This is a genomic window from Geodermatophilus sp. SYSU D00698 (assembly GCF_054050335.1).
Window position 1 is genome coordinate 1 of the sequence record NZ_JBJGZD010000003.1, and the last position, 226,796, is coordinate 226,796.

A 226,796-nucleotide genomic window follows, 5' to 3' on the forward strand; every position below is an offset into this window, starting at 1 on the left:
CGCACCCGATGACCGCTCCCCGCCCACCGGGAAGCGCAACACGCCGGCCGGCCCACCGGCCGCCTCGTACGTGGCCCCGATCGCGCCGCTGACGACTTGGGCGCCGGTGGCCGCCGACCAGTACACCTCTCCGCCCGAGAAGGTCTGCCGTGTCCCCGAGCCGACGGCCACCTCGTCGCTGAGCGGAGCACCCAGCACACCGGTGAGCCCGCCGTTGGCCGCCCAGGCTCCGGCGACGGCGCCGCGCACGGCGTGGGCACCGCCGGCCGAGGTCCACCAGATGCTGCCGCTCTGGAAGTCCTGCACCCGGGCCGCACCCGATGACCGCTCCCCGCCCACCGGGAAGCGCAACACGCCGGCCGGCCCACCGGCCGCCTCGTACGTGGCCCCGATCGCGCCGCTGACGACTTGGGCGCCGGTGGCCGCCGACCAGTACACCGAACCGCCGGTGAAGCGCTGCACCACCCCGGTGCCGGCCGGCCGCTCGCCGGACGTCGGACCGCCGAGGGAGCCGGTGAGCCCGCCGTTGGCCGCCCAGGCTCCGGCGACGGCGCCGCGCACGGCGTGGGCACCGCCGGCCGAGGTCCACCAGATGCTGCCGCTCTGGAAGTCCTGCACCCGGGCCGCACCCGATGACCGCTCCCCGCCCACCGGGAAGCCCAGCGCGCCGGTCACGCCGCCCGCCTCGTCGAGTCCCTGGACGAACACGTCCCGCACCGCGTGGGTGCCGGTCGCCGAGGACCAGAAGACGCTGCCGCCGGCGAACCGCTGCACCCGACCCCTGCCGGCGTCGTCCTCACGGGTGAGCGGGGCTCCGAGCGGACCGCTCAGACCACCGGCCGCCGTCCAGGCGTTGCCGATCTCCCCGGCCACGGTGACCGCGCCGGTCGAGGGCGTCCAGTGGACGATCCCGCGTTGGAAGCGCTGAACCTGGCCGCCCGGCTCGGCCGTCTCCTCACCGAGCGGCAGGCCCAGCAGGCCGTCCTCGGCACCCACGGCCAGGTACTCGCTCAGCACCGCCCCACGCACCAGGACCGTCTCACCCCCGCTGAGCGCGTACAGGACACCCCCCTGGAAGTTCTGTACGACGGCTCCGGCGACACGGCGAGCGTCGGAGGCCGGCCAGCCGAGGCCGCCGGTGACCCCACCCCGGACCGACCAGGCATCGGCGAGGGCACCCACGACCGCGTGCGAGCCGGTCGCGTCGGTGAACCAGACCGAGCCGCGCTGGAAGCGCTGCACGGCGCCCACACCACCCGGACCCGGTTGCTCCGCAGCAAGGGGGTAGCCGAGTGCCGCGCTGCCGGTCCGGTCCCACGCCGACCGGATCGCCCCCCAGACCGGCTGCGCACCGGTGGCCGGTGTCCACAAGACGACGCCCCGCTGGAACGTCTGCTGGACCCCGACGCCGTCAGGGGTCGCCACCTCCGGGCCGGCCGGGTACCCGAGGACGCCCGTCTCCGCACCCAGCGTTCCCCAGACCCCGCGGATCCCGCCTCGAACGGGATGGGCACCGGTGAACGGCGACCAGTAGACCGCTCCGCCCTGGAAGAGCTGGTAGGTCCCGACGCCGTCGGCGGCCTGCACCTCGTCGCTGACCGGGAAGCGGAGCGCGCCGGACTCGCCGCCGTCCAGCACCCAGGCTGTGCGGATGCCCCCGCGGACCGGCCAGGCACCGGTGGCCTCCGACCAGAGGATCACCCCGCCTTGGAAATCCTGACGCCGACCGGCGCCGTTCGCGGCCGCCACCTCCGGCCCGACGGGGTAACCGAGCAAGCTGTTCTCGAACCCGCGGGCCATCCACGCCGACTGGATGGCTCCGCTGATGGCGTGCGCCCCGCTGGCCGGCGACCAGTAGATGGCACCCATGGCGTAGAACTGAGCGCAGCCGCCGCCGGGCAACCCGCAGCGGAGCACGTCGATCGGTGCACCGATCCACTCGATCGCCGAGTCATAGTAAACCGCGCTGATGGCCGCGGCGCCGGGCTCGTGTGTGGAACCGAACCAATCGGTGTAGTAGCTGAAGAAGTTCCGGTTGCCGTAGGCGGAGCAGGCGTCGCCGCTGCCGTAGCCGGCCCGCAGCGCAGCCGCGTTCGGCTGATAGGGCGTATAGCTGTAGAGGCCGGCCGTGGCTTGGTTGATGATGAACACCGACGAGCTGCCGCAGTTCCGGTCGGGATTGTACAGGATGGTGTTCCAGCGGCCCGGGTAATAGTTGACCGGCCTGGCCGCGTACTCCTTGAATCGGTGGGCCGCGCTGTACAGCTGGTTGAAGAAGCCGTAGTACCGGGTGTCGCAGGCCGCGGTGTCGGGACAGGCGTAACCTGTCGCCTTCTGGTACCTGATCGCGGTCGGGGACGTGCCGGTGACCAGCCCCTGCTCCTTCTGCAGCAGCACCAGCAGCACGCGCGGGTTGATGCCGCAGGCCTGGCCGACCTTGGCGATGATCGCCGCGGCGGACTCCTGCGGCAGTCCGTCGTAGAAGGTGCAGTAGGCATCAGCGGCACGGTCGGGGGTGTCCTGCTGATACACGCGCAGACAGGGCGTCCCGTCGGACCCGGTCCGACACGAGGAGCCCTTCTGGTCGAGGAACTTCTGCACGTCGGCCACGGCCATCGACCCGCCGTCGAAGAAGACCGCGTCGCTGATGATGTCGCCGGGATGGAACAGCGACAGGTCGGCCGCCTCCTCCAGCTTGTCCCGGTCGGCCCGCAGCGCTCCCGCGAACACGAGCGCGAGGACGACGAGCAGACCCGTCAGGGTCAGCAGGCGCGTACGGGACCGCTTCACGGGACCACGACCTCCATTTCGTTACTGGAGCCGGACGTCGCGTCCGACCGGTAGTCCAGACGCACGGTCCACGTGCCTGCCGAGAGCTGACCGATCGGCACAGAGAGCGGGACGCAGGAAGTCGACTGCGCGTCGGCGAACGCCTCCCCCCCGACACTGACCTCGCCCTGCCCGGAGCGGCTGAGCACGAGGACGCACCGCCCGCCGTTCTCGTTCAGCCCTGGCACAAAGCCGGCCACCTCGAGGGCGGTGCCGCCGGGCTCGACGCCTGCGTAGGAGACGACGACGTCGACGTTGGAGCCGGCCTCGACCTCAACCGGCTCGTCGGTGGCGACGTCGGTCGGCTCCGCGTGGTCGGGCGCCTGGTCATCGGCCGGGGACGTGCTCGGCGACGCCACCGGCCCCGTCGCCCCGGCGGGTGAGTCGACCGAGGACGAGCAGCCAGCCAGGAGGCCGAGGACCAGTGCGACCGGAACGGCCCCCGTGGTCCGGCGGACGGTCCTGCGCAGCGTGCTCATCGGTAGGTCACCGCGGTGCGTCCGGTGCTCGCGGTCCACGTGATGCTGCCGCCCTGGAAGCGCTGCTCGGCCCCGGTCGCGGTCGCCGCCTCGTCGGTGGTCGGGAAACCCAGGCGGCTGTTGACACCGCCGGCCACGAGCCAGGCCGCGCCGATCCCACCGCGGACGACGTGCGCGCCGGCGCCCGCGGTCCAGTAGATCGAGCCGCCCTGGAAGGTCTGCACGCGCCCTGTCCCACCGGAGCCGGTGGCGGTGGCCTCCGCGGTGGGCAGGCCCATGACGCCGGTCGCGCCGCCGGCCGCCGCATAAGCGTCACCGATATCGCCGCGCACGATTCGCGCCCCGGTCGCCGCCGACCAGTACACCTCGCCGTGCTCGAACTCCTGCACCTGCCCTCGGCCGTCGCGGAGCGTCCGCTCGTCCGCGACCGGGAAGCCCAGTGGCCCAGTCACGCCGCCGGAGGCCGACCACGTGCTGCGGATGGCGCCGAACACGACATGGGCGCCGTTCGCCGACGTCCAGTAGATCGAGCCGTTCTGGAACGTCTGCACCCGTCCGGTGCCGTCCGGGCCGGTGACGACCGCCTCCGCGGTGGGCAGGCCTAGCAGACCAGTCACACCGCCGAATGCCTCGTAGGCATCAGCGATGTCGCCGCGCACGATCCGCGCCCCGGTGGTCCCCGACCAGTACACGGTGCCACGCTCGAAGGTCTGCATCTGGCCGCTGCCGTTGGGGGTGGTCCGCTCGGTCGCCGTCGGGTAGCCCAGCGGTCCGCCAGGTCCGCCGGAGGCCAGCCAGATCCCCCCGACGGCGCCGCGGACGACGTACGCCCCAACGGTCGCCGTCCAATAGACGGAGCCTCGCTGGAAACGCTGCACCTGGCCACGGCCGTCCCCGGCCTCGCTCTCCGCGCTGGTCGGGTAGCCGTTCGGGCCGGTCTCGCCGCCACTGGCCAGCCAGGCGCCGAGCATGCCGCCTCGGACGGGGTAGGCACCGGTCGCCGGGGACCAGTACACCGAGCCGCGCTGGAAGGTCTGCACGCTGCCGACGCCGTCGGCAGCGGAGCGCTCGTTGCCCGTGGGCAGGCCCATGGGCCCGTCGGGCCCGCCCGTGGCGTTCCAGGCACTGCCGATGCCGCCGAAGACGATGGCGCCGTAGGCCGCCGACGTCCAGTAGACGGCACCGCGCTGGAAGCGCTGCACGCGACCACGGCCGCCGGATACCTCGGACTCGCTCTCCGTCGGGTAGCCGAGCACGCCGCTCGGACCGCCGGAGTTCTCATAGGCGGCACGGATCCCGCCGCCGGTCACGACGGGGCCGGTGGCAGGCGACCAGTAGACGCTCCCACCCTCGAACGCCGACCGGGCGCCCGAGCCGTCAGGCATACCTCGCTCGTCGTCCACCGGGTAGCCGAGTGGGCCCGCGGGGCCACCCAGCGAGAGCCAGTGGTCGCGGATCCCGCCACGGATGACGTGAGCGTTCGTCGTCGCCGTCCAGTAGATGGCGCCTCGCTGGAACTCGGCCACGACGCCCCGGCCGTCGCTCACTCCCCGCTCCTCGACGGTCGGGGCACCCAGCGAGCTGGGACCGCCGGCGCGCAGGTAAGCAGCGAGCACGCCGCCACGGACCAGTTTCACGCCGACGCCCGGCGAGTAGTAGAGGCTGCCGCCCTGGTAGGTCTGCCAGGTGACGCCAGCGGCCACCTGCTCAGGGCCGGTCTTGGCGCCGAGCAGAGCACGCAGGGTCGCGTCGGAGTCGTAGCGCTGGGTGATCTCTGGCGTGGTCGATGCGGCCAGCAGCCCCGCCACCCGGTCCCGGATCTCAGGCAGGCGCGCATAGCCGTACTGCCCCGGACAACTGGTGCTGCCGACGTCACGGTGCCCGAAGACCGTCGGCAGCGTGACCGGGACCCCGGCCGCGTAACGGGAGGTACCGCCTCCACCAGAGGTCAGGGTGGTCGTGCCACGGGAATTCACGCCGTACAGCGAGAACTTCCACGCGATGATGGCCGCGACCGAGTCGACCATCGTCTGGGGCGCGCTGATGGTGTCGTAATTACCCAGCATGGACACGCCGAAGGTCCCGGTGTTGAACCCGCCGGCGTGCGCGCCGACGACCGTGCTGGCCAGACCGCCGGAGCGGCCCTCCCACAAGCGGCCGTACTTGTCGACGATGACGTTGTAGCCGATGTCGCCCCAGCCGCGGCTGACCGTGTGGTACCGGTAGATCGACCGCATCATCGCGGGCACGTCCGCCGCCGAGTAGTTGTTGGTGTCCGCTGTGTGGTGCACGGTCGCGGCCTTGATCGTCGGCGCGTACTCGGGGTCCCAGGTGCGGATGCTCTCGTCCGCGCCCCACTGGGCACGGGAGTAGACGGCCGGCATCGCCATGGCGGCGTCGGCGGCGTCCTGGATGTCAGGTGTGCCGAGGGAGGTGTCGGCCGCGCTCGAGTTCGGGTCGATGAGGTCCAGCTGCACGTCGGTGGGCGCGGCACCGGAGCGGGTGACCAGCTCCACCTCGACGCCGGTGCTCGGGCCGGTCCACAGCGGCGCGGTGCCGCCCCGCGCCTCCGCGGCAACCGTGCCCGCGTCCTGCTCGGCGTCCTCGGGACCGATCTCGGTCCAGCTCCCCCAGTCCCCATCCTCGTTCTGGACGCGCACCTGCACGCGCACGTCGGTGACGGCGGCGTCCGGCGCCCAGGTGACGCCGACGAGAGAGAAGGACGGAACGCCGGTCCGGGTCACGGAGAGGGTCGGCGCGGTGTCCGAGACGCCTGCCACCGGGGCGGTGGTCCCCTCCTGGACATCGACGGCGGGCGCAGGCTCCGCGACGGACCCCAGGTCCACCTCGACGGAGTCCGTCTCCACCGGCACGGCCCCGGGCGAGGGAGAGGCGTAGACGGGTAGGACGGTGATGGTCGCGAGGGACGCGACGAACGCAAGCGAGCCCACGGCGAGACGGCGCAAGAGAGTGGTCCTCCGGGTCACCAGGTCGCGGACACCCCGCAGGTGTCCGGCTGTCGACCAGGAGGATCGGCCGTCCGGCCCGCCTCCTTGAGGGTCCGACACGGTTCGGCGCCTAGGGATCCGTCACACCGGTCCCACGAGGCGCACCAGCAGCGGGTGGGGTGGACCGATCGGTCACGCGCTCGATCCGGACGCCGGCCGCCGGTGCCCGGAGCGGGCCGTGACCGGTGTGGCCGGTGAGGTCGTGCGCGACCAGACGGGCGGCAGGTGCCAGTCGGGCACCCGCGACACCGGGACGGAGCGTTCCCCCGTGTCGCGCAACCACCGGCCGCTCCACCCGCCCCTAACCTCGGTCGAGTGAGCCGAGACCGCAACGAGCAGGGTGGAGCCCCGGGACGTCCGATCCCGGCACGGCTCGACCCGCGCGCCGGCCGTCCCCCGCGCCCCCAAGGGCGGGGTGCCGACGAGGCCGCGGGGCGCCGTGCCGGCCGCGGGGCCTCCGCCCCGCGCCGCCGCCGGGGGGCCGGCGTCGCCCGAGGCGTGGCCGCGGTCCTGTCGGTGGTCCTGCTCGGCGCGAGCGGGTGGGGCTGGTACCTGGGCCGGGTCGCCGAGGCGACGGTCAACCGCACCGATGCCATCCCGACCGCCGGCAACTCCGATGCCCGGGACGCCCCCGAGGCGATGAACCTGCTGCTGGTCGGCAACGACAGCCGCGCCGCCCTCACCCCCGAGCAGCTCGCCGAGTTGCAGGCCGGGGAGGACTCCGGCATCAACACCGACACGATGATCCTGGTGCACGTCCCCGCCGACGGGTCACGGGCCTCGTTCGTCTCGTTCCCGCGCGACTCGTACGTCGAGATCCCCGGCTACGGCATGGACAAGCTCAACGCCGCCTACGCCTACGGGTACGGCGAGGTCGACGAGGCAGCGCCCGAGGCCGACCGGCAGGCCGGCGGCGCGCAGCTGCTGGTGCAGACGATCAGCCAGCTGACCGGCCTGCAGATCGACCACTACGCCGAGGTCGACCTGCTCGGCTTCTTCGACCTGACCAGCGTCGTCGGCGGGGTCACCGTCAACCTCTGCGAGGCCGTCGACGACTCCGCCTGGTCCGGCGCGGTCTTCCCCGCCGGCGAGCAGACCATCTCCGGGGCGGACGCGCTGAAGTTCGTCCGGCAACGGCACGGGCTCCCCCGCGGCGACCTGGACCGGATCGTGCGGCAGCAGGTGTTCATCGGCGGTGTGCTCCGCGAGATGCTGTCCGACGACGTCCTGCTCGACCTCGGCAAGCAGCGGGAGCTGATCCGGGCGGCGTCGGAGTCGCTGACCATCGACCAGGACCTCGACCTGCTCGACCTGGCCCAGCAGATGCAGTCGGTGACCGCCGGCAGCATCGAGTTCCAGACGATCCCGATCATCGGCGACGACCGGGACGAGCAGGGCCGCTCGATCCTGCGGCTGGCGGACGAGGACGAGCTGCACGACTTCTTCGCCGAGCTGTCCGCCGAGCCCGAGGCGGCCGCCCCGGAGACCCCGGCGGCGCCGGCCACCGTGGCGCCCGCCGAGGTGTCGGTCGCGGTCTACAACGGCTCGGGCACCCCGGGCCTGGCCGCGGAGGCCGCGTCCTCGCTCGAGGCGGCGGGCTTCGCGGTGACCAGCACCGGCAACGCCGACAGCAGCGACTACGAGACGACGACGATCCGGCACGCCCCCAGCGACGAGGCGCCGGCCGCCACCCTGGCCGCGCAGGTCCCCGGGGCCGTGACGGAGGTCAGCGACGACGCCGCCTCCGGGACCGTGCAGCTGGTCCTGGGCAGCGACTTCAACGGCATCGGCCAGGCCACCACGCCGCCCGCGGACACCGGTGGGACCGCCGCCCCGGTCGAGGAACCGCGGACGGCGGCCGACACCAGCTGCATCAACTGACGCCCGCGCGTGCCGACGGCCGCCGTCTCCAGGACCACCCGGCGCCGGCGGCCGTCGCCGTCGCCCACCCGTCCCGGTCCGCGGACGCCGGCTGGGAAGCTGAGGCCGTGAGCCCCGCACCGAGGACCCCGTCGGACCTGCTCGCCGCCGCGCTGCGGCGCGGTGCCGCCGCGCCGCTGGTCACCGCCTACGACGACGCGACCGGCGAGCGGGTCGAGCTGTCCGGCGCCACCCTCGCGAACTGGGTGGCGAAGACGGCGAACCTGCTGCAGGACGAGTTCGACGTCGGCCCGGGCAGCACCGTCGCCGTCGCGCTGCCGGTGCACTGGCAGACCGCCGCGGTGCTGCTCGGCGTGTGGAGCTGCGGCGCGGCCGTGCTCGACACCGCCGTCGAGGACGACGGCGGGCTCGACGCCGCCGACGTCGTCCTCGCCGCCCAGGACCGGCTGGCGGCGCTGGAGGAGCAGGAGCCGCCCGAGCTGCTCGGCCTCTCGCTGCACCCGCTGGGCCTGGGCATGACCGGCTACGCCGGCCCGGCCCGCGACTTCGCCCTCGAGGTGCGCGCGCACGGCGACTCGTTCACCCCGTACGTGCCGCCGGACCCGGCCTCCCCCGGGCTGCTGGCCGGCGGGCTGGAGCTCACCCTCGGCGGGCTGACCGAGGCCGCCACCGCGCTCGCCGGGCGGCTCGGCGTCGCGGCCGGCGACCGGGTGCTCGTCGACGACGCCACCGCGGCCGAGGCCGGGCCGGTCGCCTGGCTGCTCGCGCCGCTGGCCGCCGGCGCCTCGATCGTGCTGTGCCGCAACGCCGACCCCGCGGCCCTGGGCGGCCGGGCGGAGGCCGAACGGGTCACCGCTACGCTCGGCCTCCGGATCGAGGGCGTCCGCGAGCTGGGCAGGCCCGCCTGAAGGGGCGGGTGCCCGCCGCGCCGGAGGAGACGGTGGTCGACTGATGGACAAGGTCGTGGCGAGCGCCCGGGAGGCGGTGTCCGACGTCGGCGACGGCGCGGTGCTCGCCGTCGGCGGGTTCGGGCTCTGCGGGGTACCGGTGGCGCTGATCGACGCGCTGCTCGAGCAGGGCACCAGGGACCTGACGACGATCTCCAACAACTGCGGCGTCGACGACCAGGCGCTGGGCGTGCTGCTCTACGCCGGCCGGATCCGCCGCACCATCAGCTCGTTCGTCGGCGGCAACAAGGAGCTCGCCCGGCTGTACCTCTCCGGCGAGCTGGAGGTCGAGCTCACCCCGCAGGGCACGCTGGCCGAGCGGCTGCGCGCCGGCGGCGCCGGCATCCCCGCCTTCTACACCCCCACCGGCGTGGGCACGATGGTCGCCGACGGCGGCATCCCGGTGCGCTACGACGCCGAGGGCAACGTCGCCGAGACCAGCGCGCCGAAGGAGACCCGGGTCTTCGACGGCACCGAGTACGTGCTGGAGACCGCGCTGACCGCCGACTACGCCCTGGTCCGGGCCTCGGTCGGCGACCGGCACGGCAACCTCGTCTTCCACGAGTCGGCGATGAACTTCAACCCGCTGGCCGGCATGGCCGGGCGGATCACGATCGCCGAGGTCGAGGAGCTCGTCGAGCCCGGCGAGATCCGCCCCGAGCACGTGCACCTGCCCGGGGTCTTCGTCGACCGGGTGGTCGTCGTCGGCGCCGAGGGCAAGAGGATCGAGAAGCGCACCACCCGCCCACGGCCCACCACGGGCACGGAGCCCGCCCCGCCGGCCGCTGCCGGCGAGGAAGCCACGGAGGAGCAGGCCCAGTGACCCTGACCCGCGACCAGCTCGCCGCCCGGGTGGCGCTCGAGCTCGAGGACGGCGCCTACGTCAACCTCGGCATCGGCATGCCGACCCTGGTGCCCAACTTCGTCCCCGACGGCGTGCACGTGGTGCTGCACTCGGAGAACGGCATCCTCGGCGTCGGCCCGTACCCGTACGACGGCGAGGAGGACCCCGACCTGATCAACGCCGGCAAGGAGACCGTCACGGTCCTGCCGGGCGCCAGCTTCTTCGACTCGGCGACCAGCTTCGCGATGATCCGCGGCAAGCACCTGGACCTCGCCATCCTCGGCGCCATGCAGGTCAACCCCCGCGGCGACCTCGCCAACTGGCTGATCCCCGGGAAGATGGTCAACGGCATGGGCGGCGCGATGGACCTCGTCCACGGCGCCAAGCGCGTGATCATCATGATGGAGCACGTGGCCCGCGACGGGTCCCCGAAGCTGGTCGAGGAGTGCTCGCTGCCCCTGACCGGCAAGGGCTGCGTCGACCGGGTGGTCACCGACCTCGCCGTCGTCGACGTCACGCCCGGGGGCTTCGTGCTGCGCGAGGTCGCGCCCGGCGTGTCGGTCGACGAGGTGGTCGAGAAGACCGGCGCCCCGCTGGGCGTGCCGGGCGACGTCCCCACCATGGCGCTGCCGGCCGCGGTCTGAGCACGGCACCGCTCCCCCGGTGACGTTCTCGGTCGTCGCCCACGACCCGGTCACCGGGGACATGGGCATCGCCGTCTCCTCCTGCATCCTCGCCGTCGGCCGGGCGGTGCCCAGCGCCCGGCCCGGGGTGGGCGTCGTCGCGGTGCAGGCGCGCAGCCCGCGCGGCACCGGGCACGTGCTGCTGTCCGGGCTCGCCGAGGGGACCGCGCCGTCGGTGCTGGTGCGCCGCGCGGCGCACGCCGCCGAGGACCAGGACCGGCAGCTCGCCGTCCTCGCCCCCTCCGGCGCGGTCGCCGCCGACACCGGGCCGGGCTCCTTCCCGGTCAGCGGCCACCTGCTCGGCGAGGGCTGGAGCGTGCAGGGCAACATGCTCACCTCGCCGGAGGTGCTGCCGGCGATGGCGGAGGCGTACGAGGCCGCCCGCGGCGGCCTCGCCGACCGGCTGCTGGCCGCCCTGACCGCGGGCCAGGACGCCGGCGGGGACCTGCGCGGCCGGCAGTCCGCGGCGCTGCTCGTGGTCAGCGGGGAGCCGGCCACCGAGGAGGACGACGGCGTGCGGACGGACCTGCGCGTCGACGACTCCGGCGACCCGGTCGCGCAACTGCGGGTGCTGCGCAACCTGCAGCGCGCCTACGACGAGCGCGACTACGAGACCCTCGCCCTGTTCGCCCCCGAGGGCGCGCGCGACCTCTACGCCGCGCTGGCCGCCTCCCGGCGGGGCGACCGCGCGGCGGCGCGGGCCGCGCTGGAGGCCGTCCGCGCCCGTCCCGGCTGGTCGGCGTGGCTGGCCTCGATGGCCGGCGACTCGCGGCTGGCCGCGGTCTCCCGCCTGCTCGGCTGAGCGGCCGGTCAGCCGGTCCAGACGCCGAGGGCGACGGTGACCGCCCAGACGGCGCCGAGCAGCAGCAGCCCGCGGTCGCGCAGCACGACCTCCTCGGGCGCGCCGGTGCTGCCGCGGTCGACGTCGACGGCGTAGCGCAGCAGGGCCAGGACGAACGGCGCGACCGAGATCGTGGTCCACGGGATGCCGCTGTCACTGCGCATCTCGAACGCCCACAGGCCGTAGGTCGTGCAGGTGACGGCGGCCGACAGGCTCCACACGAACCGCAGGTAGCTCGCGGAGTACTCGCGCAGGCTGCGCCGGGTCTCCGCCTGCTCACCCAGCGCCAGGAGCTCGGCGTACCGCTTGCCCGCCACCATGAACAGCGCGCCGAACGCCGCGACGAGGATGAACCACTGCGAGAGCGCGACGCCGGCCGCCGCGCCCCCGGCCACGCCGCGCAGGACGAACCCGGAGGCGACGCAGGCCAGGTCGATCACCGGCTGGTCCTTGAGCGCCAGGCTGTAGGCCAGCGAGATGCAGACGTAGGTGGCCAGGACCGCGGTGAGCGCCGGCCGGGCCAGGACCGCCGCCGTCCCCAGGGACGCCGCCAGCAGGACACCGCCCGCGACGAGCGCGACCCGGACCGGCACCGCGCCGGAGGCCACCGGCCGGGTCCGCTTGCGCGGGTGGCGGCGATCGGCCTCGACGTCGCGGACGTCGTTGAGCAGGTAGAGGCCGCTGGCCGCGACGCAGAACAGGGCGAAGGCCAGCAGGGTGGCGGCCAGGACGTCGGGCCGGACCACGGTGCCCGAGGCCAGCGGCGCGGCGAACACCAGCAGGTTCTTCACCCACTGCCGCGGCCGCATCGTGCGCCCCAGCCCGGCGAGGACCGTGCCCGCGGTGCGGCGCGCGGGGCGGGCCGGGGCGCCGCCTGTCACCCGGGGCAGGTCCGCCGCGACGTTCCCGGTGAACGCCGTGTGCACCGCACGGGGCCGGAGCTGCTGGTCCTCGACGTCCATGCGGCCTCCCCGGCGCTGCCGGAACGCACCGGACGGCCAGCGCGGGCTCGGCGGCCGTCCTCCGGGGCGGGACATGCTCCGGGAGCCTGGCCGGGAAACCCGCCCCGGACAATCCCCCGCGCGGTCCCGGGACGGAACGGTTCAGTCCGGGGCGGGGCCGGCCCAGCCGGGCCGGGTCACGCGGGAGCGCTCCAGGTCGTACGCGTCCCGGGCGTAGGGCACGTCGAAGCGCAGCACCTGCACCTGGCGGACCCCGGGCGTCCCGCGCAGCCGGACGCCGAGCTCGGTGACGGCGGAGGTGCGCTCGACCGGGGCGAACACGCCGCCGCGGAACACCTGCCAGGTGTTGTCGACCAGGCCGTCGGTGCTGCCGTCCGGCCGCCACACGATGCCGTAGGCGGCCGGCTCGGTGACGCCCGAGCGCACGACGGGCTGGCGCTGGCACGGGAAGAGGAACGAGATCTGCCAGGCCACGGCCACCGGCGCGTCCGCCGGGAGGAGCTCGGTCAGGGGCACCTGCGGCAGCACCGAGGGTCCGGTGAACGCCAGCCAGCCGCCCCGGCCGACGCTGCGGTCGTCGGCCACCAGGCGCACGAGGCCGGCGCCGGCGTCGCGGGCGCCGCGGGCGTCCAGGACGAAGGTCCGCCACCGCGGGGAGTCCAGGCCGTCGGCGAGGTCCTGGGTGCGCAGCACGCGTGGCGCCCCGCCGTCGCCGGCCGGCTCGGCGTACTCGACGCGCAGCCCGTTGGCGCCGACGAGGCGGCCGGCGGCCAGCACGGCCGCCTCCTCGTCGCCGGCGGGCTCGGGCAGCGGGAACCAGGGCGTGACCTGCCCGCCGGTGGTGTCCTCGCCCCCCGGCCCGGTGAGGCTGCCCCAGCTCCAGGCGGCGACCCCCTCCGCCGGCGGCGGCCCGGCGGCGAACCAGCCGCTCCCGGCGGCGAAGTCCGCGGGCCCCTCGGACGCCGGCCCTCCGGGCACCGGCGCCAGCGGCCGGGCCGCGGCGACGTCGAGCACGTCGACGTCGCCGGCGGCGCCGCAGGAGCGGGCGAGCGGGTCGGTCAGCGCGGCGGCGCCCGGGGACCAGGTGTCCAGCGTGCGGAGGCCGGCCAGCGCGAAGCTCCCGACCAGGTACCCCACCGAGGTGAGCAGCAGGACCAGCGCGAGGGCCGGCACGGCCACCGCCCAGCCCGCCCCGGCGCGCCGCCCGAGACCCCGGACGGCGGCGAGCACGACCAGCGCCACGACCGCCCAGGTCAGCAGGTCGTCCAGCGCCACCGGGCCGACCGACGGCGGCTCCTCCGGGTTCGGCATCCCGGGCAGCCAGGTGTAGGGCCAGCTGTTCGGCCCGCGCATGGCCAGCGCGGCGACGACGACCCCCGAGCCCAGGGCGAGCGCCGGGACCGCCGGGGACACCGGACGGTCGCGGGTGACCGCCCGGACCAGGCCGGGCACCGCGACGAGGAACAGCGCGAGGAACAGCGGCCCGAGCCCGGACAGCGCGCCGAAGTGGTGCGTCCACTTGCTCGGGGTGAACCACAGCAGCAGCAGCGCCGCGCCGAGCGACCCGCCGGCCAGCAGCAGCGTGGGCGGGACCCGGACGTCGCGCGCCCGCGCGGCCACCGCCAGGACGAGGAACCACAGCAGCGCCACGATCCCGGCGAGCACCGCCGTCCGCCGGGCGTAGGAGCCCATCGGGATGGACTGGAACAGGAAGGCGTAGCGCTGCCACTCGTCGTACCAGGCGTCCTGCCGCTGGATGGACAGGAAGATCTCCTGGCCGCGGCGGAAGTCGTTGAGGGTGCCGTCGGCGAAGGCGGCACAGACGGCGAACGCCCCGGGGGCGAGGACCAGCAGCGTCCGCCCCGCCGCCTCCGCGCGCCCGCGCCCGGCCGCCACCAGCCGGGCCAGCCGCGGCAGCGTGGCGACCAGCGGGGCGAGGGCGACGAACCCGGTCGGGTGGCAGGCCACCGCCAGCCCCGCGGCCCCGAACGCGAGCCCCACCGGCAGCAGCCGGCCGGTGCGCAGCGCGGCGGCGACCGCCACCAGCGTGGCGAGCGCGAGCACGCCCACCACGGCCTCGGGCCGCACCCCGATGCCGTAGGGCAGCCACCAGGCGAGGAACGCGGCGGCCAGCAGCAGCCGCGCGGCGACCGGGCCCCAGGCGGACGCCGCGACCGCCGGCGGCAGCGCGCCGGCGCGGGCCACCAGCCGGCGCAGGAGGACCCAGGTCACCAGCCCGGTGACCAGCGACGGCAGGCGCAGCAGCGTCGGTGAGTCGCCCAGCTCCTGCCACCAGCCCAGCAGCCGGTAGAACCAGGTGAACGGCGTGAACGACTGGTTGAGCAGCTGGTAGTAGTTCCCGACGAACCCGGTCTCCTGGGCGTTGCGGGCCATCGCCGCGTAGTAGCCGTCGTCGTCGGACGTGGGCGCGATGAACAGCCACAGCAGCGCCGTCGCGACGACGGCGACGTCCACCGCGCCCCCCGCCCACCGGGCGGCCCCCCGCGGACGGGCCGCGCGCGGCTCCGGTGCCCGCGGGCCGGACGGGGGGCCGCGGCGCCGGTCGGCCGCGGCGAGGGCGAGCAGCGCGACGAGCGCGGCGACCAGCACCAGCCCCGTGAGGGCCAGCTTCGCCGGCGTCGGCGTGGTGTCGAACTGGTCGTCCACGGTGAGCGAGACCCGCAGGTCGCCGTCCGGGAGCGCGGTCAGGCCGGTGGCGAGGACGTCCACGTCGGGCAGCACCGTCCCGCCGTCGGGCGGCGCGAGGCCGGCCACGCGGGTGCCGTCCCGCTCCACGGTGAGGCCGTCCGCGTCCGCCGTCACCCGGTAGGTGCAGTCGCCGGCGGGGACCGGCTGGTCGAGCACCTCGGTGCCGCGGTCGACCACCCGGACCCGGCCGTCCGAGGAGGTGACCAGCAGGCCGTCGGTCCCGGCCGCGGGGTGCTCCGGCACGATCGTGGAGAACACGACCCCGCCGGGGACGTCCGCCGCGGCGCGGACCGCGGCGCAGCCGACGCGCAGGTCCAGGGCCAGCGGCTCCTGGTTGGTCAGCTCGAGCATCGTCGACTCCGGCCGCGCGGGGTCCTGCGGCCAGGTGACGGCGGGGGTGCTCATGCGGACGGGGGCCAGCGGCAGGAGCACCGCGCCGAGGACGGCGACCAGCGCCGCCAGGACCCCCAGGCGGGAGAGGCCCCGGGAGCGCCGCGGCGGGGGTGGTCCCGGCTCCGCCACCGGGCGCGGGCGCGCCTCCCCGACGACGTCCACACGCTCCCCCTGCTGATCGCTGTTGGCCGGCTCCGGCCAGTGAACACCCCGAGCGGGTGCCGCGTCGCCCCCGACCAGGCGTTCCCGGCGCGCCCGGCACCCTCCGGAGCACTAGCGTCGGCCCGTGCCCCAGCGCGGCCGGGATCGGACACCGGCACCCCGCGGTGCGCGCCGCCTCGTCCCGTCGCTGAGCTGGGTGGCGCTGTGCGTCGTCGTCTCCGGCGTCCTGGTCTACGTCTACCTGGCGCTGGTGGCCCGCGCGCTGCCCGCCGGGGAGTACGCCGGGTTCGGCGCGTACTGGTCGCTGTCCCTGCTGCTCGGCTTCGGCCTGTTCCTGCCGCTGGAGACCGAGATCGCCCGGCTGGTGCACCTGGGTCCCGGCCGCGGCCTGCCCCGCGGCACGCTGCGGGTGGCCGCCGTCCTGACCCTGGCCGGCCTCGTCGCCGTGGCCGCCGCGATCCCGCTGCTGCTGCCGACGCTGGGCTCGGCCGGCCTGGTCGTCGCGCTGGCGGCGGTCTGCCTGGTCTCCCCCGGACAGTTCGTGCTGCGCGGGCTGCTGGTCGGCACCGGCGGCTACCGCAGCTACGGCGTCGTGCTGCTGGCCGACGCCGTGCTGCGGGTGCTCGGCGCCACCGTCGTCGTCCTGCTCGCCGGTCCCGCGGGGCCGGCCGCCCTCGGGTGGACGCTGGTCGCCGCGCTGGCGCTGGCGCACCTGCCGCTGCTGGCGTGGCGGCTGCGGCGCCGGCCCCCGGCGCCGCCCGGCGTCCCGCGGCTGGCGCCCGGCGCCGTGGCACACCTGGTCGTCGGCACGGTCTGCGCCCAGACGCTGCTCAACGCCGCGCCGGTGCTGGTGACCGCCGGGACCGCCGGACGGACCGCGGCCGCGGCCTTCGTCGCGGCCTTCACCCTCGTGCGGCTGCCGCTGTTCGTGGCGGTGCCCCTGCAGGGTGCGCTGCTGCCGGCGCTGGTCGACGCCGGCTCGGGTCCCCCGCGGGCGCGGGCCCGGGTGGTGCGCCGGCTGCTCGCCGCGGTCGGCGCGCTGGCCGCGGCGGCCGCGGTCGTCGGGGCGCTGGCCGGCCCGCCGGTGGTGGGGCTGGTGTTCGGCGAGCGCTACGAGCCCGCGGCCGCCGACGTCGCCGTCCTGGCCGCCGGCAGCGTCGTGCACCTGGCCCTGCTGGTGGCCGCGCAGGCCGTGGTGGCCGACGCGCGCCACCGCGACAGCGCGCTGGCCTGGGGAGCGGGGCTCGCCGTGGCGGCCGTCGTCGCGCTGGTGGTGCCCGGCACCGCAGGGGCGGCGTGGGCGTTCGCGGGCGGCTCGGCGGCGGCGCTGGCCTGGTGCGCGGTCGTGCTGACCCGCCGGGGCACGGAGGCCGCGCCGGTGCCGCCGGTCCCCGCGGGGTCGACGGGAGGAGCGCGGTGAGCGACCGGCTGGACCTGGTGGTGGCGCTGGACTACTACGCGCCCTACGTCAGCGGCCTCACCAACGTGGCGCGCGACGTCGCCGAGGGGCTCGCCGCGCGCGGGCACCGCGTCCGGGTGCTCGCCAGCCGGCACGACCGGTCCCTGCCGGAGCGGGAGGTGCTGCGCGGGGTCGAGGTCGAGCGCGCGCCGGTCGTGGCGCGGCTGGGCAAGGGCGTGGTGAGCCCGGCGCTGGTGCGGCGGGTGCGCGCGGCGGGCCGGACCGCCGACGTGGTGGACCTGCACCTGCCCATGCCGGAGGCGGGCCTGCTCGCCGTCGGGACGCGGACGCCGCTGGTCAGCACCTACCACTGCGACGTCAGCCTGCCGCCGGGCGCGGTCAACCGGGCCCAGACGCTCGGCGTGGACCTCGCCAGCCGCGCCACGCTGCGGCGCAGCGCCCGCGTCGTGGTGTCCAGCGAGGACTACGCGCGGGCCAGCCGGCTGTGGCCGGCGATGGCCGGGCGCACCGCCGCGATCCCGCCGCCGTGCCGCGAGCGGCCGGCCGGGCGGCCGCGGTTCCGCGACGGCGACGGGCTGCACGTGGGGTTCCTCGGCCGGATCGTCGAGGAGAAGGGGCTGCAGTACCTGGTGCGCGCCTTCCTCGCCCTCGGGGACCCCGACGCGCGCCTGCTCATCGGCGGGGACTTCGCCGACGTCGCCGGCGGGTCGGTCGTCGAGGAGGTGCGGCGCGCGGCCGACGGCGACCCGCGGGTGCGGCTGCTCGGCTTCCTGCCCGAGGAGCAGATCGCCGACCTCTACGCCTCGATCGACGTGTTCGCCCTGCCGTCGGTGAACTCCTTCGAGGCGTTCGGCATCGTGCAGGTGGAGGCGATGATGGCCGGCGTCCCGGTGCTGGCCAGCGGCCTGCCCGGCGTCCGGACGCCGGTGCAGGAGACCGGGTTCGGCGTCGTGGCACCGCCGCGCGACGTGCCCGCGCTCACCGAGGGGCTCCGCCGGCTCGCGGCGGCGCCGCCGGACCGCGACCGGGGCCGGGCCCGGGCGCGGGAGCGCTACGCCCTGGGCACCGTCCTCGACGCGTACGAGGAGCTGTTCGCCGAGGTCAGCGCGGGAGGTCCGGGACCTCGCGCCAGAAGGCGTCGAGCCGGCGGTTGAACTCCTCGGGCACCTCCTCGAACGGCGCGTGCGCCTGGCCCTCGATCAGCTCGAAGCGCGCTCCCGGGACGGCCTCGGCCACCGCCCGGCCGTAGTCCGGTGGGGCGATGGGGTCCGCGCTGCCGGTGAGGACCAGCGTCGGGACGGCGATCCGCGGCAGCCGGTCGAGGGTCGCGTGGTCCCAGAAGGCGTCGGCGAAGCGCTGGAAGGACTCGCTGGACTGCGGGTACGGGAAGGCCAGCGCGGCCTCGATCGTCCGGTCGACCCGCCCGTCCTCGTGGGCGCGGTGGGTGTAGGCCCAGGCGAAGAAGGCCTCGAGGAACGCCCGCTCGCTCGGCGCCCGCTCGGCCATCCAGAGCCAGGAGCCGACCACGTGGTGCCAGCGGACGTCGGGACGGCCCCAGGTGCCGACCAGCACGAGGCTGCGGACGGTGTCCGGGTGCCGCAGGGCGAGCTCCTGCGCGATCACGCCGCCCCCGGAGTAGCCGACGACGTGGGCGGGGCCGGCTCCGCACTCGAGCAGCACGCCGGCCGCGTCGTCGGCCAGGTCGGCCACCGTGTAGGCCAGGTCCGGGCGGGTCGAGCGGCCGACGTCGCGGTTGTCGAAGGCGATCAGCCGGTAGCGGTCGGACAGCCCGTCGAGCTGGGCCTGCCAGGCCTCGAGCGGGTCACCGCCGCCGTTGACGAGCAGGACCTCGGGCCCGCTCCCCCGCTGCTCAACCCACAGCCTGACGTCGCCCGCTCGCACCGCTGCGCCCATCGGTCCGGCCCTCCACTGCATGGGGCCGGACGGCTCCCGGCCCCGGCTGGGAGCTGCCATCGTCGCGCGCCGCGGCAGCCGGTGGACGGTTCCCGCGCCCGGGGACGGCGCGCCGTCACGGGCAGGTCCCCGGCGCTGTCCGGGGCGCGCGGGACGCCTGCGACGATCGGCCGTGCCCGTCGACGACCTCGTCCTCGCCCGCTGGGACCGCGGGGACGCCGCCTCCGTCCGTGAGCTGGCGGGGACGCCGCCTCCGTCCGTGAGCTGGCGGGGATGCTCGCCGCTTACCACCTCGCCACCGAGGCCGAGAAGGGCGCCGCGGTCGCGTCGGTGGACGAGCTGCCCCCGCGCTACCGGGACGAGGTCGCCGGCCCCGTCCGCGCCCTCGCCTCCGTCACGGTGCTGACCGCGGCGGTGGGCGGCGCCGGCTGCGGGTGCGTCGTCGTCTCCCCGCTCGCGGAGGGCACGTCGGAGGTCTGGCGCCTGTGGGTCGGGCCCGCGGCGAGGGGCCGCGGGGTGGGGCGGGCCCTCGTAGACGCCGCGGTCGCGGAGGCGGGGGCGCGGGGCGCCGGCGTGGTCCGGTTGTCCGTCCGGCACTGGAGGACGGCGGCGGTCGCCGTCTACGAGCGCGCCGGCTTCGTGCCGGTCCCCTCCTGGGACGCCTGCCCGGACCTCACCTGCATGGAGCTGCGCCTCCCCGGCGCATGAGGAGGGCGTACCTCGTCGTCCGGCGTGGACTCAGGCCTCGACCGCTGGGGCCGTCCAGCGGATCTGCTCGATGATGGCCGTCGTCGACACCACGGGCGTCCGCGGCAGGTACTCGACCCGGCAGGAGTCTGCCAGGTGGTCGAACCGGCCCGCCCAGTCGTCGCCCATCACGAGGACGTCGGCCCGCTGCTCGAGGAGGTACCGGCGCTTGTCCTCCAGGCGGTGTTCGACGAAGACGCCGTCGACGCCCGGAGCGCCCCCACGATCGCCATGCGGTCGGCGAGGGAGTATACCGGCGAGCGCCCCTTCTTGCTCAGGTTCAGCTCGTCCGAGCTGATCCCGACCACGAGTTCGTCGCCCAGGGCGGCCGCCCGCTCCAGCAGCCGGAGGTGGCCGGCGTGGAAGACGTCGAAGGTGCCGAAGGTGACGACCCGCACCGGCGGCGGTCCCAGGCTCACAGGGTGTCCGGCCGGAGCGAGCTCAGCGCCGCGGGGTCGATGTCCCGGTCGTGCAGCGGCAGGACCAGCTCGGTAACCAGGTCGGTCAGCTCGGCGACGCGCAGGTGCAGACGGCGCTCCTCGTGCAGGCCGTCCCGGACGCGGGCGACCTCCGCGGCCAGCCCCTGCTCCGGCGAACCGGCCGGGCCGTGCACGAGCTCCTCGAGGCGCGCCACCCGGTCGGTGAGCTCCTGGGTCCGCTCCCGCTCGTGCGCGAGCTCGGCGCGCAGCTCGGCGTCGGCGGCCCGCAGCTCGGCGAACTCCTGCTGCAGGGTGGCCAGCTGCCCTTCCAGCTCCAGGCCGGCCGGGGCCAGCACGCGTCGCACGACGCGAGCGGGCCCGGCCAGGGAGCGGCGCGGTGCCGGGGTGTCGATGCTCATGGGTTCCTCCGTCGCAGGGTGATCCGCCAGATGTCGGTGAGCCGCTCCTCCGGGGCGCCGGCCCAGGAGACCGGCTCAACGCACCGGGTCACCTCGTCCGGGACCAGGCGGTGCCGCGCCGCCTCGGCGAGGACCCCGTCGAGGTGCAGGTGGCGGTGAGGGGCGATGCCGGGGTGACCGTGGTCGGCCACGAGGTCGAGGTGGGCCGTGCCGCCGCGGCGCAGCAGCATCCCGCAGAGCCGGAACACGTTGTCCCGCCCGCGGTCCTCCAGCGCGTTGAGCAGTCGGCGACCGAGGACGGTCCAGGCGCCGGGCTGCGCGGCCAGCTCCGCGCCCAGGCGGACGACCGCACGGGTGTCGAGCAGGTTGAGGACGTCGACGGTGACGTCGAGGTCCTGGCCGGCCAGGGCGTCGCGGGCGACGTCGACGGCGTAGCGGGAGAAGTCCACGGCGTGCACGGTTCGCCCGGCCGCGCCCAGCGCCAGGGCGTCGGTGCCCAGCCCGCAGCCGAGGTCGAGGACCGGCGCGTCGGCGCGGGCCTGCTGGTGCAGTGCGCGGGCCAGGCCGCTCATGGCCGCGCCGGGACGCGGGTCGCCGGCGGCCAGCAGGACCTCGTCTTCCCAGCCCTCGCGCTCGACGTTGTAGTCGGCGAACCAGCCGTAGAAGCGGTCCGAGGTCTCGCGCGGGATGTCGAACTGGTACGCCGGGTCCGGAACCCGCCAGCCCGGGCCGAAGAGCTCGACGAGCATCCGTTCGGGCTCCCGCGGCGCGGGCTCGGGGCGCCCCTCGACCAGCACGGTGACCGGCGGGAGGAGCTCCTTGACGTCCGCCTCACACCGGATCGGGAAGTGCTGGTGCCAGCGGCCGTCGAGCAGGAAACCGGTGAAGACGTCCACGTAGTGGTCCGGGACGCCCTCGTGCTCCACGACCACCTGCAGGTGACCGACCGACAGGCGCAGCACGCGGTGACCGGCCTCGCGGAGCAGCCGGCCGAGCTCGAACGCCTCCAGCGCCACGTCGACCGGGTGCCCGTGCCGGCTCAGGTATGCCAGGTCGGCGTCGTCGTCGTGCGGCAGGACGTGCCCGTCCTCCCGGACCGGTCCCAGCAAGGTCCCGCCGGTGACGTACACCCGGTCGCCGAGCCGCGCCTGCAGGAGTTCGCGGATGGCGTCCATCGAATCGAGCATCCGCGCGACCATGACCGGCCCCGCGTCGCCGAGGGCGTGCCCGAGGCGACCCCACTTGTTGACGACGAGCGGACGGTCGTGCCGGTCCACCAGGCGCAGCGGCCCTGGGTCGCCGTCGAGGCTGACCGTGGCCGGGGCCCAGGCGGCGGCGTCGTCCCCGACGGCCCGCAGCTGCACCTCGAAGGTGCCGCGCAGGTGCGGGACCAGCGCCGGCGGCCAGGGCTGGAAGCCCGGACGGGCACCGGTGGCCACCTCGAGTGGCGGCCCGGGGGCCGTCAGCTCCGGGTCCTCCCGGAACGACCAGACCCGGCGGCCGTTGAGGTGGACGTCGAGGACCCGGCCGGCGGGGCCGTCGACCTCGAAGACCAGTCCGTGCCGGGACGGCCGGAGAGCGCGTGAGGCTGTCATGACTCCGTGGAAGTCGGGCCGCCTCGCGGAACGCCGGACACGGGCAACTGCGTCCGAGACGGCGGCTGATGGCCCGATGTTACGGACCGGTCACCACCCGTATACCCGCGGCTCCCCACGGGCGGGACCGCTGGGTCGCCCGGGGCGGGGGCGCACGCGTGGGACCCGCCCGGCCGCCCACACGTGGCGGGACAGCCAGGCGGCGGGCGGCCTACCGCAGCAGGCTGCGGGCGATCACCATGCGCTGGACCTGGTTGGTACCCTCGTAGATCTGGGTGATCTTGGCGTCGCGCATCATGCGCTCGACCGGGAAGTCCTGCGTGTAGCCGGCGCCACCGAAGAGCTGGACGGCGTCGGTGGTGACCTTCATGGCGACGTCGGAGGCGAATGCCTTGGCCGCGGCGCACAGCCGGCCGAGGTCGAGGTCCACCTTGCCGCCGGAGTGGCCGGCCTCGCCGCGGGCGGCGGCGACATAGACCAGGTGCCGGGCGGCCTCGATCTGCATGGCCATGTCGGCGAGCATGAACTGCACGCCCTGGAAGTCGCTGACCGCCTTGCCGAACTGCTTCCGCTCGCGGGTGTACTCCACGGCGGCGTCGAGCGCGCCCTGCGCGACACCCACGGCCTGCGCGCCGATGGTCGGGCGGGTGAAGTCCAGCGTCCGCAGCGCGGTCTTGAAGCCGGTGCCGGGCTCGCCGATGATGCGGTCGGCCGGGATGGCGCAGTCGGTGAAGTAGAGCTCGCAGGTCGGCGAGCCCTTGATGCCCATCTTCCGCTCCTTGGGGCCCACCGCGAAGCCGGGGTCGTCGCGGTGGACGACGAAGGCGGAGATGCCGTTGGCCCGCTTCTCCGGGTCGGTGACGGCCATGACCGTGTACCACTCGGAGACGCCGGAGTTGGTGATCCAGGCCTTGGTGCCGTTGAGCACCCAGGTGTCGTCCTCGAGCCGGGCGCGGGTCTTCATCGAGGCGGCGTCGGAGCCGGCCTCGCGCTCGGACAGGCCGTAGCTGATCATCGCCCGGCCCTCGGCGATCGACGGCAGGACCTCCTGCTTGAGGTCCTCCGACGCCGAGAGGATGACGGGCATCGAGCCGAGCTTGTTGACCGCCGGGATGAGCGACGCCGAGACGTCGACCCGGGCGACCTCCTCGATGACGATGCAGGTGGCAATCGCGTCCGCGCCCTCGCCGCCGTAGGTCTCGGGGATGTGCGTGGCGTGGAAGCCGGCCGCCGTTAGCGCCTTCTGCGCCTCGATCGGGAAGCGGGAGTTCGCGTCGACGTCCGCGGCGTGCGGGGCGATCTCGCGCTCGGCGAGGTCGCGGACCGCGGCCCGGATCGCGTCGTGCTCCTCGGTCAGCTGGTACAGCCCGCTCGTACTCACGGGTAGATGCTAGGACGTCCCAGCAGATCCGCCGTGGCCGGTCAGCCGGGCCCGCAGCGCCGCGTCGCGGGCGACGACGGAGTCGGCCAGGTCGGCCTGGAACCGCTCGACGGCGGCCCGCAGCCCCGGGTCGGCCGCGGCGAGGATGCGCACCGCGAGCAGGCCGGCGTTGCGGCCGCCGCCGATCGACACCGTGGCGACCGGGACGCCCGCGGGCATCTGCACGATCGACAGTAGGCTGTCCAGGCCGTCGAGGCGGTCCAACGGCCGCGGCACGCCGACCACCGGGAGCGGGGTGGCCGCGGCGAGCATGCCCGGCAGGTGCGCCGCTCCCCCGGCGCCGGCGACCAGCACCCGCAGCCCGCGCCCGGCCGCCAAGCCGGCGTAGTCGAGCATCCGCTGCGGCGTGCGGTGCGCAGACAGGACGTGCACCTCGTACGGGACGCCGAACTCCGCGAGCGCCTCCGCGGCCGGCTCCATCGTGGGCCAGTCCGAGTCGCTGCCCATCACGATGCCGACGAGGGGCTCGCTCACTCAGTGCTCCTCGGGGAAGGCGAACGCGGGGTCGACCACGCCGTCGGCGAGGTAGCGGGCCGCGGCGACGGCGCGGGCGCGGACCTCCGGGAGGTCCTCCCCCAGCGCCGTCACGTGGCCGAGCTTGCGGCCGGGGCGCTGGCCCTTGCCGTACCAGTGCAGCTTGACGTCGGGCCAGTGCGCCATGAGGTGGTGGACGCGCTCGTCGAGGCCCGGGCCGTCCCAGCCCGGCTCCGACCCGCGGCCGCCCAGCACGTTGGCCATGACGACGGCGGGCGCGGCCATCGCCGTCGACCCGAGCGGGTAGTCGAGGACGGCGCGCAGGTGCTGCTCGAACTGGCTGGTGCGCGCGCCCTCGATCGTCCAGTGCCCGGAGTTGTGCGGGCGCATCGCCAGCTCGTTGACCAGCACGCCGTCAGGGGCCTGGAACAGCTCGACGGCCATGACGCCGACGACGCCGACCCGGTCGGCGACCCGGACGGCGAGCTCCTGCGCGGCCAGCGCGGTCGCCTCGTCGAGGTCCGGGGCGGGGGCGAGGACCTCGGTGTTGATGCCGTCGCGCTGCACGGTCTCCACGACCGGCCAGACGGCGACCTGCCCGAACGGCGAGCGGGCCACCAGCACCGCGAGCTCGCGGACCAGCGGGACCCGCTCCTCGACCAGCAGGGTCCCGTGCCGCTCGAGCAGCTCGGCCACCTCGTCGGGCCCGCGGACGACGAAGACACCCCGGCCGTCGTAGCCGCCGCGCGGGGCCTTCACCACGACCGGCCAGCCGACCTCCTCGGCGAACGCGGTCACCTCGTGCACCGTGCGCGCGTCCGTCCACGACGGCTGGGGCTCCCCGGCGGCGGCCAGGGCGCGGCGCAGGACGAGCTTGTCCTGGGCGTGGACCAGCGCGTCGGGGCCGGGGGCGACGCGGACGCCCTCGGCGGCCAGCGTCCGCAGGTGTTCGGTGGGCACATGCTCGTGGTCGAAGGTGAGCACGGTGGCGCCCTCGGCCGCGGCGCGCAGCGCGTCAAGGTCGCGGTGGTCGCCGATCCGGACGTCGGCCGCCACCAGTGCCGCGGACTCGTCGGGGCCGGTGGACAGCACGCGCAGCGACTGGCCGAGCGCGATCGCGGCCTGGTGGGTCATCCGCGCCAGCTGCCCGCCGCCCACCATGGCCACGACGGGCAGGCCGGTCCGCGGGTCGAGTGAGGTCATCGCACGGCCGAGGCTAGTCGTCGCCGCCGGCGCCTCACCCACCGGCGGCCTGGGCGAGGACGGTGGCGCGCAGTGTGCGTCCGACCTCGTCGGCCACCTCCTGAACCGGGTGGACGCCGTCGACGCTGGCGCCGGCCACCCACTGCTCACCCTGCCGGGCCATCTCCCAGGGGTCGACGAAGGTCCACCCCTGCTCGACCGCGACCTGGTAGAGCCGATCGTTGTAATCGGTGGCGGCTTCCGGGCGGCCGGGGCCCGGCGGGATCGCCGACACGACGACGGTGTCGATCCTCAGGGTTCTCGTGATCGTCAGGACGTTGTCCCTGCTGGCCGCCCAGTCGACGCCCCGGGCGATGTCGTTGGTCCCGGCCATCACGACCAGTACGTCACCGTCGACCTTCTGGACACCGGTGCGCAGGTCCGCGGTGGTGGCCCCCGGCACCGCCCAGCCGCCCCCGAGCTTCACCGGGGCACCGAGCGCAGCGGGCACCCAGGAGCCCTCGCCCTCCACCCGGCCGTCGGCCAGGGGCTGGGTGCCGGCGGTCAGCGAGTCGCCGACGACGACGAGGACGACCTCGTCCGGATCGGTGTCGTCCGCCGCGACGTCCGAGGTGGCCGTGCAGGCGACCAGGGACAACACGACGAGCAGCACGGCCGCACCGGCCCGGGCCACTCGGAGCGGCCGGGACGGACGGGGACGGGAACGCATGCGCGGATTGTCGCGCGTGACCGGCGCCCGGCCCTGGAGCCCGCACCGCACGGCGGGGTGGCGGGAGCCCCCGGCCCGTACAGTCGGTGCTCATGGCGCTCCTCCCGGCCCTCCGCCGCCGCGCCGGGAGCACCTGGCGCCTGCTGCTGAAGGAGCTGAGCGCCTTCGGAGCCGTCGGTGCAGGGTGCTTCGTCCTCGACGTCGTCCTGTTCCAGCTGCTGTACGCCTCGGGCACCGGCGCGGTGACGGCGAAGCTGGCCTCCACGTCGATGTCCACCACCGCGGCTTACGTCGGGCACCGGTTCTGGTCCTTCGCGCACCGCGAGCACACCGGCTACCGGCGCGAGTACGTCGCGTTCGTCTTGGTGAACGGCGTGACGATGCTCATAGGGCTGGCGCTGATCGCGTTCGTGCGTCACCCGCTGGGCCAGGAGCACGCACTGGTGCTGCAGGTGGCCAACGTGGTGTCCATCGGGCTCGGCACGGTGGTGCGCTGGTTCGCCTACCGCCGGTGGGTCTTCCCGGCGAGGGCCGTCGCCACGGCCGAGCCGGAGCCCGTCCCGCCCCGGGCACACCCCGGACGTCGGGTGGCGGGCGTCGACCCGGCCGTCAGCGGGACCTGAGCCGCTCACGCTGCCAGGCGCGAGCCCGACCGCCCCGCCACGACCTCCAGCCGGGTGGGGATGCGGGTGCGCAGCTCCTCCAGGTGGCTGATTACGCCGACGGTCCGCCCGCCGCGGCGCAGCTCGTCGAGCACGCCCATGACCGCGTCGAGCGCCTGCGCGTCGAGGGTGCCGAAGCCCTCGTCGACGAACAGGGTGTCCATCTGCACCCCGCCGGCCTCGGCGGTGACGACGTCGGCCAGGCCCAGGGCCAGGGCCAGGGAGGCCATGAAGCTCTCCCCGCCCGACAGGGTCTTCGTCGGCCGCCGCACGCCGGTGTACTCGTCGAGGACGTCGAGGCCCAGGCCGCCGCGGGCGCCGTGGCGGCCCAGCGCGTCGCTGTGCAGGAAGGTGTAGCGGCCGCGGGACATCTCCTGCAGCCGCCTGCTGGCCACCTCGGCGACCTGCTCGAGCCGAGCGGCGAGCACGAACGACTGCAGCCGCATCCGCAGCGTGTTCGCCCCGCGCCCGCCGACCAGGTCGGCCAGGCCCGAGACCTGCTCGGCGCGGGCCCGCCGCTCGGCCAGCTCGACCTCGGCCGAGACGACGTCGCCGGCCAGCGCGTCGAGGGCGTCCGCGCAGCGGCGGGCCTGGTCGAGCGCGGTCACGGCGTCCTCGCGGCGGGCGGTCAGCTCCGCGCAGCGCTGCTGCCCGGCCGCGACGTCGGGGCGCTCGCCGAGGTCGGTGAGCTCGGGGTCGGCGAGGGTGGCGACGACGACGGCGTGCGCCTCGTCGTGCTCGCGCAGCCGACGGTCCAGCGCGGCCAGCCGGCCGTCCTCCAGCAGGGCGGCGGCCGCCTCCCCCACGCCGGCGAACCCGGCCGCGGCGGCGCGCTGCTCCGCGGCGTCCCGGGCCTCCCCGGCGGCGGTGCGGGCGCGGCCCTCCTCCTCGGCGGCGGCGACGGCGGCCTCGCAGCGGGCGGCCTCGGCGGTGAGCCGCGCGACGCGGGCCGGCAGGTCCCGGTCCTCCCCGCGGGCGGCGTGGAGGCGGGCGGCCAGCTCGGCGTGGGTCTCGGCGCGGGCGGCGTGCTCGGCGGTGACCCGCTGCAGCGCCTCGCGGTCGGCGGCCAGCGCCGTGGCGGCGGCGTCGCGCCGCTGCTCGGCCGCCGCCAGCTCGCGGCGGGCGGCCTCCACCCCGCGGGCCAGCGCCGCCACCTCGGCGCGCTCGGCCGCCGCGGCCGCCGCCCGCCCGGCCAGCTCCGCGGCCGGCAGCTCCCCGGCCTGCGCGCGCAGCACCGCGAGCTGCCGCTCGAGCTCCTCGACCGCCCGGCCGGCGGCGGTGCGCCGCTCCTCGGCGGCGTCGACGGCGGCGCGGGCGCGCTCCTCGTCGTCGGCGGTGACCGCGGGGCCGGCCGGCACCGCGGGGCGCGGGTGCTCGGCCGAGCCGCAGACCGGGCAGTCGGCGCCGTCGGTCAGCCCGGCGGCGAGCTCGGCGGCCATGCCCTCCAGCCGGGCGGTGCGGACCTCGACCAGCCGCTCGCGGGCCTCCAGCCAGCCCAGCCGGGCGGCGTCGGCGGCCTTGGCGGCGCGGTCGAGCCGGCCGGTCACCTCCGCGGCGCGGGTGGCCGCCTCCAGCGCGGCGCGGGCGGCCTCGTCGGCGGCGGTGAGGCCGGGCAGGCGGGCGGCCGCGGCCTGCGCCGCGTCGAGCCGCGCCTGCGCCGCGGCGACCCGGGCGGGCTCCTCCTCGACGGCGCGGGCGCCGGCGGCGACCCGGCCGGTGAGCCGTTCGCCCTCGCGGGCCAGGCGGGCGACCTCGGCGGCCAGCTCCGCGGCGCGGTCGGCCTCGGGCAGCAGGGCCCGCACCGCGGCGGCGGCGTCGCGCAGCTCCCGGGCCGGCTCCGGGCCGGCCGGGCGCCCGCCGGAGACCGCGGCCCAGGCGGCCTCGGCGGCCTCCCGGGCGGTGGCGGTCCGCTCGGCGGCGCGGGCGGCGCGCCCGGCGGCGTCCAGCACGTCGCGCAGCACCTCGGCGCGGCGGCCGGCGTCGGCCCGGTCCCGCAGCGGCGCCAGCTCCGGCTCGCGCGCGGTGAGCCGCTCCAGCTCGGCGCGGGCCCGGTCGCGGCGGGCGTGCCGGTCGGCCAGCGCCCGCGCGGCGGCGAGCTCCGCCTCGGCCCGGGTGCTCGCGGCGGCGGCGTCGTCGGCCTCGGCGGCCGCGGCGACCAGCCGCTCGGCCGCCCGGCCCCGCACCCCGGTCACCCAGGCGCCGACCGAGGCGCCGGGGCGGGCGCCGACCAGCTCGGGGGCGAGCTCCTCGGGCACCTCGACGTCGGCGATCTGGGCGACGCGGTGCAGCAGCGTGCTGACCCGGTGCCGGTCGGCGCGCAGCTCCTCCTCCGCGGCCCGCCGCTCCCCGGCCAGCCAGTCCTCGGCGCGGGCGAACCGGTCGACGTCGAACAGGGTGCGCAGCAGCCGGCCGCGGTCCTCGGGCTCGGCGCGCAGGAAGCGGGCGAAGTCGCCCTGGGGCAGCAGCACCACCTGGCAGAACTGCTCGGCCGACAGGCCCAGCCGCACCCGCAGGTACTCCGAGCCCTCGTCGATGCGGGTGCTCACCGGCTCCCAGCCGTCGGCCGTGTGGCGCTGCACGGTGAGCTTGGCCTGCTCGGTGGTCTCCCCGGTGCCGCGCTTCTTCGGCCGGGGCTGCTCCGGGCGGCGGACGACCAGGAGCCGCTCGCCGGCGAGGGTCAGCTCGCAGGAGACCTCGGTGCGGGTGGCTGCGTCGGCGTGGTCGCTGCGCAGCCGGCGGGCCTCGCCGCGGGCGCCCGGGACGGTGCCGTAGAGCGCGAACACCACGGCGTCGAGCAGCGTCGTCTTGCCCGCGCCGGTGGGGCCCCAGAGCAGGAACAGCCCGTCGCGGGCCACCTCGTCGACCCGGACGGTCTCGGTGCCGGCGAAGGGCCCGAAGGCGGTGAGGGTGAGGGTGTGCAGCCTCACCGGGCGAGCTCCTCGCGGCCCGCGGCGCCCAGCGCCCGGGCCAGCAGGTCGCGCTCGGCGGGCGTGACGCCCACCCCGCCGCGGACGTGCGCGACGAACTCCCCCGCGACGTCGAGGTCGTCCCGGCCGCGCAGCCGCTCCTGGTAGCTGCGGCCGTCGCCGCCGGCGGTGCCGCCGATCCACTCCAGGTGCACGCAGTGGCCGAACCGGGTGCGCAGCGCGCGCATCGGGTCGGCGGGGCGGACGGGGTCGGTGAGCCGGGCGGACACCCAGGCCTCCTCGGCGGCGGTGTGGGCGGGGTCGGCGAGCAGGTCGTCGAGGGTGCCGGTGAGCACGGTCAGCGGCCGGGGCGCGGGCAGCGGCACGGACCGGACGCCGGCCAGCCCGCCGGCGTCGAGGTCGACCAGCCACACCTGCTTGTCCTGCCCGGCCTCGCCGAAGGAGTACCCCAGCGGGGAGCCGCTGTAGCGCATCCGGTCGCTGAGGGTCTGCGGGCGGTGCAGGTGTCCCAGCGCCACGTAGTCGACGCCGTCGAACACCGGCGCCGGCACCACGTCGACCCCGCCGACGCAGATGTCGCGCTCGCTGTCGCTGGCCACCCCGCCGCCGACGAAGGCGTGCGCGAGCACCACCGAGCGGGTGCCGGGGCGCAGGAACAGGTCGGCGCGCACCCGGTCCATCGCCGCCCGCAGGACGCCCTCGTGGCTGCGCGCGTCCGGCACGCCGAGCTCGTGCCGGGCGATCTCCGGCTCGAGGTAGGGCAGCCCGTAGACGGCGACCTCGCCGTGCGCGTCGGCCAGCAGCACCGGCTCGTCCAGCCGCGCGGTCTCGGCGCGGACGTGCAGCCCGGCCTTGGTCAGCAGCGAGGAGAAGGTGCCCAGCCGCCGCGCCGAGTCGTGGTTGCCCGGGGTGAGGACGACCGTGGCGCCGGCGCCGACCAGGCGGCCGACCACCCGGTCGAGCACGGCCTGCGCGTCGGCCGAGGGCACCGCCCGGTCGTAGACGTCCCCGGCCACGACGACGGCGTCGACGCCCTCGTCGGCCACGACCCGGGCCAGCCCGGACAGCACCGCCTCCTGCTCGGCGAGCAGCTCCGCGCCGTGCAGCGACCGCCCGATGTGCCAGTCCGAGGTGTGCAGCAGCCGCATGGATCCGAAGCTAAATGGCCGCGGGGACGTTTCGCGGCACCGGCTGCTCCTGGGTGCCTGACGACACCGGAGCCATGACCGGCACCGCCGGGAGAGCTGGCTCTGTCGTCACGGCTGTGCTCCGTCCCACGGACCGGGGCGTGGGCACGGCCGGAAGAGTCGCCTGGTGAGGGGTGGAGGGGCGGCGGGTGACGAGGTCCTTCGCAGGCCGCTCCACCAGGAGCCAGCTCAGCACGGCCAGGATGAGGGTCAGCGTCATGACCTGGAGGACGAGCGGGACCCACCCGTGGTCGGCACCGAAGAGAACCAGCAGCTGGGTGGACGGCCAGGAGTACACGTAGACCCCGTAGGACACGTCGTGGGTCTTCACCAGCTGGGGCGAGGGGAGCGCCGAGGCGAGCCAGAGCAGCGAGTAGGCGAACAGTGGCGCCACTAGCTGAGCGCCCCATGCTGTCTGCCACATGACGACGAGGATGGCCAGGCCGGACGCCGGCAACGCAAGATACCAGCGCAGCAGGCAGCGGTCCTTGACCACGAAGACAACAGCTCCACCCAAGAAGTACGGGAGCAGGTCGACGAGCATGGCGAAGTCCCAGTTACCCCCCGTGTACGAGGACAGGGTCGCCATTTGCGCCTTGGCCAGGACACTGACGACGAACATCGCGATGATCGGCCACGGCCTCCGGCGGACCACGGGCACGATCGCCCCGATCCCGATCAGCACGTAGCAGAGAAACTCGAAGTACAAGCTCCACAGCGAGCCGTTCCACACGTGCGGGTACGGGACGTCGGCCAGCGTCCCGGCCACCGTGTAGTCCCAGATCTTGAGCAGGGCGTTGCCGAAGACGAAGTTCACAGGGGTGTTCGGAGAAGTGAGAAACCCATTGATAGTCCCGTTCTGGACGACGTAGGCAATGGGGGCGAAGACGAACGCAATGACAGTGAGACAGACAAGATAACCGGGCATGATGCGCGCCACCCGGTTGATGAAGAAGCGAGCTCCGTCGGACCGGAGTCGCGAGCCTGTGATCAAGTACCCGGAGAGGGCGAAGAACCCGACGACCGCCCAGCTGCCCGGGGTCTTCCCGGCCCAGAGTGGTTCAGTCCTCCCGGAGATCGGGAGGCTGTGCGAGAGGAGGACCGTCAGGGCCAGCCCCAACCGGATCAGGTTGAGCGAGTTGTCCCGCGGATCCAGGGTCCAGCGCCCGCGGACCGCCGTATCGGACGCCACCCCTCCATGCCGTGGGGACCTCCGACGTCCCGACGACCGCGCTTCGCTCTGTCGGACGGGGTGCACCGCCTGGGCCACGGGATCCTCTTCTCGTCGACTGCCGGACCGGTTCGTCTAGTCCGACACAGGACGCTAGGGACGTCTGAAGGCCACGTTGAGCTGCGCATGCGACGAAGTGCCGTCGGCAACTTGTCAGGTCAGCACAAGGCGTGGTGCACGGGACCCCAGGCGTCACGTCCGTCCCCGGGACCCTCCGCACTGGGGACCTCGCGATGCATCCCGCCTCCTCCCGGTGTCCGCCCGCCGGAGTTCCTGTGACCCGGCGCGTCCTGACGGGGCCGGCCAGCCCGGCCGGGCTAGAGGTCGGTGGTAGCTCAGGACGGCGCGATGGAGTGACTCCGCTTGCGGCGCGAGCGGAGGGGTCGGCCGTGGTTCAGGTTCGGCCCCCAGGGTTCGTGCAGGTCGCCGTAAGGGGCCGCCACATGCTCCCGCCCGTCGGCCGCCTCCTCGATCAGCTCGGTCAGCAGTCGTTGCACTTCTCCGATCACCGGTACCCAGTGCAGGACCGCGGGGCCGCCCTCGCCGGCGGTCTCGACGGTCAGCGTCCCCGAGCGCAGCACCCGCTGCCGGAGCGTCTGGTGGATCGAGACGTCCGTGACGCGCGACAGCGGCACGTCCCGGCCGCGGCGGGACAGCACGCCCGAGCGGACCAGCAGCCGGTGCGTGGTGACGACGGTGTGCGTGGTCCGCCAGCGCAGCACCGGCCGGACGACGAGCACGGCGAGGGCGACCAGCACCGCCGCCAGCAGCGCCATCCGCAGGACGCCCTGCTGGCGTCCGGCCGGGACGAGGGCGGCGAGGTAGGAGCCGGCGCCCACGACGGCGAACAGCCCGGTCACGGGCCAGAACAACGTCGTCCAGTGCGGGTGCAGGTGGACGACGACCTCCTCGTCGTCGGCCAGCAGCCTGTCGGGGTAGGGCACCCGGCCAGGATGACCGAGCGCGGACCGCGCGTCAGGCTCCGGCGGGGCGTGTCCGGACGTGCCGCACGTCTCCGCTGGCCAGCTCCACCGTGCCGCCGTCGGTGCGGACCACCAGCCGGCCGTCCCAGTCGACGGCGGTCGCGGTGCCGCTCAGCGTCGAGCCGTCGGGCAGCGTGACGGTCACCTCGGCGCCGACCGTCGAGCACCAGGCGAGGTAGTCCGCGGCCAGGCCGGTGGCGACCGGGTCGCCGAGCGCCGCCGTCCAGGCCAGGTAGCGGCGCTCGAGCGCGCGGAGGTAGGCCAGCAGGACCGGCCCGCGGTCGACCGGGGCGCCGGTGACCAGCGTCAGTGACGACCCGGTGGGCGGCAGCTCCTCCCGGCGGGTGGTGACGTTGAGCCCGGTGCCGACCACCACCGCGGTCCCCGTGGCCTCGGCCAGGATCCCGGCGAGCTTGGCGCCGTCGACGGCGAGCAGGTCGTTGGGCCACTTGAGCGAGGTGCGCACGCCGGTGACCTCGCCGACGGCCTCGGCCAGCGCCACGCCGGTGAGCAGCGGCAGCCAGCCGCGGCGGGCGGCCGGGACGTCGGGGCGCAGGAGCACCGAGACGGTGAGCCCGGCCCGCGGCGGGGAGGTCCAGGTGCGGTCGAGCCGGCCCCGCCCGGCGGCCTGGTGCTCGGCGACGAGGACCGCGCCCTCGGGCAGGTCGTCGTCGGCGGCCCGCTCCGCGAGGACCGCGTTGGTGGAGCCGACCTCCTCGACGACCTCCAGCGAGCGCCACAGCCGGCTGTCCCTGGTGAGCGCGGTCTGCAGCGCCGCGGCGTCGAGCGGGGGGCGGTCCAGCTCCGACCAGCGGGCGGAGGGCGTGTCGGGCACTCCCCTACGCTACGGGCCGTGAGTGCGGCTGAACTGGAGAGCGCCGGCGAGCACGTCCCCGGCGACATCGACATCCACACGACCGCCGGCAAGCTGGCGGACTTCGAGCGCCGCGTCCAGGAGGCCACGCACGCCGGCTCCGAGCGGGCGGTGGAGAAGCAGCACGCGGCGGGCAAGATGACCGCCCGCGAGCGGATCGAGGCACTGCTGGACCCGGGCTCGTTCACCGAGCTCGACGAGTTCGCCCGCCACCGCTCCACCAACTTCGGCATGGACGCCCGGCGGCCGTTCGGTGACGGCGTCGTCACCGGCTACGGGACGGTCGACGGCCGCCCGGTGTGCGTGTTCTCCCAGGACGTCACCGTCTTCGGCGGCAGCCTCGGCGAGGTCTACGGCGAGAAGATCGTCAAGGTCCTCGACCTGGCCGTCCGCAACGGCTGCCCGGTCATCGGGATCAACGAGGGCGGCGGCGCGCGCATCCAGGAGGGCGTGGTCTCCCTCGGCCTCTACGGCGAGATCTTCCGGCGCAACGTGCACGCCTCCGGTGTCGTCCCGCAGATCTCGCTGGTCATGGGCGCCGCGGCCGGCGGGCACGTCTACTCCCCCGCGCTCACCGACTTCATCGTCATGGTCGACCAGACCAGCCAGATGTTCATCACCGGTCCCGACGTCGTGAAGACCGTGACCGGCGAGGACGTCACCCTCGAGGAGCTCGGCGGCGCCCGCACGCACAACACCAGGTCCGGCGTCGCGCACTACCTGGCCGAGGACGAGGCCGACGCGCTCGACTACGTCAAGGCGCTGCTGTCCTACCTGCCGAGCAACAACCTCGACCCGCTGCCGGCCGTCGAGGTCGCCCCGGCCGACACGACGCCGGACGGCGTCACGGACTCCGACCACGAACTCGACACGGTCGTCCCGGACTCGCCGAACACCCCCTACGACATGCACACCGTCATCGAGCACGTGCTCGACGACGGCGAGTTCCTCGAGGTGCAGGCGCTGTTCGCGCCGAACATCGTGGTCGGCTTCGGCCGGGTCGAGGGCCGGCCGGTCGGCGTCGTGGCCAACCAGCCCACCCAGTTCGCCGGCACGCTGGACATCGACGCCAGCGAGAAGGCGGCCCGGTTCGTGCGCACCTGCGACGCCTTCAACGTCCCGGTGCTCACCTTCGTCGACGTCCCGGGTTTCCTCCCCGGGACGTCGCAGGAGTGGGAGGGGATCATCCGCCGCGGCGCGAAGCTCATCTACGCCTACGCCGAGGCCACGGTCCCGAAGATCACGGTCATCACGCGCAAGGCGTACGGCGGCGCCTACGACGTCATGGGGTCCAAGCACCTCGGCGCCGACCTGAACCTCGCCTGGCCGACCGCGCAGGTCGCCGTCATGGGCGCCCAGGGCGCGGTGAACATCCTCTACCGGCGCGAGCTGGCCGACTCCCCGGACGCCGACGCCCGCCGCGCGGAGCTCATCACCGAGTACGAGGACGCGCTGCTGTCGCCGTACGTCGCGGCCGACCGCGGGTACGTGGACCAGGTGATCCGCCCCTCGGAGACCCGCATCGAGATCACCAAGGCGCTGCGGCTGCTGGCCAACAAGCGCCAGACGCTGCCCCCGAAGAAGCACGGGAACATCCCCCTGTGAGTGAAGACGCGCAGCGCCCGCTGCTGCGGGTGGTCCGCGGCGAGCCCACCGCCGAGGAGCTCGCCGCCCTCACCGTCGTCGTGGCCGCGCTCTCGCAGCGCCGGCCGCGGCGGCGCCCGACCCCGGTCGGTGCGTGGGCGAGCCGGGCCGACGCGCACCGGCAGCCGCTGCAGCCCGGCCCCGGCGGCTGGCGCGCATCCGGGAGGTTCGCGTGAGCGGTATCCGCAGGCTGGTGCTCGCCTCGGCGTCCCCGGCCCGGCTGGCGCTGCTGCGCCAGGCGGGCCTCGCGCCCGAGGTCGTGGTCAGCGACGTCGACGAGACCACGGTGACGGCGCCGCGCGTCGCCGAGCGGGTCGCCCTGCTGGCGTCGGCCAAGGCGTCGGCCGTCGCCGCGCGGGAGGACGACGCCCTGGTGGTGGGCGCGGACTCGCTGCTGGAGTTCCGCGGCCAGCCGATGGGCAAGCCGGCCGACGCCGCCGAGGCGCGGGAGCGCTGGCGGCGGATGTCGGGCCGCTCGGGCGTGCTGCACACCGGCCAGGCGCTGCTCGACGTCCGCGGCGGGGCGGTCGAGTCCCGCGACGTCGTCGTGACCTCGACCGTCGTGTACTTCGCCACCCCGACGGCCGCGGAGGTCGAGGCCTACCTGGCCACCGGCGAGCCGCTGGCGGTCGCGGGCGCGTTCACCCTCGACGGCCTCGGCGCCCCGTTCGTGCGCCGGGTCGAGGGCGACCCGGCGTCGGTGGTCGGGCTGTCGCTGGCCGCGCTGCGGGAGCAGCTGCGCCGCCGCGGGCTCACGGTCACCGACCTCTGGCGGCGCTGACCAGCACGGATCCCGCGGCCCTGGCTGCCACCCGCCGACCGGCCTAGGGTCCGGCCGTGGACACACGCTCCCTGCGCACGGCGTGGGACACCTTCGGCTCGCGGGACCCGATGTGGGCGGTGCTCACCGAGCCCGACCGCCGCGGCGGGCGCTGGGACCCCGAGGAGTTCTTCGCGACCGGCGTCCGCGTGGTCGACGACGTCATGGCGCTGGCCGACTCCCTCCGGCTGCCGGCCCGGCGGGAGACGGCGCTGGACTTCGGCTGCGGGGTGGGCCGGCTGACCCAGGCCCTGGCCCGGCACTTCGACCGGGTCACCGGGGTGGACATCGCGCCGTCGATGCTCGCCGAGGCGCGCCGGCACGACCCCGGGGGCCGCTGCACCTTCGTCCACAACGAGGCGGCGGACCTGTCGGTGTTCCCCGACGACAGCTTCGACCTGGTGCTGTCGACGATCGTGCTGCAGCACATGCCGCCCGAGCTGTCGCTGCGCTACGCCGAGGAGTTCGGCCGGGTGCTGCGGCCCGGCGGGCTGGCGGTCTTCGCCGTCCCCACCGGCCCGTCGGACACCCTGGTCGGCCGGCTGTACCGGACGGTGCCCCGGCCGTTGGTGCACGCCTACGTCCGGCGGCGGTTCGGCGCGGTGCTGCAGATGCACGGCCTGCCGATGGAGGTCCTGCTGCCCCGCCTGACCGAGCGCGGCCTGGTGGTGCTGCGGGTCCAGCCCGACGACAGCCCGGGGCCCAACTGGCGGGGGTTCCGGTACGCCGTCACCAAGCCGTACGCCGTCAGCAAGCCGGCCGCCGGCTGAGCCGCGCTCTCGGCTCCCCGCCCTATTGCGGGCGGGCGGGCGGGCGCTGGCTAGAGTCCGACCGGTCCGTCTTCGAGGGAGTACGCCGGTGCAGAAGGTCCTGATCGCCAACCGCGGGGAGATCGCGGTCCGGGTCGCCCGCGCCTGCCGGGACGCCGGGCTGACCAGCGTCGCGGTCTACGCCGAGCCCGACCGCGACGCCCTGCACGTCCGCGTCGCCGACGAGGCGTTCGCCCTGGGCGGGACGACGCCCGGCGACTCCTACCTGGTCATCGACAAGGTCGTCGACGCCGCGAAGCGCTCCGGCGCCGACGCCGTCCACCCCGGCTACGGCTTCCTGTCGGAGAACGCCGACTTCGCCCAGGCCGTCCTCGACGCCGGGCTGACCTGGATCGGCCCCTCCCCCGAGTCGATCGTCGCCCTCGGCGACAAGGTCGCCGCGCGGCACATCGCCACCGAGGCCGGCGCGCCGCTGGTGCCCGGCACCAAGGACCCGGTCTCCGGCGCCGACGAGGTGCTGGCCTTCGCCCGGGAGCACGGCCTGCCGGTGGCGATCAAGGCCGCGTTCGGCGGTGGCGGGCGCGGCCTGAAGGTCGCCCGCACCGAGGAGGAGATCCCGCACCTGTTCGACTCCGCCGTCCGCGAGGCCGTGTCGGCCTTCGGTCGCGGCGAGTGCTTCGTGGAGCGGTTCCTCGACAAGCCGCGGCACGTCGAGGCGCAGGTCCTGGCCGACACGCACGGCAACGTGGTCGTCGTCGGCACCCGCGACTGCTCGCTGCAGCGGCGCAACCAGAAGCTCGTGGAGGAGGCCCCGGCGCCGTTCCTCACCGACGAGCAGCGGGCGCGCATCCACGAGTCGGCCAAGGCGATCTGCCGGGAGGCCGGCTACCACGGCGCCGGCACCGTCGAGTACCTCGTCGGCGTCGACGGCTCGATCTCCTTCCTCGAGGTCAACACCCGCCTGCAGGTGGAGCACCCGGTCAGCGAGGAGACCAGCGGCATCGACCTGGTGCGCCAGCAGTTCCGCATCGCCGAGGGGCTGCCGCTGGAGATCACCGAGGACCCGGCCCCGCGCGGGCACAGCATCGAGTTCCGGATCAACGCCGAGGACGCCGGCCGCAACTTCATGCCGGCCCCCGGCCCGGTCACCCGGCTGGAGATCCCCCAGGGCCCGGGCGTGCGCTGGGACTCCGGCGTCGAGACCGGCGGCGAGGTGGCCGGCGCGTTCGACTCGATGCTGGCCAAGCTGATCGTCACCGGCGCCAGCCGCGCGGAGGCGCTGCAGCGCGCCCGCCGCGCGCTGGACGAGCTGGTCGTCGAGGGCATGCCCACCGTCATCCCGTTCCACCGCGCGGTGGTCCGCGACGAGGCGTTCACCAGCGAGCCGTTCACCGTGCACACCCGCTGGATCGAGACCGAGTGGGACAACCAGGTCCAGCCCTACGGCGCAGCGCCGGCCGGGGCCGACGAGGAGGCGCCGCGGCAGACCGTCGTCGTCGAGGTCGGCGGGCGGCGGCTGGAGGTCTCCCTGCCCGCCGGGCTGGCCGCGGGCGGGGGGGCGCCGGTGGCCGCCGGCGGTGGCGCCAAGCCGCGCAAGCGGGGTTCGGGCCACGGCGGGTCCGCGGTGTCCGGCGACTCCCTGACCTCGCCGATGCAGGGCACGATCGTGAAGGTCGCCGTCGAGGACGGTGACACCGTCGAGGCCGGTGACCTCGTCGTCGTCCTCGAGGCGATGAAGATGGAGCAGCCCCTCACCGCGCACAAGGCGGGCACCGTGACCGGGCTGTCGGCCGAGGTCGGCGCCACCGTCACCAGCGGCGCGGTCATCTGCACGATCGCCGACGCCGAGGGCTGAGTCCTCCCCCGCACGCAGGACGGGACAGCAGGGACTGATGTGACGGACTGACCGCCCGATTCCGTCCCACTGCCAGGAACGGTCCGTCACCTGTGTCAGGCTTGAGATGACCCTAGGGCTCCCGATGAGCGCCGCCTCCCAATGGCGAGTCCCGCCCCGCCTACTGAATCCCTTTCGAAGGCCCTCTCGTGAATCTCCTCGTGACCGGCGGCGCCGGGTTCATCGGCGCCAACTTCGTTCACTACACGCTGGCGAACCGTCCTGAGTACTCGATCACCGTCCTCGACTCCCTGACCTACGCGGGCAACGAGGCATCGCTCGCACCCGTGAGTGACCGCATCGATTTCGTACGGGGCTCCGTGGCAGATGCTGATCTCGTCGACGGCCTCGTGGCTCGCGCGGACACGGTCGTGCACTTCGCCGCCGAGAGCCACAACGACAACTCACTCGCCGACCCGTCGCCGTTCCTAACGACCAACGTGATCGGCACGTACACGCTGCTCGAGGCCGTCCGGCGGCACGGGGTCCGCCTGCACCACATCTCGACCGACGAGGTCTATGGCGACCTCGAGCTCGACGACCCCGCGAAGTTCACGCCGCAGACCCCGTACAACCCGTCGAGCCCCTACTCCTCGACCAAGGCGGCCTCCGACCTGCTGGTGCGGGCCTGGGTGCGTTCCTTCGGCGTCCAGGCCACCATCTCCAACTGCTCGAACAACTACGGGCCCTACCAGCACGTCGAGAAGTTCATCCCCCGTCAGATCACGAACGTGCTGTCCGGCCGCCGGCCCAAGCTGTACGGGGCGGGCGAGAACGTCCGTGACTGGATCCACGTCGACGACCACAACTCAGCGGTCCACGCCGTGCTCGACAAGGGCGTCCCTGGGGAGACGTACCTGATCGGAGCCGACGGCGAACGGTCGAACCGTGAGGTGCTGGCGCTGATCCTCGAACTCACCGGTCAGCCGGCGGACGCCTTCGATCACGTCACCGACCGTGCCGGCCATGACCTCCGCTACGCGATCGACGCCAGCAAGCTCTGCGACGATTTGGGATGGACTCCGCAGTACACGGACTTCCGCGAAGGGCTCGCGGCCACGATCGACTGGTACCGCGCCAACGAGGCCTGGTGGCGTCCGCTCAAGGACGGCGTGGAGGCGGCATACACGGCACGTGGTCAGTGACCGTCGTCGTCGTCGGCGCGGGAGGTCAGCTCGGGCGTGCTCTGCTCCGGGCCCGCCCCGGCCTGGTCGGGTTGACTCGCGCGGATCTCGATGTCGCGGACCTCGCGGCCGTCCTCCGCCGAGACTGGGACGGAGTGACCGCGATCGTCAACGCGGCCGCCTGGACGGCCGTGGACGCCGCCGAGCAACCCGAGAACCTAGCGGCGGTGCGGGCCGCGAACGTCGACGCGGTCGGGCACCTCGCGGAGGTGGCACGGCGGACCGGCGCGACCCTGGTACACGTCAGCAGCGAGTACGTCTTCGACGGCCGGCACCCGGGCCCCATGCCGGAGGACCTCACCCCGTCCCCCCTGAGTGTCTACGGACGGAGCAAGGCCGACGGGGACCGCGAGGCTCAAGGGGTGGAGCACCACTACGTCATCCGGACCAGCTGGGTCGTCGGGGACGGCCCCAACTTCGTCCGCGTCATGGCCGGGCTCGCTGCCCGCGGTGTCTCCCCCTCGGTGGTGGCCGATCAGGTCGGCCGGCCCACGTCCGCTAACGACCTGGCAGCGGGCATCCTGCACCTGCTGGACGTCCGTGCCCCGTTCGGCACCTACAACCTGACCGGCGATGGGGAGCCAGCATCGTGGGCCGATGTCGCGTCGGCCGTCTTCGTCGCCAGTGGACGAGCTGCCGAGGACGTCCACGAGGTGACCACCGGCGAGTACTTCGCGGACAAGCCATCGGCAGCCCCTCGACCTCTCAACAGCGTGCTGGCTCTGGACAAGGTCAAGGGGACAGGTTTCACACCTCGCGCCTGGACCACCGTCCTGGACGAGCAGTTGGGACCTGCACAGTCCTGATGGACCGGAGAACCCACCCCGGGACCACCGACCTTGTCATCTCTTGCCCCGGCGTCGCAGCGACCGTTCGCACTTGCGTCTGGGCCAGCGGCCACGTCGTCCCGTAGACACCACCTGCTCTGCCCCGAGACCAAGCCACCGGTGCGCAGATCGTGGCCGACGGCTGACGCAGGGACGACCGCGGCTGCAGGCCGGCCGTGCACCGCCGGCCGTCGATGCTCCAGGTGTCTTCCCGTCGCTTGGACGGGCGAGTCCGGACGCCCGAGGGGGCACAGGGCGGTGGTTGCGAGCGGGAAGGGGTTCGGGCATAACCGCTGCCCGAGCAGATGATGCCGGAGCCGGGTCACGGACCCTGACCCGTGGGCCGGTGCACCACAGCCCGAGGCCTGCTCGACCAGGCCTCCACGGCTTCCGCACTTCATCGGGGCGGGCGCCCGCCCGACTCAGCGTGTGCCGACCCTCACCGCTGTCGGCCGGTACGACCGCGTCCCCGGCCAGCCCGCGACCCGATCGTTCACACGACCCTGGCGGCATCCAGCCGCGCAGCTCGATTCGCGCGTGCGCTCACGGGACGACCCGGGCTCGCCGGGCGCCACGATGGTCCCTTGAGGGGGCCACAGACCGGCGGCGGCAGCCCAGGGACGCCCGGTCCGAGGCCGTCGATGGAAACCACTTCATCGGATGTGGTGACCCACACCGGTTCGCCGGGGTCCTGCCCGGTAGGGGCTCAGCCGCGGCGCAGCCGCGGGAGGACCCGCCGGGTGGCCAGCACGGTCCCGCCGAGGCCGGCGACGCCGCCGGCCGCGAGCGCCGGGGTGGTCCAGCCGCTGCCGGCGGGCTCGGTGGCGGCCGCCTCGACCGGTGCCGCGGCGACCGGGGCGGGGTCCTCGACCGCGGGCGCCGCGGCCTGCGGCGCGACGGCGGGTGCGGGCGGCGCGACGGCGGGTGCGGGCGGCGCGACGGCGGGTGCGGGCGGCGCGGCCGGGACGGCGGCGGGCGCGGGGGCGGCCGCCCCGGGGCTGCCGGACAGGACCTGCGGCGCCGGGGCGGCCGGGACGGCGGCCGCCGCGGGGGTGCGGACGACGGTCACCGTGGCACCGGCCGGGGTGACCGCGTCCAGGGTGACGGTCAGCGCGCCGCCGGCGACGGCGACCGGCACGCCCGGCACCAGCGCCGTCTGCAGGTCGGCCTCCCAGCCGGCCGCGGCCGACGGGCTGCCGTCGAGCAGCAGCGAGGTGTCCGGCATCCCGCCGGCGCGGTGCAGCAGCACGCCGCTGTCGAGCCGGTAGCGGTTGTCCGAGGCCAGCCACGCGTCGCGTCCGACGGCGGTGCGGTACTCCAGCCAGTAGTCGGTGCCGGCGGCGCCGGTCAGCCGCAGCGCCCGGGTGCCGGTACCGCCGCCGAGGGGCGCGAGGGTGGCCGTCGTCGTCCCGTCGCCTGCGGTCCGCACGGCCGCGGCCGGGAGCACGCCGAGCCGGTCGGCCTGGGCGGCGGTGAGCGTGCCGATCCGGTCCCAGGAGACGCCCATGACGTCGTAGAAGTCGCGGTAGGCGGCGGTGCGGCAGGCGCCGGTCTCGACGGTGCCGTCGCACTGCAGGGCGCTCGAGTGGCCCAGGCCGAAGTTGTGGCCGAGCTCGTGGGCGACGACCGAGGCCAGGTCGTCGCGGACGTAGAGCCGCCCGCCCGAGGCGGGACCCGTACCGACCTGCCCCAGGGCGTAGGAGCACCCGGGCAGGTCCTGCGGCCGGCTGCTGACGTACAGCAGCAGGTGCCGGCCGGGGCCGGCCTGGAAGCCGACGCGCGCGGCGACCTCGTCCCACAGCGCGGTGGGGTCGGCGCAGCCGGCGGCGGTGGTCATCCAGTCGTGGGCGGCCGTGACCCCGACGGTCACCGCGCCGCCGGTCTGCTGCGCCCAGAAGGCCGCGACGTCGCCGTTGACCGTGTCGACGACGTCCGCGAGCGCGGTGCCGTCCGGGGTGCCGCCGGCGGGCGCGACCATCGCGACGGTCACCTGGTTGGTGACCGAGCCGGCCGGGACCGTGGTCGCCGCCCGCGCGGTGCGCACGACCTGCGTGTCGAGCACCTCGAGCGCCGGCTCGTAGCCGTCCTCGGCGGCCTCGTCGTCGGCGGTGCCGCCGACGGTCACCTCGACGGTGCTGCCGACGTCGATGCCGGCGACCGCGTCGGTCGGCACGCGCACCGAGGTGCCGTCGGCGCCCTCGACGAAGGTCAGCGGCTGCTCGTGCGACTCCCCCGCGTGCTGGCCCTCGAGCGAGGTCTCCGGCCAGGCCCGCACGAGCTCCCCGACCACGGTGGTGGCACCGGCGTCGGCCTGCGCCACGGCCACCGGCCCGGTGCACAGCGCGACGACGGCGCCGGCGAGGGCGATGGCCCGCGGGAGGGACCGCGGCAGGACTCGGGAGGCGTGCATCCCTCCCGGCATCGGCGGACCGGCGTCCCAGGTGCACCACCCGGGACCCCACCCGTCACAGGCGCCCCGACGGCCCCGTCCCGCACGCCCCGGCCGTCACGCCAGCGCGTCGGCCCCCATCAGCCTCCGGCCGGCCTCGGTGATCGAGCCCGACAGCGACGGGTAGATGGCGAAGGTGTGCGCGAGGTCGCTCACGGTCAGGCCCTTGGTGACCGCGAGCGCGATCGGCAGGATCAGCTCGCTGGCGCCGGGCGACACGACCACCCCGCCGACGACGACGCCGGTGGCCTTGCGGGCGAACAGCTTCACGAACCCGGCGTGCAGGTCGCTCATCTTCGCCCGCGCGTTGGTGGCCAGCGGCAGCCGGACGACGTCGAGGTCGTGGCCCTCGGGCAGCGTCTTCTCCTGCACGCCGACCGTGGCGATCTCCGGGTGGGTGAACACGTTGGCGGCCACCGTCTTGAGCCGGATCGGCTGCACCGCCTCGCCGAGCGCGTGCCACATGGCGATCCGGCCCTGCATGGCCGCGACGCTGGCGAGCTGGAAGACGCCCGTGACGTCACCGGCGGCGTAGATGCCGGGCACGTTGGTGCGCGACACCCGGTCGACGACGACGTGGCCGGACTCGCGCAGCTCCACGCCGCACGCCTCGAGGTTCAGGCCGGCGGTGTTCGGCACGGTTCCGACGGTCATCAGCGCGTGCGAGCCCTCGACGGTGCGCCCGTCGGTGAGCTCGACCAGCACGCCCTTCTCGGTGCGCGTCACGGACGCGGCGCGGCCGCGCTCGGCGATCCGCCCGCCGCGGGCCTGGAAGACCTCGGCGATGACGTCGGCGGCGTCGGCGTCCTCGCCGGGCAGCACCTGGTCGCGGGAGGAGACGAGGGTGACCGGCACGCCGGCCTCCAGGTAGCCGGAGGCGAACTCCGCGCCGGTGACGCCCGACCCCACGACGACGAGGTGCTCCGGCATCTCGTCGAGGTCGTAGAGCTGGCGCCAGTCGAGGATCCGCTCGCCGTCGGGCTCGCTGCCGGGAAGCACGCGCGGGTCGGCGCCGGTGGCGACGAGGACGACGTCGCACTCGAGCGTCTCCCGCACCCCGCCGTCGCGGTCGAGGACCTCGACGCGGTGCTCGACCAGCCCCCGGACGTCGTCGGCGAGCCGGCCCTGCCCGGAGACGAGGCGCACGCCCTCGGCCTCGAGCCGGGCGTGGATGTCGGCCGACTGCGCGACGGCCAGGCCCTTGACGCGGGCGTTGACGGTGGCGAGGTCGAGGCCGACGGTGGCCAGGTCGGCGCCGCGCAGGCCGAGGACGCTGGAGTCCCGGACCGACGTCATGGTGCCCGCGGCGGCGATGAAGGTCTTCGAGGGCACGCAGTCGGTGAGGACGCTGGCGCCCCCCAGGCCGTCGCGTTCCACGACGGTGACCTGCGCACCGAGAGAGGCGGCCACCAGCGCGGCCTCGTAGCCGGCCGGGCCGCCGCCGATGATGACGATGCGGGTCATGCGGGTCTCCTGCGTCGTGGACCGGGGGTTCGCCGTCCATCCTCCCAGTCCGGGCGGGCGGTGTCGGCAGGCTCACGGGGTCGCGCGGGCCACAGCGGCCGTAGGCTCGGTCGGCGATGGGTCTCTACGCCGCGTACGGGTCCAACATGGACCCCGAGCAGATGCTGCGCCGCTGCCCGTCCTCACCGCACGTCGGCACCGGCTGGATCCGCGGCTGGCGGCTCGCCTTCGGCGGCGAGGAGTACGGCTGGGAGGGCGCGCTGGCCACCCTCGTGCCCGCCGAGGACCGCGAGGCGCCCGGTGTGTTCGTCGCCCTCTACGACCTCACGCCCGCCGACGAGCGCGAGCTCGACGCCTGGGAGGGCGCCGACCGCGGGCTCTACCGCAAGCTCAACCTGCGGGTGCACACCCTCGGCGGCGACGTCGTCGCCTACGTCTACGCGCTGGACGCCTTCGAGGGCGGGCTGCCCTCGGCGCGGCACCTGGGCGCGATCGCCGACGCCGCCGAGGCCGCCGGGGCACCCGACGACTACCTCGCCGAGCTCCGCGCCCGTGACTGCCGCTCCGCCTTCTGACCACTTCTGCCGCGCCCCTGCGGCCGGTTCCCCCGCGATCACGGAGTTCGCGTGGCGACACGCCGTCGCCGTCCGGTGTGTCGCCACCGGAACTCCGTGATCACCGCCGGACGGGCAGCCGGAGGGCCCGCGCCACCTCGGCGACCATCCGCCGGTGCTCGCGGTGGACGTCCGCAGCCGTGACGTGCAGCAGGGTCCAGCCGCGCTCGGTGATGCCGTCGTGCCGGCGCCGGTCGTCGCGCAGCTGCTCCGGCGTCATGTGCGCCGCGTGCCCGTCGTACTCGGCGGCGACCCGCTGCTCCCGCCAGCCGGTGTCGAGGTACCAGCTGCACCCGTCGCCGAGGACCCGGACCTGGACGTCGGGCGCCGGGAGCCCACCCTCGATGAACCGCCAGCGCATCCGCGACTCCATCGGCGACTCGGCCAGCCCGTTCGCGTGCGGGACGAGACGCCGCAGCCGGACGACCTCGCGCAGTCCGGGCTGCCGCTCGACCTCCGCGGCCAGCTCCGCCCGGGTGCACTCCCTCGTGCCCAGCGCCGCGTCGAGCGTCGCCAGCCCGTCGATCGGCGCGGTCGCGCGAACCACGTCGCAGGCGGTCCGCGCCGGCGGCGTGCACCAGACGCCGTCGAGGAGCACCGCGTCGTCGGTTCCGAGGACCGACGGGTGCACCCGGATGCCCGGGCGGCTCCGGTTCGCCACGGACGGCGGGCCGAGGAAGTGCAGCGTGTCGCCGCCGAGGACGTCGAAGCCCCAGAGCGCCGCGGCTGTCGAGTGGCACGCGACCAGGTCGGCGCCCACCACCAGCGCGGCCGCGCGCACCTGCGACCCGAGAGAGTCCGGCAGCTCGGCGTCGGCCAGCACGCCGCGCCAGCGGGTGCGCCGCCAGCGCCCGGAGTCGACCAGTCGCCGGACCTCCCACTCGGTCAGCCCCTCGCGGGCCTGCGTGACTGTGAAGACGCCACCCTGGCGCGCGATCGTCCGGTACAGCGCGAAGTCCACGCCGCGACCCTCGGGGCGGACGGCGCCGCCGGGCGCCGCCGCGGACCGGCTGTGGACGCCCGCCCGGCTGTGGACCGCCCGTGATCATGGAGCTGCGGTGGCGACACACCAGGCATCGGCGACGTGTCGCCACCGGCGCTCCATGATCGCGGGGGCGGGGACTCTCAGGCGTCCGGGGGGCCGAGGAAGGTCTCCAGGATCTGCCGGGCGGCCAGGGCCGGGGTGAGCTCGCCGGCCAGCACGGCCTTCTCCAGCTCCGGCGCCGACGACCGGACCGCGGGGTGCGCGCGCAGCCGGTGCTCGAGCCCGTCACGCACGAGCTGCCAGGTCCAGCGCACCTGCTGCGCCCGGCGACGCTCGTCGAACGCCCCCGAGGCCCGCGCCCGGTCCTGGTGCTCGACCAGCTTGGCCCACACGTCGGCCAGCCCCTCGCCGGTGAGCCCCGCGCAGGTCAGCACCGGCACGTCCCACTCGGAGTGCCCGCGCAGCATCCGGATCGCCCCGGCCAGCTCCCGGGCGGCCTTGCGCGCGTCGGCGGCGGCCGGCCCGTCGGCCTTGTTGACGGCGATGACGTCGGCGAGCTCGAGGATGCCGCGCTTGATCCCCTGCAGCTGGTCGCCGGTGCGGGCCAGCGTCAGGAACAGGAACGAGTCGACCATCTCCGCGACGGTGACCTCCGACTGCCCGACGCCGACGGTCTCCACCAGCACGACGTCGTAGCCGGCCGCCTCGACGACGACCATCGACTCCCGCGTCGCCTGCGCGACCCCGCCGAGCGTCCCCGCGGTCGGCGCGGGACGGATGAAGGCGTCCCGGTCGACGGCCAGCCGCGCCATCCGGGTCTTGTCGCCCAGGATCGACCCGCCCGAGCGCGCCGACGACGGGTCGACCGCCAGCACCGCCACCCGGTGCCCGGCGGCGGTCAGGTCGACGCCGAGCTGGTCGATGAACGTCGACTTCCCCACCCCGGGCACGCCGGAGATGCCGACCCGCCGGGCGTCCCCCGCGTGCGGCAGGAGCTCGACCAGCAGCTCCTGCGCGCGCTCGCGGTGGTCGGCGCGGCGGGACTCGACCAGCGTGATCGCCCGCGCCAGCGACCGGCGGTCGCCGCCGAGCACCCCCTCGACGAGCGCGGGGACGTCCGGCGCGGGCATCAGTGACCGAGACGCGAGGACAGCGTCCGCAGCAGCTCCTGCGCCGCCTCGGCGATGACCGTGCCCGGTGGGAACACCGCGGCCGCGCCCATCTCCTCGAGTCGCGGCACGTCGTCGGGCGGGATGACGCCACCGACCACGACCAGGACGTCGTCGGCCCCGAGCTCGGCCAGCGCGTCACGCAGCGCCGGCACCAGCGTCAGGTGCCCGGCGGCCAGCGACGAGACGCCGACGACGTGCACGTCCGCCTCGACCGCCTGCCGCGCGACCTCCTCCGGCGTCTGGAACAGCGGACCGACGTCGACGTCGAAGCCGAGGTCGGCGAACGCGGTGGCGATCACCTTCTGCCCGCGGTCGTGGCCGTCCTGGCCCATCTTGGCGACCAGGATGCGGGGGCGCCGTCCCTCCGCCTCCTCGAACGCCTCGGTCATCCGGCGGGTCTCCTCGAGCGGCCCGGAGCGGCCGGCCTCGTCGCGGTACACACCGGAGATGGTGCGCACCTGACCGGAGTGCCGCCCGTAGACCTCCTCGAGCGCGTCGGAGATCTCCCCGACGGTCGCCTTGGCCCGCGCCGCGTCGACGGCGAGCTTGAGCAGGTTGGAGTCGAGGTCGCGCCCGCGCCGTCCCTCCGCCGCGGCGCGGGCGGCGTCGGTGAGCCGGCGCAGCGCGTCGCGCACGGCGGAGTCGTCCCGGGACGCCCGGAGCTCGGCGAGCTTCGCCTTCTGCTGGGCGAGCACGTCGGCGTTGTCGACGCGCAGCACCTCGATCGCCTCGTCGGCCTCGACCCGGTACTTGTTGACGCCGATCACCGGCTGGCGGCCGGAGTCGATGCGCGCCTGCGTGCGGGCGGCGGCCTCCTCGATGCGCAGCTTCGGGATGCCGTCGTCGATGGCCTGCGCCATGCCGCCGTGCTCGGCGACCTCCTGGATGTGCGCCCAGGCGCGGCGGGCCAGGTCGTAGGTCAGCTTCTCCACGTACGCCGAGCCGCCCCACGGGTCGATCACCCGCGTCGTCCCCGACTCCTGCTGCAGCAGCAGCTGGGTGTTGCGGGCGATCCGCGCGGAGAAGTCGGTGGGCAGCGCCAGTGCCTCGTCGAGGGCGTTGGTGTGCAGCGACTGGGTGTGCCCCTGGGTGGCGGCCATCGCCTCCAGGCAGGTGCGGACGACGTTGTTGTAGACGTCCTGCGCGGTCAGCGACCAGCCCGAGGTCTGCGAGTGGGTGCGCAGCGACAGCGACTTGTCCTTCCGCGCGCCGGCCTCCTTCACCAGCCGCGCCCACAGCAGCCGCCCGGCGCGGAGCTTGGCGACCTCCATGAAGAAGTTCATGCCGATGGCCCAGAAGAACGACAGCCGCGGCGCGAACGCGTCGATGTCCAGGCCCGCGGCCTTGCCCGCGCCCAGGTACTCGACGCCGTCGGCGAGGGTGTAGGCCAGCTCCAGGTCGGCCGTCGCCCCGGCCTCCTGGATGTGGTAGCCGGAGATGGAGATCGAGTTGAAGCGCGGCATCTCCGCCGAGGTGAAGGCGAAGATGTCGCTGATGATCTGCATCGACGGCTTCGGCGGGTAGATGTAGGTGTTGCGGACCATGAACTCCTTGAGGATGTCGTTCTGGATGGTCCCCGTGAGCTGGTCCGGCCTCACCCCCTGCTCCTCGGCGGCGAGGACGTAGAGCGCCAGGACCGGCAGCACGGCGCCGTTCATGGTCATCGAGACGCTCATCCGGTCCAGCGGGATGCCGTCGAACAGCTGCCGCATGTCGAGGATCGAGTCGATCGCGACCCCGGCCATGCCGACGTCGCCGACCACCCGCGGGTGGTCGGAGTCGTAGCCGCGGTGGGTGGGCAGGTCGAAGGCGACCGACAGGCCCTTCTGCCCGGCGGCGAGGTTGCGCCGGTAGAAGGCGTTGGACTCCGCCGCGGTGGAGAAGCCCGCGTACTGGCGGACCGTCCACGGCTGGGTCGTGTACATGGTCGGGTAGGGCCCGCGCAGGTAGGGCGGCAGGCCGGGGTAGGTCTGCAGGAAGTCCAGCCCGGCGAGGTCGGCCGGGGTGGCCAGCGGCGGGACGGCGATGCCCTCGGGGGTCTCCCAGGTCGCCTCCTCCACGCCGCGTCCGGTCGCCTCCTCGAACGCCTTGGCCCAGTCGTCGGCACCGGCGTGCGCCGCCGGGCGGCCCAGCTCGACGCCGCCGAAGTCGGGGATCCCGCTCATGCCCGCTCCTCCTCCGAGGAAGCGGCAGAGACGGCCGTCTCTGCCGTCAAGCCGAGTTGCCCGTGCACGGTCCTGAGCACCTCGAGTGCGTCACACCCGGCGTACACGTACCCGTCCACGCCGTCCACCCCGAGCGAGGGCTTCCCGGCCAGCCACACGTGCTCGGCGCCGGCGGCCCCCAGCTCGGCGGCCAGCGCGGCGGCGGCCTCCGCGTAGTCGGCGTCGGTGCCGCAGATGCAGGCGACCGTCGTCCCGGCGTCGGCGAACCCGGACGCGCCGTCGGCGGCCGGGGTGGCCACGCCGCCGGCCTGGAACAGGTTGCCCGCGAAGGAGGCCCGCGCGGTGTGCCGCGCGATCGGTCCGATGGTGGCGAGGTACACCTGCGGCCGCCGGCCGGCGGCGTCGGCGCGGTCGCGCAGCTCCTCGTACTCCTGCGCGGCCCGCACCCGGGGCAGCCCGCCGGTGGGGTGCAGGTCGGCCGCCGGCTGCCGCTCGGGCAGCTTCCCGGTCAGGTCGGGGAACTCGCTGACGCCGGTGATCGCGTCGCTGCGCGTCGCCAGCCGCTTCGCGCGGGCGTCCCAGGCGGCGGCCAGCCGGTCGCGGACCAGCCCCGAGGTCAGCGCCGCGCCCAGCCCGCCGGCCCGCTCGACCTCGGTGAACCAGGCCCACGCGGCCTGCGCGAGGTCCTCGGTGAGCGACTCGACGTACCAGGAGCCGCCGGCCGGGTCGAGCACGTGGGCCAGGTGCCCCTCCTCGACCAGCAGGCTCTGGGTGTTGCGCGCGATCCGCCGGGAGAAGGCGTCGGGCAGGCCGAGCGCGGCGTCGAAGGGCTGCACGGTGACGACGTCGGCCCCGCCCACGCCCGCGGCGAAGCAGGCGACGGTGGTGCGCAGCATGTTCACCCAGGGGTCGCGCCTCGTCGTCATCACCGACGACGTCACCGCGTGCTGGCGCTGCGCCCGGGCCGCCTCCGACGCGCCGCTGACCTCGCCGACCCGGTCCCACAGCCGGCGGGCGGCGCGCAGCGCGGCGATCGTCGTGAACTGGTCGGCCGGGGCGGAGTAGCGGAACTCGACGCGCTCGAACGCCTCGTCCACGGTCAGCCCGCCGTCGGTGAGCGCCCGCAGGTAGGCCACCCCGGCGGCCAGCGAGCAGCCGAGCTCCTCGACGGCGGTCGCGCCGGCGTCGGCGTACACGGTCGCGTCGACGACGACGGTGCGCCAGCCCGCGGGGGTCCGCCGGGCGAGGTCGGCCAGGACGGCGAGGTCCTGCTCCTCCCCCGACGCGGCCTGGTCGCCGAGCGGGTCGAGTCCCAGCGAGCCGCCGGGCGCGAGGTCGGTGCGGTCGCCGGCCAGCGCCAGCAGCGCCTCGGCGGCCGGGAGCCCGCCGGTGACGGCGACCGGCGCGAGGTCGAGGTAGACGTCGGCGAGCACGTCGCCGAGGGCGTCCACGGGCACCGCGCCGTCGCCGAGGTGCAGCCACAGCGAGGTGACGCCGTTCTCCAGGTCGGCGGCGACCGCCTCCCGGGTGACCGCGACGTCGGGGTGGGCGTGCCGCTGGCGGACGTCCCAGCCCGCGGGCACGCCGCTGTCGGGCGAGGAGCCGGCGCGGGCGCCGCGGACGAACGGCGGCAGGCCGGGCACGCCGACCGACGTCGGGAGGTCGCCGGCGTCGTCGGCGGTGTAGAGCGGCGCGACGCTGACGCCGGTGGCCACCGTGCGGCGCAGCGCGTCCTCGACCGGGTCGGGCAGCTCCTCGCGGCCCGCCTTGCGCAGGACCCCGGCGACCAGCTCGCGCCACTGCTCGCGGCCGACCGGCGGGAAGTCGCCGGCGAGGGACAGCTCGTCGGGCACCTCGTGCTCGGCGGGGACCTCGTCCTCGCCGGGCGTCGCGGTGTCGGTGGCGCTCATCGGTGAACTCCCCGCATCGGGTGCACGGTCGGGGAAGGTTCTACCGGCGCTCCCGCGAGTGCGGACGCGCGGGGTGGCCGGGGCCGGGCGCACCGGCGGCCGAGCCCGACGTCCCGGCGGCGGCGGCCAGCGCCTGCAGCGCGGTGCGCACCATCAGCCGGATCCCGACCCCGATGGCCCGCTCGTCGACGTCGAAGGTGCCGCGATGCAGGTCCAGCGGCGCGCCGCCGCCGTGCGTGCCCAGCCGGGCCAGCGCGATCGGCAGCACGTCGGCGAACCAGCCGAAGTCCTCCCCGCCCATGCTCTGCGGCGACTGGCGCAGGTGCTCGCTGCCGACGGTCTGCAGCGCCGCGGTGCGCAGCAGCGCCACCGCGCGCGGGTCGTTGACCACCGGCGGCACGCCGGGGACGTACTCCACCTCGACGCCGGCGCCGGTGGGCGCCACCACCTGCTCGACCAGCTCGCGCAGCAGCCCCTCCGCGCGCTGCCACTCGTCGCGGTCGAGCACCCGCACGGTGCCGCGCAGGGTGCCGCGCTGCGGGATGGCGTTGGCCGCGACGCCGGCGTTGACCGCGCCCCAGACCAGCGAGAACCCGGCCCGCGGGTCGACCTTGCGCGACAGCAGCCCGGGCAGCCCGGTGACCAGCCGGCCCAGGGCGTCGACCAGGTCCACGGTCAGCTGCGGGCGGGCGGTGTGCCCGCCGGGCCCGGTGAGCGTGACGTCGATGCGGTCGCAGGCGGCGGTGATCGAGCCGGTGCGCAGGCCGACGGTGCCCGCCGGGATCGCCGGGTCGCAGTGGAGCGCGAACGCCCGGGACGCGCCGTCGAGGACGCCGGCCGCCACCACGTGCGTCGCGCCGCCGGGGACGGTCTCCTCGGCCGGCTGGAACACGCAGCGCACCGTGCCCGGCAGGTCGTCCAGCGCGGCCAGCGCCAGCGTGGCGCCGAGCAGCACGGTGGTGTGCACGTCGTGGCCGCAGGCGTGGCACATGCCCTCGCGGGTGGAGGCGTAGGGGACGTCCTTGAGGTCGGCCAGCGGCAGTGCGTCGATGTCGGCGCGCAGCACCACCGTCGGGTCGCCGGACCCGACCTCGACCACCAGCCCGGTCCCGCTGGGCAGCCGGCGCGGCGCGAGCCCGGCGCCGGCGAGCCGCTGCTCGAGGAACGCCGTCGTCTCCACCTCGGCGAAGGCCAGCTCGGGGTGCATGTGCAGGTGCCGGCGCACGCCGACCAGGGAGTCGTTGCGGGCGGCCACCCACGTGTCGAGCCCGGCGGCCAGTTCCTCGGGGGTCCGGGTCATGCGGCGTGGCCGCCGGCGCACGCCGCCGGGCCGGGGACGGGACCGTCGGGGCCGGCGGCCGGCCCGGAGGTGGGCAGGCCGTCCCGCAGCTCGGCGAGCAGCCCGTCGACGACGACGCGCAGGTCGCCGCCGGACGCCAGCGCCGCGGCCCGCTGCCGCTGGTAGGAGGCGCCGACGGCGAGCACCCGCTCGACGCCCGCGAGCTCCGCCTCGCAGCCCAGCCGCTTCGCCGTCGGGGTCAGCTCCTCGGCGAGGTCGAGCAGCGCCTGCCGCACCGGGCGCACCGTGCCCTTCTCGTCCACCACCACGTCGGCGTCCAGGCCCCAGCGGGCCGCGCGCCACTTGTTCTCCTTCACCACCCAGCTCGGCGGGGTGGGCAGCGTGTAGCCGCGGTCGAGCTGGGTGTCGAACTGCTCGACCAGGCACTGCGACAGCGCCGCGACGACGCCGACCTCCTCGAGCGTGGGCAGGCCGTCGCAGATGCGCAGCTCCACGGTGCCGAAGCCCGGGTGCGGGCGGATGTCCCACCACACCTCGCGCACGCTCTCGATGGCCCCGGTGGAGATCAGCGTCTCCATGTAGGTCTCGAAGCCGGCCCAGTCGGGCAGCTGGGTGGGCAGCCCCGCCGTCGGCATGGCCTCGAAGACCTTGCTGCGCGCGGAGGCCAGCCCGGTGTCGCAGCCGACCCAGAACGGCGAGGACGCCGACAGCGCGAGGAAGTGCGGCACGTACTGGGTGAGCGCGTTGACGATCGGCATCGCCTTGTCCGGCGAGCGGACGCCGACGTGCACGTGGACGCCGAAGATCTGCAGCCGCCGGGCCAGCCACTGCATCCGCTCGACCAGGTGCAGGTACCGCTCCTTGGGCGAGATCAGCTGGGTCTGCCAGTCGGTGAACGGGTGGGTGCCGGCGCACAGCAGGCCCAGGCCGCGGCGGTCGGCGGCGGCGGCCACCTCGGCGACCGTGCCGGCGAGGTCGGCGGTGGCCTCCTCGACGGTGGTGCACACGCCGGTGATGACCTCGACGGTCGACTGCAGCAGCTCGTGCTTGGCCTTCGGGTGCTCCTCGGCGCCGTCGGGGCGGATCTCCTCGAGGATCTCCGTCGCCCCGGCGGTGAGCTCCCGGCTCTGCCGATCCACGAGCTGCAGCTCCCACTCCACACCCAGGCTGGAGCGTTCCGAGGAGGAGAACGGGATCTGCACGCTGCCGAGGATAGGGAGATCGGCGCTCCCGCACCCCCTGGACAGCGCGGATCCCCCGGTGGACTCAGACCACCGCGGGGACGGTGCCCGGTTCCGGGGTCCGCGGCCGCGGCAGCAGCGCGGCGGGCGGCACCCGGCCGGTGACCGCCGCGACGGCGCGGCGCCCGTACAGGTCGGGGTGGACGCGCACACCGCACAGGTCGCGGCCGACGACGGAGACGCCGCGGCCGTCGTCGGTGGGCACCACGGCCTCGACCCGCGACCACGGGATGCCGTGCACGTCGCCGTCGGCGTCGGTGTGGGCGAGGCCGTCGTCCGAGACGACCAGGGCCACCCGCGCGGCCGGGTCGAGCAGCCGGCGCAGCAGCGGCGGGCGGAACACCGTGCCGGCCGGCAGCTCCGGGAGGGTGCCGCACAGCGGGCGGCGGGCGACGCCGGCCGGGCCGTCCCAGGCCGCGGTGTCGGGGACGCCGAGGACGGCGGTCGCCGCGGCCCGGCGCAGCGCCGCGGTCACCTGGGCCGGCGTCACCGCGCGCCAGGCGGCGAGGGTGTCCACGGCCGGGCGGAACGGCAGGCCGGTGGCCGCGCAGTAGGCGGCGTCGGCCAGCTCCGTGCCGACGGCGTCCTCGTCGTCGAGCTCGGCCTCCAGTCCCGCGACGGCGTGCGCGACCTCCGCGGCGTCCGGCCCGTCGGCGCACAGCCCGGCGAACGTCTCCCACAGCAGCCCGGCGACCTCGGCGCCGCGGCCGGTCCGGGCGTCGACCACGACCGCCACCTCGCGCCGGCCCGGCGCGAGGTCGAGGGTGAGGGAGTCGACGCCGTAGGACAGGCCGCGGCCGTGCCGCGCGCGCTCGCGCAGCCGGTCCTGGAGCACGTCGACGCCGACCGCCAGCGCGGGGTCGCCGGGGGTGTCGGTGGCCAGCAGCAGCCCGACGCCGGGGGCGTCGGTGTGCGTCCAGACCGGCCCGTCCTGCGGGCGCGGCGCCGGCACCCGGCGCACCGGGCGCGGCCCGTCGGGCAGCGGCAGCCGCAGGCCCTCGGGCAGCGGGCCGTGGCACCACAGCGCGGCGTTGGAGCGGACGAACCAGCGGGCGGCGTGCGCCCGGACGGTCTCCTCGGTCAGGTACTCCGGGCCCGGCCCCGCCGACACGGTCAGGCCCGGCCCGGTCAGGCCGTAGCGGGCGGCCCACAGCGCGCTGACCGTGGAGGAGCCGGTGCCGCAGCCCTCGGCCTGCAGCACGCCGGCCTCGGCGGCCAGGCGCTCGGTGGGCAGGTCGGCCAGGGCGCGGCAGACGCCCTCGAGGAAGGCGGCGACGGTGTCCGGGCGGCCGGTGGCGAAGAAGGCGGTGCTGTCGACGTCGGTGACGGCGTTGCAGCGCAGGTGCGTGCGCGGGAGCGCGGCCATGGCCAGGTGCTCGACGAGGTGGGTGACCTCGATGGTCGAGAACGTCTCGTCGCGCAGGCCGACGCCGAACACCAGGGCCGCCGTCGTCCGCTCCCGCCCGCCGGCGGTGAACACCGGGACCCCGTCGATGACCGTTCGCTGCACCGAGCCATGGTCCGGGAGCCGGCCCGTCGTCCCCGGCCGACACGCGGCCGGGGACGACGGGGACGAGTGGTTCGACGGCGGTCGCGTCCCCGGTGGACCGCCTCGGGCGGCGGGGACGTCGGCCGGGGTCGCCGCGACGGCGCTGGGTTAGCGTCGCCCGGTGAGCGCACCCGATCCCGCGGCCCTGGCCGCCACCGCCGCCGCCGACCTGACCGCAGCCCTGGGGAACGGCCACGACGTCGCCGTCGTCATGGGCTCGGGCTGGGCCCCCGCGGCCGACGCCTTCGGCGAGCCCGCGGCCTCCGTCGCCATCGGCGAGCTGCCCGGCTTCGCCGCCCCCACGGCCGTCGGGCACGGCGGGCAGGTGCGGTCGGTGCGCGTCGGCGACCGGCGGGTGCTGCTCTTCCTCGGCCGCACGCACCTCTACGAGGGCCGCGGCGTCGAGCCGGTGGTGCACGGGATCCGCACCGCCGCCGCGGCCGGCGTGCGCACCGTCGTCCTCACCAACGCCGCCGGCGGGCTGGCGCCCGACCACCGGGTCGGCCAGGCGGTCCTCATCAGCGACCACCTCAACCTCACGGCCCGCTCGCCGCTGGTCGGCGCCACGTTCGTCGACCTCACCGACCTGTACTCCGCGCGGCTGCGCGAGCTGGCCCGCTCCCTCGACCCGGACCTCACCGAGGGCGTCTACGCCGCGCTGCCCGGCCCGCACTACGAGACGCCGGCCGAGATCCGCATGCTGCGCGGCCTCGGCGCCGACCTCGTGGGCATGTCCACGGCGCTCGAGGCGATCGCCGCCCGCGCCGCCGGGATGGAGGTGCTGGGGCTGTCGATGGTCACCAACGCCGCGGCCGGCATCACCGGCGAGAAGCTGGACCACGAGGAGGTGCTCGCCGCGGGCAGGGCGGCGGCCGGGCGGCTCGGCGAGTTCCTGGTCGAGTTCATCGGGCGCCTGCCGTGACCGGCTCGGTCGTGGACACCGCCCGGGCCTGGGCCGCGGCCGACCCGCACCCCGGCGACCGGGCCGAGATCGAGGCCCTGGTCGCCGCCGGGGACACCGCGGAGCTCGAGCGCCGCTTCGCCGGGCCGCTGACCTTCGGCACCGCCGGGCTGCGCGGGCCGCTGCGCGCCGGGCCGGCGGGCATGAACGCCGCCGTCGTCACCCGGGCGGCCGCCGGGCTGGGCGCCTGGCTGACCGCGCACGGGCACGGCGGCGGGGCCGTCGTCGTCGGGTTCGACGCCCGGCGCCGCTCCGACGAGTTCGCCCGGGTCACCGCCGCGGTGCTGTCGGCCGCCGGGTTCGCCGTCTCGGTGCTGCCGCGGCCGCTGCCCACGCCGGTGCTGTCGTCGGCGGTCCGGTCGCTGGGCTGCGTCGCCGGCGTGATGGTCACCGCCAGCCACAACCCGCCGCAGGACAACGGCTACAAGGTCTACCTCGCCGACGGCGCCCAGCTCGTGCCGCCGGCCGACCGGGAGATCGAGGCCGCGATCACCGCCGTCGGCCCGGCGGGCGAGGTGCCCACCTCCGACGCGTGGACGACCCTCGGCGACGACGTCGAGGCCGGGTACGTGGCCGCCGTCGTGCGGGCGCTGCAGCCCGAGCGGGTGGACGCCGCCGCGCGGGCCGGCCTCACCGTGGCCTACACCGCGATGCACGGCGTCGGCGCGGCCACCACGCGGGCGGTGTTCGCCGCCGCCGGGTTCGCCCCGCCGGTCAGCGTCCCCGAGCAGGACGCCCCCGACCCGGCGTTCCCGACGGTCGCCTTCCCCAACCCGGAGGAGCCCGGCGCGGTCGACCTGCTGCTCGCGCTGGCCGGCCGCTGCGGCGCCGACGTCGCCATCGCCGAGGACCCCGACGCCGACCGCTGCTCGGTGGTGTGCGACGGCCGGCAGCTGACCGGCGACGAGGTGGGCGCGCTGCTCGCCGACTGGCTGCTGCGCCGCGGCGTGCGCGGCACGTACGCGGCCTCGCTGGTCAGCGGCTCGCTGCTGGCCGCGCTCGCGGAGGCGCACGGCGTGCGGTTCGCCGAGACGCCGACCGGCTTCAAGTGGATCATCCGCGCCGGCACCGACGCCGAGCCGCTGGTGTTCGGCTACGAGGAGGCCCTGGGCTACGCGGTCACCCCGGAGGTGGCCCGCGACAAGGACGGCATCTCCGCCGCCCTCGCCGTCGCGCTGCTGGCCGCCGAGCTGGAGCAGACCGGCCGCACCCTGGTCGACCGGCTCGACGAGCTGGCCCGCGAGCACGGGCTGTTCGCCACCGGCCAGCTGTCGGTGCGGGTGGAGGACCTGTCGCTGATCTCCGACGCCATGGAGCGGCTGCGCGCCGACCCGCCGGCCCGGCTGCTCGGCCGTGAGGTCACCGCCACCGACCTGCTGGCCGAGGACCCGCCGGTCGACGCCGTGCGGCTGCTCGGCGACGGCGTCCGCGTGGTGGTCCGGCCCAGCGGCACCGAGCCCAAGCTCAAGGCGTACCTGGAGACGGTGGTCCCGGTGCACGACGACGCCGGGGTCATCGCCGCCCGCGGCCGCGGCGCGGACGAGCTCGACCAGCTGCGCGGCGAGATGGCGCACGCGCTGGGGCTGTAGCCGTGGACGTCGGCGCGCTGGCCTTCGACGTGTTCGGCACGGTCGTGGACTGGCGCGCCGGCGTGGCCCGGGAGGCGGCCCGGCTCCTCGGCCCGGACGTCGACGCGCACGCGTTCGCCGACGCCTGGCGGGCGCGGTACCGGCCGTCCATGGAGGAGGTCCGCTCCGGCGGGCGGCCGTTCGTCCCGCTCGACGTGCTGCACCGCGAGTCGCTGCCGGAGGCGCTGGCCGAGGCGGGCGCGGGCCCCGTCCCCGACGACGTCGCCGCCGAGCTGGTGCTGGCCTGGCACCGGCTCGACCCGTGGCCGGACGCGGTGCCGGGCCTGACCCGGCTGCGGCGGCGGTTCGTGCTGGCGCCGCTGTCCAACGGCGGGGTGCGGCTGCAGGTGGACCTGGCGCGGCGGGCCGGGCTGCCCTGGGACCTCGTGCTCGGCGCCGAGGTCGTCGGCCGCTACAAGCCCGACCCGGAGGTCTACGACGCGGCGGCGCGGCTGCTGGCACTGCCGCCGTCGGCGGTGCTCGTGGTGGCCGCGCACGTCGACGACCTGGCCGCGGCGCGCGCCCGCGGGCTCCGGACGGCGTACGTGCACCGGCCCGCCGAGTTCGGCGGGACGCGGGTGCCGCCGGGGAGCGACCCCGACGCCGACCTGTCGGTGTCCTCGCTCGAGGAGCTGGCCGCCGCCCTGGGCTGCTGAGGCCGGTCAGCCGCCGTGGCGGGGCCGGGTCCCGGTGCCGCGCCGGCCCGCGGCCACGGCGCCGCCCGCGGCGAGCAGCGCGATCACCAGCCAGCCGATCCCGGTGAGGACGTCCCGCTGCTCCCCGGCCGCGTCGCGGGTCTCCACCCACAGCACGGCGGCGGCGGTGCCGAGCAGCCACAGCAGCACCGCCAGCGGCCGCCAGCAGCGGAGGTCGGCCATCACGACCACGGGTGCGAGGACGACCACCCCGACCAGCACGATGATCACGCCGGGAGTGTGCCGGACGGGTCCCTCACCTGCGGCGCCGCCCCGGGCGGGCCCGCGGCGGGGACCACTCGAGGGTCCAGCTCTCCCCCACCGGCAGCGCCCGCCAGCGCCGCCCGGCGTCGGCCAGGGCGGCCGCGGCGGCGGCCAGCCGCTGCGGTGGCAGGTCCAGCGCGGCGGCCTCGCCCGGCAGCACCGCCGCGCCGCGCGCGGAGCGGGACACGAGGTCGGCCACGCCCTCGGCCCGCGTGACGGCGGCCGCGCGCTCCCGCTTGAGCCGGGCCGACCGCTCGGCCGCGTGCGGGGGCTGCCGCCCGGAGACGTGGCGCATCGTCGTCCAGACGACGCCGTCGGCGATGCAGCCCCAGATGCCCTCGCGCATCCCGAGCTCGGTCTCGACCAGCGCGTGCACCAGGTCGTGCGGCAGGTCGGCGCCGCCCCCGGCGCCGCGCAGGGCGAACACCACGCCGTCGTCGCGCTCCACGCGGGTCTCCACCGCACGCCGGTCGGCCAGCCGGGAGAAGGTCATCCGCACCCCTCCAGGCTGGCCGGTCCGGTCAACCGGTCTCACCGGGTCGCGAGTCGCGGCTCCCGCCGGGCCGGGTGCGGGGCGCCGTCGTACTGGTTGCGGCCGGGCTCGCTCGGCGAGAAGCCGAGGGTCACGAGCAGGACGATCGCGCCGGCGACCGGGACCAGGCCCCACAGCAGGAACCAGCCCGAGCGGCCGGTGTCGTGCAGCCGGGTCACCGCCGCGCTGATCGAGGGCGCGAACAGCGCCAGCGAGACCAGCAGGGTGATCGGCCCGCCCGAGAAGGTGACGTCGGCGCTGTAGGAGTAGTAGCCGTAGGACTCGTAGCTCGCCGTGTACCAGGCGGTGCCGAACGCGATGTCGGCCCAGATCGCCGCGACGCTCGCCGCCCACAGCGGCAGCGCGTAGTGCAGCCAGTAGGTGCGCCGGTCGATCCGGCCGCGCCGCACGTACCAGCTGCCGTCCGAGACCGCCCGCGCGTCCGCGCGGTCGTGGCCGAGGTACGGGTACTCGCTCATGTCGTCTCCCTGTCCGGCCCCGGGCCCCGGGGCTCCCTGTCGTCGGGGGAGACGGTGTCGGCCGGGGCTTGTCCGGCCCTTGCGCGCGACTGGAGGCCGCGCCGCAGGTCGGGCTCAGGCGGGGACGTCCTCCCGGCAGCCCGAGGCCAGCGCCCGCTCGGCGGCGGCCAGCACGACGACGACCTCCCGGCCGAAGCCGACGTCGCAGGGGTGCGTGCCGCCGGTGACCGCCGCCGCGGTGAGCTCGTCGACCGCCGCCGTCAGCGACGCGACCGGGCTCTCGGTGTCGGGCAGGAGCACCAGCCGCCCGGCGTCGCCGTGGACGGAGAACTCGATGCCGGTGGCCAGCGGCGCCACCGTGTGCGACAGCGTGACGGTCGAGGCCACGCCGGGGGTGGCGTGCTGGAGGACCAGGTGCACGGTGTCGCCGGCGCCCGCGCCCGCCTGCACCGACACCACCGGGCCCAGCGCCGGCACCAGCAGCGACAGCGCGTGCGGGCCGATGTCCCACAGCGCCCCGTAGCGGCGGCGCCAGGCCGAGTCGAACGGGCTCCCGGCCAGCGCCGACAGCCACGAGGCGGCGCCGCCGGCCAGCCGGGTGCGGCCCGCCTGGGCCAGCCACGACGTCGTCTGCGCCTGGAACCGGAAGGTGAAGAACACGACCGAGGCGACCCCCGCGGACCGCACCGCCGTCACCACCCGGTCGGCCTCGTCGACGGTCAGCCCGATCGGCTTCTCCAGCAGCAGGTGCCGGCCGGCGGCGGCCGCCTGCTCGGCCAGGGGCACCTGCACGTCCGGCGGGACGGCGACCGACACCGCGTCGACCCGCTCCAGCAGCGCCGCGAGGTCGTCCGTGCCGGGGACGTCGAACTCCGCGCCCACCTCGGCGGCCTTGCCCGCGTCCCGGCCCCAGATCCCGGCGAGCTCCGCGGTGGGGTGCGCGGCGATCGCCGCCGCGTGCACGGTGCGGGCCCAGTGACCGGTGCCCAGGACGGCGAACCGCACGGTCAGACCGCGCCGAACTGGCGGTCCCCGGCGTCGCCGAGGCCCGGGACGATGTACGCCTTCTCGTTGAGGCCCTCGTCGACGCTGGCGGTGAACACCCGCAGCGGCAGGCCGCTCTGCTCCAGCCGTTCCAGGCCGACCGGCGCGGCCAGTGCGCACAGCACGGTGATCTCGGTGGCGCCGCGGTCGGTGAGCAGCGTGCAGCAGTGCACCAGCGAGCCGCCGGTGGCCAGCATCGGGTCCAGCACGAACACGTGCCGGCCGACGAGGCTCTCCGGCAGCGAGGCCATGTACGCCTCGGGCTGGAAGGTCACCTCGTTGCGCGCCAGGCCGACGAAGCCCATCTGCGACTCCGGCAGCATCCCGTGCGCGGTGTCGGCCATGCCCAGCCCGGCCCGCAGGACCGGGACGATCAGCGGCGGCGCGGCCAGCCGGTAGCCGGTCGTCGTCGTCACCGGGGTGGTGATCGGCTCCTCGGCGACGGCGAGGTCGCGCGTGGCCTCGTACACCAGCATCTGGGTCAGCTCCCGCAGCGCCGCCCGGAAGGCGGCGTTGTCGGTCCGCTCGTCGCGCATCCGCGACAGACGGGCACGGGCGAGCGGGTGGTCGACGACGGTCAGCTGCACGGGCGCCACCGTAACGGTCAGGGCGCGACGGCCAGGAACAGGAAGCCGGCCAGCAGGACCAGGTGGACCACGCCCTGCAGCCGGGTCGCCCGGCCGGGCACCACGGTGAGCACCGCGACGACGACGGTCACCGCGAGCAGCACCATCTGCGTGGCGCCGAGCCCGAGCAGCAGCGGCCCGTCCAGCCAGATCGAGGCCACCGCGATCGCCGGGATGGTCAGCCCGATGCTCGCCATCGCCGACCCGAACGCCAGGTTCAGGCTGGTCTGCAGCCGGTTGCGGCGGGCGGCGTTGGCGGCCGCGAGCGTCTCGGGGGCCAGCACCAGCAGCGCGATCACCACGCCGACGAACGACTGCGGGAAGCCGATCGCGGCCACCCCGGCCTCGATGGCGGGCGACTCCACCTTCGCCAGCCCGACGACGGCGACCAGCGCCACCAGCAGCAGCCCGAGGCTGGTCAGCGCGGTCCGGTCCGACGGCGGCTCGGCGTGCTCGTCCTCGTCGTCGCGGCTGTCGTCGACGGGGACGGGGAGGAAGAAGTCGCGGTGCCGGACGGTCTGGGTGACCACGAACGCGCCGTAGAGCACGAGCGAGGCGAGCGCGGCGAAGGTCAGCTGCGCCGTCGAGAACTCCGGCCCGCTGACGCTCGTGGTGTAGGTGGGCAGGACCAGGCACATCACCGCGAGGGTGAGCACGGTCGCCAGCGCCGCCCCGGCCCCCTCGCGGTTGAAGACGACGACGTCGTGCCGCAGCGCCCCCAGCAGCACCGACAGCCCGAGGATGCCGTTGCAGGTGATCATCACCGCGGCGAACACCGTGTCCCGCGGCAGCGACGCCGCCTCGGGCCCGCCGGACGCCATCAGCGTGACGATCAGCCCGACCTCGATCACGGTGACCGCGACGGCGAGCACCAGCGACCCGAACGGCTCCCCCACCCGGTGGGCGACCACCTCGGCGTGGTGGACGGCGGCCAGCACCGCGCCGACGAGGGCGACCGCGTCGACCACCACCACGAGCGCCCCGGGGTCCCCTCCCCAGGTGAGCGCCAGCAGGACCACCGCGGCCACGGGCGCGACGGTGGTCCAGGACTGCAGGGCCGGTCTCGTCGTCGTCGTCGCCATGTCCCCACGCTGCCATGCCCGGCCGGCTCCCCCGGGTGACCGCGGTCCCGGAGTGGCCGATCGCACTGGGAGGATGGGCGCATGACCCACGTGCTCGATCCCGGGACGCTGGCGGCCGGGACCCGGCCCGGCCCGGGGCCCGCGGCGCCGCTCGACGACGTGACCCGCTCGGACGCCGCCCTCCGCGCCTTCCTGCACGGCCTGCCCGGCGTCGACCAGGTGGGGGCCGAGCAGCGCGCCGCCACCCTCGGCACCCGCTCGATCAAGACCACGGCCAAGGCCTGGGCGATCGACACCGCGATCTCGATGGTCGACCTGACCACCCTCGAGGGCGCCGACACCCCCGGCAAGGTCCGCTCCCTGGCCGCCAAGGCCCGCCGCCCCGACCCCGAGGACCCGACCGCCCCGTCGGTCGCCGCCGTCTGCGTCTACGGCGACCTGGCGGGCGTCGCGCGGGAGGCCCTGGCGGGCACCGGCATCCACGTCGCCGCCGTCGCCACCGCCTTCCCCAGCGGCCGCGCCAGCCGGGAGGTCAAGCTCGCCGACGTCCGCGACGCCGTGGGCAACGGCGCGGACGAGATCGACATGGTCATCGACCGGGGCGCGTTCCTGTCCGGCCGCTACCTGGAGGTGTTCGACGAGGTCGTCGCGGTGAGGGAGGCGTGCGGGGACGCGCACCTCAAGGTCATCCTCGAGACCGGCGAGCTGGTCACCTACGACAACGCCCGCCGCGCCTCGTGGCTGGCGATGCTCGCCGGGGCCGACTTCATCAAGACCTCCACCGGCAAGATCTCCCCCGCGGCCACCCTGCCGGTGTGCCTGGTGATGCTCGAGGCGGTCCGCGACTTCCGCGCCGCCACCGGCCGGCAGGTCGGCGTCAAGCCCGCCGGCGGCATCCGCACCACCAAGGACGCGATCAAGCACCTGGTGCTCGTCAACGAGACCGTCGGCGCCGACTGGCTGTCCCCCGACTGGTTCCGCCTCGGCGCCTCCAGCCTCCTCAACGACCTGCTCCTGCAGCGGCAGAAGCTGCGCACCGGCCACTACTCCGGCCCCGACCACGTGAGCGTCGACTGATGACCACCAGCCCCCTGTTCGAGTACGCCCCCGCCCCCGAGTCCCGGTCGATCGTCGACGTCGCGCCGTCCTACGGCCTGTTCGTCGACGGCGAGTTCGTCGACGGCTCCGGCGAGACCATGAAGACGGTCAACCCGGCCACCGAGGAGGTGCTCAGCGAGGTCGCGGTGGGCACCGAGGCCGACGTCGACCGTGCCGTGAGGGCCGCCCGCCGCGCGTACACCCGCGTGTGGGGCCCGATGCGCCCGGCCGACCGCGGCAAGTACCTGTTCCGGATCGCGCGGATCCTGCAGGAGCGGGCCCGCGAGTTCGCCGTCCTGGAGTCCCTGGACAACGGCAAGCCGATCCGGGAGTCCCGCGACGTCGACGTCCCCCTGGCCGCGGCGCACTTCTTCTACCACGCGGGCTGGGCCGACAAGCTCGCCTACGCGGGCCTCGGGACCGACCCGCGGCCGCACGGCGTGGCCGGCCAGGTCATCCCGTGGAACTTCCCGCTGCTGATGCTGGCGTGGAAGGTCGCCCCGGCGCTGGCCACCGGCAACACCGTCGTCCTCAAGCCGGCCGAGACCACCCCGCTGACCGCGCTGCTGTTCGCCGAGGTGTGCCGGCAGGCCGACCTGCCGCCGGGCGTGGTCAACGTCGTCACCGGCGCCGGCGACACCGGCCGGGCCGTCGTCGAGCACGAGGACGTCGACAAGGTCGCGTTCACCGGCTCGACCGAGGTCGGCCGCTCGATCGCCCGCGCCGTCGCCGGCACCCGCAAGGCGCTGACCCTGGAGCTCGGCGGCAAGGCGGCCAACATCGTCTTCGACGACGCCCCGATCGACCAGGCCGTCGAGGGCATCGTGCGCGGCATCTTCTTCAACCAGGGCCACGTCTGCTGCGCGGGCTCCCGGCTGCTGGTGCAGGAGTCGGTCCACGACGAGGTCATCGCCTCGCTGCAGCGGCGGATCGGCACGCTGCGGGTGGGCGACCCGCTGGACAAGAACACCGACATCGGCGCGATCAACTCGGCCGAGCAGCTCGCCCGCATCCGGGAGCTGTCGGAGATCGGCGAGGCGGAGGGCGCGCAGCGCTGGCAGCCGGCCTGCGACCTGCCCGACCGCGGCTTCTGGTTCCCGCCGACGGTGTTCACCGACGTCTCCCCCGCCCACCGGATCGCCCGCGACGAGGTGTTCGGCCCGGTGCTGTCGGTGCTGACCTTCCGCACGCCCGACGAGGCGGTGGCCAAGGCCAACAACAGCACCTACGGGCTGTCGGCCGGCATCTGGACCGAGAAGGGCTCGCGGATCCTCGCGATCGCCGACCGGCTGCGCGCCGGCGTGGTCTGGGCCAACACGTTCAACCAGTTCGACCCGACGTCGCCCTTCGGCGGCTACAAGCAGTCCGGCTACGGCCGCGAGGGCGGCCGGCACGGGCTGGCCGCGTACCTGAAGGAGAGCTCCCGGTGAGCGACCGTCTCGCGGTCCGCAAGACCTACAAGCTGTACGTGAACGGGACCTTCCCGCGCTCGGAGTCCGGCCGCACCTACGAGGTCACCGACGCCAGGGGCGCGTTCCTCGCCAACGCCGCGCTGGCCTCCCGCAAGGACGCCCGCGACGCCGTGGTCGCCGCGCGGGCCGCGTTCGGGAAGTGGTCGCGCGCGACCGCCTACAACCGCGGCCAGGTCCTGTACCGGGTCGCGGAGGTGATGGAGGGCCGGCACGCGCAGTTCTGCGAGGAGGTCGCCGCCGGCGAGGGGCTGTCGGCCGGCCGCGCCCGCGCCGTCGTGGACGCCGCCGTCGACCGCTGGGTCTGGTACGCCGGGTGGACCGACAAGCTGGCCGCCGTCCTGGGCAGCGCCAACCCGGTCGCGGGGCCGTTCTTCGACTTCTCCCTGCCGGAGCCGACCGGCGTCGTCGCGGTCCTCGCCCCGCAGCGCTCGTCGCTGCTCGGCCTGGTCAGCGTGCTGGCGCCGGTGCTCGCGGGCGGCAACACCGCCGTCGTCGTCAGCTCGCACGAGCGCCCGCTGCCGGCGGTCACCCTCGGCGAGGTGCTGGCCACCAGCGACGTCCCCGGCGGCGTGGTCAACCTGCTCACCGGCGACGCCGGCGAGATCGGCCCCTGGCTGGCCGAGCACGACGACGTCGACGCGATCGACCTGACCGGCGCGCCCGCCGGCCGGGCCATGGAGCTCGAGCGGCTGGCGGCCGGCAGCATCAAGCGGGTGCTGCGCCCGCCGGCCGAGGAGCCGGACTGGACCGCCGACCCCGGCACCGGCCGGATGACGCGGTTCCTGGAGACCAAGACGGTGTGGCACCCGAAGGGGGTCTGAAACCCCCGGGTGCGCTCCCGGGCGCACCGGGCAGGATGGGCTCCGTGGCCAGGCCCAGCATCGTCCCCATCGCCCTCACCGTCGACGACCGCACGGGCTACACCCTGTGGGCGCCGCCGTGGGAGGAGGACGGCGAGGAGTGGCAGGCCTTCCTCGGTACCTCCGAGGGGGAGACCGCCACGGTCCACCTCTTCCCCACCCCGGCCGCACTCGCCGCGTTCTGCCGCACCGCCACCGACCACGACCTCGCCGACCACCCGGTCTGGCCGGTCGTGGTCGGGCTGGGCGCGGCGGACCTGACGCCCGACGACGACCACCGCTACGACCTCGACGGCGTCTACGACATCGCCGCCGAGAACCCGGACCGGTGGGCGGTCGAGGAGCTCGCGGCCACCATCGACATCGTCAGCCGGCTGGCCGAGTGCCTGGACACCGCCGGGGACGACGACGAGGACGGCGCGACCTCCTCGCGGGCCGGCACGGACGCCGACGAGGACGCCGACGAGGACGCCGACGAGGACCTCGACGAGGAGACCGAGTTCCCCTCCCTCGCCGAGCTGGTGGCCCGGCCGGAGATCGGGTCGCTCGGCCTCGGGGTCGACGCGTTCGTCGGCCGCTCGGGCGAGGACGCCTGGATCGGCGTCGGCGGCGCGCTCGACGAGCTGTGGGAGGACGTCCTCGAGGAGCTCTCGGCGCACCTGGACTGGACCGGCGCCGGCACCACCACCCTGGAGGCCTACCCCTCGGCCGCCGACGAGGACGAGACCGACGACGAGGACCTGACCGACGAGGACCTGACCGACGAGGGCCCGTCCGAGGCCGCGCGCGCCGGCCGCGGCGCGGAGGCCACCGTCGCGCGGGGCCCGGACGGCTCGGGCGACCGCCCGGCCGCGGGCTCGACGGCCGCCGCGCCGGCGGAGGCGGCCACCGCCGGGGTGAGCACCATCCGCGGCGGCAGCCGGATCACCGCCACCCCGGCCGCGGTCGCCGCGGCGGCGGAGTTCTGGGAGGCCGTCGGCATCCTCCCGGTCGAGCTCGTCGTCCCCGAGGGCGCCGGCGTGACGCTGCGCTGCTACGTGGAGGACGTCGCCCGGTTCCTCGGCCGCGACGGCGAGGTCTACCTGTTCGACACCCCGGCCGACCTCGCCCGGTTCTGCGCCGGCGACGAGCAGCACGACCTCACCGAGATCGCGTCCTGGCCCGAGGTGGCCGACACCGACGTCATGCCGCTGCCGGCCGAGCAGGACCGCTACGACCTCACCGAGCTGTCCGAGGTGCTCGCCGAGGTGGCCGGGGGCGCGGCGGGCCTGGTCGACCACCGGGTGTTCGCCCAGCCGGTCGAGGGCGTGCGCGACGTCGCCGAGTACGCGGGCCTCACCCGGGTCGACGAGCTGCTCGCCCCCACCGCGCCGCTGGGCCGGGCGGTGGCGCGCGGCGAGCGGGAGCCCGGCGCCACCCTGCGCGCCGAGGACGCCGCTCCGCTGCGGGAGGCCTGGGACGAGGTCGTCGCCCAGGTCGGCGGGGCGCTGGTCTTCCGCCACTGACGGACGTGCCCCGGGCTCCGCACCCGGGCACGGCCGGGCGCCGGGACCTGCCTGCCGTGAGCTCGTGCTCTGCCCACGGGTGAGGGCAGAGCACGAGCGACCACGGAACAGCACAGCGGCCGGCCCCGGGAGTCCCGGGACCGGCCGTGGTGAGGTGCTGGAACGCCCCGAGTCAGGGACCCGCCGCGGGCGTGCGAGCGGTGGGGGACGCGGGGTCCTCCGTCAGTCGCGCGCGGGCGCGGGGCGGTCGGACCGCCCGCCGCGGTGGCCCTCGCCGGGGCCGCGGTAGCGGTCGCGGTCGCCGGAGGGCCGGCGCGGCCGGTCGTCACGGCGGCCGCGGTCGCCCTCGCCGTAGGAGCGGCGAGGCCGGTCGCCGTCGCGGCGCGGACGCCGGCCGCCGGGGCCGCCGTGCGGGCGGCGCGACTCGCGGGCCGGCCGCTCGACCGGCTCCACCGGCACGCCGCTGGCGACGAGCTCGGCGATCGGGGCGTCGCCCGGCCGGATGCGGTCGACCTGCGGGTCCACCTTCGCCTGCCGGAACCGCCGCTTGGCCTGACCGACCTGGTCGGGCAGCAGCAGCGAGACCACGACGCCGCCGGCGCCGGCGCGGGCGGTGCGGCCCGAGCGGTGCAGGTAGGTCTTGTGGTCGGCCGGCGGGTCGTAGTGCAGGACCAGCGAGACGTCGTCGACGTGGATGCCGCGGGCGGCGACGTCGGTGGCCACCAGCACGGGGCTGCGGGCGTCGGTGAACGCCTCGAGCGCCCGCCGGCGGGCCGACTGCGGCAGCCCGCCGTGGATCGCCTCGGCCTTGATGCCGACGGCCTGCAGGTTCTCGGTGAGCCGGTCGACGCCGAGCTGGGTGCGGGCGAACACGATCGTGCGGCCCGGCCGCGCGGCCAGCTCCTGGGTCACCGGCACCTTGTCGCGGAAGGCGACGCTGTAGGCCAGGTGCTCGGCCGGCGGGGCGTCGTCGCCGGCGCGCTTGACCTCGTGCCGCGCGGGGTCGGTCAGGTAGCGGCGGACCAGCGTGTCCACCTCGCCGTCCAGCGTGGCCGAGAACAGCAGCCGCTGGGCGTCGGGACGGGTCTGGTCGAGCAGCTCCTGCACGACGGGCAGGAAGCCGAGGTCGGACATGAAGTCGGCCTCGTCGACGACGCTGACCTCGACGTCGGCGAGGGTGACCTCGCGCTGGCCGATCAGGTCCTGCAGCCGGCCGGGGGTGGCGACGACGACGTCGACGCCGCGCCGCAGCTGGGAGATCTGGCGTCCCATCGAGGCGCCGCCGTAGACGGTGGCGAACTGGGCACCGACGGCCTGGCCGAGCGGGGCCAGGTTGTCGGAGACCTGCTGGGCGAGCTCGCGCGTGGGCACGAGCACCAGCGCGCGCGGGGCGCGGGGGCCGCGGCGGGCGGTGAGGCCCATGCGGGCGAGCATCGGCAGGCCGAAGGCCAGGGTCTTGCCGGACCCGGTGGCCGCCTTGCCCAGCACGTCGCGCCCGGTGAGGGCGTCGGGCAGGACGGAGGCCTGGATGGCGAAGGGCGCGCGGATGCCGCGCCGCTCGAGAGCGGTCACCAGCTGCTGGGGCAGGCCCAGCTGGGCGAACGTGGGGCCCGCCGGGGCGGGGGTGTCGAGGGTGCTCTGGACGTCGACGGTGTCGGACGTGGTCATGCGGGGGTGGGGACTCCGATACAGCTCGGGCGCGTCCCGTGGTGGTGCGCGGGCGCCGTCAGTCGGCGTCCTCACTGGCGATCGCGGGCGTCATGGGACGCGGCGGATCTGCACGGATGCGCTCATGCCCGGACGGACCGTCCGGGAGGATGTCCGGCGAGTGCCGGCACACCCACGGTAACAGCGGCGCCCGGTCCGCCCTTCCGCAGCGGGCGGTGGCCGTGATCACCCGCGGAGGGCGGCGTACCCCGGGCGGACGACGTCGTCGAGCAGCCGGGCCCGCTCGGCGTTGTCGGTGAACGCCGCGGCCAGCGCCCGCTCGGTGACCGTCTGGAGGTCGTCCCAGCCCCAGCCGTGGGTGGCGGCGACGTCGGTCAGCTCGCTGGTCACCGAGACGCCGCTCATCAGCCGGTTGTCGGTGTTCACCGTGACGGCGAAGCCCAGCCGGTGCAGCCGGCCCACCGGGTGCCGCGCGATCGAGGGGTAGGCGCCGGTCTGCACGTTCGACGACGGCGCGACCTCCAGCGGCACCTGCTCGTCGAGGACCCGCCGCGCCAGCGGGCCGAGCGGGCCCTCCATCGGCACCTCGTCGGCGATCCGCACGCCGTGGCCGAGCCGCTCGGCGCGGGCGCCGTCCAGCGCGGCCCGGATGCTGTCGACGCCGGCCGCCTCGCCGGCGTGGACGGTGCGGTGCGCGCCGGCGCGGTCGAGCAGCGCGATCGCCCCGGGGATCCGGTCCGGCGGGAAGCCGATCTCCGGCCCGGCCAGGTCGAAGCCGACGACGCCGGCGTCCCGGTACCGGACGACGAGGCCGGCGACCTCCTCCCAGCGGTCCTCCTGCCGCATCGCGCACAGCAGCGTGCCGACCGTGATCGGCGTCCCCGCCGCGGCCGCCTCGGCGCTGCCCGCGGCGAACCCGTCGAGGATCGCCTCCACGGCCTCCTCGATCGGGGTGCCGCCCGCCGTCACCAGCTCCGGCGCCATGCGGACCTCGGCGTACACGACGCCGTCGGCGGCGAGGTCGAGGGCGCACTCGCGGGCCACCCGGCGCACCGCCTCGGGCCGCTGCATCACCCCGACGGTGTGCGCGAACGTCTCCAGGTACCGCACCAGCGAGCCGGAGTCGGCGGCCTCGCGGAACCAGGTCCCCAGCGCCTCCGCGTCGCGGGCGGGGAGGGCGCGGTAGCCCGCCTCGTCGGCGAGCTCGAGCACCGTCTGCGGACGCAGCCCGCCGTCGAGGTGGTCGTGCAGGAGGACCTTGGGCGCGCGGCGGACCGAGTCGGCGTCGAGTGGTGCGGGCACCACCCGACGCTATCTCGTGCCGCGCTCCTGCCAGCGGAAGGTCAGGACGCAGAGCACCAGACCGGCGGCGCACCACACGGCCAGTACCAGCGCCACCCGCCCGAGCTCCCAGGACCCCGCCGGCTCCTGCGCGGCGAGCGCGTCGGGGAGGAACACCGAGCGCAGGCCCTGCGCCATCCACTTGAGCGGGAACAGCGACGCGACCGTCTGCATCCAGCCCGGCACCTGGCTGAACTGGAAGAAGACGCCGGAGATGAACTGCAGCACCAGGGCGATCGGCGTGACCGTGGCCGACGCCGACCGGCCGTTGCGCGCGAGGCTGGACACGGCGATGCCGAGCAGCGTGCACGCCGCGGCGCCGAGCGCGGTCACCCAGGCGAAGGTCAGCCAGTCGCGGCCCGAGGGCAGGTCGACGTCGTAGAAGACCGCCCCGACCGCCAGCAGGACCACGATGATCAGCACCGTGACGGCGAGGACCTGCACGACCTTGCCGACGAAGTAGGCGCTGCGCGGCATGGGGGTGCCGTAGAGGCCCTTGAGCGTGCCGTCGGCGCGTTCGGTGGCGATCGAGATCGCCATGTTCTGCAGGCTGGCCCCGAGGATGCCGGCGGCGATCACACCGGCCAGGAAGTACTGGACGAAGCTGACCCCGCTGCCGAGGTCGTAGTCGAGCACCGCGCCGAACACCACGAGCAGCAGCACGGGGAAGACGAGGGTGAACACCACCGACTCGCGCTGCCGGAAGAACTCCTTGAGCTCCACCCCGGCGCGGGAGCGGTAGACGGCGGGCAGCGACGGCAGCGCCGTCCGCCCCCGGGTGACGGTTCCGGCGCTCACGCGCGGGCCTCCCCGATCATCTGCAGGTACACGTCCTCGAGGGTCGGGCGGGCCACCGCCAGGTCGGGCACCTCGCCGGGAAAGCGGGCGGACAGCGCGGAGACGAACGCCGTCGGGGTCGCGGTGGCCTCGCTGCGCCGGACGCCGTCCTCGGTCCAGCTGACCACCGCCGGCGCGCGCCCGCGGCCGCCCAGCTCCGAGGGGACGGCGACCTCGGCCAGCCGCCCGTGCGCGATGACGCCGACCCGGTCGGCCAGCGCCTCGGCCTCGTCCAGGTAGTGGGTGGTGAGCAGCATCGTCGTGCCGAGGTCGCGCAGCGAGCGGATCAGCGACCAGAACTGCCGCCGCGCCTCGGGGTCGAAGCCGGTGGTCGGCTCGTCGAGGAACAGCAGCGAGGGGCGGCCGACGATGCCGAGCGCGACGTCGAGCCGGCGGCGCTGGCCGCCCGACAGCGAGCGGCCGCGGGCGCGGGCCTTCCCGGTCAGCCCGACCAGCTCGAGCACCTCGTCGGGGTCGCGCGGGTCGGGGTAGTAGGACGCCTGCGCGCGCAGCAGCTCGCGGCAGGTCAGCTGGCTGTCCCCGGCGCCGGACTGCAGCACGATGCCCAGTTGCGCCTTCCACCGGCGCCCGCCCGAGGCCGGGTCGGTGCCGAGCACCCGTACCTCGCCGCCGTCGCGGTCGCGGAAGCCCTCGCAGATCTCGACCGTCGTCGTCTTGCCGGCGCCGTTGGGGCCGAGCAGCGCGAAGATCTCGCCGCGCCGGATGTCGAGGTCCAGGCCGTCGACGGCGGTCGCGGTGCCGTAGCGCTTCACCAGCCCGCGGACGGAGATCGCCGCGTCCGGATCGAGGGGCTCCCCGGCGCGCGGGGCGGCGGTGGAGGTCGGTACCGCGGACGTGCTGGTCACGAGGACCCAGTGTCCTCTCCGATCGCGGCCCCGCGCCGACCGCCCTGGCCCGGCCCTCCTGCAGGGGCCCGCCGCCGGCCCCCTCCCGAGCCTGCGAGGGGTGAGGAGGACGGGGTCCTTCCCGGGTGGGGGCAGGAGGGCCCTTCAGGCGGAGATGCGGTCGATCAGCAGGGGCAGCGGCTCGTCGCCGGTGTCGACGCCGAGCGCACCCTCCAGCGCCTCCAGCGCCCGCGGGATGCGCGCGGCGTCGTCGGTGTGCAGCTCGAGCAGCGGCTGGCCCTCGGTCACCCGCTCCCCCACCGTCGCCGTCCAGGTGACGCCGGCGGCGGCGGAGACCGGGTCCTCCTTGCGTGCGCGGCCGGCGCCCAGCCGCCAGGCGGCGACGCCCAGGGCGTAGGCGTCCAGGCGGGTGAGCGTGCCGGTGGCCGGGGCGGTCACCACGTGCTTCTCCGCCGGCTGCGGCAGCGGCGCGTCGGGGTCGCCGCCCTGCGCGGCGACCATCCGCCGCCACACGTCCATCGCCCGGCCGTCGCGCAGCGCGTCGGCGGGGTCGACGTCGGGGCGCCCGGCGCCGGTGAGCATCTCCCGCGCCAGGGCCAGGGTCAGCTCGACGACGTCGGCCGGGCCGCCGCCGGCGAGGACCTCCACCGACTCGGCGACCTCGACGGCGTTGCCGGCGGCGCGGCCCAGCGGCCGGTCCATCGCGGTCACCAGCGCCACGGTGTTCACCCCGGCCGCCTCGCCGAGGCCGACCATGGTGCGGGCCAGCTCGCGGGAGGACTCGGGGTCCTTCATGAACGCCCCCGAGCCGGTCTTGACGTCGAGCACCAGCGCGTCCGCGCCCTCGGCGATCTTCTTGCTCATGATCGAGCTGGCGATCAGCGGGATCGACTCGACCGTCGCGGTCACGTCGCGCAGCGCGTAGAGCTTCTTGTCCGCCGGCGCGAGGTCGTGCCCGGCGGCGCAGATCACCGCGCCCACCTCGGCGAGCTGCCGCAGGTAGGCCTCCTCGTGCACGTCGGCCCGCCAGCCGGGGATCGACTCGAGCTTGTCCAGCGTGCCGCCGGTGTGGCCCAGGCCCCGGCCCGACAGCTGCGGCACCGCGACGCCGCAGGCGGCGACCAGCGGCGCGAGCGGCAGGGTGGTCTTGTCGCCGACGCCGCCGGTGGAGTGCTTGTCGGCGGTCGGCCGGCCCAGCGGGGACAGGTCCTTGCGCTCGCCGGAGTCGATCATCGCCTGCGTCCACACCGAGAGCTCGCCGGCGGACATGCCCCGGAAGAACACCGCCATGAGCAGCGCGCTCATCTGCTCGTCGGGGATCGTACCGTCGGTGTAGGCGCCGATCACCCAGCGGATCTGCTCGTCGGTGAGCCGGTCGCCGTCGCGCTTGGCGCGCAGCACGTCGATGGCGTCGAACGCGGCCATCAGCCCTGCCCCCGCTCCGCCGCGGCGACCAGGTCGTCGGGGCCGAAGGCGTCGGGCAGCACCTCGCGCATCGGCACGATGCCCAGCGACACCGTCTCGATGAGCATGTCGGCGCCGCCGTGCTCCCACAGCAGCTGCCGGCACCGGCCGCACGGCATGAGCGGCTGCCCGTCCCCGCCGACGCAGGCCACCGCGACCAGCCGGCCGCCGCCGGTGCGGGCGAGGTCGCTGACCATCCCGCACTCGGCGCACAGGCCCAGGCCGTAGCTGGCGTTCTCGACGTTGCAGCCGGTGACCACCCGGCCGTCGTCGACCAGCCCGGCCACGCCCACGGGGAACCGCGAGTACGGCGCGTAGGCGTGCGTCATGGCCTCCCGGGCCGCGCCGCGCAGCGCGTCCCAGTCGACGTCCGCCATCTAGTGCTCTCCTCTTCGGTAGACCAGCCCGTCGGCCTTGGGCATCCGCAGCCGTTGGGACGCCAGCGACAGCACCAGCAGCGTGGTCAGGTGCGGGGTGAAGAAGACGATCCCCTCGGGCAGCCGGTCGATGGTGAGGAACCCGACCAGCGAGGCGGCGGCGAAGACCCCGGCGATCCCGGCGACCAGCCACCTCCCGCGCCGCGCCTGCACGACCGCCAGGACGGCGAGGAGGACGGCGATGAGCAGCAGCAGGGCCACCACCGCGGTCTGGCTGCGCAGCTGCAGGGCGTCGGCGAACCCGAACAGGCCCGCCCCGGCCGCCAGCCCGCCGGGACGCCAGTTGCCGAAGATCAGGGCGGCCAGGCCGATGAAGCCACGGCCACCGGTCTGACCCTCGCGGTAGATGCCCGCGACGAACACGAGGAAGACGCCGCCGAGGCCGGCCAGTGCGCCGGAGACGATCACCGCGAGGTACTTCAGCCGGTAGACCGGCACGCCCAGGGAGTCCGCGGCGGCCGGGTTCTCGCCGCACGAGCGCAGCCGCAGGCCGAAGGCCGTCCGCCACAGCAGCAGGTAGGAGACCGGGACGAGCAGCACGGCGAGCAGGGTCAGCAGTCCCACGCCGCTGGTCAGCCCGCGCAGCAGGCCGGCCAGGTCGCTGACCAGGAACCAGTGCTGCCGTTCCAGGTCGCCGAGCAGGTCCGGTCCCGAGGACAGCACCGGCAGCGAGAAGTCCGGCGGGTCGCTGGCCAGGGACGGCGACTGCGTCGGACCGCCACCGGTCTCCTCGTTGAACAGCAGCTCGGACAGGAAGCGGACGACGCCCTCGGCGAGGATGTTGATCGCGACGCCGGAGACCACGTGGTCGACGCCGAACGTCACCGTGGCGACCGCGTGCAGCAGACCGCCGGCCGCGCCGAAGACCACGCCGCCGATGACCGCGCCGGCCCAGCCCCACTGGTAGCCGGCCCAGCCCGCGCCCCAGGTGCCGAGGATCATCATCCCCTCGAGGCCGATGTTCACCACGCCCGCGCGCTCGGACCACAGCCCGCCGAGCGCCGCCAGCCCGATGGGGACGGCGAGCAGCAGCGCGGCCCGGAGCGTCGAGGACGAGGTGAGCTCCTGCTCGCCCGAGACGACGCGGACCAGCGAGAACAGCAGCCACAGGCCGACGAGCACCCACAGCACCCGCCGCGCCCGGCCGCCGCCGGTCAGCAGGTCGGTCAGCGGGCCGCGGCCGGGCTGACCGGTACGGGTCGTCGCCGTCGTGCTCATGCTCGTGCTCCCTGCTGGTCCCCGGGCACACCGGCGCGGACCTGCTGCCCGCCGTCCGGGGCGGGAGGCGGCGGCACCGCTCCGTCCCCGCCGCCGTCCGGTCCCGGACCGGCCGACGCGCCGGCCCGCTCGGCCGAGCGCAGCGCCAGCCGCCGGGCGATCTCGTTGGCGATCACGACGGCGAGCACGATCGTGCCCTGGATGATCGTGACGACCGAGGACGGGATGTCGGCGAACTGCAGGGGCAGTGCCGCCCGGTCGAGGAAGGCGAACAGCAGCGCGGCCAGCGCGATGCCCACCGGGGTGCTGCGGCCCAGCAGGGCGACGGCGATGCCGAGGAAGCCGAGGCCGGCGGTGAACTCGGTGCCGTAGTCGTACTGCGAGCCGAGCAGGTCGGGCAGGCCGATCAGGCCGGCGATCGCGCCGGAGATGAGCATGGTCTTCACCACCATGCGCCGGGCGTCGACGCCGCTGGCCGTGGCCGCGGAGGGCGACAGGCCGGTGGCGCGCAGGTCGAACCCGAAGCGGGTGCGCTTGATCAGCACCGCGACGACGACCCCCACCACGACCGCGACCAGCAGGAAGCCGTAGAGACCGCTGCGCGGCGCGGCCAGGCCCAGCCCGGTGAGCTGCCCGTTGAGGCTCGGGAAGCGGCCGGACTCGGGGATCTCCGCGGTCGTGATGATCGAGGCGCCCGGCGGGCTGCCCCGCAGCGGGCCGGTCAGCAGGAACGACGCCAGGCCCAGCGCGATGAAGTTGAGCATGATCGAGCTGATGACCTCGCTGACGCCGCGGGTCACCTTGAGCACGCCGACGATGCCGGCCCACAGCGCCCCGACCACCATCGCGACGACGACGACGAGCAGCACGTGCAGCGGACCCGGCAGCACGACGGCCGCGCCGACCGCGGCGGCCAGGATGGTGGCCAGCCGGTACTGACCCTCGACGCCGATGTTGAACAGGCCCATCCGGAACGCGACCGCGACGGCCAGCCCGGCGAGGAACAGCGGCACCGCCCGGTTGAGGATGACGACGATCGACTGCACTTGCTGCGAGGGGGTGGTGCCGAGGTCGACCATCACCCCGAACGCCTCGAACGGGTTCTGGCCGATGAGGGCGATGACCACCGCGGAGATGACCAGGGCGACCAGGACCGCGAGCACCGGGCCCAGCAGGGAGAGCCCCACCCGGCGGAGGACGCCGTTCACGCCGCACCCGCCGTCGTCCGCGCGCCGGTCATGTGCCCGCCGAGCTCCTCGGGGGTCACCCGCCGCGGGTCGAGGGTGGCCACCAGCCGGCCGCGGAGCATCACGTGCAGCGTGTCCGACAGTCCGATGAGCTCGTCGAGGTCGGCGGAGACGAGCACGATCCCGAGTCCCTCCGCGCGGGCGTCCTTGAGCAGCTCCCAGATCACCGACTGGGCGCCGACGTCGACGCCGCGGGTCGGGTGGGCGGCGATCAGCAGCCGCGGCGCGGCGCTCATCTCGCGCCCGACGATCAGCTTCTGCTGGTTGCCGCCGGAGAGGGCGACGGCCAGCGTGTCCGGACCGGGCGCGCGCACGTCGTACTCCCGCATGATCCGCGCGGTGTCGGCGCGGGCGCCGCGCCGGTCGATGAAGGGCCCCTTCACGGCCGGCGGGCGGGTCTGGTGGCCGAGGATGCGGTTCTCCCAGAGCGGCGCGTCCAGCAGCATGCCCTGGCGGTGCCGGTCCTCGGGGATGAAGCCGACGCCGGCCTCCCGGCGGGCGCGGGTGCTCCAGCCGGTGACGTCCTCCGTCCCGAGGACGACCGACCCGGCAGCCAGCGGGCGCAGTCCCATGATCGCGTCGACGAGCTCGGCCTGGCCGTTGCCCTCGACCCCGGCGATGCCGACGACCTCGCCCTCCCGCACGGTGAGCGTGACGTCGTCCACCACGGGGCGGTGCCCCACGTCGGTGACGGTGACGCCGACCAGCTGCAGCACGGGGGTCTCGCGGACGGTGGACTCGCGGGTCTCCGGGGTGGGCAGCTCGGCGCCGACCATCAGCTCGGCCAGCTGCCTGGCCGTCGTCGTCCTCGGGTCGGCCGTGCCGACCGTGGTGCCGCGCCGGATGACCGTGATCGAGTCGGCGACGCGGCGCACCTCGTCGAGCTTGTGCGAGATGAAGATGACCGTCAGGCCCTCGCGCTTGAGCTCGGCGAGGTTGGCGAACAGCTCGTCGACCTCCTGCGGCACGAGCACGGCGGTCGGCTCGTCGAGGATCAGGGTCCGCGCGTTGCGGTAGAGGACCTTGGCGATCTCGACCCGTTGCCGGTCGCCGACGCCGAGGTCCTCGACCAGCGCGTCGGGCCGCAGTCCGAGGGAGTAGCGGTCGGAGATGTCGGTGATCCGGCGGCGCGCCTCGGCGAGGTCCAGCCGGCCGCGCCGGGTGGGCTCGCTGCCGAGGACGACGTTCTCCAGGACGGTGAAGTTGTCGGCCAGCATGAAGTGCTGGTGGACCATGCCGATGCCCGCCGCGATGGCGTCGGCCGGGCTGCGGAAGGTCACCTCGCGGCCGTCGACGAGGACCTGCCCCTCGTCGGGGCGGTGCTCGCCGTAGAGGGTCTTCATCAGCGTCGACTTGCCGGCGCCGTTCTCGCCCACGATGGCGTGCACCTCGCCGCGACGGACCCGCAGCTCGATGTCCCGGTTCGCCACCACGCCGGGGAAGCGCTTGGTGATCCCGCGCAGCTCGACGGCGAGGGGGACGTCACCCGCCGCCGGACTGTCTGCTGGCGAGTCCGCTGGTGCCATGCCGGCATCTCCTCGCTGTGGCCCGCCGGTGGGCGGGAGGTCACTTTGGACGGCTCCGGCGCGCGGGATCAGCCGCTGCGCCGGGCTTCGGGGCCCTGGGGCCGTGCGTATGGTGCCCTACCCACCGGGCTCCGGCCGAGCCCGGGGCGACCCCGGCGCACCGCGGGCCCGGGCGTTTCCCGCCCGGGCCCGCGTCGCAGGGTGGATCAGTCGTGCGGGCAGACCCGCACGAGGGTCACTCGATCGTCGTCGGGACCGTGATGGTGCCGTCGATGATCTGCTGCGCGTACCCGTCGATGTCCTGCTGGATGTCGTCGATGTACCCGCCCGACGTGGACAGGCCCACGCCCTCGCCCTCCAGGTCGTAGCGGACGTCGGCAGCGCCCTCCACGGTGCCCTCGGAGAACTCGTTGATGAACGCCTCCACCGCGTTGTCGACCCGCTTGAGCATCGAGGTCATGATCACGGCCTGCAGCGCCGGGTCGTCGACCGTCTGGTACTGGTCGGAGTCGACGCCGATGGCGCGCTTGCCGGCGCTCGCGGCGGCCTGGAAGACGCCGACACCCGAACCACCGGCCGCGTGGTAGACGATGTCGGCCCCGGCGTCGTACATGCCCTGGGCGACGATCTGGCCGCGGGCCGGGTCGTTGAAGCCGCTGAAGTCACCGGCCGGCGAGATGTACTGCCGGTCGATGACGATCTGCGGGTTGACCGCCTGGGCGCCGGCCACGTAGCCGGCCTCGAACTTCTCGATCAGCGGGCTCTCCACGCCGCCGACGAAGCCGATGTGGGCGCTCTCGCTCTTCAGCGCGGCGGCGACGCCGGCCAGGAACGACCCCTGCTCCTCGGCGAAGACCAGCCCGGTGACGTTGTCGCCCTTGGCGCCGTCCTCGTTGGACCCGTCGACCTGCGCGAACGTGGTGTCGGGGAACTGCGGCGCGACCTCGGCGATGACGTCGTCGTAGTTGAAGCCGACGGCGATGACCGGGTTGAAGCCCTGCTCGGCCAGCTGGGTGAGCAGCTCCGCGCGGTTGGAGGCGTCGTCGTTGGGGCTGAGCTCCTGCAGCTCGCCGTCGAGGGCCTCGACGGCCGCCGACGCACCGGCGTAGGCGGAGTCGTTGAACGACCGGTCACCGCGGCCGCCGGTGTCGTAGGCGAGGCCGACGCGCAGCTCCTCGGTGGCGGTGCCGCCACCCTCGCCGCCGCCGCCGGCGGCGGGCTCGTCGCTGGCACAGGCCGCCAGGGCCATGCTGCCGGCCAGCAGCAGCGCTGCGGCCTTCATCTTCCGCGCTCGGCGCAAGACGATCTCCTCTCTGGAGGGAGCTGCCCGCGCAGGACGCGGAGGGCGCTCCCGTGGGTCCTGGTCGCGGCCGCCCGCGGGCGGCCGCCCGGACGTGGACGACCCCGGCACGCTAACCGCGCCCTCCGGGCAGGCCGCCATGCCTGCGGCGGACCGAGACGGGATCGTTGTGAAGCGGCCCGGATCCGTGGCCCCCGCCACTGCGCCCGGTCCCCGCAGGTGCCCCCGCCGGGGCTAGCGTCCCCTCGTGCGGCGACGACGGGGTGCGCTCGCGGCCGTCCTGGCCGCGCTGGCCGTCCTCCTCGGGGGCGGCCCGGCGGTGGCCGCCCCGGACCCCGCGCGGCCCACCGCCGACCCCGCCGCCCCGACCCCGACCGCGCCGCTGCCCGGCGGCCCGCCGCAGGGCGAGGGCCCCGGTGGGGTCACCGTGGGCGGGGAGGGCCTGGACACCCGCGGCACGGTCGTCGTCGACGGCGCGCCACCGCTGCCGGCCGACGTCGTCGCGGCCGGGTGGCTGGTGGCCGACGCCGGCACCGGCGACGTCCTGGCCGCCCGCGACCCGCACGGCCGCTACTACCCGGCGAGCACGCTCAAGACGCTGACGCTGCTCACCCTGGCCCACCGGCTGGACCCGGCGGCGGTGGTCGCCGGCACCGTCGAGGACGAGGCGATGGAGGGCAGCAAGGTCGGGATCGTCGTCGGCGGCCACTACCCGGTCGGGCTGCTGTTCCAGGCACTGGTGATGCAGTCGGGCAACGACGCGGCCAACGCGCTGGCCCGGGCGTTCGGCGGGACGGCGGCCACCGTGGACACGATGAACGCCACCGCCCTGGAGATGGGCGCCTTCGACACGGTCGCGGGCTCGCCGTCGGGCCTCGACGTCGCCGGCCAGTCCTCCTCGCCCTACGACCTCGCGCTGTTCTTCCGGGCGCTGGTCGCCGACCCGTTCACCGCCGGGATCCTGCTGACGCCGACGGCGCAGATGCCCGGCGTCGAGGGCCGCTCGCCCGGCTTCCAGATCCAGAACGAGAACCCGCTGGCCGGCTACCCGGGGACCCTGGGCGGCAAGACCGGCTTCACCGACGCCGCCCGGCACACCTTCGTCACCGCCGCCGAGCGCGACGGGCGGCGGCTGGTGGTCAGCGTCATGGGCACCGAGAACGTGCCGCGCCGGGCCTCCGACCAGGCCGCGCTGCTGCTCGACTGGGGCTTCACGGTGCCGCCGTCGCTGGGCGGCGTCGGCACGCTGGTCGACTCCGCCGCCGACGTCGTCCCTCCCGAGCCGACGACGACCGCCGCCCCCTCCCCCGCCGGGCCGGCCGAGGTCGCCGCCGGCCCGGCGGCGCCGGCTCCCCCCGCCGACGACGGCCCGCCGGCCCTGGGCGCGGTGGCGCTCGGCGCGGCGGCGGTCGCGGTGGTGGCCGCGACGCTCATCGGCCGGCGGCGGGCGGTGCGCCGGGCTCCGCGGGGACCGGCGGGTCCGCAGGCCCGGCGGGGCGCTCGGGACCGGCGGGGACCTCCGGGGCGGTCGGGACCGTCCGCTCCAGGGCCGGGAGGGTCGCCGTCCACGCCGCGGTGAAGAACGCGAAGCGGGCTACGAGGTTGATCCAGACGAGGATGCCGACCGCGCCGCCGAACGCCGACGAGGTGACGCTGCCGGAGATCAGGGACAGGTAGAGGCTGCCGGCCAGCTTCATCAGCTCGAAGCCGGCCGCGCCGAAGAGCGCACCGGGCAGCAGCAGCCGCAGCGGGTGCGACGTCGAGGGCACCACCCGCAGCAGCCACAGGAACACCAGGACGTCGCCGGCGAAGGCGAGCACGATGCCGAGCACGCTGCTGACGGCGCCCCAGCCGGGCGCGTCCTCGACGCCGAAGACCGTCAGGACGCCGTCGGCGGCCTGGGTGGCGAACCCGGTCAGGCCGATGCTGGCCAGCCCGGCCGCGCCGAGGGCGACCAGCGCGACGAGGTCGGCGAGGTTGTCCCGCCAGAACTCCGGCTCGTCGACCGTCCCCTTCCAGATGCGCTCCATGCCGATCCGCAGCTTGTCCATCGCGCGCAGCCCGGCGTAGAGGAAGCCCGCGACGCCGATCAGGCCGGTGAGACCGGCCGCGCTGACGGCCGAGCGCAGCTCCCGGACGATCTGCTCCCCGGTCTCGTCGGGGAACGCGTCGCGGATGGCGCCGTAGAGCTCCTTCTGCAGCAGCGCGTCCCCGGAGAGCACCAGCGCGATGACCGACGCGACCAGCAGCAGCACCGGGAACAGCCCGAGGAACACGAAGTAGGTGACGCCGGCGGCCATGAGGTCGCCCTGGGTCCGGGTGTAGCGCCCGCCCGCCCGCGCCAGGTGGTCGAACCAGGGCCGGCGGCGGCGCTGGGCGTCGACGACGGCGGTGATCCGGGAGCCGAGGCCGGCGATGCGGGACCAGGGCGCGCGGACGACGTCGGCGGCGCGCGGCCGTCCGTCCCGGGGTCCACCCACCGGTCCGAGTCTGGTCCCTGGCCGGGGGTGACGCGCGGGGGCCTAGTGCGGCGGGCCGGTGAGCGGGTACTCGCGGGCGACCGCCCAGGTGCCCTCCGGGGTCTGCTCGAACTCGGTGAACGAGGTGACGCGGAACTCCGCGGAGAGGTCGCCGAGGCCGGTGTAGGCCAGCTCGAGCATGTCGCCCGGCACGTCGTGGGCCACGGTCACGTGCGGGTGGTACGGGTAGGTCAGCGAGCGGGCCAGCGGGCCGGACCGGACGTCGGTGGCCAGCAGCTCGCAGTTGCCGATGCCGCGCGCGACGGCGACGAACACGACGTCCGAGACCGGCGTGAACGTGCCGGTGCCCGACAGGTGCATGTCGAAGGGCGGGTGCGCCGCGGCGACGCGCCTCAGGTGCTCGGTGATGGCCGCCCGCTCGACGCAGGGCACCTCGGTGGGCGGCAGCAGCGTGACGTGCGGTGGCACGAAGCCCGCCTGCGGGTCGCCCACCTTGGCGCGCCAGTCGGTCAGCAGCTGAGCCCACGGCTCGGGGATCGGCACCAGGACCCCGACGACGGCGGTCTCCGGCGGCGCCACACGGCTGCGCGGGACAAAGGTGTCGTCGTTCACGACTCCGCCACCGGTGCCAGGAAGCCGACCCGCTCGTAGACCGCGCGGACGGTCCCCGCGGCCACCTCGCGCGCCCGGGCGGCACCGGCGGCCAGCAGCCGTTCGAGCTCGGCGCGGTCGTCGAGCAGCTCGTTGGTGCGCTCGCGGACCGGCGTCACGAACTCGGCGACGACCTCGGTGAGCTCCTTCTTCAGGTCGCCGTAGCCGCGCCCGGCGAAGTGCTCCTCGAGCTCCGCGACCGGCGTGCCCGACAGCGCGCTGTGGATGGCCAGCAGGTTGGTGACCCCGGGCTTGTCGACCGGGTCGGCCACGATCTCCCGGCCGGTGTCGGTGACCGCCGAGCGGATCTTCTTCGCCGTCACCTTCGGGTCGTCGAGGAGGAACACGCAGCCGGCCGGCGGCAGGCTCTTGCTCATCTTCTTGTCCGGCGACTGCAGGTCCATGATCCGCGCGCCGCCGGCCGGGACGAGGGTCTCCGGCAGGGTGAAGGTCTCGCCGAAGCGGCTGTTGAAGCGGGTGGCGAGGTCCCGGGTCAGCTCCAGGTGCTGGCGCTGGTCCTCACCCACCGGCACCTGGTCGGCCTGGTAGACGAGGATGTCGGCGGCCTGGAGCACCGGGTAGGTGAACAGCCCGACCGACGCCGAGGCGGTGCCCTCGCGCTGGCTCTTGTCCTTGAACTGCGTCATCCGGCCGGCCTCGCCGAAGCCGGTGAGGCACTCGAGCACCCACGACAGCTGCAGGTGCTGGGGCACGTGGCTCTGCACGAACAGCGTGCTGCGCTGCGGGTCGACGCCGAGGGCCAGCAGCTGGGCGGCCGAGACCAGGGTGTTCCGGCGCAGCTCCGCGGGGTCCTGCGGCAGCGTGATCGCGTGCAGGTCGACGACGCAGTAGAAGGCCTCGGTCGTCTCCTGCAGCGCGACCCACTGGCGGAGCGCACCGAGGTGGTTGCCGAGGTGGAAGGAGCCCGCCGTCGGCTGGATGCCGGACAGGACACGGGGAAGAGGCACGACGGCCATCAAACCAGCCGGGCGCTAGGCGACCGGCGCGCCGGGGCGCACCGTGTCGGGGGTCGTGACGGCGAGCACGTCGTCGAGCGCGGCGAGGAACAGGTCGTCCTCCTCGGGCGTGCCGACGGTCACCCGGATCCCCTCGCCGGCGAACGGCCGGGTGATGACGCCGCGGGCCTCCAGCGCCGCGGCGGTCGCGGCGGACGGCTCCCCCAGCGGCAGCCACACGAAGTTGGCCTGACTGTCGGGCACCGCCAGGCCGCGCCCGCACAGGGCCGCGGTGAGCCGGTCGCGTTCGGCGACGACGGCGGCCACGCGGCGGCGGACCTCGTCCTGGCTGCCGAGCGCGGCGACGGCGGCGGCCTGGGCGAGCATCGAGACGCTGAACGGCACGTGCGTGCGGCGGACGGCGTCGGCGACGGCGGGGTCCTCCGCGACCAGGTAGCCGACCCGCAGGCCGGCCAGGCCCCAGGCCTTGGAGAACGTGCGCAGCACCGCGACGTTCGGGCGCCCGCGCATCAGCTCCAGGCCGTCGGGCACGTCGGGGTCGGTGACGAACTCGCGGTAGGCCTCGTCGAGCACGACCAGCACCGTGCCGGGCACCCGGTCGAGGAACCGCTCGAGCTCCGCCCGCCGGACCGCGGTGCCGGTCGGGTTGTTGGGGTTGCACACGAACAGCAGCCGGGTGTCGTCGTCCACCGCGGCGGCCAGCGCGTCGAGGTCGTGGGTGTCGGGGGCGCCGCCGGGGGCCGAGGGCACCAGCGGCACCTGGACGCCGCGCGCGCCGGCGACCTGCGCCAGCAGCGGGTACATCTCGAACGAGCGCCAGGCGAAGGCGATCGCCGTCCCGGGGTCGTTGAAGGCCTGGGCGAGCTGCTGGCAGAGCATGACCGCACCGCAGCCGGGGACCACCTGCGCCGGGTCGACGCCGTAGTGCTCCGCCAGCGCGGCGGTGAGGACGGCGGCCCCGTTGTCGGGGTACCGGTGGGTCTCCCCCGCCGTCTCCGCCAGCGCCCGCACCACCGCCGGCAGCGGCGGGAAGGGCACCTCGTTGCTGGCCAGCTTCACGGCGCGGTCGACGCCGAGCTCGCGCGCCAGGTCGGCCGGGTTGCGGCCGGGCTTGTAGGCCGGCAGCGCCTGCACCGCCGGACGTGCGCTCACCACGGACAGGTCCTCCCGGGCGACGGCTCCTAGGGTGGCCCCATGCGCGTTCTCGTCGCCGGTGGGGCCGGCTACATCGGCAGCGTAGTCACCGCCGCCCTCCTCGAGGGCGGCCACGAGGTCACCGTGCTCGACGACCTGTCGACCGGGCACGCCGACGCCGTGCCCGAGGGCGCCCGGTTCGTGCAGGCCACGCTGCAGGACTCGGCGCCGGTGCTGGCCGAGGTGCGGCCGGAGGCGGTGCTGCACTTCGCGGCGAAGAGCCTGGTCGGCGAGTCCCAGGTCAGGCCGGAGATCTACTGGGAGCACAACGTCGGCGGGTCGCTGGCGCTGCTCGAGGCGATGCGGGCGGTCGACTGCCGGCGGATCGTCTTCTCCTCCACCGCCGCCACCTACGGCGAGCCCGAGCAGGTGCCGATCCGCGAGGACGCGCAGACGCGGCCGACCAACACCTACGGCGCCACGAAGCTCGCCGTCGACGCGATGCTGACCTCGTACGCGACCGCCCACGACTTCGCCGCGGTGAGCCTGCGGTACTTCAACGTGGCCGGCGCCGCGTACGGCCTGGGCGAGCGGCACACCACCGAGACCCACCTCATCCCGATCGCGCTGCAGGTGGCGGCCGGGAAGCGCGAGGCGATGACGATCTACGGCGAGGACTACCCGACGCCGGACGGCACCTGCATCCGCGACTACATCCACGTCTCCGACCTCGCCGACGCGCACCTGCTCGCGCTGACCGCCCCGGAGCCGGGCGAGCACCGGATCTACAACCTGGGCAACGGCACCGGCTTCTCCGTGCAGCAGGTGGTGGACGCCGTCCGCGAGGTCACCGGGCACCCGGTGCCGGTGGAGGTGGGCGACCGGCGGGCCGGCGACCCGGCGCAGCTGGTGGCCTCCAGCGACCGCATCCGGGCGGACCTGGGCTGGACGCCGCGGCACCCCGACCTGGCCGGCATCGTGCGCGACGCGTGGGAGGTCGCGCAGAAGCGGGGCTGACCGGCCTCAGCCGGCCGAGGTGTCCTCCCCGGCCGGCTCGACGTCGGGCGCCCGGGTGACCGACAGGCGGGCGATCCGCCGTCCGTCGAGCTCGAGGACGGTGAGCGTGCGGCCCTCGACCTCGACGGCGTCGCCGACGTCCGGCAGCCGGCCGAGCTCGGCGAGGACGTAGCCGGCGACCGTCTCGTACGGGCCCTCGGGCAGCCGCAGGCCGGTGACCTGCGCGAAGTCGTCCAGGTTGAGCAGCCCGTCGACGTCGTGCGGACCGCCGGGCTCCTCGCCGTCCTCGGGGGCGACCTCCTCGTCGTACTCGTCGTAGATCTCCCCGATGACCTCCTCGATGAGGTCCTCGAGCGTGACGATCCCGTCGGTGCCGCCGTACTCGTCGACCACGATCGCCAGGTGCTGGTTCTCCCGGCGCATCTCCGACAGCGCCGTCAGCACGCCCGCGGTGCCGGGCAGCCGCTTCACCTCGCGGGCGAGGTCGCCCACGGTCGCCGCGCGCCCGGCCGGGTGCGTGGGGAACAGCAGGTCGCGCACGTGCACGAACCCGACGACGTCGTCCTGGTCACGGCCGGCGACCGGGTAGCGCGACCAGCCGGACTCCGCGACCTGCCGCGCGGCGCGGCTGACCGTCGTCGAGGCGTCGAGGAACTCGACCTCGGTGCGCGGGGTCATGACCTCGCGCACCTCGCGGTCGCCGGCGCGGAAGACCTCGTCGATGAGCCGCCGCTCGTCGCTGGACAGCGACTCGTGCGCGGCGACGAGGTCGCGCAGCTCCTCCTGGCTGATCGCCTCGCCGCTGGCCTTCGGGTCCCCGCCGAGCAGCCGGACCAGCACGTTCGTCGACGCCGACAGCAGCCAGATGACCGGGCGGGACAGCCGGGCGATGGCGTTCAGCGGCCGGGCGACGAGCAGCGAGAAGCCCTCGGCGCGCTGCAGCGCGAGCCGCTTGGGGGTCAGCTCCCCCACGACCAGGGACACGTAGCTGATCGCGACGGTGACCAGCACCAGGGCCAGCGGGTCGGCGACGCCCTCGCGGAGGCCGCGGCGCACCAGCCAGTCGCTGAACGGCTCGGCCAGGGTGCTGGCACCGAAGGCGGCGGACAGGAAGCCGGCGAGGGTGACGCCGACCTGGACCGCGGCGAGGAAGCGGTTGGGGTCGCCGAGCAGCCGGGCCAGCGCGCGGCCGCGGCGGCCCCGCTCCGACAGCACCCGGACCTGGGCCTCGCGCAGGGACACGAGCGCGATCTCCGCACCGGCGAACACGCCGCCGATCAGCACGAAGACGACGACCATGACGATGTCGAGCCAGACGTCGCTCACCGGCGGCGCGCTCCTCGTGTCTCGGGGTGGTGTCCGTCCATGCTGCCCGGACGGGGACCCGAAACCCACCGCGCGCCCGGGAGACGTCCCCCACGGCCCCCGGCGCGACCTCTGTGTGACCTCGGTCACGTCACTCTCCCGGGTGACCTCCGACTACGGCTACTCTCCACGAAGTCACAGAAAGCGACTTGTCGACTTCGTGAGGTAATCACTCCGTGCGCCACCGGTCTTCCCCGCCGTCCGCCCGCCACGCCGCCCGGGTGGCACCCCACCGCCCGCCGCGGCGCCGGGGCCGCGCCCGCCGCCTGCTGCCGGTCCTGCTGGTCGTCCTCGTCGTGGGCGGCATCGCGCTGCTCGTGCCGCTCATGGCCGCCGGCCGGGGCGGGCTGTCGACGGCGGAGTCCGCGGCGACCTCCGCGGCGGACGCGGTGGAGGACGGCGCGGAGGACGGCGCCGAGCGCACCGGCGTGGTCACGATGGGCGTGGACGGCACCCCGACCACCGCTCCGGGGACGGCACCCGGCGCACCGGGCTCGTCGGCGGCGGACACCCCCGCGCCGGGCTCCTCCGCGACGGACACCCCCGCGCCGGGGACCTCCTCGTCGGCGGGCCGCTCCACCGCGTCAGGCGGGTCGTCGTCGGCGCCCTCGTCGTCCGCGTCCTCGTCGTCCGCGTCCTCGTCGTCCGCGTCCTCGTCGTCCGCGTCCTCGTCGTCGGCGTCCCCCGTGCTGCCCGGGTCCCCGGCCCCGGCGCCGGGCGGGCCCTCCTCGTCGGCCGGGTCCTCGTCGTCGGCCGGGTCCTCCTCCGCGTCGGCGGCGGGGTCGGGGACGCAGACGCCGCCCTCGTCGTCGGAGCCCGCACCGGCGCCGGTGGCCCGGACCGCCGCCCCGGCCGACCCCTCCGCGGAGGCCGCGGTGCTGACCCTGGTCAACCAGGAGCGCACCGCCGCCGGGTGTGCGCCGGTGGTCGCGGACGCGGCGCTGGCCGCCGTCGCCCGGGCGCACAGCGCGGACATGCGCGACCGCGGCTACTTCTCGCACGACACCCCCGAGGGGCTCGACCCGTTCGACCGGGCCCGGGCCGCGGGCGTCGGCAACGCGCGGGCGGAGAACATCGCCCAGGGCCAGCCCGACCCGGCCGCGGTGATGGCGGCGTGGATGAACAGCCCCGGCCACCGGGCGAACATCCTGAACTGCTCGCTGACCGAGCTCGGCGTGGGCGTGGCCGAGGGCTCCGGCGGCCCCTGGTGGACCCAGCTCTTCGGCGCCTGAGCCCTCGGCGCCAGGTGATCACGCCGGGTCAGGAGGGCTGTCAGCGTTCCGCTGGCACTGCTGGGTCCGGGGTGATCACCGGTCGAGGGCGCGCGCCAGGTCGCGGAGCAGGTCGTCGGGCCCCCGGAGGTCGCCCTTCGTCACGAAGTGGACGCGCCAGCCGGCGGACGTCAGCCCGTTGAGACGGCGCCGGTCCCGCGGCAGCTGGTCGGGCGCCCCGTGCCAGGCGCCGTCGTACTCGAGCGCGAGCCGGTGCTCAGGCCAGGCGAAGTCGACGCGGGTGACGAAGCGCCCTCCGCACCGGACCTCGTACTGCGCCACGGGGAGGGGCAGGCCGGACCGGTGCAGGAGGAGTCGCAGTCGCGTCTCCTGGGGCGACTCGGCGAGCCCGTCGGCGAGTGCCACCGCCCGGCGGGCGTACGCGCTGCCACGGCACCGGGGCAGCGCCGCGACCGCGGACCGCACGGCAGCGAGGTCCGCGACGCGGGCGCGGACCAGTCCGTCGAGCAGGACGACAGCCTCGTCCGTCCCGTCCCGCCGGACGAGGTCCACCGCCGTCCGCACCCGCGCGGTCCAGCGCAGCCAGGATCCGTCGTGGACGACGTCCCCGCGCAGCGGGGCGCTCCGCACCGCGACTCCGGGTCCCGGGCTCCAGCGTCGCCCTGGCGGCACGACGACCTCCACCGGGTCCCCGGCTCCCGCGAGGTCAGCGGCGCCCCAGAGCACCGCCGCGGTCCGCCCACCCAGCGCGGCGGACCGCGGCATCACCAGGCTGCCCCCGCGGGCCATCAGCCGGTGGTCGACGGGCAGCCCGGCATCGGCGTAGACGTCCTGGCGCAACCGGCGCCAGGCCCCGCTCCGCAGCTCGTCCTTCGTCAGCACACCCGCCGCCACCGCCCACGTACCCCGGAACACCCGTCCGTGGAGCAGGGGTGGGCGGCGGGGCGCGACGGGCACCGGTGGAGCCTGCCCGGCGCCGGTCGTTCGGCGTGCCCGCTGTCCACAGCCTCGACCACCTCGGGTCGGGAGGGCGCTCGACGCCCGCGAGTGCCCGCTGGACCCGAGGTGGTCACGCGGCCCCGAACGCGAGCGGCCCCCTCACCGCAGGGTGGGGGGGCCGCCGGCGTCAGCGGCTACGTCAGGCCATGGCCTTCTGCAGGTTGCTGTCGATGGCCGCCAGGAAGTCCTGGGTGGTCAGCCACGGCTGCTCCTTGCTGATCAGCAGCGCCAGGTCCTTGGTCATCTGACCGCCCTCGACGGTGTCGATGCAGACCTTCTCGAGGGTCTCGGCGAACCGGGTGACCTCGGGGGTGCCGTCCAGCTTGCCGCGGTGGGCCAGGCCCCGCGTCCACGCGAAGATCGACGCGATCGGGTTGGTCGAGGTCTCCTTGCCCTGCTGGTGCTGGCGGTAGTGCCGGGTCACCGTGCCGTGGGCGGCCTCGGCCTCGACGGTGCGGCCGTCGGGCGTCATGAGCACCGAGGTCATCAGGCCCAGCGAGCCGAAGCCCTGCGCGACGGTGTCGGACTGGACGTCGCCGTCGTAGTTCTTGCACGCCCAGACGTAGCCGCCCTCCCACTTGAGGGACGCGGCGACCATGTCGTCGATGAGCCGGTGCTCGTAGGTGATGCCGGCCTGCTCGAACTGGTCCTTGAACTCGGTCTCGAAGACCTCGGCGAAGATGTCCTTGAACCGGCCGTCGTAGGCCTTGAGGATCGTGTTCTTCGTCGACAGGTACACCGGGTAACCGCGCTGCAGGCCGTAGTTCATCGAGGCCCGGGCGAAGTCGCGGATGGACTCGTCGAGGTTGTACATCGCCAGCGCGACGCCGGCCCCGGGCGCCTGGAAGACCTCGTGCTCGATCGGCGCGGAGCCGTCCTTCGGCGTGAAGGTCACCGTCAGGGTGCCCTCGCCGGGGAAGCGGAAGTCGGTGGCGCGGTACTGGTCACCGAAGGCGTGACGGCCGACGATGATCGGCTTGGTCCAGCCCGGCACCAGCCGCGGCACGTTCTGCATGATGATCGGCTCGCGGAAGATGACGCCGCCGAGGATGTTGCGGATCGTCCCGTTCGGGGAGCGCCACATCTTCTTGAGGCCGAACTCCTCGACCCGCGCCTCGTCCGGGGTGATCGTGGCGCACTTGACGCCCACGCCGTGCTTCTTGATCGCGTTGGCGGAGTCGACGGTGACCTGGTCGTCGGTGGCGTCGCGGTGCTCGATGCCCAGGTCGTAGTACTCCAGGTTGACGTCGAGGTACGGCAGGATCAGCTGGTCCTTGATGAACTGCCAGATGATCCGGGTCATCTCGTCGCCGTCGAGTTCGACGACGGTGCCCTCGACCTTGATCTTGCTCACGTCAGACATTCCCTCTCTGCAGCCCCGGCCCGTCGGGCCGGGAGTCGGTCAGGTCGCGGTGCAGTCGCTCTACAGCTCCGCGACGTCGGCCTGCTTGGCGCGCACGGCCTCGGCCGCCTCGCGCAGCCCGGCCAGCTCGCTCTCGGTGAGGTCCCCCTCGACCACCCGGCGCACACCCGCGCGCCCGATCTCGGCCTCGACGCCGAGGTAGACACCGGAGATGCCGTACTCGCCGTCGACCCAGGCGCACACGGGCATGACGGCGCCGGAGTCCTCCATGACGGCGCGGGCCATGCGGGCCGCGGCCGCCGACGGCGCGTAGTACGCCGACCCGGTCTTGAGCAGCGCGACCACCTCGGCGCCGCCGTTGCGGGTGCGCTGCACGAGGTGCTCGACGCGGTCGGGGGCCAGGACGTCGGCCAGCGGCTTGCCGTCGACGGTGCAGCGCGAGGGCACGGGCACCATCGTGTCGCCGTGCGAGCCGAGGGTCAGGGTGCGCACCGAGGACACCGGGACGCCGAGCTCCTCGGCGACGTTGTTGGTGAACCGTGCGGTGTCGAGCATCCCGGCCTGGCCCATCACCCGCTCCTTCGGGAAGCCGGTGGCCAGCTGCGCCAGGGCGGTCATCTCGTCCAGGGGGTTGGACACCACGATGACGACGGCGTCCGGCGAGGTCCGCGCGACGTTCTCGGACACGTCCCGGACGATCTTGGCGTTGGTCTCGATGAGGTCCATGCGGCTCATGCCGGGCTTGCGCGGCAGTCCGGCGGTGATCACGACGACGTCGGACCCCTCGGTGCCCTCGTACGAGCCGCCGCCGACGCCGACGACCCTCGTCTCGAAGCCCTCGATCGGCCGGGACTGGTTGATGTCGAGGGCCAGGCCCTCGGGCTTGCCCTCGACGATGTCGGTGAGGACGACGGTCTCGAAGACGTCGTACTCCGCGAGCCGGAGGGCGGTGGTGGAGCCGTAGAAGCCGGCACCGACGACGGTGACCTTGCCGTTCCTGGGCTGCTCTGCCATGGGCGTCAACCTAGACCCGGGACCCCGGTCGCCGCGCCCGCGGGCCGACGCTCAACTGCCCGGGACCGCGAGGGCCAGCGCCGACAGCGCGACCCCCGTCCCGGCCATCAGGACGACGTCGACCGGCCGGCTGCGGACGGCGAGGAAACCGACCCGGCGGACGGGCAGCACCAGCCGCAGCACGCCCGCGCCGACGAGCGCCAGCCCGACCACCAGCAGGCCGCGCCGCCAGTGCTCCAGCGCCACCATCCCGAGCCCCACCGCGACCACGACCAGCACCGCGAACAGCGGCAGCTGGCGCAGCAGCCCGGCCAGGAACGGCCGGCGCAGGTACAGCGGCGGGCGCGTCATCAGGCGCTGAGCACCTCGTCCGCGGCGGCGCGCTCGGCGGCCAGCACCACGTTCTGCAGGAGCATCGCCCGGGTCATCGGCCCGACCCCGCCGGGGTTGGGCGCCACGTGCCCGGCCACCTCGGCGACGTCCTTCGCGACGTCACCGGCGATCTTCCCGTCGACCCGGCTGACGCCGACGTCGAGGACCGCGGCGCCGGGCTTGACGACGTCGGCCGTGACCAGCCCCGGCACGCCCGCGGCGGCGACCACGACGTCGGCGGCGCGCAGGTGGGCGGCCAGGTCCCGGGTGCCGGTGTGGCAGAGGGTCACCGTGGCGTTCTCGGTGCGCCGGGTGAGCAGCAGCCCGAGCGGGCGGCCGACGGTGATGCCGCGCCCGACGACGACCACCTCCGCGCCGGCCACCGGGACGTCGTACCGGCGCAGCAGCTCGACGATGCCGACCGGCGTGCACGGCAGCGGCCCGTCGACGCCGAGCACCAGCCGGCCGAGGTTGACCGGGTGCAGGCCGTCGGCGTCCTTGGCCGGGTCCATCGCCTCGAGGACGGCGTACTCGTCGACCTGGCGGGGCAGCGGCAGCTGGACGATGTAGCCGGTGCACGCGGGGTCGGCGTTGAGCTCCTCGACGACGGCGAGGACGTCGGCGAGCGTGGCGGTGGCCGGCAGCTCGCGCTGGATGCTGGCGATGCCGACCTGCGCGCAGTCGGAGTGCTTGGCGTTGACGTACCAGCGGCTGCCAGGGTCGTCGCCGACCAGCAGCGTGCCCAGGCCGGGCCGGTGCCCGGCTGCCGTCAGGGCCGCGACCCGCGCGGTGAGCTCCTGCCGGATGGTGGCTGCGGTCGCCTTGCCGTCGAGGATCGTCGCGGGCACCCCGACAGTGTGCCGGAGGCGCCTCCCCGCCGACCGCCGCGGCCCTACGCTTCGAGGTGAGCCCCCGCACGGCCGGATCCCTCGAGGAGAGCTGATGACCGAGCGCGACCCGTCCACCCGGCAGCTCGGGGCCGACTGGCGGGAGCAGACCACGCCCGGGCCGGCGCCCGTGGCCGGCGCGTCCGCGGGGGGCCCCGGCGCGTACGGCCAGGCGGGCCCGAACCCCTACACGACGCCCAGCTACTCCGACCGGCCGGTGCCGGTGCGCGGGCCGGACTCGCTCGGCGGGCTGCTGCTCATCCTCGCCGGCATCGCCGCCGCGGTGAGCCTGCCGCTGCGCTGGCTGGCGCGGGCCGGCGACACCGGTTGGGGTCTCGTCGGCCGCGGCTTCGACGAGGCGGACGCCGGCTTCGGCGCCCTGGTGGACTCCGGCTTCTGGCAGCCGCTCGCCGTCGTCCTGGGCGGGGGCGTGCTGTTCCTGCTCGGCGTCCTGCTGTGGCTGCCCGCCCGGACGCACCGCCTCCTCGGCGTCCTCGCGCTGTTCGTGAGCGCGCTGGCGATCGCCGCGGTGCTCGTGCCGTTCGCCGTGGAGGACTGGGACCCGGCGGCGTTCGGCGTCGGCTTCTGGTCCGCCTGCGCCGTCGGCGTCCTCGGCCTGCTCGGCGCGCTCAAGGCCATGCTCACCGGCCCCCGCTACCGCTGACGGTCCGCGACACTGCCGTCCCACCGGACGGCACCGCGGCCAGGAGCCGTCCCCGGCCCGTGTCGGGCCGCTCCCGGCGCTCGGTCGCGGAGCCTCCGGCCCCCGCTCCTCCCGCCGCCCCCGGAGTGCCTGGCTCAGCCCTCGACGAGGGCGCCGTGGGCGCGGGCGACCTGCACCGCCTGCACGAGGTCGATGCGGACGCCGGTGAGCTCCAGGCCCCGCCAGGGCCAGGCCTCGGTGGCCGCGCCACGCAGGTCGGTGCCGCGCAGCTTCGCGCCCTGCAGGCGGGCGCGGTCGAGGTCGGCGCCGGTGAGGTCGCACTCGCGCAGGTCGGCGTCGGTGAGGTCGGCCTCGCGGAACCGCTGACCGGACAGGTCGCTGCCGGACAGGTCGACGCCGCGCAGTGACGTCCAGCTCCAGTCGGAGTCGGTGCTGGTCAGCGGCCGCAGGACGGCGCCGGGGAACTGCGAGCCGGTGAGCTTGCAGCCCTCCCAGACGGCGTCGATCAGCCGCGCCCGGTCGAACCGGCAGGACAGGAACGCGCTGCCGCGGTGCCGCGACCCGCTCATCCGCACGCCGGTGAGGACGCAGGAGTCGAACACGCAGCGGCGGGTGGCCAGCTCGGTGAGGTCGGCGTCGTCGAATCGGCAGCGGGTGAAGGTGACGCCGTCGAGCTCGGCGCCCCACCAGTCGACGCGCGCGAGGTCGGCGTCCTCGAGCTCCTCCCCCGGCTCCGGCGGACGGACGTGGGGCCGGCCCCTCGGTGCGCCCGACCTCAATGCGCGAAGTGGCGGGTGCCGGTCAGGTAGAGCGGGACGCCGGCCGCCCGCGCCGCCGCGACGACCTCCTCGTCCCGCACCGACCCCCCTGGCTGCACCACCGCGCGCACCCCGGCGTCGAGCAGCACCTGCAGGCCGTCGGCGAAGGGGAAGAACGCGTCGGAGGCGGCCACCGACCCCGCGGCCCGCTCCCCCGCCCGCGCGACCGCCAGCCGCGCGGAGTCCACCCGGTTCACCTGCCCCATGCCGACGCCGACGGTCGCCCTGTCGTGGGCGAGCAGGATCGCGTTGCTCTTCACCGCGCGGACCGAGCGCCACGCGAACACGAGGTCGTCGAGGCCGGCGGCGTCCAGCGGCTCCCCGCACGCCAGCGTCCAGGTGGTCGGGTCGTCGCCGGCGGCGTCGATGCGGTCGGCGCTCTGCAGTAGCAGCCCGCCGCCGACCGGCCGCAGCTCGACCGGGGGCCGGCCGGCCTCGGGCAGCCGCAGCAGCCGGATGTTCTTCTTCGCCGTCAGCACCTCGACGGCGTCGGCGGTGAACGACGGCGCGACGACGACCTCGGTGAACACGCCGGCCACCTGCTCGGCCATCGCCAGGTCGACCTCCCGGTTGGCCGCGATGACGCCGCCGAACGCCGAGACCGGGTCGCAGGCGTGCGCCTTGCGGTGGGCGGCGGCGACGTCCGGGCCGACGGCGATCCCGCACGGGTTGGCGTGCTTGACGATCGCCACGCAGGGGTCGTCGTGGTCGTGCGCGGCCCGCCACGCGGCGTCGGTGTCGACGTAGTTGTTGTAGGACATCTGCTTGCCGTGCAGCTGCTCGGCGTGCGCGATCCCCCCTGTCCCGGCGCCCGGCTCGCCGCTGCGGTACAGCGCCGCCCGCTGGTGCGGGTTCTCCCCGTAGCGCAGCACGTCGGCGCGCTCCCAGGACGCGCCAACCCAGGACGGGAAGCCGGACTCGTCGTCGGGGGCGAGCACGTTGCCCATCCACGAGGCGACGGCGATGTCGTAGGTGGCGGTTTGCCGGAAGGCGGCCACGGCCAGCCGCTGCCGCTCGGGGAGGGTGAAGCCGCCGGCGGCCACGGCGGCGAGGACGTCGCCGTACCGGGCCGGGTCGACGACGACGGCGACCGACGGGTGGTTCTTCGCGGCCGCGCGCACCATCGCCGGGCCGCCGATGTCGATCTGCTCGACGCACTCGTCCGGGGTCGCGCCCGAGGCCACGGTCGCGGTGAAGGGGTAGAGGTTCACGACGACGAGGTCGAAGGCGGCGACGCCGAGCTCCTCGAGCTGCGCGACGTGCTCGGGCTTGCGCCGGTCGGCGAGGATGCCGGCGTGCACGGCGGGGTGCAGCGTCTTGACCCGCCCGTCGAGGCACTCGGGGAAGCCGGTGACCTGCTCGACCGGGGTGACCGCGATCCCGGCGTCGGCGATCCGCCGCGCGGTGGCCCCGGTGCTCACCAGCTCCACGCCGGCGTCGGCCAGGCCGCGGGCGAGCTCCTCGATCCCGGTCTTGTCGTAGACGCCCAGCAGGGCTCTGCGGATGGCGGTCCGGCTCTCGGTCATCGCGGGCTCTCCTCCGTCGTCCCGGTGACGAGTCGCGCCACCGTCTCCACCAGGAGCGTCCGCTCCACGGCCTTGATGCGTTCGTGCAGGCGGTCCTCGTCGTCGCCCGGCAGCACCGGCACCTCGCGCCGGGCGAGCACCGGGCCGGTGTCGACGCCGGCGTCGACCAGGTGCACCGTGCTGCCGGTGACGTCCACGCCGGCGGCCAGCGCGTCGCGGACGGCGTGCGCGCCCGGGAACGCCGGCAGCAGCGCGGGGTGGGTGTTGACCAGCCGGCCCTCGTAGCGGGCCAGGACGGCGGGACCGACGATCTTCATGAACCCGGCGGACACCACGAGGTCGGGCTCGTGCGCGGCGATCGCCTCGGTCAGCGCGCGGTCCCAGGCGGCCCGGTCGGGGAAGTCGCGCAGCGCGACGGTGAACGTCGGCAGGCCGCGGCGGCGGGCGTGCGCGAGCCCGGCGGCGTCGCGGTCGGCGCCGACGGCGACCACCTGCGCCGGGTAGCCGGGGTCGTCGGCGGCCTCGAGCAGCGCCGCGCACAGCGAGCCGGTGCCCGAGATCAGCACGACGACCCGCGCCCGCGGGGAGGACTCGGGGCCGGGCACGTCCGCGACCCTATCGACGGCGCCGGGGTCCTCAGCCGAGGGACCGCCAGCGCGCGGTGGCCGCCCCGACCGCCGCGGCGACGCCGGCCTGCAGCGCGAAGGAGAGCGCGGTGGCCACGGGCGGCGCGCCGACGTCGGCGAGCGCGCCGTCGCCCAGCGAGCCGCCGGCCACCGCGGCGAGGACGCCCACGCCCAGCCCCAGGACGGCGCCGGCCGGCACGCCCCACAGGCCGGCGACCACCGAGCCGCCGTCGTCGTCGGTCATGCGGCGGCCCAGCGCCACCCCGGCGACCAGCCCGGCCAGCGCCGGGACCGCCTGCGAGACGAACGCCAGCAGCGGCACCGCCTGGGTGTCGGGCAGCGCGGCCAGCAGCGGGAACGCCGGCACCGGACCGAGGCTGATCCCGTGCACCGAGACGACGGTGCCGGCGCCGACGGCGAACCCGGGCCCGGCCGCCACCCCGAGCGCGGCCGCGGCGGCGTTGGGCAGCAGCAGCGCCCCGAGCGCCAGCGTGCCCACCGCACCGGCCCCGGAGCCGCCGAGGGCGCCCGCGACCGCGGCGTAGCCGGAGGCGTCCGCGGCCAGCGCGACGGCGACGACGGCGAGACCCAGTGCGCCCGCGGCGAGCAGCCCGGCGAGGGCGGCGGGCAGCAGGGGCCGCACCGGCCCGGGCAGGCGGTCCAGGACGCCGTCGAGCAGGTCTCCCTCCCGGAGCACGCCCCAGCCGACGGCGACCGCGGCGAGGACGGCGGCGCCGAGGCCGCAGCGCAGCAGGTCGGTGCGGGCCCCGGGCCCGTCGACGACGAGCCCGAGGAGGACCGCCAGCAGCGCGTGCACCGCGACCGCGGTCGCCACGACCCCGGCGGCGGCGCGGGCGCCGGCGGGCTCGGCGACGCGCAGCACGCCCCGCCCGGCCCGATCGAGCCCCCAGGCGACGGCGAGGGTGAGCAGCAGCGGCGCGAGGACCAGCGGCCCCGACGGCAGGTCGAGCCCGCCGCCGTTGGCCAGCAGCCACAGCCGGCCACCGACGCGGGCCGCGCTCGGGACCGAGAACCCGCCTGCGGGATCGAGCGTCTCGACCACCACGACCGCGAGCCCGAGCCCGAGCAGCCCGAGCAGCGTGACCGCGGCGGTGGCGGCGGCGGTCAGCGCGGCCGGGTACCAGGGCCGCCCGGCACCGGGGCCGCGCTGTCCCGGCACGGGCAGGCGCGCCAGCAGGGAGACCACGTCCCCACTCTCGCAAGCGTCCCCGCCGTCTGTCCGACGCACGCGCCGGGAGGGGCGCCGGAACGGCGACGAGGGCCGGCGGCAGTGCCGCCGGCCCTCGTCGGGACGGGTGCGCCCGTGACGGAGCGCGGTCGGGTCAGGGCTGGCCGTGACCCGAGGCGGAGGAACCGCCGTGCTGGCCGGAGGAGTGCTGGCCGGAGGAGTGCTGACCGGGGTCGGTGACCGGCGACGGGGTGTACGGCTGACCGTGGCCCGGCTGCCCCGGCTGGCCCCACGGCTGCGCCGGCTGGCCGCCGTAGGGGGCGGGTCGGCCGTAGGGGCCCGGGGCGCCGTACTGGCCGGGAGCCGCCGGCGGGCCCGGGGCGCCGCCCTGGCCGGTGCCGAAGTCCGGCGCCTGCTGGTTGGCCCACTGCGCGGCGCCGGCGAAGGCGCCGGGCAGCGCCGGCCTGTTCCGCATCTCCGGCAGCAGCCGCAGGAACGCGAACACCGCCACCGCGACGGTGACCAGGAAGCCGAGCAGCGCGAACACCGAGAAGCCGGCGTCGAAGGTCTGGATCCAGGCGACCAGGGTGAGCAGCACGGCCAGCCCGGCCAGGCCCACGGTGATCCAGCTGCGCGGGAAGCCCAGGTCCAGCTGCACGAACGCCGGCAGCAGCGCCCACACGCCGGCCAGGAGCAGCAGCACGAAGCTGAAGGCCACCAGGCCGCTGACCTCGAAGCCGGAGAAGCTGTAGCTGATCTCCGGGACGTCGAAGCCGGGGACGTCGAAGCCGAAGTCGTCACTGCTGGAGAAGGTCGCCCACGGCAGCAGCGCGAGGACCAGGTAGACCAGCGCGCCGGCGGCGACGACGTAGTCGGCCGTCCTCAGGCGCCCGAGGTCGAAGCCCGCACCGGCCGGGCGCGGGGCCTGGCCGTACAGCGACGGGGCGCCGGGCGGCGGCTGCTGGCCGTACGGCTGCCCGTAGGCCTGCGGGGCGCCGTGGGGCTGCTGGCCGTGGGGCGGCTGCTGGCCGTAGGGGGCCTGCTGGCCGTAGCCCGGCTGGCCGTACCCCGGCTGGCCGTACCCAGGCTGGCCGTACCCCGGCTGGCCGCCCGGTCCCGGCTGCCCGGGCATCCCGGGCTGCTGAGGCGGCTGACTGGACGTCATCGTTCGACTCTCCCTCGTCACATCGGTACGGCGTCGCGGATGCTCTCCCCCGCCGTCGACGGGCTGCAACCTCGCCACGCTCGCCCCTCACCACGAGGGGCGAGATCGTGACCGCCCCGCAACCCGTCCCCGGGAAGCGGAACTGCCCCGGCTCCTGGGGAGGGGCCGGGGCAGTCCACGGGGCGGCGATCAGGCGCCGACGAGCTCCCGCATGAGGCGGGCGGTCTCCGACGGCGTCTTGCCGACCTTGACCCCGGCGGCCTCGAGGGCCTCCTTCTTGGCCTGCGCGGTGCCGGCCGAGCCGGACACGATGGCGCCGGCGTGGCCCATCGTCTTGCCCTCGGGCGCGGTGAACCCGGCGACGTAGCCGACGACCGGCTTGGTCACGTTGGCCTTGATGAAGTCGGCCGCGCGCTCCTCGGCGTCGCCACCGATCTCACCGATCATGACGATGGCCTCGGTCTCCGGGTCGTCCTGGAAGGCCTGCAGGCAGTCGATGTGCGTGGTGCCGATGACCGGGTCGCCGCCGATGCCGACGCAGGTGGAGAAGCCGATGTCCCGGAGCTCGTACATCATCTGGTAGGTCAGCGTGCCGGACTTGCTGACCAGGCCGATCTTGCCCTGCTTGGTGATGTTGGCCGGGATGATGCCGGCGTTGGAGCGCCCGGGGCTGATCAGGCCGGGGCAGTTCGGGCCGATGATCCGGGTGGCGCCGCCCTGGGCGTGGGCCCAGAAGTAGGTCGAGTCGTGCACCGGGATGCCCTCGGTGATGACGACGGCGAGCCCGATCTGGGCGTCGACGGCCTCGATGACCGCGCCCTTGGCGCCGGCCGGCGGCACGAAGATGACGCTGACGTCGGCGCCGGTCTCCTTCATGGCCTCGGACACGCTGCCGAACACCGGCACGCTGGCGCCCTCGAAGTCGACGCGCTCGCCGGCCTTCTTCGGGTTCACGCCACCGACGATCGCGGTGCCGGAGGCGAGCATGCGCTGGGTGTGCTTGCGCCCCTCCGAGCCGGTCATGCCCTGGACGATGACCTTGCTGTTCTCGTTGAGGAAGATCGACATCTCTTCAGGTCCTGTCTGGAGGTGAGGGAACGGCCCCTTTCCAGGGGCCCGCCCCGAGCCTGCGAGGGGTGGGGAGGGAAGGGGTCCTTCCTCAGGCGGCGAGCTCGGCGGCCCGGCGCGCGGCGCCGTCCATCGTGTCCACCAGGGTCACCAGCGGGTGGTTCGCCTCGGCGAGGATGCGCCGGCCCTCCTCGACGTTGTTGCCGTCGAGCCGGACGACCAGCGGCTTGGTCGCCTCGTCGCCGAGGATGCCCAGGGCGCTGACGATGCCGTTGGCGACGGCGTCGCAGGCGGTGATGCCGCCGAAGACGTTGACGAACACGCTCTTCACGGCCGGGTCGGAGAGGATGATCTCCAGGCCGTTGGCCATGACCTCGGCCGAGGCGCCGCCGCCGATGTCGAGGAAGTTGGCCGGCTTGACCCCGCCGAACTCCTCGCCCGCGTAGGCGACGACGTCGAGGGTGCTCATGACCAGGCCGGCGCCGTTGCCGATGATCCCGACCTCGCCGTCGAGCTTGACGTAGTTGAGGTCCTTCTCCTTGGCGCGCGCCTCGAGCGGGTCGGCCGAGGCGGAGTCCGCGAGCTCGGCGTGCTGGGGGTGCCGGAAGGAGGCGTTCTCGTCGAGGGTGACCTTCGCGTCGAGCGCGAGGACGGTGCCGTCGGGCGCCTTGGCCAGCGGGTTGACCTCGACGAGGGTGGCGTCCTCCTGGGCGAAGGTCTCCCACAGCTGGACGGCGATGGCGATCACCTGGTCGCGCACCTCGGGGGCGAACCCGGCGGCGTCGACGATCTCGGCGGCCTTCTGCGCGTCGACGCCGGTCGTGGCGTCGACGGGGATGCGGGCGAGGGCCTCGGGCCGCTCGACGGCGAGCTGCTCGATCTCCATGCCGCCCTCGACGCTGGCCATGGCCAGGAAGGTGCGGTTGGCGCGGTCGAGCAGGTAGGAGAAGTAGTACTCCTCGGCGATGTCGCTGGCCTGCGCCACCATCACGCGGTGGGTGATGTGGCCCTTGATGTCCAGCCCGAGGATGTCCTGGGCGCGGGCCCTCGCCTCGTCGGCGTCGTCGGCCAGCTTGACGCCGCCGGCCTTGCCGCGGCCGCCGGTCTTGACCTGCGCCTTGACGACGACGGTCTGCCCGATCTCGCGGGCGATCGCCTCGGCCTGGTCGGGTGTCTCGGCCACGCCGCCGGGCAGCACGGGCACGCCGTGCGAGGCCAGCAGGTCACGCGCCTGGTACTCGAAGAGATCCACGAACAGGCACCGTAAACCTCGCGCGCCCCGGCCGCCGCACCGGCACCGGGCCCCGTGCCCCGGGTCACAGACCCCCGGACAGCCGCCGCAGCGCGGCCACGACGTCGTCGGGCGTGGTGCCGCCGGGGAAGCGGCGCACGTCGGCCGGCAGGTCGCCTCCGCCGTCGTCGCCGTCCCCGAGGACGAAGGCGGTGACGTCGTCGACGCCGGCGGCGGACAGCCGGGCGAGCACCTCGCCGAGCAGCCCCGGCCGCGCCCCGGCCACGCCGAGGGCGTCGGCGTCCTCCTGCACGACCGTCGCGGCCAGCCGCCCGGCCGAGTCGACCTCGCCGGTCAGCACCACCTCGGCGCCGGAGTCGCGCAGCGCGCGGGCGAGGGCGACCGCGCGCGGGTCGTCCCGGCCCTCGGGCCCGGCGACGACGACGCGCAGCCGCTCGCCCGCCGTCACCGGGCGGTCGTGCGGCGCAGCCGCCAGGCGAGCACGGTGAGCAGCGCGTAGCCCAGCCCGGCGGCGAGCAGCCCGGCGCCGGGGACGGTCCACTCCAGCTCGTCGGAGGCGAGGGCGTCGCGCAGCCCGCCGAGGCCGGCGGCGAGCACGGTCACCGCGACGGCGAGGAAGCCGCCGACGGCGGCCAGCCGCGGCCGCAGCGAGGGCGCCAGCACCGAGGCGAGCAGGACGGCGCCGGCCAGCAGCAGCCCGCCGAGCAGCGCCAGCCCGGGCCGCTCCAGGAGCGCCTGCGGGCCCTGCTGCTCGACCACGACCTCCAGGCCGGTGGACGGGTCGTCGACCAGCCGGTCGGGGACGTCGGCGGCCGGCAGCGCCAGGCACAGCACGGTGAGGACGCCGAGCAGCACCGCCGCGCCGGCCAGCGCGCCGCGGGCGGGGTCGAGCGCCCCCCGGTCCTCCATGACCGTGCGGCTCCACGCCGCCGCGGCGCAGACCGCGGCCAGGACGGTCAGCGCGAGCCCGGCGACCTCGAGCCACCAGCCGGCCCCGGTCTCCACCGAGCTGGTGAGCACCCGCTCCCCGGCCAGCACCTCGACGCCGGGACGGACGGTGGAGGCGCTGCCGCGGTAGACCTCGATGAGCAGGGAGCCCAGCGCCAGCACCCCGCTGACGCCGGCGTGGGCCAGCCCGAAGCGCGGCACCCGGCCGGCGGCGAGGCCGGCCCCCACCGCGACGGCGGTCAGCGGGACGACCAGGCCGACCAGCGCGCCGCCGGGCCCGCCGGCCAGCGACAGCTCCCGGCCGCCGACGACGAGGTAGGTCGGGAACAGCGCGGCGACCCCGGCCAGGCCGGCGAGCACGAGCAGCACCCCCGCGGTGCGGGCGCCGCCGGGGAGGTGCCCGACGACGAGCCCGTCGTCCGGGGCGGGAGGGGCGGCCGGGGTGCGGGCCGGGCGCCGGTCCGCGGCCGGGCGGGCGCCGGTGCGCCGCGCCCCGGCGGCCGCGGCCCCCGTGCGGCGGGCGGCACCCGTGGCCCCGGTCCGCCGGGCGCCGTCCCGGGTCCGGTCGTCGCGGGCAGCACTCTCACGGCCGGCCACGGGTCCCCCTTCGTCGAGATGTGTCGCGTTCCGGTCTCGATCTCGTCGAGATCCCCGCATCGTCCGTGTGACCGTCGCCACACCAGGGCATTACCGTCGTGTGAACCGAGCACCACAGCGGTGCTCCGCCGTCGACGGACCCGGGTCCCGGGACACCGCCGGCGGCCGCCGAACGGGGAGGACGTCCATGCGCGCGACCGGCGACCCCGGGTGCCGTCCAGAGTGGCACACGGGAGAGCCCTCCCCGGGTACGCCACGGGACGCGCTCCGGGCACTGGTCTCCCCCACCACCGTCGCCGGCGGGCTCACCGAACTGGCCTGGGTCGGGGCGCACGCCCTGCTCTACCCGCTCGGCACGCGGACCGAGGCCCTGCTGCTCGACCCGCGCCGCCGCCCGGGGGTCCAGCCGGCCGCCGTCCGCGCGCTGTTCGCCGCCGACCCGCTCGCCGCGCGCGTCCCGGTGCTGCTGGTCCACGGGCTCATCGACAACCGGTCGATCTTCACCGTCATGCGCCGCCGACTGCGGCGGCGCGGGTTCACCCAGGTCTGCACCTGGAACTACAGCCCGCTGCTGGGGGACGTCGCCGAGGGCGCGCGTGACCTGGGGGAGCACGTCGAGCGGATCTGCGCCCGGACCGGCCACGACCGGGTGCACCTGGTGGGACACAGCCTCGGCGGCCTCATCGCCCGGCACTACGTGCAGCGCCAGGGCGGGGGCCGGCGGGTGGAGTCGCTGGTCACCCTCGGCACGCCGCACGGCGGCTCGGTGCTGGCCCACCTGTTGCCGACGCCGATGGTGCGCCAGCTGCGGCCCGGGTCGCCGGTGCTCCGGGAGCTCGCCGAGCCGGCGCCGGACTGGTCGACCCCGATGACCGCCGTCTACAGCAACCTCGACCAGATCGTCGTCCCCACCGTGGCCGGCCGGTGCGACCACCCGGACCTGCGGGCGCGCAACGTCCTCGTGAGGGGCGTGGGGCACATGTCGCTGCCGTTCCACCGCGGCGTCGTCGACGAGGTGGCCGCGACGCTGGCCGGGCTGCGGCCGGCCGCCCCCGCGCCGCTCGCCGACGCCGCCTGAGCGGCACCCCACCCCGGGGAGACATGGCGACACGCAGCGTCGCTTCCCCCGGTCGGCCCTGACGGAACGTTACGGTCCGATCACGGCGCCGGTACCCACCGGCGGGCGTCCTCCCAGGCGCCTCCACCGCCGTCGCTCCCCCGACGGGCTGCTCCGTGCAGTGGTCCCGGGAGCGTGGACGAAGGGTGTCCCGTGACCGCGCTCCTCGAGCCCGCGGCGACCGGCCGCCGGGCGACCGGGCCCGACGCGACCGGCCGCATCTCGTCCGGCCCGCTGGGGACCCCGGCCGTGCCGCCGGTCCCGCGGCCCGCGGTGCCGAGCACCGTCCTCCCCGCCCGGGTGGTCGCCCCCGTCACCGCTCCGGCCGGGGACGCCGCCGAGGTCGAGGACGCTGCCGAGGTCGAGGACGCTGCCGAGGCCGCCTCCGAGGCGGCCGACACCGAGCCCGACACCGAGCCCGACACCGAGCCCACCGCGCGGCGCACCGTCCGCCGCCCGCCCGGGCGCCGCGGCCCGCTGTGGCTGGGCGCGCTCGTCGCCGGTGCGCTCGTCGCCGCCGTCCCCGCCCTCACCGGCGGCACCCCGGCCCCGGCCGCCTCGGTGAGCGCGGCCGACTACGGCCTCGGCGCCGCCGACATCGGCCTGACCGGGGACATGGAGGACGCCGGGGTCCGGCAGGGCATCACCCAGGCCGAGGCCGCCGTGCGGCTGTCGGAGCTGGCCGCCTCCCGCGCCGCCCGCGAGCCCCGGACCGTCGCGCCGACCACCGGCCGGATGACCACCTGCTTCTGCCAGCGCTGGGGCTCCATGCACTGGGGCATCGACCTGGCCAACTCCCTCGGCACGCCGATCCACTCGGTGACCGACGGGGTCGTGCTGCGTGCCGGCCGGGCCTCCGGGTACGGCAACGCCGTCTACATCCAGGACGCCGACGGCAACGTGCACGTCTACGGGCACATGCGCTACTACGACGTCGAGGCCGGCCAGATCGTGCACGCCGGCGACGAGATCGCGAAGATCGGCAACGAGGGCCAGTCCACCGGCCCGCACCTGCACTACGAGATCCACCGCGGCGGCATGACCGGCCGGCCGATCGACCCCGAGGAGTGGCTCGCCGACCACGGCGTCACCCTGTGACCCGGCGTCACTCCGCTCCCGGAGCTCCCCCCGCGCTCCGGGAGTGCTGCAGCACCCCCGGAGGCCGCGAACGACCCCAGGAGCGCCCCTCCCGCGGCGGAGCGCGGGCCTAGAGCTTGACCAGCGGGGCGTAGCGCAGGACGAGGCGCTTGGTGCCGCCGGAGCCGAAGTCGACCGTGGCCTGCGCCTTGTCGCCGGCGCCGTTGACCTCGACCACCGTGCCCAGACCGAACGCGTCGTGGCTGACCCGGTCGCCGACCTCGACGGAGATCACCGGCCGGTTGCCGCGGCCGCCGCGCAGGCCGCCCGTCGACAGGCCGGTCGCGGCCACCCGCTGCTGCGCCGACGAGCCGGTGCTCGGCGCCGGCATCGGGTCGGTGCGCGCCCAGTGCACGGTGTCCGGGGGCAGCTCGTCGAGGAACCGCGACGGCGGGTTGTAGGCCGGCTGCCCCCAGCTGGTGCGCACCGTGGCGCGGGAGAGGAACAGCCGCTGCCGCGCGCGGGTGATGCCGACGTAGGCCAGCCGCCGCTCCTCCTCCAGCTCCCGCGGGTCGCCGAGCGCGCGCAGGTGCGGGAACACGCCGTCCTCGAGGCCGGTGAGGAACACGACCGGGAACTCCAGGCCCTTGGCGGTGTGCAGCGTCATCAGCGTGACGACGCCGGCCTCGTCGCCGGAGACGGGGATCTGGTCGGCGTCGGCCACCAGCGAGACCTGCTCGAGGAAGTCGGTGACGGTGCCGCCGGGGTTGGCCGCCTCGAACTCGGCGGCCACCGAGATGAGCTCGTTGAGGTTGTCGACGCGACCCTCGTCCTGCGGGTCGGTGCTGGCCTCGAGCTCGGCGAGGTAGCCGGTGCGGTCGAGGATGCTCTCCAGCAGCGCGGCCGGGCCCGAGCCGGTCTCGACCAGCTGCTCGAACTCCTCGAGCAGCGCGACGAACTCCTGGACCGCCTTGAGCGACCGCGGCGCCAGCGTGGTGATCTCCGGGCAGCGGCGCAGCGCCGACGGGAACGCGATCCGCTCACGGTCGGCGAACTGCTCGATGCAGGACTCGGCCTTGTCGCCGATGCCGCGCTTGGGCGTGTTGATCACCCGGCGGAGGCTGACGACGTCGGCCGGGTTGGCGACCACCCGGAGGTAGGCCAGCGCGTCGCGGACCTCCTTGCGCTCGTAGAAGCGCACCCCCCCGACGACCTTGTAGGGCATGCCGACGCGGATGAACACCTCCTCGAACACGCGGGAGGCGTTGTTGGTCCGGTAGAAGACGGCGATGTCCGCGGGCCGGACCGTGCCGGCGTCGACCAGCGCGTCGATCTGCTCGGCGACCCAGGCTGCCTCGTCGTGCTCGTTCTCGGCGACGTAGCCCTCGATCAGCTCGCCGTCGCCGGCGTCGGTCCACAGGTTCTTGGGACGGCGGCCGGTGTTCTTGGCGATGACGGTGTTGGCCGCCTTGAGGATCCGCTGGGTGGAGCGGTAGTTCTGCTCGAGCAGGATCGTCGTCGCGTCGGGGTAGTCGCGCTCGAACTCGTCGATGTTGCGGATCGTGGCGCCGCGGAAGGCGTAGATCGACTGGTCGGCGTCGCCGACGACGCACAGCTCGGCCGGCGGGACCGGCCCCTCGCCCGTGCCGACCAGCTCGCGGACCAGCACGTACTGCGCGTGGTTGGTGTCCTGGTACTCGTCGACCAGCACGTGCCGGAACCGGCGGCGGTAGTGCTCGGCGACGTCGGGGAAGGCCTGCAGCAGGTTGACCGTCGTCATGATCAGGTCGTCGAAGTCCAGCGCGTGCGCCTCGCGCAGCCGCCGCTGGTAGAGCGTGTAGGCCTCCTTGAGCACCTTCTCCGGCGCCGTCTGGGGGCTGAAGGAGTCCTCGTCGACCAGCTCGTTCTTCAGGTTCGACACCTGGGCGGCGAGGCTGCGCCCGGGGTAGCGCTTGGCGTCGAGGTCGAGGTCGCGGGCGACCATCGTCATCAGGCGGACCGAGTCGCCCTGGTCGTAGATCGTGAACGACGACTTCAGGCCGAGCTTCGCCGACTCGGCGCGCAGGATCCGCACGCACATCGAGTGGAACGTGGACACCCACATCGCCCGGGCGCGCGGCCCCACGAGGTGCGCGACGCGCTCCTTCATCTCGCCGGCGGCCTTGTTGGTGAAGGTGATCGCGAGGACCTCGCCCGGCTGCACCCCGCGGGCCCCGAGCAGGTAGGCGATGCGGTGGGTGAGCACGCGGGTCTTGCCCGACCCGGCACCGGCCACGATGAGCAGCGGGCCGCCCTCGTGGACGACGGCCTGACGCTGGGGACCGTTGAGTCCGGCCAGCATGCGGTCCAGTTCCCGGCCGGCCGAGCCGGGAGCGGAACGCTGGAGCGCGGCGGTTCCGGGGAGGGCCTGCTGCACGCTGCTCATAGCCACACCACTGTAGTTCGGACCGGCGACGGACCCGTCCCGCGACGGACGCCCTCGTGGCCGCCGGGCGTGCTGTGGCACACTCGGCGACGTGCTGATCGCCACCGTCGGCTTTTCCTACGGGCACCGGGTTCCGGTGTCCGTCGCCGCCGGCTGAGCAGCCGCCGCAACGAACGCCCCGGGCCCGAGGAGCCCGGGGCGTTTCTCGTTCCCCGGGGTCCGACGGCCGCTCCCCGCCCCGGAGGAACCCGATGACCGCCACCCTGCCGCCCACCGACGCCGACACCCGCATCGCCGAGCTGCGCGGCGAGATCGACGCCTGCGACGCCGAGCTGATCGCACTGGTGCAGCGGCGGCTCGCCGTCTCGCAGGAGATCGGTGAGCTGCGCCGCGCCACCGGCGGCACCCGGCTGTCGCTGTCCCGGGAGCAGCAGGTGATCGACCGCTTCCGCACCGCCCTCGGCCCGGACGGCGCCGCGCTCGGGATGCTGCTGCTGCGCCAGGGCCGCGGCCGCCTCTAGACGACGGACCCCCTCGCCCCCCACCGCTCGCACGCTCGCGGCGGGCCCTGCGAGGGCCGCCCTGTCACGTTCCGGGCGGCTGCGTCGTCTCCATGGACACCCCACCGGAGAGGACGACGCCGTGACCGAGACCCGCACCGCCCGCATCCCGCTCGACCCGCCGCGCACGCTGCTCACCCGCCTCGTCGACCGGTACTCGCGCCGCCGCTTCGGCGCGACGCTGGACCCCGCCGCGGCGTTCGGGCACCACCCCCGCCTGCTGCTCACCTACCTGCGCCACGAGCAGTCCCTCGCGAAGTGGGACCGGCTGGACCCGACGCTCAAGTCACTCGCGGTCATGTCGGCGGCGGTGACCGTCGGCTGCTCGTGGTGCGTCGACTTCGGCTACTGGGTCGGGACCGCGCACGAGGGCGTGGACCCGGCCAAGCTGCGCGCCGTCCCCGCCTGGCGGAACGGCGACGCGCTCACCGACCTCGAGCGGCGCGTCGTCGAGTACGCCGAGGCGATGAGCACCACCCCGATGGGCGTCACCGACGAGATGGTCGCCGCGCTGCGCCGCGACCTCGACGACGCCGCCCTGGTCGAGCTCACGATGATGGTCGCCGTGGAGAACAGCCGGGCGCGGGCCAACAGCGCCCTGGGCCTGACCAGCCAGGGCTTCCGGGACCGCTGCGAGCTCCCGGCTCCCGCGTGACCGGCCCGCTGCCGGCGTTCGACGCGCACCGGCGGCTGCTGTTCACCGTCGCCTACCAGATGCTCGGCAGCGTCGCCGACGCCGAGGACGTCGTCCAGGACGCCTGGCTGCGCTGGTCGGCGGCCGACCGCGACGACGTCGCCGACCCGCGCGCCTACCTGGTCCGGGTCACCACCCGGCTGGCGCTGGACCGGCTGGACTCCGCCCGCGCGCGCCGGGAGGCCTACGTCGGCCCGTGGCTTCCCGAGCCGCTGCTCACCGACGAGGCCGCGGACCCGGCCGACGAGGCGGTGCTCGGCGAGGAGGTGTCGCTGGCGCTGCTCGTCGTCCTGGAGAGCCTGTCCCCCGCCGAGCGGGCGGTGTTCGTCCTGCGCGAGGTGTTCGGGCTGCCGGCCGCGGAGGTGGCCGCCGTCCTCGGCCGCTCCGAGGCGGCGGTCCGGCAGCTCGGCCACCGGGCGCGGGAGCACGTGTCCGCCCGCCGCCCGCGGTTCGACGCCGACCGGGCGACCCACCGCGAGGTCACCGAGCGGTTCCTCGCCGCGTGCGCGGGCGGCGACGTCGACGCGCTGCTGGCCGCGCTCGCCCCGGACGCGGTCCTGCTGACCGACGCCGGCGGCCGGGCGAAGGCGGCGCTGCGGCCGATCACCGGCGCGGACAAGGTGGCCCGCTTCCTCGCCGCCGTCATCCCCGGAGGGGTGTCGCTGCCGGGTCTGCGGATGGTGCTGACCGAGGTCAACGGCCGGCCCGGGGTGGCGGCGTGGACCGGCGGGGAGCCCCTCGCCGCGGTCTCGCTGGTCGTCACCGACGGCCTGGTCCAGCAGGTCCTCGTGGTCCTCAACCCCGACAAGCTGGCGGGCCTGCGGGGGTGAGGTGCTGGAACGGTCTCCTCGCGATGGCCCGCGCCGAGCTGCGAGGCGTGGGGGGCGAGGAGGTCCGTCACTTAGGCTCCGGCGGTGACCGCCGTCCCGCCCCGGAAGCCCGCCGAGCACGTCGAGCGCGTCCTGTGCGTGCTCGCCCACCCCGACGACGTCGACTTCGGCAGCGCGGGCACCGTGGCGACCTGGACCGCGGCCGGCACCGAGGTCGTCTACTGCATCGTCACCGACGGCGACGCGGGCGGCTTCGACGAGACCCCGCGCGACCGGATGGGCCCGCTGCGGCGGGAGGAGCAGCGCGCCGCGGCCGCCGCCGTCGGCGTCACCGACGTGCGCTTCCTCGGCTACCCGGACGGCCGGCTGGAGCTGACGCTCGACCTGCGCCGGGACATCAGCCGGGTCATCCGGCAGGTGCGCCCGCAGCGGGTGCTCACCAGCTCCCCGGAGCGCTGGTACGAGCGGGTCGGCGCCAGTCACCCCGACCACATGACCGTGGGCGAGTCGACGCTGCGCGCGGTCTACCCCGACGCCCGCAACCCGTTCGCCTTCCCGGAGCTGCTGGCCGACGAGGGCCTGGAGGCGTGGACGGTGGAGGAGGTGTGGCTGGGCGCCAGCCCGCGGGCCGACCACGCCGTCGACGTGACCGACGTCGTCGAGCTCAAGTTCGCCGCGCTCAAGAGCCACGTGACGCAGGTCAGCCACATCCACGACCTGGAGTCCTTCGTCACGGGCTGGATGGCGCAGACCGCCCGCCGCTTCGGCCTGCCCGACGGCCGCCTGGCCGAGGCCTTCCACGTCGTCCACACGGCGTGACCTCGCGGGTCACAGCAACCTGTTGGTCGCCGCCCAGCGGGTGAGCTCGTTGCGGTTGGACAGCTGCAGCTTGCGCAGCACGTTGGACGCGTGGGACTCCACCGTCTTCACCGAGATGAACAGCCGCGAGCCGATCTCCCGGTAGGTGTAGCCGCGCGCCAGCAGCTGCATGACCTCGCGCTCGCGGGCGCTGAGCAGGTCCAGGCCGGGGTCGGTCGCCGGGTCCTCGGGGGGCGCGGCCGACGGCGCGCTCGCGGCGAAGGCGTCGAGCACGAAGCCGGCCAGCCGGGGGCTGAAGACGACGTCGCCCTCGGCCACCCGCTGCACCGCCGACACCAGGTCCGGCCCGGAGATGGTCTTGGTGACGTAGCCGCGGGCGCCGGCGCGGATGACCGCGATGACGTCCTCGGCGGCGTCGGACACCGACAGCGCCAGCCAGCGCACGTCGGGCAGCTCGGCGCGCAGCGTCTCCAGCACGGTGCGGCCCCCGCCGCCGGGCATGTGCACGTCGAGCAGCACGACGTCGGGGACGGTGGCGCGGATGCCGGCGACGGCGGAGTCGACGTCGGACGCCTCACCGACCACGGTGACGGCGCCGCCGAGCTCGGCGCGCACGCCGGCGCGGACCATGGCGTGGTCGTCGACGACGAAGACGCGGGGGACGCTCACGCGGCGGCCTCGCGGGGCAGCACGAGCTCGACCTCGGTGCCCTCGCCGGGCGCCGAGCGCACCGTCGCCGTCCCGCCCAGGCGGGTGAGCCGGCCGGACACCGAGTCGCGCAGCCCGCGGCGGTCGGCCGGGACGGCGGACGGGTCGAAGCCGGCGCCGCGGTCGCGGACGAACACCGACACCGACTGCGCGCCCACCTCGGTGTAGAGGTCGGCGGAGGTCACGCCGGCGTGCTTGGCGGCGTTGAGCAGCGCCTCGCGGGTGGCCGCGCCCAGCGCCGCGAGCGCGTCGTCGACCGGGGCGTCGCCGACGACGACCGGGTCCACGGTGAGCGCGTGGTCGCCCTCCACCTCGGCGACCATCTCCGAGACCAGCGCGGACCAGGTGCCGCCGCCGGGCGAGGACGCCGGCTCGTACAGCCAGCTGCGCAGCTCCCGCTCCTGGCTGCGGGCCAGCCGGGCGACGGCCTGCTGGTCACCGGAGTTCCGCTGGATGAGCGCGAGGGTCTGCAGCACCGAGTCGTGCAGGTGCGCGGCGACGGCGGCCCGCTCCTCGGAGCGGATGCGGGCGGTGCGCTCGGACTCGCGGGAGTCCAGCAGCCGCCGCCAGAACGGCGCGGTGGCCAGCACGACGCCGACCAGGATGACCAGGGTGGCCACGAAGCCGTTGCGCGCCGCGGCCAGTTGACCCGTCGTCGCGAGCAGCAGGACCAGGCCGATGGCGGCGAGCGCCGCGCCGCCGGCGAGCACCCAGCGCACGCCGGGCCGGGTCAGCGTGCGGTCGGTGTCCAGCTGCCGCCAGATGACGGCGAGCCCGCCGCCGACCAGCAGCAGCGGGGCGATGAGGTCGTTGTTCCCCCACGTCGCCAGGTTGGTGACCAGCACCATCGCGCCGAGGCCGAAGAAGACCAGGCCGACGGTCTGCCGGCGGCTGGGCCGCGGCGCCGTGCCGGGGGCGACCTCGCCCAGCGGCACGAAGAACCACAGCAGCGCGTAGGCGATGACGCCGATGCCGGTCACCGCCAGCGCGACGAACGCCGCGCGGACGACCAGCGGATCGGTGCGCAGGTGCGCCGCCGTCCCCGCCGCGACGCCGGCGAGCATCCGGCCCTGCCGCGGGCGCACGAGCGGCGGCCGGGTCTCCGCCGGGCGGGTCGCCACGGCGGTGGCGCCCGCGGGAGCCGGCGGGGTCCCGGTGGTCAGCGGGGTCTGCGTGGGCACGCCGACGGGCCCGGCCGGCGGGGCGCCGGCCGGCGGCCCGCCCGTGCTGGGCGCCGTCCTCGTCACGGCACCGATCGTCGCACCGCGCGCACCTCCCCCGGTACCGGGAAGCCCCCGGACGGGCAGGACCAGGGTCGGATGGGGGCCTTCCCCGATGTCGCGGCGGGCGCCCGCTCGGCACGCTCTGTGCCATGACCGCCGCCTCCCCTCCTCCCGCTCCACCCTTCGATCCCCCGCCCGCACCACGCCCCACGCTCCGGCGCAGCCGCACCGACAAGGTGCTGGGTGGCGTCGCGGGCGGCCTCGCCGAGTACAGCGGCGTCGACGCGCTGCTGTGGCGCGTCGGCTTCGTCGCCCTGACGCTCGCCGGCGGCACCGGCGTCCTCGTCTATGCGCTGCTCTGGCTGCTCATGCCACGCGGCCCGCGCCGGGCCGGCGTCGACGGGGCGCCCGCCGAGCCGCCGGCGCCCCGCTCCCCCGTCGCCGGGATGACCGTCGCGGGGCTGCTCATCGTCGTCGGCCTGATGGTCCTGGTGACCCGCTACACCGACCTCGACCTCGGCCCCCGCGGCTTCCTCGCCGGCGCGCTGCTCGTCGTCGGCCTCGGACTGGTCGTCTCGGCGCTCACCCGCGGCCGCACGCCGCGCGGCGGGCTGATCGCGCTGGGCTCCGTGCTCACCCTGGCGCTGCTGTTCACCTCGTCCGTCCCCGCGTGGGACGCCGACGACCGCGTCGGTCCCGGCGGCGGCGTGGGCGACCGCGACTACCGCCCGGCGACCGTCGAGGACGTGCGCCCCGTCTACAGCCTGGGCGCCGGCGACATGGACGTCGACCTCTCCCGGATCGACGTCGACGACGTCGACGAGCCGGTCGAGGTGCGCATCGAGCACGGCGTCGGCGACCTCGACGTCACCGTCCCCGACGACGCCGACGTGCAGGTCGACGTCGAGAACGGCATCGGCGACGCCGAGCTGTTCGACCAGGAGGACGAGGACGGCTACTTCCGCGCACCGGGCGGCGACAGCCGGCCCGAGTTCGTCCTGACCATCGACCACGGGGTCGGCGACCTGGAGGTGTCCCGTGCCTGACTACAGCGAGTTCCCCACCACCCCCACCGGCTGGCAGGAGCGCGCGCTGGCCGCCGACTGGCAGCACACCAGCGTCCTCCCGGTCGAGACCCCCGCCCCGAAGCGGCGGGTGGACCTGGTCGCGCTGGTCCCGGGCGTCGCGTTCGTCGTCCTGGCCCTGGTCTTCCTCGCCGGGGTGACCGTGCCGCTGGGCTTCCTCGCCGACGGCGGGCTGCTGTGGCTGCTGCTGGTCGGCGTGGGCGTGGCGCTGATGGTGAGCGAGCTGCGGAGGGCGCGCCGCAGGCGCGGCTGACGACACGGGGCGGCCGTTCCGGGGGCCCGGGGAGCGAGGAGCTCCCCGGGCCCCCGCCGTGTCCGCGGCGTGTCAGCCGGCGACCCGGTCGACGAAGGCCAGCGCCCGGGTCCAGAACAGGTCGGTGGCCTCCGGGTCGTGCTCCGCCGGCAGCGACGGGTCGGTGAACAGGTGCCCCTCCCCCGGGTAGCGGAAGACCTCGAGGGTCGCGCCGGCCGCGGCGACGTCCGCGGCGAACGCCTCGTCCCACTCCGCGGAGCGCTTCGGGTCGTCCGTGGTCCGGTGCAGCTGCGCGGGCAGCCCGGCCGGCCAGCCCGGCGCCCCGAGGACCGCCATCGGCAGCGCCCCGGAGACCAGCAGGACACCGCCGCACCGGCGCTGCGTGGCCACGTGCTCGGCCATCCCCGCGCCGTTGGAGAAGCCGGCGGCCACGAACCCGTCGGGCAGGTCCCGGACGGCGTCGACCGCGCGGGCCATGAGGGCCGGGAAGCCGACCGTCTCGACGTACGCGCCGGCCTCGGCGTAGTCGTCGAAGACCCGCCCGTCGTACTGGTCGACGACGCGGACCTCGTGGCCGGCGGCCCGCAGCCGGTCCGCGGCGTCGGTGATCCCGGGCCGGACGCCGAGGACGGAGTGGAAGAGCGCGATGGTCGTCACGGACCCACGGTGGCGCGTCCTCGGTGACACCGTCCTGTCACCGACTCCTGCGAGGATCCGCGCCGTGAACCGCACCGACCGGTTGCACGCGCTCACCGAGGAGCTGCGCCGTGCCGGGCCGCGCGGGCGGACGGCGCGGCGGCTGGCGGCGTGGCTGGAGGTGTCCACCCGCACGGTCAAGCGGGACGTGAGCGCGCTGCAGCAGGCCGGCGTCCCGATCTGGGCGACCTCGGGTCCCGGCGGCGGCTACGTGCTCGACGCCGTGGCCACGCTCCCGCCGGTGAACCTGACGCCGGCGCAGGCGGTGGCGGTCGCCGTCGCCCTGGCCGGCGCGGCGGACGCGCCGTTCGCCGCGGACGGCCGCGCGGCGCTGGAGAAGGTGCTCGACGTCCTCGGTCCGCAGGCCCGGGCGGAGGTGGAGCGGCTCGGCGGCCGGGTGTGGGTGCGGGCACCGTCGGCCCGGCGGCCGGACCCGGCGCCGGTGGTGGAGGAGGCGCTGGCCCGGCGCCGCGTCGTCGCGATCACCTACCGGGACCGGGCGGGGACGGCGTCCCGGCGGCGGGTGGAGCCGCACCTGCTGGCCCGCACCGGCGACCGCTGGTACCTCGTGGGCTGGTGCCGGGAGCGGGACGCGCCGCGCTGGTTCCGCTGGGACCGCATCGAGGCCGCCGCCCTGACCACCGAACCCGCCCCCGAGCGGGACCCCGCCGTCTACGGCACTCCCCCACCCGACGCGCACTCCGTCAGGTGACCGTCACTCCCACTCGATGGTGCCCGGCGGCTTGCTCGTCACGTCGAGGACGACGCGGTTGACCTCAGACACCTCGTTGGTGATGCGGGTGGAGATCCGGGCGAGCACGTCGTAGGGCAGCCGTGTCCAGTCGGCGGTCATGGCGTCCTCGCTGGACACCGGGCGCAGCACCACCGGGTGGCCGTACGTGCGCCCGTCGCCCTGGACGCCGACCGAGCGGACGTCGGCCAGCAGCACCACCGGGCACTGCCAGATCTCGGAGTCGAGCTTCGCCGCGCCGAGCTCCTCGCGGGCGATCGCGTCGGCCCGCCGCAGCACGTCGAGGCGGTCCCGGGTCACCTCGCCGACGATGCGGATGCCCAGCCCCGGGCCGGGGAACGGCTGGCGCTGCACGAGCCGGTCGGGCAGGCCGAGCTGCCGGCCCACCTCGCGCACCTCGTCCTTGAACAGCGTCCGCAGCGGCTCGACGAGGGTGAACTGCAGGTCCTCGGGCAGCCCGCCGACGTTGTGGTGGCTCTTGATGTTGGCCGTGCCGGTGCCGCCGCCGGACTCCACGACGTCGGGGTAGAGCGTGCCCTGCACGAGGAAGTCGACGGTCTCGCCGTGCGCCTGCGCGTCGGCGACGACGTCGGTGGCCGCCTGCTCGAACACCCGGATGAACTCGCGGCCGATGATCTTCCGCTTCTCCTCCGGGTCACTGACGCCGGCGAGCGCGGAGAGGAACTGCCCGCTGGCGTCGACCACCCGCAGGTCGGCGCCGGTGACCTCGGCGAAGTCGCGCTCGATCTGCTCGGTCTCGCCCTGCCGCATGAGGCCGTGGTCGACGTACACGCAGGTGAGCCGGTCGCCGATGGCCCGCTGCACGAGCGCGGCGGCCACAGCGGAGTCGACGCCACCCGACAGCGCGCACAGCGCCCGCCGGTCACCGATCCGCGCCCGGATGGCGGCCACCTGCTCGTCGACGACGTTGCTCATCGTCCAGCTGCGCTCGAGCCCGGCGATGTCGAACAGGAAGTGCTCGAGCACCGTCTGGCCGTGCGCGGTGTGCCGCACCTCGGGGTGGAACTGCACCCCGGCCAGCCGCCGGTCGACGTCCTCGAACGCCGCCACCGGCGCGCCGGTGGAGGTGGCGGTGACGGTGAAGCCGGGCGGCGGGACGCTGACGGCGTCGCCGTGGCTCATCCACACCGACTGCTCCACCGGCAGGTCGCCGAACAGCCGGCCCTGCGTGGTGACCGTCAGCGGGGTGCCGCCGTACTCGCGGTCGCCGGTGTGCGCGACGGTGCCGCCGAGCGTCTGCGCCATGGCCTGGAAGCCGTAGCAGATGCCGAAGGCGGGCACCCCGCCCTCGAACAGCGCCGGGTCGACCTGCGGCGCGCCCTCGGCGTAGACGCTGGAGGGACCGCCGGAGAGCACGATCGCCGCCGGCTCCCGCTCCAGGATCTCCTCGACGGGCACCGAGGACGGGACGATCTCGGAGTAGACGCCGGCCTCGCGGATGCGCCGGGCGATGAGCTGGGCGTACTGCGCGCCGAAGTCGACGACCAGGACGGTGGGGAAGTCCATCAGTCGGGTCGACCGCCGATCACCAGGTCCACCCGCTGGAACTCCTTGAGGTCGCGGTAGCCGGTCTTGGCCATCGTGCGGCGCAGCGCGCCGAACAGGTTGGTCCGGCCGTCGGAGGTCTCGGCGGGGCCGAGCAGCACCTGCTCGAGCGACCCGGCCGACGGGATGGGCGCCGAGGTGCCGCCACGTGGCAGCCGCGGGTGCGCGGCCACCGAGTCCCACCAGACGCCGCCGCCGGGGGCCTCCTTCGCCGCCCGCAGCGGCTCGCCGACCTGCACGGCGTCCGCGCCGCAGGCCAGCGCCCGCGCGATCGCGCCGCTGGTCTCGATCCGGCCGTTGGCGATGACGTGCACGTACCGGCCGCCGGTCTCGTCGAGGTAGTCGCGGCGGGCGGCCGCGGCGTCGGCGATCGCGCTGGCCAGCGGCACCCGGATGCCCATGACGGCGTCGCCGGTGGAGAAGCTGTCGGCGCCGACGCCGACGACCACCCCGGCCGCGCCGGTGCGCATGAGGTGCAGCGCCGTCTGGTAGTTCGCCGCGCCGCCGACGATCACCGGGACGTCGAGGTCGGCGATGAACGACTTGAGGTTGAGCGCCGCGCCCTGGGTGGTCACGTGCTCGGCGGAGACGATCGTGCCCTGGATGACCAGCAGGTCGACGCCGGCGGCGAGCACCGCGGGCGCGAGCTGCTCGGTGTGCTGCGGCGAGACGCGCACCGCCGTCGTCACGCCGGCGTCGCGCATCTCCTTGATCCGGGCGGTGATCAGGTCCGGCTTGACCGGCTCGCAGTAGACCTGCTGCAGCAGCGACACCGGCGGCGGCGCCTCCGCACCCGCCTCGCGCAGCTGCCGGTAGACCGGCAGCGGGTCGTCGTAGCGGGTCCACAGCCCCTCGGCGTTGAGCACGCCGAGGCCGCCGGCCCGGCCGACGGCGATCGCCGTCGCCGGGCTGACGACGGCGTCGCTCGGGCTGGTGACCAGCGGGATGTCGAACCGGAAGGCGTCGATCTGCCAGGCCGTGGAGACGTCGTCGACGTCGCGAGTGCGGCGGGACGGGACGATCGAGACCTCGTCCAGGTCGTAGCCGCGGCGGGCGAAGCGGTTGAGGCCGATCTCGACGGTGTCACGGGCGGGCACGGTCACCGCCCCCGGTAGTTCGGCGCCTCGACGGTCATCTGGATGTCGTGGGGGTGGCTCTCCACGAGACCGGCCGAGGTGATCCGGGTCAGCTGCCCGCGGTCCTGCAGGTCGGCGACGGTGCCGGCACCGGCGTAGCCCATCGACGCGCGCAGGCCGCCGACGAGCTGGTGGGCCACGGTCGCCAGCGCGCCGCGGTAGGGCACCTGGCCCTCGATGCCCTCGGGGACGAGCTTGTCGTCGGAGAGGACGTCGTCGGCGAAGTAGCGGTCGCGGCTGTAGGACTGGTTGCCGCGCTTCTGCATGGCGCCGAGGGACCCCATGCCGCGGTAGGTCTTGAACTGCTTGCCGTTCATGAACACCAGCTCGCCCGGGGCCTCCTCGACGCCGGCGAACAGCCCGCCGATCATGACGGTGTCGGCGCCGGCGACCAGCGCCTTGGCGATGTCCCCGGAGTACTGCAGGCCGCCGTCGGCGATGACCGGGACGCCGGCCGGCCTGCAGGCGAGGCTCGCCTCGTAGATGGCGGTGACCTGCGGGACGCCGACGCCCGCGACCACGCGGGTGGTGCAGATCGAGCCGGGGCCGACGCCGACCTTGACCGCGTCCGCGCCGGCGTCGACCAGCGCCTGCGCGCCGGCGCGGGTGGCGACGTTCCCGCCGACCACCTGCACGCCGCCGTCGCCGCCGAAGTCCGCCCGGACCCGGGCGACCATGTCGAGGACGGCGCGCTGGTGGCCGTGCGCGGTGTCGACGACGACCACGTCGACCCCGGCGTCGACCAGCAGGCCGGCCCGCTTGTAGGCGTCCTCGCCCACGCCGACCGCCGCGGCGACGACGAGCCGGCCGTCGGCGTCCTTGGTGGCGTTGGGGTACTGGTCGCGCTTGACGAAGTCCTTGACGGTGATCAGGCCGCGCAGCCGGCCGGACTCGTCGACGATCGGCAGCTTCTCGATCTTGTGCTGGGACAGCAGCCGCAGCGCGGTGTCGGGGTCGACGCCGACCGGGGCGGTGACCAGCGGCATCTTCGTCATGACGTCGCGCACGAGCCGGTTCTGGTCGGTCTCGAAGCGCATGTCGCGGTTGGTGACGATGCCGACCAGCACGCCCTCGTCGTCGACGACGGGCGCGCCGGAGATGCGGTAGCGGGCCGACAGGGCGTCGACCTCGGCGAGGGTGTTGTCCGGCGAGCAGGTGACCGGGTTGGTGACCATGCCGGCCTCGGAGCGCTTGACCAGGTCGACCTGGCCCGCCTGCTCCTCGGCGGCGAGGTTGCGGTGCAGCACGCCGACGCCGCCGACGCGCGCCATGGCGATCGCCATGCGGGCCTCGGTGACGGTGTCCATCGCGCTGGAGACCAGCGGCACGGCCAGCCGGACGCCGCGGGTGAGGCGGCTGCTGGTGTCGACCTCGGCGGGGACGACGTCGGACTCACCGGGGATGAGCAGGACGTCGTCGTAGGTCAGGCCGAGCGGGGCGAACTTCGCCGGCAGCTCGGGGATCCGTTCGTCGGGCTGCATGGTGCCGCCACCCTCTCCGTCGGCTTCGCCCCCGGCCGGGCGCGCGGGAACCACTCCCGATCGTAGGCCGGGCGCTCCGGCGCCCGGGACGCCGCCGGGCGCTGGGCGTGGGAACCGTCGGCGCGGGCGGCTACCGTGGTGCCCCGGACGGGCGAGCCCGCGCGTCCGGGCCGGGACGCCCGCGCCGCCAGCACGAGGGAGGAGGCACCCGTGAGTCCCTTCGACGACGCCCCGGGGCCCGACTTCGACTCGCCGTCGGACCCGCCACCGCTGTCGATGGAGGAACGGGCCGGCGTCCTCGACGACCTGGCCGAGCTCGAGGTGTTCCGCACCCTGCTCGAGCCGACGGGGATCAAGGGCATCGTCGTCGACTGCCCGGACTGCGACGAGGAGCACCACGTCGACTGGGCGCTGATGCAGGCCAACCTGCGCCAGCTCCTCGAGGAGGGGCAGACCGGTCGGCACGAGCCGCCGTTCGACCCCGACCCCGACGACTACGTCAGCTGGGACTACGCCAGCGGCTACGCCGACGGGGTGGCCGCGATGGCCGAGCGCGAGGAGCCCGGCTCCGGCCGCACCGGCCGCCACGCCAGGGACGACTAGGCGAGGACGCAGCGAGGGGCCCCTCCGGATGCCGGAGGGGCCCCTCGCTGCGTTCTCGTGCGGATCAGCTCATCATGCCGCGGCGGAAGCCGGTGGCCACGGCCTCGGCGCGGTCCTTCGCGCCGAGCTTGCGGAACAGCCGGCGGGCGTGGGTCTTGATGGTGTCCTCGGACAGGTAGAGCTCCCGGCCGATCTGGGCGTTGCTCTTGCCCTGGCTCATCCCGGTGAGCACCTGCATCTCGCGCATCGACAGCGTGACCGCCGGCGCGGCCTCGCGGACGGGGGTGCTCACCACCCGCGGCCCGGCGCCGTTGAGCGGCGTCACCCAGGCCGGCACGGGGGCGCCGACGGAGTTCAGCGGCACCGGGGCGGGCGCCGGCTGCGGCGGGCGGCCGTCGGCGCGCAGGCCGACGCGGGACAGGCCGAGGCCCATCTCCAGGGCGCTGGCGTCCCAGCGGAGGTACCCGCGGGCCCCGACGGCGACCGCGGCGCGCACCGTCTCGGCGTCGTCGGGCGCGCCGAGCACGAGCACCGGGACGGTGGGGTGGGTGCGGATGACCTGCGTGGCGACGGTCAGGCCGGTGTCCACCGCGCGCTGCGTGCCGACCAGCAGCACGTCGGGCTGGCGGGTGGCCAGGCGCTGGACGAGGGCGGCGGCGTCCCCGACGACCTCGACCCGGCCCACGAACGGCAGGGCCACCAGGCGCGCGGCGACGTCGTCGCGGACACGACGGCGCTCGTCGTACACCCACACGGTCGTGGCCCCGTGGCCCGGACCGCGCATCCTGTCGTCGATCACGTGGTTCTCCTCGTCTCCCCCGGCCGTGGAGGGCACCCGGGTCCCCACGACCCGGAACGGCTACGGCCTGGAACGACCATGACCGGCGGGAACGGGACACGACACCCGTGATCACCCTGCGGGGGGAGACGCGGACCGGGAAAATGTCCGATCCCCCTGTGTTTGACCGCGGGACCCCTCGGGCACCGGCTCCCGTGCGACCGGACCGCCCCCTCCGGCTCGCACCGAGCCGAGGAGGACCGACATGGCCGACATCCGCCGTCTCCCGACGCCCGTTGCCGAGGTGTGGGACTGGCAGCTGCACGGCGCCTGCCGTGGTGAGAGCACCGCGCTGTTCTTCCACCCCGACGGCGAGCGCGGTCCCGCCCGGGCCCGTCGCCAGGCCGCGGCCAAGGCCGTGTGCGCGAAGTGCCCCGTCGTCGAGGCCTGCCTGAAGCACGCCCTGAGCGTCCGTGAGCCCTACGGCGTCTGGGGCGGCATGAGCGAGGAGGAGCGGGCCCGGCTGATCGCCGCGGAGCCCGCCGCGGTCGCCGCGGGGGTCTAGAGGGGAGGACCCCCTCCTGCCCACCACTCGCAGGCTCGCGGCGGGACCCTGCAGGGGGCCGCACCCGGCACACTCGCGAACGAGAGGGCCGGTCCAGCAGACGCTGGACCGGCCCTCTCGTCGTCTGCCCCTAGGCCGTGCGCTCGGCGGCCATCAGCTCGTCGTGCACCCAGGTGCTCCCCCGGTCGTGCGACGTCTCCGCCGACCAGGTGAAGGAGTCCGGGCGGACGTCGGTGAAGCGCCAACGCAGCCACGGGTCCTCCTCGTCGCTGAGCAGGACCACCCCGCCGTCCTCCGTGGGCCGGCCCACGAAGCGCCGGACGCGCCCGTTGACGGGTTCCACCCAGGTCGAGCGCCACGTGCCCGGCGCGTGCGGGTCGGGGAAGCGGACCGTCGTCCCGTGGAACCCCCGCGGCGGGACGCCGGCGCCGGGCTCTCCCCGACCGGGGACGATCCACACGTCCTGCACCGCGCGGCCGCCGAGCACGCGGCCGACGTGCAGCTCGCCGACCGCCGTCGACCAGGAGCCGTCCGGCTCGAGGCCCCGCCAGTGCAGCCGCCAGGCGCCCTCCAGCCGCCCGAAGAGCCCCAGGTCATCGGGCCCCTCCGGCGAGGGGTCGTGCAGGGCGTCCGGGAGCATCGGGTCCTCCTCCGCCGGTCGGTCGCGGGGACGACGGTGCCGCGCCGGCCCGCCGCGCGTCCAGGGGGCGGACAGCGAGAGGGCCGGTCCAGCGTCTGCTGGACCGGCCCTCTCGTCGTGCGGTGGCCGTCCTGGCTCACCGCCGCGCGTCCTGGCTCACCGTCGGCGGTGGGCCAGGACGCAGCACGATCAGCTCAGCTGATCGTGCGCGGCGGCGCCGTTCAGTGGCTGTGGCCGTGGCCGTGCGAGTGGCCGTGGGTGTGGTGCCCGGCCCCCGCGTGCTCGTCCTCCTCCTCCGGCGCCTCGACGACGGCGGAGTCGGTGGTGAGCACCATCGCGGCGATCGACGCGGCGTTGCCCAGCGCGGCCTTGGTGACCTTGACCGGGTCGATGACGCCCTGGGCGGCCAGGTCGCCGTACTCGCCGGTGGCGGCGTTGAAGCCCTGGCCCACGCCGAGGTCGCGGACCTTGCTGACGACGACGCGGCCCTCGAAGCCGGCGTTGTCGGCGATGCGGGCCAGCGGGGCCTCCAGGGCGCGCTTCACGGCGCGGGCGCCGGTCAGCTCGTCACCGGTGAGGTCCAGCGCGTCGATCGCGGCGGCGGCGTGCACGAGAGCCGAGCCACCACCGGGGACGACGCCCTCCTCGACCGCGGCCTTGGTGGCGGCGATGGCGTCCTCGATGCGGTGCTTGCGCTCCTTGAGCTCGACCTCGGTGGCCGCGCCGACCCGGATGACGCCGATGCCGCCGGCCAGCTTGGCCAGCCGCTCCTGCAGCTTCTCGCGGTCCCAGTCGGAGTCGGTGGCCTCGATCTCGCGGCGGATCTGGGCGACCCGGTCGGAGATCGCGCCGGCCGTGCCGCCGCCGTCGACGATCGTCGTCGTGTCCTTGGTGACGGTGACGCGGCGGGCGGTGCCGAGCACCTCGAGGCCGACCTGGTCGAGCTTGAGGCCGACGTCCTCGCTGACCACCTGGCCGCCGGTGACGACGGCGAGGTCGGTCATGAACGCCTTGCGGCGGTCGCCGAAGTAGGGCGACTTGACCGCGACGACCTTGATCGTCTTGCGGATCGAGTTGACGACGAGGGTGGACAGCGCCTCGCCCTCGACGTCCTCGGCGACGATCAGCAGCGGGCGGGCCCCGTTGCCGAGCACCTTCTCCAGCAGCGGCAGCAGGTCGGCCAGCGCGCCGACCTTGCCCTGGACCAGCAGCACGAGGACGTCGTCGAGGACGGCCTCCATCGCCTCCTGGTCGGTGACGAAGTACGGCGAGAGGTAGCCCTTGTCGAACTGCACGCCCTCGGTGACGTCGAGGTCGGTGGAGAGGGTGTTGCTCTCCTCGACGGTGATGACGCCGTCCTTGCCGACCTTCTCCATCGCCTCGCCGATCAGGCGGCCGACCTCGGCGTCCTGCGCCGAGATGGTCGCGACGCCGGCGATGGCGTCCTGCTCCTCGACCGGGGTGGCCACCTCGTCGAGGGCGGCCCACACGGCGTCGACGGCGGCGCGCATGCCGCGGCCGAGGCCCATCGGGTTGGCGCCGGCGGCGACGTTGCGCATGCCCTCCTTGACCAGGGCCTGCGCCAGCACGGTCGCGGTGGTGGTGCCGTCACCGGCGACGTCGTTGGTCTTGGTGGCGACGTTCTTGGCCAGCTGGGCGCCGAGGTTCTCGTACGGGTCCTCGAGCTCGACCTCGCGGGCGATGGTGACGCCGTCGTTGGTGATGGTCGGGACGCCGAACTTCTTGTCGAGGACGACGTTGCGCCCGCGCGGGCCGAGGGTCACCTTGACGGCGTCGGCGAGCTTGTCCACGCCGCGCTCGAGCGCGCGGCGGGCGTCCTCGTTGAACTTGATGATCTTGGCCATGGGGCCCTTCCGATCAGATCGCTACGGGGTGAGACGGCGACCGCCCCGGGACCCGGTCATTCGGGTCGCCGGGGCGGTCGCTTCAGGCTGAGCGGGGAAGTGTCGTCACTTCTCCACGACGGCGAGCAGGTCGCGGGCGGAGAGCACCAGGTACTCCTCGCCGGCGTACTTGACCTCGGTGCCGCCGTACTTCGAGTAGATGACGACGTCGCCGACGTTGACGTCGAGCGGCACGCGGTTGCCGTTGTCGTCGATGCGGCCGGGGCCCACGGCGATGACCGTGCCCTCCTGCGGCTTCTCCTTGGCGGTGTCCGGGATGACCAGGCCGGAGGCGGTGGTGGTCTCGGCCTCGTTGGCCTGGACGACGACGCGGTCCTCGAGCGGCTTGATGTTGACCTTGGTAGCGGTCGTCACGAGGTGACGCCCCCTTCGGGATCGAACGGCGGGTGGTCTCTCATGCTGTGGCACGGGGGCCGGGCCTGCCGTCGCGGGGATCAGGCGCCTGCCCGTGTCGGTTGGCACTCTACCCATGAGAGTGCCAGCCCCTCAACCGGGTCGCCGGGTCGGGCGACGCCGCCCTGCGGGAGGCTGGACGCCGTGCCCGACGACGCCGGCCCGGTCGCCCTCCTGCGCACGCCGGAGGGGACCGCGGCGACCGCGCGGGCGGCGGCCCTGCTGGCGGAGGGGGCCGACGTGCTCGCGGGCGTGGCCCGGCTGCGTGCCGAGGTCGGCCCGGAGCTGGCCGGCCCGGCCTGGGAGCTGGCCCGGCTGCGCGCCCGGGCCCGCCCGGTGTTCGGCACCGACGCCGACCGGCTGTTCCTCACCGCCGACACCCTCGAGCAGGCCGGCCGTCCCGAGCTGGCCGCCCGCCGCGCCGCCCGGTTGCTCGCCGACGGCACCGACTCCGCCGCCGACCTCGGCTGCGCGGCCGGGACGGACACGGTCGCGCTGGCCCGGGCCGGTGCGCGGGTGCTCGCCGTCGACCGCGACCCGGTGGCCCGGGAGCTGACCGCCGCCAACGCCGCGGCACTCGGGGTGGACGACGACGTGTGGGTGGTCGCCGGCGACGTCGTCGAGCTGGTGGACGCCGCCCGCGGTGGGGAGGTGGCCGGCTGCGGGGCCGCCGTCCTCGACCCCGCCCGGCGGGCCGGCGGGCGGCGGCTGCTCGACCCCGACCGCTGGTCCCCGCCGTGGTCGACGGTCGCCACGCTGCTCGACCGGGTGCCGCGGGCGGTGGTGAAGGTGGCGCCCGGGCTCGACCACGACCGGGTGCCCGAGGGCGTCGAGGCCGAGTGGGTGTCGGTGCGCGGGTCGGTCGTCGAGGCGCTGCTCTGGGGCCGCGGGGTGTCGGGGGTGTGGCGGCGGGCGGCCGTCGTCCGGGACGGCGCGGTGCACGAGCTGACCGCGGACGCCGACCCCGGCCCCGCCGACACCGGCCCGGTCCGCGGGTGGCTGCACGAGCCCGACCCCGCCGTCATCCGGTCGGGCCTGGTGTCGCTCGTGGCCGCGGAGCTGGGCGCCACGCTGGTCGACCCGACGATCGCCTACCTGACCTCCGACGCCGCGACCGACTCCCCGTGGGTCACCTCGTACCGCGTCGACGAGGTGCTGCCGTTCAACCTCAAGAGGCTGCGGGCACTGCTGCGGACCCGGGGCGTGGGCCGGGTGGTGGTGAAGAAGCGCGGCTCGGCGATCGAGCCGGAGACCCTCGCGCGACAGCTGCGCGGGCCGGGGAGCGGGACGGCGACCGTCGTCGTCACCCGGGTGGCCGGCGCACCCACGGCCCTGGTGTGCGCCATCAACCCGGGTTGACGGGGCCCGCTCATCAATCTAGGTTGACGAGCGTGGCGGTCGGACGGGTCGACGTGCCGGGTCCCGAGGACCCGGAGGAGGCGCTGGCCGCCGTCGTCGCCCTGCGCCGGCTCGCGGGCCGGCTCGAGGTGGAGGCGGTGGTCGAGGCGGTCGGCCGGGGCTGGACGTGGGCCCAGGTCGGCGAGGCGCTCGGCATCAGCGCGCAGGCCGCCCACAAGAGGTTCGCCCCCGAGGTCCGCGCGCGGCGCGGGCACCGACCAGGAGGAGAGAGCTGATGGGGATCGCCACCGCGGTGCGGGACCTGCGGACGGTGGAGGCGCTGCTCACCGGCGCCGAGGCCGAGGCACGCGGCAGCGGGGAGGCGACGCCCGGCCCCGAGCACCTCCTGCTCGCGGCCACCGCGCTCCCCGACGGCACGGCCGCTGCCGCGCTCGCCCGGGTCGGCACCGACGCCGAGCGGCTGCGCGCCGCCGTCGAGGCCGCGCACACCGCCGCGCTCGCGTCGGTCGGGGTCGGCGCCGCGACCGGCGGGCCGGCGCTGCGCGGACCCGCCACCGGCCCGATGCGCTCGACCCCGCAGGCGCAGCAGGTCTTCCGGACGGCGGTCGCGGCGGCGAAGGCGGCGCGCTCCCCGCTGCGCGGCGCGCACGTCGTCGCCGCGGTGTGCGACCTCGAGCGCGGCACGGTCGTCCGCGCGCTGGCCGACCTCGGCGTCGACCGCGCGCGGCTGCGCGACGCGGCCCGCGCCGTCAGCGGCTGACGACGTCGATCGGCAGCGAGCTGTCGGCGCCCAGCTCCGGCGCCGACGGCCCGACGCCGGCGGCCACCAGCCGCGAGCCGAGCGCGGCGACCATCGCGCCGTTGTCGGTGCACAGCCGCGGGCTGGGCACCCGCAGCACGATCCCCGCCGCCGCGCAGCGCTCCTCGGCCAGCGCCCGCAACCGCGAGTTGGCCGCCACTCCCCCGCCCAGCACCAGGTGGTCGACGCCGTGCTCGCGGCAGGCCCGCACCGCCTTGGCGGTCAGCACGTCGGCGACCGCCTCCTGGAACGACGCCGCGACGTCGGCCACCGGCACCGGCTCCCCCGCCTTCCGCCGGGCCTCGACCCACCGGGCGACGGCGGTCTTCAGCCCGGAGAAGCTGAAGTCGTAGGGCGCGTCGCGGGGGCCGGTGAGCCCGCGCGGGAAGCCGATCGCCGCCGGGTCGCCCTCGCGCGCGGCCCGGTCGATCGGCGGGCCGCCGGGGAAGGGCAGGCCCAGCACGCGCGCGACCTTGTCGAAGGCCTCGCCGGCGGCGTCGTCGATCGTGCGACCCAGCGACTGCACCTCCTGGGCGAGGTCGGGCACCAGCAGCAGCGAGCTGTGCCCGCCGGAGACCAGCAGCGCCAGCGACGGCTCGGCGAGGCGGCCGTGCTGCAGCTCGTCGACGGCGACGTGCGCGGCCAGGTGGTTCACCCCGTACAGCGGCTTGTCCAGCGCGAGCGCGTACGCCTTGGCGGCGGCCAGCCCGACCAGCAGGGCGCCGGTGAGCCCGGGCCCGGCGGTGACGGCGACGGCGTCGACGTCGGCGGCGGACACCCCGGCCTCGGCCAGCGCGCGGTGCACCGTCGGGACCATCGCCTCCAGGTGCGCCCGCGAGGCGATCTCCGGCACGACCCCGCCGAAGCGCTCGTGCTCGGCCATCGAGGTGGCCAGCGCGTCGGCGAGCAGCGTGTGCCCGCGGACGACGCCGACGCCGGTCTCGTCGCAGGAGGTCTCGAACCCGATGACCAGCGGCTCGTCAGCCACGGAGCCTCTCCCTCCTCATCACGACCGCGTCGGTGTTGCTCGGCTGGTAGTAGCCGCGCCGCCGGCCGATCTCGGTGAACCCGCGCCGGCGGTAGAGGCCCTGCGCGAGCTCGTTGTCCGCCCGCACCTCGAGCAGCACCACCGGGCTGCGCCGGTCGGCCTCGGCGAGCAGCGCGTCGAGCAGCCGCGCCCCGATCCCCTCGCCCTGCCGGTCGCGCGCGACGCCGATGGTCGCCACGTGCGCCTCGTCGTCGTAGGCGATGAGCCCGGCGTAGCCGACCACGGCCCCCTCGTCCCCGTCGTCCGTGTCGACGGCGACCAGGTAGTGGCGGGTGTCGGTGCGGGCGAGCTCGTCGCGGTACATCGCGCGGGTCCAGGTGTCGGGCGCGAAGAGCTCCTCCTCCAGCGCGAGGACCGCGTCGAGGTCGGCCAGCCGCATCGGCCGCAGCCGCACGCTCACCGGACCTCCTCGCCGGCGCTCGTCGGCCCGGCGACCGCCGGTGCTCCGCCCCCGCGCGGGCTCGCGAGCCCGCTCACGTGGTGGTCACCGGCTTGAACGACGTCGGCGGGACGGCGTCGGGGCGGCGGAGGTAGAGCGGCACCAGCGGCCCGGCCGACGACGGGTCGTCGAGCAGGGGCGCCGCCGCGCGCAGCAGCCCGGCGGTGGTCACCTCGGCGGGCTCGACCGGCGCGCCCAGCCGGTCGGCGAACCGCGGGTCGCCGACCAGCGGGCCGGGGAGGCCGGCCTCCTCGGGACGGACGACGCCGGGACCGTCCACCCGCGCGCCGGCGTCGTCGTAGGCGGCCCAGTAGACCTCCCTGCGGCGGGCGTCGGTGACCACGGTGCGGCGCCCGGAGCCGACCGCGTCCAGCGAGCAGACCCCGACCGCGGGGACGCCGCGCGCGTCGGCGAGCGCCGCGGCGGTGACGACGCCGACCCGCAGGCCGGTGAAGGGCCCGGGGCCGAGGCCCGCGACGACGGCGCCGACGTCGGCGAGGGTCAGCCCGGCCGCGGCCAGCGCCTCGCGGACGGCGGGGACGAGCAGCTCGGCGTGCCGGTTGCCCGAGGGCACCGCCCGCTCGGCGAGCACCTCGACGGCGCCGGCCGTGCGGCGGGCGACCCCGGCGACGAGGGTGGGGGTCGCGGTGTCGAGGGCGAGGACGAGCACGACTCGCCAGGTTAGACCGACGGCTCGTACACGACCTCGGGGCCGTCGACCTCGTCGACCTGCTCCCCCACCTCGAGGAAGCCGAACGGGAGCGCGACCGCCCGCGACGCCGCGGTGCCCGGCGCGGTGCACACCCGGGCGACTGCGACGCCCGGCGCGCGCCGCGCCCGGTCCAGCAGCAGGGTCGGGGCCGCCCGCGCGCAGCCGCGGCGCCGGTGCTCCGGCAGCAGGGCGAGCCGACCTCCACCGTCCCGCGGGTCTCGGGCGGGCCGTGGACGTCGCCGGTCACCCACGCGGCGGCCGGCGGGTCGGCGGCCACCTGCGCGGCCCGCATCCGCCACACCGGCGGCCAGTCCGGGGCCGCGAACGCCGGCGGCGGCGGGACCGGCGCCGGGGTGGTGTCGCCGTCGGCGAGGGCCGCGAGCACCGGGCCGCTCAGCGCCGGCACCTCGACCCGCGGCGTCACGGCGACCGATCCGGACAGCTCCCGCGACGTCCGTCCACACCCGCACGGTGCCCGGGCGGGACGGGCAGGAGGTCCGAGGACCGGCGGCCCGCCGGCGTGGGGTCGCCGGTCAGCAGGCGAACTCCTGGTCCTCCGGGACCACCGTCCAGAGGTCCTCACCCGCGTAGTCGGTGTAGAGGTTGGCGATGTACGGGCCACTGGAGGTGTACCTGCCGACCCGCGCGGTGTGGCCGTCGGACCAGACGATCGTGAAGGCCATGACGTACGTGCTGCCGTCGAAGGTGCACGACTTGCCCGTCAGGCTCACCCAGGAGTCGACCCGCGGCTGCGGCGCGGGAGCCGGGGCGGGAGCAGGAGCGGGGGCGGGGGCCGGCGCGGGGGCGGGAGCCGGCGCCGGGCGGGAGGGCGTCGCCGCAGCGCCGGAGGAGCCCCGCGCCGGCTGCGGCGGGGCGGTCTGCCGCGAGGCACCCGTTGCGGCCTCGCCGGCCGCCTGCTCGGCAGCGGCCTGCTCGGCGGCGACCTGCTCGGCGGCGACCTGCTCGGCGGCGACGCGCTCGGCGGCGACGCGCTCCGCCTCACGGACGGCGGCAGCGGCGGCCTCCTGCTCCACGGCGAGGCCGTTGACGGTCGGCGGGGCGGTCGCCGGCGCGGACGGGGTGACCGTCGCGGCGTGCGCGGCGGCGCCGACACCGGCGTCCGCGCAGCCCGCGGTGAGCGTGACGAGCCCGGCGGCGACGGCGGCGGTCGTGACCCGGCGCAGGAGGCGGCGGCCCGCTGCACCCGGATCGCACCCGGTGGGCGCGCCGGTGGTCGAGGGACCGCGGTCGGCGGAGGGAGCGGAGGTCGTGGACACGGGGAGCACGTCCGCTCATCGGCAGGGTCCGGCTGTGACTGAAATCCGCCCGATCCCGATCCGGGAAGGGTCCTCAGCCGTCGAGGCGCGCCTCCCAGCCGGGGCCGTGCGGGACCAGCACCGCGGTGCGGACGTCGTCGTCGCGGCGGTCCAGCCGGACCTCGAGGTGCTCGTCGGCCAGCCGCTCGACCAGCCCGGCGCCCCACTCGACCACCGTCACCGACTCCTCGGTGGAGGCGTCGAGGTCGAGGTCGTCGACGTCGGCCACGCTGCCGAGCCGGTAGGCGTCCACGTGCACCAGCGGGAGCCGCCCGCCGCGGTGCACGCGGGCGATGACGAAGGTGGGCGAGGTGACCGGCTCGGCCACCCCGAGCGCGGCCCCGAGGCCCTGGGTGAGCGCGGTCTTGCCCGCCCCCAGCGGCCCGGTGAGGACGACGAGGTCGCCCGGCCGCACCACCGCGGCGAGCTCCGCGCCCAGCGCCCGGGTGTCCTCGGGGGTGGGCAGCTCGTGCTGGCGTCTCACGGGGCCAGGCTCCGCGCCACCGAGGTGAGGTCCTCGAGCAGCCCCGCCCGCGGCGCCCCGGCCGGGCCGAACCGGATCGCCGCCGACGGGTGGTAGGTCGCCCAGACCGCGCGGCCGCCGACGTCGTGCGGGCGGCCGCGGGCCTCGGCGAGCACGGTCCGCGGCCCGAGGAACCACTTGGCCGACGACAGCCCGAGCGCCACGACGACGGGCGGGTCGAGCAGCTCGAGCTGGCGGCGCAGCCAGCCGCTGCAGCGGGCCACCTCGGAGGTCTTCGGCGTCCGGTTCCCGGGCGGCCGGCACTTCACGATGTTCAGCACCGCGGCCTCGGCGCGGTCCAGCCCCGCCTCCGCGAGCAGCAGGTCCAGCAGCTGCCCCGACTTCCCGACGAAGGGCCGTCCGGTCTCGTCCTCGTTGGCGCCGGGCGCCTCCCCGACCAGCGCGAACCGGGCCCGGCCGCGCACCGGCGGGTCCCCGACGACGACGTGCTGCCGGGTGGCGGCCAGCTCGGGGCAGGCGACGCAGGGGGTGGCGGCCGCGGCGAGCTCCGGCCAGCCGGCGGCCGCGGCGGCGGTGCGGGCGACCTCCTCGGCCATCGCCCGGGTCTCGGCGTCGAACCGGGGCGGACGGGGGGCGGCCACGTGCCGACCCTACGGGGGCCGCTGCGGCCGGGCCTCCGGGCTTCCCTCCGCGGCCCGGGAGCCTCACCCTGTGCTCGGGACCCCGCGCCGGGAGGAGCCGCCATGACGCCGCAACCGGACGTGTACGACGTCGCCTGCCTCGCCGGCGGGACGCAGCGGGTGGTCGACACCGCGCTGGTCGCCCTGGTGGTCACCGGCCGGGTGCGCGCCGTCGCCCCGGGCGAGCTGCAGGTGGTCTCCCCGCGGCGCCGGCACCCGGTCGAGGCCGCGGTCCTCGACGCCGTCGGGGCGCGGGGCCGCCGCTCGGTGGAGACCGTGCGCTGGCGTGCGCTCGGCGACGACCGGGTGACCGAGGTCGTGCGTCGGCTGCGGCACGAGGGGCTGCTCGGCCGGCTGCTCGGCCCGACCGCCGCGGGCCGGCGGCTGCTGCGGGACGCGCGGGCCGGCGACGGCGACCCGGTGCGGCGGGTGGCGCTCGACGGCGTGCAGCGGCTTCCCGACCCGGCGCTGCGGGCGGCGGTGGTGGAGCCCCCGCGCCGTCCGGTCGTGCCCGGCGCCGGGACGCCGTGGGAGCTGACCTTCGCCGACGGCTGCGAGGCCGCCCACCGCACCCGCGAGGAGCTGATGGGCCGCCTGTACGACGCCCGCGGCTGAGGGCTCAGTCCCGGACGGGCACCCCGGCGGCGACGCGGCGCAGCAGGCCGGACAGCGCCCGGGTGACCTCCTCGGGCCGCTCCAGCGGGACCAGGTGCCCGGCGTCCGGCACGACGACGTACTCGACCATCGGGCCCTCGCCGCCCAGCAGCTCCACGAGGGTGTCGCTGTGCGCCCTCGGGATCATCTTGTCCGCGTCACCGGTGAGCACCAGCGTCGGCACGCTGCGCAGCGGCTGCAGCGCGCCGGTCTCGTCGAGGCCGGCCAGCGCCGGGTAGAACTCCGCGATCACGTCGACCGGCGTGCCGCCGATCATCGCGTCCACGTAGCGGCCCAGCCGCGGGTCGACGTCGGTGGAGGAGAACGACAGCGACCAGGTGGCCGCGGAGACGACGTCGGCGGCCAGCCGGCGGGTGCGCTCGGCGAACGCCGGCCGGCGGCGCATCGTCCAGGCCGCGACCGGCAGCACCGCGGCACGCAGGCGGGTGAGGAACTCGGGCAAGCCGAAGTCGAGGTCGGCCAGGTTGCCGCTCGACGTCGACACCAGGGCCGCGCCGACGACCTTGGTGCCGAACAGCTCCGGGTGCAGTTCGGCCAGGCCCATGACGGTCATGCCGCCCATGGAGTGGCCGACGAGCACGACCGGGCCCTCGGGCACCCGGGTCTCGACGACGGCGGCGAGGTCGCGGGCCAGCTGCTCGATCGTCGAGTTCTCGGCCGGGCCCCGGGTGGAGCCCCCGTGGCCGCGCTGGTCGTAGAACACCAGCCGGGCCGCGGGGCGGTGCCCGTTGGCGGTGGCCAGCTGGGCGCCCAGCGACCGCCGCTGGAACGTCCACGACGCCATCGACAGCGTGTAGCCGTGCACGAAGACGACGGTCAGCGGCGCGTCGAGCGGGCCGACCTCCTCCACCGCCAGCAGCACGCCGTCGTCGGCCTGGACCAGCGCGGTGCGGTCGGCCCGGCGGGAGGCCGGGCCGAGCGGGTCGTCCTCCCGCAGCTCGGCGGCGGTGGCGCCCTCCGGCAGCGCCCCGGCGGGGCTCAGCCGCTCCGCGCGCACCCGCCGGGTGGCGATCCGGGCGACGGCCACGCCGACGGCGGTGGTCGCCGCCGCCAGGCCGACGACGGCCCCGGCGACCCCGGCGGCCGGGTGGCGCTCCAGCGCCCCGGCGACACCGGACCGCGCCGGGGCGGCCGCGCGCCGCACCGGTCCCCTGCTGCGTGCCATCAGACCGCCCCCGCGGACCCGACGTGCCGGCGGGTGAACCGCCCGCCGACCCGGGTGACCAGCTCGTAGTGGATGGTGTCGACCGCGTCGGCCCACTGCTGCGCGGTGGGCTCGCCCCGGTCGCCGGGACCCCAGAGGACCACCTCGTCGCCCGGCGCCACGGCGGCGTCGCCGACGTCGAGCACGAACTGGTCCATGCACACCCGCCCGGCGATGGTGCGCTGGGCGCCGCCGGCGAGCACCGGCGCCCGGTTGCCCGCCGCCCGCGGCACCCCGTCGGCGTACCCGACCGGCACGAGCGCGAGCGTGGTCTCGGTCACCGGCGAGTAGGTGTGGCCGTAGGAGACCCCGACGCCCGCGGGCACCCGCTTGGTCAGCGCGACCCGCGCGCGCACGGTCATCGCGGGCCGCAGGCCGTGGACCGCCGGGTCGCCGCCGAGCGGGTCCAGGCCGTAGAGGGCGACGCCGGGTCGGACCATGTCGTACCAGGTGTCCGGCAGCGCCACGGTGGCCGCGGAGTTGGCGAGGTGCCGGCGCCCGTCCAGCCCGGCCCCGCGGGCGAGGTCCACGGCCTCGTCGAACACCCGCACCTGGGCGCCGATCGTCGGGTGGGTCGGCGCGTCGGCGTAGGCCATGTGGCTCCACAGCCCCACGACCTCGACCTCGCCGTCGGCCTGCGCGCGGGCGGCCGCGGCGACCAGGCCCGGCCAGTCGGCCGTCGTGGCGCCCTCGCGGGACAGGCCGGTGTCGGCGAACAGGTGCAGCCGCGCGGCCCGGCCGGTGGCGCGGGCGGCGGCGACCACCTCGGCCAGCCCCCACTCCGCGTTCACCGACAGCTCGACGTCGGCCTCCAGCGCCGGGGCGAAGTCGGTGCCGGGGGTGTGCAGCCAGGCCAGCAGCGGCGCGGTCACCCCCGCGGCACGCAGCGCCAGCGCCTCCTCCAGCACGGCGACGCCGAGCGCGTCGGCACCACCGGCCAGCACCGCCCGGGCCGCGGGCACCAGCCCGTGCCCGTATCCGTCGGCCTTGACCACCGCCATCAGCGGCCGGCCGACCCGCTCGCGCAGCACGGCGGTGTTCGCCGCGATCGCGTCGAGGTCGACGACCACCTCGGCCCGGGGTTCGCTCACACCCCCGAGTCTCGCAGGCCGGTGCCGCGCACCCGGCCCACCGTCTCGGAGAGCCGCCGCACCAGGTCGCCGGCGACCAGCGGCCCGGTCTCGGCGGCGACCTGACCGGCGCGGCCGTGCAGGTGCGCGGCCGCCGCCGCGGTCTCCGCGGCCGGGGTGCCGGTGGCCAGCAGGGCGCCGAGGATCCCCGAGAGCACGTCCCCGGTGCCGGCGGTGGCCATCTCCGGGGTGCCGGTGCCGTTGACGAACGCGGTCCCGCCCGGGTCCGCGACGACGGTGGCGCTGCCCTTGAGCAGCACGACCGCGCCGAGGTCCGCGGCCAGCCGGCGGGCGCTGCCGACCCGGTCGGCGCCGACCGCGACGCCGAAGCGCTCGAACTCGCGGTCGTGCGGGGTGAGCACGGTGGGCGCGGCCCGGCGGCGGACGAGGTCCGGCTCGCGGGCGGCCATCGTCAGCGCGTCGGCGTCGACCACCACCGGCAGGTCGGTGGCCAGCACCTCGGCGAGCACGCTGCGGGCGTCGTCGTCGGTGCCCGTGCCGGGGCCGACCACCCAGGCCTGCACGCGGCCGGCGTCGCCGGGGCGACCCGCGGTGACGATCGCCTCGGGCCAGGCGGCGCGCACGCCCTCGGCCGCGGTGCCCGCGTAGCGGACCAGCCCCGGCCGGGTGCGCAGCGCCGCCCCGGCGCACAGCACCCCGGCGCCGGGGTAGGTGACCGAGCCGGCCACGATCCCGACGACGCCGCGGGAGTACTTGTCGTCGACGTCGCCGGGCGGCTGCAGGTGCGCGGCGACGTCGTCGTCGGTGAGCTGGTGCGCGCGCGCCGGGGCCAGGTGCGGGCCCAGGCCGATGTCGACCAGGTGCACCGTGCCGGCGTACCCGCGGCCCTCGCCGACGACGAGCCCGGGCTTCACCGCGCCGAAGGTGACCGTGTGGACGGCGGCGAACGCGGCGCCCTCGACCGCGCCGGTGTCGGCGTCCACGCCGCTCGGCACGTCGACGGCGACGGTGGTGCCCGGCCCGGTGGCGGCGCGGTCGGCCAGCCGGGCGGCGTCCGGCCGCAGCCCGCCGCGGCCGCCGATGCCGACGATCCCGTCGAGGACGAGGTCGGCGCGGTCCAGCCCGTCGGGTCCGTCGGGCCCGGTGGTGCGTCCGCCGGCGCGGCGCAGGGCCGCCAGACCGGCGGGGTGGGCGCGGTCCGGGGCGAGCAGCACGGCGGTCACCCGGGCGCCGCGGGCGGCCAGCCGCGCGCCGGCGAACAGCGCGTCGCCGCCGTTGTTGCCGCCGCCGGCGAGGACGGTGACCCGCGCGCCGTGCGCCCGGCCGAGCAGCCGCAGGCAGACGGTGGCCAGGCCGGTCGCCGCCCGCTGCATGAGCGCGCCCTCGCGGGTGCGGGCGAGCAGCACGTCCTCGGCGGCGCGGACCTCCGCGACGGTGGACAGCCCGATCACGGCGCCCCCTCCCGCCCGGCCCCGCCCTCGGCGACGACCACGGCCGACGCGATGCCGCCGTCGTGGCTGAGCGACAGGTGCCAGCCGCTGATGCCGAGGTCCGCGGCCCGCTTCGCGACCGTGCCGCGCACCTCCAGGTGCGGGCGGCCGCGCTCGCCGACCATGACCTCGACGTCGTGCCAGCGCAGCGAACCGGGCGCGCCGAGGGACTTGGCGACCGCCTCCTTGGCGGCGAACCGCGCGGCCAGCGACTCCGCGGTGCGGGGGCTGCCGGACGGCGTGGTCTGCTCGTCCGCGGTGAACAGCCGGTCCCGCAGCCCGGGGGTGCGCTCCAGCGACTCGGCGAAACGGGTCACGGGGACCACGTCGATCCCGACCCCGACGATCACCGGGCCAGTCTGCCGTGCGCCCGCCGGACGCGCCGTCCTGGCTCACCGTCACGCGTCCTGGCTCACCGCCGACGGCGAGCCAGGACGCAGCACGATCAGCTCACCTGATCGTGCACGAGCTCACTCGACGGTGACGCTCTTGGCCAGGTTGCGGGGCTGGTCGACGTCGAAGCCGCGCGTGTCGGCGATCTCGCAGGCGAGGATCTGCAGCGGCACCGTGGTCACCACCGGGGCGAGCAGGGTGGGCGTGCGCGGCACCCGGATCAGGTGGTCGGCGTAGGGGACGACGTCGTCGTCGCCCTCCTCGGCGATGACGATGGTGCGCGCCCCGCGGGCCCGGATCTCCTGGATGTTGGAGACGACCTTGCCGTGGAGCAGGCTGCGCCCGGCCGGCGACGGCGCGATGACCACCACCGGCGTGCCCTCGTCGATGACCGCGATCGGGCCGTGCTTGAGCTCGCCGGCCGCGAAGCCCTCGGCGTGGATGTAGGCCAGCTCCTTGAGCTTGAGCGCGCCCTCCAGCGCCACCGGGAAGCCCACGTGTCGGCCGAGGAACAGGACCGTGTCCGCGCCGGCCAGCGACCGGCCCAGCTCCCGCACCGGCTCCATCTGGGTCAGCACCTGCTCGACCGCCTCGGGCAGCCGCTGCAGCTGCTGGACGATCGAGCCGACCTCGTCGGCGTACTTGATGCCGCGCACCTGGGCGAGGAACAGGCCCACCAGGTAGCAGGCGACGATCTGCGCCAGGAACGCCTTGGTCGAGGCGACGGCGATCTCCGGGCCGGCGTGGGTGTACAGCACGGCGTCGGACTCGCGCGGGATCGTCGAGCCGTTCACGTTGCAGATGGCCAGCACGCGGGCCTTCTGCTCCTTGGCGTGCCGCAGCGCCATGAGGGTGTCCATCGTCTCGCCGGACTGGCTGATGACGACGACCAGCGTGGAGCGGTCGAGCACCGGGTCGCGGTAGCGGAACTCGCTGGCCACCTCGACCTCGACCGGGATGCGGGTCCAGTGCTCGATGGCGTACTTGGCGATCAGCCCGGCGTGGTAGCTGGTGCCGCAGGAGACGACGAAGACCTTGTCGACGTCGCGCAGGTCCTGGTCGGACAGCCGCACCTCGTCGAGGAGCAGCTCGCCGTCGTCGCCAAGGCGCCCCCGCAGGGTGTCGGCGACCGCCTGCGGCTGCTCGGCGATCTCCTTGAGCATGAACCAGTCGTGGCCGCCCTTCTCGGCGGCCGCGGCGTCCCAGTCGACGGTGTAGGCGGCGGGCTCGGCGGGCGCGCCCTCGAAGTCGGTGACGGTCAGGCCGCGGGTGCGGTCGATCTCGACGACCTGGTCCTGGCCGAGCTCGCGGGCCTCGCGGGTGTGCGCGATGAACGCGGCGACGTCGGAGCCGAGGAAGTACTCGCCGTCGCCGACGCCGACCACCAGCGGGCTGTTGCGGCGGGAGGCCACCAGCGTGTCGGGCTCGTCGGCGTGCGCCGCGACGAGGGTGAACGCGCCCTCCAGCCGGCGGCTGACCAGGCGCATCGCCTCGGCGAACCGGCCCGGGCCCGCGGGCAGCTCCGCGTAGGCGGCGGCCAGCAGGTGCGCCACGACCTCGGTGTCGGTCTCCGAGCGCATCTCGGCGCCGGCGGCCTCGCACTCGGCGCGCAGGTGCGCGAAGTTCTCGATGATCCCGTTGTGGATGACCGCGACCCGGCCGTCGGCCGCCAGGTGCGGGTGGGCGTTGCGGTCGGTCGGGCCGCCGTGCGTGGCCCAGCGGGTGTGCCCGATGCCCAGCGTCGACTCCGGCAGCGGGTCGTCGGCCAGGACCTTCTCCAGGTTGGCCAGCTTGCCCGCCTTCTTGGCCGACGCCAGCTCTCCGGAGCCGTCGCCGTCCACCCGGACGGCGACGCCCGCGGAGTCGTATCCGCGGTACTCGAGCCGGCGCAGGCCCTCCAGGACGACGTCCAGGGCGTTCTGGGGGCCGACGTAACCCACGATGCCGCACATGTGTATCGAGGCTACCGGGGAAGGGGGACCGATCCGTCCCCCTGCGGTGTGAGATGCGGAGCCCGTCCCACCCGCCCCACCGGGCCGGTCAGGACCAGGGCGTCACCGGGCGCGGGCGGGGCACGCCGTCGACGGCCACGTCGAAGCGCTCGTCGAAGAAGCACAGCAGCCCGCGCAGCCCGGCCGCGTCGGGCAGCGGGTCCCGGTAGCTCCACACCGCGTCCGGGACCAGCCCGTCGCCGATCCGCACCGACCAGTACTCCGCCTGACCCTTGTACGCGCACCAGGTGCGGGTCTCGCTGGGCACCAGGTCGGCGACGACGTCCTCGGCCGGCAGGTACCAGCGCACCGGCAGCAGGGTCTCGAACACCAGCCGCGGCCGGGAGGAGGCCGCCAGCAGCTGCCCGCCGGCCGACACCCGCACCGACCGCGAGCCGGCGCGGACGTCGACCCGGTGGAACGGGTCGCGCGGGTGCCCGTGCAGCGGCTCGTCCTCCTCGTACCAGGCGTCGCAGCCGTCGAAGTCCAGGACGACGTAGCCGGCCAGCGCCGGGTCCGCCGGGCAGAACCCCTCGACGACGCGGTCGCTGCCCGGTACCCGCACCGCCACCGGCTCCCCCGGCGTGCTGCGCACGGAGAACGGGACCCGGGGATCGAGCACGCGCAGCTCGGTCACGTCGGGGACGGCGAAGCCGGTGCCCGCCGGGACGTCCGGGGGCGGGGCCGGGGCGGGCGCGAGGGTCCCGCGCAGGTCCTCGCGCGGGACGGCGTACGCGGGCACCACCCGCCGCGGCTCCCACACGAGCAGCGCCCGGTCGGTGAGCGCGACGACGACGCCGTCGGCCTCGGCCCGCACCCGTTTGGCGGTGGGCTCGTACCGGAGCCGGCCGACGGCCCCGCCGACCAGGTCGCGCATCCGCACGGTCATCGCGTCCTCCCGCCGGGCCGGTGGGCGCCATGCTCGTCCCGGGGCGGCGCCCCGGTCCAGCCCCGGCGGTCAGTCGACGGCGGCGACGACCGCGGCCAGCCGGGAGGCGATCGCGTCGGCGAGCTCCTGGGTGGGCGCCTCGACCATCACGCGCACGAGCTGCTCGGTGCCGGAGGGCCGCAGCAGCACCCGGCCGTCGTCCCCGAGCTCGGCCTCGGCGGCGTTGACCGCGCCGCCCACGGCCTCGCTCTCCACGACCCGGATGCGGTCGCGGACCGGGACGTTGACCAGGGTCTGCGGGAGCCGGCGCACCACCGAGGCCAGCTCGGCGAGCGAGGCGCCGGTGGCGGCCATGCGGGACAGCAGCGACAGGCCGGTGAGCAGGCCGTCGCCGGTGGTGGCGTGGTCGAGGAAGACCAGGTGGCCGCTCTGCTCCCCGCCGAGGCTGAGCCCCTGCTCGCGCAGCGCCTCGAGGACGTAGCGGTCGCCGACGGCGGTGGTGTGCACCGCGATGCCAGCGTCGCGCATCGTGTGGTGGAAGCCGAGGTTGCTCATCACCGTGGCGACGACGGTGTCCCGGGCCAGCTCGCCGCGCTCCTTGAGCGCCAGCGCGCAGACGGCGAGGATCGCGTCGCCGTCGACCACCCGGCCGTCGGCGGTGACCGCGAGGCAGCGGTCGGCGTCGCCGTCGTGCGCGATGCCGAGGTCCGCGCCGGTCTCGCGGACGGCGTCGGTCAGCGGGCCCAGGTGGGTGGAGCCGATGCCGTCGTTGATGTTCCAGCCGTCGGGCTCGCCGCCGATGACGGTGACCTCGGCGCCGGCGCGGCGGTAGACGTCGGGGGCGACGGTGGCGGCCGAGCCGTGCGCGCAGTCGACGACCAGGCGCAGGCCGGACACCGACGCCGGGAGCGTCGACAGCAGGTGCTTGGCGTAGTCCTCGACGGCGCCGGGCAGGTCGCGGACCCGGCCGATGCCGGCGCCGGTCGGGCGGTGGCCGTCGGTGCTCCGGCGGGAGGTGGCGAGGGTGCTCTCGATCGCCGCCTCGACCGCGTCGGGCAGCTTGTGGCCGCCGCGGCTGAACAGCTTGATGCCGTTGTCGGGCATCGGGTTGTGGCTCGCCGAGATCATGACGCCGAGGTCGGCGCCGGTCTCGGCGGTGAGGAACGCGACGGCCGGGGTGGGGAGCACGCCCACGCGCAGCACCTCGGCACCCGCGCTCGCGAGGCCCGCCACGACGGCGGCCTCGAGCATCTCCCCGCTGGCGCGGGGGTCACGCCCGACGACCGCGACGGGACGCGAGGTCCCGTCGCGGTCGGCGAGCACGTTGGCGGCGGCACGCGCCACCGACAGGGCCAACTCCGGCGTGAGGTCGGCGTTGGCCCGACCCCGGACGCCGTCGGTCCCGAAGAGGCGACCCACGGCGGTGCCGGTCAGCGCTTCGAGTACTGAGGAGCCTTGCGGGCCTTCTTGAGGCCGTACTTCTTGCGCTCCTTGACCCGCGCGTCGCGGGTGAGGAAGCCGGCCTTCTTGAGGGCCGGGCGGTCCTCGGCCTCGACCTCGATGAGGGCGCGGGCGATCGCCAGGCGCAGCGCGCCGGCCTGGCCGGTGACGCCGCCGCCCTTGAGGATGCCGACGACGTCGTACTGCTCGGCCTTCTCGAGGGTCACGAACGGCTCGCGGATGAGCTGCTGGTGCACCTTGTTCGGGAAGTACTGCTCGAGGCTGCGGCCGTTCAGGCGGAACTGGCCGGTGCCGGGCACGAGGCGCACCCGGACGACGGCCTCCTTGCGCCGGCCGACGGTCTGGACCGGGCGCCCCTCGGCGTCGGTCACGGTGAGGGGGGAGGTCACTGGGCCACCTGCTTGATCTCGAACGTCTGGGGCTGCTGGGCGGCGTGCGGGTGCTCGGGGCCCGCGTACACCTTCAGCTTCTTGATCATCTGCCGGCCGAGGCTGTTGTGCGGCAGCATGCCCTTCACCGCGCGCTCGACGACGCGGTCGGGGTGGGTGCGCAGCTGGTCGCCGACGTTGATCGCGCGCAGGCCGCCCGGGTAGCCGGAGTGCCGGTAGGCGGTCTTCTGGTCGCGCTTGGAGCCGGTGAGGGCGATCTTGTTCGCGTTCACGACGACGACGAAGTCACCGACGTCGACGTGCGGGGCGAACTGGGGCTTGTGCTTGCCGCGCAGCAGGGTCGCGACCTGGCTGGCGAGTCGACCGAGCACCACGTCGGTGGCGTCGATGACGTGCCAGGCGCGGGTGACCTCGCCGGGCTTGGGTGAGTACGTGCGCACGGCGCTCGTGTCCTCCGTCGTCGTCGGGGTGGCTGGTGGGATCGCCTCACCGAGGACGGGAGACGCCGACGGCGCGCGCGCACCAGCCGGCGGCCGCGCACCAGCCGACGACGATACCAGCCGGATGACGTGCTGGAACGGCCCCGTCAGGGACGGGGTCCTCCCCCAGCCGGTGCCGAGGTCGCGCTGGGCCGGCAGCGGCCGGTCCGGCGCGGCCGGCAGCACCGCCCCGGCCACCGCGGCACCCGGCCGCCGTCCCCGTGTCCCCGTCACGGTCGGGAGGCCAGTGTGGCGTCTGCGCAGGTCGCACACCCGGGGACGCAGGCACCCGGCCGGTCGGGAGTCAGCCGACCCGGCGCAGCAGCCCGGTCTCGACGTCGTAGACGGTGCCGCAGATCTCCTTGGACAGCAGGAACGGGCTCTCCCGCAGCAGCCGGATCGACTCGCGGACGTCCTCGTCGACGTCGGTGAACGCGCGCGCGGGCCACGGCGGCCGGACGCCGGTGGCCTGCTCGACCAGGTCGGCGAACGAGGCGTCGTCGGTCTTCTGCAGGCCGCAGTCGGTGTGGTGCACCAGCACGATCTCGCGCGTGCCGAGCACGTGCTGGGAGATGGTCAGCGAGCGGATGGTGTCCTCGGTGACCACGCCGCCGGCGTTGCGGATGACGTGCGCGTCGCCCACGGCCAGGCCGAGCAGCGGGAACAGCGGCATGCGCGAGTCCATGCAGGCGACGACGGCGACCCTGCGCGCCGGGGCCACCGGCAGCACGCCCCGGAAGTCGCGGGCCCACTCCTCGTTGGCGGCCAGCATCCGCTCGTACTCGGCCACGTGGGCGCTCCTCTCGTGTGGTCAGGCAGTGGAAGCTCTCCGCACGCCTCGGGCGCGCGGACGTGGGGACAGCTTCCTACGCCGCCACCACGCGCTCGCGGGCGACCTGGCCGGCGAGCGCCGCCGGGGAGAGGTCCGGGCGGCCGCCGAGCACCTCGATCCGGCGGAGCACCTCCGCCGAGCCGCCCGCGGACGGCAGCCGCCCGACCTGCAGCACCGGGTCCCGCCCGGCCTGCCCGAGCACGACGACGTCGGTCGTGCCGCCCACGCTGCCCGCGCCCCCGGGCACCCGCCAGCCGGGCCGGGGCCCATCCGCCAGGATGACCGCGTGCGCACGGTCGAGAAACACCAGGCGGTGGTTGCCGCCCTGCTCGCCCCGCTCGGGGAGGAGGAGGTGCCGCTGGCCGCGGCGCACGGCCGGGTCCTCGCCCGCGACGTCGTCGCGGAGGTGCCGCTGCCCGGCTTCGACAACTCGGCGATGGACGGCTACGCCGCCCGCTCCGCCGAGCTCGGCGCGCTCCCCGCCCGGCTGCCGGTGGCCGACGACGTCCCGGCCGGCCGCACCGACGTCGTCCCCCTGGCGCCGGGCACCGTGCAGCGGATCATGACCGGCGCGCTGCTGCCCCCGTGCGCCGACGTCGTCGTCCCCGTGGAGCTCACCGACGCGGCCACCGACGTCGTCGAGATCCGCGACGCCCCCGCCGCCGGCACCCACCTGCGCCGCGCCGGGGAGGACATCACCGCCGGCACCGTCGCGCTGGAGGCCGGCAGCCCGCTGGGCGCCGCGCAGCTCGGCCTGGCCGCCGCGGTGGGCGCCCGGACGCTGTGGGTGCGCCGCCGCCCGCGGGTGCTGGTGCTGTCCACCGGCAGCGAGCTCGTCGAGCCGGGCGAGCCGCTGCTGCCCGGTCAGGTGTACGAGTCCAACTCGCTGCTGCTGTGCGCGGCCGTCGAGGACGCCGGGGGCACCGCGCGGCGGCTGCACTTCGTGCCCGACGACGTCGACCAGTTCCTCGCCACCGTCCGCGCCGAGCTGGCCGACGCCGACCTGCTGGTCACCAGCGGCGGGGTCAGCGCGGGCGCCTACGAGGTGGTCAAGGACGCGTTCCGCACCCTCGGCACGGTCGAGTTCGTCAAGGTCGCGATGCAGCCGGGCGGCCCGCAGGGCTGCGGCACGGTCGACGGCGTCCCCGTGGTCACGCTGCCCGGCAACCCGGTGAGCTCGTTCGTGTCCTTCGAGGTGTTCGTCCGCCCGGCGCTGCGCCGGGCGCTCGGGCACGCCGCGCCCGGCCGGCTGCGCGCGCCCGCGGTGCTCACCGCGCCGCTGCGCTCCCCCGCCGGGCGGCGGCAGTTCCTCCGCGGCCGCTACGACGCCGGCCGCGTCTCCCAGGTCGGCGGGCCCGGCTCGCACCTGGTCGCCCACCTGGCCCGGGCCAACTGCCTGGTCGTCGTGCCCGAGGACGTCACCGAGCTGCCCGCGGGCGCCGAGGTCGACGTCGTCCTGATCGAGGGAGCCCTGCAGTGAGCGAGCTGACGCACGTCGACGAGAAGGGCGCCGCCCGGATGGTCGACGTCTCCGCCAAGCCGGTGACCGCCCGCGAGGCCACCGCCGCCGGCCGGGTGCTGGTCAGCCCCGAGGTGGTGGCGCTGCTGCGCGGGGAGGGCGTGCCCAAGGGCGACGCCGTCGCCGTCGCGCGGATCGCCGGCATCGCCGGGGCCAAGCGGACGCCGGACCTCGTGCCGCTGTGCCACCCGATCGCGCTGCACGGCGTGACGGTCGACGTCGAGGTCACTGACGACGCCGTGGAGATCACCGCCACCGCCCGCACCGCCGACCGCACCGGCGTGGAGATGGAGGCGCTGACCTCGGTCGCCGTCGCCGGGCTGACGGTGATCGACATGGTCAAGGCCGTGGACCCGCGGGCCTCGATCACCGACGTGCGGCTGCTGGCCAAGTCCGGCGGCAAGAGCGGCGAGTGGCGGCGGTGAGCGAGCTCCCCGAGGACGCCCGCGCCGTCGTCGTCACCGCGTCCAACCGCGCCTCGGCCGGGGTCTACGAGGACCGCAGCGGGCAGGCGCTGGCCGAGGGGCTGCGGGCGCTCGGGTTCGCCGTCGAGGGGCCGCACGTGCGCCCCGACGACGTCGGCGCGCTGGCCGCCGTCCTCCGCGAGGCGGTGGCCTCCGGTGCCGACGTCGTCCTCACCACCGGCGGCACCGGGCTCTCCCCCACCGACGTCACGCCCGAGGCCACCCGCGCGGTGGTCGAGCGGGAGGCGCCCGGGCTGGCCGAGGCGGTGCGCCGCCACGGGGAGGGGAAGGTGCCGACCTCGGTGCTGTCCCGGGGCATCGCCGGCACCGCGGGGCGGACGCTGGTCGTGAACCTGCCCGGCTCCCCCGGCGGCGTGCGCGACGGGCTCGCCGTCCTCGGCCCGCTGCTCCCCCACGTGGTCAGCCAGCTCCGCGGCGGCGACCACCCCCGCGGTGGCTGATCGGCCTCGACGTCGTCCCCTGACCGGCCGCGTCGACGAGCGTGTGCGTACGCGCGGTGTTCCTCGGCCCGAGAACCGGCGTGGGCGCACACGCTCGCCGTCAGTCGGGCAGGACGATGCGCTCCTGGCGGGTGTAGACGTTGCAGCCGTCGCCGCGGAGGAAGCCGACCAGCGTGATGCCGACCTCGGCGGCCAGCTCCACCGCCAGCGACGACGGCGCCGACACCGCGGCGAGCACCGGGACGCCGGCCATCGCCGCCTTCTGCGTCAGCTCGAAGCTGGCCCGGCCGCTGACCATGAGCACGTGCCCGGCCAGCGGCATCCGGCCGGCGCGCAGCGCGTCGCCGACCACCTTGTCCACCGCGTTGTGCCGGCCGACGTCCTCGCGCAGCGCCACCAGCTCGCCGTCGGCGGTGAACAGCCCCGCGGCGTGCAGGCCGCCGGTCTTGGTGAACACCTCCTGCGCCGCGCGCAGCCGGTCGGGCAGCGCCAGCAGCGTGGCCAGCTCCAGCCGGGTGCCGTCACCGGCGACGTCGTACCGCGTGCGGGTGCGGATCGCGTCGATGCTCGCCTTGCCGCAGACGCCGCACGAGCTCGAGGTGAGGAAGTTGCGGTCCAGCGCGGTGTCCGGCGGCTCCACGCCCGGCGCCAGGTCGACGTCGACGACGTTGTAGGTGTTGCGGCCCTCGGCGTCCACCGAGTCGCAGTAGCGCAGCCCGGCGACGTCCTCGACGCCGCCGATGACGCCCTCGGTGGCCAGGAAGCCGTGCACCAGGTCGAAGTCCGCGCCGGGCGTGCGCATGGTGACCGCCAGGGGCGACCCGGCCAGCCGGATCTCCAGGGGCTCCTCGGCGGCCACCGTGTCGGGCCGGGTGGTGCGCACGGGGCCCCGGATGCGCAGCACGGGGGTGCGGCTGGTGACTCGTCCCACGAACGGCGACGGTACCCATCCGCGGCCCCTACGGTCGGACCGTGACCGCGCCGGACCCGCTCCAGCCCTACGCGGCGGTGGTCCTGGCCGGCGGCCGCGCGGCCCGGCTGGGCGGGCAGGCCAAGCCGCAGCTGGAGGTGGGCGGCCGCACGATGCTCGCCGCCGTCCTCGCCGCGGTCCCCGACGCCGCGTCGCGGGTCGTCGTCGGGCCGCCGCAGCCGGTCCCCGCCGGCGTCCGCGTCGTCCGCGAGCGGCCGCCCGGCGGCGGGCCGGTGGCCGCGATGCGCGCGGGGCTCGCCGTCGTCGACACCGCGGTGGTCGCCGTCCTCGCCGGCGACCTGCCGTTCGTGACCCCCGGGCTGCTCCGCGACCTGCGGGCGCGGCTGACCGCCGACGGCGTCCTGGTCGTCGACGACGCCGGCCGCGACCAGTACCTGCTCGGCGTCTGGCGGACCGCGGCCCTCCGGGCGGCCGTGGCCGGCGCGGACGGCCCGGTGCCGGTCCGCCGGGTGGTCGCCCGGCTGACGGTCACCCGCTGGTCCCCCGCCCGGGAGCCGGGCACCCCGCCGCCGTGGACCGACTGCGACACCCCCGCCGACCTCGCCCGGGCCCGCAGGGACGCCGGCGGGTGACCGCCCCGGCCGCCGGGTACGGCCCGCGCATGCGCGTCGTCATCGCCGGTGCCCACGGTCAGGTCGCCCGCCGCCTCGGCCGGCTGCTCACCGGGCGCGGGGACACCGTCGTCGGCATCGTCCGCAACCCCGACCACACCGCCGACCTCGAGGCCGACGGCGTCACGCCCGCGGTGCTGGACCTCGAGTCCGCCTCGGTCGACGACGTCGCGGAGGTCGTCCGCGGCGCCGACGCCGTCGTGTTCGCCGCGGGCGCCGGCCCGGGCAGCGGCGCGGAGCGCAAGCACACCGTCGACCACGGCGCCGCGGTCCTGCTGGCCGACGCCGCCGAGCGCGCCGGCGTCCGCCCCTACCTGCTGGTGTCCTCGATGGGCGTCGAGCAGGCCCGGCAGGGGACGCCGAGGGGCATGGGCCCGGTGTTCGCCGTCTACCTGCAGGCGAAGCTGCGCGCCGAGGACGTCATCCTGCCGCGCCCCGCGCTGGACACCGTGATCGTGCGGCCCGGGCGGCTGACCGACGAGCCCGGCACCGGCCGGGTCACCCTCGCCCACGGCGTCGAGTACGGCGAGGTCCCCCGCGATGACGTCGCCGCGGTCCTGCTGGCCTTCCTCGACTCCGGCAAGACGAACGAGGTGGTGGAGCTGGTGTCCGGCGACACCCCCGTCGCCGACGCCGTGGCCGCCCTCCCCTAGTCGCGCCGGGCGCGGGTGACCAGCGCGCGGGCGGCGAGGTCGGCGTCGGCCGGGTAGTCGACCCGTACCAGCGTGAGCCCCCCGGGCGGGGCGACGACGACCTCGCCCGCCCGCTCCCGGCGGTCGAGCAGGCCGGCCGGCCACTCCGGCGCCCGGCGCCCCTCCCCGACGGCGACCAGCGCGCCGACGAGGCTGCGCACCATCGAGTGGCAGAAGGCGTCCGCGGAGGCCCTGACGGTCACCAGGTCGCCGTCGCGGGCCGCGGCCAGCTCCAGCAGCGTCCGGACGGTCGTGGCGCCCTCGCGGCGGCGGCAGAAGGCGGCGAAGTCGTGCTCGCCGGTCACGAGGCGGGCGGCGGCGTCCATGGCGGCGGCGTCGAGCCGGCGGGGCCAGCCGACGGTGTCCGCCCGGCGCAGCGGCGGGGGTCCGGCGTCGCTGTCGGTGAGCCGGTAGACGTAGTGCCGCGCGAGGGCGCCGAAGCGGGCGTCGAACCCGGGCGGCGCCTCCGTCACGGCGGGCACCGCGACGTCCGGCGGCAGCAGGCCGCGCAGCCGGCGGACGAGGCGCTCGCGCTGCTCCTCCCAGGCGGCGCGCGGGACGTCGGCGTGCGCGACCTGTCCGGTGGCGTGCACGCCGGCGTCGGTGCGGCCGGCGACGGTCAGCTCGACCGGCGCGCGCAGCGCGGTGGCCAGCGCGGACTCCAGCTCGCCCTGCACGGTGCGCCGGCCGGGCTGGCGCGCCCAGCCGGAGAAGTCCGTCCCGTCGTAGGCGACGGACAGCCGGAGACGGACGAGCCCGCCCCCGGGATCGGGGGCGGGCTCGTCGCGGTGGTGCGCGGTGTTCAGCAGCGGGTCACTTCGGGTCGGGCGCGGACTCGCCGCCGGGGGCGTGGGTGCCCGCGGTCGCGGCGTCCCCGATCTCCGCGGCCTCGATCTCCGCGGCCGCCGCGGCGGCCACGTCCGGGGACAGCACCGGGTCCTCGACCACGGCCAGGTTCTCGGCCCTGGGCTCGGGGGTGACGTCGCCGTCGTCCTGGCGCTCGCCGTCCGGGTTGTAGAGGTCGGTCACGACCTCCTGCGCCTCGGCGTCGACCTCACCGGAGGTCACGGCCGGCGAGGTGTCGCCACCGGGACCGGTGGTCTCGCCCTCGAACGTCGCGCCCTGGTCGCCGCCGCCGGCGGAGACCCCGGCCGCGCCGGCGTCGCCGCCCTGGCCCGGCTGCTCGGTCACCTGGCGCCGTCCGCGTCCCCGGCCGGGGCCTCGGCGTCCGCGGCGACGGCGGTGTCGTCGGCGTCGCTCGCCTCGGCGTCGGTGACCTCGGCCTCGGTCGCGTCGACGTCCGCGGCCTCGGTGGTGTCCTCGTCGGCCGCGGCGGTCTCGACGGCGTCCGCGGTGACCTCACCGGAGGCGGCGGCCGCGCCGGCGCCGGCGGCGAAGCGGGTGCCGCGGGCGCGCTCGGCCTCACCGACGGCCTGCTGGGCCACGGTCAGCGCCTCGACGAGCTCGATGACGGCCATGGGGGCGTTGTCGCCCTTGCGCGGGCCGACCTTGGTGATGCGGGTGTAGCCGCCGGGCCGGTTCTCGAAGCGCGGGCCGATCTCGGCGAACAGGTGGTGGACGACGTCCTTGTCCCGGATGACCGTCATCACCTGGCGGCGCGCGTGCAGGTCACCGCGCTTGGCGAAGGTGACCAGCTTCTCGGCGAACGGGCGCAGCCGCTTCGCCTTCGCCTCGGTGGTGGTGATCCGCCCGTGCTCGAACAGCGACGTGGCCAGGTTGGCCAGCATCAGCCGCTCGTGCGAGGGGGACCCGCCGAGACGGGGGCCCTTGGTGGGGGTGGGCATGTCGGTCCTTCCTCACGCGGCCGGGCGGGCGTCTGCCGGCTGCATCCGGGTGGTGCTGTCGCTTTCGTCAGTGTGGCGGGCCTGCGCACGGCGGGCCCACGCGGTCCGGCCGGGCGGCGGTCGTCCCGCCGCCCGGCCGGTGCAGCGTCAGAGCTGCTCGGTCTCCTGGTAGGAGCCGTCGTCGTACTGGACCTGCCCGTACTCGGTGCCGTACTCGCCGTGGCCCTGGTAGGCGTCGGTCTCGTAGCCCTCGTCGTAGCTCTCGACCGAGGTCGGGATGAACCCGGGCGGGCTGTCCTTGAGCGCCAGGCCCATGGCCGCCAGCTTCATCTTGACCTCGTCGATCGACTTGGCCCCGAAGTTGCGGATGTCGAGCAGGTCGGCCTCCGAGCGGGTGACCAGCTCACCGACGGTGTGCACGCCCTCGCGCTTGAGGCAGTTGTAGGACCGGACGGTGAGGTCCATGTCCTCGATCGGCATCGAGAAGTTCGCGATGTCGGCGGCCTCGGCCGGGCTGGGCCCGACCTCGATGCCCTCGGCGTCGACGTTCAGCTCGCGCAGCAGGCCGAACAGCTCGACCAGCGTGGAGCCGGCGGAGGCGATGGCGTCGCGCGGCGCGATCGAGGGCTTGGTCTCGACGTCGACCACGAGGCGGTCGAAGTCGGTGCGCTGCTCGACGCGGGTGGCCTCGACGGCGTAGGTGACCTTGAGGACCGGCGAGTAGATCGAGTCGACCGGGATGCGGCCGATCTCCTGGCCGGGCTGCTTGTTCTGCGGCGCCGGGACGTACCCGCGGCCCCGCTCGACGACCAGCTCGATCTCGAGGCGGCCCTTGCCGTTGAGGGTGGCGATGTGCAGGTCGGGGTTGTGCACCTCGACACCGGCCGGGGGCGCGATGTCGGCGGCGGTGACCTCACCGGGGCCCTGCTTGCGCAGGTACATGGTCACCGGCTCGTCGGAGTCGGAGCTGACGACCAGGCCCTTGAGGTTGAGGATGATCTCGGTGACGTCCTCCTTGACCCCGGGCACGGTCGTGAACTCGTGCAGGGTGCCCTCGATCCGGATGCTGGTGACGGCAGCGCCGGGGATCGAGGACAGGAGGGTGCGGCGCAGCGAGTTGCCGAGGGTGTAGCCGAAGCCGGGCTCCAGCGGCTCGATGACGAACCGCGAGCGCTGCTCGGTGAGGGTCTCCTCGGTCAGCGTCGGACGCTGTGCGATGAGCATCGTGTGTTCTCCCTTGGGTCCTCCGGCGCCCGCCATATGACGCCGTGAGGGGGTGGTGCGGGCCCCGGCGGACATCGGTCCGCCCGCCGGGGCCGTCGGCCCCTCTGCAGGGTCCCGCCGCGAGCGTGCGAGCGGTGGGGGCAGAGGGGTCCTTCTGCTTACTTGGAGTAGAGCTCGACGATCAGCTGCTCCTGCACCGGGGTGTCGATCACCTGGCGGGCCGGGACGCTGTGCACGACGGCGCGCAGCTGGCCGCTGATGACCTCCAGCCACGGCGGCACGGGGCGCTCGCCGGCGCGGGCCTGGGCGATCTCGAAGGGCACCATCCGCCGCGACTTCTCGGCGACCTCGATGATGTCGTTCGCGCTGACCCGGTAGGACGGGATGTCGACCTTGCGGCCGTTCACCCGGATGTGGCCGTGCTTGACCAGCTGGCGGGCCATGTCGCGGCTCTCGCCCCAGCCGGCCCGGTACACGACGTTGTCCAGGCGGGACTCGAGGATCTGCAGCAGGACCTCACCGGTCTTGCCGGTCTTGCGGTTGGCCTCCTCGTAGTAGCCGCGGAACTGCTTCTCGAGGACGCCGTAGATGCGGCGGGCCTTCTGCTTCTCGCGCAGCTGCAGGAGGTACTCGCTGTCCTTGCTGCGGCCCCGGCCGTGCTCGCCCGGCGGGTAGGGCCGGATCTCGATCGGGCACTTCGGGGACTCGCACTTGCTGCCCTTGAGGAACAGCTTCATCTTCTCGCGCCGGCACATGCGGCAGTCGGCTCCGGCGTAACGGGCCACGTCAGGTACTCCTCGTTCTTCTCGTCAGTGGCCGGTCAGACCCGGCGGCGCTTCTTGGGGCGGCAGCCGTTGTGCGGCTGCGGCGTCACGTCCTGGATCTGCCCCACCTCGAGGCCGGTGGCCTGCAGCGAGCGGATCGCGGTCTCGCGGCCCGAGCCCGGGCCCTTCACGAAGACGTCGACCTTGCGCATGCCGTGCTCCTGGGCCTTGCGCGCGGCGTTCTCGGCGGCCATCTGGGCGGCGAACGGCGTCGACTTGCGCGAGCCCTTGAAGCCGACGTGGCCGGCCGAGGCCCAGCTGATCACGTTGCCCGTCGGGTCGGTGATCGACACGATCGTGTTGTTGAACGTGCTCTTGATGTGAGCGGCGCCGTGGGCGACGTTCTTCTTCTCCTTGCGGCGGACCTTCTTGGCACCGGCCGCGGCGCGAGCCCTGGGAGGCATGTCTCTCCGGATTCCTTCTGACGTATGGCCTGGAAACACACGCGCAGCCCGCCGCTCCCGCCCTCCCGGGTCGCCGCGACGGGCCGCTGCGCGGCTTACTTCTTGCCGGCCTTCTTCTTGCCGGCGATGGTCTTGCGCGGGCCCTTGCTCGAGCGCGCGTTGGTGCGGGTGCGCTGACCGTGCACCGGGAGGCCACGGCGGTGCCGCAGGCCCTGGTAGGCACCAATCTCGATCTTGCGACGGATGTCCGCGGCCACCTCGCGGCGGAGGTCACCCTCGACGCGGAAGTGCTCGTCGATGTAGTCGCGCAGCTTCAGCAGGTCCTCGTCGCCGAGGTCCTTGACGCGCAGGTCCGGGCTGACGCCGGTCGCCGCCAGGGTCTCCTTGGCGTGCGCCTTGCCGATCCCGTAGATGTAGGTGAGCGCGATCTCCATCCGCTTCTCGCGGGGCAGGTCGACGCCGGCCAGTCGTGCCATGTCTCAGGTACTCCCTCAGCCCTGCCGCTGCTTGTGGCGGGCGTTGTCGCAGATGACCATGACCCGGCCGTGCCGGCGGATCACCTTGCACTTGTCGCAGATCTTCTTCACCGACGGCTGGACCTTCACCGGTGCCGCCCCTCATTCCTGTCGATCGATGGCCGCCCACGCGGCACCCGGAGGTGCCCTGCGCCGGCGGCGGTCACTTGTAGCGGTAGACGATGCGACCGCGGGTCAGGTCGTAGGGCGAGAGCTCCACGACGACGCGGTCCTCGGGCAGGATGCGGATGTAGTGCTGGCGCATCTTGCCGCTGATGTGGGCGAGCACCCGGTGCCCGTTCTGCAGCTCGACCCGGAACATCGCGTTGGGCAGCGGCTCGACGACGCGACCCTCGACCTCGATGGCCCCGTCCTTCTTCGCCATGCCCGACACGGCCTCCCTGACTCGGTGGTGCTGGTTGGTGTGGTGCTGGAGTCGCATGCGACCGTGCCGGATGCCGGCCGGGTCGAACGCGGTGGTTGCAGACCAGGTGGTGCAGGCGCTCCCGCGAGGGCGTCCCGGGTCGTGCGGCCACAGCACGACGACAGGACGGCGCGAACGCCGTCGTTCACTGTACCCCGCTGCAGCGGGGCGCTCCAACCCGGCCTCTGTCACAACGGAACACCCCGGGCGGGCCGCCGGCCCCTCACGCGGAGTCCCGCCACGAGCCTGCGAGCGGTGGGGCGAGGAGCCCTGCTCAGGTGCGCGGGGTGATCCCGAAGGGGGCCAGCCCCGCGACGCCGCCGTCCTCCGCCGTCAGGACCCAGGGCCCCTCGGGGGTGATGGCGACGGTGTGCTCGAAGTGGGCGGCCCGGGAGCCGTCCTTGGTGACCACGGTCCAGCCGTCCTCGAGCTCGGCGGTGGCCGGGTCGCCCACGGTCACCATGGGCTCGATCGCCAGTGCCAGGCCGGGCACCAGCCGCGGGCCGCGACCGGGCCGGCCGTAGTTGAGGACGTGCGGGTCCTGGTGCATCTCGGTGCCGATGCCGTGCCCGCCGTAGTGGTCGACGATCCCGTACGGGTGGGCCTCGGCGGTGACGACCTGCTCGACGGCGGAGCTGATGTCGGTCAGCCGGCCACCGGCCACGGCCCTCGCCAGCCCGGCCCACATCGACCGCTCGGTGACGTCGATGAGCGCGGCGTCCTCGGCCGACGGCGGACCGACGGTCACCGTGACCGCCGAGTCGCCGTGCCAGCCGTCGAGGATGGCGCCGCAGTCGATGGAGATGTTGTCGCCCAGGGCGAGGGTGCGCTCCGGGTCCGGGATGCCGTGCACGACCTCGTCGTTGATCGACGCGCAGATGCTGCCGGTGAAGCCGTGGTAGCCGAGGAACGACGGGATCGCCCCGGACGACCGGATGACGTCCTCGGCGATCGCGTCGAGCTCCCCGGTGGTCACCCCCGGGCGGACCGCGGCGCGGACGGCGGCGATCGCCTTGGCGACGACGAGCCCGGCGCCGCGCATGAGCTCGATCTCGTGCGGTGTCTTGATCTGGATCATGCGTCCACTCCACTTCGCCAGCAGCGGGAGGCGGGTCAGGATCCCGGCCGACATGGGCGGCGCCGTCCCCTCAGCTGTCGCTCGGCTGCCCGGGCTGGACGGGCCGGCCCAGGGCGGTCATCACCCGGGCGGTGACCTCCTCGATGGTGCCGATCGCGTGGATGCGCGACAGCAACCCCTCGCCGTCGTAGAACCCGGACAGCGGGGCGGTCTGTTCCCGGTAGACCTGGAGGCGGTGCCGCACGGTCTCGGGCCTGTCGTCGTCGCGCTGCACCCACTCGCCGTCGACGAGCATCCGGCGGCCGGAGAGCCGGCGCACCAGCTCCTCCTCCTCGACGACCAGCTCGACGACGCGGTCGAGCCCGTGCCCGAGCTCCTCGAGCGAGCCGCGCAGCTGCTCGGCCTGGGCGATCGTGCGGGGGAAGCCGTCGAGCAGGAACCCGGCCTTGGCGTCGGGCTCGGCGAGCCGGTCCTTGACCATCGCGACGGTGATCTCGTCCGGGACCAGGTCGCCGGCGTCCATGTAGACCTTGGCCTTGCGGCCGAGCTCGGTCTGCCCGCTGACGTTGGCGCGGAAGATGTCGCCCGTCGAGATGGCAGGCACCCCGAGCTGGCCGGCGATGATCTGGGCCTGGGTCCCCTTGCCGGCTCCCGGCGGGCCCAGCAGCACGATGCGCACTACTTCAGGAACCCTTCGTAGTTGCGCTGGTTGAGCTGCGTCTCGATCTGCTTCACGGTCTCCAAGCCCACTCCCACCATGATCAGCACTGCGGTCCCGCCGAACGGGAAGTTCTGGTTCGCCCCCTGCTGCGTGATCGACAGGAAGAAGTTCGGCAGCACCGCGACGATCCCCAGGTAGATCGACCCGGGCAGGGTGATCCGGGACAGCACGTACTGCAGGTACTCCGCCGTCGGCCGGCCCGGGCGGATGCCGGGGATGAAGCCGCCGTAGCGCTTCATGTCGTCGGCCCGCTCCTCGGGGTTGAACGTGATCGACACGTAGAAGTACGTGAAGAACACGATCAGGCCGAAGTAGAGCGCGACGTGCACCGGGCTGCTCTGGTCGATGACGTAGTTCTCGAAGAACTGCCGGACCGGGCCGGTCTCGTCACCCTGGAGCTGGGTGATCAGCTGCGGGAGGTACAGCAGCGACGAGGCGAAGATGACCGGGATGACGCCGGCCTGGTTCACCTTGAGCGGGAGGTAGGTCGAGGTGCCGCCGTACATGCGGCGGCCGACCATGCGCTTGGCGTACTGGACCGGGATGCGCCGTTGCGCCTGCTCGACGTAGACGACGGCCCCGATGATCAGCAGGGCGAAGGCGCAGACGACGGCGAAGACGACGCCGCCGCGGGTCTGCAGGATCGAGCCGCCCTCGGCGGGGATGCGGGCCGCGATCGAGGTGAAGATCAGCACGGACATGCCGTTGCCGATCCCCTTCTCGGTGAGCAGCTCACCGAGCCACATGATCACCGCGGTGCCGGCGGTCAGGGCGACCACGAGGACGACCGTCGTCCAGATGCTGTCCGACGGGATGATGTCCTGCTGGCAGCCGGGGAACAGCTGGCCGCTGCGGGCCAGGGCGATGATCCCGGTGCTCTGCAGGATCGCCAGGGCGATCGTCAGGTAGCGGGTGTACTGGGTCAGCTTCTGCTGGCCCGACTGCCCCTCCTTCTTCAGCTGCTCGAACCGCGGGATCACCACGACCAGCAGCTGCACGATGATGCTGGCGGTGATGTACGGCATGATCCCCAGCGCGAAGATCGACAGCCGGAGCAGCGCCCCGCCGGAGAACAGGTTCACCAGCGAGTAGACGTCGCGCTGGCTGCCCGCCTGCGCCTGCTCGAGACAGCTGTTGATGGCCTCGACGGAGACCCCCGGGCCGGGCACCGAGGCGCCCAGCCGGTACACGGCGATGATCGCCAGGGAGAACAGCAACTTGCGCCGGAGGTCTGGCGTCCGGAACGCCGCGGCGAACGCCTGCAGCACGTGCCCTCCCCTGCTCGGTCGGATGAGGTTAGCAACGACGGGGGTCGCGCCGGTCACACCCTCCCTCACCGGTGGCACACCGGCGGGCGGGGCGGGCGACTCCCCGGGGCCCGGACGCGGGGGCGCGCGGGCCGGACAGCAGACGACCCCCGGGGCGATGGGGCACCCGGGGGTCGTCGGCGGTCAGATGCGGGTGGTGCTGCCCCCGGCCGCGGCGATCTTCTCGGCGGCGGAGGCCGAGAAGGCGTGCGCGTGCACGGTGACCTGGACGCCGCCCAGCTCACCGGTGCCGAGGACCTTCACCGGCTGGCCGCGGCGGACCGCGCCGGCGTCGGCGAGCGTGTCGGGGTCGACGTGCCCGCCCTGCGGGAACAGGGACGCGATCCGGTCGAGGTTGACGACCTGGAAGACGACCTTGTTCGGGTTCTTGAAGCCGGACATCTTGGGCAGCCGCATGTGCAGCGGCGTCTGGCCGCCCTCGAAGCGCGCGGAGGTGTTGCCGCGTGCCCCGGTGCCCTTGGTGCCGCGACCGGCGGTCTTGCCCTTGGAGCCCTCACCCCGGCCGACGCGCGTCTTGGGGGTGTGGGCGCCCGGGGCCGGACGCAGGTGGTGGACCTTGAGAGTCATGACGAGTCCCTGCTCAGATCTCTTCCACGGCGACGAGGTGCGTCACCGTGGCGACCATCCCGCGGATCTCGGGACGGTCCTCCTGCACGACCGTGTCGTTGATCCGCTTGAGGCCCAGGGACCGCAGCGTCTGCCGCTGGTTGGGCTTCGTGCCGATCGCCGACCGGATCTGGGTCACCTTCAGCTGCGCCATGTCAGACCCCCTGGCCCGCACGCGCCCGCAGCATGGCGGCCGGGGCGACGTCCTCGAGGGGCAGCCCGCGGCGGGCGGCGATCTCCTCGGGCCGGACGAGCTCCTTCAGCGCCTGCATGGTGGCGTGCACGATGTTGATCGGGTTCGACGAGCCGAGGCTCTTCGAGAGCACGTCGTGGATGCCGGCGCACTCGAGGACGGCGCGCACCGGGCCACCGGCGATGACACCGGTACCGGGGCTGGCCGGCTTGAGCAGCACGACACCGGCAGCGGCCTCACCCTGCACCGGGTGCGGGATGGTGCTGGCGATGCGCGGCACCTTGTAGAAGTGCTTCTTGGCCTCCTCGACGCCCTTGGCGATCGCCGCGGGCACCTCCTTGGCCTTGCCGTAGCCGACGCCCACGGTGCCGTCACCGTCGCCGACGATCACCAGGGCGGTGAAGCTGAAGCGCCGACCACCCTTGACGACCTTCGACACGCGGTTGATGGCCACCACGCGCTCGATGTAGTTGCTCTTCTCGGCAGGCGCGCCGCCGGGCCCCCGCCCGCCGTCACGACGGTCGCGGCGGTCGTTGCCGCCGCCGGCGCCGCCGCCGCGTCGCTGTGGTCCTGGCATCAGACGTCCCTCTCGATCTGCTGGTTGGCGGTGCTGCTCATCAGAAGTCCAGCCCGCCCTCACGCGCGCCGTCGGCCAGCGCGGCGATGCGGCCCTGGTAGCGGTTCCCCCCGCGGTCGAACACGACCTTGGTGATGCCGGCGGCCTGGGCGCGCTCGGCGACCAGGGCGCCCACCCGGCGGGCCAGGGCGGACTTGTCGCCCTCGGCGCCGCGCAGGCTGGCGTCGAGCGTCGAGGCGCTCACCAGCGTACGGCCGGCGGTGTCGTCCACCACCTGCACGTGGATGTGCCGCGTGCTGCGGTTGACCACCATGCGCGGGCGGTCCGGCGTGCCGGAGACCCGCTTGCGGAGCCGGTTGTGGCGGCGCAGCCGCGAGACGCGGCGCGCGGTGCTGATGTCGGTGCCGACGGGCGTGTGCACCCGAGCGGCCTTCTCGGTCTGTGCCATCACTTACCCGTCTTCCCGACCTTGCGCTTGACGACCTCGCCCTGGTAGCGCACGCCCTTGCCCTTGTACGGGTCGGGCTTGCGGAGGCCGCGGATGTTGGCGGCCACCTGGCCGACCTGCTGCTTGTCGATGCCGGTCACCCGCAGGCGGGTGGGCGACTCGACGGTGAAGGTGATGCCCTCCGGGGCACGCACCGGCACCGGGTGGCTGTAGCCGAGCGCGAACTCCAGGTCCGAGCCGCGGGCCTGGACGCGGTAGCCGACGCCGACGATCTCGAGGGTCTTGGTGTAGCCCTCGGTGACGCCGGTGATCATGTTGGCGATCAGCGTGCGGGACAGGCCGTGCAGCGCCCGGCTCTCGCGCTCGTCGTCGGGCCGCTGGACGCTCAGCGTGCCGTCCTCGCCCCGGGCGACCGTGATGGGCGCCGCGACGGTGTGGGACAGGGTGCCCTTGGGGCCCTTCACGCTGACCGTCTGGCCGTCGATGGTGACGTCCACGCCACCGGGCACGGGAACCGGCAGTCGTCCGATCCGTGACATCTCGCTCGCTCCTCTTACCAGACGTAGGCGAGGACTTCCCCGCCCACGCCCTTCTTGGTCGCCTGCCGGTCGGTCAGCAGCCCGGTCGAGGTGGAGATGATGGCCACCCCCAGGCCGCCCAGGACCTTCGGCAGGGCGTTCGACTTCGCGTAGACCCGCAGGCCCGGCTTGGACACCCGGCGCACCCCGGCGATGCTGCGCTCGCGGTTGGGGCCGAACTTGAGGTCGATCACCAGCTCCCTGCGGGTGGCGCCGTCCTTCTCGACGTCCTCGACGCGCCAGCCGGCGATGTAGCCCTCCTGCTGGAGGATCTCGGCGATGTGCGTCTTGAGCTTCGACGACGGCATGCGCGTCGAGTCGTGGTAGGCCGTGTTCGCGTTGCGCAGCCGCGTGAGCATGTCCGCGATCGGGTCGGTCATCGTCATGGGTGTCGTGCCTCTCTCGCCGCGGTTCCTCACGCGTCCCTCGCGTGGGCCTCTCGGCGAACGGTGGAGCTGGGGGCCCGCCCCGCGCGGTCAGCGCGCGGGGCGGGTGGTGCGGACTACCAGCTGGACTTGCTCACGCCCGGCAGCTCGCCGGCGTGCGCCATCTCCCGCAGGCAGATCCGGCACAGGCCGAACTTGCGGAAGACCGAGTGCGGACGACCGCACCGCTGGCAGCGGGTGTAACCGCGGACCGCGAACTTGGGCTTGCGGGCCGCCTTGTTGATCAGCGCCTTCTTGGCCATCTGTCTGTCTCCTCGGCCCGGCTCAGCGGATGGTGGTGACGACGGGCTGGCCGGCGAACGGGAAGCCCAGGAGGCGCAGCAGCTCGCGACCCTCCTCGTCGTTCGTGGCGGTGGTGACCAGCGTGATGTCCATGCCACGCGGACGGTCGATCTTGTCGACGTCGATCTCGCGGAACATCGACTGCTCGGTCAGCCCGAACGTGTAGTTGCCGTGCCCGTCGAACTGCTTGGCGTTCAGGCCGCGGAAGTCGCGGATGCGGGGCAGGGCCAGCGCCAGGAGCCGGTCGAGGAACTCCCACATGCGGTCGCCGCGGAGGGTGACCTTGGCGCCGATGGGCATGCCCTCGCGCAGCTTGAACTGGGCGATGGACTTGCGGGCCCGGACGACGGCCGGGCGCTGGCCGGTGATGGCGGTGAGGTCGCGGACCGCGCCGTCCATCAGCTTCGCGTCGCGGGTCGCCTCGCCGACGCCCATGTTGACGACGATCTTCGTCAGCCGCGGGATCTGCATGACGTTCTCGAAGCCGAACTCCTCCTGGAGGGCCGGCACGATCGACTCGCGGTAGTGCGCCAGCAGGCGCGGGAGCTCACGGGTGGGTGCAGTCATCGTCAGAGGTCCTTACCGGTCCGCCGCGACACCCGGATGTTGCGGCCTTCCTCGTCCTGGCGGTAACCGACCCGGGTCGGCGTCCCCTCGGAGTCGATCACCATCACGTTGCTGACGTGGATGGGAGCCTCCTGGGTGACGATGCCGCCCTGCTGCGCGCCCCGCTGGTTCGAGCTGATGCGGGTGTGCTTCTTGACGCGGCCGACGCCCTCGACGAGGACCTTCTGCAGCTTGGGGTAGGCGGCGATCACGCGACCCCGGGCGCCCTTGTCCTTGCCGGACAGGACCACCACGGTGTCGCCCTTCTTCACCTTCATGCCCGGCGTCTTGGCCGGCGGGGTCTTCTTGGCAGCCATGGTCAGAGCACCTCCGGGGCGAGCGAGATGATCCGCATGAAGCGCTTGTCGCGCAGCTCGCGGCCGACGGGACCGAAGATGCGCGTGCCGCGCGGGTCGCCGCTGTCGCGGATGATCACCGCGGCGTTCTCGTCGAAGCGGATGTAGGAGCCGTCGGGACGACGACGCTCCTTCCGCGTGCGGACGACGACGGCCTTGACGACGTCGCCGCGCTTGACGCCGGCACCGGGCAGCGCGTCCTTGACGGTCGCCACGATGACGTCGCCGATGCCGGCGTAGCGCCGCCCGGAGCCGCCGAGCACCCGGATGCAGAGGATCTCCTTCGCACCGGTGTTGTCGGCGACCCGGAGCCGCGACTCCTGCTGGATCACGTCCTACTCCCAAATCTCAGTGGTGACAGCCGGGCCGGAACGGTGAACCGGCTGTCCGGTACCCACGCGCGGACGCACCGGCGACTGGTGCCGCCGGTGCGTCCGACACGGGTACCGGGATGTGGCGCTCACCCGGAGGGGCGCCAGTCGTCCAGGGTACCCGGTCCCGCGACCCGCCCCGCAGGGCGTGGGTCACAGGGCCCGCGGACCCCCGACGGGTGTTACTTGGCCTTCTCGAGGACCTCGACCAGCCGCCACCGCTTGGTGGCCGACAGCGGCCGGGTCTCCATGATCTGCACGCGGTCACCGATGCCGGCGACGCCCTGCTCGTCGTGGGCCTTCAGCTTGCTGGTGCGACGGATGACCTTGCCGTAGAGGCCGTGCTTCACGCGGTCCTCGACCTCGACGACGATGGTCTTGTCCATCTTGTCGCTGACCACGAGGCCCTCGCGGACCTTGCGGTAGCCGCGGCCGGCCAGGCCGGGGCCGCTGGCGACAGCGGTGTTCTGGGGCTCGCTCATGCCACACCCTCGTTCGGGGCGACCGAGAGACCCAGCTCGCGCTCGCGCATGATCGTGTAGATCCGGGCGATGTCGCGGCGGACGGTCTGCAGTCGCCGGTTGTTGTCCAGCTGGCCGGTGGCCACCTGGAAGCGCAGGTTGAACAGCTCTTCCTTGTGCTCACGCAGCCGCGTGGCGAGCTCCTCGGCCGAGAGCTCGCGCAGCTCCGGGGCGGTCAGACCGGCGGCCATCACACCTCTCCTTCACGCGTGATGAAGCGAGCCTTCATGGGCAGCTTGTGGATGGCGCGGCGCATGGCCTCGCGGGCCACCGACTCCGGGACACCCGACAGCTCGAACATGACGCGGCCCGGCTTGACGTTGGCGACCCACCACTCCGGGGAGCCCTTGCCGGAACCCATGCGGGTCTCGGCCGGCTTCTTGGTGAGCGGGCGGTCCGGGTAGATCGTGATCCAGACCTTGCCGCCACGGCGGATGTGCCGGGTCATGGCGATACGGGCGGACTCGATCTGCCGGTTGGTCACGTACGCCGGCTCGAGGGCCTGGATGGCGTACTCACCGAAGTTGATCGCCGTGCCGCCCTTGGCCCGGCCGGAGCGGTCCGGGTGGTGCTGCTTGCGGTGCTTGACGCGCCGGGGGATCAGCACGTGTCAGCCCTCCGTGTTCTCGGTCGCGGTCGTCTCGGCCGCGGCGGTCGCCTCGGGGCCGGCGGCCTCGGCGACGGTCTGCTCGGGCGCGACCTCACCCGAGGTCACGGCCACGGTGCTGTCGCCGGTCTCCGGACCGGTCGACGTCTCGGCGGCGGCGCGGCCGGCCTCGGTGCCACCGGCGGTGGTGCCGCTGGAGCCCGACCGGCGGGGGCGCTGCGGGCGCTCCCGGCGCTGCTGCCGGGCGGCGAGGGCCTCGAGGGCCTCGCGCTCGGCACGCGAGCCGCTGACGTCGCCCTTGTAGATCCACACCTTCACGCCGATGCGGCCGAAGGTGGTGCGGGCCTCGTACAGGCCGTAGTCGATGTTCGCCCGGAGGGTGTGCAGCGGCACGCGACCCTCGCGGTAGAACTCCGACCGGCTCATCTCGGTGCCGCCCAGGCGCCCGGAGCACTGCACCCGGATGCCCTTGACCTGCGGGCTGCGCTGGGCCGACTGCATGGCCTTGCGCATGGCGCGGCGGAAGCTGACGCGGCTGGACAGCTGCTCGGCCACGGCCTGGGCCACGAGCTGGGCGTCGGCCTCGGGGTTCTTGACCTCGAGGATGTTCAGCTGCACCTGCTTGCCGGTGAGCTTCTCCAGCTCGCCGCGGATGCGGTCGGCCTCGGCGCCGCGGCGGCCGATGACGATGCCCGGCCGGGCGGTGTGGATGTCGACCCGGACCCGGTCACGGGTGCGCTCGATCTCCACCTTCGAGATGCCGGCGCGCTCCATGCCCTTGGTCATGAGCTTGCGGATGGCCACGTCTTCCTTGACGTAGTCCTTGTACAGCTTGTCGGCGTACCACCGGGACTTGTAGTCGGTGGTGATGCCGAGGCGGAACCCGTGCGGGTTGACCTTCTGACCCACTAGCGGGTCCCTCCCCTCGTGTTGGAGCGCTGCTGCGTGCCCTGCTGCTGCGTCGCCGGGCCGGACTGGCCGGTGCGCCGGCGGGCGGTGCGGGACTTGCCGGCGAGCTCGGCGCTGGAGCCGACCTCGCTCACCTCGACGGTGATGTGGCTGGTCCGCTTGTTGATGCGGTAGGCGCGGCCCTGGGCGCGCGGCCGAATCCGCTTCATGGTCGGGCCCTCGTCGACGTAGGCGGCGCTGACGACGAGCGCGGCCGGGTCCAGCCGCAGGTTGTGCTCGGCGTTGGCGACGGCGCTGGCGACAACCTTGGCCACCGGCTCGCTGGCCGACTGCGGGGCGAACCGCAGGAGCGCCAGGGCCTCGTCGGTGGGCAGGTAGCGGATGAGGTCCACCACCCGGCGTGCCTTCATGGGGGTGACGCGGACGCCGCGGGCGACGGCCCGGGCGACCTGCGTCTCCTCTCCCAGCTGGGAAGTCATCTCAAGTCTCTCTCTCGGGACCGGGCTCAGCCGCGCCGCGACCGGCGGTCGTCCTTGACGTGACCGCGGAAGGTCCGGGTCGGAGCGAACTCGCCGAGCTTGTGCCCGACCATCGCCTCGGTCACGAAGACCGGGACGTGCTTGCGACCGTCGTGCACGGCGATGGTGTGGCCGAGCATGTCCGGGATGATCGTCGAGCGGCGGGACCAGGTCCGGATGACCGTCTTGGTGCCCTTCTCGTTCTGCGCGTCCACCTTCTTGAGCAGGTGGTCGTCGACGAACGGGCCCTTCTTCAGGCTGCGTGGCATGTCTGTCGGACTCCTCTAACCCGCTCAGCGCTTCTTGTTGGTGCGCCGGCGGCGCACGATCAGGGCGTCACTGGCCTTGCGCTTGCGCGTGCGGCCCTCCGGCTTGCCCTTCGGGTTCACCGGGTGGCGACCACCGGAGGTCTTGCCCTCACCACCACCGTGCGGGTGGTCCACCGGGTTCATGGCGACACCGCGGACGGTCGGGCGCTTGCCCTTCCACCGCATGCGGCCGGCCTTGCCCCAGTTGATGTTCGACTGCTCGGCGTTGCCCACCTCGCCGACGGTGGCGCGGCAGCGCACGTCGACGTTGCGGATCTCGCCCGAGGGCATGCGCAGCTGGGCGAAGCGGCCCTCGCGGGCGACCAGCTGGACGCTGGTGCCGGCGGAGCGGGCGATCTTCGCGCCGCCACCCGGCCGCAGCTCGATCGCGTGGACCACCGTGCCGACGGGGATGTTGCGCAGCGGCAGGTTGTTGCCCGGCTTGATGTCGGCCGAGGGGCCGCACTCCACCGTGTCGCCCTGCTTCAGGCGGGCCGGCGCGATGATGTAGCGCTTCTCGCCGTCGGCGAAGTGCAGCAGCGCGATGCGGGAGGTGCGGTTCGGGTCGTACTCGATGTGCGCGACCTTCGCCGGCACGCCGTCCTTGTCCGCCCGACGGAAGTCGATGACGCGGTAGGCGCGCTTGTGGCCGCCGCCCTGGTGGCGAGCGGTGACCTTCCCGTGGACGTTGCGCCCGCCGCGACCGTGCAGCGGCCGGACCAGCGACTTCTCGGGGTGGTCGCGGGTGACCTCGGCGAAGTCGGCGACGCTGGAGCCACGGCGGCCCGGCGTCGTCGGCTTGTACTTGCGGATAGCCATTGCTGACTCGGTTCCTCTGTCTCTGGTCCGGCGGTCCGGGCTCAGGCGCCCGGGCCCCCGAAGATCTCGATCCGGTCGCCGGGCGCCAGCGAGACGATGGCCCGCTTGGTGTCCTTGCGCTTGCCGAGCTTGTTGCCCCGGCTGCGCTTGCGCTTGCCCTGGCGGTTGATGGTGTTCACGCCGAGGACCTTCACGTTGAAGACCTGCTCGACCGCGATCTTGATCTGTGTCTTGTTGGCCTCGGGCAGCACCACGAACGTGTACTGGTTCTCGTCCAGCAGCCCGTAGCTCTTCTCCGAGATGACCGGCGACAGCAGGACGTCCCGGGGGTCGCGGACGCTCACGCCTTCTCCTCGGTGGTGTCGGTGGCCTCGTTCTGCTCGAGGTCCAGGTCGGTCGTGCCCTCGGCCGGCTGGATGGACGGGATGGCGCCGGGGATGTCCGGCGTCGTCAGGTCCGGCTTGGTCAGCGAGGCGCCGCCCTTGCCGCCGCTGCCGCCGTGCGGGCCGGCGACGAACTCGGCCAGCGCGGTCTCGGTGAAGACCACCTCGTCGCTGACCAGGACGTCGTAGGTGTTGAGCTGGCCGGCCTCGATCAGGTGCACGCGCGGCTCGTTGCGCAGGCTCACCCAGTTGAGGACGTCGTCGCGGTCGAGGACCACGAGCACCCGCTTGGCACCGGTCACGGCGTCGAGCGTGGCGATGGCCGCCTTGGTCTTCGGGGCGTCGCCGTCGACGAAGGTGGTGACGACGTGCACGCGGCCGGCGCGCGCCCGGTCGGAGAGGGCGCCGCGCAGGGCGGCGGCCTTCATCTTCTTGGGCGTGCGCTGCGAGTAGTCGCGCGGCTGGGGGCCGTGGACCGTGCCACCGCCGGCGAACTGCGGCGCGCGGATCGAGCCCTGCCGGGCACGGCCGGTGCCCTTCTGGCGGTACGGCTTGACGCCACCGCCGCTGACGGCGCCGCGCGTCTTGGTCGCGTGCGTGCCCTGGCGGGCCGCGGCCAGCTGGGCGACGACGACCTGGTGCATGAGCGCGACGTTCGCGTTCGCGTCGAACAAGTCACCGGGCAGCGTGACGCTGCCGGAGGTCTCCCCCGCCGGCGTGCGGACGTCGACCTGGCGGTCGGCGCGCGCCGCCTCGGTCGCGGTCGACTGGGTCACTGGTTGTCACTCCCCACGGGGCCACCCTTGACGGCCGAGCGGACGAGCACGAGGCCGCCCTTCGGGCCGGGGATGGCACCCTTGATCAGAAGCAGGCCGCGCTCGGTGTCCACCTTGTGGACGGTGAGCGAGAGCGTCGTGGTCTTGACCGCACCCATGCGGCCGGCCATCTTCAGGCCCTTGAACACGCGGCCGGGGGTGGAGGCACCGCCGATGGAGCCGGGGTGCCGGTGCTTGCGCTGGGTGCCGTGGGCGGCACCGAGGCCACGGAAGCCGTGCCGCTTCATGACACCCGCGGTGCCCTTGCCCTTGCTGGTCCCGATGACGTCGACCTTGGCCACGCCGTCGAACACGTCGACGGTGAGCTCCTGGCCGGTCGTGTACTGACCGGCGTCCTCGGTGCGCAGCTCGACCACGTGGCGGCGCGGCGTCACGCCGGCCTTGGCGAAGTGGCCACCCTCGGGCTTGTTCACCTTGCGGGGGTCGATCTCGCCGAAGCCGAGCTGGACGGCCGAGTAGCCGTCGACCTCGGGGGTGCGCACCTGCGTCACCACGTTCGGGCCCGCCTTGACGACGGTCACCGGCACGATGCGGTTGTTCTCGTCGAAGACCTGGGTCATCCCCAGCTTCTCGCCGAGGAGCCCGCGGAACGTACTCGCCATGACTGGACTCGGTTCCTTACTGGATGTTCACGTCGACCGAGGCCGGCAGGTCGATGCGCATGAGCGCGTCGACCGTCTTCGGCGTCGGGTCGAGGATGTCGATGAGCCGCTTGTGCGTGCGCATCTCGAAGTGCTCGCGCGAGTCCTTGTACTTGTGCGGCGAGCGGATGACGCAGTACACGTTCTTCTCCGTCGGCAGCGGCACCGGGCCGACGACGCGCGCACCGGTCTTGGTCACCGTGTCGACGATGCGCCGCGCAGAGGCGTCGATCGCCTCGTGGTCGTAGGCCTTCAGCCTGATGCGGATCTTCTGTCCCGCCATCGCTGTCTCTCGCTCCTGCCGATCGCTGTTCTGCTAGCTGGGGAACGCCGGGTGCGTCCGGACGTCATCCGGTCCGGCCCCAGCGGGGAGGGTGGCGGTGCACACACGCAGCACGCACACCCGGGGACGGGCGGCGGCGCAGGGGTGCGCCGCCGCCCGTCGGGTGTTACTTGAGGATCTTGGTGACGCGGCCGGCGCCGACGGTGCGGCCACCCTCACGGATGGCGAACCGCAGGCCCTCCTCCATGGCGATCGGCTGGATGAGCTCGACCGTCATCTCGGTGTTGTCGCCCGGCATGACCATCTCGGTGCCGGCCGGCAGGGTCACGACGCCGGTGACGTCGGTCGTCCGGAAGTAGAACTGCGGACGGTAGTTGTTGAAGAACGGCGTGTGACGGCCACCCTCGTCCTTCGAGAGGATGTAGACCGAACCCTCGAAGTTGGTGTGCGGGGTGATCGAGCCGGGCTTCACGACGACCTGGCCGCGCTCCACGTCCTCGCGCTTGATGCCGCGCAGCAGCAGACCGACGTTGTCGCCGGCCTGGCCCTGGTCGAGCAGCTTGCGGAACATCTCGACGCCGGTGACGGTGGTCTTGGTCGACGACGGGCGGATGCCGACGATCTCGACCTCCTCCGACACCTTGACGATGCCGCGCTCCACGCGACCGGTGACGACGGTGCCGCGACCGGTGATGGTGAAGACGTCCTCGACGGGCATGAGGAAGGGCTTGTCGATCTCACGCTGCGGCTCGGGGATCGCCGTGTCGACGGCGTCCATGAGCTCCATGAGCTTGTCGCCCCACTCGGCGTCGCCCTCGAGGGCCTTCAGCGCCGAGACGCGGACCACGGGGACGTCGTCGCCCGGGAACTCGTACTCGGACAGCAGCTCGCGGACCTCCAGCTCGACGAGCTCGAGGATCTCCTCGTCGTCGACCATGTCGGCCTTGTTCAGCGCCACGACGATGTAGGGGACGCCGACCTGGCGGGCCAGGAGGACGTGCTCCTTGGTCTGCGGCATCGGGCCGTCGGTCGCGGCGACCACCAGGATGGCGCCGTCCATCTGCGCCGCACCGGTGATCATGTTCTTGATGTAGTCGGCGTGCCCGGGGCAGTCGACGTGCGCGTAGTGACGGTTCTCCGTCTGGTACTCGACGTGGGCGATCGAGATCGTGATGCCGCGGGCCTTCTCCTCGGGCGCCTTGTCGATCTGGTCGAAGGCCGACGCCTCGTTGAGGTCCGGGTACTTGTCGTGCAGCACCTTGGTGATCGCCGCGGTCAGCGTGGTCTTGCCGTGGTCGATGTGCCCGATGGTGCCGATGTTGACGTGCGGCTTGGTCCGCTCGAACTTGGCCTTGGCCACTGGGTTCCTCTCCTCGTGGTCTCGCGTCGTGCGCGGGAACTCTGGGGTGGGCTTGCTGGGGGTGCCGGGCGGGGACGTACCCCGCCCGGCGGGTCACTCGCCGGTGGCCTTGGCGATGATCTCCTTGGCCACGTTCTGCGGGACCTCGGCGTACGAGTCGAACACCATGGTGTAGCTCGCCCGCCCCTGGGTGCGGCTGCGCAGGTCGCCCACGTAGCCGAACATCTCCGAGAGCGGGACCAGGGCCCGGACGACGCGGGCGCCGGAGCGCTCCTCCATCGCCTGGATCATCCCGCGCCGGGAGTTCAGGTCGCCGATGACGTCGCCCATGTAGTCCTCGGGCGTGACGACCTCGACGGCCATCATCGGCTCGAGCAGGGCCGGGCTGGCCTTGCGGGCGGCCTCCTTGAAGACCATCGAGCCGGCGATCTTGAAGGCCATCTCCGAGGAGTCGACCTCGTGGTACTGGCCGTCGACGAGGGTCGCCTTGACGCCGACCATCGGGTAGCCGGCGAGGATGCCGTACTGCATGGCGTCCTGCATGCCCTGGTCGACCGAGGGGATGTACTCCTTCGGGATGCGACCACCGGTCACGGCGTTGACGAACTCGTAGGTCGGGCCGTCGCCGCTGACCTCCAGCGGCTCGATGCTGACCTGCACCTTGGCGAACTGACCGGACCCACCCGTCTGCTTCTTGTGGGTGTAGTCGACCTTCTCGACCGCCTTGCGGATGGTCTCGCGGTAGGCGACCTGCGGCTTGCCGACGTTGGCCTCGACGCGGAACTCGCGCCGCATGCGGTCGACCAGGATCTCCAGGTGGAGCTCGCCCATGCCGGAGATGACCGTCTGACCGGTCTCCTCGTCGAGGCGGACCTGGAAGGTCGGGTCCTCCTCGGCCAGCTTCTGGATGGCGGTGCCGAGCTTCTCCTGGTCGCCCTTGGTCTTGGGCTCGATCGCGACCGAGATGACCGGGGCCGGGAAGGTCATCGACTCGAGGATCACCGGGTTCTGCGGGTCGCAGAGGGTGTCACCCGTGGTCGTCTGCTTCAGGCCGACGACGGCGACGATCTGGCCGGCGCCCACGCCCTCGCGCTCCTCGCGCTTGTTGGCGTGCATCTGGTAGATCTTGCCGATCCGCTCCTTGCGGTCCTTGGTGCTGTTGAGCACCGGGGACCCGGAGTTGAGCCGGCCCGAGTAGACGCGGACGTAGGTCAGCTTGCCGAGGTGCTGGTCGGTCTGGATCTTGAAGGCCAGCGCCGAGAACGGCTCGTCCTCGTCGGCGTGCCGCAGGACCTCGGTCTCGCCGTCGAGGGCGGTGCCCACGATGGCCTCGATGTCCAGCGGGCTGGGCAGGTAGTCCACGACGGCGTCGAGCAGGGGCTGCACGCCCTTGTTCTTGAACGCCGTGCCGGTGAGTACCGGGTTGATCTGCGCGGCGATGGTCGCCTTGCGGATGGCGGCCTTGAGCTGGTCGACGGGGATGTCCTCGCCGCCCAGGTAGGCCTCCATGATCGCGTCGTCGGTCTCGGCGATCGTCTCGAGCAGCTTGTCGCGGTACTCGGCGGCCTGGTCGGCGAGCTCGGCGGGGATCTCCTCGATGGCGTAGTCCTCGCCCATCTTGGTCTCCCCGCGCCAGGTGAGCGCGCGCATCTGCACCAGGTCGACGACGCCGATGAAGTCGGCCTCGGCGCCGATGGGCAGCTGCAGCACGGCCGGGTTGGCGCCGAGCCGCTCGACCATCATGTCGACGCAGCGGAAGAAGTTCGCGCCGGTCCGGTCGAGCTTGTTGACGAAGCACATGCGCGGGACGCCGTACTTCTCCGCCTGCCGCCAGACCTGCTCGGTCTGCGGCTCCACGCCGGCGACACCGTCGTAGACGGCCACCGCACCGTCGAGCACGCGCAGGGACCGCTCCACCTCGACGGTGAAGTCGACGTGCCCCGGGGTGTCGATGATGTTGATGTCGTGGCCGTTCCAGGAGCACTTCGTCGCGGCGGACGTGATGGTGATGCCGCGCTCCTGCTCCTGCTCCATCCAGTCCATCGTGGCCGCGCCGTCGTGGACCTCACCGATCTTGTAGTTGATGCCGGTGTAGAAGAGGATGCGCTCGGTCGTCGTGGTCTTGCCGGCGTCGATGTGCGCCATGATCCCGATGTTGCGGGTCTTGGCGAGCTGGGCCTCGTTGCTGGCCATGTCTCACTCCTCTTTGTCTCTGGTCCGCGTGCGGTGGTCCGGGGGTGGCCCGGCGTCCCCGCCGGCGGGTGCTGGTGGACGGGTGTCACCAGCGGGGGTGCGACTACCAGCGGTAGTGCGCGAAGGCCTTGTTCGACTCGGCCATCTTGTGGGTGTCCTCGCGGCGCTTGACCGCGGCACCGAGGCCGTTGCTGGCGTCGAGCAGCTCGTTCATGAGGCGCTCGGTCATCGTCTTCTCGCGGCGCGCCCGGCTGTACTGGATCAGCCAGCGCAGGCCGAGGGTGGTGCTGCGGGAGGCGCGGACCTCGACCGGGACCTGGTAGGTCGCGCCACCGACGCGGCGGCTGCGGACCTCGAGGGCCGGCTTGACGTTGTCCAGCGCGCGCTTGAGCGTGACCACCGGGTCGGTGTCGGTCTTGGCGCGGCAGCCCTCGAGGGCGCCGTAGACGATCGACTCGGCGACCGAGCGCTTGCCGTCGACGAGGACCTTGTTCACCAGCTGGGTGACCAGCGGCGACTGGTAGACCGGGTCGTTGACCAGCGGACGGCGCGGCGCGGGGCCCTTGCGCGGCATGTCAGCTCTTCTCCTTCTTCGCGCCGTACCGGCTGCGAGCCTGCTTGCGGTTGCGGACACCCTGGGTGTCGAGCGAGCCGCGGATGATCTTGTAACGCACACCCGGGAGGTCCTTCACGCGGCCGCCGCGCACGAGCACCATCGAGTGCTCCTGCAGGTTGTGGCCGACGCCCGGGATGTAGGCGGTCACCTCGATGCCACTGGTGAGGCGGACGCGAGCGACCTTGCGGAGCGCCGAGTTCGGCTTCTTCGGCGTCGTGGTGTACACGCGGGTGCACACGCCTCGACGCTGAGGGGAGCCCTTCAACGCCGGGGTCTTGGTCTTCTCGACCTTGTCCTCGCGGCCCTTGCGGACCAGCTGGTTGATCGTGGGCATGGGTGGCCTGGATCTCCTACCTGCGCTGGGTCGTGCTGTGGACGGTGCTGCTGTCGTGTCGCCGGTGCCGGTCCTGCCGGGGTCGTCCGCCCTGGTCACGAGCCACTCACCGGTCCCCGCGGTCGGGCGTGTCGCCTTCCCCAGGACCGGCCGGCGGTCGAACCGGACAGGTCGCCCCCCGCGACTCGGCGCCGCCACCTCCGGACACCGTCCTCCGTGGACGGCCCACCGGGGCGGACCCGCGGCCAGGAGGCGGACCTCCGGACACCCAGGCGCACCGCGAACGGGAGCAGGCCCAGGGCACCCTGGGCACGGCTGACCACGATACCCGCGTGCTGGGAGGCGGTCAAAGCCGGGTCCCGGGAGCCGAGCGGGCAGGGTCTGCCTGCCACCCGGGCCCGTTCGACGGGGACAACGACGCGGCGACACCGGCCATTCCCGGCCGCCGCGGGGACCGTGCCGCACGGCCCCGGGGGAGGTCGCACCATACCGCGGCCGGGGCCGCGCGCCAGGGGACGTCGCCCGGGGGCGCGACCGCGCCTCCGCTCTCCGGTGGGCGCGCGACTGTCAGACCCTGCCCCTACCGTCGGTCCCAACGAGACCACTCACCGCTACGGAGGTCCTGGTGCTGATCGACACGGCGCGCGAGCTCAAGGCGCGGCTGTCCGCGCGCCTGGCCGAGGGCTTCCCCCCGGTCCGGGCCAGCGACCTCGGCGGCCGCGTGTGGACGCGGCCGGCCATCGGGCTGGCACCCGTCGCCCCCGGGCGGGTGCACCTCGCGATCCGCGTGGCGGCCGAGGACGACGCCCGGGTGCTGCTCACCGACCTCGACGACGTGGCGCGCGCCGAGATCGACGTCCGGGTGACCGGGCCGATAGTGCCGCTGTCCTCCCCCACCCCGGCCGAGCTGCAGCGGCGCACGTGCCCGCTGCACCCGGGACTGTCGGTGGCCCACCCGGCCGTCACGGCGGGGACGCTGGGCGGCTTCGTCCGGGTGGAGGGGCGGCTGGCGATCCTGTCCAACAACCACGTCCTCGCCGCCAGCGACGCCGGCGCGGTGGGGGACGCGGTGCTGCAGCCGGGGCCGGCCGACGGCGGCGTCCCGGCCGACCGGGTGGCCACGCTGACCGCCTTCGAGCGCTTCACCGAGGGGCGCAACAAGGTCGACGCCGCCGTCGCCGTCCTGGACGCGGGCGTCGAGGCCGAGCCCGGCCGGCTCCCCGGCGGGCCGCTGGCCGGCACCGTGGCCGACGGGCTGGAGGTGGAGCCGGACGAGGAGGTCGAGAAGGTCGGCCGCACCACCGGGCACACCCGCGGGCGGGTCACCGCGGTGGAGGTCGACGGGGTCGCCGTCCAGTACGACGACGGCGTGCACGTCTTCGACGACCAGATCGAGATCGAGGGCCTGTCGGGGTCGTTCTCCGCGGGCGGGGACAGCGGCTCGGTCATCTGGCGCAGTGCCGACCGCGTCCCGCTGGGCCTGCTGTTCGCCGGCAGCGACCAGGGCGGCAGCAACGGCGCCGGGCTGACCTTCGCCAATCCCCTGTCGACCGTGCTGGCCACCCTGGGGGCGGAGTGGGTCGCCTCCTGACCTCCTCCTGAGGTCGTCCCCCAGGTCAGGGGGATGTCGCTCCGGGCGGGAACGAGGCACCATGGGGAGGTGACCGAGCCCGCACGGCCGTCCGGGACCTCCCTCGTCCCGGGCACCCGGCGCGCGGGCGTCAGCGAGGAGACCTCGTGACCGACCGTGCCGCCGCCCGCGCCGCCAAGGGCGTCCTCGCCGACCAGCTCTCCGCCCAGCCGGGGGTCGTCGGCATCGGCCTGGCCCGGCGGGACAGCGGCTACGTCGTCAAGGTCGACGTCGCCGACGCCGACGCGGCCGGCCTGGTCCCCCGTGACGTCGACGGCGTCCGGGTCGTCACCGAGGTCGTCGGGGTGATCCGCCCGCTGCGCGGCCGCACCGCCTGAGCCCCGGGCCCGCCCGCGCGCACCCGCTACGGTCGCCGGAGGCGCCGACGCGGGCGCCGCCGACCAGAGGAGTGCAGGTGCGCATCGGCATCCAGGCCAGTTACGCGGGGGGTTTCCAGGAGACGGCGGCGGAGATCGTCGACCTCGAGGCCGCCGGGCTCGACCTCGCGATGTGCGCGGAGGTCTACACCTTCGACGCCGTCAGCCAGCTCGGTTACCTGGCCGCCGTCACGCAGCGGGTCGAGCTGATGAGCGCGATCCTGCCGATCTACAGCCGGACGCCGGCCCTGACGGCCATGACCGCGGCCGGCCTGGACTTCGTCTCCGGTGGGCGGTTCACCCTGGGCCTGGGCGCCTCCGGCCCGCAGGTCATCGAGGGCTGGCACGGCGTCCCCTACGACGCCCCGCTGCAGCGCACCCGCGAGGTCGTGGAGATCTGCCGGCAGGTGTGGCGCCGCGAGCGGCTCGTGCACGAGGGGCCGAAGTACACGGTGCCGCTGCCGGCCGAGCAGGGCACGGGCCTCGGCAAGCCGCTGAAGCTGATCAACACCCCGGTGCGCGAGCGCATCCCGGTGATGCTCGCCGCGCTCGGCCCCAAGAACGTGGAGCTCGCCGCCGAGATCGCCGAGGTCTGGGAGCCGATCTGGTTCATGCCCGAGCGCGCCGACGACGTCTGGGGCGACTCGCTGCGCGCCGGGAAGGCCAAGCGCGACGCCGCGCTCGGGGACCTGCAGGTCATCTGCGGCGTCCCGGTGGCGATCGGTGAGGACGTCGACCACCTGCACGACCTGGTGCGGCCGCAGCTGGCCCTCTACGTCGGCGGCATGGGCGCCCGGGGGAAGAACTTCTACAACGACCTCGCCCGCCGCTACGGCTACGAGGAGGCCGCCGGGACCGTCCAGGACCTCTACCTGGACGGGAAGAAGGACGAGGCGGCCGCGGCGCTGCCCGAGGAGTTCGTCCGCAGGGTCTCGCTGATCGGGCCGGAGTCCTACGTGGCCGAGCGGGTGGCCGCCTACGCGGAGGCCGGCGTCACCACCATCGCGCTGCAGCCCCTGGACGACAGCCGTGAGGGCCGGCTGCGGACGGTGGAGACCATGCGGAAGCTGGCCGACCGCTAGGCCGGTGTTGCGTCACGTGACGCAGCCGCTCCCCTGACACGCGGAAGGGCCCCGCAGATCTCGCGATCTGCGGGGCCCTTCTCACGTGAGGTGCCGGAACGGCCTCCCTCAGGGGCCCGCCGTGAGCGTGCGAACGGTGGGGAGAGGGAGGTCCTTCGTCAGCCCCGCCAGTCGTACTCCTCGAGGCGCACGGCCTCACCGGAGCCCGACCCGAAGACGTCCGGGCTGTAGTACTGCCCGTCGTCGTACCCGGCCATCGTGTAGACGGCGGCGCGGGCCTCCTCGGTCGGCTCGACCGTGATGTTCCGGTAGCGGCTGATGCCCGTACCCGCCGGGATCAGCTTGCCGATGATCACGTTCTCCTTGAGGCCGAGGAGCGAGTCGCTCTTGCCCTGGATGGCGGCGTCGGTGAGCACCTTGGTCGTCTCCTGGAAGGAGGCGGCCGACAGCCACGACTCGGTGGCGAGCGAGGCCTTGGTGATGCCCATGAGCACCGGACGGGCCGAGGCCGGCTCGCCGCCCTCGGCGACGACGCGGCGGTTCTCGGTCTCGAACAGCGTCCGCTCGACCAGCGCGCCGGGGAGGAACTCCGTGGCGCCCGAGTCGATGATGGTCACCCGCTTCAGCATCTGGCGGATGATCACCTCGATGTGCTTGTCGTGGATCGACACGCCCTGGCTGCGGTAGACCTCCTGGACCTCGCGGACCAGGTGCAGCTGCACCTCGCGCGGGCCCATGATCCGCAGCACCTCGTGCGGGTCCACCGCACCCTCGGTGAGCTGCTCGCCGACCTCGACGTGGGCGCCGTCCTCGACCCGCAGCCGCGACCGGCGCGACAGCTTGTCGTAGACGACCTCGTCGGAGCCGTCGTCCGGGGTGATCGTGAGCCTGCGGAACTGCTCGCCGTCCTCGATGCGGACGGTGCCGGCCAGCTCGGCGATCGGGGCCTTGCCCTTGGGGACGCGGGCCTCGAAGAGCTCCACGACACGCGGCAGACCGTGGGTGATGTCCTCACCCGCGACACCACCGGTGTGGAAGGTGCGCATCGTCAGCTGGGTACCGGGCTCACCGATCGACTGGGCGGCGATGATGCCGACCGCCTCGCCGACGTCGACGAGCTTGCCGGTGGCCAGCGACCGGCCGTAGCAGGTCGCGCAGGTGCCCAGCAGGGACTCGCAGGTCAGGACGCAGCGGACCTTGACCTCGGCGACGCCGGCGTCGACCAGCTGGCCGATCAGCACGTCACCCAGGTCCTGGCCGGCCTGCGCGATCAGCGTGCCGTCCTCGGCCACCACGTCGGCGGCCAGGGAGCGGGCGTAGACGCTGGTCTCGACGTGCGCGTCCCGGGTCAGGACACCGTCGACGACGGTCGCGATCGGCATGACCACGCCGCGCTCGGTGCCGCAGTCCTCCTCGCGGATGATGACGTCCTGCGAGACGTCGACCAGCCGGCGGGTGAGGTACCCGGAGTCCGCGGTCCGCAGCGCGGTGTCGGCCAGACCCTTGCGCGCACCGTGCGTGGAGATGAAGTACTCCAGCACGGACAGACCCTCCCGGAAGTTGGCCTTGATCGGCCGCGGGATGATCTCGCCCTTCGGGTTGGCCACCAGGCCGCGCATGCCGGCGATCTGGCTGATCTGCATCATGTTGCCTCGGGCACCCGAGTTGACCATGACCCAGACCGGGTTGGTGGTCGGGAAGTTGTCCACCATCGCCTGGGAGACCTCGGCCCGCGCGCGGGTCCAGATCTCGATCAGCTCGCCGCGGCGCTCGGCGTCGGTGATGACACCGCGCTCGTACTGCCGCTCGATGCCCCGCGCCTCGGCCTCGTGCCGGTCGAGGATCTCCTGCTTGGCCGGCGGGGTGACGACGTCGTCGATGGCGATCGTGACGCCCGAGCGGGTCGCCCAGCGGAAGCCGGCCGACTTGAGGGCGTCCAGCGTCGCCGCGACCTGCACCTTGGGGTAGCGCTCGGCGAGGTCGTTGACGATCGCCCCGAGCTCCTTCTTCGGCACCTGGTAGTTGACGAAGCGGTAGTCCTCGGGCAGGGCCTCGTTGAACAGCACGCGGCCCAGGCTGGTCTCGACTAGCGCCGGGGCGCCCGGGGTCCAGTCGGCGGGCTGCTCCCACGCGGGGTTGACCTTGCCGTTGTCGACGCCGAACACCTCGTCGAGGCGGATGAGCGCCCGCTCCTGCAGGCCCAGGGCGCCCTTGTCGAACGCCATGATCGCCTCGGCGGTCGACCCGAAGGCCGCCGGCCGGCCACCGTCGGCCTCGTGCCGGCTCGGCACCAGGGTGGTCAGGTGGTACAGGCCCAGCACCATGTCCTGGGTCGGCGCGGTGATCGGGCGACCGTCGGCCGGGCTCAGGATGTTGTTGCTGGACAGCATGAGGATGCGGGCCTCGGCCTGCGCCTCGGCCGACAGCGGCAGGTGGACCGCCATCTGGTCACCGTCGAAGTCGGCGTTGAAGGCCGTGCAGACCAGCGGGTGGATCTGGATGGCCTTGCCCTCGACCAGCTGCGGCTCGAAGGCCTGGATGCCCAGGCGGTGCAGCGTCGGCGCCCGGTTCAGCAGCACCGGGTGCTCGGTGATGACCTCCTCGAGCACGTCCCAGACGACGGGACGGGCGCGCTCGACCATGCGCTTGGCGGACTTGATGTTCTGCGCGTGGTTGAGGTCGACCAGCCGCTTCATGACGAAGGGCTTGAACAGCTCCAGCGCCATCTGCTTGGGCAGGCCGCACTGGTGCAGCTTCAGCTGCGGGCCGACGACGATGACCGACCGGCCGGAGTAGTCGACGCGCTTGCCGAGCAGGTTCTGGCGGAACCGGCCCTGCTTGCCCTTGAGCAGGTCGCTCAGGGACTTCAGCGGGCGGTTGCCGGGGCCGGTGACCGGACGGCCGCGGCGGCCGTTGTCGAACAGCGCGTCCACGGACTCCTGGAGCATCCGCTTCTCGTTGTTCACGATGATCTCGGGCGCGCCGAGGTCGAGCAGCCGCTTGAGCCGGTTGTTCCGGTTGATGACCCGGCGGTACAGGTCGTTCATGTCGCTGGTGGCGAAGCGGCCACCGTCGAGCTGCACCATCGGGCGCAGGTCCGGCGGGATGACCGGGACGCAGTCCAGCACCATGCCCATGGGCGAGTTGCGGGTCTGCTGGAACGCCGCGACGACCTTCAGCCGCTTGAGGGCCCGCAGCTTGCGCTGGCCCTTGCCGTTGCGGATGGTCTCGCGCAGCGAGGCGGCCTCGGCGTCGAGGTCGAAGTCGGCCAGCAGCTTCTGCAGGGCAGCGGCACCCATGCCGCCCTCGAAGTACTCGCCGAACCGGTCGCGCAGCTCCCGGTACAGGCCCTCGTCGGCGATGAGCTGCTTGACCTCGAGCTTGCGGAAGGTGTCGAGCACCTCCTCGAGGCGGTCGATCTCCCGCTGGGCGCGGTCGCGCAGCTGGCGCATCTCGCGCTCGCCGCCCTCGCGCACCTTGCGGCGGACGTCGGACTTGGCGCCCTCCGCCTCGAGCTCGGCCAGGTCGGCCTCGAGCTTCTGCTGGCGGGCCTCGACGTCGGCGTCGCGCCGGCTCTCGAGGTTGTGCTTCTCCGCGCTGATCTCGGCCTCGACGGTCGGGAGGTCGCGGTGGCGGGCCTCGTCGTCGACCGAGGTGATCAGGTAGGCGGCGAAGTAGATGATCTTCTCGAGGTCCTTGGGCGCCAGGTCGAGCAGGTAGCCCAGGCGCGAGGGGACGCCCTTGAAGAACCAGATGTGGGTGACCGGCGCGGCCAGCTCGATGTGGCCCATCCGCTCGCGGCGGACCTTGGCCCGGGTCACCTCGACGCCGCAGCGCTCACAGATGATGCCCTTGAAGCGGACGCGCTTGTACTTGCCGCAGTAGCACTCCCAGTCCCGCGTGGGACCGAAGATCTTCTCGCAGAAGAGACCGTCCTTCTCCGGGCGCAGCGTCCGGTAGTTGATGGTCTCGGGCTTCTTCACCTCACCGTGCGACCACTGGCGGATGTCGTCGCCGGTGGCCAGACCGATGCGGAGCTCGTCGAAGAAGTTGACGTCGAGCACTGAGTGGACCCCTTTCCCGGGGCTCGTTACTGCACTTCTAGTCGTTGGCTGGGGACGCCGGCCGGCCCGTCACGAGGAGGGCCGGCCGGCGGCCGATCACACGTCCTCGACGCTGGAGGGCTCGCGGCGGGACAGGTCGATGCCCAGCTCCTCCGCGGCCCGGAACACCTCGTCGTCGGTGTCGCGCAGCTCGATCGCCTGCCCGTCGCCGGAGAGGACCTCGACGTTGAGGCAGAGCGACTGCAGCTCCTTGAGCAACACCTTGAACGACTCGGGGATGCCCGGCTCGGGGATGTTCTCGCCCTTGACGATGGCCTCGTAGACCTTGACGCGGCCCAGGATGTCGTCGGACTTGATGGTCAGCAGCTCCTGCAGCGCGTAGGCCGCGCCGTAGGCCTGCATCGCCCAGCACTCCATCTCACCGAAGCGCTGGCCACCGAACTGCGCCTTACCACCCAGCGGCTGCTGCGTGATCATCGAGTAGGGGCCGGTCGACCGGGCGTGGATCTTGTCGTCGACCAGGTGCAGCAGCTTCAGGATGTAGACGTAGCCCACCGAGATGGCCTCGGGGAAGGGCTCGCCGGAGCGGCCGTCGAACAGCCGCGCCTTGCCGGTCTCCTGCACCATCCGGTTGCCGTCGCGGTTGGGGATCGTCGAGCCCAGCAGGCCGATGATCTCCTCCTCGCGGGCGCCGTCGAACACCGGCGTCGCGGTCCGGGTGCCCGGCTCCGCCTGGCGCGCCTGCTCGGGCAGGTTGGCCGCCCACTCGGGCGTGCCCTCGACCTGCCAGCCGGACTTGGCGATCCACCCGAGGTGGGTCTCCAGGACCTGGCCGACGTTCATCCGGCCCGGGACGCCGAGCGGGTTGAGGACGATGTCCACCGGGGTGCCGTCCTCGAGGAACGGCATGTCCTCCTGCGGCAGGATCTTCGCGATGACGCCCTTGTTGCCGTGGCGCCCGGCGAGCTTGTCGCCGTCGGAGATCTTGCGCATCTGGGCGACGTAGACCCGGATCAGCTCGTTGACGCCGGCGGGCAGCTCGTCGCCGTCCTCGCGCGAGAACACGCGGACGCCGATGACCTTGCCGGACTCACCGTGCTTGACCTTCAGCGACGTGTCGCGGACCTCGCGGGCCTTCTCACCGAAGATCGCCCGGAGCAGCCGCTCCTCGGGGGTCAGCTCGGTCTCGCCCTTGGGCGTGACCTTGCCGACGAGGATGTCGCCGGGGACGACCTCGGCACCGATGCGGATGATGCCGCGCTCGTCGAGGTCGGCGAGGACCTCCTCGGAGACGTTCGGGATGTCCCGGGTGATCTCCTCGGCACCGAGCTTGGTGTCGCGGGCGTCGACCTCGAACTCCTCGATGTGGATCGAGGACAGGACGTCGTCCTGCACGAGGCGCTGCGACAGGATGATCGCGTCCTCGTAGTTGTGGCCCTCCCACGGCATGAAGGCGACGAGCAGGTTCTTGCCCAGCGCCATCTCGCCCTGGTCGGTGCACGGCCCGTCGGCGATGACCTGGCCGACCTCGACCCGCTGACCCTCCTCGACGATCGGGGTCTGGTTGATCGAGGTGCCCTGGTTCGAGCGGCGGAACTTCAGCAGCCGGTAGGTCTGCCGGGTGCCGTCGTCGGCCATGACGGTGACGTAGTCGGCGGTCGAGTCCTCGACCACACCGGCCTTCTCGGCCACCACGACGTCGCCGGCGTCGACGGCGGCCCGCAGCTCCATGCCGGTGCCGACCAGCGGCGCCTCGCTGCGCAGCAGCGGGACGGCCTGGCGCTGCATGTTGGCGCCCATGAGCGCGCGGTTGGCGTCGTCGTGCTCGAGGAACGGGATCATCGCCGTCGCGACCGAGGTCATCTGCCGCGGCGAGACGTCCATGTAGTCGACCTGCTCGGGCGACAGGTAGTCGACCTCACCGCCCTTGGTGCGGACCAGGACGCGGTCCTCGGCGAACCGGCCCTGGGCGTCCAGCGGCGAGTTGGCCTGGGCGACGACGAAGCGGTCCTCCTCGTCGGCGGTCAGGTAGTCGATCTGGTCGGTGACGACGCCGCTCTCGACCCGCCGGTAGGGGGTCTCGATGAAGCCGAAGGCGTTGACCCGGCCGTAGGCCGACAGCGAGCCGATCAGGCCGATGTTCGGGCCCTCGGGGGTCTCGATCGGGCACATCCGGCCGTAGTGGCTCGGGTGCACGTCGCGGACCTCCATGCCGGCCCGCTCACGCGACAGACCACCCGGGCCCAGCGCCGACAGGCGGCGCTTGTGGGTCAGGCCCGCGAGCGGGTTGGTCTGGTCCATGAACTGCGAGAGCTGGCTGGTGCCGAAGAACTCCTTGATGGAGGCGACGACCGGCCGGATGTTGATCAGGGTCTGCGGCGTGATCGCCTCGACGTCCTGGGTGGTCATCCGCTCGCGGACGACGCGCTCCATGCGGGAGAGGCCGACCCGGATCTGGTTCTGGATCAGCTCGCCGACGGTGCGCAGGCGACGGTTGCCGAAGTGGTCGATGTCGTCGACGCCGTGGTCGGGCTCGCCGGCGTGCAGCCGCACGACGTACTCGATGGTGGCGACGATGTCGTCCTCGGTCAGCGTCAGGGTGCCCTGCGGGACCTCGACGCCGAGCTTCTTGTTCACCTTGTAGCGGCCGACCTTCGCCAGGTCGTAGCGCTTCGGGTTGAAGAAGAGGTTCTCCAGCAGCGCCTGGGCGCTCTCCCGCGTCGGCGGCTCGCCCGGCCGCAGCTTGCGGTAGATGTCGAGCAGGGCCTCGTCCTGCCCGGCGATGTGGTCCTTCTCCAGGGTGGCGAGGACGGTCGGCGACCACTGGAAGTGCTCGCGGATGCGGTCCTCGGTCCAGCCCAGCGCCTTGAGCAGCACGGTGACCGGCTGGCGGCGCTTGCGGTCGATGCGGACGCCGACGGTGTCGCGCTTGTCGACGTCGAACTCCAGCCACGCACCACGGCTGGGGATGACCTTGGCGCTGAAGACGTCCTTGTCGGAGGTCTTGTCCAGGGTCTTGTCGAAGTAGACGCCGGGGCTGCGCACGAGCTGCGAGACGACCACGCGCTCGGTCCCGTTGATGACGAACGTGCCCTTGTTCGTCATGATCGGGAAGTCGCCCATGAACACCGTCTGGCTCTTGATCTCGCCGGTGGTGTTGTTCATGAACTCGGCGGTGACGAACAGCGGCGCCGCGTAGGTCATGTCCTTGTCCTTGCACTCCTCGAGGGACGCCTTGACGTCCTCGAAGCGCGGGTTGGAGAAGGACAGCGACATCGAGCCGCTGAAGTCCTCGATCGGGGAGATCTCCTCGAGGATCTCGGCCAGGCCGCCGACGGCGGTCGCCTGCTCCTCGGGCGAGAGGGTGGCGCGCCACTCGGGGCTGCCGACCAGCCAGTCGAAGGACGCGGTCTGCAGGGCGAGCAGATCCGGCACCTCGAGGGGCTCGGAGATCTTCGCGAACGAGACGCGCAGCGGCGCGCCGGGGATCTTCTGCTGGTCGGCCTCTCCGGTGCGGGGGCCGGCCTGGGGAGTCTGGTTCTGCTGGCCGAAGCCGCCGGACTCGGTCGTGCTGGGGGAGATGCTGGTGGGGCGAGAGCCTGCCAAGATGCGTCCTTCCAAGGACCTCACGACGTGCGGGCGGTGGGTGCGGGTTCGTCCTGGGTCGTCGTCGGTGATGGCGGGGCTGTCCGCGGCGTCCGGCCCGCTGGGGAACTGGGTGTCGCCCAGGTGCCGGGAGGGGATCCCGGGCAGCCCAGGTGACCCGTCTCGGCGGGCAGGCAGTCAGGGGGCAGCGCAACAGAGAACCCTACCCCTGCTCGCGCACGCTGTCCACGTCGGGGGGTGGGGGGCGAGCCCCGCCACACTCCGGGAAGGACGGCGTCCGGCAGACCGGGCGGCGTTCCGCGCGGCCATGATGCCAGTCCGGGGGCCCCGCTGTCTCCGCCACGCCGCGCGGAGCGCGAGCCGGCCCGGCCCGCGGCCCCCGGATCAGCCGGTCGTGAGCAGGGTCAGGTCGCTGATCCTCCAGTCGCCGTCGACCCTCGCCAGCTGCACCTGGACGGTCTGGGTGCACGACTGCGCGCCCTCGGGGGTGACCGTGCACTCCGACCCCTCGGGGGCGGGCTGGGTCCCGCTGTTCACCGACTCGACGACGTACTGGCCGAAGACGACGACGGTCGCGCTGTCCTGGTCGTCGGAGACCTGCTGCAGGCCGACGTCGAGCACCTCGTACCGCGTGGTGGCCGACACCTGCTCGTAGGTGTCGACGATCCCGCCCTGGGACAGGTCCTGCTCGTACTGGTCCCGCAGGTCGCCGGTCAGGACGTCGAGCTTGCGCTGCACGCTGCCCTCGGAGTCCCGGTAGTCGTAGGCGTAGAGGGCCTGCACGTCCTCGCGCGCCGCGGCGAACACCGACGGCGAGACGTGCGCGGGGTCCAGCCGCTGCCAGGCCAGGAGGCCGACGAGACCGGCGGCGAGCACGCACAGCACCGTGAGGACCGCCACCAGCGGCAGCCGGCGACGACGCCGCGACGACGGCTCGGGGACCGTGCGGGTCCGGGCCGGGCGCTCGGCGCGGGCGCGGCGGGCGCCGTGCCGGGCGGGCGCCTCGGCCGGCACCTCGGTGACGGATGCCTCCGGCGCCTGGGCGCGGGCCTCCTCCCGGTCCCGGCGGCTGCCGGCCACCCGGGGGCGGGGGGACGGGCGGGGCCGGTCCGCGCGCGGGCGCGGCGTGGGGCGGGGGCGCTCCCCCGGGGTCTCGCTCACGCCGGTCACCTCCCCGAGATCCCGGACAGCAGCCAGCGGCCGTCCTCGCGCACGAGCTCCACCTGGATGCGGTAGCGCAGCACCTGGGCCTGCGGGCTGGCGGTGCTCTGCTGCGTCGAGCGGATGACCAGCAGCACGGTGCCGGAGTCCTCGCCGGCGCTGACCACGCCGGCGCCGACGACCTCGGTCTGCACGACCGCCTGGGCGTCGACCAGCTCCTGCCGGCGGTCCTGCAGCTGGGCCAGGGACTCGTCGCGCAGGTCGCCGGTGGCGACGCGGCGGACCTGCTCGATGTCGTCGTCGATGGTGACCGCGTCGAAGGAGGTCAGGTCGACGATCCCCGAGCGGGCCGCCTGCAGCACCTGCACGTAGCTGTCGGTGCGCACCGGTGACTCGTCCTCGCGGTTCAGCCACAGCCACCCGGCCGCGGCGAGCAGCAGCACGAGCAGCGCCGCGAGCACGGGCACCAGCGGGACCGACAGCCGGTGGCGGGCGCGCGGCGCGTCGTCGTCGGGGTCGCCCTCGGCGGGGTCGCTGCCGGCGGCCGGCGCCTCGGCGGCGGAGGGGTCGGCGGGGACCTCGTCGGGGGTCGTCGCGGTGTCCTGCCCGGCGCGCGTCACCGCGTCCTCCTCTCGTCCCGTGTCGTGTCGAGTGCTCTGGGTGATGAGCATGACGTACTCAGCCCGCCGTCCGTGCGAAGGGGAGGGCACCGAGCAGGCCGCCGAGGACGTCGTCGGCCACCGACGCCACCGGCGCGCCGACACCGGCCCGGCCCTGCGGCCCGGGCGAGCCGACGCCGCCGTCGCGGCCGATGTTCTGCTCGCCGCGGATGTTCGAGCCCGACTCGTCCACGCCGTCGCCGGGGGTCGGGTCCGCGCCGTCCACGACGTCGCAGCCGACGGAGCCGACGTCCAGCCCGGCCACCGACCCCGGGCTGGGCAGCTGCCCGGTGGAGACGTAGCCGCTGGTGCAGGCCCGCGGGTCGTCGCTGTTGAGCACGAGGCCGAAGTGCGCGCGCATCGTGCCGCCGTCGTCGCGGACGACGCTGAACCCGCCGCTGACCGCGTCGGGGTAGGTGACGAGCATCTGCTCGACGCCGTCGAGGCGCGGGATGGTGACGCCGTTGAGGACGTCGAGGTGGCGCACCAGGGAGCCGAGGCCCGGCCCCGCGTCGTCCACCAGGTCCTGCAGCGCCGCCCCGGCGTCGGGCGCGTTGACGACCAGGCCGCGCAGGTCGGGGTCGATCTCCACCAGCGTGTCGCTGACCGCGCGCAGGTCGGCGGCCCACTGCTCGATCGCCGAGCGGCTCTCGGCCTGGGTCTGCAGCACGGTCCGCCCGTCGGTGATCAGCCGCAGCGTCTGCGGCAGCGACTCCTCGGCGCGGGCCAGCAGCAGGTCGCCGTTGTCGATGAGCCGGGTCAGGTCGTCGCCGGCGCCGGCGAAGGCGCGGCCGAGCTCGTCGACGACGACGCGCAGGTCCTCCGGGTCGATCGAGGTGACCAGCTGGTCGACGTGGAGCAGCAGCTGCTCGACCGGGATCGGGATGGCCGTGCGCGACTGCGGGATGACCGCGCCGTCGGCCAGGTACGGCCCGTCGGCGGTGGCCGGGCGCAGGTCGACGTACTGCTCGCCGACGGCGCTGCGGGTGGCCACGACGGCGTCGGTGTCGGCCGGGATGGGGTCGGCGTCGGGGTCGATGGTCAGCGTGACCCGGACGCCGTCGTCGGTGAGCTGCATGTCGCTGACCCGGCCCACGGCGACGCCCCGGTGGGTGACCTCGGCGTTCACGAAGATGCCACCGGAGTCGGCGAAGTCGACGTCGACGTCGTAGCCGCTGCCGAGCAGCACCCGGTCGAGGCCGACGTAGGTGAAGCCGACGTGGGAGATGCCCAGCAGCGCGACCGCGGTGAACGCGAGCAGCTGCAGCCTGACCTTGCGGGTGATCACGGCGTGCCTCCCGTCGGGATGCCGGGCAGCCCGGGCAGGCCGGCCGGCGCGCCGCCGGTGCCGCCGTCGAGGACGGTGCCGGCCAGCCCGCCCAGCCCCGGCGCGAGCGACTGCGCCGGCGACGACGAGCCGGTGCCGGCGCCTCTGGAGTCGGCCGGCGGGGTGCCGGCGCTGCCGCAGGTGTCGCCGGCCAGGTCCTGCGGGTCGAGGGTCTCCAGGCCGCCGGTGACCGGGTCGACGACGTAGCGGCACAGCAGCTCGCGCAGGTCGAGGTCCAGGTTGGCCGTCATGTTGGTGAACAGGCCGTAGCCGCCGGTCCGCGCGTCGGGCCGGTACTGCAGCGCCGACAGCGAGCTGGCCGGGAACGGGTAGGTGAGCAGCAGGTCCAGCGACTCGGCGAGGTCGGGCCCCGCGGCGGCCAGCTGGGTGAGGATCGGCTGCAGCAGCTGCAGGTCGGCCACGGTGTCCGCGCCGGCCTGCTGGATGACGCGGGTGCCGACGTCGCCGAGGCGGGACAGGCTGTCGAGCATCGAGACGAGCAGGTCGCGCTGCTCGGTGACGACGTCGAGTCCCGGCCCGATGGTGTCCAGCGCCGTCTCGATGGTCCCGGTGCGGGCGGCGAGGGACTCGGCCAGCGCGTCCACGCTGTCCAGCGCCCGGCCGATCTCGTCGCGCTGCTGGTCGAGGCCGGCGATGAACGTGTCGAGCTGGGTGAGGGTGGCGCGGACGGCGTCCTCGCGGCCCTCGAGGGCGTCACCCAGCTCCCGGCTGATCGTCTGCAGCTGGGCCAGGCCCCCGCCGTTGAGCACCAGCGACAGCGCGCCGAGGAGCTCCTCGACCTCGACGTTGCGGTTGGTGCGGTCCAGGCCGATGAGCGCGCCGTCGGCGAGCTCGCCGGTGGGCGTCTCGGTGCCCGGGGCGGCCAGCTCCACGTACTTCTCCCCCAGCAGCGAGGACTGCTGGATCATCGCGACCGCGTTGGCCGGCAGGTCGACGTCGCCGTTGATCTCGACGGTGACCAGGGCGGTCCAGTCCTCCCCCAGCGAGACGTCCTGCACCCGGCCGACCGGGACGTCGGCGACGCGGACGCCGGCCTGCGGGACGAGGTCCAGGACGTCGAGGAACTGGATCTGCACCGTGTACGGGTCGTCGCCGACGTCCGCGCCGCCGGGCAGGTCGAGGGAGTAGGCACCGCGGAAGCCGCAGCCGGACAGCAGCAGCACCCCGGCACCCAGCGCGACCGCCCGCCGGCCCAGCGCGCTCACCGCTGCGCCCCCGGCACCAGCGGCAGGCCGATCAGCGGGGTGCCGCCGGCCTGCGGGGTGGTGCCGCGGCCGAACAGGGTGCCGAGCAGCTCCTGCAGGTCGGGCACGCCGTTGCCGTCGAGGTCGTCGAGCTGCCCGTCGTTGCCGGGGTCGCCCGAGAGCAGCCGCAGGCAGACCTGCTCGGTCGGCGGCAGCTGCAGGAACGCGGTCAGGTCGGTGGGGTCCACGCCCGCGATCTGCAGCCGGCCGGCCTGGGCCAGCAGCTGGCAGACCACGACCTCCGGGTTGGCCGAGCCCAGCGAGTTGTCGCGGGTGTCGAGCGTGCCGTAGTCGGGGTTGTAGGCGTGCGCGACGTTGCCCAGCGCGGCGGGGGCGACGTCGAGCACCTCGGCCAGCGCCTGCCGCTGCTGGACCAGGGTGAGGGTGACGTCGGCCAGCCGGTCGACGTTCGTCGTCAGCAGCGCGGTGTTGGTCTGCACGAACGTGGCGATCTCCCCCAGCGCCTGCGACAGCAGCTGCACCGCGGCGGCGAGGTCCTCCCGCTCGCCCTCGAGCTGGGCGGCGACCGCGGCCATGTTGTCGTTGAACTGGCCGACCTGGGTGTCGATCGTGGCCAGTGCCGAGGTGAACGCCTGCAGGTTCTCCACCGACCCGAACAGGTCGTCGCGGTTCTCCGCCAGGGTCTGCACCGCGGTCGAGAACCCGGTCAGCGTCCGGTTGAGCGCGTCGCCGTTGCCCTCGAGGTTGTCCGCGCCGGTGGCCAGCAGGTCCTGCAGCGCGCCGTCGGCGTTGGCGCCGGTCGGGCCGAGGGCGGCCGAGAGCTCGTCGAGGGCGCCGTACACCGCGTCCAGCTCGACCGGCGTGGCCGTGCGCGACAGGTCCAGCTCGGCGCCGTCCTCCAGCGTCGGGCCGCCGTCGTAGACCGGGGAGAACTGCACGTACCGGTCGCTGACCAGTGACGGCGCGAGGACGACCGCGTCGGCGTCGGCCGGGATGTCGTACTCGTCGTCGACGAGCATGTCGACGCGCACCCGGTCGCCCATCGGGACGACGTCGGTGATCTCGCCGACGTCGATGCCGAGGACCCGCACGTCGCCGCCCGGGTACACGCCCACGGCCTGGCCGAAGTACGCGGTGACCCGGATCTGGCCGGCCGGCCGCAGGACGGTCCAGCCGACCGCGCCGACCAGCACGAGCGCGGCGACCAGGGCGACGCCGCGCTGCAGGGACCCGGTCACCGGCCCTCCTCGCAGGAGACGAGACCCCCGGGCACCTGGCCGGCGCCCCCGCAGAGCACCGACCCGACGGTGCCGGGCAGCAGGTTCTCCACGAAGCTGTCGAACCAGCGGCCGTTGCCCAGGGTGTTGGTGAAGACCCGGACGAAGGGCGCCAGGTCGGCGACGGTCTGCCCGAGGGCCTGGCGGTTGCGCGACAGGATGTCGGTGACGGCCGCCAGCTGCTGCAGCGCCGGGGTGAGGGCCTCGCGGTTGTCCGCGACCAGCCCGGTCAGCTGCTGGGCCAGCGTCTGGGTGTTGGTGAGGATCGAGTCGATGAGCGCCCGGCGCTCCTGCACCTCGGTGAGCAGGGTGTTGGAGTCCAGGACGAGCTGGGTGAACTCGCCGTTGCGGTCGGCCAGGACCTGGGTCACGTCCCGGGTGGCCGACAGCAGCTCGCGCAGCTGGGCGTCCCGCGAGGCGATGGTGTCCGAGAGCCGGGCCAGCCCGTCCAGGGAGGTGCGGACCTCGTCGGGGGTGTCGGCGAAGGTCTCCGACAGCACCTCGAAGGAGCTCGCCAGCTGGGCGGTGTCGATGTCGTCGACGGTCGTGGACAGGTCCGCGAAGGCCTCGACGACGTCGTAGGGCGAGGCGGTGCGCTGCAGCGGGATGCGCTGCTCGGGGTCCAGCGGCGTCGCGCCGCGCGGGACCAGCGCCAGGTACTTCGCGCCGAGCACCGTCTCGATCTTGATGGCCGCCTCGGACCGGTCGCCGACGAACGCGTCGCGGACGCGGAACTCGACGGTGACCGCGCCGTCCTCCAGCGCCAGGCTCTCGACCTGGCCGACCTTGACGCCGGCGACGCGCACCGGGTCGTCGGGCCGGAGGCCCGCGGCCTCGGAGAACTGGGCGCGGTAGACGGTGCCCCCGCCGATGAGCGGCAGCGACCGGGCGTTGAAGGCGAGCAGCACCAGCAGCGCGATCAGCGAGAGGCTGACCGCCCCGATGACGACCGGGTTGCGGTCGCGGAACGGCTTGGCCGGACGGCGGGCCATCAGCACCCCCTCGCGCCGGAGGACAGCCCGCCCGCGGGGATGGTGCTCGGCTCGCTCGCGCCGGGCAGGGTGACCGTGCCGGACGCCCCGCACAGGTAGAAGTTGAACCAGCTGCCGTTGACGGCGGTCCGCGTGATGAGGTCGATCTTGGTCGGTGCGAGCTGCAGGAAGTCCTCCAGGACGTCGCCGGTGTCGGCGAGGTTGCCGGCCAGGTCGCCGAGGCCCTCGACGTCCGCCGCCAGCGGCGCCCGGGCGTCCTCGAGCAGCCCGGCAGTGCTCACCGCGAGGCCGTCGATGGTCTGCAGCGAGTCGAAGATCGCGTCGCGGTCCTCGCTCAGCCCGGAGACGAACTGCTGCAGCGAGACGATCAGCGACGACAGCTGCTCGTCCCGGGCGGCGACCGTGCCCATCACCGAGGTCAGGTTGTCGATGACGCTGCCGATGACGGCGTCCTTGTCCGCGAGCGACGAGGTGAGCGAGCCGACGTGGCCGAGCAGGCTCTCCACCGTGCCGCCCTCGCCCTGGAACACCTGGACGATCTCGAAGGACAGCCGGTTGACGTCCTGCGGCGACAGGGCCTGGAACAGCGGCTGGAACCCGCCGAACAGCGTGGTGAGGTCCAGCGCCGGCTCCGTCTGGGCCAGCGGGATGGTGTCGCCCTCCTCGAGGGTGCGCCCGGCCGACCCCTCCCCCTCGGTCAGCGCGACGTACCGCTGGCCGACGAGGTTGCGGTAGCGGATGGTCGCCAGCACCGAGGTGGGCAGCGGGACGTCGGAGTCGACCGCGACGGTCACCTCGGCCACCGGCCGGTCGGTCTGCCCGGACAGGCCGATGGCGGTCACCTGGCCCACCCGGACGCCGGCGATGCGCACCTCGTCGCCCTCCACCAGGCCGGCGACGTCGGTGAACTGCGCCCGGTACTCCAGCGGCTCGCCGTGGCCGGCGTTGGTGATGGTGCTGACCAGGACGTAGCTGGCGAGCACGGTCACCAGGGCGAACGCGGCCAGCTTGGTCAGCGGCGCGGCGAGGCCCCTCATCGCAGCGCCACCTGGGTCCCCCGCAGCAGCGGCGCCATCGTCGAGGCGGCCAGGTCGGAGACCTCGCCGGGCTCCACGCCGGTCTGGTAGCCGAGGATGCTGCGCACGAAGTCCAGCTCCGCCGTCGACCCGGCCAGCCGGCCCGGCACCGAGTTCCCGAAGGCGGACAGGTCGGTGGTCACGTTGCCGTCGGGCTCCCCGGCGCCGGCGGGGACGTCCTCGGGTCCCCGGCCGCCCAGGCAGTTCGGGTTGCCGCTGTACGGGTTGTCCACCGAGTCGACGCCGTCCACCGGCGGCACCGGGCAGTAGTACTCGCCCCGGTCGGCGGCCGCGATGATCGCGTCGATGTCGTCCAGGCCCTGGCAGTCGGGGCCCGACCGGTCGAGGTACGCCGGCTGGTCGCCGGGCTGGTAGGGGTTGCGCGGCGGCAGCGTCACGGTGATGTCCAGGTTCAGCGCGGGGTCGCCGTCGCCGCCGAAGGCCTCGGTGATCATCGGCTTGAACCGGGCCAGACCGTCGAGCAGGCACGGGTACTCCGGTGAGTACTCGGCGAACAGCCCGAGCACCGGCCGCGAGGTGGCGGCCAGCGAGATCAGGCTCTGCTCGTTGGTCTCCAGGAAGCCGGCCGCGGTCGCCGAGGAACCGCCGACGACGGTGAACGTGCGCCGCAGCTGCTCGGACTGGTCGACCAGCGTCTGCGAGGTCACCGCCAGGTCGTCGAGCACGGCCAGCAGGTCGTCGGCGGCCGAGTCGTAGGTGTCGGCGACGTCGGCCAGCCCGCTGATGTCGGCCTGCAGCTCGGGCAGCACGGTGTTGAGCTCGCCGACGTAGCCGCCGATGGTGGCGAGGTTCTCCCCCAGCCGGTCACCGCGCCCTCGCAGCGCCGAGGCGACGGCGCCGAGCGTGGAACTGAGGTCCTGCGGCTGCACCGCCCGCAGCAGCGGCAGCAGGTCGTCGATGACCCGCTGCAGCTCGACGGCGTTCTCGGTGCGGTCCTGGCCGATCTCGTCGCCGTCGGCCAGCCGCTCCCCCGAGGGCTGCTCGGGCACCACGAGGGACACGTAGCGCTCGCCGAACAGCGTCTTGGGCAGCAGCCGGGCGGTGACGTCGGCGGGGATGCGGTCCAGGTGCTCGGGCCGGATGGCCAGCTCGATCGTCGCGCCCCCGGCGGAGGCCTCGACCGAGCGCACCTCGCCGACGATCACCCCGCGCACCTTGACGTCGGAGGCCTCCTGCAGCTGGTTGCCCACGGTGTCGGCGTGCAGCACCACGCGGGCGGTGTCGGTGAAGGCCTTGGTGTAGAGCGCCACGGTCAGGGCGAGCAGCACCACCAGGACGACGAGGAACGCCACGCCCTGCAGCCGACGGCGCACCACCGCGCCCCTGCCCCCGCTCATCTCCCGCTCACCCCGCGATCCGGACGGTCGTCGTCGAACCCCAGATGGCCAGCGACAGGAACAGGTCGATGACCATGACCGCCACGATCGAGAAACGCACCGCCCGGCCCACGGCGAGGCCGACGCCGGCCGGGCCGCCGCCGGCCCGGTAGCCGTAGTAGCAGTGGCTCAGGATGATCACGACGGCGAAGACGAGCACCTTGGCGAACGACCACAGCACGTCCTGCGGCGGCAGGAAGAGGTTGAAGTAGTGGTCGTAGGTGCCGGCCGACTGCCCGTACGCCTCGGTGGTGATGGTCCGGGTGGCGAAGTAGCTGCTCAGCAGGCCGATGACGTAGAGCGGGACGACCGCGACGAACCCGGCGACGATGCGGGTGGTCACCAGGAACGGCAGCGAGGGGACGCCCATGACCTCGAGGGCGTCGATCTCCTCGTTGATCCGCATGGCGCCGATCTGGGCGGTGAAGCCGCAGCCGACGGTGGCCGACAGCGCCAGGCCGGCGACCAGCGGGGCGATCTCCCGGGTGTTGAAGTACGCCGAGAGGAAGCCGGTGAACGCCGAGGTGCCGAGCTGGTCGAGGGCGGCGTAGCCCTGCAGGCCGACCTCGGTGCCGGTGAAGAAGGACAGGAACGCGATGACGCCGACGGTGCCGCCGACGACCGCCAGCGCGCCGGTGCCGAAGGTGACCTCGGCCAGCAGCCGGAACGTCTCGCGCTTGTAGCGGCGCAGCGTGCGCGGCGTCCAGCCCAGGGCGCGGCCGTAGAAGGACAGCTGGTCGCCGAGGTCCTCGAGGGTGTCCATCGGTCGGCCGTAGACGCGGCGGACCAGCCGGCGCACGCCGACGCGGACCCGGTCGACCGGGGAGAGCAGCGCCACCGGGTCACTGCCCCTTCGGCGGGACGAGCTGGAAGTAGATCGCCGTCATCACGAAGTTCACGGCGAACAGCAGCAGGAAGGTGATGACCACCGACTGGTTCACCGCGTCGCCGACGCCCTTGGGCCCGCCGCCGGCGCGCAGGCCCTTGTAGGAGGCGACGATCCCCGCGATCAGCCCGAACACGAGGGCCTTGATCTCCCCGGACCAGAAGTCCTCGACCTGCGCGAGCGCGCCGAAGGACGCCAGGTAGGCGCCCGGCGTGCCGCCCTGCAGGACGACGTTGAAGAAGTAGCCGCCCGCCACGCCGACGACGCTGACCAGGCCGTTGAGCAGGGTGGCGACGAGCATCGCGGCCAGCACCCGGGGGACGACGAGGCGCTGGATCGGGTTGATCCCGAGCACCTCCATGGCGTCGATCTCGTCGCGGATCTTGCGGGCGCCGAGGTCGGCGCAGATGGCCGAGCCGCCGGCGCCGGCGATGAGCAGCGCGGTGACGATCGGGCTGGCCTCGCGCAGCACGGCCAGCACCGACGCCGAACCGGTGAACGACTGGGCGCCGAGCTGGCGGGTCAGGGAGCCCAGCTGCAGCGCGATGACCGCGCCGAAGGGGATCGCGACCAGCGCCGTCGGCAGGATGGTCACGCTGGCGACGAACCAGGTCTGCTGGACGAACTCGCGCAGCTGGAAGGGCCGCCTGGGCAGCGCCCGGAAGGTGTCGAGCGCGAAGGCGAACAACGTGCCGCTGGCGCGCAGCGGCCGGGCCGGGGAGAGCTTCCCGTCGAGCAGGCCCGGCGCCTCCGGCTTCCCGGTGGCCGTCACCGGCCGCTCCGCGGGCCGGGCAGGGAGCCGCCGGCCGCCGTCGCGCCGACCGCCTGCGTGGTGTCCCGGTGCCGGCCGGCGGCGTCCGTCGTCGGCGCGAACACGCCGGCGTCGACCTGGGCGAGCAGGTCCTCGGGCAGGGAGTCGCGGATCGCCGTGGCGGTGGCCGGGTCGAACTCGTGCAGCATGCGGGCCACGCGCTCCTGCCGGCGGCGCTGGGCGCGCCGCTCGGGCAGGCCCGGGGACGGGTCGAGCTGCGGCGGGACGGCGTCGCCGCCGACGGCGCCCTTGGGCCCGACGCCGTTGTGCCGGTCGCCGCCGCGGGCCTGCAGGGCGGCCATCTCTGCCTCGACCTGCGCGACGTCCTTCTCCTCGCTCATGCCGATCGGGCCCTCGCGGCGGCCGTTGAGGAACTGCTGGACGACCGGCTCCTGCGAGGTGAGCAGCTGCTCGCGCGGGCCGAACATGGCCAGGTGCTTGCGGTAGAGCAGGCCGAGGTTGTCGGGCACGGTGCGGGCGGTGCCGATGTCGTGCGTGACGATGAGGAAGGTGGCGTCGATCTGCGCGTTGAGGTCGACGATCAGCTGGTTGAGGTAGGCGACGCGGACCGGGTCCAGGCCGGAGTCCGGCTCGTCGAACAGGATGATCTCGGGGTCGAGCACCAGCGCGCGGGCGAGGCCGGCGCGCTTGCGCATGCCGCCGGAGATCTCGCCGGGCAGCTTCCCCTCGGCGCCCTGCAGGCCGACCATGTCCATCTTCTCGAGGACGATGCGGCGGACCTCGGACTCGCTCTTCCTCGTGTGCTCGCGCAGCGGGAAGGCGATGTTGTCGAAGAGGTTCATCGAGCCGAACAGCGCGCCGTCCTGGAACAGGACGCCGAACAGCTTGCGGACCTCGTAGAGCCGCGCCTCGCCGCACCGGACGATGTCGGTGTCGGTGATGACGATCGAGCCGCGCTCGGGCTTGAGCAGCCCCACCAGCGACTTGAGGAAGACCGACTTGCCGGTGCCCGAGGGGCCCAGCAGCACGGAGATCTCCCCGGGCGGCAGGGTGAGGGTGACGTCGCTCCAGATGTTCTGGCTGCCGAAGGACTTGGTCAGCCCCTCGACCTGGACCGCGACGCCCACCGTCGACCTCCCTCGCCCTGATCCGGGGTCCGCGCGCGGCGGGGCCCCGGGACCGCGTCCCGGCGCGGGTCCCCGTGCGCCGGGGACACCGCTCCTCGTACTCACGGGTAACGAGGACCGGAGGGGGAGGTTACGTGCGTCACTCGTCCGACGTGACACGGCTCGCTGTCACACCACCCCACCGAGGGGGCGGACGCGACAGGGGCCGCCCTCCCGGAGGAGAGCGGCCCCTGTGGCGTGCTGGGTGGTGCTGGTCCCCGGCTCAGGCCGGGGACGGCGTCACTTGACGGTGACGGTGGCGCCGGCGCCCTCGAGGGCGGCCTTGGCCTTCTCGGCGGCGTCCTTGGCGACCTTCTCCAGGACCGGCTTCGGCGCGCCGTCGACCAGGTCCTTGGCCTCCTTGAGGCCGAGCGAGGTCAGGCCGCGCACCTCCTTGATGACCTGGATCTTCTTGTCACCGGCGGCCTCGAGGATGACGTCGAACTCGTCCTGCTCCTCGGCGGCGGGGGCACCGCCGTCACCGGCACCACCGGCGGCCGGGGCGGCCGCGACGGCGACGGGGGCAGCCGCGGTGACCTCGAAGGTCTCCTCGAACTGCTTCACGAAGTCGGACAGCTCGAGCAGCGTCATCTCCTTGAACGCGTCGAGCAGCTCCTGGCTGGACAGCTTGGCCATGATCTCTCCTAGGGGGTCAGTCGGTGCTGGCCGCGGTGTCCGCGGCGTCAGCGGAGTCGGTGGTGGTGTCGGCAGCAGCGGTGTCGGCGGCGGGAGCGGCGGAGCCCTCGGTGGACTCCTTCTTCTCCTGCAGCGCCGCGGCCAGGCGGGCGACCTGCGACAGCGGGGCCTGGAACAGGCCGGCGGCCTTGGTCAGGTTGCCCTTCATCGCGCCGGCCAGCTTGGCCAGCAGCACCTCGCGCGGCTCGACGTCGGCGAGGGCGGTGACCTCGGCGGGGCTGACGGTGCGGCCCTCGACGACGCCGCCCTTGACGACGAGCAGCGGGTTGGCGCGCGCGAAGTCGCGGATGGCCTTGGCGGCCTCGACGACGTCGCCCTCGATGAACGCGATCGCGGTCGGGCCGTTGAGCAGCGGGGCCAGGTCGGTGTGGCCGACCGAGTCCGCCGCCCGCTTCGTCAGGGTGTTCTTGACGACGGCGTAGCTGCTGCCCGCACCGAGGGAACGCCGCAGCTGGGTCAGCTGCGACACGGTCAGCCCGCGGTACTCGGTGAGCACGGCCGCGCTGGACTTCTGGAACCGCTCGGTGATCTCGTCGATCACCGCGGCCTTCGCCTGCGTGGGCATGGGCCTCCTCTCGTCGGACGGGTGACCACCCGTGCGCCGCACGGGAGCGGGCGATCGGGGCCCGGAGACGAGGAACGCCCCGGCGCAGGGCGCACGGGGCGAGGGACGCGGGCACGGGGCGCCGCGGCGATCGAACCGTCCTCCTGCGCGGGCCGCCCGGGGATCCGGGACCTTCGATCGCACGCGGACGTGCGACGACCAGCGGTCGTGGGGGGAACGCCGCCCAGCGTACACGGTGCCGCGCGGACGCCGCTGTCGCCGTCCTCACCGGGGGGCCCCCGGACGCGCGGGGGCCCCGCAGCGCGCGTGCGCTGCGGGGCCCCGTGGTGACGTACTGGAACGGCCTCGTCCCGGGGCCCACCCTGAGCTCGCGGAGGGTGGGGAGGACGAGGTCCTTCGTCAGGCGGTGGGCTCGTCCACCGTCAGGTTGCGGGTGCGGTTCGGGTCGACCGGGATGCCCGGGCCCATCGTGGTGGAGATGGTGACCTTCTTCAGGTACCGGCCCTTGGCCGCGGCCGGCTTGGCGCGCAGCACCTCGTCGAGGGCGGCGGCGTAGTTCTCGACGAGCTTGGTCTCGTCGAAGGAGGTCTTGCCGATCACCAGGTGCAGGTTGGCCTGCTTGTCGACGCGGAAGTTGATCTTCCCGCCCTTGATGTCCGCGACGGCCTTGGTGACGTCGGGGGTCACGGTGCCGGTCTTGGGGTTCGGCATCAGGCCGCGGGGGCCGAGGATGCGGGCGATCCGGCCGACCTTGGCCATCTGGTCGGGCGTGGCGATCGCGGCGTCGAAGTCCAGGAAGCCCTCCTGGATGCGCGCGATCAGGTCGTCCGAGCCGACGACGTCGGCGCCGGCGGCCTCGGCCTCGGCGGCCTTGTCACCGGTCGCGAAGACGATGACGCGGGCGGTCTTGCCGGTGCCGTGGGGCAGGTTGACCGTGCCGCGGACCATCTGGTCGGCCTTGCGCGGGTCGACGCCCAGCCGCATGGCCACCTCGACGGTGGCGTCGTAGGTGGTCGGCGAGGTCTCCTTCGCCAGCCCCGCCGCCTGCAGCGGGCTGTACAGGCTCTGGCGGTCGACCTTGGAGGCCGCCTCGAGGTACTTCTTGCCGTGCTTCGCCATGGTGGTTCCTCTCCCCCGCCACGGGTGCGGGGATCGCGTGGTGTGCGGGCCTGGCGCAGGCCCTCCCACAGGTGCACGGGGCTCGGGCGAGCCCCGGGTGGTGCAACGCCGCCGGTTCCCGGCGGCTTCCGTCAGCCGGTGACGGTGATGCCCATCGACCGGGCGGTGCCGGCGATGATCCGCTCGGCCTCGTCCAGCGAGTTGGCGTTGAGGTCGGGCATCTTGGTCTGCGCGATCTCGCGGACCTGGTCGCGGGTGACCGTGGCGACCTTGGTCTTGTGCGGCTCGCCCGACCCCTTCTCGACACCCGCGGCCTTGAGCAGCATGCGGGCGGCCGGCGGGGTCTTGGTGACGAAGGTGAACGAGCGGTCCTCGTACACCGAGATCTCGACCGGGACCACGTTGCCGCGCTGCGACTCCGTGGCGGCGTTGTACGCCTTGCAGAACTCCATGATGTTGACGCCGTGCTGGCCGAGCGCCGGACCCACGGGCGGCGCGGGGGTGGCCGCACCGGCGTTGATCTGGAGCTTGATGACCGCGGTCAACCGCTTCCTGGGGGGCATGACTTCCTTCTCGTGTGACTCAGGCTCGAACGGCCGGGGTGGTGCTCGGGCGCACTCAGATCTTGGCGACCTGGGTGAACGACAGCTCGACCGGCGTCTCCCGGCCGAAGATGGAGACCAGCACCTGCAGCTTCTGCTGCTCGGCGTTGATCTCATTGATGGTCGCCGGGAGGGTGGCGAACGGGCCGTCCATGACGGTCACCGACTCGCCGATCTCGAAGTCGACGACGGCGGTCGGCGCGGACGCCGCCGCGGGCGAGGCCGCCTCGGTCGCCTTGGCCGCCTGCGGCGGGGCGTCGGGCACCAGCAGGTTGACGACCTCGTCGATCGACAGCGGCGAGGGCCGCGAGGTGGCACCGACGAAGCCGGTGACGCCGGGGGTGTTGCGGACCGCGCCCCAGGACTCGTCGTTGAGGTCCATCCGGACGAGCAGGTAGCCGGGCAGCTTCTTCCGGTTGACCTGGGTGCGCTTGCCGTTCTTGATCTCGGTGACCTCCTCGGTGGGCACCTCGATCTGGAAGATGTAGTCCTCCATGTCCAGCGACTGGATGCGGGACTCGAGGTTGGTCTTCACCTTGTTCTCGTAGCCCGCGTAGGAGTGGATGACGTACCAGTCGCCGAACTGCGTGCGCAGGGTCCGCTTGAGCGTCTCGCGCGGGTCCTCGTCCGCGGCCTCCGCCTCGGCCAGGGCCTCGGTCACGACCGGGTCGTGGTCGGGGGCCGGCGCGGCCAGCGGGTCGCCGACCAGGCTGTCGCGGCCGCCGCCCTCGACCGCGGGGGTCACGTCGGCGACACCGGTGGCGGTGTCCTGGTCGGCCGTGTCGGCCGACCCCTCGGCGGAGCCGGCCTGGTCCGCGCCGGTCTCGAGGTCGACGCTGCCGCGGACGTCCATCCGCTCGTCGTCGAGGTCGATGGCCTCGACGTCGCTGTCGGTGTCGAAGGGCTCGCGGGGGTCGGTCACGGGGTCTCTTCCTTGTCGGGTGTGGTCAGGCGCAGGGGGCGGTCAGCCGAAGACGGCGAGCACGCCCTGCGCGAAGAGGACGTCGAGGCCCGCGACGAGCGCCACCATGAACGCCACGAAGAGGATGACGACGGTCGTGTAGGTGATCAGCTCCCGGCGGCCGGGCCAGATGACCTTGCGGAGCTCGGCGACGACCTCGCGCAGGAACCGGCGCAGGTTGCGCCTCTGCCGGACCTCCTCGGCCCGCGCCCGCTGCGCGGCGGCCCGGGACCGGGTGCCCGAGCCCTCGGTGGCGCGGCCGGCGGGACGGCTGCCGGCGGTCCCCTCGCGGGCGGGGCGGCGGGTGCGCGGGGCGGCGGGCTCGTCGTCCTCGTCCTCGCCGGCGGTGATCCGGCCGCCGCGGCGGCGGGCCGGCGTGCTGACGACCTTGTCCTCCTCGGACTCCGCCTCGGCGGCGACCTCGTCCTCGGCGGCCTCCAGCTCGGCGGCGTCCTCGACGCCCGGGGCCTCGCGGTCGAGCTGCTCGTCGGTCAGCTCGGCGTCCGAGGCGGTGCGGGGGTCCTCCCCGCGGCCCGGCTTCTCGCTCACTGCGCCTCGCTCGCGTCGTGGTTGGTGGCCGCTGCTGTCGGGCCGTCTGGTGTGGTGCTCGCCGGCCGGCGGCCGCGTCCGGGGAGCCGGTGCGCGGTCGTGCCGGGTCGTGCTGCCCGCCGGGACGGGCCGGCGGCACGGGCAGGGGTGACAGGACTTGAACCTGCAGCCTGCGGTTTTGGAGACCGCTGCTCTGCCAATTGAGCTACACCCCTAGTGCCCGGGGCCGGTGACCCCGGGCTGCCCCGGGACGGTCGGGCCTCGCCGTCGGCGCGCCGGTCCCGGGAGGATCCGGGGCACGCCGGTGGCGGGGTCGAACGCCCCAGGGTTGCCAGTGTACGGGACCGCGGGACCGGTCCGTGACCGCGCTCCGGGAGACCTCCCGCGCAGGGGTCACCGGGGTGGTGCCGTCCGCGGCGGTCCCGCACGTCGCGCTGCGGAGGACCGGGAACTGACGGGCCCCGGCGGCGTGGCGCCTGACACGATGGACCCATGACCGCCGTCTCCCCGTCGGAGTCCGCCCTCTCCCCCGCCGAGCGCCGCGTCTCCCGGCGCATCGGGTCCATCGCCGAGTCCGCCACGCTCGCGGTGGACGCGAAGGCCAAGGCGCTCAAGGCGGCGGGCAAGCCGGTCATCGGCTTCGGCGCCGGTGAGCCGGACTTCCCGACGCCGGACTACGTCGTCGAGGCGGCGATCGCCGCGGCCCGCCAGCCGGCGATGCACCGCTACACCCCGGCCGGCGGCCTGCCCGCGCTCAAGGAGGCGATCGTCGCCAAGACGGCGCGCGACTCGGGCCTGACCGTCACGCCGGCGCAGGTGCTGGTGACCAACGGCGGCAAGCAGGCCGTGTACGAGGCGTTCGCCACGATGCTCGACCCCGGCGACGAGGTCCTCGTGCCCGCGCCGTACTGGACCACCTACCCGGAGGCGATCCGGCTGGCCGGCGGCGTGCCGGTGCCCGTGGTCGCCGACGAGGACAGCGGCTACCTCGTCTCCGTCGAGCAGCTCGAGGCCGCGCGCACCGAGCGCACCAAGGTGCTGCTGTTCGTCTCGCCGTCCAACCCGACCGGCGCGGTCTACCCGCCCGACCAGGTCGAGGCCATCGGCCGCTGGGCCCTGGAGGCCGGGCTGTGGGTGCTCACCGACGAGATCTACGAGCACCTGACCTACGGCGGGGTCACCGCCCCGTCGATGCCGGTCGTGGTCCCCGGGCTCGCCGACCGCTGCGTCGTCGTCAACGGGGTGGCCAAGACCTACGCGATGACCGGCTGGCGGGTCGGCTGGATCGTCGGCCCCGCCGACGTCGTCAAGGCCGCGACCAACCTGCAGTCGCACGCCACCTCGAACGTCGCCAACGTGTCCCAGGCGGCGGCGGTGGCCGCGCTGACCGGTGACCTGTCGGCGGTGGACGCGATGCGGACGGCGTTCGACCGGCGCCGGAAGACCATCGTGTCGATGCTGCGGGAGATCCCCGGCATCACCTGCCCCGAGCCGCAGGGCGCCTTCTACGTGTACCCGTCGGTGAAGGGCCTGCTCGGCCGGCCGATCAACGGGCGCACCGCGTCGAGCAGCGCGGAGTTCGCCGAGATCGTGCTGGAGGAGGCCGAGGTCGCCGTCGTCCCCGGGGAGGCCTTCGGCACGCCGGGCTACGTGCGGATGTCCTACGCCCTCGGCGACGACGACCTGGCCGAGGGCGTCGGCCGGCTGCAGCGCCTGCTGAGCTGACCTACTCCGGGAGGTCGTCCTCGTCGAGGGCGCCGGCCGCCACCAGCACCTCGGTGGCGGCCGGGAGGTCGGCCAGCGCCTGCGCCAGGTCGGCGGGCGTGGCGATCGTCCACGCGTTGAGCTGCACGTAGCAGTGCAGCGCCGCGTCGAACTCCGCGGCGCCGGCGGCCTGGCGGGCGGCCAGCAGCGCGGCGCCGCCCTTGGCGTAGACGACGTCGAAGTAGCTGCCGCTGTCGGCGAACTCGTCCATCGCCGCGCCCACGTCGCCCGGGGCGGCCAGGGCCGCGTCGAGCCGCTCGCGTGACACGTCGCCGTCGCTCTCGGCGTAGGTGGCGAGGGCCTCGTCGAGCCACGGGTCGCGGAACTGCGAGTCGCCGACCATCCCGTAGAACCACATGTGCGCGACCTCGTGCTGGAGCACGACCCGGCTGGCGCCGGCGAGCAGGATCGAGCTCGGGTACTCGATGCCGCCGCCCTGGTCCGGCAGCAGCGGCACGGTGAGGGTGTCGTACGGGAAGGGGCCGAACCGGTCGGCGAGGGCGGTCACGTCCTCGCTGGCCCAGTCGGCGAGCTCCCCCGGGCCGGTCCGCGAGTCCGGGAGCACCCCGGTGGTGATCTCGACGCCGCCCGGCGAGGTGAGGGTGGCGGTCCGGAACTCCCCGGCGGCGACGCTGACGTCGCGGGCGACCGGCTCGTGCGAGGTCCAGGTGCGCCGGCCGTCCTCGGGCGGGGAGGGCTCGTCCTGGTCGCCGGTCATCAGGACGACGAGGTCCTCGGGCGCCGAGACGCTGATCGTGGTGTCGGCGACCGGGCTGGTGGCGGTCTCGCCGATGATGCCGACGAACGGGTCGCGCGCCCAGCCCACGCCGGGCTCCCAGGCCAGCAGCGGGAACCCGCTGGCCCACCAGGACACGTCCTCGGCCGTGCCGAGCCGCTCGAAGCCGCTGCCGCCGAGGGAGACGGTGAAGTCCAGCTCCACCTCGGTGGACTCGCCGGCCGGGAGCTCGCCGTCGAGCTGGAGCACGTAGAGCCCGCCCGGACCCTCGGCGCCGGCGTCCTCGTAGCCGGCCTGGTCGACGTCGTCGCCGCGGACGTCGTCGACGGTGATCCGGTTGCCGAGCTCGGCCGCGCCGGGGCTGTTGGGCACCAGCCGGAACACCATCTCGTCGGTGGCGCGGTCCGGGGTGAAGACGACGTTCTCGGTGCCGGTGACGGTGCGCCCGTCGTCGGAGAGCCGGAACTCCAGGTCGACGACGGGGCGGTCCGGGTCGGGCCCGGCGCGCTCGGCCGGGCAGCTCGGGGCGTCGTCGCCACCGGTGTCCCCCTCCTGGCCCGGGGACGACGGCGCCGCCGACGGGGTGTCCTCCGCGGCGAGCGTCTCGGTGAAGGAGGTGCCGCAGCCGGCCAGCAGGAGCAGGGCCGCGGCCGCGGCCGGCACTGCCCGCCGGGGGGTCATGCCAGCGCGACGGTGGCGCGGGCGAGGGACAGCACCTTCTCGCCGCCGCTGGTGACCGTGAGGTCCACGCGCACCCGGCCGCCGTCGAGGACGGCGCCCACCTTCCCGCGGACGGTGACCTCGGCGCCTGTGTCGTCGTCGGGCACGACCACCGGGCGGCCGAAGCGGACCTGGTACTCGACGACGGCGCCGGGGTCGCCGGCCCAGTCGGTCACCGCGCGGGCGGCCAGGCCCATCGTGAGCATCCCGTGGGCGATGACGCCGGGCAGGCCGACGCCGGTGGCGACCCGGTCGCTCCAGTGGATCGGGTTGAGGTCACCGGAGGCGCCGGCGTAGCGGACGAGGTCCGCGCGGGTGACCCGGTGCGTCTGCTCGGGCAGCTCGGTGCCGACGGCGACGTCGGCGGCCCGCAGCCGGGCGCTCACGCCGTCCCCCGCGCCACGAGCATCGAGGTGGCGGTGCAGACGGCCTCGCCGTCCTCGGTGGCGACGTCGACGCGGGTGGTGAGCAGGTCGTTGCCGGCCACGCTGCGCACGGCCTCGATGGTCGTGGTGCTCACCAGCCGGTCCCCGGCGCGGATCGGCCGGTGGTGGGTGAAGCGCTGCTCGCCGTGCACCACCCGGCTGTAGTCGAGGGCCACGTCGGGGTCGGCGAGCACGACGTCGGCGGCGCCCAGGGTGACCAGGATGGCGAAGGTGGGCGGCGCGACGACGTCGGGGTGCCCGAGCCCGCGGGCGGCGTCGGGGTCGGTGTGCACCGGGTCGGCCGCGCCGACGGCGGCGGCGAACTCGGCGATCTTGGCGCGACCGACCTCGTAGACGGCGGAGGGCGGGTAGCCGCGCCCGACCAGTCCTGCGTCCAGCGCCACTCCCGCCCTCCTTCGCTCCTCGCGGACCGGCGTCAGCGGGTCTCGCGGTGGACCGTGTGCTTCCTGTCCCGCGGGCAGTACTTCTTCAGCTCGAGCCGGTCGGGGTCGTTCCGCCGGTTCTTGCGGGTGATGTAGTTGCGGCTCTTGCACTCCTGGCAGGCCAGGGTGATCTTCGGACGGACGTCGGTGGCTGCCACGGGGCACTCCTCGCCTTGTGCGGACCGGCCCGCAGGCCGGGGACCGTGGCGGCGGCTGCCGACACGGCGACGGACCCCGGGGTACGGGGTCCGTCTGGGGTAGCGGTGACCGGATTTGAACCGGTGACACAGCGATTATGAGCCGCTTGCTCTGCCAGGCTGAGCTACACCGCCGGGAAGACCGCGCGGCCCGGTCTCGCGACAGGACCGGTGGGTCGGAGCCCCTTTACGGAATCGAACCGTAGACCTTCTCCTTACCATGGAGACGCTCTGCCGACTGAGCTAAAGGGGCGTGCTCACTGAGCCGGAGGGAACTCTACCCCACCGTCTCCGGCGGTCTCGCACCCCCTCCGGGGTGTGCCAGACGACTGTAACAGTCAGGCGCGGACGAACAGCCGGCGGTGCTGGGCGCCGGGCGCGGCGGACCGGACACCGGTGCGCGCGAGCAGCCACTTCTCCAGCATCTCGTCGGCCAGCGGCCGGCTGACCAGGAAGCCCTGGAGCTTGTCGCAGCCCATCTCGGTGAGCAGCTTGCGGGTCAGCTCGTCCTCGACGCCCTCGGCCACCACGCGCAGGCCGAGGTTGTGCGCGAGCTCGATGATCGAGCGGGCGATGAACGACTCGCCCTGGCTGGTGGACATCCCCAGCACGAAGGACTTGTCGATCTTCACCTCGTCGATCGGGAGCTGCCGCAGCTGCGACAGGGACGAGTAGCCGGTCCCGAAGTCGTCCATCGACAGCCGCAGGCCCAGGGCGTGCAGGTCGGTGAGGACGGTGCCCGAGCGGACCGAGTCGTCGACGACGCTGCCCTCGGTCAGCTCGAGGATGAGCAGCTCCCCCGGGACGCCGTGGCGGCGCAGCGCGCGCTGCACCCGCTCGACCAGGTCCGGCTCGGTCAGGCAGCGCGCGGAGAGGTTCACCGCGACCGACAGCGCGATGTCCTGGTCCAGCCACCGCCGGCAGCGGGCCAGCGCGAGGTCCAGCACGTGGTCGGTGAGCGGGCCGATGCGGCCGATCTGCTCGGCGAGGTGGATGAAGTCGTCCGGCGGGATCGCGCCGAACCGCGGGTGCGCCCAGCGCACGAGGGTCTCCACCGAGACGATGTCGGAGGTCCGGGCGTCGATGATCGGCTGGAAGACGACGCTGATCTGCCCGTCGGCCATGGCCTGCTCGAGCTCGGTGCCCAGCTGCAGGCGGCGCAGGCTCTGCTGGTCCAGCACCTGGTGGTAGCTGGCGACGCCGCCGCTCTCGGAGGCGGCCGCCAGCAGCGCGACGTCGGCCCGCTGCATGAGCGTGCCGGAGTCCGTGCCGTGGACCGGCGCGGCCGCCACGCCGATGGTCAGCGTGACCTCCAGGTCCAGGCCGGCGACCCGCGCCCGGGTGGAGGTGGCCTCGCGCAGCCGCCGGGCGGCCCGCTCGGTCGCCGGCAGGGACAGCCCCGGCAGGAGGACGGCGAACTGCTCGCCCTCCATCCGCGCGACGAGCGCGGCCGGCGGGGCGTGCTCGCGCAGCAGGCCGGCGGTGACCAGCAGCAGCTCGTCGGCCGCGGCGTGGCCGAGGGTGTCGACGATCTCGGTGTGGTTGTCCAGCGCGGCGAGCACCAGCCCGGCCCGCGCAGCGACCGGGTCGGCGCCGAGCATCTGGTCGATCTCGGCGGCCAGCCGCTGCCGGTTCGGCAGCCCGGTCAGCCGGTCGTGGTCGGCGTCGTAGCGGATCTGGGTGAGCAGCTGCTGCTGGCGGATGGCCGCGTTGACGTGGGTCAGCATCGAGTCCAGCGCGGAGCGGTCGCTGCCGGAGAAGGACACGACGTCGCTGCGCCGGTCGCACACCTCGAGGTAGCCGGGCTCGCCGGCCGCGGTCGCCACCGGGGCGCCGAGGACCTCCTGGGCGCCGCGGCGGGTCAGGGCGGCGGACTCGGCCGGCGTCGCGCGGCCGGCGGTCACCAGGACCGGCTCGGTGGACCCGGGCGTCAGCACCCGCTGGCGCAGGACGTCCTCGGGGTCGGCCGGCCCGTCGTACCAGGTGACGCCGCCGTCGCCGGCCACGACCAGCCGCGGCGGCTCGTCGAGGTAGGGCGGCAGCCACAGCGCGACCTTGTCCGCGTTGAGCAGCTCCTTGACCGCGACCGCGATCTCGAGCGGCCCGTCCTCGTCGGGCGACACGGACTCGATCCGCCGGGCGAAGTCGTAGATCTGCTCCAGCCCCTGCCCCGCCCGGGAGACCTGGGCGAACCGCCGGAACAGCAGGATGACCGCCACCGCCGCGGGGGCGATGAGGAAGGCCGCCCAGCCGGTCCGGGCGTTGAGGAGGGCGGCCACCAGCCCGACGGAGACGGCGAAGGGAGCGACGACCCCGATCGGGAGCAGCAGCTCCTTCCACAGCCGCCACGTGGGGTTGCCACCGCTGAGTCGGATGGCCGCCACGACGAGGGGAGCGCCCACGAGGTCGGCGACCAGGACGGCGACCAGGAGGCTCACCCAGCTGAGCGGGTCCTCCAGCGCCCCGAACGGCAGCACCTGCAGCACGGTGACGGCCGCAGCCACCTCGATGACGGCGACCGCGAGGTTGTAGACCATCTTCGCCCAGGCGTAGCGCTGGTAGGCCATGCTCGCGCCGAGCCCGACCACCCGGGCCACCGCTGCCCAGACGCCGCCGAACTCGACGAGCGCGATCGTCAGGGCGAGCTCGCTCACCGACCACGCCACCGTCTGGCGCCGGAACTCCACGTGCAGGGAGACCATGTCGGTGGCGAAGAAGGCCGCCACGACGACGAGGAAGGGCGCCAGCCGGAACTCGGCCGGCGCGGCGGGGAAGACCAGCAGGCCGGCGACCGTCGCGAGGACGACGCCGGTGGCGGCGATCACGCCCAGGGGCAGCAGCGCGCCGACACGACGGGGCGTGACACGCGCGCGACTCGCCAAGGTCATCCGGATCTGTGAGGAGGGAAGAGGCGGCGCCGAGGCTAACAGCGCAGGCCGCCCCCCAGAACCGATCCGACCCCAAGGAGGGAGGGGCGGACGCCCCACCCGTGACCCCGTCCCGATCGGGACGGGGTCAGCCGCGGATCAGGCCCACTTGGCTCCGCGAGCCCACTTCGCACCCCGGGCCCACTTGGCGCCCCGCGCCCACTTGGCCCCGCGAGCCCACTTCGCACCACGCTCGTTCATGACGCCTCCTCAGGCATGGAAAAGACAGCTGGCAGTTGCGGCTGTCACCCAGGCGCGGGGGCAGAGCGTCGTTCGAGTACGGACCGCGCCCGGAACCATCGTTGCCCTCACTCGGGCGAGGCAAGCACGGAGCATCACGAACGGGTGACGGGCCGTAGTGTCACTACGGACAGTGGTTGTTGATCAGCAACTTGTCACCGGCACGGGTGACAGGTGGTGCCCGTGTGATCGACCGGGTCCGTGGACGGCGGTCCGCCGGAGCCGTGCCGCACCTACGCTGCGCGCCGTGCGGGGAGGCGGGAGGCCGGTCGGCGGCGAGGCGGAGCGCGGCTCCGCGATGCCGTTCGTCCTCGTCTGCTGGCTGGTCGCCGCCTTCTTGGCGCTGGGCGCGGTCGCCGCGTCCGATGCCTTCCTCGAGCACCAGGACGTGCAGGCGGTGTGCGACGGCGCGGCACTGGCCGCCGCCAACCGGACCGACGAGGGGCGGGTCTACGCCACGGGCGTGGGCACGGCGCTGCCCCTGACCGGCGAGACGGCGCGGGCCGCCGTCGCCGACCACCTGGCCGACGGCGGGACCGCCCTGGACGCCTGGTCGGCGGAGACCGACGGCACCGAGGTCACGGTCCGCTGCACGCGGTCGGTGCAGATCGCCTTCGGCTGGCTGTTCCTGGGCGGACGGCCGCTGGAGGTCACCGCGGTGGCCGGCGCGCAGGCGCCGACGCTGCCCTGAGCCGGGGAGGCGGGCCCGGGACGCCGGAGCGGCCCCCGACCTGCCGGTCGGGGGCCGCTCTGCGAGGGGTGGCGGGTGAAGGATTCGAACCTTCGTAGGCTAAGCCGACGGATTTACAGTCCGCTCCCATTGGCCACTCGGGCAACCCGCCGTGGACCCACGGGGAGAGCGTACAAGACGGGCCGGCGACGGCCCGACGAGGTCCCGTCGCGGGTCCTCCGCGCGGGGGTGAGGAGCAGACATGGCCGACTCGTCCTTCGACGTCGTGAGCAAGGTCGACCACCAGGAGATCGACAACGCGATCAACCAGGCGGGCAAGGAGCTCGCCCAGCGCTTCGACTTCCGCGGGACCAACGCGAGCATCGCCTGGGCCGGGGAGAACGGCGTCCTCCTCCAGGCCGACACCGAGGAGCGGGTCAACGCCGCCCTCGACGTGTTCAGGGACAAGCTCGTCAAGCGCGGCATCTCGCTCAAGGCCCTCGACGCCGACGAGCCGCAGTCCTCGGGCAAGGCCTACAAGCTGTCGGCGCGGATCAAGCAGGGCATCGAGTCCGACGTCGCGAAGAAGATCGCGAAGATCATCCGCGACGAGGGCCCCAAGGGCGTCCAGGCCCAGATCCAGGGCGACCAGCTCCGCGTCAGCGGCAAGAAGCGGGACGACCTGCAGGAGGTGCAGCGCCTGCTGCGCGCGCAGGACCTCGACGTCGCCCTCCAGTTCGACAACTACCGCTGACCTGCCGACCCGCGGACCGCGACCGCCCCGATCGGGCGGTCGCGGTCCGTGGGCGCACGAACACCCGGGAGGGGCCGGTTACCGTGGACGCGATGGTCCTCCACGGGAGCCGGCGGACCGGTGGGGAGCCCGGGGACGGTGCAGTGCGCCGCGACGGCTCCGCCGCCGCCGGCCACGACGCACACGACGCACACGACGCACACGACGCGGGTTCCCTGCCGCCCGCGGGCTCACGGCACGACGCGCTCGTCTACGACACGGCCGACGACGTCGCCGCCGCGGCCGCGCCGTGGCTGCTCGAGGGGCTGGAGGCCGGGGACGCGGCCGTGATCGCGACCGGGCCGGGGACCGCCGGTCCGCTGTGGGAGGCCGTCGGCCGGGACCCGCGGGTGGTCGTCGTCGAGCGGCACCGGCTCTACCGGTCCCGCACCCCCACGGCGATCACGGCCTTCCGCCGGTTCGCCGAGCAGCACGCCGCGTCCGGCCGGCTGGTCCGGTGCGTGGGCGAGGTCGACTTCGGCGCCACCCCTGCCGACTGGCGGGAGTGGCAGGCCTACGAGTCGGTCATCAACGACGCGTTCGCCCCGCTCCCGCTGTGGGGGCTGTGCGTGTTCAACTCCGCCCTCCCCGACCCGCTGCTGACCTCCGCGCTGCACACCCACCCCGGGGTCGTCACCCCCGACGGCCGGGCGGCCAACCCCGGCTACGTCGACCCGGCCGCCTACCTGCGGGCCCTGCCGGTGCCCGACGAGCCGCTGGAGGTCACGGCCCCGGCGCTGGCCGACGACGACATCACCGACTACGCCGGGCTGCGGCACGCCGTCCGCGCCCACCTGGACTCCGTCGACGGGCCGGCCGACGTGCTCGAGGACTTCCTCATGGCGGTCGACGAGATGACCTCCAACGCGGTCCGGCACGGCTCCCCGCCCGCCGGGCTGCGGCTGTGGACGGCGCCCGGGCGGCTGGTGGCCACGGTCCGCGACTCCGGCCGCGGCCTGGACGACCCGTTCGCCGGCTACGGGCCCGCGCACGGGGAGGACCTGTCCCACGGCGGGATGGGCCTGTGGCTGGCCCGCCAGCTGTGCGACCACGTGGCGATCCGCCGCGACGACGCCGGCACCAGCGTCCGCCTGTCGACGTCCTGGACCTGAGACCGGGTCAGCCGCGGCCGGACTCCCCCGCCATCCGCTCCAGCCGGGCGATCCGCTGGGCCATCGGCGGGTGGGTGGAGAACAGCGCCGCCAGGCCCGCGGCGCGGACCGGTGCCGCGATCATGAGGTGGCTCTGCGCGACCAGCCGGTCGTCGGCGGGCAGCGGCCGGGCCGAGGCGCCGGCGGAGATGCGGCGCAGGGCGCTGGCCAGGGCCAGCGGGTCACCGCTGAGGCGGGCGCCGTCGGCGTCGGCCTCGTACTCGCGGCCGCGGGTGACCGCCAGCCGCACCAGCCCGGCGGCCAGCGGGCCGAGCAGCACCAGCAGCAGGGTCCCGAGGACGCCGCCGTCGCGGTCGTCGTCGGAGCGGCCGCCGCACAGCGTGGCGAACGTGGCCAGGTGCGCCAGGTAGGTGACGACGCTGGCCAGGGCGCCGGCGACGCAGCCGACCAGGACGTCGCGGTTGCGGACGTGCGAGAGCTCGTGGGCGAGCACCGCCCGCAGCTCCCGGCGGTCGAGCAGCTCGAGGATGCCCTGGGTGCAGCAGACGGCGGCCCGCCGCGGCGTGCGCCCGGTGGCGAAGGCGTTGGGCTGGTCGGTGGGGCTCACGTAGAGGCGCGGCATCGGCTGGCGGGCCTGGGTGGCCAGCTCCCGCACCATCGCGTACAGGCCCGGCGCCTGCGTCTCGGTGACCGGGAAGGCCCGCATCGCGCGCAGGGCCAGCCGGTCGGAGGACCACCAGGCCCAGCCGTTCACCCCGAGCGCGACGACGAGCGCCACGAGCAGACCGCCCCGCCCGCCCACCAGCGCCCCGGCGGCGAGGGCGAGACCGGCCACCAGGCCCAGGAGGAGCGCGGTCCGCACCCCGTTGTCCCATCGCCGCACGCCCCGGTGAACGGAACGGCCGCGACCGCCGTTCCCGGCCCCGGGCTGCGACCCCCGTCACGGACGGGAGTGGAGCGGAACACCCGTCCGTCGGGGAGGGTTGGTGTCGAGAGCGCCGCCCGCGACGGCGGGTCCCGTGAGCCGCTTCACAGGACCGGCGCGTGAACCCGGCCCGTAACCTGAGCCGTCGGAGGTAACCCTGATGACCGTCACCGGATCGCCCCTCACGCCCGGCAGCTCGGCCCCCGGCGGGCTCGTCAAGAGCGTCGTCGAACTCGACCGCGTCGTCATCCGGCTGGCCGGGGACTCCGGCGACGGCATGCAGCTGACCGGCAACCGGTTCACCAGCGAGACGGCGTCCTTCGGCAACGACCTGTCGACGCTGCCCAACTTCCCCGCCGAGATCCGCGCGCCGACGGGGACCCTGCCCGGCGTCAGCTCCTTCCAGCTGCACTTCGCCGACCACGACATCATGACGCCGGGCGACGCCCCGGACGTGCTGGTCGCCATGAACCCCGCGGCGCTCAAGGCCAACCTCTCCGACCTGCCCGGCGGCGGCCTGGTGATCGCCGACAGCGACGAGTTCACCCCGCGCAACCTGGCGAAGGTCGGCTACGCGACCAACCCCCTCGAGGACGGCTCGCTCGACGGCTGGCAGGTCGTCGCCGTGCCGCTGACCTCGATGACCCTCGAGGCGCTCAAGGACTCCGGGCTCGGCAAGAAGGAGGCCGAGCGGAGCAAGAACATGTTCACCCTCGGCCTGCTGAGCTGGATGTACCACCGGCCCACCGAGGGCACGGTGCGCTTCCTCGAGCGGCAGTTCCGCCGCAAGCCGGAGATCGCCGCGGCGAACATCGCGGCCTTCCGCGCCGGCTACAACTACGGCGAGACGACCGAGGCCTTCGCCGTCTCCTACGAGATCAAGCCGGCCCCCATGGCGCCGGGCCGCTACCGCAACATCTCCGGCAACCAGGCGCTGGCCCTCGGGCTGGTCGCCGCCGGCCAGCGGTCGGGCCTGCCGGTGTTCCTCGGCGCCTACCCGATCACCCCGGCGTCGGACATCCTCCACGAGCTGTCCCGGCACAAGGCGTTCGGCGTGCGCACCTTCCAGGCCGAGGACGAGATCGCCGGCATCGGCGCGGCGCTGGGCGCCTCGTTCGGTGGCGCGCTGGGCATCACGACGACGTCGGGCCCCGGCGTCTCGCTGAAGTCCGAGACCATCGGCCTGGCCGTCATGACCGAGCTGCCGCTGGTGATCGTGGACGTGCAGCGCGGCGGGCCCTCGACCGGCCTGCCCACCAAGACCGAGCAGTCGGACCTGCTGCAGGCGATGTTCGGCCGCAACGGCGAGGCGCCGCTGCCGGTGATCGCGCCGCGCTCCCCGGCCGACTGCTTCGACGCCGCGCTCGAGGCGTCGCGGATCGCGCTGAAGTACCGGACGCCGGTCATGCTGCTGTCCGACGGCTACCTGGCCAACGGCGCCGAGCCGTGGGCGATCCCGGCGGCCGACGAGCTGCCCGACCTGCGGGTGGAGTTCGCCACCGAGCCCAACGGCGCCACCGCCGACGGGACGCCGGAGTTCCTGCCCTACCTGCGCGACCCCGAGACCCTGGCCCGGCCGTGGGCGATCCCGGGCACCGCGGGCATGCAGCACCGCATCGGCGGGCTGGAGAAGGCCGACAGGACCGGCAACATCTCCTACGACCCGGCCAACCACGACCTCATGACCCGGCTGCGGCAGGCCAAGGTCGACGGCATCGCCGCCGACATCCCGCCCACCGACGTCGACGACCCCGACGGCGACGCGCGGGTCGCCGTCATCGGCTGGGGCTCCACCTACGGACCGATCGGCGCCGCCTGCCGGCGGATCCGGCGCTCGGGCCGCAAGGTCGCCCAGATCCACCTGCGGCACGTCAGCCCGATGCCGGCCGACCTCGGCGAGGTGCTGAGCCGGTACGACCGGGTCGTCTGCCCCGAGATGAACATGGGGCAGCTCGCACTGCTGCTCCGCGCGAAGTACCTCGTCGACGTCCAGAGCCACACCCAGGTGCGCGGGCTGCCCTTCCGGGCCGCCGAGCTGGCCGGGGTCGTCCAGGACGTCATCGACTCCACCACTCCGACGGCCAGCACCGGAGGCCAGCAGTGACCACCTCCCCGCACGTCCACGACCTCGGCATGCCGGGCACCCCGATCGACGCGCGCATCCAGCAGGCGATCGCCGACTCCGTGACCACCCAGGGCGAGAAGCAGACCGCCCTCAAGGCCAGGGACATGAAGACCGACCAGGAGGTGCGCTGGTGCCCGGGGTGCGGTGACTACGTCATCCTCAACGCGGTCCAGAGCTTCCTGCCCTCGCTCGGCATCGCCCGCGAGGACATGGTCATCGTCTCGGGCATCGGCTGCTCGTCGCGGTTCCCGTACTACATGAACACCTACGGGATGCACTCGATCCACGGCCGCGCCCCGGCCATCGCCACCGGCCTGGCCGCCTCGCGGCCGGACCTGTCGGTGTGGGTCGTGACCGGTGACGGCGACGCGCTGTCGATCGGCGGCAACCACCTGATCCACGCGCTGCGCCGCAACGTGAACATGACGATCCTGCTGTTCAACAACCGGATCTACGGGCTGACCAAGGGTCAGTACTCCCCCACGTCCGAGGTCGGCAAGGTCACCAAGTCCACCCCGATGGGCTCGCTGGACCACCCGTTCAACCCGGTCTCGCTGGCCATCGGCGCCGACGCCACGTTCGTCGGGCGGGCGATGGACTCCGACCGCAAGGGCCTCACCGAGGTGCTGCGGCAGGCGGCCGAGCACGAGGGCACCGCGCTGGTGGAGATCTACCAGAACTGCAACATCTTCAACGACGGCGCCTTCGACCTGCTCAAGGACCCGGCCACCGGCCCGATGTGGACGATCCCGCTGGTCCACGGCGAGCCGCTGGTGTTCGGCCCGGACGGCGCCTCGTGCGTGGTCCGCGACGAGTTCGGGGGCCTGCGGATCGCCGAGACCAACCAGGTCGACGCGAGCGAGATCGTCGTCCACGACGCGACCCGCCAGGACCCCTCCTACGCGTTCGCGCTGTCGCGGCTGTCCAGCCAGGACCTGCGGTACACGCCGATGGGCGTCTTCCGGTCGGTGCGCAAGCCCACCTACGACCGGATGATGCTCGACCAGCTCGAGGAGGCCCGCACCGGTGGCGGCGGCGACCTCGACGCGCTGCTGGCCGGCAACGACACCTGGACCGTGTCCGCGTAGCCGTCAGCTCCCGACCGGCCCGTCCTCCTCGCGGAGGGCGGGCCGGTCGCGTCCTCCGACGACCTCGGCCAGCGCGGGGAGCGCCCGGATGAGCCCGGCGCGGGACGGGGCGGCGAAGCCCAGGACCAGGCCGGCGGCCGGGCCGTGCGGCCCCGGTCCGGTCAGGTGCCGGGCCAGCCCGTCGACGGCGAGCCCGCGGACGGCCGCGGCGGCGACCACCGCCTCCTCGGCCGCACGATCCGGGAGCGGGACGAACACGTGCGCGCCCGCCGGGTCCCCGGTGACGGCCACGCCTCCGGCGGCCAGCTCCCGCAGCACGAGGGCCCGCCGCTCGGACAGCTCCCGGCGCAGCCGCCGCAGGTGCCGGGCCAGGTCGCCCGAGGACGCCAGCGCCGCGAGCACCCGCTGGCCGGCGCGGGCGGGCCGGGTGCCGGTCGCCGTCCGGGCGGCCACGAGCCCCGCCCGCAGGGCCGGCGGCGCCACCAGCCAGCCGGTGCCCAGGGTCGGGCTGACGATCTTGCTGCTGGTGCCGAGGTGCACCACGACGTCGGGGGCCAGGGCGGCCAGCAGCGGCAGCGGGGCGACGTCGTAGCGCAGCTCGCCGTCGTAGTCGTCCTCGAGCACCCACCAGCCCTCGGCCCGCGCGCGGGCGACCAGCGCCACGCGGCGGCCCGCCGACATCCGCCGGCCCAGGGGCCACTGGTGGGCCGGCGTGCAGTAGACCGCGGCCAGCCCGTCCGGGACGGCGTCGACGACCAGGCCGTCGCCGTCGACCGGGCAGGGCACCACCTCGACGCCGGCGGCGCGCAGCGCCCCGGCCGCCCGCTGGTAGCCGGGGTCCTCCACGCCGACCCGGCTGCCCGGCGGCAGCAGCCGGGCGACCTCGGTGACGGCGGCGGAGGTCCCCGCGGTGGCGAGCACGTCGGTGGGGTCCACCGGCAGGCCGCGGTGCCGCAGCAGGTGCCCGGTGACCGCGGCCTGGAAGGAGGGATCGGCCGCGGGCTCGGGCGCGGCGTCGGGGGGCTCGTCCCCGGCGGCCCGCCAGGCCCGGCGCCAGGCGGCGCGGTCGAGCACCTCCAGGCACGGCGACCCGGCCCGGAGGTCGACCGTCGCGGGGGGCGTGTGGGCCGGGCCGGGCCGGGGCGGCGGCGCCGGCCGTCCGGCGGGGGCGGCGCCGACGACGAAGGTCCCCGCGCCCTGCCGCCCGGCGGCCCAGCCCTCGGCGACGAGCTGGTCGTAGGCGGCGGCGGTCACGGTGCGGCTGACCCGCAGCGCCGCGGCCAGCTCGCGGGTGGACGGCAGCCGGTCGCCGGGGCGCAGCACGCCGCCGGCGGCCGCGGTGCGCAGGGCGTCGGCGAGCTGCACCGCGAGCGGGCGGCCGGCGCTGCGGTCGAGGACGACCGGGGGCACGTCCACGGGTGACCTCCGCTCCGATTGGCCTGGTCGACCGGCAGCGTACTGGCCCTTCCGGCAGGCCACTCCGCCACGCAGGCTGGAGCCGTGACCACTTCGACGCCCCTGTCCCCGACCCCGCGCAGCACCCTCCGGCGGCTGTCCGACCGCGCCCGTACCGACCGCGCCGACCTCTACGCCGTCCTCGACGCCGGCCTGGTCGGGCACCTCGGCGTCGTCCTCGGCGACGCCCCGGTCGTGCTGCCGACCGGCTACGGGCGCGACGGCGACACGCTGTACCTGCACGGGTCCACGGGAGCGGCGACGCTGCGGGCGGCCGCGGCGGGGGCGCCGGCCTGCTTCACGGTCACCCACCTCGACGGGATCGTGTACGCACGCTCGGCCATGCACCACTCGATGAACTACCGCTGCGCCGTCGTGCACGGGACCGCCCGGCCGGTCACCGACCCCGAGGAGCGGCTGCGCGCCTTCGCGGTGCTGACCGAGCACCTGGCGCCCGGGTCGTGGACGGCCACCCGGCAGCCGTCCCGGAAGGAGGCCGCGGCGACGGCGGTGCTCGCGCTGGACCTGACCGAGGCCAGCGTCAAGGTCCGCACCGGGCCGCCGGTCGACGACGAGGAGGACCTGGGTCTGCCGGTGTGGGCCGGCGTGCTGCCGCTGCGCACCGTCGTCGGGGAGCCCGAGCCCTGCCCGCTGCTGCCCGACGGGACGCCGGTACCCGAGCGCGTCCTCGGCCGGCGGGTCTGACGCCGTGACACCGGCGGCCCGCCGGCCGACACCGCGGTCAGGTGCCCGGGAGGACCTCGGTGTCCCCACGCCCCGCACGCTCGGCGCGGGCCCCTGCACCGGGGCCGATCGCGGCGCTGAGCCGTTCCCGCTACGCGGGTGTCACACGCAGGAGGACGTCCTCGCCGCCGCCGTTGTCGGTGGTGACGTACAGCGCGCCGTCGACGCCGAGCCGGGGCGTCCGGATGCGGCCGAAGCGGTCCTCGAGTCCCGGCATCCGGAACTGCTCGGTCAGCCGTCCCTGGTCGTCGATCCGCAGCGCGAGCACGCCGGTGTCCTTCTGCACCCCCACGAGCAGCAGCCCGTCGTAGCCGCCCCACTGGATCCCGCTGAGGAAGTCGGCGCCGCTGGTGGCGATCGTCGGGTCCCCGGACGACCAGACCGCCGGGACGGCGCCGGGCAGCCCGGGATCGGTCATCGGGACGCTCTCGTCGTAGGAGCCGTCGGCGCCGTCGGGGTCCCAGCCGTAGTTGCCGCCGGGCACCGACCGGTTCACCTCGTCGTCGCGGTCGGGCCCCTGCTCGACGGTGTAGACCTCCCCGGTCCCCGGCTGGACGGCGATGCCCTGCACGTTGCGGTGCCCGTAGCTCAGCAGCAACCGGGTGACCGGGTCCGGGTCGTCGGCGAACGGGTTGCCCGGCGCGGGCCCGCCGGTGGCGGGGTCGACCCGCAGCACCTTGCCGGCGAGCGTCGAGCGGTCCTGGGGGTTGCTGCCGACGGCGTTGTCGCCGGTGCCCACGAGCAGCGCGCCGTCGGGCGCGAAGCGGACTCGGCAGCCGCCGTGCCGTCCGGTGCGCTCGTTGACCGGGATGTCGTCGACCAGCGGGTCGGCGACGCGGGTGGCGCGGGTCCAGCCGGCGTCGACGGTCCAGGCGATCACCTGGATCTCCGCGCCGCCGTCCTCCTGCACACCCTGGCAGGTGTAGAGCCGGCGGTTGCCGGCGAAGGCCGGGTCGAGGGTCAGTCCCATGAGGCCGGTCTCGCCGTCGGCGAAGAGGTCGGAGAAGTCGGCCTCGAGCGCCCGGGCGGTGCCGTCGGGCAGCACCGCGGTGAGGCCGCCGCCGCGCTCGTCGACCAGCAGGGTGCCGTCGGGCGCCTGGGCGACGTCCCACGGGTGGTCGAGCCCGTCGAGGACGGTCTCGACCCGCAGCTCGGGCAGGCCGCCCGGCGCGGTCACCCCGCCGTCAGGGGCCGCGGTGGCCGCCTCGTCCTCCTGCGCACCGGGCAGGTCGCCGGTCGCGTCGGCCCCGTCGGCCCCGTCGGCTCCCCCGGCCCCCGAGCAGCCGGTCAGCACCAGGACGGCGGCCAGGACCGTGGCCCTCGCGCAGCGGCCCGCCGCGACCGTGCGGGCGGTGGGGGGCACGGGGGTCCTCCGTCAGCTGGTGCGGGTGACCACGTAGTCGCACAGCGCCGACAGCGCGTCCCGCACCTCACCGGCCGGGACGGCGGACAGCGAGGACCGGGCGCGGTCGGCGTAGTCCCGCAGCACCGCGCCGGCGCGGTCGAGCGCCGCGGACCCCCGAAGCAGCGCCAGTGCCTCGGCGTGCTCGGCGTCGTCGGACAGCGGGCGGGAGACCAGCTCGCGCAGCCGCGCGTCGGCGGGGTCGTCCCCGGCCAGCGCGATCAGCGCGGGCAGCGTGGCGACGCCCTCCCGCAGGTCGGTGCCGGGCGCCTTCCCCGACGCGCCGTCCTGGCTGACGATGTCGAGCAGGTCGTCGGAGATCTGGAACGCGACGCCGACCTCCTCGCCGAAGCGGGTCAGCGCGCCCACCAGGTCGGCGTCGACGCCGGCGAAGCGGGCGCCGAAGCGGGCCGAGGTGGCGACCAGGGAGCCGGTCTTGTCGGCCAGCACCTCGAGGTAGTGCTGCACGCGGTCCTCGCCGGGGCGGGCGCCGACGGTCTCCCGGATCTGGCCGGTGACCAGCCGCTCGAACGTGCGCGCCTGGATGCGGACCGCCTCGGGGCCGAGGTCGGCGAGCAGGTCCGAGGCGCGGGCGAACAGGAAGTCGCCGGTGAGGATCGCGACGCTGTTGGTCCACCGGCTGTTGGCGCTGGGCGCCCCGCGGCGGACGGCGGCCTCGTCCATGACGTCGTCGTGGTACAGCGTGGCCAGGTGGGTGAGCTCGCAGACGACGGCGGCCCGTACGACGTCCGGCGCGTGCGCGTCGCCCAGGTGGGCGGCCAGCAGCGCGAGCATCGGGCGGAAGCGCTTGCCGCCCGCGGCCATGAGGTGGCCCGCGGCCTCGGAGACGAACGGGTGCTCGCTGGCCACCGCGGTGGCCAGCGCCGCCTCCACGTTGGCCAGCCCCTCCGCCAGCGAGTCGCCGAGGGCCCCGCCCGGGAGCCAGGGGCCCATGGTCGAGGCGGGGGTCGAGATGCGGTGCCAGACCTCGGCCGGGGCGATCCCGTCGACGGCGGCACGGGGTCCGGTCATCAACCGACGAAGATAGCCGCCCGATCGGCGAGACCGAGCACCGCCCCGGGGACGATCCCCAGGACCAGGGTGGCCGCGGCGGTCACCGCGAGGACGACGGTGGTGGGCAGCCCGGGGACGCCGACCGTGGGACCGTCGGCGGCCGGCTCGGAGAAGTACATGAGCACGATGACCCGCAGGTAGAAGAACGCCGCCACCGCGCTCGCCAGCAGCGCGACCAGCGCCAGCGGCCAGGCGCCGTCCTCGATCGCCGCCCGGAAGACGGCGAACTTGCCGGTGAAGCCGCTGGTGAGCGGGATGCCGGCGAGCGCGAGCAGGAACAGGCTCATGACCGCGGCGGTGACCGGCGAGCGCTGCGCGAGGCCCGCCCACTGCGACAGGTGCGTGGCCTCGCCGTCGCCGCTGCGCACCAGGGTGAGCACGGCGAACGCGCCGAGCGTGGTGAGGCCGTAGACCAGCAGGTAGAACATCACGGCCGACAGGCCCGTCCCCGGGTAGCCGAGGACGCCGGTGAGCAGGAACCCGGCGTGCGCGACCGACGAGTAGGCGAGCATCCGCTTGAGGTCGGTCTGGGTGAGCCCGAGGACCGCGCCGACGACCATGGACACGATCGCGACGGCGTAGACCAGCGGCCGCCAGGTCCACTCCTCGGTGCCGAACGCGACGTACAGCAGCCGCAGGATCGCGCCGAAGGCGGCGACCTTGGTGCAGGCGGCCATGAACGCGGTGACCGGGGTGGGCGCGCCCTGGTACACGTCCGGCGTCCAGGTGTGGAACGGCGCCACGCTGGCCTTGAACAGCAGCCCGACGATCAGCAGCGCCAGGCCGAGGACGGCGAGCGTGCCGCCCCCGCCGGCCGCGACCGCCTCGCGGACCGCGGAGAGCCGGACGCTGCCGGTGGCGCCGTAGACCAGCGCCAGGCCGTAGAGGAAGAACGCCGAGGCGAAGGCGCCCAGCAGGAAGTACTTGACCGCCGCCTCCTGCGACAGCAGCCGGCGCCGGCGGGCGAGGCCGCTGATCAGGTACAGCGGCAGGCTGAGCACCTCGAGCGCGACGAACATCAGCAGCAGGTCGTTCGCCGTGACGAACAGCATCATGCCGCCGATGGCGAAGGTGGCCAGCGGGTAGACCTCGGTCTGCACGCGCTGCACGGTGAGCAGCTCGCGGTCGCGGACGCTGCCCGCGGGCACCGCGGCGGAGACGACGAACGCCGAACGGGCCGGGTCGAGGTTGCGCTCGGCGAACAGCAGGAGCGACAGCGCGCCGAGCCCGGCGATGGTGGCCTGCAGGAACAGCCCGGCGCCGTCGATCGCGAGCGCTCCCCCGGCGGTCACCTCGCGGGTGCCCGCGAGCAGCAGGGTGCTGACCAGCCCGCCGAGGGTGCCGACCAGCGCGACGGCGACCTGCACCGGGTGGCGGGTGTCGCGCGGGCCGAACGCCTCGACGAGCACGCCGACGCACGCGGCGCCGAGGACGAACAGCAGCGGCGCGAGCGCGGCGAAGGAGAGGTCGGGGGCCTCGATGGTCATCAGTCGGTCCCCTCGGTCGGAGCGTCGACGCCGGCCGGGTCGGCGCCGACGTCGCTCATGGTGGCGGCGACGGCGGGCTCGATCAGCCGGATCAGCGGCTGCGGGTAGACGCCCAGCACGATGACCAGGGCCACCAGCGGGGCGACGACGACCGTCTCGCGGCGGGTCAGGTCGCGCAGCCGCGCCGTCGCCCGGGCCGCGGGGGCCGGGGCGGTCAGGGTCGCCGTCACACCGTGCGCGCCGCCCGCGGGGGCCGGGGCCGGCTCGTCGTCGGCCGGGAAGAGCACGCCGCGCGGCGGGCCGTGCATGGTCCGTTGGTAGAGCAGCAGGACGTAGAGCGCGGCCAGGATGATCCCGACGGTGGCCAGGACCGTGAACACCGGCCGGGTCGGGAACGAGCCGATCAGCACGAGGAACTCGCTGACGAAGCTGTTGGTGCCCGGCAGCGCCAGCGACGCGAGCCCCGCGACCAGGAACACCCCGGCCAGCTTCGGCGCCCGCGTGGCCACGCCGCCGTAGTCGCCGACCAGCCGGGAGCCGCCGCGGGCGATGAGCATCCCGACGACGAGGAACAGCAGGCCGGTCGCGATGCCGTGGTTGACCATGTACAGCACCGCGCCGGTGCCGGCCTCGGTGGTGAAGGCGAAGACGCCGAGGGCGATGAAGCCGAAGTGCGCGATCGAGGTGTAGGACACCAGCCGCTTCATGTCGCTCTGCCCCATCGCCAGCAGCGCGGCGTAGAGGACGCCGGCGACGGCGAGGACGAGCACCAGCGGGGCGAACTCCCGGGAGGCGTCGGGGAACAGCGGCAGGCAGTAGCGCAGGAACCCGAACGTGCCGACCTTGTCGAGGACGCCGACGAGCAGCACCGCGCCGCCGATCGGGGCCTCGGCACCGGCGTCGGGGAGCCAGGTGTGCAGCGGCACCAGCGGCGCCTTGATCGCGAAGGCGACGAAGAAGCCGAGGAACAGCAGCCGCTGCGCGGCCGGGTCGATGTCGAGCTGCCGCAGCGACTCGAAGGCGAACGTCCCGTCGCCCGCCGCCTCGCTGACGACGTACAGGCCGATGACCGCGGCGAGCATGACCAGCCCGCCGACCAGGCTGTACAGGAAGAACTTGACCGCCGCGTACTGCCGGCGCGGGCCGCCGAAGCTGCCCACGAGGAAGTACATCGGGACGAGCATCGCCTCGAAGAAGACGTAGAAGAGGAAGACGTCGGTGGCGGCGAAGACGCCGACCATGCACGCCTCGAGCAGCAGCAGCCAGGCGAAGAACGTCCGCATCGAGCGGCGGCCGGTGGGCTCGTCGCGCCAGGAGGCGAGCACGACCACCGGCACCAGCACACCGACCAGCAGCAGCATGACCAGGGCGATGCCGTCGACGCCGAGGGCGAAGTCGACGCCGAAGCCCTCGATCCACGGCACCGACGTCGTCAGCTGGAACCGGTCGCCGTCGGGGTCGAACGCGACCGTGGCCAGCACCGCGAGCACCAGCACGACCAGGCTGACGCCGAGGGCGAGCTGCCGGGCCAGCGCCGTGTTCGCGCGGGGCAGCGCCGCGACGACGGCGGCGCCCACCGCGGGCACCACCAGCATCGCGACCAGGAGCAGGGAGTCGCTCACTCTGTCGTCGTCCTCTCCTGAGAGCCCGGCTCGCTCACCCGGCCGTCACCGCCAGCAGCGCCCCGGCCACCAGGACCGCGCCGCCGAGCATCCCGAGCGCGTAGGACCGGACGAACCCGGTCTGCGCCCGGCCCAGCCGCGACGACGAGCCGCCGAGCGTGGCGGCCAGGCCGTTGACCGCGCCGTCGACGCCGCGGTTGTCCACCCACACCAGCGCCCGGGTGAGCCACTGGCCCGGCCGCATGAACAGCGACTCGTTGACCGTGTCGGCGTAGAGGCTCCTCCGCGCCGCGCGCACCACCGGCGAGACGCGGGCCGGGGCGACCTCGGGGACCTCGCGGCGGCCGACGAACAGCCACGCCGCCAGGACGCCGACCAGCATCACCGCGGTCACCACGATGCCGACGACGGCCGGGGCGACCACGTGCGCGGCCTCCTCGGGCTCGCCGAACACCGGGGCGAGCCACTCGTCGAGCGGGAACACCTGCACCAGCAGGAACCCGGCGGCCACCGAGCCGACGGCGAGCACCACCATCGGCGCGGTCATCACCGTCGGCGCCTCGTGCGGGTGCCGGCCCTCGGTCCACCGCGGCCGGCCGAGGAACGTCATCAGCACCAGCCGGGTCATGTAGAAGGCGGTCAGCCCGGCGCCGACGACGGCGACCGCGCCGAGCAGCCAGCCCCACCCGTCGCCGCGGTCCAGCGCCGCCTCGATGATCGCGTCCTTGGTCCAGTAGCCGGACAGGAACGGGAACCCGATCAGCGCGAGGTAGCCCAGGCCGAAGGTGACGAAGGTGACCGGCAGCTTCCGCGCCAGCCCACCGAAGCGGCGCATGTCCACCTGGTCGCCCATCGCGTGCATGACCGACCCGGCACCCAGGAACAGCCCGGCCTTGAAGAAGCCGTGGGTGAGCAGGTGGGCGATCGCCGCGGCGTAGCCGACCGGGCCCAGGCCCACGGCGAGGAACATGTAGCCGATCTGGCTGACCGTGGAGTACGCGAGCACCTTCTTGATGTCGTCGTACGCGCAGCCCACGACCGCGCCGTAGAGCAGCGTGACCGCGCCGACGGCGAGGACGACGGCGCGGGCGGTCGGCGTCAGGTCGTAGATCGGCGCGGAGCGGGCGATGAGGTAGACGCCGGCGGTGACCATCGTCGCGGCGTGGATGAGTGCCGAGACCGGCGTCGGGCCCTCCATGGCGTCGGGCAGCCACGCCTGCAGCGGGAACTGGCCGGACTTGCCGCACGCGCCGAGCAGCAGGAGCAGGCCGAGCGCCGTCACCGTGCCGCCGGCCAGGGCGCCGACCCCGCCGAAGACGCCCTCGTAGGAGACCGTCCCGAGCTGGGCGAACATCACGAAGATCGCCAGCGCCAGGCCGACGTCGCCGACCCGGTTCATGACGAAGGCCTTCTTCGCGGCGGTGGCCGCGGCGGGGCGCTCGTGCCAGAAGGCGATGAGCAGGTAGGAGGCCAGGCCGACGCCCTCCCACCCGACGTAGAGGGCCACGTAGTTGTCGCCGAGGACCAGCAGCAGCATCGCCGCGACGAACAGGTTCAGGTAGGCGAAGAACCGGCGCCGCCGCGGGTCGTGCGCCATGTAGCCGACCGAGTAGACGTGGATGAGCCCGCCCACGCCGGTGATCAGCAGCATGAAGGTGGCCGACAGCGGGTCGACCAGCAGCCCGGCCTGCACGTCGAGCGAGCCCACCGACAGGAAGGTGAACAGGTCGACGTCGACCGCCCGCTCCTCCAGGCCGGCCAGCTGCACGGTGGCCAGCAGCGCGACCACGAACGCGGCCAGGACGGTCGCCGTCCCCAGCAGGTGGCCCCAGCGGTCGGTGCGGCGCCCGCCCAGGAGGAGGACCGCGGCCCCGAGCAGCGGCAGTGCGATGACCAGCCACGAGGCCGACAGCAGGCCCTCGGCGGCGACGGCGGATTCCATGGGGGTGCCGGCTCCCGTCAGTACTTGAGCAGGTTGGCGTCGTCGACCGACGCCGACCGGCGGGTCCGGTAGATCGACATGATGATCGCGAGGCCGACGACGACCTCCGCGGCGGCGACGACCATGACGAAGAACGCCATGATCTGGCCGTCGACGGTGCCGGAGGCCCGGGCGAAGGTGACCAGCGTCAGGTTGACCGAGTTGAGCATCAGCTCGACGCACATGAACACGACGATCGCGTTGCGCCGCACCAGCACGCCGACGGCGCCGACGGTGAACAGGATCGCCGCGAGCACCAGGTAGTGCGTGAGGCTCACCGCCGGTCCTCCGGTGCCGGGTCGAGCGTGCCGAGGGCGGCGTCCGGGCTGCCGAGCTGCGCCCGGCCGGTGGGACGGGGCATCTGGTCGACCTCCTGGGGCTCGATGCCGGTGGCCAGGCTGTCCTCGGCGACCCCGCCGTCGGGCAGCAGCGCCCCGGCGGCGACGGAGTTGGCGCGCGCGTACACGCCGGGGCCGGGCAGCGTCTGCGACCGGTCGGTGAGGAACCGGGCGCGGGAGAGCTCCTTCTGCGTCCGCCGGGTGCCGGGCTCGCGCTCGATGTGCGCGAGCACCATCGCGCCGACCGCGGCGGTGATCAGCAGCGCGCTGGTGACCTCGAAGGCCAGCAGGTAGCGGGTGAACAGCAGTTCGGCGATCGAGTCGATGTTGCCGGTGCCGCCCTGCGCGTCGGACAGGCCCGCGACCGGGGTGTCCTGCGTGGCGCGGGCGATGCCGGCGCCGACCAGCCCGGCGAACCCGACGCCGAGCACCGTGGCCGCCACCCGCTGCCCGCGCAGCGTCTCGACCACGGAGTCCGAGGAGTCCCGGCCGACCATCATGAGCACGAACAGGAACAGGATCATGATCGCGCCGGTGTAGACGATGATCTGCACGGCGCCGAGGAACGGCGCGGACTGGACGACGTAGAACACGCCGAGGGCGAGCATCGTGTTGACCAGCCACAGCGCCGAGTGGACGGCGTTGCGGCTGAACACCATCCCCAGCGCCCCGGCCAGCGCGACCGGGCCCAGGATCCAGAAGACGACGGCCTCGCCGGTGCCGATGGCGACCCCGGTCATGCCCGCTCCACCGTCACCGGCTCGGCCGGTGAGCCCTGCTGCGGGTCGCGCACGTAGTAGGCCTTCTCGTCGTCACCGAGGCGCATCGGGTGCGGCGGGGCCTCCATGCCGGGCAGCAGCGGGGCCATGAGCTGCTCCTTGGTGTAGATCAGGTCCTGCCGGTTGTCGTCGGCCAGCTCGAAGTCGTTGCTCATCGTCAGCGAGCGGGTGGGGCAGGCCTCGATGCACAGCCCGCAGAAGATGCAGCGCAGGTAGTTGATCTGGTAGACGCGGCCGTACCGCTCCCCGGGGCTGTAGCGCGCGTCCTCGGTGTTGTCCCCGCCCTCGACGTAGATCGCGTCGGCCGGGCAGGCCCAGGCGCACAGCTCGCAGCCGACGCACTTCTCCAGCCCGTCGGGGTGCCGGTTGAGCACGTGCCGGCCGTGGTAGCGCGGCTTGGTCACCTTGGGGACGTCGGGGTACTCCTCGGTGGTCACCTTCTTGAACATCTGGGCGAAGGTGACGCCGAAGCCCTGGCCGGGCGCCGGCAGCAGGCTGCGGTGTGGCGCGGGCGTGCCGCCGCCGGCCCGCTCGACCTCACCGCCCCGGGCCGCCTGGGCCAGTCCCTTCGACTCGCCGCCGGTCGCCGGGTCCTGGTCAGGCATCGGTCTCCTCCTGTGCGCTGGTGGCCGTGCTGCCCGTGGTGCTGCCCGTGGTGCTGCCGGCGGCTCGGCGGCCGCTGCTGACCACGCCGCCCTCGGGACGCGCGCCCACCGGCTCGGCGCGGCGCAGCCGTGGCGACGGCGGCACGACGAGGTCCATGGGCGGCACCGGGAAGCCGCCCTCGGCGCGGGCCGGGCCGGTGCGCTGCGCCGGCCGGTGCCGCGGCCCGGCCGGGGGCAGCACCTCGGGGTCGGGGTCGGGGTCGGTGGCGTGGACGCCGCCGGCCGCGGCGTCCTCGGCCATGAGCCGGGTGTCGCGGTTGCTGGCCCGGCTGGCGACCGACAGCGCGAGCAGCACCAGCAGCGCGATCGGCACGCCGACGAACACCGCCACCTGGCCGGTGGACAGGTCCGCCTCGCGGGAGACGGTGCGCATGGTGGCGACGGCGAGGATCCAGGCCAGCGCCGTCGGCACCAGGACCTTCCAGCCGAAGCGCATGAACTGGTCGTAGCGCAGCCGGGGCAGCGTCCCGCGCAGCCAGATGAACACGAACAGCGCGGCGGCGACCTTGAGGAAGAACCACAGCAGCGGCCACCAGCCGGAGTTGGCGCCGTCCCAGATGGAGATCGGCCACGGGGCCCGCCAGCCGCCGAGGAACAGCGTCGCGGCCAGCGCCGAGACGGTGACCATGTTGATGTATTCGGCGAGGAAGAACAGCGCGAACTTCAGCGACGAGTACTCGGTGTGGAAGCCGCCGACCAGCTCGCTCTCCGCCTCGGGCAGGTCGAACGGCGCCCGGTTGGTCTCGCCGACGACGGCGATCACGTAGATGACGAAGCTGACCGGCAGCAGGACGGCGAACCAGCTCGGCCCGGTGAACTCCAGCCCGAAGAACGACAGCCGGTTGCCGTCGGCCTGGGCGGCGACGATCTCCGAGGTCGACATCGACCCGGCGTAGAGGAACACCGCGACGATCGACAGGCCCATCGCGATCTCGTAGCTGACCATCTGGGCGGCGCTGCGCAGCCCGCCGAGCAGCGGGTAGGTCGAGCCCGAGGCCCAGCCGGCCAGCACGATGCCGTAGACGCCCATCGCCGAGCAGGCCAGGACGACGAGGACGCCGATGGGGGCGTCGGTGAGCTGCAGCGGGGTCTGCTGGCCGAAGATGCTGACCACCGGGCCCAGCGGGATGACCGAGAAGGCCAGGAACGCGGGGATGGTCGCGATGACGGGGGCCAGGAAGTAGACCGGCTTGTCCGCCATCGCGGGCCGGATGTCCTCCTTGAACGCCAGCTTCAGCCCGTCGGCGAGGCTCTGCAGGTAGCCGCGCGGGCCGACCCGGTTGGGGCCGATGCGCTGCTGCATGCGGGCGACGACCTTGCGCTCGAACACGATCGCGAACAGCGTCATGAGGACCAGCACGACGAAGACGCCGACGATCTTGACGAGCACGATCCACCAGACGTCGCGCCCGAAGTCCTCGAGCGTCGGCTGGTCGGCGGCGGCGAGCAGGGTCACGCGGCACCTCCCGCGCTCGATCCGGGAGCGCTCAGCCGGACGACGCCGCCGGGCGCCGTGCCGAGGCCGGTGCGCAGCTCGCTGCCGGGTGAGCGCATCGGCAGCCACACCACGTCGTCGGGCATCTCGGTGACGCAGACGGGCAGGGTGACCGAGCCGGTGGCGCCGGTGACGGTGAGCGGGGCGCCGTCGGCCACGCCGAGCCCGGCGGCCCGCGAGGCGCTGATCCGCACCACCGGCGGGCGGGCGGTGCCGGCGAGCTCGGGCTCGTCGCGCTGCAGCGTCCCGACGTCGAGCAGCTGCCGCCAGGAGGCCAGCAGCGCCTCCCCCTCGCCCGGCTCCGGTGCCACGGCCGGCGGCACGTCGAGGCCGCCCTCGGCGCGGGCGCTCGTGTCGCCGAGGTGGGCGAGCTCGGCGCGGGCCGCGTCGGGGGTGGGCAGCCGCAGGTCGGCGTCGAGGTGCTCGGCCAGGCCGTGCAGCACCCGGCCGTCGGGGAGCTGGCCGGTGCCGTGCAGCGTGGCGTCGAAGGGCCGCACCCGGCCCTCCCAGTCCAGGTAGCTGCCGGCCTTCTCCGGCGCGGCGGCCACCGGCAGGACGACGTCGGCGTGCTCGGTGACGGCGGTCGGCCGCTGCTCGAGGCTGACGACGAACGACGCCGCGCCCAGCGCCGCCGCCGCGAGCGCGGGATCGGGCAGGTCGGCGGGGTCCACGCCGCCGACCACGAGGCCGGCCAGCCGGCCGTCGCGGACCGCGGTGAGGATGCCGGTGGTGTCCCGGCCCGGGAACGCCGGCAGGTCGGCGGGGTCCACGCCCCACAGCGCGGCCACCTCGGCGCGGGCGACGGGGTCCTCGACCGGCCGGCCGCCGGGCAGCAGCGCGGGCAGCGCGCCGGCCTCGACGGCGCCGCGCTCCCCGGCCCGCCGCGGCACCCAGGCCAGGCGGGCGCCGGTGGCGCGGGCGAGGGCGGCCAGCGCGGTGAACGCGCCGGGCACCTCGGCCAGCCGCTCGCCGGCCAGCACGACCGCGCCGGGCTGCCGCAGCGCCTCGACGGCCGGGCCGCCCCAGCTGCCCTCGGCCAGCGCCGCGAGCGCGCGCGCCTCCTCGCCGGGCCGGGTGACCAGCACGGTGGCCTGCAGCTTCTGCGCCGCGCGGGTGGCGAACGGCGCCAGGTCGTAGACGGCCAGCCCGCCCTTGCGCACCGCCCGGCGCAGGCGGAGGAAGACGATCGGCGACTCCTCCTCCGGCTCGAAGCCGGCCAGCAGCACGGCCGGGGCGGCGGTGAGGTCGTCGTAGGTGACCGCCCCGCGCCCGGGGCCGGTGCCGGCCACGTGCGCGGCGAGGAACGCCTGCTCCTCGGCGGAGTGCGCGCGGGCGCGGGCGTCGACGTCGTGGGTGCCCAGGGCCACGCGGGCGAACTTCGCCCAGGCGTAGGCGTCCTCGACGGTCAGCCGGCCGCCCGGCAGCACCCCGACGCCGCCCGCGGCCCGTGCCGCGCGCAGGCCCTCGGCGGCCGCGGCCCACGCGTCCGGCCAGGAGGCGGGCTCCAGGACGCCGCCGCGGCGGACCAGCGGGGTGGCGAGCCGGTCGTTGGTGGCGGCGTAGCGGAAGGCGAAGCGGCCCTTGTCGCAGGTCCACTCCTCGTTGACCGCCGGGTCCTCCCCCGCCAGCCGGCGCATGACCTTGCCGCGCCGGTAGTCGGACCGCATGGAGCAGCCCGACGCGCAGTGCTCGCACACCGAGGGCTCGCTGCGCAGGTCGAACGGCCGCGACCGGAACCGGTACTGCGCGCTGGTGAGCGCGCCGACCGGGCAGATCTGGGTGGTGTTGCCGGAGAAGTAGGAGGAGAACGGCTCGTCCTCGTAGACGGCGACCTGCTCCAGCGCGCCCCGCTCGAACAGCTCGATGAACGGGTCGCCGGCCACCTGCTGGGAGAACCGGGTGCAGCGGGCGCACAGCACGCAGCGCTCGCGGTCCAGCAGGATCTCGCTGCTGATCGGCAGCGGCTTCGGATAGGTCCGCTTGACGTCGACGAAGCGGGTCTCGGTGCGGCCGTTGCTCATGGCCTGGTTCTGCAGCGGGCACTCGCCGCCCTTGTCGCAGACCGG

The 226,796-nt window shown here is 74.7% G+C and carries 223 protein-coding genes, 4 tRNA genes and 2 pseudogenes (1 of these 229 running past the window's edge); 58 read left to right on the forward strand and 171 right to left on the reverse strand.

Going from position 1 to position 226,796, the window contains the following annotated elements; genetic code table 11:
• The 3 genes and pseudogenes from ACI8AB_RS03280 to ACI8AB_RS03290 all read right to left on the reverse strand — a co-directional run.
• Positions 1–2,790: pseudogene (locus tag ACI8AB_RS03280) on the reverse strand (hypothetical protein); the annotation flags it as partial.
• Positions 2,787–3,308: a hypothetical protein gene (locus ACI8AB_RS03285; RefSeq protein WP_456948939.1), complete on the reverse strand. Its 522-nt coding sequence runs from the start codon at positions 3,306–3,308 to the stop codon at positions 2,787–2,789. The gene ACI8AB_RS03285 and the pseudogene ACI8AB_RS03280, both read right to left, overlap by 4 nt.
• Entirely contained in the window at positions 3,305–6,274 is a 2,970-nt protein-coding gene (locus ACI8AB_RS03290) for an N-acetylmuramoyl-L-alanine amidase (RefSeq protein WP_456948940.1), read from the reverse strand. The genes ACI8AB_RS03285 and ACI8AB_RS03290 overlap by 4 nt, the downstream gene beginning before the upstream one ends.
• 540 nt (positions 6,275–6,814) lie before the next feature.
• Here ACI8AB_RS03290 and ACI8AB_RS03295 point away from each other — a divergent pair.
• From ACI8AB_RS03295 to ACI8AB_RS03315, 5 genes are all read left to right on the forward strand, one after another.
• Entirely contained in the window at positions 6,815–8,197 is a 1,383-nt protein-coding gene (locus ACI8AB_RS03295; RefSeq protein ID WP_456948941.1) for an LCP family protein, read from the forward strand.
• Between the two features lie 107 nt (positions 8,198–8,304).
• A complete protein-coding gene (locus tag ACI8AB_RS03300) occupies positions 8,305–9,105 on the forward strand; it encodes a TIGR03089 family protein (RefSeq protein ID WP_456948942.1) in 801 nt (266 codons plus the stop codon).
• 43 nt (positions 9,106–9,148) lie between these two features.
• A complete protein-coding gene (locus ACI8AB_RS03305) occupies positions 9,149–9,967 on the forward strand; it encodes a CoA transferase subunit A (RefSeq protein WP_456948943.1) in 819 nt (272 codons plus the stop codon).
• Positions 9,964–10,632: a CoA transferase subunit B gene (locus tag ACI8AB_RS03310; RefSeq protein WP_456948944.1), complete on the forward strand. Its 669-nt coding sequence runs from the start codon at positions 9,964–9,966 to the stop codon at positions 10,630–10,632. Before ACI8AB_RS03305 ends, ACI8AB_RS03310 begins: the two co-directional genes overlap by 4 nt.
• 19 nt (positions 10,633–10,651) lie before the next feature.
• Positions 10,652–11,473 carry a DUF1028 domain-containing protein gene (locus ACI8AB_RS03315; protein ID WP_456948945.1) on the forward strand — a complete coding sequence of 274 codons (822 nt, stop codon included), beginning with the start codon at positions 10,652–10,654 and terminating at the stop codon, positions 11,471–11,473.
• Between the two features lie 8 nt (positions 11,474–11,481).
• Here ACI8AB_RS03315 and ACI8AB_RS03320 read toward each other — a convergent pair whose 3' ends face one another.
• Positions 11,482–12,474, reverse strand: a complete 993-nt coding sequence (locus tag ACI8AB_RS03320; protein WP_456948946.1) for a decaprenyl-phosphate phosphoribosyltransferase — start codon at positions 12,472–12,474, stop codon at positions 11,482–11,484.
• Between the two features lie 141 nt (positions 12,475–12,615).
• Entirely contained in the window at positions 12,616–15,738 is a 3,123-nt protein-coding gene (locus ACI8AB_RS03325) for an arabinosyltransferase domain-containing protein (RefSeq protein WP_456948947.1), read from the reverse strand.
• Positions 15,739–15,862: 124 nt separating this feature from the next.
• Between ACI8AB_RS03325 and ACI8AB_RS03330 the strand changes: the two genes are divergently transcribed.
• Together ACI8AB_RS03330 and ACI8AB_RS03335 are read left to right on the forward strand one after the other, a co-directional pair.
• A complete protein-coding gene (locus ACI8AB_RS03330; protein WP_456948948.1) occupies positions 15,863–17,158 on the forward strand; it encodes a hypothetical protein in 1,296 nt (431 codons plus the stop codon).
• On the forward strand, positions 17,155–18,312 hold the full coding sequence (locus ACI8AB_RS03335; protein ID WP_456948949.1) for a glycosyltransferase family 4 protein: 1,158 nt from the start codon (positions 17,155–17,157) through the stop codon (positions 18,310–18,312). Before ACI8AB_RS03330 ends, ACI8AB_RS03335 begins: the two co-directional genes overlap by 4 nt.
• Here the strand turns inward: ACI8AB_RS03335 and ACI8AB_RS03340 are convergent.
• A complete protein-coding gene (locus ACI8AB_RS03340; protein WP_387991382.1) occupies positions 18,260–19,072 on the reverse strand; it encodes an alpha/beta fold hydrolase in 813 nt (270 codons plus the stop codon). The two genes, ACI8AB_RS03335 and ACI8AB_RS03340, sit on opposite strands and share 53 nt — an antisense overlap.
• Positions 19,073–19,345: 273 nt before the next feature.
• Here ACI8AB_RS03340 and ACI8AB_RS03345 point away from each other — a divergent pair, with 273 nt between their 5' ends.
• Positions 19,346–19,780 carry a GNAT family N-acetyltransferase gene (locus tag ACI8AB_RS03345; RefSeq protein WP_456948950.1) on the forward strand — a complete coding sequence of 145 codons (435 nt, stop codon included), beginning with the start codon at positions 19,346–19,348 and terminating at the stop codon, positions 19,778–19,780.
• Between the two features lie 30 nt (positions 19,781–19,810).
• Here ACI8AB_RS03345 and ACI8AB_RS03350 read toward each other — a convergent pair whose 3' ends face one another.
• The 8 genes from ACI8AB_RS03350 to ACI8AB_RS03385 all read right to left on the reverse strand — a co-directional run bounded on the left by ACI8AB_RS03350 (position 19,811) and on the right by ACI8AB_RS03385 (position 26,022).
• Positions 19,811–19,948 carry a hypothetical protein gene (locus ACI8AB_RS03350; RefSeq protein WP_456948951.1) on the reverse strand — a complete coding sequence of 46 codons (138 nt, stop codon included), beginning with the start codon at positions 19,946–19,948 and terminating at the stop codon, positions 19,811–19,813.
• Complete coding sequence (locus ACI8AB_RS03355; protein ID WP_456948952.1) at positions 19,948–20,238, reverse strand: adenylyltransferase/cytidyltransferase family protein; 291 nt, start codon at positions 20,236–20,238, stop codon at positions 19,948–19,950. The genes ACI8AB_RS03350 and ACI8AB_RS03355 overlap by 1 nt, the downstream gene beginning before the upstream one ends.
• Complete coding sequence (locus ACI8AB_RS03360; protein ID WP_456948953.1) at positions 20,235–20,657, reverse strand: DUF6752 domain-containing protein; 423 nt, start codon at positions 20,655–20,657, stop codon at positions 20,235–20,237. The genes ACI8AB_RS03355 and ACI8AB_RS03360 overlap by 4 nt, the downstream gene beginning before the upstream one ends.
• On the reverse strand, positions 20,654–22,252 hold the full coding sequence (locus tag ACI8AB_RS03365; protein ID WP_456948954.1) for a class I SAM-dependent methyltransferase: 1,599 nt from the start codon (positions 22,250–22,252) through the stop codon (positions 20,654–20,656). The genes ACI8AB_RS03360 and ACI8AB_RS03365 overlap by 4 nt, the downstream gene beginning before the upstream one ends.
• Before the next feature lie 211 nt (positions 22,253–22,463).
• The gene (locus ACI8AB_RS03370; protein ID WP_456948955.1) at positions 22,464–23,633 is read right to left on the reverse strand and encodes an acyl-CoA dehydrogenase family protein; all 1,170 of its coding nucleotides are present in this window, start codon (positions 23,631–23,633) and stop codon (positions 22,464–22,466) included.
• A gap of 9 nt (positions 23,634–23,642) precedes the next feature.
• Positions 23,643–24,167: a 5-(carboxyamino)imidazole ribonucleotide mutase gene (gene purE / locus ACI8AB_RS03375; RefSeq protein WP_456948956.1), complete on the reverse strand. Its 525-nt coding sequence runs from the start codon at positions 24,165–24,167 to the stop codon at positions 23,643–23,645.
• Positions 24,168–25,370, reverse strand: coding sequence for a 5-(carboxyamino)imidazole ribonucleotide synthase (locus ACI8AB_RS03380; protein WP_456948957.1), 1,203 nt, complete (start codon positions 25,368–25,370; stop codon positions 24,168–24,170).
• 34 nt (positions 25,371–25,404) lie between these two features.
• Entirely contained in the window at positions 25,405–26,022 is a 618-nt protein-coding gene (locus ACI8AB_RS03385; protein WP_456948958.1) for an SGNH/GDSL hydrolase family protein, read from the reverse strand.
• A 149-nt stretch (positions 26,023–26,171) separates the two neighbouring features.
• Here ACI8AB_RS03385 and ACI8AB_RS03390 point away from each other — a divergent pair, with 149 nt between their 5' ends.
• Complete coding sequence (locus ACI8AB_RS03390) at positions 26,172–26,702, forward strand: GtrA family protein (RefSeq protein WP_456948959.1); 531 nt, start codon at positions 26,172–26,174, stop codon at positions 26,700–26,702.
• A gap of 5 nt (positions 26,703–26,707) precedes the next feature.
• Here the strand turns inward: ACI8AB_RS03390 and ACI8AB_RS03395 are convergent, their stop codons facing one another.
• The 5 genes from ACI8AB_RS03395 to ACI8AB_RS03415 all read right to left on the reverse strand — a co-directional run bounded on the left by ACI8AB_RS03395 (position 26,708) and on the right by ACI8AB_RS03415 (position 33,904).
• Positions 26,708–29,668, reverse strand: a complete 2,961-nt coding sequence (locus tag ACI8AB_RS03395) for an AAA family ATPase (protein ID WP_456948960.1) — start codon at positions 29,666–29,668, stop codon at positions 26,708–26,710.
• Positions 29,665–30,816: an exonuclease SbcCD subunit D gene (locus tag ACI8AB_RS03400; RefSeq protein ID WP_456948961.1), complete on the reverse strand. Its 1,152-nt coding sequence runs from the start codon at positions 30,814–30,816 to the stop codon at positions 29,665–29,667. The genes ACI8AB_RS03395 and ACI8AB_RS03400 overlap by 4 nt, the downstream gene beginning before the upstream one ends.
• A 10-nt stretch (positions 30,817–30,826) precedes the next feature.
• The gene (locus ACI8AB_RS03405) at positions 30,827–32,047 is read right to left on the reverse strand and encodes an acyltransferase family protein (RefSeq protein ID WP_456948962.1); all 1,221 of its coding nucleotides are present in this window, start codon (positions 32,045–32,047) and stop codon (positions 30,827–30,829) included.
• A gap of 374 nt (positions 32,048–32,421) precedes the next feature.
• Positions 32,422–33,030, reverse strand: coding sequence for a PH domain-containing protein (locus tag ACI8AB_RS03410; RefSeq protein ID WP_456948963.1), 609 nt, complete (start codon positions 33,028–33,030; stop codon positions 32,422–32,424).
• Positions 33,031–33,061: 31 nt separating this feature from the next.
• Positions 33,062–33,904, reverse strand: coding sequence for a biotin--[acetyl-CoA-carboxylase] ligase (locus ACI8AB_RS03415; protein WP_456948964.1), 843 nt, complete (start codon positions 33,902–33,904; stop codon positions 33,062–33,064).
• 18 nt (positions 33,905–33,922) lie between these two features.
• Here ACI8AB_RS03415 and ACI8AB_RS03420 point away from each other — a divergent pair, with 18 nt between their 5' ends.
• The 7 genes from ACI8AB_RS03420 to ACI8AB_RS03450 all read left to right on the forward strand — a co-directional run bounded on the left by ACI8AB_RS03420 (position 33,923) and on the right by ACI8AB_RS03450 (position 41,061).
• Positions 33,923–35,548 (forward strand): acyl-CoA carboxylase subunit beta, encoded by a 1,626-nt coding sequence (locus tag ACI8AB_RS03420; protein WP_456948965.1) that lies wholly within the window; start codon positions 33,923–33,925, stop codon positions 35,546–35,548.
• Positions 35,545–35,763, forward strand: a complete 219-nt coding sequence (locus ACI8AB_RS03425) for an acyl-CoA carboxylase subunit epsilon (protein ID WP_456948966.1) — start codon at positions 35,545–35,547, stop codon at positions 35,761–35,763. Before ACI8AB_RS03420 ends, ACI8AB_RS03425 begins: the two co-directional genes overlap by 4 nt.
• Positions 35,760–36,368, forward strand: coding sequence for a Maf family protein (locus tag ACI8AB_RS03430; RefSeq protein ID WP_456948967.1), 609 nt, complete (start codon positions 35,760–35,762; stop codon positions 36,366–36,368). The genes ACI8AB_RS03425 and ACI8AB_RS03430 overlap by 4 nt, the downstream gene beginning before the upstream one ends.
• Positions 36,369–36,424: 56 nt before the next feature.
• Complete coding sequence (locus tag ACI8AB_RS03435; protein ID WP_456948968.1) at positions 36,425–37,177, forward strand: class I SAM-dependent methyltransferase; 753 nt, start codon at positions 36,425–36,427, stop codon at positions 37,175–37,177.
• An 88-nt stretch (positions 37,178–37,265) separates the two neighbouring features.
• Positions 37,266–39,032, forward strand: a complete 1,767-nt coding sequence (locus tag ACI8AB_RS03440) for an acetyl/propionyl/methylcrotonyl-CoA carboxylase subunit alpha (protein WP_456948969.1) — start codon at positions 37,266–37,268, stop codon at positions 39,030–39,032.
• A gap of 188 nt (positions 39,033–39,220) precedes the next feature.
• The gene (gene rfbB / locus ACI8AB_RS03445; protein ID WP_456948970.1) at positions 39,221–40,216 is read left to right on the forward strand and encodes a dTDP-glucose 4,6-dehydratase; all 996 of its coding nucleotides are present in this window, start codon (positions 39,221–39,223) and stop codon (positions 40,214–40,216) included.
• Positions 40,213–41,061: an SDR family oxidoreductase gene (locus ACI8AB_RS03450; RefSeq protein WP_456948971.1), complete on the forward strand. Its 849-nt coding sequence runs from the start codon at positions 40,213–40,215 to the stop codon at positions 41,059–41,061. The genes rfbB and ACI8AB_RS03450 overlap by 4 nt, the downstream gene beginning before the upstream one ends.
• A gap of 727 nt (positions 41,062–41,788) precedes the next feature.
• Here the strand turns inward: ACI8AB_RS03450 and ACI8AB_RS03455 are convergent.
• Both ACI8AB_RS03455 and ACI8AB_RS03460 read right to left on the reverse strand, forming a co-directional pair.
• Positions 41,789–43,492 (reverse strand): reprolysin-like metallopeptidase, encoded by a 1,704-nt coding sequence (locus ACI8AB_RS03455; RefSeq protein WP_456948972.1) that lies wholly within the window; start codon positions 43,490–43,492, stop codon positions 41,789–41,791.
• A 96-nt stretch (positions 43,493–43,588) separates the two neighbouring features.
• Positions 43,589–45,043: an NAD(P)H-quinone dehydrogenase gene (locus ACI8AB_RS03460; RefSeq protein WP_456949148.1), complete on the reverse strand. Its 1,455-nt coding sequence runs from the start codon at positions 45,041–45,043 to the stop codon at positions 43,589–43,591.
• A 68-nt stretch (positions 45,044–45,111) separates the two neighbouring features.
• Between ACI8AB_RS03460 and ACI8AB_RS03465 the strand changes: the two genes are divergently transcribed.
• On the forward strand, positions 45,112–45,570 hold the full coding sequence (locus tag ACI8AB_RS03465; RefSeq protein WP_456929990.1) for a gamma-glutamylcyclotransferase family protein: 459 nt from the start codon (positions 45,112–45,114) through the stop codon (positions 45,568–45,570).
• Between the two features lie 100 nt (positions 45,571–45,670).
• Here the strand turns inward: ACI8AB_RS03465 and ACI8AB_RS03470 are convergent, their stop codons facing one another.
• The 7 genes from ACI8AB_RS03470 to ACI8AB_RS03500 all read right to left on the reverse strand — a co-directional run bounded on the left by ACI8AB_RS03470 (position 45,671) and on the right by ACI8AB_RS03500 (position 55,892).
• Positions 45,671–46,570: a type IV toxin-antitoxin system AbiEi family antitoxin domain-containing protein gene (locus ACI8AB_RS03470; RefSeq protein ID WP_456948973.1), complete on the reverse strand. Its 900-nt coding sequence runs from the start codon at positions 46,568–46,570 to the stop codon at positions 45,671–45,673.
• Positions 46,571–46,734: 164 nt separating this feature from the next.
• Positions 46,735–47,724: a methylmalonyl Co-A mutase-associated GTPase MeaB gene (meaB, locus tag ACI8AB_RS03475; RefSeq protein ID WP_456948974.1), complete on the reverse strand. Its 990-nt coding sequence runs from the start codon at positions 47,722–47,724 to the stop codon at positions 46,735–46,737.
• Positions 47,724–49,931 (reverse strand): methylmalonyl-CoA mutase, encoded by a 2,208-nt coding sequence (scpA, locus tag ACI8AB_RS03480; protein WP_456948975.1) that lies wholly within the window; start codon positions 49,929–49,931, stop codon positions 47,724–47,726. Before scpA ends, meaB begins: the two co-directional genes overlap by 1 nt.
• Positions 49,928–51,841, reverse strand: a complete 1,914-nt coding sequence (locus ACI8AB_RS03485) for a methylmalonyl-CoA mutase subunit beta (protein WP_456948976.1) — start codon at positions 51,839–51,841, stop codon at positions 49,928–49,930. Before ACI8AB_RS03485 ends, scpA begins: the two co-directional genes overlap by 4 nt.
• 40 nt (positions 51,842–51,881) lie before the next feature.
• Positions 51,882–53,141 carry an amidohydrolase gene (locus ACI8AB_RS03490; RefSeq protein WP_456948977.1) on the reverse strand — a complete coding sequence of 420 codons (1,260 nt, stop codon included), beginning with the start codon at positions 53,139–53,141 and terminating at the stop codon, positions 51,882–51,884.
• The gene (locus ACI8AB_RS03495) at positions 53,138–54,343 is read right to left on the reverse strand and encodes a glutamate--cysteine ligase (RefSeq protein WP_456948978.1); all 1,206 of its coding nucleotides are present in this window, start codon (positions 54,341–54,343) and stop codon (positions 53,138–53,140) included. Before ACI8AB_RS03495 ends, ACI8AB_RS03490 begins: the two co-directional genes overlap by 4 nt.
• Before the next feature lie 64 nt (positions 54,344–54,407).
• Entirely contained in the window at positions 54,408–55,892 is a 1,485-nt protein-coding gene (locus ACI8AB_RS03500) for a hypothetical protein (protein ID WP_456948979.1), read from the reverse strand.
• 160 nt (positions 55,893–56,052) lie between these two features.
• Here ACI8AB_RS03500 and ACI8AB_RS03505 point away from each other — a divergent pair, with 160 nt between their 5' ends.
• Genes ACI8AB_RS03505 through ACI8AB_RS03515 form a run of 3 tightly spaced genes read left to right on the forward strand, consistent with a single transcriptional unit; the run spans position 56,053 to position 59,176 of the window.
• Positions 56,053–56,853, forward strand: a complete 801-nt coding sequence (locus ACI8AB_RS03505; protein WP_387987536.1) for a purine-nucleoside phosphorylase — start codon at positions 56,053–56,055, stop codon at positions 56,851–56,853.
• A complete protein-coding gene (locus tag ACI8AB_RS03510; RefSeq protein ID WP_456948980.1) occupies positions 56,850–58,481 on the forward strand; it encodes a phospho-sugar mutase in 1,632 nt (543 codons plus the stop codon). The genes ACI8AB_RS03505 and ACI8AB_RS03510 overlap by 4 nt, the downstream gene beginning before the upstream one ends.
• Before the next feature lie 2 nt (positions 58,482–58,483).
• Positions 58,484–59,176 (forward strand): haloacid dehalogenase type II, encoded by a 693-nt coding sequence (locus ACI8AB_RS03515; protein WP_456948981.1) that lies wholly within the window; start codon positions 58,484–58,486, stop codon positions 59,174–59,176.
• Between the two features lie 6 nt (positions 59,177–59,182).
• On the opposite strand, the gene ACI8AB_RS03520 is transcribed toward ACI8AB_RS03515, so the two are convergent.
• The 6 genes from ACI8AB_RS03520 to ACI8AB_RS03545 all read right to left on the reverse strand — a co-directional run bounded on the left by ACI8AB_RS03520 (position 59,183) and on the right by ACI8AB_RS03545 (position 63,242).
• Positions 59,183–59,446 (reverse strand): hypothetical protein, encoded by a 264-nt coding sequence (locus tag ACI8AB_RS03520; protein ID WP_456948982.1) that lies wholly within the window; start codon positions 59,444–59,446, stop codon positions 59,183–59,185.
• 25 nt (positions 59,447–59,471) lie between these two features.
• Positions 59,472–59,972 carry a hypothetical protein gene (locus ACI8AB_RS03525; protein WP_456948983.1) on the reverse strand — a complete coding sequence of 167 codons (501 nt, stop codon included), beginning with the start codon at positions 59,970–59,972 and terminating at the stop codon, positions 59,472–59,474.
• Positions 59,973–60,010: 38 nt separating this feature from the next.
• The gene (locus ACI8AB_RS03530; protein ID WP_456948984.1) at positions 60,011–60,490 is read right to left on the reverse strand and encodes a DUF805 domain-containing protein; all 480 of its coding nucleotides are present in this window, start codon (positions 60,488–60,490) and stop codon (positions 60,011–60,013) included.
• A 114-nt stretch (positions 60,491–60,604) separates the two neighbouring features.
• Positions 60,605–61,495: a Gfo/Idh/MocA family protein gene (locus tag ACI8AB_RS03535; protein WP_387987548.1), complete on the reverse strand. Its 891-nt coding sequence runs from the start codon at positions 61,493–61,495 to the stop codon at positions 60,605–60,607.
• A gap of 2 nt (positions 61,496–61,497) precedes the next feature.
• Positions 61,498–62,121 carry a uracil phosphoribosyltransferase gene (gene upp, locus ACI8AB_RS03540; RefSeq protein ID WP_387987549.1) on the reverse strand — a complete coding sequence of 208 codons (624 nt, stop codon included), beginning with the start codon at positions 62,119–62,121 and terminating at the stop codon, positions 61,498–61,500.
• Positions 62,122–62,138: 17 nt separating this feature from the next.
• The gene (locus ACI8AB_RS03545) at positions 62,139–63,242 is read right to left on the reverse strand and encodes a calcium:proton antiporter (RefSeq protein WP_456948985.1); all 1,104 of its coding nucleotides are present in this window, start codon (positions 63,240–63,242) and stop codon (positions 62,139–62,141) included.
• An 81-nt stretch (positions 63,243–63,323) separates the two neighbouring features.
• On the opposite strand from ACI8AB_RS03545, the gene deoC reads away from it, so the two are divergent.
• The 4 genes from deoC to ACI8AB_RS03565 are packed head-to-tail and all read left to right on the forward strand — an operon-like array spanning position 63,324 to position 68,177.
• Positions 63,324–64,319 (forward strand): deoxyribose-phosphate aldolase, encoded by a 996-nt coding sequence (gene deoC / locus ACI8AB_RS03550; RefSeq protein WP_456948986.1) that lies wholly within the window; start codon positions 63,324–63,326, stop codon positions 64,317–64,319.
• A complete protein-coding gene (locus ACI8AB_RS03555) occupies positions 64,319–65,770 on the forward strand; it encodes an aldehyde dehydrogenase family protein (protein WP_387987555.1) in 1,452 nt (483 codons plus the stop codon). The genes deoC and ACI8AB_RS03555 overlap by 1 nt, the downstream gene beginning before the upstream one ends.
• On the forward strand, positions 65,767–66,633 hold the full coding sequence (locus ACI8AB_RS03560; protein WP_456948987.1) for an aldehyde dehydrogenase family protein: 867 nt from the start codon (positions 65,767–65,769) through the stop codon (positions 66,631–66,633). The genes ACI8AB_RS03555 and ACI8AB_RS03560 overlap by 4 nt, the downstream gene beginning before the upstream one ends.
• A 44-nt stretch (positions 66,634–66,677) precedes the next feature.
• Complete coding sequence (locus ACI8AB_RS03565) at positions 66,678–68,177, forward strand: hypothetical protein (RefSeq protein WP_456948988.1); 1,500 nt, start codon at positions 66,678–66,680, stop codon at positions 68,175–68,177.
• A gap of 222 nt (positions 68,178–68,399) precedes the next feature.
• Here ACI8AB_RS03565 and ACI8AB_RS03570 read toward each other — a convergent pair whose 3' ends face one another.
• The 10 genes from ACI8AB_RS03570 to ACI8AB_RS03615 all read right to left on the reverse strand — a co-directional run bounded on the left by ACI8AB_RS03570 (position 68,400) and on the right by ACI8AB_RS03615 (position 80,081).
• Positions 68,400–69,845, reverse strand: coding sequence for a DEAD/DEAH box helicase (locus ACI8AB_RS03570; RefSeq protein WP_456948989.1), 1,446 nt, complete (start codon positions 69,843–69,845; stop codon positions 68,400–68,402).
• 225 nt (positions 69,846–70,070) lie between these two features.
• Positions 70,071–71,147, reverse strand: a complete 1,077-nt coding sequence (locus tag ACI8AB_RS03575) for an adenosine deaminase (protein ID WP_456948990.1) — start codon at positions 71,145–71,147, stop codon at positions 70,071–70,073.
• Positions 71,148–71,156: 9 nt separating this feature from the next.
• Entirely contained in the window at positions 71,157–71,984 is an 828-nt protein-coding gene (locus tag ACI8AB_RS03580) for an ABC transporter permease (protein WP_387987564.1), read from the reverse strand.
• Complete coding sequence (locus ACI8AB_RS03585; protein WP_456948991.1) at positions 71,981–72,889, reverse strand: ABC transporter ATP-binding protein; 909 nt, start codon at positions 72,887–72,889, stop codon at positions 71,981–71,983. Before ACI8AB_RS03585 ends, ACI8AB_RS03580 begins: the two co-directional genes overlap by 4 nt.
• A 144-nt stretch (positions 72,890–73,033) precedes the next feature.
• On the reverse strand, positions 73,034–74,314 hold the full coding sequence (locus ACI8AB_RS03590) for a thymidine phosphorylase (RefSeq protein WP_456948992.1): 1,281 nt from the start codon (positions 74,312–74,314) through the stop codon (positions 73,034–73,036).
• The gene (locus ACI8AB_RS03595) at positions 74,314–74,730 is read right to left on the reverse strand and encodes a cytidine deaminase (protein WP_387987570.1); all 417 of its coding nucleotides are present in this window, start codon (positions 74,728–74,730) and stop codon (positions 74,314–74,316) included. The genes ACI8AB_RS03590 and ACI8AB_RS03595 overlap by 1 nt, the downstream gene beginning before the upstream one ends.
• On the reverse strand, positions 74,731–76,008 hold the full coding sequence (locus ACI8AB_RS03600) for an ABC transporter permease (protein WP_456948993.1): 1,278 nt from the start codon (positions 76,006–76,008) through the stop codon (positions 74,731–74,733).
• Positions 76,005–77,216: an ABC transporter permease gene (locus ACI8AB_RS03605; RefSeq protein ID WP_456948994.1), complete on the reverse strand. Its 1,212-nt coding sequence runs from the start codon at positions 77,214–77,216 to the stop codon at positions 76,005–76,007. The genes ACI8AB_RS03600 and ACI8AB_RS03605 overlap by 4 nt, the downstream gene beginning before the upstream one ends.
• A complete protein-coding gene (locus ACI8AB_RS03610) occupies positions 77,213–78,781 on the reverse strand; it encodes an ABC transporter ATP-binding protein (protein WP_456948995.1) in 1,569 nt (522 codons plus the stop codon). The genes ACI8AB_RS03605 and ACI8AB_RS03610 overlap by 4 nt, the downstream gene beginning before the upstream one ends.
• A 235-nt stretch (positions 78,782–79,016) precedes the next feature.
• Positions 79,017–80,081 carry a BMP family lipoprotein gene (locus ACI8AB_RS03615; RefSeq protein ID WP_456948996.1) on the reverse strand — a complete coding sequence of 355 codons (1,065 nt, stop codon included), beginning with the start codon at positions 80,079–80,081 and terminating at the stop codon, positions 79,017–79,019.
• 247 nt (positions 80,082–80,328) lie between these two features.
• On the opposite strand from ACI8AB_RS03615, the gene ACI8AB_RS03620 reads away from it, so the two are divergent.
• A complete protein-coding gene (locus ACI8AB_RS03620) occupies positions 80,329–81,660 on the forward strand; it encodes a D-alanyl-D-alanine carboxypeptidase family protein (protein ID WP_456948997.1) in 1,332 nt (443 codons plus the stop codon).
• Positions 81,661–81,691: 31 nt separating this feature from the next.
• On the opposite strand, the pseudogene ACI8AB_RS03625 reads toward ACI8AB_RS03620, so the two are convergent.
• The 4 genes and pseudogenes from ACI8AB_RS03625 to hisC form a co-directional block, all read right to left on the reverse strand.
• A pseudogene (locus ACI8AB_RS03625) lies at positions 81,692–82,381 on the reverse strand (YihY/virulence factor BrkB family protein); the annotation flags it as partial.
• A 222-nt stretch (positions 82,382–82,603) separates the two neighbouring features.
• The gene (locus ACI8AB_RS03630) at positions 82,604–83,173 is read right to left on the reverse strand and encodes a 2'-5' RNA ligase family protein (protein ID WP_456948998.1); all 570 of its coding nucleotides are present in this window, start codon (positions 83,171–83,173) and stop codon (positions 82,604–82,606) included.
• Positions 83,170–84,189: a tryptophan--tRNA ligase gene (trpS, locus tag ACI8AB_RS03635; protein WP_456948999.1), complete on the reverse strand. Its 1,020-nt coding sequence runs from the start codon at positions 84,187–84,189 to the stop codon at positions 83,170–83,172. Before trpS ends, ACI8AB_RS03630 begins: the two co-directional genes overlap by 4 nt.
• 15 nt (positions 84,190–84,204) lie before the next feature.
• Complete coding sequence (gene hisC, locus ACI8AB_RS03640; protein ID WP_456949000.1) at positions 84,205–85,341, reverse strand: histidinol-phosphate transaminase; 1,137 nt, start codon at positions 85,339–85,341, stop codon at positions 84,205–84,207.
• A gap of 42 nt (positions 85,342–85,383) precedes the next feature.
• Here hisC and galE point away from each other — a divergent pair, with 42 nt between their 5' ends.
• The gene (galE, locus tag ACI8AB_RS03645; RefSeq protein WP_456949001.1) at positions 85,384–86,340 is read left to right on the forward strand and encodes a UDP-glucose 4-epimerase GalE; all 957 of its coding nucleotides are present in this window, start codon (positions 85,384–85,386) and stop codon (positions 86,338–86,340) included.
• Positions 86,341–86,346: 6 nt separating this feature from the next.
• On the opposite strand, the gene ACI8AB_RS03650 is transcribed toward galE, so the two are convergent.
• Together ACI8AB_RS03650 and ACI8AB_RS03655 are read right to left on the reverse strand one after the other, a co-directional pair.
• Positions 86,347–87,666, reverse strand: coding sequence for a hemolysin family protein (locus tag ACI8AB_RS03650; RefSeq protein ID WP_456949002.1), 1,320 nt, complete (start codon positions 87,664–87,666; stop codon positions 86,347–86,349).
• Positions 87,667–87,874: 208 nt separating this feature from the next.
• On the reverse strand, positions 87,875–88,597 hold the full coding sequence (locus ACI8AB_RS03655; RefSeq protein WP_456949003.1) for a hypothetical protein: 723 nt from the start codon (positions 88,595–88,597) through the stop codon (positions 87,875–87,877).
• Between ACI8AB_RS03655 and ACI8AB_RS03660 the strand changes: the two genes are divergently transcribed.
• Positions 88,581–88,937 (forward strand): CAP domain-containing protein, encoded by a 357-nt coding sequence (locus ACI8AB_RS03660; protein WP_456949004.1) that lies wholly within the window; start codon positions 88,581–88,583, stop codon positions 88,935–88,937. The two genes, ACI8AB_RS03655 and ACI8AB_RS03660, sit on opposite strands and share 17 nt — an antisense overlap.
• Before the next feature lie 75 nt (positions 88,938–89,012).
• Here ACI8AB_RS03660 and ACI8AB_RS03665 read toward each other — a convergent pair whose 3' ends face one another.
• The 5 genes from ACI8AB_RS03665 to ACI8AB_RS03685 all read right to left on the reverse strand — a co-directional run bounded on the left by ACI8AB_RS03665 (position 89,013) and on the right by ACI8AB_RS03685 (position 93,533).
• Positions 89,013–89,819: a hypothetical protein gene (locus ACI8AB_RS03665; protein WP_456949005.1), complete on the reverse strand. Its 807-nt coding sequence runs from the start codon at positions 89,817–89,819 to the stop codon at positions 89,013–89,015.
• A gap of 256 nt (positions 89,820–90,075) precedes the next feature.
• A complete protein-coding gene (locus ACI8AB_RS03670) occupies positions 90,076–91,290 on the reverse strand; it encodes an NADP-dependent isocitrate dehydrogenase (RefSeq protein WP_387987596.1) in 1,215 nt (404 codons plus the stop codon).
• Between the two features lie 69 nt (positions 91,291–91,359).
• The gene (gene mdh, locus ACI8AB_RS03675; RefSeq protein ID WP_456930211.1) at positions 91,360–92,313 is read right to left on the reverse strand and encodes a malate dehydrogenase; all 954 of its coding nucleotides are present in this window, start codon (positions 92,311–92,313) and stop codon (positions 91,360–91,362) included.
• Between the two features lie 51 nt (positions 92,314–92,364).
• Positions 92,365–92,664, reverse strand: a complete 300-nt coding sequence (locus ACI8AB_RS03680) for a DUF3017 domain-containing protein (RefSeq protein ID WP_387987600.1) — start codon at positions 92,662–92,664, stop codon at positions 92,365–92,367.
• Positions 92,664–93,533 carry a bifunctional methylenetetrahydrofolate dehydrogenase/methenyltetrahydrofolate cyclohydrolase gene (locus ACI8AB_RS03685; protein WP_456949006.1) on the reverse strand — a complete coding sequence of 290 codons (870 nt, stop codon included), beginning with the start codon at positions 93,531–93,533 and terminating at the stop codon, positions 92,664–92,666. Before ACI8AB_RS03685 ends, ACI8AB_RS03680 begins: the two co-directional genes overlap by 1 nt.
• A 94-nt stretch (positions 93,534–93,627) precedes the next feature.
• Here ACI8AB_RS03685 and ACI8AB_RS03690 point away from each other — a divergent pair, with 94 nt between their 5' ends.
• Positions 93,628–94,236 carry a hypothetical protein gene (locus ACI8AB_RS03690; protein ID WP_456949007.1) on the forward strand — a complete coding sequence of 203 codons (609 nt, stop codon included), beginning with the start codon at positions 93,628–93,630 and terminating at the stop codon, positions 94,234–94,236.
• 134 nt (positions 94,237–94,370) lie between these two features.
• Here the strand turns inward: ACI8AB_RS03690 and ACI8AB_RS03695 are convergent, their stop codons facing one another.
• From ACI8AB_RS03695 to ACI8AB_RS03735, 9 genes are all read right to left on the reverse strand, one after another.
• Complete coding sequence (locus ACI8AB_RS03695; RefSeq protein WP_456949008.1) at positions 94,371–95,015, reverse strand: pentapeptide repeat-containing protein; 645 nt, start codon at positions 95,013–95,015, stop codon at positions 94,371–94,373.
• Positions 95,012–96,580, reverse strand: a complete 1,569-nt coding sequence (gene purH / locus ACI8AB_RS03700) for a bifunctional phosphoribosylaminoimidazolecarboxamide formyltransferase/IMP cyclohydrolase (RefSeq protein WP_456949009.1) — start codon at positions 96,578–96,580, stop codon at positions 95,012–95,014. The genes ACI8AB_RS03695 and purH overlap by 4 nt, the downstream gene beginning before the upstream one ends.
• Entirely contained in the window at positions 96,577–97,185 is a 609-nt protein-coding gene (gene purN / locus ACI8AB_RS03705; RefSeq protein WP_387987612.1) for a phosphoribosylglycinamide formyltransferase, read from the reverse strand. The genes purH and purN overlap by 4 nt, the downstream gene beginning before the upstream one ends.
• Before the next feature lie 31 nt (positions 97,186–97,216).
• Positions 97,217–98,413, reverse strand: coding sequence for a cell division protein PerM (locus ACI8AB_RS03710; protein ID WP_456949010.1), 1,197 nt, complete (start codon positions 98,411–98,413; stop codon positions 97,217–97,219).
• A gap of 136 nt (positions 98,414–98,549) precedes the next feature.
• Positions 98,550–99,560, reverse strand: coding sequence for a hypothetical protein (locus tag ACI8AB_RS03715; protein ID WP_456949011.1), 1,011 nt, complete (start codon positions 99,558–99,560; stop codon positions 98,550–98,552).
• Between the two features lie 189 nt (positions 99,561–99,749).
• Positions 99,750–100,628 carry a succinate--CoA ligase subunit alpha gene (gene sucD / locus ACI8AB_RS03720; RefSeq protein ID WP_456901370.1) on the reverse strand — a complete coding sequence of 293 codons (879 nt, stop codon included), beginning with the start codon at positions 100,626–100,628 and terminating at the stop codon, positions 99,750–99,752.
• Between the two features lie 91 nt (positions 100,629–100,719).
• A complete protein-coding gene (gene sucC, locus ACI8AB_RS03725) occupies positions 100,720–101,880 on the reverse strand; it encodes an ADP-forming succinate--CoA ligase subunit beta (protein WP_456901371.1) in 1,161 nt (386 codons plus the stop codon).
• A gap of 64 nt (positions 101,881–101,944) precedes the next feature.
• A complete protein-coding gene (locus ACI8AB_RS03730) occupies positions 101,945–102,328 on the reverse strand; it encodes a methylmalonyl-CoA mutase (RefSeq protein ID WP_456949012.1) in 384 nt (127 codons plus the stop codon).
• Positions 102,325–103,425: a hypothetical protein gene (locus ACI8AB_RS03735; protein ID WP_456949013.1), complete on the reverse strand. Its 1,101-nt coding sequence runs from the start codon at positions 103,423–103,425 to the stop codon at positions 102,325–102,327. Before ACI8AB_RS03735 ends, ACI8AB_RS03730 begins: the two co-directional genes overlap by 4 nt.
• Before the next feature lie 187 nt (positions 103,426–103,612).
• Between ACI8AB_RS03735 and ACI8AB_RS03740 the strand changes: the two genes are divergently transcribed.
• The gene (locus ACI8AB_RS03740; protein WP_456949014.1) at positions 103,613–104,503 is read left to right on the forward strand and encodes a lipase family alpha/beta hydrolase; all 891 of its coding nucleotides are present in this window, start codon (positions 103,613–103,615) and stop codon (positions 104,501–104,503) included.
• Between the two features lie 192 nt (positions 104,504–104,695).
• Positions 104,696–105,640 carry a M23 family metallopeptidase gene (locus ACI8AB_RS03745; RefSeq protein ID WP_456949015.1) on the forward strand — a complete coding sequence of 315 codons (945 nt, stop codon included), beginning with the start codon at positions 104,696–104,698 and terminating at the stop codon, positions 105,638–105,640.
• A 109-nt stretch (positions 105,641–105,749) separates the two neighbouring features.
• On the opposite strand, the gene pcrA is transcribed toward ACI8AB_RS03745, so the two are convergent.
• Positions 105,750–108,044: a DNA helicase PcrA gene (pcrA, locus tag ACI8AB_RS03750; RefSeq protein WP_456949016.1), complete on the reverse strand. Its 2,295-nt coding sequence runs from the start codon at positions 108,042–108,044 to the stop codon at positions 105,750–105,752.
• A 251-nt stretch (positions 108,045–108,295) separates the two neighbouring features.
• Here pcrA and ACI8AB_RS03755 point away from each other — a divergent pair, with 251 nt between their 5' ends.
• The 4 genes from ACI8AB_RS03755 to ACI8AB_RS03770 all read left to right on the forward strand — a co-directional run bounded on the left by ACI8AB_RS03755 (position 108,296) and on the right by ACI8AB_RS03770 (position 110,947).
• Complete coding sequence (locus tag ACI8AB_RS03755) at positions 108,296–108,565, forward strand: chorismate mutase (RefSeq protein ID WP_387987627.1); 270 nt, start codon at positions 108,296–108,298, stop codon at positions 108,563–108,565.
• 121 nt (positions 108,566–108,686) lie between these two features.
• Complete coding sequence (locus ACI8AB_RS03760) at positions 108,687–109,259, forward strand: carboxymuconolactone decarboxylase family protein (RefSeq protein ID WP_456949017.1); 573 nt, start codon at positions 108,687–108,689, stop codon at positions 109,257–109,259.
• A complete protein-coding gene (locus ACI8AB_RS03765; protein WP_456949018.1) occupies positions 109,256–110,128 on the forward strand; it encodes an RNA polymerase sigma-70 factor in 873 nt (290 codons plus the stop codon). The genes ACI8AB_RS03760 and ACI8AB_RS03765 overlap by 4 nt, the downstream gene beginning before the upstream one ends.
• An 84-nt stretch (positions 110,129–110,212) precedes the next feature.
• Positions 110,213–110,947: a PIG-L deacetylase family protein gene (locus ACI8AB_RS03770; protein WP_387987633.1), complete on the forward strand. Its 735-nt coding sequence runs from the start codon at positions 110,213–110,215 to the stop codon at positions 110,945–110,947.
• A 9-nt stretch (positions 110,948–110,956) separates the two neighbouring features.
• On the opposite strand, the gene ACI8AB_RS03775 is transcribed toward ACI8AB_RS03770, so the two are convergent.
• A complete protein-coding gene (locus ACI8AB_RS03775) occupies positions 110,957–111,616 on the reverse strand; it encodes a response regulator (protein WP_456949019.1) in 660 nt (219 codons plus the stop codon).
• Positions 111,613–112,902, reverse strand: a complete 1,290-nt coding sequence (locus ACI8AB_RS03780) for an ATP-binding protein (RefSeq protein ID WP_456949020.1) — start codon at positions 112,900–112,902, stop codon at positions 111,613–111,615. Before ACI8AB_RS03780 ends, ACI8AB_RS03775 begins: the two co-directional genes overlap by 4 nt.
• A 125-nt stretch (positions 112,903–113,027) precedes the next feature.
• Between ACI8AB_RS03780 and ACI8AB_RS03785 the strand changes: the two genes are divergently transcribed.
• The gene (locus ACI8AB_RS03785; protein WP_456949021.1) at positions 113,028–113,924 is read left to right on the forward strand and encodes a PspC domain-containing protein; all 897 of its coding nucleotides are present in this window, start codon (positions 113,028–113,030) and stop codon (positions 113,922–113,924) included.
• Positions 113,917–114,216, forward strand: coding sequence for a hypothetical protein (locus ACI8AB_RS03790; protein ID WP_456949022.1), 300 nt, complete (start codon positions 113,917–113,919; stop codon positions 114,214–114,216). The genes ACI8AB_RS03785 and ACI8AB_RS03790 overlap by 8 nt, the downstream gene beginning before the upstream one ends.
• A gap of 72 nt (positions 114,217–114,288) precedes the next feature.
• Here ACI8AB_RS03790 and ACI8AB_RS03795 read toward each other — a convergent pair whose 3' ends face one another.
• The gene (locus ACI8AB_RS03795) at positions 114,289–114,873 is read right to left on the reverse strand and encodes a dienelactone hydrolase family protein (RefSeq protein WP_456949023.1); all 585 of its coding nucleotides are present in this window, start codon (positions 114,871–114,873) and stop codon (positions 114,289–114,291) included.
• 64 nt (positions 114,874–114,937) lie between these two features.
• On the opposite strand from ACI8AB_RS03795, the gene ACI8AB_RS03800 reads away from it, so the two are divergent.
• The gene (locus ACI8AB_RS03800; protein WP_456949024.1) at positions 114,938–115,624 is read left to right on the forward strand and encodes a helix-turn-helix transcriptional regulator; all 687 of its coding nucleotides are present in this window, start codon (positions 114,938–114,940) and stop codon (positions 115,622–115,624) included.
• 3 nt (positions 115,625–115,627) lie between these two features.
• Here ACI8AB_RS03800 and guaA read toward each other — a convergent pair whose 3' ends face one another.
• The 3 genes from guaA to guaB are packed head-to-tail and all read right to left on the reverse strand — an operon-like array spanning position 115,628 to position 119,846.
• A complete protein-coding gene (guaA, locus tag ACI8AB_RS03805) occupies positions 115,628–117,190 on the reverse strand; it encodes a glutamine-hydrolyzing GMP synthase (protein ID WP_456949025.1) in 1,563 nt (520 codons plus the stop codon).
• On the reverse strand, positions 117,190–118,326 hold the full coding sequence (locus ACI8AB_RS03810; protein ID WP_456949026.1) for a GuaB3 family IMP dehydrogenase-related protein: 1,137 nt from the start codon (positions 118,324–118,326) through the stop codon (positions 117,190–117,192). Before ACI8AB_RS03810 ends, guaA begins: the two co-directional genes overlap by 1 nt.
• Before the next feature lie 2 nt (positions 118,327–118,328).
• Complete coding sequence (guaB, locus tag ACI8AB_RS03815) at positions 118,329–119,846, reverse strand: IMP dehydrogenase (protein ID WP_456949027.1); 1,518 nt, start codon at positions 119,844–119,846, stop codon at positions 118,329–118,331.
• Between the two features lie 210 nt (positions 119,847–120,056).
• On the opposite strand from guaB, the gene ACI8AB_RS03820 reads away from it, so the two are divergent.
• On the forward strand, positions 120,057–120,449 hold the full coding sequence (locus tag ACI8AB_RS03820; RefSeq protein ID WP_456929458.1) for a DUF5319 family protein: 393 nt from the start codon (positions 120,057–120,059) through the stop codon (positions 120,447–120,449).
• Positions 120,450–120,513: 64 nt separating this feature from the next.
• Here the strand turns inward: ACI8AB_RS03820 and ACI8AB_RS03825 are convergent, their stop codons facing one another.
• Positions 120,514–121,248, reverse strand: coding sequence for a response regulator transcription factor (locus ACI8AB_RS03825; protein ID WP_456949028.1), 735 nt, complete (start codon positions 121,246–121,248; stop codon positions 120,514–120,516).
• A gap of 244 nt (positions 121,249–121,492) precedes the next feature.
• Here ACI8AB_RS03825 and ACI8AB_RS03830 point away from each other — a divergent pair, with 244 nt between their 5' ends.
• Positions 121,493–121,792 carry a WhiB family transcriptional regulator gene (locus tag ACI8AB_RS03830; protein WP_387987654.1) on the forward strand — a complete coding sequence of 100 codons (300 nt, stop codon included), beginning with the start codon at positions 121,493–121,495 and terminating at the stop codon, positions 121,790–121,792.
• A gap of 130 nt (positions 121,793–121,922) precedes the next feature.
• On the opposite strand, the gene ACI8AB_RS03835 is transcribed toward ACI8AB_RS03830, so the two are convergent.
• The 3 genes from ACI8AB_RS03835 to groES all read right to left on the reverse strand — a co-directional run bounded on the left by ACI8AB_RS03835 (position 121,923) and on the right by groES (position 124,711).
• Positions 121,923–122,432 carry a hypothetical protein gene (locus ACI8AB_RS03835; RefSeq protein ID WP_456949029.1) on the reverse strand — a complete coding sequence of 170 codons (510 nt, stop codon included), beginning with the start codon at positions 122,430–122,432 and terminating at the stop codon, positions 121,923–121,925.
• Between the two features lie 221 nt (positions 122,433–122,653).
• Positions 122,654–124,297, reverse strand: coding sequence for a chaperonin GroEL (groL, locus tag ACI8AB_RS03840; protein ID WP_456949030.1), 1,644 nt, complete (start codon positions 124,295–124,297; stop codon positions 122,654–122,656).
• 105 nt (positions 124,298–124,402) lie between these two features.
• Positions 124,403–124,711, reverse strand: coding sequence for a co-chaperone GroES (gene groES, locus ACI8AB_RS03845; protein WP_110005357.1), 309 nt, complete (start codon positions 124,709–124,711; stop codon positions 124,403–124,405).
• 183 nt (positions 124,712–124,894) lie between these two features.
• Between groES and ACI8AB_RS03850 the strand changes: the two genes are divergently transcribed.
• The 3 genes from ACI8AB_RS03850 to ACI8AB_RS03860 are packed head-to-tail and all read left to right on the forward strand — an operon-like array spanning position 124,895 to position 126,869.
• Complete coding sequence (locus ACI8AB_RS03850; RefSeq protein ID WP_456949031.1) at positions 124,895–126,109, forward strand: THUMP-like domain-containing protein; 1,215 nt, start codon at positions 124,895–124,897, stop codon at positions 126,107–126,109.
• Positions 126,110–126,141: 32 nt separating this feature from the next.
• Positions 126,142–126,384, forward strand: coding sequence for an RNA polymerase subunit sigma-70 (locus ACI8AB_RS03855; protein WP_387987661.1), 243 nt, complete (start codon positions 126,142–126,144; stop codon positions 126,382–126,384).
• Positions 126,384–126,869, forward strand: coding sequence for a Clp protease N-terminal domain-containing protein (locus tag ACI8AB_RS03860; protein ID WP_456949032.1), 486 nt, complete (start codon positions 126,384–126,386; stop codon positions 126,867–126,869). Before ACI8AB_RS03855 ends, ACI8AB_RS03860 begins: the two co-directional genes overlap by 1 nt.
• Here the strand turns inward: ACI8AB_RS03860 and tsaD are convergent.
• From tsaD to ACI8AB_RS03895, 7 genes are all read right to left on the reverse strand, one after another.
• Positions 126,859–127,896, reverse strand: coding sequence for a tRNA (adenosine(37)-N6)-threonylcarbamoyltransferase complex transferase subunit TsaD (tsaD, locus tag ACI8AB_RS03865; RefSeq protein ID WP_456949033.1), 1,038 nt, complete (start codon positions 127,894–127,896; stop codon positions 126,859–126,861). The two genes, ACI8AB_RS03860 and tsaD, sit on opposite strands and share 11 nt — an antisense overlap.
• On the reverse strand, positions 127,889–128,356 hold the full coding sequence (gene rimI / locus ACI8AB_RS03870) for a ribosomal protein S18-alanine N-acetyltransferase (RefSeq protein ID WP_387987665.1): 468 nt from the start codon (positions 128,354–128,356) through the stop codon (positions 127,889–127,891). The genes tsaD and rimI overlap by 8 nt, the downstream gene beginning before the upstream one ends.
• 73 nt (positions 128,357–128,429) lie before the next feature.
• On the reverse strand, positions 128,430–129,065 hold the full coding sequence (gene tsaB / locus ACI8AB_RS03875; protein ID WP_387987667.1) for a tRNA (adenosine(37)-N6)-threonylcarbamoyltransferase complex dimerization subunit type 1 TsaB: 636 nt from the start codon (positions 129,063–129,065) through the stop codon (positions 128,430–128,432).
• A gap of 11 nt (positions 129,066–129,076) precedes the next feature.
• Positions 129,077–129,199 carry a hypothetical protein gene (locus ACI8AB_RS03880; protein WP_456949034.1) on the reverse strand — a complete coding sequence of 41 codons (123 nt, stop codon included), beginning with the start codon at positions 129,197–129,199 and terminating at the stop codon, positions 129,077–129,079.
• 441 nt (positions 129,200–129,640) lie between these two features.
• Complete coding sequence (locus ACI8AB_RS03885; protein WP_456949035.1) at positions 129,641–130,384, reverse strand: hypothetical protein; 744 nt, start codon at positions 130,382–130,384, stop codon at positions 129,641–129,643.
• Positions 130,385–130,457: 73 nt separating this feature from the next.
• Complete coding sequence (gene tsaE, locus ACI8AB_RS03890) at positions 130,458–130,907, reverse strand: tRNA (adenosine(37)-N6)-threonylcarbamoyltransferase complex ATPase subunit type 1 TsaE (RefSeq protein ID WP_456949036.1); 450 nt, start codon at positions 130,905–130,907, stop codon at positions 130,458–130,460.
• The gene (locus ACI8AB_RS03895) at positions 130,904–131,548 is read right to left on the reverse strand and encodes a uracil-DNA glycosylase (protein ID WP_456949037.1); all 645 of its coding nucleotides are present in this window, start codon (positions 131,546–131,548) and stop codon (positions 130,904–130,906) included. Before ACI8AB_RS03895 ends, tsaE begins: the two co-directional genes overlap by 4 nt.
• Here ACI8AB_RS03895 and ACI8AB_RS03900 point away from each other — a divergent pair, their 5' ends adjacent.
• Positions 131,549–132,202: a TIGR04222 domain-containing membrane protein gene (locus ACI8AB_RS03900; protein WP_456949038.1), complete on the forward strand. Its 654-nt coding sequence runs from the start codon at positions 131,549–131,551 to the stop codon at positions 132,200–132,202.
• 4 nt (positions 132,203–132,206) lie between these two features.
• On the opposite strand, the gene ACI8AB_RS03905 is transcribed toward ACI8AB_RS03900, so the two are convergent.
• The 11 genes from ACI8AB_RS03905 to ACI8AB_RS03955 all read right to left on the reverse strand — a co-directional run bounded on the left by ACI8AB_RS03905 (position 132,207) and on the right by ACI8AB_RS03955 (position 142,707).
• A complete protein-coding gene (locus tag ACI8AB_RS03905) occupies positions 132,207–133,427 on the reverse strand; it encodes an alpha/beta fold hydrolase (RefSeq protein ID WP_456949039.1) in 1,221 nt (406 codons plus the stop codon).
• The gene (alr, locus tag ACI8AB_RS03910; protein ID WP_456901385.1) at positions 133,427–134,557 is read right to left on the reverse strand and encodes an alanine racemase; all 1,131 of its coding nucleotides are present in this window, start codon (positions 134,555–134,557) and stop codon (positions 133,427–133,429) included. The genes ACI8AB_RS03905 and alr overlap by 1 nt, the downstream gene beginning before the upstream one ends.
• Positions 134,554–136,008 (reverse strand): NAD(P)H-hydrate dehydratase, encoded by a 1,455-nt coding sequence (locus tag ACI8AB_RS03915; protein ID WP_456949040.1) that lies wholly within the window; start codon positions 136,006–136,008, stop codon positions 134,554–134,556. Before ACI8AB_RS03915 ends, alr begins: the two co-directional genes overlap by 4 nt.
• Positions 136,005–136,397, reverse strand: coding sequence for a holo-ACP synthase (locus ACI8AB_RS03920; RefSeq protein WP_456949041.1), 393 nt, complete (start codon positions 136,395–136,397; stop codon positions 136,005–136,007). Before ACI8AB_RS03920 ends, ACI8AB_RS03915 begins: the two co-directional genes overlap by 4 nt.
• 120 nt (positions 136,398–136,517) lie before the next feature.
• Entirely contained in the window at positions 136,518–138,392 is a 1,875-nt protein-coding gene (gene glmS, locus ACI8AB_RS03925) for a glutamine--fructose-6-phosphate transaminase (isomerizing) (protein WP_456949042.1), read from the reverse strand.
• An 88-nt stretch (positions 138,393–138,480) separates the two neighbouring features.
• A complete protein-coding gene (locus ACI8AB_RS03930; RefSeq protein WP_456949043.1) occupies positions 138,481–139,320 on the reverse strand; it encodes a DUF427 domain-containing protein in 840 nt (279 codons plus the stop codon).
• A gap of 69 nt (positions 139,321–139,389) precedes the next feature.
• Positions 139,390–140,739, reverse strand: coding sequence for a phosphoglucosamine mutase (gene glmM, locus ACI8AB_RS03935; protein ID WP_456949044.1), 1,350 nt, complete (start codon positions 140,737–140,739; stop codon positions 139,390–139,392).
• 11 nt (positions 140,740–140,750) lie between these two features.
• Positions 140,751–141,170: a 30S ribosomal protein S9 gene (gene rpsI / locus ACI8AB_RS03940; RefSeq protein WP_387987691.1), complete on the reverse strand. Its 420-nt coding sequence runs from the start codon at positions 141,168–141,170 to the stop codon at positions 140,751–140,753.
• Positions 141,167–141,610, reverse strand: coding sequence for a 50S ribosomal protein L13 (gene rplM / locus ACI8AB_RS03945; protein ID WP_387987693.1), 444 nt, complete (start codon positions 141,608–141,610; stop codon positions 141,167–141,169). Before rplM ends, rpsI begins: the two co-directional genes overlap by 4 nt.
• A gap of 343 nt (positions 141,611–141,953) precedes the next feature.
• On the reverse strand, positions 141,954–142,439 hold the full coding sequence (locus ACI8AB_RS03950; protein ID WP_456949045.1) for a beta-class carbonic anhydrase: 486 nt from the start codon (positions 142,437–142,439) through the stop codon (positions 141,954–141,956).
• A gap of 76 nt (positions 142,440–142,515) precedes the next feature.
• Positions 142,516–142,707: a hypothetical protein gene (locus ACI8AB_RS03955; RefSeq protein WP_456949046.1), complete on the reverse strand. Its 192-nt coding sequence runs from the start codon at positions 142,705–142,707 to the stop codon at positions 142,516–142,518.
• A gap of 60 nt (positions 142,708–142,767) precedes the next feature.
• Between ACI8AB_RS03955 and moeA the strand changes: the two genes are divergently transcribed.
• From moeA to ACI8AB_RS03970, 3 genes are read left to right on the forward strand one after another with little or no spacing between them, the layout of a single operon-like run.
• Positions 142,768–143,961: a molybdopterin molybdotransferase MoeA gene (moeA, locus tag ACI8AB_RS03960; RefSeq protein ID WP_456949047.1), complete on the forward strand. Its 1,194-nt coding sequence runs from the start codon at positions 142,768–142,770 to the stop codon at positions 143,959–143,961.
• A complete protein-coding gene (gene moaC, locus ACI8AB_RS03965) occupies positions 143,958–144,425 on the forward strand; it encodes a cyclic pyranopterin monophosphate synthase MoaC (protein ID WP_387987701.1) in 468 nt (155 codons plus the stop codon). The genes moeA and moaC overlap by 4 nt, the downstream gene beginning before the upstream one ends.
• Positions 144,422–144,925, forward strand: coding sequence for a MogA/MoaB family molybdenum cofactor biosynthesis protein (locus ACI8AB_RS03970; RefSeq protein ID WP_456949048.1), 504 nt, complete (start codon positions 144,422–144,424; stop codon positions 144,923–144,925). Before moaC ends, ACI8AB_RS03970 begins: the two co-directional genes overlap by 4 nt.
• Positions 144,926–145,025: 100 nt before the next feature.
• Here ACI8AB_RS03970 and fdhD read toward each other — a convergent pair whose 3' ends face one another.
• Positions 145,026–145,856 carry a formate dehydrogenase accessory sulfurtransferase FdhD gene (gene fdhD / locus ACI8AB_RS03975; protein ID WP_456949049.1) on the reverse strand — a complete coding sequence of 277 codons (831 nt, stop codon included), beginning with the start codon at positions 145,854–145,856 and terminating at the stop codon, positions 145,026–145,028.
• Positions 145,857–145,897: 41 nt separating this feature from the next.
• Between fdhD and mobA the strand changes: the two genes are divergently transcribed.
• Together mobA and ACI8AB_RS03985 are read left to right on the forward strand one after the other, a co-directional pair.
• Positions 145,898–146,488: a molybdenum cofactor guanylyltransferase gene (gene mobA / locus ACI8AB_RS03980; protein ID WP_456949050.1), complete on the forward strand. Its 591-nt coding sequence runs from the start codon at positions 145,898–145,900 to the stop codon at positions 146,486–146,488.
• Positions 146,485–147,180 carry an NAD(P)H-binding protein gene (locus ACI8AB_RS03985; protein WP_456949051.1) on the forward strand — a complete coding sequence of 232 codons (696 nt, stop codon included), beginning with the start codon at positions 146,485–146,487 and terminating at the stop codon, positions 147,178–147,180. Before mobA ends, ACI8AB_RS03985 begins: the two co-directional genes overlap by 4 nt.
• Here ACI8AB_RS03985 and truA read toward each other — a convergent pair.
• The 37 genes from truA to rpsL form a co-directional block, all read right to left on the reverse strand.
• A complete protein-coding gene (gene truA / locus ACI8AB_RS03990; RefSeq protein WP_456949149.1) occupies positions 147,177–148,028 on the reverse strand; it encodes a tRNA pseudouridine(38-40) synthase TruA in 852 nt (283 codons plus the stop codon). The genes ACI8AB_RS03985 and truA overlap by 4 nt on opposite strands.
• Positions 148,029–148,032: 4 nt before the next feature.
• Complete coding sequence (locus tag ACI8AB_RS03995; RefSeq protein WP_456949052.1) at positions 148,033–148,410, reverse strand: hypothetical protein; 378 nt, start codon at positions 148,408–148,410, stop codon at positions 148,033–148,035.
• Complete coding sequence (gene rplQ, locus ACI8AB_RS04000; RefSeq protein WP_456949053.1) at positions 148,407–149,024, reverse strand: 50S ribosomal protein L17; 618 nt, start codon at positions 149,022–149,024, stop codon at positions 148,407–148,409. The genes ACI8AB_RS03995 and rplQ overlap by 4 nt, the downstream gene beginning before the upstream one ends.
• Positions 149,025–149,171: 147 nt before the next feature.
• Positions 149,172–150,248: a DNA-directed RNA polymerase subunit alpha gene (locus ACI8AB_RS04005; protein WP_387987713.1), complete on the reverse strand. Its 1,077-nt coding sequence runs from the start codon at positions 150,246–150,248 to the stop codon at positions 149,172–149,174.
• 158 nt (positions 150,249–150,406) lie between these two features.
• Entirely contained in the window at positions 150,407–151,033 is a 627-nt protein-coding gene (rpsD, locus tag ACI8AB_RS04010) for a 30S ribosomal protein S4 (protein WP_089402122.1), read from the reverse strand.
• 35 nt (positions 151,034–151,068) lie between these two features.
• On the reverse strand, positions 151,069–151,476 hold the full coding sequence (rpsK, locus tag ACI8AB_RS04015) for a 30S ribosomal protein S11 (protein WP_012950456.1): 408 nt from the start codon (positions 151,474–151,476) through the stop codon (positions 151,069–151,071).
• Positions 151,477–151,571: 95 nt separating this feature from the next.
• Positions 151,572–151,952: a 30S ribosomal protein S13 gene (gene rpsM, locus ACI8AB_RS04020; protein ID WP_089402121.1), complete on the reverse strand. Its 381-nt coding sequence runs from the start codon at positions 151,950–151,952 to the stop codon at positions 151,572–151,574.
• A gap of 15 nt (positions 151,953–151,967) precedes the next feature.
• Positions 151,968–152,081, reverse strand: a complete 114-nt coding sequence (rpmJ, locus tag ACI8AB_RS04025; protein WP_012950458.1) for a 50S ribosomal protein L36 — start codon at positions 152,079–152,081, stop codon at positions 151,968–151,970.
• A 73-nt stretch (positions 152,082–152,154) separates the two neighbouring features.
• Positions 152,155–152,376 carry a translation initiation factor IF-1 gene (infA, locus tag ACI8AB_RS04030; RefSeq protein ID WP_012950459.1) on the reverse strand — a complete coding sequence of 74 codons (222 nt, stop codon included), beginning with the start codon at positions 152,374–152,376 and terminating at the stop codon, positions 152,155–152,157.
• Between the two features lie 313 nt (positions 152,377–152,689).
• Complete coding sequence (map, locus tag ACI8AB_RS04035) at positions 152,690–153,493, reverse strand: type I methionyl aminopeptidase (protein WP_456949054.1); 804 nt, start codon at positions 153,491–153,493, stop codon at positions 152,690–152,692.
• 70 nt (positions 153,494–153,563) lie between these two features.
• Entirely contained in the window at positions 153,564–154,172 is a 609-nt protein-coding gene (locus ACI8AB_RS04040; protein ID WP_456949055.1) for an adenylate kinase, read from the reverse strand.
• A complete protein-coding gene (gene secY, locus ACI8AB_RS04045; RefSeq protein WP_387987721.1) occupies positions 154,172–155,482 on the reverse strand; it encodes a preprotein translocase subunit SecY in 1,311 nt (436 codons plus the stop codon). Before secY ends, ACI8AB_RS04040 begins: the two co-directional genes overlap by 1 nt.
• A gap of 183 nt (positions 155,483–155,665) precedes the next feature.
• Positions 155,666–156,109, reverse strand: a complete 444-nt coding sequence (gene rplO / locus ACI8AB_RS04050; protein ID WP_387987723.1) for a 50S ribosomal protein L15 — start codon at positions 156,107–156,109, stop codon at positions 155,666–155,668.
• Between the two features lie 13 nt (positions 156,110–156,122).
• Positions 156,123–156,302 (reverse strand): 50S ribosomal protein L30, encoded by a 180-nt coding sequence (gene rpmD, locus ACI8AB_RS04055; protein WP_456949056.1) that lies wholly within the window; start codon positions 156,300–156,302, stop codon positions 156,123–156,125.
• A 1-nt stretch (position 156,303) separates the two neighbouring features.
• On the reverse strand, positions 156,304–156,918 hold the full coding sequence (gene rpsE / locus ACI8AB_RS04060) for a 30S ribosomal protein S5 (RefSeq protein ID WP_387987727.1): 615 nt from the start codon (positions 156,916–156,918) through the stop codon (positions 156,304–156,306).
• Positions 156,919–156,958: 40 nt separating this feature from the next.
• Positions 156,959–157,366: a 50S ribosomal protein L18 gene (rplR, locus tag ACI8AB_RS04065; protein WP_387987729.1), complete on the reverse strand. Its 408-nt coding sequence runs from the start codon at positions 157,364–157,366 to the stop codon at positions 156,959–156,961.
• Complete coding sequence (gene rplF / locus ACI8AB_RS04070; RefSeq protein ID WP_387987731.1) at positions 157,366–157,905, reverse strand: 50S ribosomal protein L6; 540 nt, start codon at positions 157,903–157,905, stop codon at positions 157,366–157,368. The genes rplR and rplF overlap by 1 nt, the downstream gene beginning before the upstream one ends.
• Positions 157,906–157,919: 14 nt before the next feature.
• A complete protein-coding gene (gene rpsH / locus ACI8AB_RS04075; protein ID WP_456949057.1) occupies positions 157,920–158,324 on the reverse strand; it encodes a 30S ribosomal protein S8 in 405 nt (134 codons plus the stop codon).
• A 122-nt stretch (positions 158,325–158,446) separates the two neighbouring features.
• Positions 158,447–158,632, reverse strand: a complete 186-nt coding sequence (locus tag ACI8AB_RS04080) for a type Z 30S ribosomal protein S14 (RefSeq protein ID WP_012950469.1) — start codon at positions 158,630–158,632, stop codon at positions 158,447–158,449.
• Positions 158,633–158,654: 22 nt separating this feature from the next.
• A complete protein-coding gene (gene rplE / locus ACI8AB_RS04085) occupies positions 158,655–159,239 on the reverse strand; it encodes a 50S ribosomal protein L5 (protein WP_387987736.1) in 585 nt (194 codons plus the stop codon).
• A gap of 2 nt (positions 159,240–159,241) precedes the next feature.
• Positions 159,242–159,595 carry a 50S ribosomal protein L24 gene (rplX, locus tag ACI8AB_RS04090; protein WP_456901391.1) on the reverse strand — a complete coding sequence of 118 codons (354 nt, stop codon included), beginning with the start codon at positions 159,593–159,595 and terminating at the stop codon, positions 159,242–159,244.
• 2 nt (positions 159,596–159,597) lie between these two features.
• Entirely contained in the window at positions 159,598–159,966 is a 369-nt protein-coding gene (gene rplN, locus ACI8AB_RS04095) for a 50S ribosomal protein L14 (protein WP_387987738.1), read from the reverse strand.
• 221 nt (positions 159,967–160,187) lie between these two features.
• Complete coding sequence (rpsQ, locus tag ACI8AB_RS04100; RefSeq protein ID WP_387987740.1) at positions 160,188–160,487, reverse strand: 30S ribosomal protein S17; 300 nt, start codon at positions 160,485–160,487, stop codon at positions 160,188–160,190.
• Positions 160,484–160,717 (reverse strand): 50S ribosomal protein L29, encoded by a 234-nt coding sequence (rpmC, locus tag ACI8AB_RS04105; protein ID WP_387987741.1) that lies wholly within the window; start codon positions 160,715–160,717, stop codon positions 160,484–160,486. Before rpmC ends, rpsQ begins: the two co-directional genes overlap by 4 nt.
• Positions 160,717–161,133, reverse strand: coding sequence for a 50S ribosomal protein L16 (rplP, locus tag ACI8AB_RS04110; RefSeq protein ID WP_387987743.1), 417 nt, complete (start codon positions 161,131–161,133; stop codon positions 160,717–160,719). Before rplP ends, rpmC begins: the two co-directional genes overlap by 1 nt.
• Before the next feature lie 3 nt (positions 161,134–161,136).
• On the reverse strand, positions 161,137–162,042 hold the full coding sequence (gene rpsC / locus ACI8AB_RS04115; protein WP_387987745.1) for a 30S ribosomal protein S3: 906 nt from the start codon (positions 162,040–162,042) through the stop codon (positions 161,137–161,139).
• Positions 162,042–162,521, reverse strand: a complete 480-nt coding sequence (gene rplV / locus ACI8AB_RS04120; protein ID WP_456929499.1) for a 50S ribosomal protein L22 — start codon at positions 162,519–162,521, stop codon at positions 162,042–162,044. The genes rpsC and rplV overlap by 1 nt, the downstream gene beginning before the upstream one ends.
• A gap of 26 nt (positions 162,522–162,547) precedes the next feature.
• Positions 162,548–162,829 carry a 30S ribosomal protein S19 gene (rpsS, locus tag ACI8AB_RS04125; protein ID WP_089402109.1) on the reverse strand — a complete coding sequence of 94 codons (282 nt, stop codon included), beginning with the start codon at positions 162,827–162,829 and terminating at the stop codon, positions 162,548–162,550.
• A 24-nt stretch (positions 162,830–162,853) separates the two neighbouring features.
• Entirely contained in the window at positions 162,854–163,687 is an 834-nt protein-coding gene (rplB, locus tag ACI8AB_RS04130) for a 50S ribosomal protein L2 (protein WP_387987748.1), read from the reverse strand.
• Positions 163,688–163,728: 41 nt separating this feature from the next.
• Positions 163,729–164,031 (reverse strand): 50S ribosomal protein L23, encoded by a 303-nt coding sequence (gene rplW, locus ACI8AB_RS04135; RefSeq protein WP_100497379.1) that lies wholly within the window; start codon positions 164,029–164,031, stop codon positions 163,729–163,731.
• Complete coding sequence (gene rplD / locus ACI8AB_RS04140; protein WP_456949058.1) at positions 164,028–164,846, reverse strand: 50S ribosomal protein L4; 819 nt, start codon at positions 164,844–164,846, stop codon at positions 164,028–164,030. Before rplD ends, rplW begins: the two co-directional genes overlap by 4 nt.
• Positions 164,843–165,508, reverse strand: coding sequence for a 50S ribosomal protein L3 (gene rplC, locus ACI8AB_RS04145; protein WP_387987752.1), 666 nt, complete (start codon positions 165,506–165,508; stop codon positions 164,843–164,845). The genes rplD and rplC overlap by 4 nt, the downstream gene beginning before the upstream one ends.
• Positions 165,509–165,524: 16 nt before the next feature.
• Entirely contained in the window at positions 165,525–165,830 is a 306-nt protein-coding gene (gene rpsJ, locus ACI8AB_RS04150) for a 30S ribosomal protein S10 (protein WP_014742859.1), read from the reverse strand.
• A gap of 166 nt (positions 165,831–165,996) precedes the next feature.
• A complete protein-coding gene (gene tuf / locus ACI8AB_RS04155) occupies positions 165,997–167,190 on the reverse strand; it encodes an elongation factor Tu (protein ID WP_387987755.1) in 1,194 nt (397 codons plus the stop codon).
• Positions 167,191–167,283: 93 nt separating this feature from the next.
• Entirely contained in the window at positions 167,284–169,383 is a 2,100-nt protein-coding gene (fusA, locus tag ACI8AB_RS04160; RefSeq protein ID WP_387987757.1) for an elongation factor G, read from the reverse strand.
• Between the two features lie 103 nt (positions 169,384–169,486).
• Positions 169,487–169,957: a 30S ribosomal protein S7 gene (gene rpsG / locus ACI8AB_RS04165; protein ID WP_075013303.1), complete on the reverse strand. Its 471-nt coding sequence runs from the start codon at positions 169,955–169,957 to the stop codon at positions 169,487–169,489.
• Between the two features lies 1 nt (position 169,958).
• A complete protein-coding gene (rpsL, locus tag ACI8AB_RS04170; protein ID WP_012950487.1) occupies positions 169,959–170,333 on the reverse strand; it encodes a 30S ribosomal protein S12 in 375 nt (124 codons plus the stop codon).
• Positions 170,334–170,958: 625 nt separating this feature from the next.
• Here rpsL and ACI8AB_RS04175 point away from each other — a divergent pair.
• The 3 genes from ACI8AB_RS04175 (at position 170,959) to ACI8AB_RS04185 (ending at position 173,422) form a co-directional block, all read left to right on the forward strand.
• Entirely contained in the window at positions 170,959–171,924 is a 966-nt protein-coding gene (locus ACI8AB_RS04175; protein ID WP_456949059.1) for a hypothetical protein, read from the forward strand.
• A gap of 146 nt (positions 171,925–172,070) precedes the next feature.
• Positions 172,071–172,301 (forward strand): hypothetical protein, encoded by a 231-nt coding sequence (locus ACI8AB_RS04180; RefSeq protein WP_456949060.1) that lies wholly within the window; start codon positions 172,071–172,073, stop codon positions 172,299–172,301.
• A 77-nt stretch (positions 172,302–172,378) separates the two neighbouring features.
• The gene (locus tag ACI8AB_RS04185) at positions 172,379–173,422 is read left to right on the forward strand and encodes an LLM class F420-dependent oxidoreductase (RefSeq protein WP_456949061.1); all 1,044 of its coding nucleotides are present in this window, start codon (positions 172,379–172,381) and stop codon (positions 173,420–173,422) included.
• Between the two features lie 158 nt (positions 173,423–173,580).
• Here ACI8AB_RS04185 and ACI8AB_RS04190 read toward each other — a convergent pair whose 3' ends face one another.
• The 20 genes from ACI8AB_RS04190 to ACI8AB_RS04285 all read right to left on the reverse strand — a co-directional run bounded on the left by ACI8AB_RS04190 (position 173,581) and on the right by ACI8AB_RS04285 (position 197,738).
• Positions 173,581–177,486, reverse strand: a complete 3,906-nt coding sequence (locus ACI8AB_RS04190) for a DNA-directed RNA polymerase subunit beta' (protein WP_456949062.1) — start codon at positions 177,484–177,486, stop codon at positions 173,581–173,583.
• A gap of 96 nt (positions 177,487–177,582) precedes the next feature.
• Complete coding sequence (gene rpoB / locus ACI8AB_RS04195; RefSeq protein WP_456901394.1) at positions 177,583–181,092, reverse strand: DNA-directed RNA polymerase subunit beta; 3,510 nt, start codon at positions 181,090–181,092, stop codon at positions 177,583–177,585.
• Between the two features lie 384 nt (positions 181,093–181,476).
• The gene (locus ACI8AB_RS04200; protein WP_456901395.1) at positions 181,477–182,253 is read right to left on the reverse strand and encodes a hypothetical protein; all 777 of its coding nucleotides are present in this window, start codon (positions 182,251–182,253) and stop codon (positions 181,477–181,479) included.
• A gap of 5 nt (positions 182,254–182,258) precedes the next feature.
• Positions 182,259–182,873, reverse strand: coding sequence for a hypothetical protein (locus tag ACI8AB_RS04205; protein ID WP_456949063.1), 615 nt, complete (start codon positions 182,871–182,873; stop codon positions 182,259–182,261).
• 58 nt (positions 182,874–182,931) lie between these two features.
• Positions 182,932–184,200 carry an MCE family protein gene (locus ACI8AB_RS04210; RefSeq protein WP_456949064.1) on the reverse strand — a complete coding sequence of 423 codons (1,269 nt, stop codon included), beginning with the start codon at positions 184,198–184,200 and terminating at the stop codon, positions 182,932–182,934.
• Entirely contained in the window at positions 184,197–185,465 is a 1,269-nt protein-coding gene (locus tag ACI8AB_RS04215) for an MCE family protein (RefSeq protein WP_456949065.1), read from the reverse strand. Before ACI8AB_RS04215 ends, ACI8AB_RS04210 begins: the two co-directional genes overlap by 4 nt.
• Positions 185,462–186,703 carry an MCE family protein gene (locus ACI8AB_RS04220; RefSeq protein WP_456949066.1) on the reverse strand — a complete coding sequence of 414 codons (1,242 nt, stop codon included), beginning with the start codon at positions 186,701–186,703 and terminating at the stop codon, positions 185,462–185,464. Before ACI8AB_RS04220 ends, ACI8AB_RS04215 begins: the two co-directional genes overlap by 4 nt.
• On the reverse strand, positions 186,700–187,734 hold the full coding sequence (locus ACI8AB_RS04225; RefSeq protein ID WP_456949067.1) for an MCE family protein: 1,035 nt from the start codon (positions 187,732–187,734) through the stop codon (positions 186,700–186,702). The genes ACI8AB_RS04220 and ACI8AB_RS04225 overlap by 4 nt, the downstream gene beginning before the upstream one ends.
• Entirely contained in the window at positions 187,734–188,771 is a 1,038-nt protein-coding gene (locus ACI8AB_RS04230; RefSeq protein WP_456949068.1) for an MCE family protein, read from the reverse strand. Before ACI8AB_RS04230 ends, ACI8AB_RS04225 begins: the two co-directional genes overlap by 1 nt.
• Entirely contained in the window at positions 188,768–190,168 is a 1,401-nt protein-coding gene (locus ACI8AB_RS04235) for an MCE family protein (RefSeq protein ID WP_456949069.1), read from the reverse strand. Before ACI8AB_RS04235 ends, ACI8AB_RS04230 begins: the two co-directional genes overlap by 4 nt.
• Positions 190,169–190,175: 7 nt before the next feature.
• Positions 190,176–191,045 (reverse strand): MlaE family ABC transporter permease, encoded by an 870-nt coding sequence (locus ACI8AB_RS04240; protein WP_456949070.1) that lies wholly within the window; start codon positions 191,043–191,045, stop codon positions 190,176–190,178.
• A 4-nt stretch (positions 191,046–191,049) separates the two neighbouring features.
• Complete coding sequence (locus ACI8AB_RS04245; protein ID WP_456901403.1) at positions 191,050–191,865, reverse strand: MlaE family ABC transporter permease; 816 nt, start codon at positions 191,863–191,865, stop codon at positions 191,050–191,052.
• A complete protein-coding gene (locus ACI8AB_RS04250) occupies positions 191,862–192,992 on the reverse strand; it encodes an ABC transporter ATP-binding protein (RefSeq protein ID WP_387987785.1) in 1,131 nt (376 codons plus the stop codon). Before ACI8AB_RS04250 ends, ACI8AB_RS04245 begins: the two co-directional genes overlap by 4 nt.
• A 279-nt stretch (positions 192,993–193,271) precedes the next feature.
• The gene (gene rplL, locus ACI8AB_RS04255) at positions 193,272–193,667 is read right to left on the reverse strand and encodes a 50S ribosomal protein L7/L12 (protein ID WP_387987787.1); all 396 of its coding nucleotides are present in this window, start codon (positions 193,665–193,667) and stop codon (positions 193,272–193,274) included.
• Positions 193,668–193,683: 16 nt separating this feature from the next.
• Positions 193,684–194,292 (reverse strand): 50S ribosomal protein L10, encoded by a 609-nt coding sequence (gene rplJ / locus ACI8AB_RS04260; RefSeq protein WP_387987788.1) that lies wholly within the window; start codon positions 194,290–194,292, stop codon positions 193,684–193,686.
• 399 nt (positions 194,293–194,691) lie between these two features.
• Entirely contained in the window at positions 194,692–195,411 is a 720-nt protein-coding gene (gene rplA, locus ACI8AB_RS04265; protein WP_387987790.1) for a 50S ribosomal protein L1, read from the reverse strand.
• 131 nt (positions 195,412–195,542) lie between these two features.
• Positions 195,543–195,974 carry a 50S ribosomal protein L11 gene (gene rplK / locus ACI8AB_RS04270; RefSeq protein ID WP_387987792.1) on the reverse strand — a complete coding sequence of 144 codons (432 nt, stop codon included), beginning with the start codon at positions 195,972–195,974 and terminating at the stop codon, positions 195,543–195,545.
• A 55-nt stretch (positions 195,975–196,029) separates the two neighbouring features.
• Positions 196,030–196,935 carry a transcription termination/antitermination protein NusG gene (gene nusG, locus ACI8AB_RS04275; protein WP_456949071.1) on the reverse strand — a complete coding sequence of 302 codons (906 nt, stop codon included), beginning with the start codon at positions 196,933–196,935 and terminating at the stop codon, positions 196,030–196,032.
• Positions 196,936–196,977: 42 nt separating this feature from the next.
• The gene (secE, locus tag ACI8AB_RS04280; protein WP_456949072.1) at positions 196,978–197,523 is read right to left on the reverse strand and encodes a preprotein translocase subunit SecE; all 546 of its coding nucleotides are present in this window, start codon (positions 197,521–197,523) and stop codon (positions 196,978–196,980) included.
• Between the two features lie 142 nt (positions 197,524–197,665).
• Positions 197,666–197,738, reverse strand: a tRNA-Trp gene (locus ACI8AB_RS04285).
• 277 nt (positions 197,739–198,015) lie between these two features.
• Between ACI8AB_RS04285 and ACI8AB_RS04290 the strand changes: the two genes are divergently transcribed.
• Positions 198,016–199,248: a pyridoxal phosphate-dependent aminotransferase gene (locus tag ACI8AB_RS04290; RefSeq protein ID WP_456949073.1), complete on the forward strand. Its 1,233-nt coding sequence runs from the start codon at positions 198,016–198,018 to the stop codon at positions 199,246–199,248.
• 1 nt (position 199,249) lies between these two features.
• Here the strand turns inward: ACI8AB_RS04290 and ACI8AB_RS04295 are convergent, their stop codons facing one another.
• The 7 genes from ACI8AB_RS04295 to ACI8AB_RS04325 all read right to left on the reverse strand — a co-directional run bounded on the left by ACI8AB_RS04295 (position 199,250) and on the right by ACI8AB_RS04325 (position 204,696).
• Complete coding sequence (locus ACI8AB_RS04295; RefSeq protein WP_456949074.1) at positions 199,250–200,704, reverse strand: M1 family aminopeptidase; 1,455 nt, start codon at positions 200,702–200,704, stop codon at positions 199,250–199,252.
• On the reverse strand, positions 200,701–201,129 hold the full coding sequence (locus tag ACI8AB_RS04300) for a MaoC family dehydratase (protein ID WP_387987802.1): 429 nt from the start codon (positions 201,127–201,129) through the stop codon (positions 200,701–200,703). Before ACI8AB_RS04300 ends, ACI8AB_RS04295 begins: the two co-directional genes overlap by 4 nt.
• Entirely contained in the window at positions 201,126–201,572 is a 447-nt protein-coding gene (locus ACI8AB_RS04305; RefSeq protein ID WP_456949075.1) for an FAS1-like dehydratase domain-containing protein, read from the reverse strand. The genes ACI8AB_RS04300 and ACI8AB_RS04305 overlap by 4 nt, the downstream gene beginning before the upstream one ends.
• Before the next feature lie 32 nt (positions 201,573–201,604).
• A complete protein-coding gene (gene rpmG / locus ACI8AB_RS04310; RefSeq protein WP_113811290.1) occupies positions 201,605–201,769 on the reverse strand; it encodes a 50S ribosomal protein L33 in 165 nt (54 codons plus the stop codon).
• A 100-nt stretch (positions 201,770–201,869) separates the two neighbouring features.
• Positions 201,870–201,943 (reverse strand) — tRNA-Met (locus ACI8AB_RS04315).
• A 45-nt stretch (positions 201,944–201,988) separates the two neighbouring features.
• Positions 201,989–202,061, reverse strand: a tRNA-Thr gene (locus tag ACI8AB_RS04320).
• 85 nt (positions 202,062–202,146) lie between these two features.
• Entirely contained in the window at positions 202,147–204,696 is a 2,550-nt protein-coding gene (locus ACI8AB_RS04325) for a putative bifunctional diguanylate cyclase/phosphodiesterase (RefSeq protein ID WP_456949076.1), read from the reverse strand.
• A 526-nt stretch (positions 204,697–205,222) separates the two neighbouring features.
• Here ACI8AB_RS04325 and ACI8AB_RS04330 point away from each other — a divergent pair.
• Positions 205,223–205,666, forward strand: a complete 444-nt coding sequence (locus ACI8AB_RS04330) for a pilus assembly protein TadG-related protein (protein ID WP_456949077.1) — start codon at positions 205,223–205,225, stop codon at positions 205,664–205,666.
• 69 nt (positions 205,667–205,735) lie between these two features.
• Here the strand turns inward: ACI8AB_RS04330 and ACI8AB_RS04335 are convergent.
• Positions 205,736–205,817: transfer RNA gene (locus ACI8AB_RS04335), tRNA-Tyr, on the reverse strand.
• A gap of 90 nt (positions 205,818–205,907) precedes the next feature.
• Between ACI8AB_RS04335 and ACI8AB_RS04340 the strand changes: the two genes are divergently transcribed.
• Entirely contained in the window at positions 205,908–206,399 is a 492-nt protein-coding gene (locus tag ACI8AB_RS04340) for a YajQ family cyclic di-GMP-binding protein (RefSeq protein ID WP_456929531.1), read from the forward strand.
• 92 nt (positions 206,400–206,491) lie between these two features.
• Positions 206,492–207,550: an anti-sigma factor RsbA family regulatory protein gene (locus tag ACI8AB_RS04345; protein ID WP_456949078.1), complete on the forward strand. Its 1,059-nt coding sequence runs from the start codon at positions 206,492–206,494 to the stop codon at positions 207,548–207,550.
• Between the two features lie 7 nt (positions 207,551–207,557).
• Here the strand turns inward: ACI8AB_RS04345 and htpX are convergent, their stop codons facing one another.
• Entirely contained in the window at positions 207,558–208,433 is an 876-nt protein-coding gene (htpX, locus tag ACI8AB_RS04350) for a zinc metalloprotease HtpX (RefSeq protein ID WP_456949079.1), read from the reverse strand.
• A gap of 202 nt (positions 208,434–208,635) precedes the next feature.
• On the opposite strand from htpX, the gene ACI8AB_RS04355 reads away from it, so the two are divergent.
• Together ACI8AB_RS04355 and ACI8AB_RS04360 are read left to right on the forward strand one after the other, a co-directional pair.
• Positions 208,636–210,579, forward strand: a complete 1,944-nt coding sequence (locus ACI8AB_RS04355; protein ID WP_387987818.1) for a 2-oxoacid:acceptor oxidoreductase subunit alpha — start codon at positions 208,636–208,638, stop codon at positions 210,577–210,579.
• Positions 210,576–211,688, forward strand: coding sequence for a 2-oxoacid:ferredoxin oxidoreductase subunit beta (locus ACI8AB_RS04360; RefSeq protein WP_387987820.1), 1,113 nt, complete (start codon positions 210,576–210,578; stop codon positions 211,686–211,688). Before ACI8AB_RS04355 ends, ACI8AB_RS04360 begins: the two co-directional genes overlap by 4 nt.
• Positions 211,689–211,691: 3 nt before the next feature.
• Here the strand turns inward: ACI8AB_RS04360 and pdxR are convergent, their stop codons facing one another.
• Positions 211,692–213,104, reverse strand: a complete 1,413-nt coding sequence (pdxR, locus tag ACI8AB_RS04365; RefSeq protein ID WP_456949080.1) for a MocR-like pyridoxine biosynthesis transcription factor PdxR — start codon at positions 213,102–213,104, stop codon at positions 211,692–211,694.
• Positions 213,105–213,188: 84 nt separating this feature from the next.
• Between pdxR and ACI8AB_RS04370 the strand changes: the two genes are divergently transcribed.
• Positions 213,189–213,848 (forward strand): pyridoxamine 5'-phosphate oxidase family protein, encoded by a 660-nt coding sequence (locus ACI8AB_RS04370; RefSeq protein ID WP_456949081.1) that lies wholly within the window; start codon positions 213,189–213,191, stop codon positions 213,846–213,848.
• A gap of 130 nt (positions 213,849–213,978) precedes the next feature.
• On the opposite strand, the gene ACI8AB_RS04375 is transcribed toward ACI8AB_RS04370, so the two are convergent.
• The 10 genes in view from ACI8AB_RS04375 to ACI8AB_RS04420 are tightly spaced (at most 34 nt apart) and all read right to left on the reverse strand, a layout consistent with a single transcriptional unit that may run on beyond the window.
• Positions 213,979–215,250: a PQQ-dependent sugar dehydrogenase gene (locus ACI8AB_RS04375; RefSeq protein WP_456949082.1), complete on the reverse strand. Its 1,272-nt coding sequence runs from the start codon at positions 215,248–215,250 to the stop codon at positions 213,979–213,981.
• A 12-nt stretch (positions 215,251–215,262) separates the two neighbouring features.
• Complete coding sequence (locus ACI8AB_RS04380) at positions 215,263–216,321, reverse strand: polyprenyl synthetase family protein (RefSeq protein WP_387987824.1); 1,059 nt, start codon at positions 216,319–216,321, stop codon at positions 215,263–215,265.
• Positions 216,321–217,850 (reverse strand): NADH-quinone oxidoreductase subunit NuoN, encoded by a 1,530-nt coding sequence (gene nuoN, locus ACI8AB_RS04385; RefSeq protein ID WP_456949083.1) that lies wholly within the window; start codon positions 217,848–217,850, stop codon positions 216,321–216,323. The genes ACI8AB_RS04380 and nuoN overlap by 1 nt, the downstream gene beginning before the upstream one ends.
• Positions 217,850–219,472, reverse strand: a complete 1,623-nt coding sequence (locus ACI8AB_RS04390) for an NADH-quinone oxidoreductase subunit M (RefSeq protein WP_456949084.1) — start codon at positions 219,470–219,472, stop codon at positions 217,850–217,852. The genes nuoN and ACI8AB_RS04390 overlap by 1 nt, the downstream gene beginning before the upstream one ends.
• 34 nt (positions 219,473–219,506) lie before the next feature.
• Complete coding sequence (gene nuoL, locus ACI8AB_RS04395) at positions 219,507–221,414, reverse strand: NADH-quinone oxidoreductase subunit L (protein ID WP_456949085.1); 1,908 nt, start codon at positions 221,412–221,414, stop codon at positions 219,507–219,509.
• Between the two features lie 17 nt (positions 221,415–221,431).
• Positions 221,432–221,731 carry an NADH-quinone oxidoreductase subunit NuoK gene (gene nuoK / locus ACI8AB_RS04400; RefSeq protein ID WP_387987828.1) on the reverse strand — a complete coding sequence of 100 codons (300 nt, stop codon included), beginning with the start codon at positions 221,729–221,731 and terminating at the stop codon, positions 221,432–221,434.
• Entirely contained in the window at positions 221,728–222,531 is an 804-nt protein-coding gene (locus tag ACI8AB_RS04405; protein ID WP_456949086.1) for an NADH-quinone oxidoreductase subunit J, read from the reverse strand. Before ACI8AB_RS04405 ends, nuoK begins: the two co-directional genes overlap by 4 nt.
• On the reverse strand, positions 222,528–223,175 hold the full coding sequence (nuoI, locus tag ACI8AB_RS04410) for an NADH-quinone oxidoreductase subunit NuoI (RefSeq protein WP_456901416.1): 648 nt from the start codon (positions 223,173–223,175) through the stop codon (positions 222,528–222,530). Before nuoI ends, ACI8AB_RS04405 begins: the two co-directional genes overlap by 4 nt.
• The gene (gene nuoH, locus ACI8AB_RS04415) at positions 223,168–224,691 is read right to left on the reverse strand and encodes an NADH-quinone oxidoreductase subunit NuoH (protein ID WP_456949087.1); all 1,524 of its coding nucleotides are present in this window, start codon (positions 224,689–224,691) and stop codon (positions 223,168–223,170) included. Before nuoH ends, nuoI begins: the two co-directional genes overlap by 8 nt.
• Positions 224,688–226,796 carry the 3' portion of an NADH-quinone oxidoreductase subunit G gene (locus ACI8AB_RS04420; RefSeq protein WP_456949088.1) on the reverse strand. The gene runs 378 nt beyond the window's last position, so 2,109 of the gene's 2,487 nt are visible here — the last part of the coding sequence; the start codon falls outside the window, past its right edge — the gene reads right to left on this strand; it ends in the stop codon at positions 224,688–224,690. Before ACI8AB_RS04420 ends, nuoH begins: the two co-directional genes overlap by 4 nt.

What these genes read in the sequence shown, in the direction of transcription:
- ACI8AB_RS03285 (WP_456948939.1), bottom strand. Translation starts at nt 3,308, where the DNA reads ATGAGCACGCTGCGCAGGACCGTCCGCCGGACCACGGGGGCCGTTCCG.
- ACI8AB_RS03305 (WP_456948943.1), top strand. Translation starts at nt 9,149, where the DNA reads ATGGACAAGGTCGTGGCGAGCGCCCGGGAGGCGGTGTCCGACGTCGGC.
- ACI8AB_RS03320 (WP_456948946.1), bottom strand. Translation starts at nt 12,474, where the DNA reads ATGGACGTCGAGGACCAGCAGCTCCGGCCCCGTGCGGTGCACACGGCG.
- ACI8AB_RS03340 (WP_387991382.1), bottom strand. Translation starts at nt 19,072, where the DNA reads ATGGGCGCAGCGGTGCGAGCGGGCGACGTCAGGCTGTGGGTTGAGCAG.
- ACI8AB_RS03345 (WP_456948950.1), top strand. Translation starts at nt 19,346, where the DNA reads ATGCTCGCCGCTTACCACCTCGCCACCGAGGCCGAGAAGGGCGCCGCG.
- ACI8AB_RS03350 (WP_456948951.1), bottom strand. Translation starts at nt 19,948, where the DNA reads ATGGGCGACGACTGGGCGGGCCGGTTCGACCACCTGGCAGACTCCTGC.
- ACI8AB_RS03360 (WP_456948953.1), bottom strand. Translation starts at nt 20,657, where the DNA reads ATGAGCATCGACACCCCGGCACCGCGCCGCTCCCTGGCCGGGCCCGCT.
- ACI8AB_RS03365 (WP_456948954.1), bottom strand. Translation starts at nt 22,252, where the DNA reads ATGACAGCCTCACGCGCTCTCCGGCCGTCCCGGCACGGACTGGTCTTC.
- ACI8AB_RS03380 (WP_456948957.1), bottom strand. Translation starts at nt 25,370, where the DNA reads ATGACCTCACTCGACCCGCGGACCGGCCTGCCCGTCGTGGCCATGGTG.
- ACI8AB_RS03390 (WP_456948959.1), top strand. Translation starts at nt 26,172, where the DNA reads ATGGCGCTCCTCCCGGCCCTCCGCCGCCGCGCCGGGAGCACCTGGCGC.
- ACI8AB_RS03400 (WP_456948961.1), bottom strand. Translation starts at nt 30,816, where the DNA reads ATGCGGCTGCTGCACACCTCGGACTGGCACATCGGGCGGTCGCTGCAC.
- ACI8AB_RS03455 (WP_456948972.1), bottom strand. Translation starts at nt 43,492, where the DNA reads ATGCACGCCTCCCGAGTCCTGCCGCGGTCCCTCCCGCGGGCCATCGCC.
- ACI8AB_RS03465 (WP_456929990.1), top strand. Translation starts at nt 45,112, where the DNA reads ATGGGTCTCTACGCCGCGTACGGGTCCAACATGGACCCCGAGCAGATG.
- meaB (WP_456948974.1), bottom strand. Translation starts at nt 47,724, where the DNA reads ATGCCCGCGCCGGACGTCCCCGCGCTCGTCGAGGGGGTGCTCGGCGGC.
- scpA (WP_456948975.1), bottom strand. Translation starts at nt 49,931, where the DNA reads ATGAGCGGGATCCCCGACTTCGGCGGCGTCGAGCTGGGCCGCCCGGCG.
- ACI8AB_RS03485 (WP_456948976.1), bottom strand. Translation starts at nt 51,841, where the DNA reads ATGAGCGCCACCGACACCGCGACGCCCGGCGAGGACGAGGTCCCCGCC.
- ACI8AB_RS03490 (WP_456948977.1), bottom strand. Translation starts at nt 53,141, where the DNA reads ATGACCCGGACCCCCGAGGAACTGGCCGCCGGGCTCGACACGTGGGTG.
- ACI8AB_RS03525 (WP_456948983.1), bottom strand. Translation starts at nt 59,972, where the DNA reads ATGACCTTCTCCCGGCTGGCCGACCGGCGTGCGGTGGAGACCCGCGTG.
- ACI8AB_RS03530 (WP_456948984.1), bottom strand. Translation starts at nt 60,490, where the DNA reads ATGAGCGAGTACCCGTACCTCGGCCACGACCGCGCGGACGCGCGGGCG.
- ACI8AB_RS03545 (WP_456948985.1), bottom strand. Translation starts at nt 63,242, where the DNA reads ATGGCGACGACGACGACGAGACCGGCCCTGCAGTCCTGGACCACCGTC.
- deoC (WP_456948986.1), top strand. Translation starts at nt 63,324, where the DNA reads ATGACCCACGTGCTCGATCCCGGGACGCTGGCGGCCGGGACCCGGCCC.
- ACI8AB_RS03555 (WP_387987555.1), top strand. Translation starts at nt 64,319, where the DNA reads ATGACCACCAGCCCCCTGTTCGAGTACGCCCCCGCCCCCGAGTCCCGG.
- ACI8AB_RS03570 (WP_456948989.1), bottom strand. Translation starts at nt 69,845, where the DNA reads ATGACCACGTCCGACACCGTCGACGTCCAGAGCACCCTCGACACCCCC.
- ACI8AB_RS03590 (WP_456948992.1), bottom strand. Translation starts at nt 74,314, where the DNA reads ATGGCCGCGTTCGACGCCATCGACGTGCTGCGCGCCAAGCGCGACGGC.
- ACI8AB_RS03595 (WP_387987570.1), bottom strand. Translation starts at nt 74,730, where the DNA reads ATGGCGGACGTCGACTGGGACGCGCTGCGCGGCGCGGCCCGGGAGGCC.
- ACI8AB_RS03600 (WP_456948993.1), bottom strand. Translation starts at nt 76,008, where the DNA reads ATGAGCACGACGGCGACGACCCGTACCGGTCAGCCCGGCCGCGGCCCG.
- ACI8AB_RS03610 (WP_456948995.1), bottom strand. Translation starts at nt 78,781, where the DNA reads ATGGCACCAGCGGACTCGCCAGCAGACAGTCCGGCGGCGGGTGACGTC.
- trpS (WP_456948999.1), bottom strand. Translation starts at nt 84,189, where the DNA reads ATGGCCGTCGTGCCTCTTCCCCGTGTCCTGTCCGGCATCCAGCCGACG.
- galE (WP_456949001.1), top strand. Translation starts at nt 85,384, where the DNA reads ATGCGCGTTCTCGTCGCCGGTGGGGCCGGCTACATCGGCAGCGTAGTC.
- mdh (WP_456930211.1), bottom strand. Translation starts at nt 92,313, where the DNA reads ATGGCAGAGCAGCCCAGGAACGGCAAGGTCACCGTCGTCGGTGCCGGC.
- ACI8AB_RS03680 (WP_387987600.1), bottom strand. Translation starts at nt 92,664, where the DNA reads ATGACGCGCCCGCCGCTGTACCTGCGCCGGCCGTTCCTGGCCGGGCTG.
- ACI8AB_RS03690 (WP_456949007.1), top strand. Translation starts at nt 93,628, where the DNA reads ATGACCGAGCGCGACCCGTCCACCCGGCAGCTCGGGGCCGACTGGCGG.
- purH (WP_456949009.1), bottom strand. Translation starts at nt 96,580, where the DNA reads ATGACCGAGAGCCGGACCGCCATCCGCAGAGCCCTGCTGGGCGTCTAC.
- ACI8AB_RS03715 (WP_456949011.1), bottom strand. Translation starts at nt 99,560, where the DNA reads ATGACGTCCAGTCAGCCGCCTCAGCAGCCCGGGATGCCCGGGCAGCCG.
- sucD (WP_456901370.1), bottom strand. Translation starts at nt 100,628, where the DNA reads ATGTCGATCTTCCTCAACGAGAACAGCAAGGTCATCGTCCAGGGCATG.
- ACI8AB_RS03740 (WP_456949014.1), top strand. Translation starts at nt 103,613, where the DNA reads ATGCGCGCGACCGGCGACCCCGGGTGCCGTCCAGAGTGGCACACGGGA.
- pcrA (WP_456949016.1), bottom strand. Translation starts at nt 108,044, where the DNA reads ATGAGCAGCGTGCAGCAGGCCCTCCCCGGAACCGCCGCGCTCCAGCGT.
- ACI8AB_RS03755 (WP_387987627.1), top strand. Translation starts at nt 108,296, where the DNA reads ATGACCGCCACCCTGCCGCCCACCGACGCCGACACCCGCATCGCCGAG.
- ACI8AB_RS03785 (WP_456949021.1), top strand. Translation starts at nt 113,028, where the DNA reads ATGACCGCCGCCTCCCCTCCTCCCGCTCCACCCTTCGATCCCCCGCCC.
- guaA (WP_456949025.1), bottom strand. Translation starts at nt 117,190, where the DNA reads ATGGACTTCCCCACCGTCCTGGTCGTCGACTTCGGCGCGCAGTACGCC.
- guaB (WP_456949027.1), bottom strand. Translation starts at nt 119,846, where the DNA reads ATGCAGCCCGACGAACGGATCCCCGAGCTGCCGGCGAAGTTCGCCCCG.
- ACI8AB_RS03830 (WP_387987654.1), top strand. Translation starts at nt 121,493, where the DNA reads ATGGCCGACATCCGCCGTCTCCCGACGCCCGTTGCCGAGGTGTGGGAC.
- ACI8AB_RS03835 (WP_456949029.1), bottom strand. Translation starts at nt 122,432, where the DNA reads ATGCTCCCGGACGCCCTGCACGACCCCTCGCCGGAGGGGCCCGATGAC.
- groL (WP_456949030.1), bottom strand. Translation starts at nt 124,297, where the DNA reads ATGGCCAAGATCATCAAGTTCAACGAGGACGCCCGCCGCGCGCTCGAG.
- ACI8AB_RS03860 (WP_456949032.1), top strand. Translation starts at nt 126,384, where the DNA reads ATGGGGATCGCCACCGCGGTGCGGGACCTGCGGACGGTGGAGGCGCTG.
- ACI8AB_RS03905 (WP_456949039.1), bottom strand. Translation starts at nt 133,427, where the DNA reads ATGGCACGCAGCAGGGGACCGGTGCGGCGCGCGGCCGCCCCGGCGCGG.
- glmS (WP_456949042.1), bottom strand. Translation starts at nt 138,392, where the DNA reads ATGTGCGGCATCGTGGGTTACGTCGGCCCCCAGAACGCCCTGGACGTC.
- ACI8AB_RS03930 (WP_456949043.1), bottom strand. Translation starts at nt 139,320, where the DNA reads ATGACCGTGCGGATGCGCGACCTGGTCGGCGGGGCCGTCGGCCGGCTC.
- rplQ (WP_456949053.1), bottom strand. Translation starts at nt 149,024, where the DNA reads ATGCCCACCCCCACCAAGGGCCCCCGTCTCGGCGGGTCCCCCTCGCAC.
- ACI8AB_RS04005 (WP_387987713.1), bottom strand. Translation starts at nt 150,248, where the DNA reads ATGCTCATCGCACAGCGTCCGACGCTGACCGAGGAGACCCTCACCGAG.
- rpsK (WP_012950456.1), bottom strand. Translation starts at nt 151,476, where the DNA reads ATGCCTCCCAGGGCTCGCGCCGCGGCCGGTGCCAAGAAGGTCCGCCGC.
- rpsM (WP_089402121.1), bottom strand. Translation starts at nt 151,952, where the DNA reads ATGGCACGACTGGCCGGCGTCGACCTGCCCCGCGAGAAGCGGATGGAG.
- infA (WP_012950459.1), bottom strand. Translation starts at nt 152,376, where the DNA reads ATGGCGAAGAAGGACGGGGCCATCGAGGTCGAGGGTCGCGTCGTCGAG.
- map (WP_456949054.1), bottom strand. Translation starts at nt 153,493, where the DNA reads ATGATCCAGATCAAGACACCGCACGAGATCGAGCTCATGCGCGGCGCC.
- rplO (WP_387987723.1), bottom strand. Translation starts at nt 156,109, where the DNA reads ATGACTCTCAAGGTCCACCACCTGCGTCCGGCCCCGGGCGCCCACACC.
- rpmD (WP_456949056.1), bottom strand. Translation starts at nt 156,302, where the DNA reads ATGGCGCAGCTGAAGGTGACCCAGATCCGGTCGGCGATCGGCACGAAG.
- rpsE (WP_387987727.1), bottom strand. Translation starts at nt 156,918, where the DNA reads ATGCCAGGACCACAGCGACGCGGCGGCGGCGCCGGCGGCGGCAACGAC.
- rplR (WP_387987729.1), bottom strand. Translation starts at nt 157,366, where the DNA reads ATGGCACAGACCGAGAAGGCCGCTCGGGTGCACACGCCCGTCGGCACC.
- rplF (WP_387987731.1), bottom strand. Translation starts at nt 157,905, where the DNA reads ATGTCACGGATCGGACGACTGCCGGTTCCCGTGCCCGGTGGCGTGGAC.
- rpsH (WP_456949057.1), bottom strand. Translation starts at nt 158,324, where the DNA reads ATGACCGACCCGATCGCGGACATGCTCACGCGGCTGCGCAACGCGAAC.
- ACI8AB_RS04080 (WP_012950469.1), bottom strand. Translation starts at nt 158,632, where the DNA reads ATGGCCAAGAAGGCGCTGATCAACAAGGCGGCCCGCAAGCCCAAGTTC.
- rplE (WP_387987736.1), bottom strand. Translation starts at nt 159,239, where the DNA reads ATGACTGCACCCACCCGTGAGCTCCCGCGCCTGCTGGCGCACTACCGC.
- rplX (WP_456901391.1), bottom strand. Translation starts at nt 159,595, where the DNA reads ATGGCTGCCAAGAAGACCCCGCCGGCCAAGACGCCGGGCATGAAGGTG.
- rpsQ (WP_387987740.1), bottom strand. Translation starts at nt 160,487, where the DNA reads ATGAGCGAGCCCCAGAACACCGCTGTCGCCAGCGGCCCCGGCCTGGCC.
- rpmC (WP_387987741.1), bottom strand. Translation starts at nt 160,717, where the DNA reads ATGGCCGCCGGTCTGACCGCCCCGGAGCTGCGCGAGCTCTCGGCCGAG.
- rplV (WP_456929499.1), bottom strand. Translation starts at nt 162,521, where the DNA reads ATGACTTCCCAGCTGGGAGAGGAGACGCAGGTCGCCCGGGCCGTCGCC.
- rpsS (WP_089402109.1), bottom strand. Translation starts at nt 162,829, where the DNA reads ATGCCACGCAGCCTGAAGAAGGGCCCGTTCGTCGACGACCACCTGCTC.
- rplB (WP_387987748.1), bottom strand. Translation starts at nt 163,687, where the DNA reads ATGGCTATCCGCAAGTACAAGCCGACGACGCCGGGCCGCCGTGGCTCC.
- rplC (WP_387987752.1), bottom strand. Translation starts at nt 165,508, where the DNA reads ATGGCGAGTACGTTCCGCGGGCTCCTCGGCGAGAAGCTGGGGATGACC.
- rpsJ (WP_014742859.1), bottom strand. Translation starts at nt 165,830, where the DNA reads ATGGCGGGACAGAAGATCCGCATCAGGCTGAAGGCCTACGACCACGAG.
- fusA (WP_387987757.1), bottom strand. Translation starts at nt 169,383, where the DNA reads ATGGCCAGCAACGAGGCCCAGCTCGCCAAGACCCGCAACATCGGGATC.
- rpsG (WP_075013303.1), bottom strand. Translation starts at nt 169,957, where the DNA reads ATGCCGCGCAAGGGCCCCGCGCCGCGCCGTCCGCTGGTCAACGACCCG.
- rpsL (WP_012950487.1), bottom strand. Translation starts at nt 170,333, where the DNA reads ATGCCCACGATCAACCAGCTGGTCCGCAAGGGCCGCGAGGACAAGGTC.
- ACI8AB_RS04225 (WP_456949067.1), bottom strand. Translation starts at nt 187,734, where the DNA reads ATGGCCCGCCGTCCGGCCAAGCCGTTCCGCGACCGCAACCCGGTCGTC.
- ACI8AB_RS04230 (WP_456949068.1), bottom strand. Translation starts at nt 188,771, where the DNA reads ATGAGGGGCCTCGCCGCGCCGCTGACCAAGCTGGCCGCGTTCGCCCTG.
- ACI8AB_RS04235 (WP_456949069.1), bottom strand. Translation starts at nt 190,168, where the DNA reads ATGAGCGGGGGCAGGGGCGCGGTGGTGCGCCGTCGGCTGCAGGGCGTG.
- rplL (WP_387987787.1), bottom strand. Translation starts at nt 193,667, where the DNA reads ATGGCCAAGCTGTCCAGCCAGGAGCTGCTCGACGCGTTCAAGGAGATG.
- rplJ (WP_387987788.1), bottom strand. Translation starts at nt 194,292, where the DNA reads ATGCCCACGCAGGCGAAGGCCGCGGTGATCGACGAGATCACCGAGCGG.
- rplA (WP_387987790.1), bottom strand. Translation starts at nt 195,411, where the DNA reads ATGGCGAAGCACGGCAAGAAGTACCTCGAGGCGGCCTCCAAGGTCGAC.
- rplK (WP_387987792.1), bottom strand. Translation starts at nt 195,974, where the DNA reads ATGCCCCCCAGGAAGCGGTTGACCGCGGTCATCAAGCTCCAGATCAAC.
- ACI8AB_RS04290 (WP_456949073.1), top strand. Translation starts at nt 198,016, where the DNA reads ATGACCGCCGTCTCCCCGTCGGAGTCCGCCCTCTCCCCCGCCGAGCGC.
- ACI8AB_RS04295 (WP_456949074.1), bottom strand. Translation starts at nt 200,704, where the DNA reads ATGACCCCCCGGCGGGCAGTGCCGGCCGCGGCCGCGGCCCTGCTCCTG.
- ACI8AB_RS04325 (WP_456949076.1), bottom strand. Translation starts at nt 204,696, where the DNA reads ATGACCTTGGCGAGTCGCGCGCGTGTCACGCCCCGTCGTGTCGGCGCG.
- ACI8AB_RS04340 (WP_456929531.1), top strand. Translation starts at nt 205,908, where the DNA reads ATGGCCGACTCGTCCTTCGACGTCGTGAGCAAGGTCGACCACCAGGAG.
- ACI8AB_RS04345 (WP_456949078.1), top strand. Translation starts at nt 206,492, where the DNA reads ATGGTCCTCCACGGGAGCCGGCGGACCGGTGGGGAGCCCGGGGACGGT.
- ACI8AB_RS04355 (WP_387987818.1), top strand. Translation starts at nt 208,636, where the DNA reads ATGACCGTCACCGGATCGCCCCTCACGCCCGGCAGCTCGGCCCCCGGC.
- ACI8AB_RS04380 (WP_387987824.1), bottom strand. Translation starts at nt 216,321, where the DNA reads ATGACCGGACCCCGTGCCGCCGTCGACGGGATCGCCCCGGCCGAGGTC.
- nuoN (WP_456949083.1), bottom strand. Translation starts at nt 217,850, where the DNA reads ATGACCATCGAGGCCCCCGACCTCTCCTTCGCCGCGCTCGCGCCGCTG.
- nuoL (WP_456949085.1), bottom strand. Translation starts at nt 221,414, where the DNA reads ATGGAATCCGCCGTCGCCGCCGAGGGCCTGCTGTCGGCCTCGTGGCTG.
- ACI8AB_RS04405 (WP_456949086.1), bottom strand. Translation starts at nt 222,531, where the DNA reads ATGACCGGGGTCGCCATCGGCACCGGCGAGGCCGTCGTCTTCTGGATC.
- nuoI (WP_456901416.1), bottom strand. Translation starts at nt 223,175, where the DNA reads ATGCCTGACCAGGACCCGGCGACCGGCGGCGAGTCGAAGGGACTGGCC.